The organism is Litoreibacter janthinus, from assembly GCF_900111945.1.
In the GTDB taxonomy this organism is placed as follows: Bacteria; Pseudomonadota; Alphaproteobacteria; order Rhodobacterales; family Rhodobacteraceae; genus Litoreibacter; species Litoreibacter janthinus.
Genome location: NZ_FOYO01000001.1, coordinates 2,856,623 through 3,081,983, shown reverse-complemented (window position 1 = coordinate 3,081,983; position 225,361 = coordinate 2,856,623). Strand labels below are relative to the sequence as shown.

Below are 225,361 nucleotides of genomic sequence, written 5' to 3'. Positions count from 1 at the left end.
CATCGCCGCCGCGCCGATCTCGTCGGCTTTGATCAGGCGTTTGTGGCGGTTGGAGCGGACCATAGTGCCAAGGGCGTCCTCTTCGGACAGGCCCGCGCGTTTGGCAATCTCGGCGGTGTTGCGGGTGACGATCTCGGTGTCGACATATCCGGGGCAGAGCGCGTTGAAGGTGTAGGGGCCGCCCATGTAGTCCTCACTCAGTCCACGGATCAGCCCGATCAGCCCGTGCTTGGAGGCGGTGTAGGCGGGTGCACCGCGCAGACCGCGCACACCCGCGATCGACGATACTGCGATGACACGACCCCAATCAGTTGTCACCATGGATGGCAGGCAGGCCTGAATTGTCAGCATTGCCCCGTCGAGGTTGGTCGCCATGGTGCGCCGCCAGAAGGCGAGGTCCATTTTGGTGATGCTGCGGCCTTCCGCGATTCCGGCGTTCGGCACGCAAATCTGGATCGGCCCCCGCGCGGCCACAGCGGCTTCGACTCCTTCGAAGACTTGTTGCGGTTCGGTCACGTCCATGACCAGCGGATGTAGCCCATCGGCCGTGACCTGTTGCAAAACGTCGATCCTGCGGCCCGATATTGTGACCTGCGCTCCGGCGCTTGCCAAGGCTTGTGCGATAGCCAGACCGATGCCGGTTCCGCCGCCCGTGACGAGTGCGTGTTTGCCTGACAATTCCATGTGCGATCCCCTCCAGATTACCGCCACCCTAGCGCCGCAGACAGGGACGTCCAGAGGGACATATTCTTGCGTTCTGACGTAAGGTCGGTGAAGTATACTTTCGTATACCGCGCCAGCGACTTGTGAATCACCAGAAGCGACGATATTGACGCTCATCTGTGCGTGACATTCACTTAGACGATGGGGGACCCTCTATGAAAATCGGGGCACCGAAAGAAACTTACGAGGGCGAGGCACGTGTGGCCATGACGCCTGAGTCTGCGCTTCAAATTCAGAAACTCGGCCATGAATGCGTGATCGAGACTGGCGCGGGCGAAAAGGCAGGCTTTTCTGACAAGGCTTACAAAGACGCTGGCGTTGAGGTCGTAAAGACCGCCGCTGCATTGTGGAAGGCGGCCGACGTTGTCGTCAAAGTGCGCCAACCCAACGCTGCCGAGAGCAAGAAGCTGCGTGACGGGCAAACCCTGATCTCTTTCTTCAACCCTGCCGCCAACGAGGATGGCATGGAAGCTGCGAAGAAAGCGGGCGCCCGTGTCATTGCGATGGAAATGGTGCCACGTATTTCACGCGCACAGAAAATGGACGCGCTGTCGTCCATGGCAAATATCGCGGGCTACCGCGCGGTGATCGAGGCCGGTAACAATTTTGGCCGCTTCTTTACGGGGCAGGTGACTGCCGCTGGTAAAGTGCCACCCGCCAAGGTTCTGGTTGTGGGCGCCGGTGTGGCTGGTTTGGCCGCGATCGGCACCGCGACATCGCTGGGTGCCATCACTTATGCCTTCGACGTGCGCCCTGAAGTGGCGGAGCAGGTTGAATCGATGGGCGCAGAGTTCGTGTTCCTCGACTTTGAAGAAGAGCAGGCCGACGGCTCCGCGTCGGGCGGTTACGCCTCGGTGTCTTCGCCGGAGTTCCGCGAAGCGCAGCTCGCCAAGTTCCGCGAACTGGCCCCAGAGATCGACATCGTGATCACAACCGCGCTGATCCCGAACCGCGAAGCACCAGAGCTGTGGACCGAAGACATGGTCGCAGCAATGAAGCCCGGCTCGGTCATCGTGGACCTTGCCGCTGAAAAGGGCGGTAACTGCAAGCTGACCGTCATGGACGAGAAGATCGTCACCGACAACGGCGTGACTATCATCGGCTATACCGACTTCCCATCGCGGATGGGCGCGCAGGCGTCTACGCTTTATTCAAACAATATCAGACACATGCTGTTCGACCTCACACCGGAAAAAGACGGTGTGATCAATCACAACATGGAAGACGACGTTATCCGTGGCGCCACCGTGACTTTTGACAAAGAGATCACATTCCCGCCACCACCACCTAAAGTGGCAGCAATTGCAGCGGCACCCAAGAAGCCGAAAGTTCCAGAGCTGACGCATGAAGAGAAGGCCGCCAAAGAGGTTGCCGAATTCAAGCAACAGACCAAAACACAGGTCACGTTGCTCGCGATTGGCGCCGCGTTGTTGCTGGGTGTGGGCCTCGTGGCTCCGGCCAGCTTCATGCAGCACTTCATTGTGTTTGTGCTGGCGGTCTTCGTTGGCTTCCAAGTGATCTGGGGCGTGGCGCATTCGCTGCACACCCCGTTGATGGCTGTGACCAACGCAATCTCGTCGATCATCATTCTGGGCGCTTTGATGCAGATCGGATCAGGGTCGTTCCTTGTGATCTTGCTGGCCGCGCTGGCGGTCTTCATGACCGGCATCAACATATTCGGCGGCTTCCTTGTGACACGGCGCATGCTCGCCATGTTCCAGAAATCGTAAGTAGGGGTAGAGATCATGGAATTCGGATTTACCACCGCGGCTTACGTTGTCGCAGCAGTTCTTTTCATTCTGTCTTTGGGCGGGCTGTCTGGACAAGAAAGTGCTAAACGCGCTGTTTGGTATGGCATCGCAGGTATGGCTTTGGCCGTGGCTGCGACGCTGATCGGGCCAGGCTCCGGCTTCTGGCTGTTGTCGTTGCTTCTGATCGCGGGTGGCGGGGCCATTGGCTACCAACTGGCGACCAAGGTTCAGATGACCCAAATGCCAGAGCTTGTTGCCGCGATGCACTCGCTGGTCGGTTTGGCTGCGGTTTTTGTTGGCCTTATTGCCCATATCCAGATCGGCAATGTGGCGACTGCCGACCCAGAAACATTCGGCACCTTTGCCAAGCTCATTGCCAAGAAATCGGGCGTCGAGATTTCGATCCTGCGGGTCGAGCTGTTCTTGGGCATCTTCATCGGTGCCGTGACCTTCACCGGCTCCGTCATTGCCTATGGAAAACTGGCCGGCAAAGTGGACTCGGCGGCGAAGAAATTGCCGGGTGGCCATATGCTGAACGCGGGCGCTGCGGCGCTGTCGCTGATCTGTCTGGTTTGGTACTTCAACACAGGCGGCTTCTTCCCGCTGTTCTTGATGACTTTGGCGGCGCTGTTCATCGGCTACCACCTGATCATGGGCATCGGCGGTGCGGATATGCCTGTCGTTGTGTCGATGCTGAACAGCTATTCGGGCTGGGCGGCTGCGGCGATCGGCTTCTCGCTTGGCAATGATCTGTTGATCGTGGTCGGCGCGTTGGTCGGCTCGTCGGGTGCGATCCTGTCCTACATCATGTGTAAGGCAATGAACCGCTCCTTCGTGTCGGTCATTCTGGGCGGCTTCGGCGGCGCGGCTGGCCCGCAGATGGCGGTCGAGGGCGAGCAGATTGCGATTGATGCGGACGGTGTTGCCACTGCTTTGAACGAAGCTGACAGCGTCATCATCATTCCGGGTTACGGCATGGCCGTGGCGCAGGCGCAGTCTTCGGTGGCTGAACTGGTCCGCAAGTTGCGTGCCAAAGGCAAGAACGTGCGGTTCGCCATTCACCCGGTTGCGGGGCGATTGCCGGGCCACATGAACGTGCTGCTGGCGGAAGCCAAGGTGCCTTATGACATCGTTATGGAGATGGACGAGATCAATGACGACTTCCCTGATACGGACGTGGCCATCGTGATCGGTTCCAATGACATCGTGAACCCTGCGGCGCAGGACGATCCAAACTCGCCGATCGCCGGTATGCCGGTGCTGGAATGCTGGAAGGCGAAGCAAGTCTTCGTATCCAAGCGGGGACAGGGCACGGGCTATTCGGGCATCGAGAACCCGCTGTTCTTCAAAGACAACACACGCATGTTTTACGGGGATGCGAAGGCGTCTCTGGACAGCCTGCTGCCCAAAATTGATTGAGTGTGCGGCGGGGTATCCCCGCCCTGCACATGAAAACGGGCGCTCCAATCGGAGCGCCCGTTTTTGTTTCGGGGACCGGCGATGGCCGGCCCGCGTATGTCTTAGTTAGAAGCAGCGGCTGCTTCTGCCGGGCTGTTCATCGGTGCGGTTTTGCGCAGGGCGATCAGTTGCGCCATGCGGGACTCATCGTCCATCTCGAAAAACACCTGACGCTCGGCGGCGCTCATGTTGCCCAAAGCAAACTTGATCTCTGCTGCTTCGACGTCACCGGTAGAAGTCTCTTCGACCATGCGTTCAGCGGCGGAGTTGTTGGACAATGCCAGATACTCTTCAACGTTGATGTCTGCAAAAGCAGGTGCTGCGAAGGTAAGGGCGATAGCCGTTGTTGTGAAAAACTTGGTCATTTGTAGTCTCCTAGTCGTTAGGTCCAGTGCGTCTGAATTCATTCCGGACGCTGTATGGGAAGACAACGGGCGGTTTGATCAAATTGTTCCCGCATTTTTTGAGGAAGGCTGGTCCGGAACGGTTGCAGTGACGTTATAGTGAAAGAACGCCCGTGCCTGAGGTGGTGGTGTTTTATATAAATGAAAACAGTAAGTTGTTCTGGTTTTGTGTCTTGCACTTCGCCCCTTTGATTGATCGAATTTTTGCTGGTGAAAGTTTTTCGGTTTGCACCTTCCGGCGCGACGGGGTCATGTGTGTTCAACCTCTAAAACGAAGGGAAACTCCATGGCTGAAGAGTATACTCCACCTAAAGTTTGGACATGGGAGGGCGAATCCGGCGGCACCTTTGCGTCGATCAACCGCCCGATCTCTGGGCCGACCCATGACAAGGATCTGCCGGTCGGCAAACATCCTTTGCAGCTTTACAGCCTCGCAACCCCGAACGGGCAGAAGGTGACGATCATGCTGGAGGAGCTTTTGGCCCTCGGGCATACGGGCGCGGAGTATGACGCGTGGCTGATCAAGATTGGCGACGGCGACCAGTTCTCCAGCGGCTTCGTGGATGTGAACCCGAACTCCAAAATCCCCGCCATGTTTGACACGACGACCCTCACGCGCGTGTTCGAGAGCGGCTCGATCCTGTTCTATCTGGCCGAAAAATTCGGAGAGTTCCTGCCAACGGATCACGCGAAACGAGCCGAATGCATGAATTGGCTGTTCTGGTTGCAAGGATCCGCTCCGTACATGGGCGGGGGCTTTGGCCATTTTTACGCCTATGCGCCGACCAAGCAGGAATACCCGATCAACCGTTTTGCAATGGAAGTGAAACGCCAGTTGGATGTGCTCGACAAGCATTTGGAAGACAACGAGTATCTGGCGGGCGAAGACTACACGATAGCGGATATGGTTACTTGGCCGTGGTATGGTCGAATGGTGACGGGTGGAGGTTATGACGCGGGCGAGTTCCTGAGCGTGCATGAATATGAACATGTCATTCGCTGGGAAAAGCAGATCGCGAAACGACCTGCGGTGCAACGCGGGGTCATGGTCAATCGCACCTCTGGCCCGTTGGAAGGGCAGCTACACGAGCGCCACGACGCCTCCGACTTCGACACCAAGACGCAAGACAAGCTGGAAGGCTAGGCCTCCTGCTTGCGCAACGGCGTCTTGATACCGAGAACGTCGATGCGCACCAGATCGGTCGCACGGGTGGTCACGAGGCCACCCCACGCGCCAAGCAGGTTTGCCGCGACGGCGGCAATCAGGATGCCCGTGTAGCCCATCACCAAAACACCAAGCCATGCGAGCGGCAGGTAGATCACGAAAATGCGGCCCAATGACAGCGACAGCGACCACAGCGCCTTGTCGCGCGCATTCATCGCGGCATTGGCGACCACGACGATCCCATAGCCGAACATCGACACGCCTACGATGCGCAGGTAGGACGCGGCGTAGGCCACGTCCTCCCCACCCGAGCCGACCCAGCCCGCCAATGTGTCCGCAAACACGATCAGGACAGCTGCAAGGGCCAGCCCGTAGATCAGGCAAAAGGTGAAAGCTTGCTGCGTCGCGGTCTGCGCACGGTCGCGTTTCTCGGCCCCCCAGTTTTGGCCGACCACAGGCCCAATGCCGGAGGATAGGGCCATCAGCGGCACAAGTGCAAAGGACTGTACCCGCGACGCCGCGCCAAACCCCGCCACTGCGCTCTCGCCGACTGTGGCGACTGCTGCGGTAACCAAGGCCATGCCGGCAGGGTTGATGGCATTCGAGAATGCGGCGGGGATGCCAACATTCAAAACCTGCCTGACGGATGCCAACAGCCCGTCAAGAGCATGACCGCACACACCCAACATGCCACGACGCCACGCGATCCATAAGGCCGCGGCCATTGCCACGACGCGTCCGATCAAGGTGGAGAGTGCGGCACCCAACGTCCCAAGCTCGGGCAGGGGGCCCCAGCCAAAGATCAACACCGGATTGAGGGCGATCCCGAAGAAGGCCGCGAGCACCATGATTGCGGCAGAGGTAGCACCGTCCCCATGCGCACGGAACACCGCGTTGGTGACCATCATGACGACAAGGAAGGGGAAAGATAGGGCCCAGACGGGGATATACTGCGCGACTTCGCCCAAGACGTCCTCGCTTGCGCCCATCGCGCTGAACACAAAACGGTAGCTAGGCCAAAGAAGCAGCGCCATGATCACAGAGAGCACCAATCCCAGCCCGATGGCGTGCAGCCCTAATCGGCGCACGTCGTCGTCGGTATCCGCTCGCCCGACGGCCTGAGACAGGGTTGCATTCGCACCGGCGCTCAACCCAATTGAGAGGGAGGTGATGGCGGTGATCACCGGATAGATAAATCCGACCGCCGCAAGAGCCGTAGCGCTGACTTTACCAAGGAAGTAGGCGTCTGCCAGTCCAACGGCGATTACAGCGAAAATCCCGAAGGACATGGGGGCAGACATGGCCGTCAGCGCAACCCAGACAGGGCCTTCGGTCAGGTCGCGTTTTTTGGTGCTGGGCAAGAGGCAATCTCCGGTTAAGCCCCTCAACGCGCGGATCGGTGGGGCGGTTCCGGAGCGTAAGCTCAACCAATTTCGGCCCCCACAAAAATAAAGCTTGCACCGACTCGCGTTTGGCCCGATACGGCGGAAATAGACGCCAACGCACGCGCCTCTGGCCTGTAGCAGTCAACGCAACACGTGTTTACGTAGCGACGGTAACGTCTCCCCTTGGAAGTGAGCGGTCTCGCACGGGTAATCCCCGTTATGGCCGGGTCTAACTGGAGATGACCATGACTGTACAATTCTCGGACGCTCAGGCGTCCGCTCAACCTGTTGTCCGAAACCGTCTGGATGCCTTTGTTGCTTCGCGCGAATTTGACCGCCCCACACTTGTGGTCGACACTGCATTGGTTGCACAGCAATACCGCGCATTGAAAGCTGGCCTTGGCCGCGCCGACATCCACTACGCCGTCAAAGCCAACCCAGAGCGCAAGGTTATCGAGACACTTGTGAACCTCGGCTCGCATTTCGACGCGGCATCCCGTGGCGAGATTGAACTCTGCCTTGGTCTTGGCGCTGACCCTGCTGACATCTCCTTCGGCAACACCATCAAACGCGCGTCCGACATCGCTTTTGCTTATGCTGCTGGCATCACACTCTTCGCAGCCGACGCTGACGAAGAGCTGGAGAAAATCGCCGAGCATGCCCCCGGCGCGCAGGTCTATATCCGCTTGATCGTCGAAGTATCGCAAGCTGACTGGCCGCTGTCGCGCAAGTTCGGTTGCGACCGCGACACAGCCCTGCGCCTGCTGGACTACGCCAAAGAATTGGGTCTGGACCCTGTCGGCTTCTCGTTCCACGTCGGCTCCCAAACCCGCAAGGCGGACATGTGGGCGCCGACTTTGGACGCGCTGGCGCTGATCTGGCACGCTGCCCGTGACGCGGGACACGATCTAAGCCTGCTGAACATCGGCGGCGGTTTCCCTGCGTTCTATGGCGAAGCCATTGAGGCCCCGACGGCATACGCTGCTGCCGTTATGGCGCAAGTGACCGCGCGTTTCGGCAAGGTCGCCCGCATCATGGCAGAGCCAGGCCGCGGCATGGTCGCCGAGGCTGGCGTTATCGTGGCAGAAGTTATGCTGGTGTCGCGTAAATCCGAGCGTGACATGCACCGTTGGGTCTATCTCGACATTGGCCGTTTCTCGGGTTTGGCCGAAACTGAGGGCGAAGCGATCCGCTACCAGTTCGAGACTGCGCGTGACGGCGACGAATGTGGCCCTTGTGTTATGGCCGGGCCAAGCTGCGATAGTGCGGACGTTCTGTATGAGAAGCGCCCGATGCAATTGCCACTGACCCTAAAGGCAGGTGACCGTGTGTTGATCCGCAACACAGGCGCTTACACATCTGCCTATTCCTCTATTGGTTTCAATGGGTTCCCGCCCCTCGCGGTCGTTACCATCTGAACCAATTACGCGCCCCGAAGACGGGAGGCTTCGGGGCGCGGCCGTTTCCAATGGGTGGAACCGTATGCAATTGCACACCGCTAAACCCATGATTTTGATGAAAAAATTGTTTTCATAAGGGCTCGTGCGCCCTATGGCTAGATCAACGCCACTTAAGATTGATCGCATGACCCACCTTGAAGACCACCCGCTTCGCTACGCTTTGGCCAACGAACTGCACGCACGACCGTTTCCATCTTTGGACGCGCCGTGCGGAGCCATCTATCTTGCCATCAAGCGCCCGGAAGATGCGGCGGGGCGCGACCGCGACGCGGACCGGACGCACCTGACCCAACTGCTGGACCGATATGGAGCGCAGCACCCTCAGCCAGACGCGACGCATTGGTTTGGCGAATTGGGCAAGTTCAAACTCAAGTGGGAGCAGCACACCGAGTTCGTGACCTACACGCTGTTTCTCCCGACCTTGGAGGAGCGCCCGTTCGATCCCAAAGCGTTTGAGTCGTTTCCGGCGGATTGGCTGGCGAAATCACCCGGCGCGCGTATCACCTCGGCGCTGATCCGTGTGGATGGTGACCCGGGTGCGGACGAGATCGCGAAGCGCGTGGATGACTGGTTCGTTCCTGAAAGCCTTGCGGTCAGCACCGTGCTGGACGGGGCGGCGACAATTGCGGGGGATTTTCGCATCGACGCCGCCGGGCATATGCGCCTTGCAGTATTTGCCAGCGAGACGACGGGCGAGCGGCGCATCGGGCGTATTGTGCAGCGCCTGTGCGAGATCGAGACCTATAAAAGCATGTCCATGCTGGGCCTTGCCCGCGTGCGGGAACTCGGGCCGCGAATGGGAGAGTTGGACGGAACCTTGTCTGGCCTGATGACGGCGATGACCCAAGGCGGCACAGGCTCAGAGGAAACCCTGCGCGAGCTTTTGGCGACGTCGGCCGAGTTAGAAAGCCTGTTGGCGCAATCGTCGTTCCGTTTCGGCGCGACAGGGGCTTATGAAGCGATTGTAAACCAGCGGATCGAGGTTCTGCGCGAGGAGCGCTTCGACGGACGTCAGACCTTTGCCGAGTTTATGATGCGTCGCTTTGATCCGGCGATGCGCACCGTGAAAGCGTCGGAGCGACGTCTGCAAACCATGGCCGAGCGGGCCATTCGGGCGGGCGATCTGCTTCGGACACGGGTAGATGTCGAACGCTCTGCGCAGAACCAGAAACTGTTGGAAAGCATGGACAAGCGGGCAGATCTTCAGCTGCGGTTGCAAAAGACCGTCGAGGGGCTGTCCGTCGTGGCGATCAGCTATTACGCAGTCAATCTGGTGCTTTATATGGCGCAGCCAGCTGCCTATGTGATCGGCGTGTCCAAACTGGCGCTCGCTGCCGTCGCCACACCGCTTGTGGTTCTGGCTGTGTGGTGGATGGTCCACAGAATCCGAGAGAAGATGGAGTAGCTGTAACGTCAACTTCCACTATATGTTGACAAAACTGCCTAAAAAATGATCACTTTGCGCAACCGCAGGCGAAGATCTGCGGGTCAACAGAGCGAGGGATCCTTATGGAAGCACTAATTTCTCAACTGGTCGGTGGGGCCGTTGGCGGCTTGGCCGGTGGCAAAATCAACTCAGGCGGCAGCATGGGCGGCATTGGCAACTTGGTTGCTGGCGCTGTCGGCGGCGTCGGTGGTGGCACGTTGTTGGGCGGCCTTCTGGGCGCAGCAGGTGGCGACGCCGCGGGCGGTATGGATATGGGCGCAATCGCTGGCAACCTCGTTGGCGGCGGTGTTGGCGGGCTGGTCGTACAGATGGTCGTCGGCATGATCGTGAAGAAGATGAAGGGTTAAGTTTCCTCCCATCTTGACCCAAACAAGAAGGCCCGGAGCGTTACTGCATCCGGGCCTTTTTTGTCTGGCAGAGCGTTTAGCGCCCGCGAATTTTCGGATCCAGTGCGTCGCGCAGCCCGTCGCCCATGTAGTTCACCGACAGAACAGTCAGCGAAATCGCTAGTCCGGGCCACATCACCCGCTCCGGGTATTGTTGAAGATAGTCGACGCTATCGAACAAAAGGCGGCCCCATGTTGGGAAGTCCGGTGGGAAGCCGAGGCCAAGGAAGCTAAGCGCGCTTTCGGTGATGATCGCATTGGCGATGCCCAAGGTGGCGGACACCATGATCGGTGACAGCACGTTGGGTAGGATGTGGCGCGTGATCATACGGCGGCTAGGCGTGCCGATGGATCGGGCCGCGAGGACGAACTCGCGTTCCTTGATGGCCAGGACGTCGCCGCGCACGATCCGCGCGGTTTGCATCCATGACGTGGCACCAATGGCTGACACCATCAGAATAAAGATGCCGCCTTCCGGCCCGAAGGCGGCGTTCAGCTTGTCGCGGAACAACATGATGATAACCAGCAACAGCGGCAAAAGGGGCAGGGCAAGGAACAGATCTGTGGTGCGCATCAATAGCCCGTCGAGCTTCTTGAAATAGCCTGCCATGACGCCCACCAAAGTGCCCAAACCCAAGGCCAGAGCCATAGCGGTCAGGCCTACAGCCAGCGACACGCGACCGCCTGCCATCATCCGTGCAAAGGTGTCACGGCCCAGTTGATCTGTGCCCATCGGGTGCGCAAAGCTCGGGCCTTGGTTGCGGGAGCGGATATCAATGAAGGTCGCATCGATCCCCCAAATCCATGGGCCGAAGAGGACACCGAGGATGATCAACACAAAGAAGATCGCTCCGATAAGCGCTCCTTTGTGGGTCTTGAACTGGTCCCAGACATCCCACCACTGATTGCGGGGCGGGGCGGTGATCTGCGTTGTATCAGTCATAGCGGATCCTCGGGTCCAGAATGCCGTAGAGAACGTCGGCAATCAGGTTAAAGAGCACGATCAGGATGGCGAAGATGAAGGTCAGCGTTTGCACCGTTGGCACGTCGCCGCCTTGGATGGCGATGATCAGCAGCTGGCCAAGTCCGTTCACTTTGAACACCTGTTCGGTGATGATCGCGCCGCCGAAGATCGACGGAATGCCAAGGGCAATCACGGTCACCACGGGGATCATCGAGTTGCGCAGCACGTGGACCAGAACCACCGTCCGCTCGCGTAGGCCTTTCGCGCGGGCTGTGCGCACGTAATCCTGGTTCAAGTTGTCGAGCATAGAGGCCCGCGTGAACCGCGAGATTTGCGCAGTGATCTGCAAAGCCAGCACCATGACCGGCATGATCATCTGTCGGAACTGGTATTTGAAGCTTTCCCAATCCACGACCTCATGCGTCGTGTCATAGATTGAAGGCAGCCAGAAGTAACTGTCAGACGGGATCATCACCGAGAACAGCACAATCACCAGCACACCCGAGAAGAAGGGCGGCACCGAGAATCCGATCATCGAGACCAGCGTGCCAATCTGGTCGAACACAGAATACTGTTTGTAGGCCGAAATAATCCCGATCGGCAGGGCGATCAGCGTGCCCACCAGATACGCGGTGCCCACTACCATCAGCGTTTGCGGCATACGCTGCATGATCAGGTCCATAACAGGCGAGCGGGTCTGGTAAGAGATCAGGCGCGTTTCGCCAGCGGTGCCAAGATCCCAGCCGAAGGCGTGCTCCATATAGATGCGCGGCTCCAGCCAGAAGAACTGTTTGAGCCACAGGCCATATTGAACAATCAGCGGTTTGTTCACCCCAAGCGCTTCGCGGATTTGCTCGCGCACCTCAGACGGGATGGTCAAGGGCAGGTTGCCTGTCGGGTCGGACGGGCTGAGCTTCACGATCATGAAGATCACGAAAGAGATGAACAGAAGCGTCGGGACCGTTAGGATCAGCCGGCGGATCGTGAAGGTGAACATGTTCGACGCCTCGGTTCAGGTCTTAAGGAAGGGTGGGGGAAGTGAGGCGGGGCAAGCCCGCCTCACGATGTGATAGATTATGGCTTGCGGTACCAGTCGGCCACATTCCAAAGCTCGGAGTCCCAGACGTTCAGGACGACGCCACCCAGAGAGTTGGCATGAGCGGACAGACGACCACGGTGCACCAGCGGGATCATACCGCCGTTTTGCACGATGATATCGTTCAGCTTTTTGCCGATTTCGGCGCGGGCTTCGATACCAGCTGTCTCGGCCAGCTGCTTGTGCAGTGCGTCGAACTCTTCGTTACAGAAACGCGAGATGTTCTCGCCCTGCCACTGTGTCGCTGGCGAAGGTGCCTTGTCGCACAGGCCGTTGGCCAAATAGGACTGCGGGTCGGTGCCGTTGAAGGTGTTGGCGTACATTTCCACGTCCGCGTAGAACTTCTGGAATGTATCCGGGGACGCCGCGTCGCCACCGAAGAACACCGACGCATCGATGTTGCGCAGCTCTGCGCCGATGCCGATTTCCGACCACCACTGTTTGATCAGGGCTTGGAAGTCCTGACGCACGGCGTTGGTGGAGGTTTGGTACAGCAGGCTCAGCTCGACACCGTCTTTGTCACGGGTGCCGTTGCCGTTGCTGTCGACCCAACCGGCATCTTCCAGCATTTTCTTTGCGCCTTCGATGTCTTGCTTGTCGCAGGTCATCGAGGTGGAGTTGAACGCGTCAGGGGCAGGGACCCAGTTACAGGTGACTTTACCCGCTTTGCCGTAGCCGACTTCCACCAGCAATGGGCGGTCGATCGCCATAGACATCGCTTTGTAGACGGCCGGATCACCCAAGAACGGGTGCGGGCGGATGACCGAGCGCTCTTCAGGGCCCAGATCAGCAGACGGGTTGGTTTGGTTGAGCATGATGCGCTCGACCAGCGGGCCGAAGCCTGCAACCGGCATGCCTTTGCCGCCTTTTTCCATGTTGGCAATGACGTCTGGTGCCAACTGGAGGTTCCATGCGTAGTCAAACTCGCCGGTCTCCATGACCGCACGGCCCGCAGCGGTTGCGTCGCCGCCGCCTTTGAAGGTCACGGTTGCGAAGGCTGGCTTACCTTCTTCGCGGAAGTTTTCGTTGGCTTCCATTGTGATCACGTCGTTCGGCTTGAACTCAACAACCTTGAATGGGCCGGTGCCGATCGGGTTGAAGTTCTGTTCCGAGCAGGAGGAAGCCGCAGCGCCCGTGCAGTCCGCGAATTGCGCTGCTTGCAGGATCGGGCTCTCGCCGCCGACGAAGGGGCCGTATGGGAATGGGGTCGGCTTGTCGAATGTCACTTTGACGGTCATGTCGTCCAGTGCTTCGACGTTTGAGACACCTTCGAACTTTGTGACCTGTGCGCAGCCGCCATCCGGATTCATGCAGTAGTCGGCGGTGAATTTCACGTCGGCGGACGTGAACGGTGTGCCGTCCGACCATGTGATGCCCGGCTTGATTTTCCACGTGATGGTGGTCAGGTCTTCGGAGACGCCGCCATTCTCGGTGGTCGGGATTTCTTCCACAAGCCAAGGCACGAGTGCGCCGGTTTCATTGTAGCGCGCCAGTGGCTCGATCACCATCGAGGCGGCTTCAACGTCCTTGGTGCCACCTGACAGGAACGGGTTCATGATGGACGGGGCTTGCCAGTAGATAATCGACACGTTGCCAGCGCGACCGCGCTCGCCTGCGTGCCCATCCGCCATCGCCATTGGCACGAATGCCAGTGAGGCTGCGGCGCCCATTAGGGCTGATTTGAGTTTCATTTTGTCTCTCCTTGTTGAGTGCTCATCTTGCCTCGTTTCGGCGTTTTAACAACGCTCTACGTGATGTCGTTAAAGTGGTGACAAGCGACGAAGCGCCCCGGTAGAACCTCTCGGAATTCCGGCTCGTCGCGCTTGCAGATATCCATAACTGCCGGACAGCGGGTGCAGAAGTTGCATCCTGTCGGCGGGTTTGATGGCGACGGAACGTCACCGGTCAGAATGATGCGTTCAACCTTTTCTTCGATCGAGGGATCCGGCTCCGGCACCGCACTTAGCAACGCTTTCGTGTAGGGATGCAGCGGCTCGTGATAGAGCGCATCGCGCGGCGCAAGTTCCACGATGCGACCCAGATACATGACCGCAACACGGTCGGCGATGTGCCGCACCATAGACAAATCGTGCGAAATAAACAGGTAGGTCAACCCCAGCTGATCCTGCAACTCTTCCAACAGGTTCACGACCTGCGCTTGGATCGACACGTCCAGCGCCGCGATCGGCTCGTCGCAGACAATGAACTTCGGATTCAGGGCCAAGGCGCGGGCGATGCCGATACGTTGGCGCTGCCCGCCGGAAAACTCGTGCGGGTAGCGGTTGGCAAAATCGCGGTTCAGACCGACCTGATCCATCAGTTCCAGCACACGCTCGCGACGGTCGGCTGCAGACCCTGCACGGTGTTCGCGCAGGGGTTCGCCGATGATCTCAGAGACTTTCATTCGCGGGTTCAAAGACGCCTGCGGGTCCTGGAAAATCATTTGCATCTGCGTGCGCATCTGGCGCAGCTCTTCCGGCGGGGCATGGGCAATATCTCGCCCGTCGATAGTGACGGAGCCATCGGTGACTTCATACAGACGCAGGACAGAGCGACCGACCGTAGATTTCCCGCAGCCGGATTCGCCAACAAGGCCTAGTGTTTCACCCTCGTAGATATCGAAGGATATCCCGTCGACGGCCTTCACCTCGCCAGTGCGTCGTCGCAAAAGGCCGCCATAGATCGGGAAGTGCATTTTCAGCTTGTCGACACGGACAAGAGGCTGCTTTTGCTCGTCAAGCACCGCGCGGTCCTCCGGCGTTGAAGTCATAAAAACAGGCGGCGTCGTGGCCGGGGCCAGCTGGGAAGCGCGGCGGGTTTTCTTTGTTGCAGCGCTCGAACCGGTATTGGCAGCGATCGCGGAAGGGGCAGGCTATGGGGGCAGCACCAAGGATCGGCGGCTGGCCTTCGATGACGTTCAGCTTTTCGGGTCGCTCGCCGCGCACGGTTGGAATCGTTTCCAGCAATGCACGGGTGTAGGGGTGCTGCGGGTTGCCGAACAGCTCCCGTGTGGGGGCCTGTTCTACGACCTGACCGCCATACATAACCATGACGCGATCCGCGATACCCGCGATGACGCCCAGATCATGGGTGATCCAGATGATCGCCATGCCCAGCTTCTCACGCAGGTCTTTGACCAGTTCCAGAATTTGAGCCTGAATGGTCACGTCCAACGCTGTGGTGGGTTCGTCTGCGATCAGAACTTTCGGGTCGCAAGCCAGCGCGATGGCAATCATAACGCGCTGTCGCATCCCGCCGGAAAACTGATGCGGGTAGTCCTTCAGACGCCGAGAGGCATCGGGAATGCCCACCAGCTCCAACAATTCCACAGACCGGACACGGGCTTGCGCTTTGGTCATGCCCATATGTTTGCGCAGTGGTTCCATGATCTGGAACCCGACCGTGAACACCGGATTGAGCGAAGTCATAGGATCTTGGAAGACGAAGCCGATCCGTCCGCCACGCACACCGCGCAGTGTGTCGGCGTCGGTGTGCAGCAAGTCTTTGCCTTCAAACAGAACTTGTCCGCCGCGAATATCTGCGGGCGGCGAGGGCAGCAGTCCGATCAGCGACATCATGGTAACGGATTTGCCCGAGCCGCTTTCGCCGACGACGCCCAGAAGCTCACCAGGGCGCACGTCGAAGCTGACGTCATTTACGGCGTGAACCTCACCGGAGCGGGTTTTGAAAACGGTCTTCAATCCCCGTACATCAAGTACGGGTTCTTGGACTGGCGCGGGCCCGTCAGGCATTCAGTTCCCCCTGCGAAGCGGCATCAGTATCTCCCGATGCTCATCTTAAGCCGTGAGGTTATCATCAGAATTTCGCGTGGCAACGGTTTTTCTGACCGAACTGCGCGACGTAACGGCACCTGATGAATTCTTAGGCGAAGGGCATCTGAAATCTTCCGCGCAGCCCTTGACGCGCCGCCGTCCGAGGATCAACCTCCGGCTGTAAAACTCCTCGACAAAAGGAACTTTCATGGACGCGCGCGCCATTCTCGACAAGCTGGTGTCATTTCAGACGGTCAGTCATGTCAGCAATCTGGATCTGGTCGATTGGGTCGAAAACTACCTGAAGGGCCACGGCGTCACGTCCACACGTGTTTATAATGAAGAAGGCAACAAAGCTTCGCTTTATGCCAATGTCGGCCCCGAAGTGGAGGGCGGCGTTATTTTGTCAGGCCACACTGATGTGGTTCCCGTCGAAGGCCAAGCGTGGGACACGGACCCGTTCACAGTTGTTGAGAAAGACGGCAAGCTTTTCGGACGCGGCACTTGTGACATGAAAGGCTTTGATGCACTCGCTTTGGCCGCCGTGCCCCTAGCGCTGAAACGTGGACTCAAGCGGCCCCTACAAATCGCGCTTAGCTATGACGAAGAGGTCGGCTGCCTTGGTGCCCCGCCGATGATCGCCGAGATGCGCAAACACATGCCTGCGGCCAGCGCTGTTGTCGTTGGGGAGCCGTCGATGATGAAAGCCGTGTCCGGCCACAAGGGCGGCTATGGTTGGTGGATTCACGTGCACGGGTTCGAGGTCCATTCGTCGCTGCTGCATACTGGGGTCAACGCCATTATGTACGGTGTGAAGCTGATCGAATGGGCCAACACGGTGAACGACGCCAACATGGCCGCCACGCCGTCGCCGCTTGCAGCCGAGTTTGATCCGCCCTTTACCACAGTTCATACCGGCAAGATCTGGGGCGGCACGGCGCATAATATTACTGCGAAGGATTGCGAATTCGGCGTCGATTTTCGGCTTGTGCCTGGGGATGACATTGAAACCTACCGCAACGCACTGTTCGAACGGGTGGCCGAAGTTGAGGCGGCGATGCAAGCAGTGGTGCCAGAAACCCGAATCGAGATCACGCAACGTTTCCACGTTCCGCCATTACAGCCAGAGCCCGAGGGCGAGGCCGAACGTCTGGTCCGCCAGTTGACCGGCGACAATGCCAGCCACGTCGTCAGCTACGGCACTGAGGCAGGGCAGTTTCAGGAAAAAGACTACTCCGCCATCATCTGCGGCCCCGGCGATATCGCCCAAGCCCACCAGCCAAACGAGTTTCTTGAAGTCGCGCAGTTTGAGGCGGGGCAGGCGTTCATGGAGAAACTGGTGGATCATCTGGCAAGCTGAACGCAACTTTGCAACCAAACTGCCCGCACCGACGTTGTCCTAGCAACCGAAATGCGAGGTGGCGTGATGGACAAGCAGAAATACGGATCCGAGCGCCCCCATCTCCTGTTATGCCTTGGCGTTCTGGGCCTGCTGGGCTGCGTCTCGCTAATCTCCGCGACCATCATCGGTCCTTATTTCGTTCCAAATCATGACTGGGTTGCTGACACCATCTCCGACTTGGCGGCCGGCGAGGGCGAGATCATTATGGATGTCGGCCTGTACGGATTTGCCATTGGATTGATGGCGACGGCGCTTGCGGCCTCCCATGCTCATTTGGGCAATGTCGGCTGGTCTGTTGGCATCCTTAGCTTGGCTGCCCTTGCCGCGTTGGTCATCATCATCGGCGCGCGCAACGAATACGGTGATGGAGACAGCGATGGCGTGGTGATCCATATCTACCTTGTTTACGGGTTGGGAATTTTCTTTCTGCTTGCCCCGCTGTGCATGGCGTCGGGGGCAGGGTGCCACGCCCCATGGGCGAAGGTTGCATGCTTCGTTCTAGCGGGGCTTTGGGCGGTGGCGGCGCCGGTGTTCTTCTTTTTGCCAACGGGAATAGACGGACTTTACGAACGCGCATTGGGCGCTATCGCCTGCGCCTTTGTTATACTCTTGTCGGTCATATTCATTCAAAGAGCCCGACAAGCGCGGGAAGAGAAGCCATGAGCATGACGCTGGAACTGCTGATGCGCGCGGCAATATCCATTGTGGTGATCGTCGCGCTGGTTCGGATCAATGGCTTGCGGTCATTCTCGAAAATGGCAGGTTTCGATTTTGCGTTGACGGTGGCAATAGGGTCGATCCTCGCGTTCATCATGACCAGCACGTCGACGCCCGTTTGGATCGGTCCAGTGGCACTGGTGTTCCTGTTCGCGCTGCGCCACGCGCTTGCGCGTCTGCGAGAGCGCTTCGACTGGGGCGAGGCGCTCGACAACCCGCCGGTGTTCCTGATGTATGACGGGGAAATACTGGAGGCCAATCTCCAACGAACCCGTGTTACCCGCGCGGAGCTGATAGGCAAGTTGCGAGAGGCCAATGCGTTGGAATTGTCGAAGGTGCGCGCGGTGATACTGGAGACCACAGGCGACGTCTCTGTGCTGCACGGTGATGCTGTTGACAATCTGCTGCTCGCAGACGTTTCTTGGGGCGACGTGTCAGCCCGCAACTGAGCGAACGTGACTTGCAGGGACGGAACAAGGCAGGCAGTCTGGCGAGTGAGTCCAATCAGGAGACACTCCCATGCCCGTCAAAAACCGCTTTGCCGAACTTTTGCCAGAGATCACCGAATGGCGTCGTGACATTCACGAGAATCCTGAAATTCTGTTCGAGACCCACCGCACCTCCGCTCTTGTGGCTGAGAAGCTGCGCGCATTCGGCTGCGACGAAGTGGTTGAGGGCATCGGGCGCACGGGTGTCGTCGGGGTGATCAAAGGCAAGTCGGACAATTCGGGCAAAACCATCGGCCTGCGGGCCGATATGGACGCGCTGCCAATTCTGGAAGCAACGGGGCTGGACTACGCGTCCAAGACACCGGGCGCGATGCATGCGTGCGGGCATGATGGCCACACCGCGATGCTGCTGGGCGCTGCGAAATATCTGTCAGAGACGCGCAATTTTGACGGCACGGTCGTGGTGATTTTCCAACCCGCCGAAGAGGGCGGCGGTGGCGGTCGCGAGATGTGTGAAGACGGCATGATGGACCGCTGGTCGATCGACGAGGTCTACGGGATGCACAACTGGCCCGGCAAACCTGTCGGCAGCTTCGCGATCCGTCCCGGCGCATTCTTCGCGGCGACCGACCAGTTCGAGATCACGGTAAAGGGCAAGGGCGGTCACGCTGCCAAGCCTCAAGAGACGATCGATACAACGGTCATGGCGTCCCACTTGGTGCTGGCACTCCAGACCATCGTGTCGCGTAACGCCGATCCCGTGCACAACATGGTCGTCTCGGTCACCAGCTTCGAGACGGAAAGCAAGGCGTTCAATGTGATTCCTGAGACCGTCACCTTGAAAGGTACCGTGCGCACCATGTCCAAAGAGATGCGCGATATGGCCGAAAAGCGCTTACCGGAAATCGCAGCAGGCGTGGCCACGACATTTGGCGGCACAGCGGATGTGACGTATTTCAAAGGCTATCCGGTCATGGTGAACCATGAAGAGCAGACCGAATTCGCGGCGTCTGTCGCAACCAAGGTTTCTGGCGCGTGTGAAGAGGCCCCGCTGGTCATGGGCGGCGAGGATTTCGCCTTCATGTTGGAAGAACGACCTGGCGCCTACATCCTTGTGGGCAATGGCGACACGGCCAGCGTTCACCACCCTGAATACAATTTCAACGATGAAGCGATACCGGCAGGATGCAGCTGGTGGGCCGAGATCGTTGAACAGCGCTTAGCTGGTTGAGGTCATCAACGCGGTGCCAACTCCGCCTTCTGCTTTCGGGGGCAAAATGATCAACGGGCGTCGCCAAGCACGATAGGCCTGATACCCGTTGATGCATCCCAGCAGCAGATTGAACAGCAGAATTGGCATCAGCTCCAGCGCGAAACCATAGGCCACAAAAAGCAGGTTGGAGCCGAAAAGCGCCGCGCGGAGCCAGCGAATATCGTTGGTCGAGGCGGACAAGAGCACGAATGCGTAAGCAAGAAACCCAAGGCTGTCCATCAGACAGAACTCCAAAATAATGAACACCGGCACGAAAATATAGCTGTGCCTGATCCTTGCTTAGAGCGGGATTTTTCTTCTGCATATAGGCGGGCGCGGGTATTCACGCGCCTCACACAGTTTTCTCACGTTAGCGGGGCGCAGGCTCACGCCCCGAGGTATACGCGGTAGAAAAACACGCCGCTCATGACGAATCCAACCGTCGCTACGATGGCGCGCACAACGGGCAGGGGCAGGGCCTTCGAGATCGGGGCGCCCGCATAACCGCCGGCGGTCGAAGCAATCATCATCATCAGCCCTGCTTTCCACTCGACGATGCCCGCACTCGCAAAAATGGCGACGGAGATGACCGACAAGACGAAGCTCATCGCAGTTTTCAGGCCGTTCATCTGGTGGATATTGGTCATCCCCCAAAGCGAGAACAGTGCCAGCAGGATGATCCCCAGCCCGCCGTTGAAATAACCGCCATAGGTCGAGACCGCGAACATGCCAATGAAGCCGTAGGGCGTGACAGATTGCGACCGTTTGGCCGCCCAATCACGGATTTGCGCTCCGAACAGGAAAACCAGTGTCGCGAGGAGCAATAAGAAGGGCACCAGCGCTGAAAACGCACGGTCCGAAGAAATGAGCAGCAGGCCAGACCCAACCGCGCCCCCCAAAAGCCCGATCCCGATCAGGCGGATCAGCTGCTTGCGGTCGAACGCCATGATCTCGCGGCGAAACCCGAGCGCGCCCCCCAGATAGCCGGGCAAGACCGCAACGGTCGAGGTCGCATTGGCCACCACCGGCGGTATGCCCACGAAGACAAGGGCAGGGAAGGTCAGGAAGGTGCCGCCCCCCGCGATCGTGTTCAAAACGCCCGCGCCAAAGGCAGCGGAGAGGAGCAGAAGAATCTCGAAAAGGGTCATTTTAGTCCGGTCGCTTTCTAGATAAGGGCGTGATCCTCTGCCACAGTGCGACGGCGCTGGCCAGCGGGGTTATCGATTGCGGGTAAGCCATATGAATGGGATCAAGCCGATCAGGGTCGCCATTGGCGTTACCCAAGGGGACCACATAAGTTCCCCAAAAGGCTCTTACCAATACCAAGTCGCCCCGAAATGCGAACGGTACCCAGAGGCCGTCGTGAAGTACCCCCAAAAGCAGATCACCAGCCATAGATTTCCAAGAGCCGTCTGCCTAAAGCGCACAGACTTGAACACATAGGCGACTGGTCCGAACGGCAAAGCGCAGACCGCCGCCATCAGTAGTGAGACAAGAACGATTTCAGACAGCCCCGAGGGGTAAAGGTAGAACGGGAGATCTTTTTCACCGGTCAGGAAGCCATGGATGAGACCAAACGATATGATCTCATGCGTTAACCACGCAGTGGTCAGGCTTAGCCAGCCCACCACCCAAATCCTAGCCACCCGTATGGCTCATGTGGCGTGTCATCTGGCCACCCAGCTCTTGGCGCGAATAGTCGAAGTCATGGCCTTTGGGCTTCAGCCCGATGGCGGCGCGAATGGCTTCTTCTAACGGGGCGTCGCTTTCTGACGCCCGCAATGGGCCGCGCAGGTCGGATTTACCCTCTTGGCCGAGACACGTGTAGATTTCGCCGGTGCAGGTGATGCGCACGCGGTTGCAGCTTTCGCAGAAATTATGGGTCAGCGGGGTGATGAGGCCGATTTTCTGGCCGGTTTCTTCCAGACGCATGTAGCGGGCAGGGCCTCCGGTGCGCTCCGACAACTCGGTCAGGGTGAATTGTTCTGCCAAGGTGGCGCGCAAATCGTCCAGCGACCAATATTGCCCGATGCGGTTCTCGTTGCCGATATCGCCCATCGGCATGACTTCGATAAATGTCAGGTCCATTCCCAGATCTGCGCACCATGCGGCCAGATCGAACAGCTCGTCCTCGTTGAAGCCTTTCAGCGCCACCGCGTTGATCTTGACCCGCAGGCCCGCCTTCAACGCCGCTTCGACGCCGCGCAACACTTGCGGCAGGCGACCCCAGCGGGTGACTTCGGCAAATTTCTTCTCATCCAGCGTGTCGAGCGAGATGTTCACCCGGCGCACGCCAGCGGAATACAGGTCAGCTGCGTATTTTTCCAGCTGCGAGCCATTGGTGGTCAGCGTCAGCTCTTTCAGCGCGCCGGTTTCCAGATGGCGTCCCATGCTTTCGAAAAAGCTCATGATTCCGCGCCGCACCAAAGGCTCGCCGCCTGTGATGCGCAGCTTTTCAACGCCAAGGCGGATGAAGGCGGTGCAAAGCCGGTCCAACTCTTCCAACGTCAGAAGCTCTTTCTTCGGTAAGAACTGCATGTTTTCAGACATGCAATAGACGCAGCGAAAGTCGCAGCGGTCTGTCACAGACAGGCGCAGATAGGTAATGGCGCGTTGGAACGGGTCAATCAAAGGGGTTGTCATAAGGAAGAAGGTAGTCTTCTCCCTAGATCGCCACAACCCTCCTAAGGTCGTTGATGATCGCTTTGCGACACGCTAACGTTTTTGTCATGACACGCCATTTCCTTTTCTTCGCCCTCGCCCTGTCTCTCACAGCTTGTGGGGGGCAGTTCTCCAACCCGTTCGAAGGCCTGATGACGCGGCCCGCGCAGGAGGAGCCGCAGGTTGACGAACCTCTGAGCGCCATCAACGCGCCAGAGGAACCTGTGGCGGAGCCGTCCGTCGTGGAAGTCGGTGCCGGAGGACAAAGCGCCGCTGCGCTTGATAAGACCACCGAGGCAGAGAAAAAGGCAGCAACGGTCGCACCCGCAGGTGGATCGGTGCTGGGCACCACGGTGGCCAGCCTTGGCGATCCGACTGAGCAGGGGTTCTGGCTGCGCACACCTTTGGTGAGTGTTGAAACCCAAGGGTCTGTTGAGACGCAGGGCGGTGCTGTGGTTCAGGTCAAGCTTATCCCCATCGACGGGCCGTCCTCCGCAGGAAGCCGCATTTCACTGGCGGCCATGCGGGCTTTGGATCTGGGTTTGACCGATCTCGCAACCCTGACAGTGTCGAAAAGCTAGCCTTGCCGTTTTAGCATTTGCGCGGCTTCGCGACGCGCCGAGCGGGTCATGCGTTCGCCGTGTTCCTCCAGAAACGCCTGAACGCGCGGGGCATCATGGCGCGACAGATCACGCAACCACCAAGCAACGGCGCGCTGGATTAGAGGGTCATGATCTTCGGCATATTGAGCCGCCCACCCCAAAACAGTGTCGCGAACGGCCTCATCTGCCAGCTTTGCACGGTTCTGCTTTGTCCAAGGTTGGGTGAAATCCAGAACCGCGCGGCGTGTCCAGACATGGTCCGAGGCGGTCCAAGCGACCATCTCTGACAGGCGCGTGGTGTCCCAAACAACGCGTTTGGAGCCCGCGTTTGCAACTTGGTCGGCGATCGCTACACAGTCCACATCGGGCAGCCAGGACACAATCAAATCCCAAGCCGCTGTATCATCGGGACGAAGGCGGGCCTGCGTGAGCAGCTTGGCGGCGCAAATCCGCGCCTCGTGGATGTTGCTGTCCCAAAGGGCAGCGGCCAGGCTCAGCCGCTCGGCCAAGTCCTCTCCGCGCCAGTCTTTTGCCAAAGCGTCGAGTTCCGGTGTGGCAATTCCTAAATAGCGCCGCTCGACCCCGTGATAGGCTGCCATGCCTGCTGCCTTTCCGGGGATGCCGATGCTTTCGAGATGGGCCAGCGCCTCTGCGGGGCTCATTCCACGGTCACAGATTTGGCGAGATTGCGCGGCTGGTCCACATCAGTGCCCTTGGCGACGGCCGTGTGATAGGCAAGGAGCTGGGCCGGAACGGCATAGAGAATGGGCGCGAGGAACGGGCTGATATTGGGCATGATCACGCTTTCCCAAACTCCGTCACTGGCTATTTTTGCGCCTTGCGCATCGGTGATCAAAACGACCTTGCCGCCGCGCGCCATGACTTCCTGCATGTTGGATACCGTCTTGTCGAACAGCTCGTCCGTCGGGGCCATAACCACCACTGGAACGTTCTTGTCAATCAGAGCGATCGGGCCGTGCTTCAGTTCGCCTGATGCATAACCTTCGGCATGTATATAGCTGATTTCTTTTAACTTAAGCGCGCCTTCCAGTGCCAGAGGGTACATCGGTCCGCGCCCCAAAAACAGCACATCTTGGGCCGAGGCGATTTTACGGGCGATGCGTTTGATGGGTTTTTCCAGCGCGAGGGATTGGTTCAAAACGCCCGGCAGAAGGTTCAGGTCTTTCATATGAGCGGCGAGTGCTGCATCGTCGAGATGCCCGCGCTGATGACCTGCTTTAAGCGCCAGCGCCGCAAGGGCGAGCAACTGACACGTAAACGCTTTGGTGGAGGCCACACCGACTTCGACACCCGCCATGATTGGCAGGGCCAAATCGCTTTCCCGCGCGATCGAGCTTTCGGGCACGTTGACCACCGACAGGATCATCGCAGCGCGGTCCTTGGCGTAGCGCAAGGCGGCCAAAGTGTCGGCGGTTTCGCCGGATTGCGAGACAAATAGAGCGTAGGATTTGTCCGAGATAACCGGCTGGCGATAGCGGAATTCAGATGCGATATCGACATCAACGGGCAGCCCCGCGATCTGCTCGAACCAATATTTAGCGACCTGACAGGCAAGATTGGCTGTGCCGCAGGCCACCATTGTGATGCGATCACATTTGGTAAAGTCCAAGGTTCCGCTGGGCAGTTCGATGCCTTTGCGATCCGGGGTGCTGTAAGCCGCAAGCGCATCGGCAAGAACGATGGGTTGTTCCGCGATCTCTTTGGCCATGAAGTGTTTGTGGCCGGCTTTTTCGATCCGGGCCTCATCAAGAGCCAGGGTCTTGATCGGACGGTTCGCCAAGTTCCCTTGGCCATCGAAGATTTCGACGCTGGTGCGGGTCAGGACGGCTCGGTCGCCTTCCTCCAGATAGGTGACGCGGTTTGTCATCGGTGCCAGCGCAATTGCGTCAGAGCCGACATACATTTCGCCATCTCCATGGCCAACGGCAAGGGGAGAGCCCTTGCGTGCAGCGATCATCAGATCATCCTCACCGTGGAACAGGAAGCACAGCGCAAAGGCCCCTTCCAGCTTAGCAATGGTCTGCTCGGCGGCATCGCGCGGGCTCAGGCCTTGATCCAGAAAGCGGCGCGCCAGAAGAACGACGGTTTCCGTATCTGTCTCCGTTTCGGCAACATAGCCGTCTTTCTTAAGATCTGCGCGTAGGTCTTTGAAATTTTCAATAATTCCGTTGTGAACCACGGCAACTGGGCCGGAGCGGTGCGGGTGCGCGTTCACCACCGAAGGCGCACCGTGCGTGGCCCAGCGGGTATGCCCGATCCCGGCCTTGCCGGGCAGCGGGTTGTGAACCAGCAAGTCCGACAGGTTGACCAGCTTGCCCACGGCGCGACGACGGTCAAGCGTACCATCGTTTACCGTCGCGATTCCGGCGCTGTCATAGCCGCGATACTCAAGGCGTTTCAGCGCCTCTACGATAATCGGGGCGACTTCATGTGTCCCGAGAACTCCAACAATTCCACACATTTACGCGTCCTTTTTCATCTTTTTAGCGCGCAGCATTTGCATCAGCTTACGCGCGAAACCCGCTTTGTTTGTCTGCCGCACCCGCGACAGGGCCAGATCGCCGTCGGGCACATCTTCTGTCACGACAGTGCCAGAGCCGGTCATGGCATCTGCGCCGACATCGACCGGCGCGATCAACAGGGTGTTTGAGCCAATAAAGGCGCCTGCACCAATAGTCGTGCGGTGCTTGAAGACCCCGTCGTAATTACATGTGATGGTGCCCGCGCCAATATTCGCGCCTGCGCCTACATGCGCGTCGCCCACATAAGACAGGTGGTTGACCTTGGCACCTTCGGCCAATGTGGCGTTTTTGATCTCCACGAAATTGCCAACCTTGGCACCTTCTTCCAACTCTGCGCCCGGGCGCAGGCGTGCGAAGGGGCCAACGACGGATCCTTGCGACACATGGCACCCTTCGAGGTGGCAGAAGGCCTTGATCTCTGCGCCGGATTCAACCGTCACGTCAGGGCCAAAGACGACATTTGGCCCGATCATCGCGTCACGGCCTAGAACCGTGTCATAGGCAAAAAAGGTGCTGTCCGGATCGGCGAGGGAGACGCCGGTCTCCATAGCCTCTGCGCGCATTCGGGTTTGGAACGTTCTTTCCGCAGCGGCGAGTTCTTCGCGGGTGTTGATGCCCAGTGTCTCTGCTTCGTCGCAAGTCACAGCGACAGCGGTCAGGCCGCGCTCGCGGGCGAGGCCGACGATATCCGTCAGGTAGAATTCGCCAGTTGCGTTGTTGTTCTGAACTTCTGAGATCAGCTCGAACAGCGTTTGGGACTGACACATAATAACGCCTGAATTACAAAGCTTTACGGCAAGTTGTTCAGCCGTTGCGTCTTTTGCTTCAACGATCTTTTCCAAAGATGCGCCGTTGGTGATAAGTCGACCATAGCGACCCGGCTTGTCGGCCTTGAACCCAAGCACGACGACGTCTGCCGTCTTACGGGCGTCGGCCATGTGTTGAAGCGTGTCTCCTGACACGAATGGCGTATCCCCATACAGAACCACCGCGTCACCAGCAAAGCCTTCTAACGCCGAGCGCGCTTGATCGACCGCGTGGGCGGTGCCGTTTTGCTCTGTCTGACGGGCGAAGATCAGATCGTCATAGTGCTTTGATAAAGTCGCCTCGACCTTGTCAGCACCATGGCCCGTCACCACAACTGTCTTCTCCGGCTCAAGGGCCGTTGCGGCACGCAAGGCGTGGACGGCCAGCGGGGCGGACCCGATCTGGTGCAGAACCTTGGGAAGGTCCGAGTTCATGCGGCTGCCTTGTCCGGCGGCCAAAAGTATCAAAGCGACTGGTTTACTGCTCACGCGCGAGGCCATTCCCGGTTTCCCGGCCTTTCCTTCTTGTCGGCCCCGTTCTATCCGTATCGCGCTGCGGTGCAAGGTGCGGATACGTCACAACAGATTTCGCCGCGTTACAGGAGGCTTTCATGCGTACGGTAATATTTGACCTCGATGGCACGCTGGCCGACACCAGTGGCGACCTGCTGGCCGCTGCAAATGTCTGTTTCCGCGCTCTGGGGCACGGGGACGTTCTGACCACAGCCACTGACGCTGGAACTGCGGTCAAAGGCGTGCGTGCGATGCTGACGCTCGGGTTCGACCGGCTTGGGATTGACTATAGCTCTGCTGATATCGACGCCAATTTTCCGGTCGTGATCGATGCCTATGCGCGTGACATTGCCAGATATACAACACTCTATCCCGGAGCGCGGGAGGCAGTGAGCCGCCTGCGTGACAATGGCTACAAGGTAGGAATTTGCACCAACAAACCCGAAGGATTGGCTGAACAGCTTATGGCAGAGCTGGATTTTCGCGACGTCTTCCACAGCCTTGTCGGTGCGGACACGCTGCCTGTACGCAAGCCCGACCCAAAGCCCTTCGTTGAGGCGGTGATGCGGGCGGGGGGCGATCCGTCCCGCGCTGTACTGGTGGGCGATACGCAAACCGACCGCGATACTTCGACCAATGCCGGAGCGCCGTCGATCCTTGTGACCTTCGGGCCGGGGGGGCGTGAGGTGGTTGCGCTGAAGCCAGAGGCGTTGATCGACCACTTTGATGATCTTGACGCGATTGTTGCACGCCTCATCGCTTGACTGTCCTCAGGCGCCCGCCCAAGGTCGACCCCGCAACGTCCGGAGGCAAGAAAGATGTTCGAGGTTTTTGACGGCAGCTTTACCCAACAAGAACCGATCCCTGAGGAAGGGATTGCTGCCGCGATGGCTGTTTTGCAGCACGGTCGCCTACACCGCTATAACGTCACTTCGGGCGAACTGGGAGAAACCGCGTTGCTAGAGCAGGAATTTGCAGCCTTCACGGGCGCAAAATACGCGCTGGCTGTGGCCTCCGGCGGCTACGCGATGGGATGCGCGCTACGCGCGGTAGGCGTCAAGCCGGGCGACACGGTCTTGTCCAACGGGTTCACGCTGGCACCAGTACCGGGGGCGATTGCCTCGGTCGGGGCGGAACCGCTATTCGTGGAAACTGCCGACAATCTGACCATCGATTTGGATGACCTTGAGGCGCAGATCGAGGCCTCCGCCGCGCGCTATCTGCTGCTGTCCCATATGCGGGGACATCTGTGCGACATGGATCGACTGATGGCGATTTGCAACGCGGCGGGCGTCACGGTGATTGAGGATTGCGCCCATACAATGGGCGCCAGTTGGCAAGGCACCCCGTCAGGTCGTCATGGCAAGGTGGGTTGCTATTCCTGCCAGACCTACAAGCACGTGAATTCGGGCGAGGGCGGCTTTCTGATCTCCGACGATGATGAGGTGATGGCCCGCGCTATCATTCTGTCCGGCTCCTATATGCTTTATGAACGTCACTTGGCGGGACCACCTGCCGAGGTCTTCGAGCGGGTGAAATACGTCACCCCGAACATCTCGGGCCGCATGGACAATCTGCGCGCAGCTATCCTGCGCCCGCAACTTGCGCGTCTGACTGCGCAGGTGGATGCGTGGAACGCACGCTACGCAGCGCTGGAGTCCGGTTTGCGCAATGCCCCCGGACTGGCCATTATCGAACGTGACCCGCGTGGGGTTTATGTCGGTTCATCCATCCAGTTCCGGCTGCCCGAGGCTTCGCCTGCTGAAATTGAGGAGTTTACCTCCAGATGCGCATCGCGCGGTGTTGAGCTTAAATGGTTCGGCGCGGCCGAACCCAAGGCCTTCACCTCGCGCTATGACAGCTGGCGCTATGCGCGGCCTCAGGCTTTGGCGCGGACGGACAACATTTTGTCGGGCCTGCTGGACATGCGCCTGCCGCTGACCTTCTCCATCGAGGATTGCGAGCTGATCGCCCGAATAATTCAAAGCGAGGCCCGTGCCCTTCATGGCCGAACGGCCTTGGCGGGCTAGGACGGACAGTCCATTGGCAGGATATCCCGGCTCGTTGGCTGGCGACGGCGACAGGTCCGGTTGCCCCGCAACGACCCCGTGCACAGGCAAAGACTGTGTCGCGGCGATATGGGCCATGCGGTAGACGCGGTTATGCTCTTCTACGATGCGTTTCAGATCACCCGGCGCGTAGGTATGCGCCTGTGCGAGGCCAAGTGCCTCCGCACATAACTTGGAGCAGAAATAGCGATCCTCCACATGGCGGCGCAAGTTGATGAACTGGCTCATCAGCAATCCCCAATAGTCGTAGCCTCGACCGACATGCCGGGCTGCGCGGGAGAATGTGTCATGCGGGGCCCAAGGCACCTGCACGAATTCATAGGCGCCCTCTCGGAAGTAGAGGTCGCGCACGCAGACGCCGCCGTTTTTCCCTTGGGCGGTGACGCAGCGATGGGTTTCGCCGGTTTTGGGCTGGCGGGAACTCACTAGTAACTCACAATGCGAGAACTCGGAGCGGGTGACCCACTTGACGAGCGTGTCGCTTAACGGCCGACCCTCTCCCCTGTAGAAGGCTAGATAGATCATTTTTGTTGTCTCGATTATCTGGGTGTTAGACTGTGACGAAAATGCGGCAGAATCTGCTCCAAAGGCAAGGTAAATGCAGGAATGACAAGGGCTTAGTGGCGAAACGCCGCCCTTGAGGTAAGGAATACCTTACCTTTTGGGGCGCCTGAGATGGTAACTGCCAACAATTGATTTTTTATGAGTCGCCTCTAGAGGTCACCGACTCTGTTGACCAGTGATAATCCCCGCTCTAGTATTTGAACGTGCGTTCAATAACGGGGAGGACTACCATGTTTAACGCTTCGATGAATTTCGACTTGGGAGAAGACGTCAACGCCTTGCGCGACATGGTGCACCGCTGGGCGCAAGAACGCGTCAAACCGATCGCCGCCGAGGTCGACGCCTCCAATGAATTTCCCGCACATCTGTGGACCGAAATGGGCGAACTGGGCCTGCTTGGGATCACCGTACCAGAGGAAGACGGCGGCTCCGGCATGAGCTATCTGGCCCATGTGATCGCGGTCGAGGAAATCGCCCGCGCCTCCGCATCCGTGTCGCTGTCCTACGGCGCACATTCCAACCTTTGCGTAAACCAGATCAAGCTGAACGGCACCGCGGAGCAGAAGGCGCAATACCTCCCCGGACTCATTTCCGGCGAGCATGTCGGCGCTTTGGCGATGTCCGAGGCGGGCGCAGGCTCCGACGTTGTTTCCATGTCGTTGAAGGCGGAAAAGCGCAACGATCACTACCGCCTCTCCGGCAATAAATACTGGATCACCAATGGCCCCGACGCCTCCACCTTGGTGGTCTACGCCAAGACCGATCCTGACGCTGGCCCCAAAGGCATCACAGCCTTCATCATCGAGAAGTCGATGAAAGGCTTCTCCACCTCCCCACATTTCGACAAGCTTGGCATGCGCGGCTCCAACACCGCGGAGCTGATCTTCGACGATGTCGAAGTCCCGTTCGAGAACGTGCTGGGCGAGGAGGGGCGCGGCGTGCGTGTCCTCATGTCCGGTCTAGACTATGAACGCGTGGTTCTGGCGGGTATCGGCACCGGCATCATGGCCGCCTGTCTGGACGAGGTCATGCCCTACATGGTGGAGCGCAAGCAGTTCGGCAAACCCATCGGCTCGTTCCAACTGATGCAGGGCAAGATTGCGGATATGTATACAGCCATGAACTCCGCCCGCGCCTATGTCTACGAAGCGGGTCGTGCCTGTGATCGTGGGAATATCACGAGGCAAGACGCGGCTGCATGCTGTCTCTATGCGTCCGAGCAAGCCATGGTCCAAGCCCACCAAGCCGTGCAGGCGATGGGCGGAGCTGGATTTTTGGCTGACGCCCCCGTGGCCCGCCTGTTCCGCGACGCCAAGCTGATGGAGATCGGGGCAGGGACTTCCGAGATCAGGCGGATGCTGGTCGGTCGGGAGCTGATGGGGGCGATGGGGTGAGGCTGGCTCTCACACTCTTGGCCTTGCTGGCCCCTGGCCCAACCGCGGCTCAGGCCTTTGATCCCGGTGTCTCGCTGCAAAGTTGCGCGCGCTATGTCGATACGCTGCCAAACGACCGCGCCGAGATCTACGATCAAACTTGCATCGAACACATCTCTGCGGTGTGTAGCTTCGAGAGCAAACCACGCCTGTGCGCGCTCAAATTCCGCGATACGCTTGCCGCACACACCGAAACCCTGCGCGCGGAAATTCCGCAAGACTTTAAGCCAGATAGTAAGTTCCGTGCAGCCTCAGACCTGATCGCTATGGTTCGAAATGGCACTCAGTCATTCGATTGCACCGACGATGCGCGCGCCTTTTTCCGCAAGGACCCCAAGCTTCGCAAACTCATGCCAGATGCCAACGCCTTCTGCGCTCACATGACGGTATTTCTGCAATGGACCTCAGCTAGAGAGGCCGCGCGACTGGTACAATCAGGTGCGCCCAAATGACCCTCCGCCCCGTGCACTACATCTCCCTTACGCTCCTGACCCTGCTGCTCATCGCAGCCGCTGCCGCCTACCGCTCCCAAACCCTCAAACTCACCGAAACCCAGATTATCGAAACCTACGCCGCCCGCTACCTCGACACCCACCAAGACGCGCAGCTGACCCATTGCCGCGCGCGGCCCGGGCCGGTCAAAACCACCCGCATGGTTGTCATTTGCGGCCCGGAGCCCTTTGATGCCACTCGGCACTATGAATATCACGTCGGCCCCTTGGGCGGGCTGATCGCGCAAAACGGCCCCGCCGACTGGGCCACCAAAACCCCGCTCGCCCCGCGCGATGCGGCTTGAAGGACCGTCTATGAAGTATTTGCCCCTCATCGCCGCCCTGTTCGTGAATCCCGCCATGGCACAAGACACCATCGCGCAGGACAAAGTCCTTGTGCTGGCGTGCTTGGAAACCATGGAGGCGGGCACCACATGGCCGCAATGCGTGGAGTTGATGTTCCAGCCCTGCGTGCGCCACGAGGTCGGCACCGACGCCCACGCAACCTGTCTTGGCGGCGTGCGGGAGGAATGGTCCGGCACGGTGAAAACCTTGCAGGACGAGGTGATCGAGGCGGTCACGTCCGAGGGCTCGTCCGAGTTGCTGGACCTGATGGGCCAGTGGACCGGCTACGTTGTGCAAAAATGCCAAGAGGTTGCGGCCTCAAAGCCCAACGGCGCAGAGAGCGCGCGGCTAGGGTGCGAGATCAGCGAATTGGCGGGCCTGTCGGGGGAGTTTGCGGCGTGCTTGGAAGGCCGCTCTGCGGCGGGCTATTGCGAGATCAAACAATGAGGTTCGTGCTGCTATTGCTTGCGATGGCATCTCCGCTCTCTGCTGCGGACCTGACCGTCGAGCCCGCCCGCATTTACGCCTGCCACGCCGCCACGCCGGAAGGCCAGCGCAGCCCTGACTGCCTCGGGGCCGCGTCGGACCAGTGCCAGTTGCTGCCAGGAGGGACCACCTCGCAAGGTATCGCGACCTGCATCACGGCGGAAACAGCCATTTGGGACGATATCCTGAACGAAGAATACCAGACCACCCGAGCCGACTTGAAAACCCGCGACGCTGACGAAGGCACCGATCTCGCGGGCGGCTTGCAAAACGTGCAACGCGCGTGGATCGCCTTTCGCGACGCCGAATGTGACCTGACCTATGACCAGTGGGAGGGCGGCTCCGTGCGCGGCATCGCCTACGCCAATTGCCTGCTGGTCATGACCGCCGAACGCAGCATCGCCTTGCGCGACATGAGACCGAGGTAACGCCCCATGAAACTCACCTCCAACATCGCCGCCGGCTCCGAGGCGTTCCGCGCCAACGAGACCGCCAATTTAGAAGCCTTGCGTGTCGTGCGAGAGGCGGCACAGCACGCCGCATTGGGCGGCGGCGAAGGCCCGCGCGAACGCCACGAGAGCCGCGGCAAGATGCTGCCCCGCGACCGTGTCGCCAACCTGCTCGACCCCGGCTCGCCGTTTCTTGAAGTCGGTGCCACGGCTGCCCACGGGCTCTACGATGGCGCGGCGCCCTGTGCGGGTGTCATCGCGGGCATCGGCTTGGTGCAGGGCCGCCAAGTCATGGTGGTCTGCAACGATGCCACCGTAAAGGGCGGCACCTACTATCCGATGACGGTGAAAAAACACCTCCGCGCGCAGGAGATTGCCGAGGAAAACCACCTGCCTTGCGTCTACCTCGTGGACTCGGGCGGGGCGAACCTGCCCAATCAGGACGAGGTCTTCCCCGACCGCGACCATTTCGGGCGCATCTTCTACAATCAGGCCCGCATGTCCGCCAAGGGCATCGCGCAGATCGCCGTGGTCATGGGCTCCTGCACCGCAGGCGGCGCTTATGTGCCCGCCATGTCCGACGTCACCATCATCGTGAAGGAACAAGGCACCATCTTCCTCGCAGGCCCGCCCTTGGTGAAGGCCGCCACGGGAGAGGTTGTCACAGCGGAAGACCTCGGCGGCGGTGACGTGCACACGCGCCTGTCCGGCGTGGCGGATTATCTTGCCGAGGATGACGCGCATGCTTTGGCCTTGGCGCGGCAGGCGGTTGGAAACATTGGCGGCGGGGTTGGCAGCGTCACGCAAGGCGAAGCGCCCGCCTATGACCCGTCCGAATTGCTCGGTGTTGTGCCAGCCTCCTTGACCACCCCCTACGACATCCGCGAGGTGATCGCTCGGATCGTCGACGGCTCCCGCTTCGACGAGTTCAAGAAGCGCTTCGGCGAGACGCTGGTCACCGGCTTTGCAGACATCTGTGGCATGCAGGTGGGTATCATCGCCAACAACGGCGTGCTGTTCTCCGAGGCCGCCCAGAAGGGCGCGCATTTCGTCGAACTCTGCTCGCAACGCCGCATTCCACTGGTCTTCCTGCAAAACATCACCGGCTTCATGGTCGGGCGCCAGTATGAAAACGAAGGCATCGCGCGGCACGGCGCCAAGCTGGTGACCGCCGTGGCCACGACCTCCGTGCCGAAAATCACCATGGTGATCGGCGGCTCGTTCGGGGCGGGGAATTACGGCATGGCGGGCCGCGCCTACCAGCCGCGTTTCATGTGGTCTTGGCCCAATTCGCGCATCTCGGTCATGGGCGGCCCGCAGGCTGCCGGCGTTCTGGCGACGGTCAAGCGCGACGGGATCGAGCGCAAGGGCGGCACATGGTCCGCCGAGGAGGAGGCCGCGTTCAAGCAACCCACGATTGATATGTTCGAGGAGCAATCGCATCCGTTATACGCCTCCGCACGGCTCTGGGATGACGGCATCGTCGACCCCCGAAAGGCCCGCGACGTGCTGGCGTTATCTTTGCGCGCCGCGCTGAACGCCCCGATAGAGGAGACACGCTTCGGCGTGTTCCGGATGTGAAGCGGCGTTCGGATGAAAAATGGCTTCGGTCTTTGCTTTCTGACCGGCAGCCCCGAGCCAAACGGCCTAGGCAGCGTTTTTCTCTGCGTCGGCCATCTCGCACGATGATCGGAGCAGGGGCCGTGTTCGCGCTGTTGGTTGGACCACCCGCGATTGATGTTGCCAATGGTTTGGCGCGGGCAGGTTCGAGTTGCGTGGCGCTCGACATCATCGACGGGGATACGCTTCGCGTCTTCTGCCCAGAAGCGGGTGTCCGGTCGGCGCGGATCAAAAGCTACGACGCGCCGGAGCGCTTTTCATATAAATGCCTTTCAGAGTTCGCCGCGGGTTGGTTGGCAACGCAAAAGCTGCGGTCCCTGCTTTGGACCTCCGGCGAGATCATCATCACACCGGACGGATCGGACCGCTACGGGCGCTTACTTATCTACCTGCGCGCAGGTGGTGAGGGGGTTGCACGTAGCATGATAAAAAGCGGTCACGGTCGCGCTTATACTGGCGGGCAGCGTGCGGGGTGGTGCGCATGACGATGTCCATCGAAAGCGGGGCGTCCCCAAGGGACATCGAGCCCCTTGGTGCCGCCCAGCCCTGCGGCTTCGCCGCGTGGGCTGCCCATATCTCAAAACGAGGTGCTAAAGATGTTCTCTAAAATCCTCATCGCCAATCGCGGCGAAATCGCTTGCCGGATCATCGATACCTGCCGCCGCTTGGGCGTTGGCACTGTGGCGGTCCATTCTGATGTGGACGCAAAGGCCCGCCATGTGGCGATGGCTGACGAAGCTATCTCCCTCGGTGGTGCCACGCCTGCGGAAAGCTACCTGCGGGGCGACGCCATAATTGACGCAGCTTTGACAACCGGCGCGCAGGCAATCCACCCGGGCTATGGCTTCCTGTCGGAAAACCCCGATCTCGTCGAGGCGGTTGAAAAGGCGGGCCTGACCTTCATCGGCCCCTCCGCCCACGCCATCCGCGCGATGGGATTGAAGGACGCCGCCAAGGCGTTGATGGTCAAAGCGGGCGTACCCGTGGTGCCGGGCTACCACGAGGCGGGCCAAGATAATCTCGCCGCCGAGGCCGACAAGATCGGCTACCCCGTGTTGATCAAGGCGGTCGCGGGCGGTGGCGGCAAAGGCATGCGGCGGGTCAACGCCCCCAAGGACTTCGCGCAGGAGTTGGAAGCTGCCCAAACCGAGGCGCAAAAGGCCTTCGGCAACGCCGCCGTGCTGATCGAAAAATACGTCTCCACCCCCCGCCATATCGAGGTGCAGGTGTTCGGAGACGGCACGAAGGCGGTGCATCTGTTCGAGCGCGACTGCTCCTTGCAACGTCGCCACCAAAAGGTGATTGAGGAAGCTCCGGCCCCCGGCATGACACCCGAGATGCGCGACGCGATGGGGCAGGCGGCGGTGCGCGCAGCGGAGGCGGTGGGGTACGCTGGCGCGGGCACGGTGGAGTTCATCGTGGACGCGTCCGACGGTCTACACGCAGACCGGTTCTATTTCATGGAGATGAACACTCGCCTTCAGGTTGAGCACCCCGTGACCGAGGCCATCACCGGCGTCGATCTGGTCGAATGGCAGTTGCGCGTGGCATCGGGCGAAGGGCTGCCTGCACGTCAGGAAGAGCTTTCAATCACCGGCCATTCCTTCGAGGCCCGCATCTATGCAGAGGACGTGCCCGCAGGCTTCCTACCCGCAACCGGCACGCTGCGCCACCTGCGCTTTGCCAGCGGCGCGCGCATTGATACCGGCGTGCGGGAGGGCGACGGGATCAGTCCGCATTACGACCCGATGATTGCCAAGCTGACGGTGCATGGCCCCGACCGCGCCACAACCTTGGCGCAGCTCACGCGGGCGTTGAAGGCGACGCAAATCGGCGGGACGGTCACCAATATCGGCTTCCTCGCAGCACTGTCGGAACATGAAGGATTTGCGGCAGGTGATGTCGATACAGGCCTGATCGAGCGCGATCTTGCGGCTTTGACCGCGCAGTCCGCACCCTGCACCAAAACCCGTGCATTGGCTGCGGTCGCAGCCCTTGGGTTGCACCGCACGGTGCCTGCGTTCGCAGGGGTGTCGCTGTGGGGCGGGGTTGAGCAGACCGCTCGCTTCGCCTTTGACGAGGCGGAGGAGGCGCGGGTTGAAACACGCGCGCCCTCGCAGTTCAAGGTCACCTTGCCAGACGCTGTGCACGAGCTGGAACACATAAATGGCGCATGGATCATCGACGAAGCGAAAACCGCTGCGGGCCTTTGGTGTGACGGGGCGCAGGGCGCAGTGTTCTGGGGTAATACATACGCGTTCACCGTGTCAGATCCGCTGGACCGCGATGCGGGCCAAGGGGCAGGCGATGGGGTGACCCGTGCACCGATGCCGGGTCTGGTGCGGGTCGTAGATGTGGCCGCTGGGGCGCAGGTTAAAGCGGGGGACCGTTTGCTTGTGCTGGAAGCGATGAAGATGGAACACGCCCTGCGCGCCGACGCGGACGGGATCGTCGCTGAAGTGATGACAAGCGCGGGCGATCAGGTGACGGCAGGGGCTGCCTTGGTGCGGATGGAAGCGGATGATGACTAAGATCACGCTGCATCACGCGCACCAGACCCGCTCCATGCGCAGCCTGTGGTTGCTGCACGAGCTGGGCGTGCCGTTTGATGTGGTGGTGCATCCGTTCGGCAAGAACCTGCGCTCTGAAGCCTTTCTGAAGCTGAACCCCTCGGGCCGCGTTCCAGCTTTGGAGATCGACGGGCAAACGCTTTTCGAGACAGGTGCGATCACCGAATATCTGTGCGAAACGTTCCCCGCAGGGAACCTTGGCCGCGCTGCGGGCGACCCCGAGCGGGCCGACTGGCTGGTCTGGGTCCATTTCGCCGAGACCATCACCCAGCATTGCGCCGCGCTGACACAGCAGCACATCGCCCTGTATGAAGATCATATGCGCAGTCCCATCGTGATGAAGCTGGAGGCGGCGCGGATAGGAAAATGCTACGCCGCCCTGGAGGGACGGCTGCAAAATCGCGACTATTTGCTGGAGGGTGGCTTTTCCGCAGCCGACATTTCATGCGGCTATTCAGTGTATTCGGGCCGTCATTTTGCACATATCGAACCTTTCCCGCGCCTTTGCGCTTGGTACGCCCGCATCACCGCCCGCGAGGGCTTTCAAAAGTCTCTGCCGCCGGACGGGGAGCGTCTTTACCCCAAAGAGTTCTATGAGGTGCCAGCATGAGTGCGGTCGAAATCTTCGAGGTCGGGCCCCGTGACGGGCTGCAAAACGAAAAGGCGCAGATCGCCACCGCCGACAAGATCGCGTTGGTGGATATGCTGTCCACGGCGGGCTTCAAGCGGATCGAGGTGGCCAGTTTCGTCTCGCCCAAATGGGTGCCTCAAATGGCCGACAGTGCGGAGGTGTTGCACGGCATCACCCGTGCGGACGGTGTGTCTTACGCCGCGCTGACGCCCAATATGCGCGGGCTGGAGGGAGCGATTGCCGCGAAGGCGGACGAGGTGGCGGTGTTCGCCAGCGCCTCGGAAGGGTTCTCCAAGGCCAATGTGAACGCGACGATCGAGGAGAGTATCGCGCGGTTCATCCCGATCATGGAGGCCGCCCCGATGCCCGTGCGCGGCTATGTGTCCTGCGTGGCGGAATGCCCCTATGACGGCCCGACGGATCCCGCTGATGTGGCCCGCGTGGTGGCGCAACTGTTCGATCTGGGCTGCTACGAGGTTTCGTTGGGCGATACCGTTGGCCGTGCCACGCCGGAGCAGATTGATGCAATGTTGAAGGCTGTCACGCAAATCTGCGACGCTGATAAACTCGCGGGACACTTCCATGACACTGCGGCGCGCGCATTGCTGAACATCGACGTGGCCATGTCCCACGGAGTTCGAGTGTTTGATGCTGCGGTCGGGGGCTTGGGCGGGTGTCCCTATGCGCCCGGTGCGGCTGGCAATGTCGCGACAGAGGCCGTTCTGGCCCACCTGGAAAACGCGGGCCACACGACCGGACTTGATGCAGACATTGTGGCACGGGCGGGCCGGATGGCCCAAGCGATGCGCGGATAAGGAGACGAGCCGATGTATGAGACCTTGCTGACAGACACCGATGCGCGCGGCGTGGCGACGGTCACCCTGAACCGCCCCGACAAACGCAACGCCATGTCTGGCGAGATGATTGCGGAGTTAACGGATTGCGCCGCAGCGCTCGCATCGGATGACACGGTGCGTGCGGTGGTGTTGCGCGGGGCGGGGGCGTTATTCTGTGCGGGCGGTGACCTGAATTGGATGCGTGCGCAGATCGACGCGGATGCGGCCACCCGTGGTCGCGAGGCGGGCAAACTTGCTACGATGCTTGGGGCGTGGAACGCTTTGCCTAAACCGGTGGTTGGCCGTATCGAAGGTGCTGCGTTTGGCGGCGGTGTCGGGCTGGCCTGCGTCTGCGATGTGGCCTTGGCCGCACCCGATGCCAAGTTCGGGCTGACCGAAACCAAGCTGGGCCTGATCCCAGCCACCATCGGCCCTTACGTGATCGCCCGCATGGGCGAAGGCAACGCGCGCCGTGTGTTCATGTCCAGCCGCGTCTTCGGCGCCGATGAGGCGCAAGGCCTAGGCATCATCGCCGGCGTAACCGACGATTTGGACGCCGCTGTTGAGGCCGAAATCACGCCTTATCTGTCCTGCGCTCCCGGGGCCGTGGCCGAGGCCAAGGCGCTGGCGCTTCATCTGGGCGGCGCACCGGGGCAGGCGGAGGTGGAGCATTCCATTCAGGCGCTTGTCACCCGCTGGGAGAGCACCGAGAGCGCGGAAGGCATCGCCGCATTCTTTGACAAGCGAAAGGCGGCTTGGGTTCGCTAACCTGTATTTCGAAGTGTGACGGAATGCGTTATCAAGGGGCAAAACAACCCCATGAGAGGGAGCAGTCCTATGTTTACACGCCGTCATTTTATCGCCCTGAGCGGAGCCACCGCGCTTCAGGCTTGCAGCACAGGGGGCAGCGTGTCCGCACCGACCGCTGCGGACCCGTTGTTGAGGACTGTGCCAAATCCTGCCTTCGACGCTTGGGTGGCCAACTTCAAAACGCGCGCCTTGTCCAAAGGCATCACCGCCAGCACGTTGCAAAGCGGAATGCGCGGCGTCGGTTTTTTGCCAGAGGTGATCGAGCGTGACCGCAACCAGACCGAATTCAAACGCAGCTTCGAGGACTACCTTGCTATCGTCGCCTCGGAGGAAAAGATCAAAGCTGGCCGCGCAGCCTTTGCCCGTGAACGATCCCGCCTGAACGCCATCGAGGCAAAATACGGCGTGCCGGCCAATGTGGTCTGCGCGATTTGGGGCGTTGAAAGCAATTTCGGCACCCGCCGGGGCAATGTTCCGGTTGTGTCTGCCACCGCAACGCTGGCCTTTGAGGGGCGGCGCGGGGCGTTCTTCGAGAAGCAACTGATCGCTGCCTTGAAGATTTTGCAGACGGGCGACACCACGTCGAACCGCTTGGTTGGCTCTTGGGCGGGCGCTATGGGGCACACGCAATTTATCCCGACGTCCTATCAGCTGTTTGCGGTGGATTTCACCGGCGACGGGCGGCGCGATATCTGGTCCGACGATCCGTCCGATGCGCTGGCGTCGACGGCCGCCTATCTGGCAAAATCCGGCTGGCAGCGCTCGCAGCCTTGGGGGCGCGAAGTCACTTCCGGCGGGTTGCAGCCTGATCCGGGAGGGCCGCGCTTTGAGGTGGGGCAGAATTTCCGCGCGATCAAGCGCTACAATAACTCAGACAATTACGCGTTAGGCGTGGGCCATCTGTCCGACCGCCTTGCAGGCGGCGGCCCCCTGCGGACACCGTTCGGGCCGGATAAATACGGACTGACCATCAAGGACCGAAAGCGCCTGCAAGAGCGTCTGACTGCCAAGGGTTTTGACACGGGCGGCGCGGATGGAGTGCTTGGCCCGAAAAGCCGCAATGCCATCGCTGCCTACCAGCGTAGCGTCGGGTTGGAGGCCACAGGCAATCCCTCTCAGGCGCTTTTGCAGAGGCTCGGGTAGGCGTGCGACTCGGCGCTTTGAGGTTGGCAAAATGAGCCCTCTTGCTGCGCTGCACGAAAAGCCAGCTAAAACTACAGCGCCAGATGCTGCAAAAATTAGGACTATTCAGTGACAAGGGAGGGGGTCCATCGGTTGACCCCCTGCACGCGCGGGCGTAAAGATCACGGCAGCCAACAAGTCCTGTGAGTCATCTCAAGCAGGCAAGAAGGAGACTTACGTGGACGAGCTTCTACGCGAATACCTGCCCATCCTCATTTTTCTGGCAATAGCCATTGGTTTGGGATTGGTGTTGATACTAGCCGCGGCTGTTGTCGCAGTCCGCAATCCTGACCCAGAAAAAGTCTCTGCATATGAATGTGGTTTCAACGCATTTGATGATGCGCGGATGAAGTTCGACGTGCGGTTCTATCTGGTGTCGATCCTGTTCATTATTTTCGATCTTGAGGTCGCGTTCCTGTTCCCTTGGGCGGTTGCCTTTAAGGATGTCGGGCTACTTGGCTTCTGGTCGATGATGGTCTTCCTCGCGGTGCTGACCATCGGCTTCGCTTACGAATGGAAAAAGGGAGCACTCGAATGGGAGTAGCAACCGGCGCAAACACTGCGGGCTGGGACAAAGATGTCGCCACCGCGCAGTTGAACTCCGAGCTTCAGGACAAGGGCTTCCTTGTCACCTCGACCGAAGACATCATCAACTGGGCGCGCACCGGCTCGCTGCACTGGATGACCTTCGGGCTGGCGTGTTGCGCCGTGGAGATGATGCACACCGCCATGCCACGCTACGACATGGAGCGGTTCGGCACAGCGCCGCGCGCCTCCCCACGCCAATCGGACCTGATGATCGTGGCCGGCACGTTAACCAACAAGATGGCCCCGGCCCTGCGCAAGGTTTACGACCAGATGCCAGAGCCGCGCTACGTGATCTCCATGGGATCCTGCGCGAATGGCGGCGGCTATTACCACTATTCTTACAGCGTTGTGCGCGGCTGCGACCGGATCGTGCCGGTTGACCTCTATGTGCCGGGCTGCCCGCCCACGGCTGAGGCATTGCTGTATGGCATCCTCCAGCTGCAACGCAAAATCCGCCGGACGGGGAATATCATTCGATGACTGCTGCCCTTCAAGAACTCGCAGCTCATATCGAGCTGAAGCGCCCTGACTGTGTGCTGTCCACCGAGATCGCATTTGACGAGCTGACCGTGCATATCGCACCCAGCTCACTTGTTTCGTTTTCGGAGTTTCTGAAAACCGACCGCGCTTGCCGCTTTTCCACCATGGTGGATATCACGGCGGTGGACTACCCGACCCGCGACGCGCGGTTCGACGTCGTGTATCAATACCTGTCGATGTATCAGAACCACCGCATTCGTGTGAAAATGGCGATCCGCGAAGACGAGATCGTGCCATCGCTGCACGAGGTCTATCCGGCGGCAAACTGGTTCGAGCGCGAGATTTTCGACATGTTCGGCATCCTGTTTTCCGGCCATCCCGACCTGCGCCGCATCCTCACCGATTACGGCTTCCGCGGCTATCCGCTGCGCAAGGATTTCCCGACAACCGGTTATGTCGAAGTGCGTTATGACGAAGCCGAAAAGCGCGTTGTCTACGAGCCGGTGAAGCTGGTGCAGGAATACCGTCAGTTCGATTTCATGTCCCCATGGGAGGGCGCGGAATACATCATGCCGGGTGACGAGAAAGCCGAAGAGGGGGCGAAGAAATGAGTTTGGGCGTGTTTCCAAATGCCGACCCCTTTAGCCAAATGATCTTGTTAGGCGCATATCTGGTGTTTGCGTTTCTCTATATATTTCCTGCGCGCGTCATTCAGGTCCGCCACGGCTACAATGCTTGGATATTACTCGTCGGGTTTATACCCGCAATCGGGGCAATCGCGTTGTTTTGGGCCTTCGCGACGTCGGAACCTAAACTAAACTCTGAGGTGTCGGCATGATGGACGGTGGCAAATTCGACGACGCCCTGACGGGCGAGCAGAAGATCCGTAACTTCAACATCAACTTCGGCCCGCAGCACCCTGCGGCCCACGGCGTGTTGCGCTTGGTTCTTGAGCTGGACGGCGAGATTGTAGAACGCTGCGACCCGCATATCGGCCTGCTGCACCGTGGGACCGAGAAGCTCATGGAGAGCCGGACCTACCTGCAAAACCTGCCGTATTTCGACCGTCTCGACTACGTGTCGCCAATGAACCAAGAGCACGCTTGGTGCTTGGCCATCGAGAAACTGACCAAGACCGAAGTGCCGCGCCGCGCATCCCTGATCCGCGTGCTGTATTCCGAAATTGGCCGTATCCTGAACCACCTGCTGAACGTGACCACGCAGGCCTTGGACGTGGGCGCGCTGACGCCACCGCTTTGGGGCTTTGAAGAGCGCGAAAAGCTGATGGTGTTCTACGAGCGGGCCTGTGGCGCGCGGTTGCACGCAGCCTATTTCCGCCCGGGCGGGGTTCACCAAGACCTGCCGGATGACCTGATCAACGACATCGAGGAATGGACGACGACCTTCCCGCAGGTGCTCAGCGATATTGACGGGCTGCTGTCCGACAACCGTATTTTCAAGCAGCGCAACGCTGACATCGGGATCGTGACCGAGGATGACATCCTCAACTACGGCTTCACCGGTGTCATGGTGCGTGGCTCCGGCCTTGCATGGGATTTGCGTCGTGCGCAGCCTTATGAGTGCTACGACGAGATGGAATTCGAGATTCCCGTCGGCAAAAATGGCGACTGCTTTGACCGCTACCTGTGCCGCATGGAAGAGATGCGCCAGTCGCTGTCGATCATGCGCCAGTGCATCGACAAATTGCGGGTAGAGAAGGGCGACGTGATGGCGCGGGGCAAGATGACCCCTCCGACACGTGGCGAGATGAAAACCTCCATGGAGGCACTCATCCATCATTTCAAATTGTACACCGAGGGCTTCCATGTTCCCGAAGGTGAGGTTTACGCGGCGATCGAAGCCCCTAAGGGCGAGTTCGGCGTGTATCTGGTGGCGGACGGGACCAACAAACCCTACCGCGCCAAAATCAAGGCACCTGGGTTCCTGCATTTGCAGGCTATGGATCACATGTGCAAAGGCCACCAGCTTGCTGACGTGGCCGCGATTATTGGAACGATGGACGTAGTTTTTGGAGAGATTGACCGATGAAAAAGTTTACTGCTTTCGCCGCCGTAGGTGCCATGACCCTGAGCGCTTGCCTTCCCGCCCCCGAATTGAGCGTCGATGACGTTGATCTGGCGCGTTACGCGTCGGCTATGGCGCAGGTTGGCTGCGTTGATTTTGACGGCATCACCCATGCTGAAATTCGCAACATCACCGGTTGGAAAGATATGAAGCTCGACAAAGTGCAGGGTGAGGCAATTGCCCAGCTGCAAGCCATCGAGCAAGCCGGCGGCGGTATCCGCTCCACCGTAGGGGCCTGCGCGTAAGCGCTGCCCCTGACGCACAGATAAAGGCCTCAGACCTCCATGCTTCGCAGACTTCACGCAGACCAGCCTGACAGCTTCGCCTTCACCCCCGCCAACCTCGCGTGGGCCGAAGCGCAGATCACCAAATACCCCGAGGGGCGTCAGGCCTCGGCGATCATCCCTCTCTTGTGGCGTGCACAGGAGCAGGAGGGCTGGCTGACCCGTCCCGCAATCGAGCATATCGCAAATATGTTGGACATGGCCTATATCCGTGCCCTTGAGGTTGCGACCTTCTACTTTATGTTCCAACTACAACCCGTTGGTTCTGTTGCGCATATTCAGGTTTGCGGCACCACCTCCTGCATGATCTGCGGGGCGGAGGATCTGGTCGCAGTCTGCAAAGAGAAGATTGCACCTAAAGCCCACCAGCTGTCCGCAGATGGCAAGTTTTCGTGGGAGGAGGTCGAGTGCCTCGGCGCATGCGCCAACGCGCCAATGGCCCAGATCGGTAAGGACTATTACGAAGACCTGACCGCCAAAAGCATGGCCGATATCATCGACATGCTGGCCAAGGGCGATGTCCCGACACCGGGTTCGCAAAACGGCCGCTACGCCGCAGAGCCACGCAAGGGCCTGACCTCGCTGACCGAATTCGACAGCGGCAAGACCCAATATAACGCGTCCGTTCAACTGGCGGCTGATATTGGTGACACGGTAAAACGCATCGACGGCACCGAAGTGCCGCTTCTGGCACCGTGGCAACATGGCGGCAAAGCCAAGTCGGGTGCGGCCAACAAGGGCGCCAAGCCAACAGCTGCCAAGGCGAAGAAAGCCGCGCCACGCGCGGTCGAAGCGACCAAAGCCGAGGTTGATGCAAAGAAAGTGGGACGCCCGAAAACGGGCTCTGTCGCACCTAAAGCCAAAGCTGCGGCACCAAAGGCCAAGCCTGCTGCCACACCAGCGACAAAGGCCAAGCCGGTTGCCGCTGATGGCAAGCCGGAGCTTTTGAAAAAAGCTCGTGCCGGCGGCGCGGACGATCTCAAGATGATCAAAGGCGTCGGCCCGAAACTCGAACAGCTTCTGCACAAGCTGGGCGTCTACCACTTCGACCAGGTCGCGTCCTGGCGCAAAAAGGAAGTGGAATGGGCTGATGAGAACCTCGAAGGCTTTAAAGGCCGCGTTTCCCGGGACGAGTGGGTGAAGCAAGCCAAAGTGCTCGCCAAAGGTGGCACTACGGAATTTTCAAGCCGCGTAAAAAAAGGCGGCGTCTACTAGTCTGAAACAGACGGGGAGTACTAAATATGGGACAGAATAATACTGGCAGCTCAAGCTGCAAAACAATGTGCTGGCTGGTGGCTTTGGTTGCTGGCGTGCTCGTTGCCGCAGTTTTGATGTCGATGCGCCATCACGGGTTCTTGCCCGCGGTGTTCTGGGGGTTGGTCACGCTGCTTGTTGGTGGCTTCTTGCTGCCATGGGCGTTCTGCAACAAAGGGTCTGATGCGCACGTATCTTCCGCCCCTGCGGCGAACCCGGATGCCAGCACCGCAGCAGATGCCAAGACGGCTGCCGCTCCACTGGCCTCAAGTGATGCGGCCACCACTTCTGCTCCGGTTGCCGGATCAGCCGGCGCCGCTGCCGCAGCGCTAAGCGGTGCACCTGCTGCTGCTGTCGTGAAAGATGCGCCCAAAGTGAAGCCATCCACAGCACTTGCGGGCGAGGCTGATGTGGCTGGACGCAAAGGCGAATGGAAATACGAAGCAGAGGCGAAAGCCGATGCTCCGGCGAAGAAAGCCCCAGCCAAAAAAGCGGCCGCCAAGAAGCCTACCGCGAAGAAACCGGCGGCGAAAAAGCCAGCGGCGACAAAAACCGCCGCAAAATCCACGTCTGGCGCGGATGCGACAACCAAATCCGAACCAAAGGCCAAAGCCGCCGCGAAGCCGAAAGCTGCGCCAAAGGCAAAAGCCGCTGAGGCCAAACCAGCTGCGGCCAAGGCGAAAGCCACGCCTAAAGCCAAAGCTGCCGCCAAGCCCGCCGCTGCAAAAGCTGCGCCTGCTGCCAAGCCCAAAGCCGCACCAAAAGCCAAAGCCGCGCCAAAGGCGAAAGCTGCGACTGCTGCCAAGCCAGCCGCGAAAGCCAAGCCGGTGGCTGCCGATGGCAAACCAGAGCTTCTGAAGAAAGCCCGCGCGGGCGGTGCCGACGATCTCAAGCAGATCAAAGGCGTTGGCCCCAAGCTGGAAAGCGAGCTGAACAAACAAGGCGTGTACCACTTCGATCAGGTTGCCAGCTGGCGCAAGAAGGAAGTGGAATGGGCAGACAACAACCTTGAGGGCGTAAAAGGCCGCGTTTCCCGTGATGAATGGGTGAAGCAGGCCAAGGTTCTTGCCAAAGGCGGCGAGACCGAGTTCTCGAAGAAGGTGAAAAAGGGTGGGGTCTATTGACCTCAACCGTGACTAAACGATGAGCGGGCCCTCGCAAGAGGACCCGCGTATGGTCAAACAGGCCCGACAGGCGGCGATCGTAATTTTTGCCACGATGCTGATCTGGATAGGGGCGCAGGCGATAGGGGGGCAGCTGGGCTGGCCCGCACGGTTCGCCTTCCTGTTCGACCTTTTGGCAGGGGCCGCGTTCGTTTGGGCGCTGGTCGTTTTATTCAGGGTGTGGCGCGCCAGACGTTAGGCGCGCGTCACCCGCACATGAAGAGCAGACAGGACGCGAAAGCTATGTTGGCAGACAAGGACCGCATCTTTACCAACCTTTACGGGATGCATGACCGCTCCCTTAAAGGCGCGATGGCCCGTGGGCACTGGGATGGCACCGCTGCCATCATCAAACGTGGCCGCGACAAGATCGTTGAGGAAATGAAGGCCAGCGGCCTGCGTGGCCGTGGCGGCGCGGGGTTCCCCACCGGATTGAAGTGGTCCTTCATGCCCAAGGAAAGCGATGGCCGCCCAGCCTATCTGGTGATCAACGCCGACGAGTCAGAGCCGGGCACCTGCAAAGACCGCGAGATTATGCGCCATGACCCGCACACGCTGATCGAGGGCGCGCTGATCGCCTCTTTCGCGATGAATGCGAACGCCTGCTACATCTACATTCGCGGCGAATACATTCGTGAGAAAGAGGCGCTGCAAAACGCCATCGACGAATGTTACGAGGCCGGCCTGCTGGGCCCGAACGCAGCCAAGTCCGGTTGGGATTTTGATCTGTATCTGCACCACGGGGCAGGGGCGTATATCTGCGGCGAAGAAACCGCGCTGCTGGAAAGCCTTGAGGGCCGCAAAGGCATGCCGCGCATGAAGCCGCCATTTCCTGCGGGCGCTGGCCTTTATGGCTGCCCGACTACAGTGAACAACGTGGAATCCATTGCGGTTGTGCCGACCATTCTGCGGCGCGGTGGCGAGTGGTTTTCCAGCTTCGGGCGTCCGAACAATGCGGGCACCAAGCTGTTCGCGATCTCGGGACATGTGAACAACCCGTGCGTGGTTGAAGAGGCGATGTCGATCTCCTTCAAAGAGCTGATCGACCGTCACTGCGGTGGCATTCGTGGCGGGTGGTCAAACCTGAAAGCAGTTATTCCGGGTGGCTCCTCCGTGCCCTGCCTGCCTGCGGAGATTATGGAAAAAGAAGCCATCATGGATTTCGACTGGCTGCGCGAGCAACGTTCGGGCCTTGGCACCGCAGCGGTGATCGTCATGGACGAAAGCACCGACATCATCAAAGCAATCTGGCGGCTGTCGAAGTTCTACAAACACGAATCTTGCGGTCAGTGTACGCCGTGTCGCGAAGGCACCGGCTGGATGATGCGCGTGATGGATCGTCTGGTGACGGGCGAGGCTGAGGTTGAAGAGATTGACATGTTGCTCGACGTGACCAAGCAGGTCGAGGGCCACACCATTTGCGCCTTGGGTGACGCCGCTGCTTGGCCGATCCAAGGTTTGGTGCGCCACTTCCGCAACGAGATCGAAGACCGCATCAAGCATCAGAAGACCGGCCGTGTGTCGGCGGTGGCGGCAGAATGATGCGCGCTCTGACCCTGATCCCCGTTGCGGCCTTGCTTGCCGCTTGTGTGCCACCCGGAGCGGTCACCGAGAAGCCCAAAGGCCCACCAATCGACATCGTCGAAGCAGCCCGTGCGGGTGACACGACCCGTGTTGTTCTGCGTTACAAAGACGGCGAGGCGATCCCTGCGGCAGACGAAAACCGCGCTGTTGTCCGCGCGATGGAGATCGCGTGCCAAGACGGTGAAAGCGCCATTCCGGACACTCGCACCCGTGCCGATGGCTTGCTGACGGTGAATGTGTTCTGCGTAGGCGTTCTGGAAAGCGATCAGGTCATTGACGGATCGGGGCTCAGAACATGATCCGCATCGCCTTGATAACAGCACTGTCTCTCAGCGTTGCTTCTTGCGGGCTGCTGAGCCGTGACAAGTCGCGCAACGCCGAAAGCGAGCGTGCGCTGCCGTTCAAGGCCAAGTTGTCCTCTGGCGAGGATAAGCGCGATATCAGCATCGCGGTTGTTAACAACGGTGCAGGCGTCGAAGAGGTGCGCGAAAGCGTTCGGTTCGAGGCAACCAAATATTGCCTGCTGAACTTTGGCGGGTCTGATGCGGACTGGCAGATCAGCTCCGTAAGTGACGATTGGGCCTTCACCCAAGACGGTGACAAACTGGTGTTCAACGCGCGTTGCATCGCGCGGTAGAATGGAATGAGAATGTCGAGCGTAGTGAAATTCGGACCCTTCGCCGCTGCCGCCAGTCTGGCGGCTGCGCCTGCGATGTCCGAGACGCGCATGATGCCCGACTATTTCGTGTCTGCTCTTGTGGCGACCTCTGCCGCGCAAGCGTTGGCTCTGTCTTGCGCGGAGTTGAGCGTTGATCCGGTAGCGGTTGTTCAAGCTTCCGAAGCGCTGCTGGGTAAGCTGGAAGCCGACGGGTTTGATCCAAACGATCCGTCCGCGCAGATGGAAAGCGGCGAGGACCGCCTGAGCGCCGTGCAACAGGCCTTCATGGACAAGCACCAGCTTGAGGGCGCGTCGGGTGATGCCGTCTGCGCCGCTGGCCGTGCCGAGATGTCCGAAGGCACCGAGATCGGGTCCTTGCTGGTGGAGGTGCCGAAATGAAGGGACACCATCTGGCAGAATTGAACGTCGGCAAGCTGATCGCCCCAGTGGGTGACCCGCGCGTGGCCGAGTTCATCGACAATATCGAGCGGATCAACACTCTGGGAAAACGTATGCCCGGTTTCGTGTGGATGCTGGAAGGCTCCGGCTCTCCGGGGGCAACGGAACACGCGATTGCAGGCGATCCGCTTTACGTGCCGAACCTGACCGTGTGGGAAGACGCGGCCAGCCTAGAGACGTTTGTCTGGGGCACACTGCACAAGAAATTCTACGAAAAGCGCCAAGACTGGTTCGAGGTGCTAGGCAAAATGCACTTCGTTATGTGGTGGGTGCCGGAAGGGCACACACCGACACTGGACGAGGCGCTGGAAAGACTTGAGATGCTGAGGGAGCAGGGCGACAGCCCCGACGCCTTCGGCTGGGACTATTTGAAAGATGCGACCATGTGGAAAACACATGGCTGCCAAGTGGCTGCGGAGTAACGCATGAGCGACCTAAAGAAAGTTATCATCGACGGCAAAGAGGTCGAGTGTGAGGGGGCGATGACCCTGATCCAAGCTTGCGAGCAAGCAGGGGTCGAGGTTCCGCGTTTTTGCTATCACGAGCGCCTGACCATCGCCGGCAACTGCCGCATGTGTCTGGTCGAAGTCGTTGGCGGCCCGCCAAAGCCTGCGGCGTCCTGCGCCATGCAAGTCAAAGACTTGCGCCCCGGCCCTGAAGGCCAGCCACCGGTGGTGAAAACCAACTCGCCCATGGTCAAGAAGGCCCGCGAAGGGGTGATGGAATTCCTGCTGATCAACCACCCGCTGGATTGCCCGATTTGCGACCAAGGCGGCGAGTGCGACCTGCAAGACCAAGCGATGGCGTATGGCGTTGACTTCTCGCGCTACCGCGAACCCAAACGCGCGACGGACGATCTGGACCTTGGCCCTTTGGTCGAAACTCATATGACCCGCTGCATCTCCTGCACCCGCTGCGTGCGCTTCACGACCGAGGTCGCAGGCATCACGCAGATGGGCCAGACCGGCCGCGGTGAAGATGCGGAGATCACCTCCTATCTGGGCGAGACACTGAACTCCAACTTGCAAGGCAACATCATTGACCTGTGCCCAGTTGGCGCGCTGGTCTCGAAGCCTTACGCCTTCACCGCCCGCCCTTGGGAGTTGACCAAGACCGAAAGCATCGACGTGATGGACGCGCTTGGCTCCAGCATCCGCGTGGATACCAAAGGCCGCGAAGTCATGCGCTTCCTGCCACGCAACCATGACGGCGTGAACGAAGAGTGGATTTCCGACAAAACCCGTTTCGTCTGGGACGGCCTGCGCCGCCAGCGTCTGGACACGCCTTACATCCGTGAAAATGGCAAACTGCGCAAAGCAGGGTGGGGCGAAGCATTGGAAGCAGCGGCCAAAGCCATGAAAGGCAAGAAGCTGGCCGGTCTGGTGGGTGATCTGGCTCCTGTCGAAGCCGCATTTGCCCTGAAGCAGATGATCGAAGGCCAAGGCGGCGTTGTTGAATGCCGCACCGATGGTGCGAAGCTGCCTGCTGACAACCGTTCGGCCTATGTCGGAACCGCGCGTATCGAGGATATCGACAGTGCGAAACACATACAGCTGATTGGCACCAACCCCGCCATCGAAGCCCCCGTGCTCAACGCTCGTATCCGCAAGGCTTGGATCCACGGCGCAAATGTGGGTCTGGTCGGCGAAGCCGCTGATTTGACTTATGAATATGCGCATGTCGGTACCGACCGCGCCGCGCTCGAAGGCCTGCTGAGCCACAAGTTCGACAAGGTTCTGGACGAACCGTCGATCATCATCGTTGGCATGGGCGCCTTGACCGAGGCCGATGGCGCTGCTGTTCTGGCCAATGCGATGGAGCTGGCTGGCAAGACCAACTCCAAATTCATGGTGCTGCACACCGCCGCTGGCCGTGTAGGCGCAATGGACGTGGGCGCAGTGAACGACGCTGGCATGGACGGGATCAAGGACGCAGAGGTGATCTACAACCTCGGTGCGGACGAGGTCGACATCGATGCAGGCCCGTTCGTGATCTACCAAGGCTCCCACGGGGATCGTGGCGCGCACCGTGCCGACATCATCTTGCCGGGGGCTGCCTATACCGAAGAGCAGGCGTTGTTCGTCAACACCGAAGGCCGCCCACAACTGGCGCTGCGTGCGGGCTTTGCCCCGGGCGAGGCGAAGGACAATTGGGCCATCTTGCGCGCCTTGTCCGCCGAACTGGGCGCAGCGTTGCCGTATGACAGCTTGGCGCAGTTGCGTAAGGCACTGGTGGCCGAGGTTCCGCATCTGCTCGGCGTTGACGTCGTGCCGGAGAATACGTGGACGCCGCTTAAAGCCAAGAAAATGGGCAAAGCCGACTTCCGCCTTGCTCTGACAGACTTCTACCTGACCAACCCGATCGCACGCGCCTCTGAATTGATGGCCGAGCTGTCGGCAAATGCCAAAGCGCGGGCCAGTACCGCGATGGCGGCGGAGTAACGTGACATGCGCACGCGCATATCCTTTCTGGGGGCAGCCATGTTAGCGGCCTGCACCCCGACCGAGGGCCCGCCGCAGGAGTATTTTGCGCCGGAGTATCTTGGCATTGAAACCAGACGGCTTGACGATGACCTCGTCAGTTTTCTGGTGCGGATGAAGGGCGCGCGGACTAAGGCCGATGTGGCGGACTACGGAAAATGCGCCGCGGCGCAGTATGCACTGATCCGGGGCTTCGGATTTGCGCGCCATGTGCGCACAAACGTACAGGAAGAGGGTGGCCTTTGGGCCGGAGATGCGGTTTACACCATCTCGGCTGCGCTGCCCGACGGATTGCAAACAATCGACGCCGAAGTGGCCGTCGCAGAATGTGCCGAAACCGGCATACCAACAGTTTGAGGGACCATGGCTGACTTTCTTTCTTCTGGACTGGGGATCACCCTGATCATCGTCGCCCAATGCTTGGCAATGATCGCCTTTGTGATGATTTCTCTGCTGTTCCTCGTCTATGGCGACCGCAAAATCTGGGCGGCTGTCCAGATGCGGCGGGGGCCAAACGTCGTGGGGGTCTTCGGGCTGCTGCAATCGGTGGCCGACGCGCTGAAATACGTGGTTAAAGAGATCGTCATCCCCGCAGGTGCCGACAAGTTCGTGTTCATGCTGGCCCCGATGCTGGCCTTCGTGCTTGCGATCATCTCTTGGGCGGTCATCCCGTTCAACGACACTTGGGTTCTGGCCGATCTGAACGTCGCCATTCTCTATGTTTTCGCCATTGGTTCGCTCGAAGTCTACGGTGTGATCATGGGTGGCTGGGCCTCGAACTCCAAGTACCCGTTCCTTGGCTGCTTGCGCTCTGCGGCGCAGATGATCTCCTATGAGGTTTCCATCGGCCTGATTATTATCGGAGTTGTGCTGTCGACCGGTTCTTTGAACTTCGGTGACATTGTCCGCGCGCAGGACGGCGATTACGGCTTCTTCAGCTGGTACTGGCTGCCGCATTTCCCGATGGTTTTCTTGTTCTTTATCAGCGCCTTGGCCGAAACCAACCGCCCGCCATTCGACCTTCCGGAAGCTGAATCGGAGCTGGTTGCGGGCTATCAGGTTGAATATTCCTCAACGCCGTTCCTTCTGTTCATGGCCGGTGAGTACATTGCGATCTTCCTGATGTGCGCGCTGATCACACTGCTGTTCTTCGGTGGCTGGTTGTCCCCGATCCCGTTCCTGCCAGATGGCCCGCTGTGGATGGTTGGCAAAATGGCGTTCTTCTTCTTCATGTTTGCCATGGTGAAGGCCATCGTGCCGCGCTACCGCTACGACCAGTTGATGCGCATTGGCTGGAAAGTGTTCCTGCCGCTGTCGCTGGCTTGGGTCGTGATCGTGGCATTCTTCGCGCAATACGGTGCTTTCGGCGGGGCTTATGCGCGCTGGGTCGTAGGGGGCTAATTGATCATGGGCGTCGACTGCACCCTGTTTCAGCAATTGGTGGATCTTTCCACTCGCTTCCGGCCTTCGGGCCGGTCGTTGATGCTGGGCCGTCAGTCGTTCAAGATCGAGCCGCCCTTTGCCAAGTCCTACGAAAAGGCGCTGCGGCGCGCGAATATCGGCGAAAAGCGGTTCCACTTCCTGCAAGAGGACGGCTATTCCGAGACGCTGTTCCGCAACCTTGGTCTGGGCGAGATCGAGACGATGGATTACGCGCCCTATGAAGGGCCTGTGATCGAGCAAGACCTGAACGAGCCGGTGCCTGCAAAGCTGCACAACCAGTTCGGCTTTATCTTTGACGGTGGCACGATTGAGCATGTGTTCAACGTCCCGCAGGCTCTGGAAAACGTCTACAAGATGCTCAAGCCCGGTGGACGCTTTGTCTCGGCGAACGGCATGAACGGCTGGGTCGGGCACGGGATGTACCAGTTCTCGCCTGAGCTGGTGTGGACGTTCTGGAAACGCAAATGCCAGTGCCTCGTGCATATCTGCGCGGGCATCCACAAAATTCCGGGAACAGCGAAGCCGCTCAACTTTCCGGACGCCGCTGAGACCGGTCGCAGGTTGCGCTTGAAGGGAATGATCCCCGAAGGGCGGATGTATCTGCACTACGAAATAGAAAAGACGACTGCAAAGATCCGGAGCGGATCGGCCTTGCAGAGCGACTACCAAATGAAATGGGCCGACGCATGACGCGCCGCCTTACGGGAGAGATGAAATGAGCGTGAGTTTCGGCCGTCGTGCCAAATACTTCCTGCTGATGGACATGTTCAAAGGCATGCAGCTGGGGCTGAAGTATTTCTTCGCCCCCAAAGCGACCGTGAACTACCCGCACGAGAAGGGGCCTTTGTCCCCGCGCTTTCGTGGTGAACATGCTCTACGCCGTTACCCCAACGGGGAAGAGCGCTGCATCGCCTGTAAGCTTTGCGAGGCGATTTGCCCTGCGCAAGCCATCACCATCGACGCGGAACCCCGCGACGACGGCTCGCGCCGCACCACCCGCTATGACATCGACATGACCAAATGCATCTATTGCGGTTTCTGCCAAGAAGCCTGCCCGGTGGATGCGATCGTCGAAGGCCCGAACTTCGAGTTCGCCACCGAGACCCGTGAAGAGCTGTTCTACGACAAGAGCAAGCTTCTTGAGAACGGCGACCGCTGGGAATCCGAAATCGCACGCAATCTGGAACTGGATGCCCCTTACAGATGAGCACCCACGCCACATATCCCTTTGACCCCAGCATTCTGGATGACTTGGTCGACATGATCGAAGACATGGGCGCCGAGTTTGCCATCGGCACGCTTGATGCTGTCCTGTCGGAGAGCAACGGCGTGATCGTCTCGGAAGGTGTCACACGGGACATGTATGAAGGACAGGTGATCACGGCTGTTGTCGCAGCGGATGCGGTCGCCGTCAGCCATGGCGAGATGCCGTCCGTTCTTGACGAAAAGCTGATGCGCGCCGTCACGCCGCTTGCCAAAGAGTTGCGCGATACCGATGGCGTGGTTGATCTGGCGGCGAAAGCGCTCGCCGTGATCACGGACGATTCCAGCCCGTTTTATGGCACCATGACAGGCGAGCTTGCGACGCGCTCCGAGTTTCTGGAGATCACGTCCAAGGTTCAAAGCTCGGTCGCAGCTGCCAAGGATCGCAATCCCGGCGAATGGATCGAAATAACCGGTGATGGCACGTTCGAAATTACTATGTACCCCGAAGATGGAGAAGCTAATGTCTGACCCCAATAACCCCTTCGAGGCCATGATGAAAATGGGCCAGGATATGGCGAAGACCATGAACCCTGCATTGGAGGCGTTTACCCCCAAAGGCTTCGAGAACATGATGCCCACCATGTCTGCCGAGATGATGGAACAATTCATGGGTAAGGGGTTGAGCCCGGAAGGACTGGATGCCAAGACGCGCCTGTTGCTGACCCTGTCGGGTCTGACGATTCAGGGCGCTCAGGCAGAATCCCAAATCAGGATCACCGTGCGCCACCTTGTCGAGGCGGGTGCAACGAAACAAGAGATTGCCGAAACCATCGCCCAAGCCGCGATGTTCGGCGGTGTTCCAGCCATGTCGAAAGCGATGGAGCTTGCGACCGAGGTGCTGGACGGAGAAGGAAAAAGCTGATGGGCTTCGCTGATTTTGCATTCTACCTTTTTGCCATCACGGTTGTGACCGCGGGGCTGTTTGTCGTGGTCTCTCGCAACCCCGTGCACTCGGTGCTGTGGCTGATCCTCGCGTTTCTGTCCTCGGCAGGGCTGTTCGTGCTGCTGGGTGCCGAATTCGTCGCCATGCTGATGATCATCGTCTATGTCGGCGCGGTGGCTGTGTTGTTCCTGTTTGTGGTGATGATGCTGGATGTCGACTTCGCGGAGTTGCGCGGCGAGTTGGCCAAGTTTGTGCCGCTGGCAGGGCTGATCGGCGTTATTTTGTTGATGGAACTGGCGCTGGTCTTCGGCACTTGGACAGGCGCTGAAAACGCGGCATCACTGCGCGACGCCGTGACCCCTGCGCTGGAAGAGACCCAGAACACCGCGGCCTTGGGCCAGCTGATCTACACCAAGTACATATATCTGTTCCAAGCGGCGGGCCTGATCCTGCTGGTCGCCATGATCGGCGCCATCGTGCTGACCCTGCGCCACCGCCCTGACATCAAACGCCAGAACGTGCTCAGCCAAATCTACCGCGACCCTGCGAAGCAGATGGAGCTGAAAGACGTGAAACCGGGGCAGGGGTTGTGATGCACCTTTTCGGACAGAAATCTGAGACCATCTCGAAGGAAGCCGCCAAATGATCGGACTTGAACACTATCTCACCGTAGCGGCGGCGCTGTTCGTCATTGGCATCTTCGGCATCTTCGTGAACCGCAAGAACGTCATCATCATTTTGATGTCGATCGAGCTGATGTTGCTCGCGGTGAATATCAACTTCGTGGCTTTTTCCAGCTATCTTGGCGACCTCGCGGGGCAGGTATTTACCTTGTTCGTGCTGACGGTCGCGGCGGCTGAGGCGGCGATCGGGCTGGCCATTCTGGTCTGCTTCTTCCGAACCCGCGGCACCATCGCCGTGGAAGACGTCAACGTGATGAAGGGCTAAGTCACTATGGAAACCATCATCCTCTTTGGTCCTTTGATCGGCGCATTGATCTGCGGCTTTGGCTGGAAGTTCATCGGCGAGCAGGCGGGCTGCGTGATTGCTACCGGACTGTTGTTCCTGTCCGCGCTGCTGAGCTGGATTGTCTTCCTCACCTTTGACGGGACGACGGAAACCATCGAAATCATGCGCTGGATCCAGTCCGGCACGTTGGACACATCCTGGGCCATTCGCGTGGACCGGTTGACAACGATCATGCTGATCGTGGTGACAACGGTTTCCAGCCTCGTGCACCTGTATTCCTTCGGCTACATGGCCCATGACGAGAACTTCGGTGAAGGCGTTGCTTACAAGGCCCGCTTCTTTGCCTACCTGTCGTTCTTTACCTTCACGATGCTGATGCTGGTGACCTCCGACAACTTGGTCCAGATGTTCTTTGGCTGGGAAGGCGTGGGTGTCGCATCCTACCTTCTGATCGGCTTCTATTACAAAAAGCCGTCTGCCAACGCCGCCGCGATCAAGGCCTTCGTGGTCAACCGCGTAGGTGACTTCGGCTTCGCGCTTGGCATCTTCGGGCTGTTCTACCTGACCGACAGTATCAACTTCTCCGATGTGTTCGCCGCCGCGCCTGAGCTGGCAGAAACGCAATTGCACTTCCTCTGGGCTGACTGGAACGCCGCGAACCTGCTGGCCTTCCTGCTGTTCATCGGTGCGATGGGCAAATCGGCACAGCTGTTCCTGCACACGTGGTTGCCGGACGCGATGGAAGGCCCGACCCCTGTGTCCGCGCTGATCCACGCGGCGACCATGGTGACGGCCGGTGTCTTCCTTGTTTGCCGCATGTCGCCGCTGATCGAGTTTGCGCCGGAGGCCAAGACCTTCATCGTCATCATCGGCGCATCAACAGCGTTCTTCGCCGCGACTGTGGGTCTTGTACAAAACGACATCAAGCGCGTCATCGCATATTCGACCTGTTCGCAGCTTGGCTACATGTTCGTGGCCGCTGGCGTCGGCGTCTACTCGGTTGCCATGTTCCACCTGCTGACCCACGCCTTCTTCAAAGCGATGTTGTTCCTTGGGGCCGGCTCGGTCATCCACGCGATGCACCACGAGCAGGACATGCGCAACTACGGCAACCTGCGTAAAAAGATTCCGTTTACATTCTGGGCGATGATGATCGGCACGCTGGCGATCACCGGTGTCGGTATCCCGCTGACCCATATCGGCTTTGCAGGCTTCCTGTCCAAAGATGCGATCATCGAGAGCGCGTGGGGCGGTGGCTCTAGCTATGCGTTCTGGTTGCTGGTCATCGCGGCTGTGTTTACCTCGTTCTACTCATGGCGTTTGATGTTCATGACGTTCTACGGCACCGAACGCGGTGACAAGCACACGCATGAGCACGCCCATGAAAGCCCGAAAGTTATGCTGGTGCCGCTGGGCGTTCTGGCCATCGGCGCAATTTTCTCGGGGATGGTGTTCTTCAAACCGTTCTTTGGCGATCACCACGACGTCGAGAAGTTCTTCGGCATCACCCAAGGCGAGCAACACGCGCTGGTTGATCCCGACACGCTGAGCATGGCGGCTGTCGCCGCTGGCACCGAAGAAGCGGCAGAGGGTCACGGCGAAGAAGTGGCCGGTGGCGCTGGCGACGCGGCGCTGCCAGGCCAAGGTGCCATCTACATGAGTCCCGACAACCACACGATGGACAACGCCCACCATGCCCCCAACTGGGTGAAGGTCGCGCCGTTTATCGCGATGTTGCTGGGCTTCTGCACCGCTTGGCTGTTCTACATCAAGAACCCAAGCTTGCCCGGTCGTTTGGCGGCCAACCAGAAGCACCTGTACCAGTTCTTGCTGAACAAATGGTACTTCGACGAGCTGTATGACTACATCTTCATTCGCCCTGCGAAATGGCTCGGCAACTTCTTGTGGACCCGTGGGGATGGCAACGTCATCGACGGCTCGATCAACGGGGTCGCTATGGGTGCCGTGCCGTTCCTGACGCGCCTTGCCGGTCGCGCGCAGTCCGGTTTCATGTTCCACTACGCCTTTGCCATGGTGATTGGCGTGGTTCTGATTATCACATGGTTCGCCATCGGCGGCCCAACTGTCGGGGGTGTCGAATAATGGACAACCTGCTTTCCATTATCACGTTTGCCCCACTGGTCGCGGCGCTGATCCTTGCGCTGTTCCTGCGTGGCGACGACGCAGCGGCCCAACGCAATGCCAAGTGGTTTGCGCTGATCGCCACGAGCGTGACGTTCCTGCTGTCGATATTCATCTACACAGGGTTTGACGCTGCCAATACCGGCTTCCAGTTTGTGGAAGAGCGCGACTGGCTGCTGGGCCTCAAATACAAGATGGGCGTTGACGGGATCTCGGTCACGTTTGTGTTGCTGACGACGTTCCTGATGCCGCTGGTCATTGCCAGCTGTTGGGATGTGAAGCACCGCGTGAAAGAATACATGATCGCGTTCCTGCTGCTTGAAACGCTGATGCTCGGCGTGTTCTGTGCGCTGGACATGATCCTGTTCTACCTGTTCTTCGAGGCGGGCCTGATCCCGATGTTCCTGATCATCGGCATCTGGGGCGGGGCGAACCGCATTTATGCGTCGTTCAAGTTCTTCCTCTACACGCTGCTCGGTTCGGTGCTGATGCTGGTCGCCATGATCGCCATGTATATGGATGCTGGCACCACAGATATCCCAACCCTGCTGACCCACACCTTTGCCTCCGAATCCTTTAGCATCGCGGGTGTCACCGTGGTCGGGGGGATGCAGACGCTGATGTTCCTCGCGTTCTTCGCCAGCTTCGCGGTGAAGATGCCGATGTGGCCGGTCCACACCTGGTTGCCAGACGCGCACGTGCAAGCGCCGACCGCAGGATCTGTGGTGCTGGCTGCGATCTTGCTGAAAATGGGCGGCTACGGCTTCTTGCGCTTCTCGCTGCCGATGTTCCCAGTCGGTTCCGAGATTTTGGGCATCTACGTTTTGTGGCTGTCGGCCATTGCGATTATCTACACCTCGTTGGTGGCGCTTGCGCAGTCCGACATGAAGAAGCTGATCGCGTATTCCTCGGTCGCGCACATGGGCTATGTGACCATGGGCATCTTTTCGGCCAACCAGCAGGGCATTGACGGGGCGATCTTCCAGATGATTTCCCACGGCTTCATCTCTGGCGCGTTGTTCCTGTGCGTCGGTGTGATCTACGACCGTATGCACACCCGTGAGATCGACGCCTATGGCGGCTTGGTCAACCGGATGCCTGCCTACGCGCTGATCTTCATGCTGTTCACCATGGCCAATGTCGGCCTGCCTGGCACCTCCGGCTTTATCGGGGAATTCCTGACGCTGATGGGTGTGTTCCAAGTGAACACATGGATCGCGATGCTCGCCACGACCGGTGTGATCCTGTCGGCGGCTTACGCCTTGTGGCTCTACCGCCGTGTGGTGATGGGTGATCTGATCAAGGAAAGCCTGAAGTCGATCACTGACATGACCAGCCGCGAGAAGGCGATTTTCGCGCCGCTGGTTGTGATGACGATCCTGCTGGGCGTCTACCCTGCGCTGGTTCTGGACCTGATCGGGCCAAGCGTCGAGGCGCTTGTCTCTAACTATGATACCGCGTTGCTGGACAGCGGCGTGACCACGGCTGTGGCCGGACACTAAGGACGGATAAGATGATCCAAGCTGACCTGAATATCGTTCTGCCCGAAGTCTTGCTGGCGGTTTTCGCCATGCTGGCGCTGATGGGTGGGGTCTATACGACCAAGGACAAAGCGGCACCGCTGATCCTGTGGGGCACCAGCCTCGTGTTCGTGGTGTTGGCCGCTTGGATCGGGGCCAGTGGCGAGGGCGTGAACACTGCCTTTGGCGGGGCCTTCGTGGATGACGGGTTCTCGCGCTTTGCCAAAGTGACAATCCTGCTATCCGCCGCTGCGATCCTGCTGCTGAGCCAAGACTTCATGACACGTCAGGGCCTGCTGCGGTTCGAGTATCCCATCCTTGTCGCCCTGTCCGTTGTCGGCATGATGATGATGGTGTCTGCGGGTGACTTGATGGCACTGTATATGGGTTTGGAGCTGCAATCCTTGGCGCTTTATGTCGTTGCCTCCTTGCGCCGCGACTCAGCCAAATCTACCGAGGCGGGCCTGAAATACTTTGTGCTGGGCGCGCTGTCCTCGGGGATGTTGCTGTACGGCTCATCGCTCGTTTACGGCTACGCGGGCACCACGCTGTTTGCTGGCATCTTCTCGACCGTCACGGCTGGCGAAATCTCCTTGGGCTTGCTGTTCGGCTTGGTCTTCGTGGTTGCAGGTCTGGCCTTCAAAGTGTCCGCAGCGCCGTTCCATATGTGGACGCCGGATGTCTACGAAGGCTCCCCCACACCGATTACAGCTTTCTTTGCCACCGCGCCAAAAGTGGCCGCGATGGGTCTGTTTGCCCGTGTCGTGCATGACGCCTTTGGCGGTGCCGTTGCAGACTGGAGCCAGATCGTGGCCTTCCTGTCGGTGGTTTCCATGTTCCTTGGTGCCATCGCCGCAATCGGCCAACGCGACATCAAACGTCTGATGGCCTATTCGTCGATCGCCCATATGGGCTTTGCGTTGATGGGTCTGGCCGCTGGCACGGCCGAAGGCGTGCAGGCGATGCTGATCTATATGGCAATCTATGTGACCATGAATATCGGCACCTTCGCGTTCATCCTGTCGATGGAGAAAGACGGCCAACCCGTCACCGATATCGATGCGCTGCAAAACTATTCCAAGAAAGAGCCGACGCGTGCGCTGGCAATGCTGGTGCTGATGTTCTCGCTGGCAGGTATTCCGCCGCTGGTGGGCTTCTTCGGCAAGTTCTACGTGTTGAAAGCGGCTGTCGACGCCAATATGGCGTGGCTGGCTGTGGCTGGTGTGATCGCGTCGGTTATCGGCGCGTTCTATTATCTGCGTGTGATCTACTACATGTATTTCGGCGAAGAGCGCGACGCACTGAACGGCTCCATGCCGATGATCAACTGGCTGCTGCTGGTCGGCTCGGCGGCTGTGATGGTGCTGGGTGTGATCAACCTGTTCGGCATCGAAGGTCTGGCGATGGCCGCCGCAGGTGCGCTTGTCAACTGAGCCCCAAAGTTCGATTTGGCCAGAAGGCGTCGACCGCATCATTCTTGATGAGGTCGACAGCACCATGGCCGAGGCTGCGCGGCTTGCGCCGCAACTCAAGCGTCCGACATGGATCATGGCGCGGCACCAAACTGCGGCTCGTGGGCGGCAAGGGCGGGCTTGGCACAACCCCGAAGGTAATCTGGCCGCGACACTGCTGATGCGCCCCTTGGGCGGTCCGGCGGATGCGGCTTTGCGCTCGTTCATGGCAGCGAATGCGTTGTTCGAGGCGCTGGCACTGCATGTGGATCGCACCAAGCTGGCGGTGAAATGGCCCAATGACGTGCTGCTGTCCGGTGGCAAGGTCGCGGGCATTTTGCTGGAAAGCATGGGCACGTCACAAGGGCTGGATTGGCTAGCGATTGGTGTCGGTGTCAACCTGGCGGCCGTGCCAGACGGCGTTCAGGACGCTTCTTTCCCGCCAACCGCCTTGTCCGAGCATGGGGAGCTTGTGCGTCCCGAAGCGTTTCTGGATGCGCTGGCGGCAAATTTCGCTACGGAAGAGGCGATTTTTGCCGAACTAGGCTTTGCCAAAATCCGTGAGAACTGGTTGAAACGCGCCGCGCGTTTGGGGGAGGTCATCACCGCCCGCACGTCACGCGAGGAAATTACCGGCACGTTCGAGAGCATCGACGAGGCCGGAAACCTGATCCTGCGCACGCCGAAAGGCGCGCAGGTGATTGCTGCGGCGGATGTCTATTTCTCGTGAGGATAGTGGGTTGAAAACCCACCTTGCGGGGAAAGGGAAAGGCGGCGCCGCCCGAGCTTTTATCGGACGCTGCACATGGGTCAGCCTTGTCTCACCGGTGATTGCGGCTTGTGTGCAATCTGGTCCTTTGATGGCGCGCGGTGGGTTCAGTCTCCCGAAGCGGCCTGCTAGCGGGGCAGGGTATAGCGCATGGCCGGTTAACGACGCACAAAGCCTGCGCGCGCGGCGCTTTGACCCCACCCGCCGCGCACTATACAGACGGGGCACGAGGCAAGAGGGCTTGAGACATGCTACTGGCGATTGACTGCGGCAATACCAACACCGTGTTCTCCATCTGGGATGGGGAGCGGTTTATCGCGACTTGGCGCACCTCGACCGAGTGGCAGCGCACGGCGGACCAATACTACGTCTGGCTGTCAACGCTGATGCATTTCCAGAAGATCGAGGTGGACATCACCGAAGTGATCGTCTCCTCCACCGTGCCGCGCGTGGTGTTCAACCTGCGGGTCTTTGCGGACCGCTATTTCAACACTCGCCCGATCGTTGTGGGCAAGGATGGCTGCGTGCTTCCGGTGGACGTTCGGGTTGACGAAGGCACCGCAGTGGGGCCGGACAGGCTTGTAAACACGGTTGCGGGCTACAATCTGTATGGGGGCGACCTGATCGTCGTCGACTTTGGCACTGCGACTACCTTTGACGTGGTGGACAGTGACGGGGCCTATATCGGCGGCGTGATCGCGCCGGGTGTGAACCTCAGCCTAGAAGCGCTCCATCAGGCGGCGGCGGCGTTGCCCCATGTCGACATCAGCAGGCCGCAAAACGTGATCGGCACGAATACGGTTGCGTGTATGCAGTCGGGTGTGTTCTGGGGCTATATCGGGCTGATCAAGGAGATCTGCGCCCGCATCAAGGCCGAGCATGGCCGCGAGATGAAAGTAATTTCCACCGGGGGGTTGGCGCCGCTGTTCCAGCAGGCAGACGCCCTATTTGACGAATTTAACGATGACTTGACCATGCACGGCTTGGTGGTCATCAACGAGCACAACAGAAAGCATACCTAATATGGCAGGCGAACGATTGGTCTACCTTCCCCTTGGTGGGGCGGGTGAAGTCGGCATGAACATGTACCTCTATGGCTACGGGAAACCGGGCAAAGAGCGGTTCATACTGGTCGACGCGGGGGTGACCTTCCCCGATATGGACGGCACCCCGGGTGTCGATCTGATTTTCCCGGACATCGAGTGGATTGCGGATCGCGCAAAGCAGCTTGATGCGATTTTCATCACCCACGCGCATGAAGACCATGTCGGCGCGATCGGGCATCTTTACGGACGGCTGAAAGCGCCGATCTATGCACGCAAGTTCACCGCCCACATCGCGGCATTGAAAATGGCCGAGCATGGCTATGACGGCTCCGAGATTACTGTGGTCGACAAGATGCCGGAACAGGTGCAGGTCGGGCAGTTCAAGGTGGGCTTCATGCCGATCTCGCACTCGATCCCAGAAAGCTCCGGCCTTGTGATCGACACGCCCGACGGGCGTGTGGTGCATTCCGGTGACTTCAAAATCGACGTCACCCCTGGCGTGGGCGAGCCGTTTGATCACGACGCATGGGCGGCTTTGGCGCCGGTGAAAGCGCTGATCTGCGACTCCACCAACGTATTCTCGCGTCACGAGGGCCGGTCCGAGGCGACCGTCGGCCCGAACATCGTGCCCATCGTTCGTGAGGCGACTGGGATGGTGGTGGCGACCACATTTGCGTCCAACATTGCGCGGGTGAAAACACTGGCTGAGGCCGGTCGTGAAGCAGGACGGTCCGTCGTGCTGATGGGCCGCTCTATGCAGCGGATGGTGAAGGCAGGCATAGAGACTGGCGTGGTCACCGATTTCCCGCCCTACATCCTGCCTGAAGAAGCACGCGACGTGCCGCGCCAGAACCTGATGATCCTCGCCACAGGCTCGCAGGGGGAACGCCGTGCCGCGACCGCCCAGCTGTCGCGCGGCAAGTTTCTTGGCATATCGCTGCGTGAGGGGGACACAGTGCTGTTCTCGTCCAAGACCATTCCCGGAAACGAGACGTCTGTTGGTCAAATCGTCAATAACTTCAGCGAGTTGGGTGTCGATGTGATCGACGACAAGATGGCGGATATTCACGTCTCTGGCCACGCGAACCGGCCCGATCTGGAAGAGATGCACCGCTTGCTGAAGCCACAAATCCTGATCCCGAACCATGGCGAGCACCGCATGTTGCGCGAGCACGCGAAGGTGGGTGAGGCCAGTGGGATTGCTTCCGTCGTTGCGCCCAACGGCACGATGGTGTCGCTGTCCGGCAATCGGCCCGAAGTGGTCGAGTTCGTCGAAACGGGGCGTCTGTATCTGGATGGCTCTGTGCAGATCGGCGCGTTGGACGGTGTCGTGCGCGACCGTATCCGCATGGCGCTGAACGGGCAGGTGGTGATCGGCGTTTTGATTGACGAGGATGACGAGCCGTTGACGGATGCGTGGTGCGAGCTGCGCGGTCTGCCGGAAACCGGCCGCTCCAAGGCTCCTTTGCAGGACATTCTGGAAGAAGAAGTCGGGCAGTTCTTGGGCCGTGCCGATGCGAAGACGGTTGCCGATGACACAAAGCTGGAAGAGCAGATCAAACGGATCGTGCGCCAGGCGTCGCAAAACGAGATTGGCAAGAAACCAGAAGTGGTTGTCCTGATTTCGCGACTAACTGCGTAACCATCACGTAGAACGAAAAAAGCCCCCGAAGCGGTTGATGCTTCGGGGGCTTTATTTATGTCTGAGGCTTGGGCGCGGTTTAGTCGGTCCGGCGCTCTGCGAAGCTTTTCTCGATGAAGGTCGGCAGGTGGTCGCCAAGACCGACAACCTTTGGTCCACGATCGTCGTTGCGGCTGCGCCCTTTGCCCCCGCGCGAGCGGGAGGAGGATGAAGACGAGTTCGACGAAGAGGATGAGGACGCGCTTTCGCGAGGCTCCTGCTCGCGCGACTGCTGTTCTTTTTGAGGGGCAGGGGCCGCCTTTTGGGCTTTTGGCTCCGGCTTCACGTCGCGCGCTTCTTCGGCAACGTTTGCGTCCGCGACAGGAGCGTCTGCTTTCGCGTCGTCCTTCGGTTTGGAGCTGCTGCGCGACCGCGAACGGGACCGCGACTTCGGACGCTCCTCGGTGGCGCCGGCGGCGACATCGGCCTCACTGGCTTTGGAGACGGGCGCTTTTTGCTCGCCCACGTCGCCACGCGGGATGGTTGTTTCGATCAAGCTCTGGATCGCGGCCAGAAGTTTCTCGTCCTTTGGGGTCGAGATCATCATGGCGGTGCCAAGACGGCCTGCGCGACCGGTCCGGCCGATGCGGTGGACGTAATCTTCAGCATGGCTTGGGACATCGAAGTTGAACACGTGGCTTACATTCGGGATGTCCAAGCCGCGTGCCGCCACATCAGAGGCTACGAGGAAGCGGATTTTGCCGTCTCGGAAACCTTCGAGCGTCCGCGTACGGTGCGACTGGTCCAGGTCACCGTGGATCGGTTCAGCGTCGTGGCCGTATTTTTTCAACGACTTCGCAACGATATCCACATCGACCTTACGGTTGCAGAAAATGATTCCGTTGGTGACTTTCTCGCCCTCTTGGTCGATCAGTTTGCGCAGGAAGTCGCGCTTCTGCTTGGCCAAAGCATCGCGACGGGTGCCGGGAAGCTCGAACAAGAGCTGTGTGATCGTGGCAGAGGCAGAGGCCTGACGGGCCACTTCGATCCGCTCGGGGTTCGACAGGAAGGTGTTGGTGATGCGTTCGATCTCTGGTGCCATAGTGGCCGAGAAGAACAGCGTCTGACGGGTGAAGGGCGTCATCTGGAAGATGCGCTCGATATCCGGAATGAAGCCCATGTCGAGCATCCGGTCAGCCTCGTCGACGACCATGACTTTCACGTCGGACAGGATCAGTTTGCCGCGTTCGAAGTGGTCCAGAAGGCGGCCAGGTGTCGCGATCAGCACGTCCACGCCACGGTCGATCAGGGCGTCTTGCTCCTTGAACGATACGCCACCAATCAGCAGCGCTTTGGTCAGTTTGGTGTGTTTCGCGTAGAGGTCGAAGTTTTCGGCAACCTGCGCGGCCAGTTCGCGGGTCGGGGCCAGCACCAAAGAGCGGGGCATACGGGCCCGTGCTCGACCACGGTTCAGCAGGGTGATCATCGGAAGGGTGAAGCTGGCGGTCTTGCCGGTGCCGGTCTGTGCGATCCCCAAAACGTCGCGGCCTTCTAGGGCGGGGGGGATGGCGCCTGCTTGGATCGGGGTGGGTTCGGTATACCCAACCTCGTCAATGGCTTTGAGTACTTTGGCGTGTAGCTTCAGGTCTGAGAATTTTATCATGTATATCCAAATAGCGCGGCCCCGGAATTGGGGGAAATGCGGCAGAGATTTGGGACGCAGGTACCAACGCGTCCCTGCGTCGGCCTGTGGACGTTTTCCACAGGTAAGGAGCGTTTAGACCCATCAGGCCAGAAGGTCAACAAAAGCAGGGTGTTCGGCCCCTGGATGCGACAAATAAGGCGTCAAATCTGGCTATATATGCGCATCAATAGCGAAAATCCGCGCATCAAGACCGAGAGAATCGGCGCGTGGCGACAAACACACCAAGCACGACCAACCCCACGGCGAGCCAGTTCACACCAATGGCGTTTTCCTTGCCCAACCCGACCATCGCCATCACGACCAACCCGGAGCAGGTCATCAGCGCGCCAAGCATGGCTTGCCACGGTCCGGGGCGCATATCTGCCGTGGTTTTGCTACCCGCCTCGAAGCGCACGAAGATCAACACGAAGGGGATCAGGACGAGGGTGAAGAGCGCGATCCAGGTGGGACGTACGGCCCACCACGTGCCGGTGCCTGGTGCCTCGATCAAACCCAAGCCGCCGAACACGTAGGCTGCGATGCCGACCACGATGAGTAGGGCGGTCATGTGCCAAAGGTAGATCGACATAATCATCTGGTTGAACACGATTACCCATGCCCAGACCCGCACGTTTCGCAACCACATCTGCGCGAGATCGGTCAGCAATAAGATAACGCCGATTTGCACCGAGCCGACGGCAAGCATCGCCGTGGTAGGTGGTCGCGTATTTGACATCTCAGCCCCCGGCACGCTGACCATGGCGACAGGGAAGCCGAACTGGACGATCAGCAGATAGAGCCATGCGATGCCCAAGGCTACGAAGCCAAGCGCCCATGATTTGGGCCGCTCTGTGCTGCGCCACCAATAGCCAAGCTGGTGAACGGCAAGCCAAACAAAGGCGTAGTTTGTCCAGCGCAGCCAGCCTTGATCGGCACCAAAGGCGATGGCGTCTACGGCGATGGCGGCAAGGGCAAGCAGCCCGACAGAGGCGACCCCGAGCTTGTCCCACAAGGCAACAGTGACAGGCACGGCCATGGTCATGATGATGTAGACGGCCAAGAACCAGACGGGCACGAGGGCGGCTTGCGAGGCGGATGAGATGAGCTCGACCGGCACGCCCATCGCATGGGCGACGACGCCCGCAAGCGCCCAGACCAGCACGACGGGAACGGTTGGTTTCAGCAGGCGAGACAGGCGCGAGGCGGCCCATGCTTTCTTTTTGACGGGGTCTTTGCGGGCCGAAGTCCAAGACAGCCCGTTCGAGAAGCCGCCGACGAAGAAAAACACGGGCATGACTTGGAACAGCCATGTCGCGTAGTGGGTCCAGCGTTGCTCTGACAGGAGGATGATGAACTCCAGCTCCCCGCTGCGCATGGTTCCCGCGACCAGCAACCAATGGCCCAGGATCACGAACATGATCGCGATGGCGCGATACAGATCGACCGCGCGATTGCGGGTCTCAGGGGTGCGCTCTGCGGCCCAACGGGCGGCGGACAGAAGCCCTTTGGGCATCTTCTCTTTGGCTTGGGATGTGGTCACTGTCGCTGCTCTATCTATTTGTTGTTATTGTATTTTGACCGTTTTCCGGCCTTGATACAGCAAGCGTAGCAGATGTGCTTGCGCAAATCGACACTGATGCGCGGCGGAACCCTGAAGCTTTGGCAGACGTTGGCTTATGAACCCCACCCAAATTAAGGAGAACACCATGTCTGTTAATACAGGATCGGCCAAATGGTCCGGCACCCTCAAAGAGGGCAAAGGCCACGTCTCCACGAAAAGCGGCGCGCTAAACGATCAGCCCTACGGCTTCAACACCCGCTTCGAGGACGCGCCCGGAACCAACCCCGAAGAGCTGATTGGTGCGGCACACGCGTCGTGCTTCTCCATGGCGCTGTCGATGGTGCTGGGCGAGCACGACCTGACCGCAGACAGTATCGAAACTTCTGCCGATATCACACTGGAGCAGCAGGCTGGCGGGTTTGCCGTCACCAAATCGCATCTGACAGTGAAGGCCAAAATCCCTGACGCTTCGGAAGAAACATTCATGGAAGCCGCCAAAGGCGCGAAGGAAAACTGCCCGATTTCCAAGCTGCTGGACTGCGACATCACCATGGACGCCGAACTGGTCAGCTGACCGGTTGGCCTGACTTAGCGCGCCAAGGGGCTAGACCATCATCTCCTTGGTCGCGCTGAGCGTCACGTCGGGATAATCCCGCGCCACGCGGTCGATGTCCCATTGCAAACGAGTCAGGAAAACGACATCGCCATCGTTGTCATGGCTGATGTGCTGCTTGTTGGCTTCGATGAACTTGTCCACGGCGGCCTTATCACCGGTGACCCACCGCGCGGAGGTGAATTGCGATGCCTCGAAACGCACGGGCAGGCCGTATTCCAGCTCAATCCGCGACGCGAGCACCTCGAATTGCAGTGCGCCGACGACACCGACGATGAAGCCGGAGCCGAAGGCGGGTTTGAACACCTTGGCCGCGCCTTCTTCGGCGAATTGCATCAGGGCTTTTTCCAGATGCTTGGCCTTCATCGGGTCACCCGCGCGGCAGGTTTGCAGCAATTCTGGCGCGAAGGAGGGGATGCCGGTGGCGCGGATCATTTCGCCCTCGGTCAGCGTGTCGCCGATGCGAAGCTGGCCGTGGTTGGGGATGCCCATGATGTCACCGGCCCAAGCCTCCTCGGCCAGCTCGCGGTCGGAGGCGAGGAACAGCACAGGGTTGGTGATCGACATCTGCTTTTTGGAGCGCACATGGGTCAGCTTCATGCCCCGCAAGAAATGCCCCGACGCAAGGCGCACGAAGGCCACGCGGTCGCGGTGCTTGGGGTCCATATTGGCCTGCACCTTGAAGACAAAGCCGCAAACCTTTGGCTCTTCAGGGGAAATCGCACGAGGGCTGGCCTTTTGCGGTTGCGGCTGCGGGCCGTAATCCGCGATGCCTTGCATCAGTTCCTGCACCCCGAACGAGTTAATCGCGGAGCCGAACCAGATCGGTGTCAGTGTGCCATCAAGGAAGTCTTGGTGATTGAACTCAGGCAGCAATTCTTTTGCCATTTCAATCTCCTCGAGGAACTGTTTCAACTGCGCCTCTGGCACATGTTCGGCCAGCTTCGGGTCGTCCAGTCCTTTGATCTCGATGCTTTCGGCGACCTTGTTGCGGTCTGCGCGATCCATCAATTCAAGGCGATCATTGATCAGATCATAGCAGCCCATGAAGTCGCGCCCGACGCCGATGGGCCAAGAGGCGGGTGTCACGTCAATCGCAAGGTTTTCTTGGATTTCGTCAATAATCTCGAAGGTATCGCGGCTTTCGCGGTCCATTTTGTTGCAAAAAGTCAAGATAGGAAGGTCGCGTAAGCGGCAGACTTCAAACAGTTTTTGCGTTTGGCTTTCCACGCCTTTGGCCCCATCAATGACCATGACGGCAGCATCGACCGCCGTGAGCGTGCGGTAGGTATCTTCCGAGAAGTCGGAGTGACCGGGGGTGTCCACAAGGTTGAACCGGTGCCCGTCAAAGTCGAACGACATGGCGGAGGCCGAGACAGAAATGCCGCGATCCTTTTCCATTTGCATGAAGTCGGAGCGGGTGCGGCGTGCTTCGCCTTTGGCGCGCACTTGGCCAGCCATCTGGATCGCGCCCCCATAGAGAAGGAACTTCTCGGTCAGCGTCGTCTTGCCCGCATCGGGGTGCGAGATGATGGCGAAGGTCCGGCGCCGAGCAATCTCGGGCGGAAGTTCTGGCTGGTTATGAGCGCGGTCTAACATTCTGAGGGATATAGAGGCGTCGGAGGGGTTCCGCAATCGGTCAGGAGGTCTGTCTTGATTGCAACGCGCGAGTCAGGCATCGTGCGAACATAATAAGAACATCTTACGGGAGAGATTTAATGAAACTGATGGATATCGCTAACGAACTGGTCGCAGGCTGTCGCGAGAACCGCGAGCTTGCAAATCTCGATAAGCTTTACGCCGCTGATGTTGTCTCAGTCGAGTCTGTCGACATGGGAAATGGCCGCGAAACAAATGGGATCGAAGGGGTGAAGGGGAAGCATGCTTGGTTCGCCAGCATGTATGACATTCTGGACAGCGACATCTCTGACCCGTTCCCGCATGGCGATGACCGGTTCGCAGTGATTTTTGAGATGACCGCCAAAAGCAAGGAGACGGGCGCGATCGAGCCGATGAAAGAGGTCGCGGTTTACCACGTTGCCAATGGCAAGATTGTTCGGGAAGAATTCTTTTACGGGATGTAGCTTAAAGCCTGCCGGTCTGGCGGAGCAGGTTGGCGGCGTCTTTGCTTTTGAGCGGGACGCGGCTGAACTTCGGCTCTGCAGAGGGCAGGTCAGGGAAAAGCTCTAGCACCTCGATTGCGACATCTTCGGGCAGGCCGTTCAGGATTTGCTGCGACATGTGCAGGCTTTCGGTCGGGACGCCCTCGGCATAGAGGATCTGGTGCTGGTCAAACACCAGCTGGGTGTATTCAACGAAGCCGCCTTTGCGCACATAGATCGTATCGTCATTGACCAGATCAATGGCCGAGATCAGCACGTCTTTTGAGCCGACCATAACCTCCGCGCGCCAGTCCGAGACCAACATGCGGTGTTGCTGGCTGACAGTGATGTCCTCGGCATTGCCCATAGCACCTTGGCTGATGACAACCGGAGCAAACTCGCCAGCGCCTTGCACGGTGCGGGTGCCGACCCAGCGGACTTCTTGCATCCCGTTGTCGCGCGTCAGGACGCGGTCTCCGGCTTGCAGGCGTTCGACTGGGCGCTGCGATCCGTCGGACATGGTGATGCGGGTGCCGCGGCCAAAGCTCATTCCCGTCAGATCGGCGAGCGGGATTTCGCGAGGGGAATCCTCGGCGGCGATTAGCGTGTATTCAACACCAGTTTCAATCGGGCCAAGAGGGTAGAGATAGTTGCGTGCGAGCGGCGCGTCGCAGGCAATGACCAGCGCATCCACTGAGGCACCGATTTGCGTCATGAAGGTCAGGCGGGCACAGATGCGTGTGCGGGTGCCGGGCACCTCGATCTGGCTGCCATCGGACACCGAGAAAACGGGGCGCAGGCCGGCTCCTATAGTTTCGGACAGGTCCATGGAATAGATCTGGGCGCTGCGCTTCAGGCTGTAGCCGTCGCCGAGACACACATCATCGACACCTGCGACGGGATCGCCGTGATTTACGCCGTTGGTCACACGGAATTCTGCGGCTGGATACACCAGAAACGCATGGTTGGTGACAAAGTCGGTCGGCAGATGGTGTTGCATGTGGCAGCTCACTCATAAACATACAGCGGTGATCAGCTCCTCCGGACTCATGATGATTGCGCCCCCACGCAACACCCCTCCAGCGAACCCCACCGCCATAGTAGGTTAATCCATACTCTGCATGCCCGATGCATTGCAACGATTGCAGGGGAAATTGGCTAATTGTGGCGCAGAACGCCAAGAAACAGGAAACAATTCAGCCAAAAGCGATGGTTTGGTGATCTGCTCAGAAAGCGCTCTGGCGCCACTTTGGAGCGACGATGCGAATCGAGACGCGGCATGCGGGGTTGAGTTGCTACGACGCTGCGCCCCGTTTGAGATCAATCAGAAAGCTGCATCATGCAGCGTCGGCTGTGTGAATATACCTAGCCGCTGCAACTACGGCGATTGCTCTCGCAGCATACTCTCGCGTTGGCAGCAGTGATGGCCCGGCAGTGCCGCATTTTTCACCGAGGCGGACCCCCTAGAGCGCCCATATGGCTTGCTTCCAATCGGTCTTTGGCCGGATCTGCTCATTGCCGCTTCATCGAGCCGAGTCGTTTCCAGAAATATGCGCCACTGCCCAGTCGAGAGACTGATTTGCAAATGCAGGGTGTCGATGCGTCACGGAACTTCGTGTCCTGCATCAGGACCTTCTGTGCAAGTTAGGGCCGCGTCGCCGGGGTCGATCACGTCTTAGGAATTTGGTACAGGTCGACGGCGTTTGGCCCAAAAATTTTGGCTCTTGAGACGTCACAAGATATCAAAGACTGTGCGATTTCAATCCATTGCCCGTAGCTGGCGGCGAGCGTCAAGACCGGCCAGTCGCTGCCCCAGACGAGCCTTTCAGGCCCAAAGCTTTCCAGCACATGTGCGACATAGGGCGCGACGTCGGCCGTCGTCCAGTCGTTGCCCGCTTCTGTCAAAAGGCCCGATAGCTTGCAAAAGGCTCTGCTTTCCTTTGCGAGGGCAGACATATCGTTGGCCCATTTATCAAACTGTCCGGTTGCGATTTCGGGTTTCGCTGCGTGGTCGATGACGGTGCGCAAATTCGGATGGCGAGACAGCAGCTGGCGCATTCGCGACAGGTGACGCGGCAGCACCAAGGCGTCAAATGTCAGGCCGTGCCGGGTCATTGCATCGAAGGCGGGTGCGAGGTCGGGGCGCAGCATCCAGTCGTCGTCGGCGATATCCTGGATCATCGGGCGCAGTCCCACCAGCTTGGGATGTTTGGCAAGCCGTGCGATATCATCGGGCGCTGAGGCGGCGCTGAAGTCGGTCCAGCCCACTACGCCTAAAACGAACGGTGTCCTCTGGGCGATCTCAAGCAGGAATTCCGTTTCGGCCGGAGTCGGTGCGGCTTGCACCAAGATCGTCCCGTCAATGCCATGCCGGTCCAGATGCGGTGCCAGATCGTCCGGCATAAAGTCGCGGTAGAGGGGCTCAAGCTCTGGCGTGAGCCAGCCGTAGTCGCCGCGATCCAACTGCCAAAAATGCTGGTGTGCATCGATTATCATGTGCCGATCACGCCTTTCTTCAGGATAATGTTCCCGTAAAGTCGCGTCTCGCCGGTTTGGACAATGGCGAATGCTGTTTTTGCGCGGTCATAAAATGCAAAGCGCTCCAACCTCTCCAGAGCGACAGGATTATCGGCAGTTGCGGTCGTGATCTTTTGGAATTCCCCCACGACTGGTGGCACCGCGTCGGGGTCGTCGACAACCTCCATAACCAAGGCGGGGTCTGGCACAAAGCTATCAAGTGGCATGACGCGTAGCACCGCCTCCAGAACATCTGTAGCACTCACGCCGTCCAAACGGTGGCAGCGACTGGCAAGTGCGGTTGCGGGGAAGTTGGCATCTGCGATCACGATCTCGTCCCCGTGGCCCATGGCCCGCAAACTTTGCAGCAAATCGGGTGACAGGATGGGGGGGATATTACGCAACATGATTGGGCTCCGATGGGGTAGGGGCGTCGGCACGGATGAGACCCTCGGACTTGAGATCCGACCAAAGCGCTTGCGGAATACGTTCCTCGAAAATCGCAACGTTCTGGCGAACCTCATCCGGGGTGGAGGCTCCGGGAATAACGGTCTTCACGGCCGCGTGCCCGAGCGGGAACTGCAAGGCCGCCGTAATGAGCGGGGTGTTGTGAGCGGCACAAACTTCGCCAAGCTTTTGGACCCGTTGCAGGATTTCGTGCGGGGCAGGGGCATAGTCATAATGCGCGCCTGCGACCGCGCCCGTTGCAAGAATTCCAGAGTTGTAAGGGCCACCCAAGATAATCCCGACATCGCGTTTGACGCAGAGCGGCAGGAAGCTGTCGAGCGGGTCTTGCTCAAGAAGTGTATAACGCCCTGCCAACAGGAACCCGTCAAAATCGGCCTCGCCCAACAGCCGCTCGCAAATTTGCCACGTGTTGACGCCCGCACCGATTGCGGAAATCTTGCCTGCGTCGCGCAGTTCAGACAAAGCGCGGTAACCGCCTTGGGAAAATAGTTGGCGCAGGTTGTTGTCTTCGAACGTTTGACCGCGGGTGCCTGCGTCGATGTCATGAAGCAGCAGCATATCAATCTGATCAGACTTCAATCGTGCGATGCTATCTTCATAGCTGCGCATGATCCCCTCGTAGGTGAAGTCAAAAACGATCCGCTTTTGGGGCACATCGACGAAAGCCTCCGGTGTGACATCTTCGGGGGCGCAGTCCTCAAGAACACGGCCAACCTTTGTGGAGAGCGTCAGAGCGTCGGTGTCAAAGCGGGTCAGAGCCTCGGAAAACCGCATCTCGGATCGGCCTAACCCGTATTGAGGGGCGGTATCGAAATAACGGATGCCAGCGTCCCAAGCGGCATCGAGTGTGGCCTGTGCGTCGGCGTCTTCAATCTTGCGATACAGATTGCCCAAGGGCGCGCCGCCAAACCCCAGTTGGGTCAGCGCAACGGGGGATTTGGTGCGTTGGTTCAGTGGGTTTTTTGTCGCCAGCTTCATGGTTTCCCAATTCAGGTTGTGCGGAAGTATTCCGGATGTTCGCGTTCAAGAGGCACGATACGTTTTGTCATTTGGCGAAGGTGCTGCGCCATCGTGGAGCGTGCCGCGTCGACGTCCTTGGCCTCGATTGCTTTGAAAATCTCTTGGTGTTCAGCCACCGCTTGGGCGGGGCGTCCGGGTTCCGGCAAGATCAGCTTGCGCGCGCGGCGCAGTTGCAGTGTCATTTCTTCGGCTACTTGGTTTACCTTTGGAAAGCCGGTGAAGCTGAGGATCAATTCGTGGAACTCTAGATCCGCCTCGAAGAACCCCTGAAAATCTTCGTCCTCGATAAGCAGGGTCTGATAGCGCAGGTTCCGCGAAAGCCGTGTGAGTTGCTCGTCCGTCCTCTCATTTGCAACGCGTGCCACGGCGGCCACTTCGACCGCTTCGCGTAGAAAGTGCTCTTCCAGAAGCTCGGCCAACGAGAATTGCGAGACTCGGGTGGCAGATTGCGGAATGATGTCGACCAGCCCGTCCGATGACAATCGCCCCAAGGCTTCGGCCACAGGGGATCGGGACACACCCAATTGGTCGCAAAGCGCCCCTTTGCGTAAGACTTCCCCCGGTTTCAGTGCCATTTCAAGAATGCCAGTTCGCAAGGCGGAGTAGACCCGTTGCCCCAAGGGGCCGTCCAAGCCGTTAATATCAAGCGTGTGGTCTGGCATCGGCATTCTTCATTCCTTCAACTGACATGTTAGTTGACACATGATGCAAGTCAAGCTAGTCGTCACATTATCGAACTGGCCCGCTGGCAACCAGAGGAATGCGCGAAATGAGTGACCTCCCCCGCACGCTAAAGCTCAACGCGCAAGACAATGTTGCGATTGCTTTGAGCGACATCGGTGTTGGTGAACTCAGCGGTGAGGGGGGCGTGACGCTGTCGCAGTCCGTCAAGCGCGGCCACAAGTTTGCAGTCTCACCGATCAAGGCTGGTCAGAATGTGCTGCGCTATGGGCAAACCATCGGGCAGGCAACGCACGACATTGAAGTCGGCGAACATGTTCACGTGCAGAACCTTGGCATGGGCGAACACGCTCAAGACTACGCTCATGCGAGCGAGATGATCGCGTTGGAACCCGCCACTGAAGATCGGACGTTTCAGGGCTATCACCGAGCCGATGGCCGTGTCGGCACCCGCAACTATCTGGGCATCCTGACATCAGTGAACTGTTCAGGCTCGGTTGCAAAATTTATCGCGGAGGCGGCTGAGAAGTCCGGCTTTCTCGACGACTATCCAAATATCGACGGGATTGTTCCTATCACCCATGGCACCGGCTGCGGGATGTCGGGCGACAACGAGGGCTATGACACTTTGCTGCGCACCTTGTCGGGCTACGCGCAGCATCCCAACTTTGGCGGCATCCTATTGATCGGGCTTGGCTGTGAGGTCATGCAAGTGTCGGCGCTTGTTGGGGGTCGGCCTATCCGTGCAGATGGTGCGTTGCGGTATATGACGATCCAGAACGAAGGCGGTACCCGTAAGACCATTGAAAAAGGTCTGGTCGAATTGCGCGGCATTGCCGAGTTGGCAAATGCCGCTACGCGCCAAACTGCACCGGTGTCTCAACTGACGGTGGGTATGCAATGCGGCGGCTCAGATGGATATTCCGGTATCACCGCAAATCCCGCGCTGGGCGTGGCCTCTGACCTCGTGGTGCGTCACGGCGGGACAACAATCCTTTCAGAAACGTCTGAAATCTACGGCGCAGAGCACCTGCTGACCCGCCGCGCGGCTTCGGTCGAGGTGGGTGAAAAACTGATTGATCGCGTGCGCTGGTGGGAAGACTACACCGCCCGCAACAAAGGCGAGATGGACAACAACCCCAGCCCCGGCAACAAGCGCGGCGGTTTGACGACGATCCTTGAAAAGTCGCTTGGTGCGGTGGCAAAAAGCGGCAGCGCACCCCTGACCGATGTTTACCTGTTTGGCGAGAAAATCGACAAGAGCGGCTTTGTTTTTATGGATAGCCCGGGGTTCGATCCTTGCTCTGTCACAGGCCAAGTTGCATCGGGCGCAAACCTGATTGTCTTTACCACAGGGCGCGGTTCGGTTTCGGGATACATGCCCACGCCATGCATAAAAATCGCGACCAATTCCGAAATGTATGCGCGCATGTCTGACGATATGGACATCAATTGCGGGGACATTATTAGCGATGGTGTCAGCCTTGAAGACAAGGGCCAAGAGATATTCGAGATGTTCATTCGCGTGGCCTCTGGTGAACAGACAAAAAGCGAAGACCTTGGCTTTGGCGGGGTTGAATTCGTACCATGGCAAATAGGAGCGGTGATGTGACCATGGGGGCTGATGTGACACTCAAGACCAAGAGAATCCTGATCACGGCCGCCGGTCAGGGGATCGGTGCAGCGAGCGCGCGGGCCTGTGCCGCTGCGGGCGCCACTGTGATTGCAACGGACATCAACGGCGATTTGTTGGCCGATCTGGCAGGTGTTCCCGGGATTGAGACCCGCGTGCTTGACGTGACTGAAGGGGCTGCAATTGACGCACTCGCCGCTGAGCTGCCAGACCTAGACGGGTTGTTCAACTGTGCGGGCGTCGTTCACCACGGCACACTTCTTGAGCTGGACGATGCGGCTTGGGACTTTTCGGTCAACCTCAATGTCACTTCAATGGTTCGTATGTGCCGCGCCTTTGTGCCCGGCCTGTTGCGCCGCGCCGAAAGCGAGGGCAGCACGTCGATCTTGAACATGTCGTCGATGGCCTCATCTGAGAAGGGCTTTGTGGCTCGGACGGCCTATGGCGCGACCAAGGCCGCTGTGATCGGGCTGACCAAGGCAATTGCTGCGGATTTCGTGGCGCAAAATTTGCGGTGTAACGCGTTGTGCCCCGGAACGGTTGATACGCCCGCCTTGCGAGGCCGTATCGCATCGGCACCCGATCCGGTTCAGGCCGAGAAAGACTTCATCGCGCGTCAGCCAATGGGGCGTCTGGCGACGGTAGACGATATGACACCAACCGTTGTTCATCTTTTGTCGGATGGCAGCCGGTTCGTGACCGGACAGGCCGTCTTGGTTGATGGTGGTTGTACGATCTAGGATCGGTGATCGGCTTGGGAGGGCATTCGACATGACATATTTGGTTGAAATGAGGGGGATCGAAAAACGCTTTCCCGGAGTTCATGCGCTCAAAGCCGTGCAATTCGATCTCAAGCCGGGTGAAGTTCACGCTCTGATGGGTGAAAATGGCGCCGGAAAATCCACTCTAATGAAGATCATGTCCGGCATCTACACCCCCGATGGCGGCGAGATGTTCGTGGATGGCAAACCCGCGTCCCCCGACGGCCCGCGGGCGGCGCAGGATCTTGGGATCGGGATCATTCACCAAGAACTGAGCCTGATGAATGACCTGACCGCCGCGCAAAACGTCCTGATCGGGCGCGAACCCCGTCGCAGCTTCGGCAGGCTCGACGAGCCGGAACTGAACCGGCAGACAGCTGAAATTTTCGCCTCGCTCAATCTGGCGATGGACCCGCGCACGCAGGTCAGCACCCAAACCATCGCCCGCCAACAACTTATCGAGATTGCCAAGGCGCTGTCCTACAATCCGCGTGTTCTGATCATGGACGAGCCGACTGCCGCCCTGAACGATGTGGAGATTTCGGAGCTGTTCAAGGTCATCGAAAAGCTGAAGGCCGATGGCGTTGGTATCGTCTATATCAGCCACCGGATGGACGAGATTAAGCGCATTGCGGACCGTGTGACGATTTTGCGCGACGGGGCCTATATCGACACAGTCGAGGCCGCCGATACACCTTTGTCAAAGATCATCCAGTTGATGGTTGGTCGTGAAGTCACCCAAAACGCGCCGGTTATTCCCGACACGACGCAATCGCCAGTCGCACTGGAGGTGCGCAATCTGTCGCGCGGGAAAGAGGTGCGCGGGGTCAGTTTCGACCTGCGCAAAGGCGAAATTCTGGGTTTTGCAGGCCTTATGGGCGCGGGCCGGACCGAGGTCGCGCGGATCATCTTTGGCGCAGACCCCCGCGACGCTGGTGAGATTTTTGTCGCAGGCCAGCAGGTTAATATTCAGACGCCCCATGCGGCTGTCGAGGCAGGGATCGGGTATCTGTCCGAAGACCGCAAACATTTCGGTCTCGCTGTAGACATGACCGTACGCGCCAATATCGCGATGGCGCATATGAGCCAGTTTACCAGTCGCGTGGGTGTCCTGAACGAAGCCGCGATGAAAGACACCGCGATCAAGTATATCGATCAGCTGGGCATCCGCACCCCGTCCGACCTTCAGGAAGTGCGGCTGCTGTCGGGGGGCAACCAGCAAAAGGTCGTCATCGCCAAGTGGCTGCTGCGCAATTGCGATGTGCTGATTTTTGACGAACCGACCCGCGGCATCGATGTTGGTGCAAAATCCGAAATCTATGCGCTGCTCGAAGATCTTGCCGCGCAAGGGCGTGCAATCATCGTGATCTCCTCAGAGTTGCCCGAGGTCATGCGCCTGAGCCACCGCATCGCGGTCATGTGCGAGGGGCGACTGACAGGAATTTTGCCCGGCGGTGCCGACACAACACAAGAACAGATCATGGAACTGGCCACGCAGCGCGATCTCGCGCCGCGTGTCATGGAGGAAGTAGTATGAGCACCACCACAGCAGAGGCGCCAAAGTCCACGCTATCTCGGATTGTCGCGGCCGGAACCCACCAACGGGTGTTGGCCTTCGCCAGCTTGGTCGTACTTTTGATCGGGTTTTCCATTGCCTCCCCCAACTTCATGCAAACGTCCAACATGCTGGCCATTCTACAGGCCACATCCGTGAATGGCGTTCTGGCCATTGCGGTCACATTGGTCATCATCACGGGTGGGATCGATCTGTCGGTCGGCACCATGATGACGTTCTGTGCGGTCATTACGGGTGTCGTGCTGACCTATGCGGGACTGCCGCTGATGCTGGGCGTGGTCGCCGCCGTGCTGACGGGAGCGCTTTGTGGCGCAAGCTCTGGTACATTCGTCGCGAAGATGGCCATTCCGCCGTTCATTGCGACCCTCGGAATGATGCTGATCCTCAAGGGGCTGAGCCTTGTGATTTCCGGCACGCGGCCGATCTATTTCAACGACACTCCGGGCTTCAGCGAGATTTCCCGCGGCTCGCTAATCGGGGAGATCATCCCTGCCATTCCAATCCCCAACGGCGTGTTGATTTTGTTCATTGTGGCGGCTGTAACGGCTTACATCCTGAACCGCACCGTGCTTGGCCGCTACTGCTTTGCGCTTGGGTCGAACGAAGAATCCGTACGTTTGTCGGGGGTGAATACCGACCGCTGGAAGATCGCGATTTATGCGCTCGCCGGCTCAATCGTCGGTATCGCGGGCCTGTTGATCGCGTCGCGCCTGAACTCTGCGCAACCGGCTCTGGGCCTTGGCTACGAGCTTGAAGCGATTGCTGCGGTGGTGATTGGCGGCACGTCGCTGTCAGGCGGTCGCGGCTCCATCCTCGGCTCGCTCATCGGAGCCTTGATCATGGCCGTTCTCACCAACGGGCTGCGCGTGCTGTCTGTTGCGCAGGAATGGCAAACCGTCGTTACCGGGGCGATCATCATTCTGGCAGTCTATGCCGACATGATGCGCCGCAAGAAGTCCAGTTAACCAACCAAGACCAAATTGCCCGGGAGGAGATCCGGGCATCCACGACAACCTAGGAGGAACCAACATGTTGTCACGTCGTACCCTAATTGGCGCACTGAGCGCGTCTATCGCTCTGGCATCTGCGCCCGCTGCCTTCGCGCAGAACGAAATCTACATCCCGCTCGTTTCGAAAGGCTTTCAGCACCAGTTCTGGCAGGCTGTAAAAGCCGGTGCGGATCAGGCAGCGGAAGAATTCAAAGTTCGCATCACCTTCGAAGGTCCCGACAACGAAACGATGGTTGACCGCCAGATCGACATGCTTGCTGCTGCTTTGGCCAACAAACCTGGTGCCATCGGTTTTGCAGCCCTTGATAGCCAAGCGGCCATTCCCTTGCTGCGTCAAGCGGCAGACGCGGGCATTCCGATCGTCGCATTCGACAGCGGCGTGGACAGCGACATACCGGTAACGACAGCGACAACGGATAACGTCGCTGCCGCTGCCCTTGCCGCTGACAAGATGGCCGAATTCCTTGGTGGCAAAGGCAAGGTTGCCGTTGTGGCCCACGACCAAACCAGCCGCACCGGCATCGACCGTCGTGATGGTTTCCTGAACCAGATGAAGTCGTCCTATCCGAACATCGAAGTTGTCAGCGTCCAGTATGGCGCGGGCGATCAGTTGCAATCCACAGAAGTGGCCAAGGCGATCCTGACCGCCAACCCAGATCTGGCGGGCATGTTCGGCACCAACGAAGGCTCTGCCATCGGTATCGTTAACGCCGTGCGCGAAATGGGCACGGAAGGCTTAACTGTTATCGGCTACGACTCTGGCAAGGCACAAACCGACGCAATCCGCGAAGGCCTGATGGCAGGCGCGATCACGCAGAACCCTGTTGGCATTGGCTACGAGACTGTCAAAGCAGCTGTCGCTGCGATGAATGGCGATAAGCTGCCGACCATCATCGACACAGGCTTCTACTACTACGATCAGTCCAATATCGATAACGCCGAAATTCAGGCCGTTCTCTACGATTGATCAACCCTGCGTCGCGGCTTTGACTCCCTTGGGCCGCGACGCTCTTCATTTTTGAACCAAAGTCTGAGGACATCATGAAATTACTGCGCTATGGCCCCGCAGGCCAAGAAAAACCCGGCTGTCTGGATGCGGAGGGTCGCGTGCGCGATCTGTCGGGTCATGTCGATGATATCGCGGGGACAGCACTGCTGCCTGAGACAATTATGCGGTTGCAGGCGCTCGACGTCACGACGCTGCCTCTGGTCGATGGCGCGCCACAGGATACTCTGCGCCTTGGGCCCTGCGTTGGACAAACCGGCAAGTTTGTCTGCATTGGATTGAACTACGCCGACCACGCCGCTGAAAGCGGGTTGGATGTGCCGCCAGAGCCTGTGATCTTCAACAAATGGACCTCGGCGATTATTGGCCCCGATGACGATGTGGTTATTCCGCGTGGCTCTTCCAAGACCGATTGGGAGGTCGAGCTTGGCGTCGTGATCGGCAAAGGTGGCAGCTATATCGACGAGGCAGACGCGATGGATCACGTCGCAGGGTTCTGCGTCGTCAACGATGTCTCCGAGCGCGAATTCCAGATCGAGCGCGCAGGCACATGGGACAAAGGCAAAGGTTGCGACACGTTTGGCCCGACTGGTCCTTGGCTGGTCACACCTGATGAGGTTGGCGATTATGATGACCTTTCCATGTGGCTGGAAGTTGACGGCACGCGCCATCAGGACGGGTCAACAAAAACAATGGTTTATAAAGTTCCACATCTGATTTCCTATTGCTCCCAGTTCATGAGCCTCCAGCCCGGCGATATCATCTCAACGGGCACGCCTCCAGGCGTCGGGATGGGTTTGAAGCCGCCAGCATATCTGTCGGGCGGAGAAACTTTGCGTCTTGGGATCGACAAGCTGGGCGTGCAAACACAGACCGTCCGGAGCGCGAAGTGACGCGATAGCCGTGGCGGGCCGAGGCACGATTGGTCCGCTGCTACGCTCTAGTGATAGCATCGAGTTTAAAGCCAACGGGCATTTGGCCGGCGGCACCAAATCTTGGCCTCTTCTCCCTGATCGTGATGGGTGCTAGGCATAGGGCAAAGCCGTATTCTGCAGTAGATTTAGGGAGATAGACATGGATCTAGGGATCAAGGGCAAGCGCGCACTGGTGTGCGCGTCGAGCAAGGGGCTGGGACTTGGTTGCGCCGAGGCCTTGGCAGAGGCAGGGGTCGATCTGGTGATCAATGCCCGCACTGACGGCCCGCTTCAGGAAGCGGCGCAAGACATTCGCGACCGGTTCGGCGTTGAAGTCGTGGCCGTGGCGGCGGACATCACCACTGACGAGGGGCGCGCCAAGGTTCTGGAGGCTGCAGGGCAGATAGACATTCTGGTCAATAACGCGGGCGGCCCACCTCCGGGGTTGTGGAGCGACTGGGAACGTGACGATTTCATCGCTGCTCTAGACGCCAACATGCTAACGCCGATTGCGCTAATCAAGGCGCTGGTGCCGGGCATGATGGAGCGCGGCTGGGGCCGCGTGGTCAACATCACCTCGCAATCCGTGAAGGCACCGATTGCTGTGCTGGGCCTGTCGAACGCGGCGCGCGCTGGTCTGACCGGCTACGTTGCTGGCACCTCGCGGCAGGTTGCGCCGTCCGGGGTGACGATGAACAACCTTCTGCCGGGTATCCATTCGACCGACCGCGCTGTGTCGCTGGATACAGGCGTGAGCAAGCAGCAGGGGATCACGATTGATGACGCCCGTGCGGCGCGTGAAGCCACCATCCCCGCCCGCCGGTATGGCACGCGGCAAGAGTTCGGCGCGACCTGCGCCTTCCTATGCTCGCAATATGCTGGCTTCATCGTCGGGCAGAACATCCTGTTGGATGGCGGCGGCGTGAACTCAACTCTCTGATCTATCACGTTTTAGTTGGGTCATCTGTAAAGCCTCGCCCGATGGGCGGGGCTTTGTTATGCGCGTCTGAACGAGTGTATCTCAGGACAGGACCGTTTCATGATCAGCCTCTACGTTATCGCCGCTTTTGCGGTCGTTATTGTCTTCTCGTTCCTGATTGCACCGCGCCGCGCCTCGGTCGAGGGGTTCTTTGAGGGGCAGGTCGCAGGGTGCGCACCAGGGTTGTGGACCTTGGTTCTGAGCCAAGTGACCACATGGATTTTCGCCCGTTCTCTGATGAACTCTGCCATTCTGGGCTATTATTACGGGGCCGCTGGAACCTTGGCCTACGCGGCCTACTACCTGTCGTTTCTGACAGGTGGCTACATCATCGGCCAGCTTCGCGCTTGTGATGCGACATCGGTGCAGGACTGGCTGGGCGCGCGGTTTGGCGCTGTTGGGCAAGGCACCTACAATGCGGTCATAGCGCTGCGTCTGCTGTCTGAAGTGTTCGCTAATTTGCTGGTGGTCGGACTGATCTTCAGCGCAGTGCTTCCAGAGATGGCAGGGGCGGGCACTGTCGCTGTCGTCGTGGTGGCCGTTATGGGGTTGGCCTATTCGGCGTGGGGCGGGTTGAGTGCCGCGTTGCGCACGGATGTCGTGCAGATGCTGCTGTTTCTGGCGGTGTTTGGCGTGGCGTTCCTGTATCTCGTCGCGTCGCCCGAGTTCTCGTTTGCCGCGATCGTGACCTCTGAAGGCACGTCCGGGTCGCGTCAGGGCTGGGTGCTGCTGGCAGTGGCTCTGCTGCAGGTGTTCTCATACCCCGCCCACGATCCTGTTATGATGGATCGCGGCTTCATCGCGGACCGTAGGACCACGCGAAACTCGTTCTTGCATGCGTTCTGGCTGTCGGCCCTGTGCATCCTCGCCTTTGGCGTGTTCGGCATCCATGCGGCCAATCTGGGTGCGGCTTATGAGGGGCAGTTACTGGCCACATGGTCGGGCATGTTCCCGACATGGGTGTTCGTGGCGCTATTGGTGTCCTTGCTGGTATCGGCCTTGTCGACGCTCGATTCGGCGTTGGCGTCTGCGGCGCGCCTTTGCGTCGAGGAGCTGCGGCTTGCACCACGCTCGTTGGCTGGTGGTCGGGTCGTGATGGTGATCTTCATGGCACTTGGCGGGGCGCTTACACTTTGGGGGAACTCAACTCTGTTTGACGCGGTGGCGGTGTCTGGCACAGCGTCGATGTTCCTGACGCCGGTGATGATTGCGGTGTTCGTCTTTGGTTGGTCTGTGCCGGTTTGGTCCTATCTGGTGTCATTCAGCGCGGCAATCATCGGTGCCGCCGCTTACTTTTTGCGCAGCGCTGATTTCATGGTCTCGATCCTGCCGGATGCGCCCAAGTATGAGCAATTGCTGGTAATATGTGTTGCTGTGCTTGTGGTCGGCTTTGCCGCAGTGCTGATCGGTTCGCGCAGGGTTGCCGACTAGGGGCGAGGCTGCTACCTAACTCCCCGAGTTTTCCGATTGTTTTAATCGGGTAAGAGGCGGCGAGTGACGTGACCCCAAGGCTTGAGCTGAAGAATATTTGCAAGGAATTTGCAGGGCGGCAGGTCGTGTCTGACCTGTCTTTAAGCGTGGCGCCGGGGCAGGTAACCTGCCTGCTGGGGCCATCGGGTTGCGGCAAATCCACGACGCTTCGGATTATTGCTGGGGTCGAGCGACAGACCAGCGGGGAGCTTTGGGTCGACGGGCAGTTGATCTGCGGCGACGGTCTTCGCGTGCCACCAGAAGGCCGTTCTATCGGCCTGATGTTTCAGGATTTTGCGCTGTTTCCGCATCTGAGCGTCGCGCAAAACGTGGCCTTCGGGCTCAACGGCAAGAAATCCGAGAATAGCCCACGTGTGCACGAGCTTTTGGCGCGGGTCGGCCTCGCAGATTTCGGAGCGAAATACCCGCATGAGTTGTCGGGTGGCGAGCAGCAGCGCGTCGCACTGGCGCGGGCGCTGGCACCGCGTCCGAAGATCATGCTGATGGACGAGCCGTTTTCCGGTCTCGACGACCGGCTGCGCGATGGCATTCGCGATCAGACGCTGTCCTTGCTGAAAGAAGAGGGGACTGCCGTTCTTCTGGTGACCCACGAGCCGCATGAGGCGATGCGGATGGCCGACGAGATTGCGTTGATGCGCAACGGGCGGATCGTGCAGCAGGGCAACCCCTACAACATCTACAATGCGCCGGTCGATAAGGCTGCGGCAGGCTTTTTTAGTGATATCAACGTGATACGCGGACAATCTAATGGCGCGTTGACCGACACACCGTTCGGCCAGTTCCTGACACCCGGCCACGCGGATGGTGGCGCGGTGGAGATCGTGATCCGGCCCCAGCACCTGAAGATCGATTTTGACCGCGACGGGCATGGCCCGAACCCGACCCCGCAGGACGGCACGCCCGCGCGCGCAACTGTTGAACGTGCGCGGTTTATGGGGCGGGAAAGCCTTGTGGAGTTTCGCATGGAGTCTGACGGCTCTCACTTGAAGGCCACGGTTCCAGCGGTGTTCTTGCCCAAAGAAGGCACGACCCTTTGGTTGACGATGCGGCGCGACCGCTGCTTCGTGTTTCCGGCCTGAGATTTAAGCTATTTCGTGACCAACAGGCGGGTCAGACCGTGGAAGTGGTAGTTGGTCGCGTAGTCAGGCGTGCCTACGAGCTTCAAGTTAGGGCATCGGTCAAAAAGGGCCTTCAACGCGATTGAAAGTTCCAACCGAGCCAAAGGGGCACCGACGCAGAAATGCAGCCCCGCGCCGAAGCTTGTGTGTGCGGGCATTGGGCGGGACGGGTCAAAACGGTCGGGGTCCGCGTAGACCTCTGGGTCACGATTGGCCGCACCCAGAAGTAGCCCGACCTGTTCGCCCTTTTTGAAGGCATGGCCGAACGCATCGACATCTTCCATCGCGTAGCGCGTGAACATGTGCAGCGGCGGATCGTACCGCAGGACTTCCTCGGTGAAAGCATCCGGATCGTCAGGCCGCAGTCCTGTTTCAAGTGCGGTTTTCACCCCGTTGCCAAGGCTGTGGACCGTGGCTTCGTGCCCTGCATTGAGCAGCAGGATGCATGTGGTGATCAGCTCTTGTGTGCTGAGACGTTCACCGTCTTCCTCGGCTGCGATCAGATGGGTAATCAGATCATCCGCAGGGCTGGCGCGGCGCGCGTCGATATAGGTTGTCAGATAGGCCGAGAAATCCTGCGCGGCTTGGGCTGCGGCGTCCTCATCGGCACGGGTGCGACCCGCGACATACATGCGAACCATCGCGTTGGACCAGCGCAGAAGGTCGGGGGCTTTGTCTTCTGGCACACCCAAAAGGCGGGCGATGATAATGACCGGCAGGTGCTGGGCAAAATGAGCGAGCAGATCGAAAGGGTCATCGGGCAAGCCGTCGATCAACTGATGGCTTAGCTCCTCGATTTCTGGTGCCAAGGCCTTGATGCGCCGCGAGGTGAAGGCGCGCAGGACAAGGCCGCGCAGGCGCGTGTGGCGCGGTGGCTCCAACTCCAGCATGGAATGTGCCTCGACGGCGTAGAAGGGTGCCTGATGCGCGGGGATCACCGGCGGAAACGGGTTCTCGCGTCCAAACCGGCGGTCACGTAGAAGAGCAGACACCACCGCATGAGAGGGGGCGACGGGCATGTTGTAGTCCTCCCACCAGACAAGCGGCCCCAAAGGGCGGATGCGGTGATAGAACGGGTAGGGATTGTGGTTCAGCGCGATATCCGTCGGCGCCTGCGTCACCGACTGCATTCAGATTGCGTCTTCCAAGGCCTGAATGATGCCGGAGAAATCGTCGGCCTTCAGCGATGCGCCGCCCACCAACGCGCCGTCCACATTCGACACGGCGAAAATTTCGGACGCGTTGGATGGTTTGACCGATCCGCCATATAGCAGCCGAATAGAGCGGCCCACGCCATCGCCAAAGCGCGCTTCCAGCTTGCTGCGGATGAAGTCATGGACTTCGCCAATTTGCTCCAGCGTCGGGATTTTGCCGGTGCCGATGGCCCAGATCGGCTCGTACGCGATGATCGTGTTTTCGCCGGTCAGGATGTCAGGCAGGGAACCCGCCATTTGGCCCGCGATGATGTCGAGCGTGTTGGCGGCTTCGCGCTCCTCTAGGGTTTCGCCGATGCAGATGACGACTTTAAGCCCTGCGGCCAGAGCCGCCCGCGCCTTGGCTCGCACGTCATCGTCGGTCTCGTCATGGTCCTCACGGCGCTCCGAGTGGCCGAGGATGACATGGGACGCGCCTGCATCTTTGAGCATTGCTGCCGAGATGTCGCCGGTATGCGCACCACTGTCTTTCGCATGGCAGTCCTGACCGGCGACCTCCAGCGGGTGATCGGCCGCGGTTACGACCATTGAGGAAATGAGCGTGGCGGGAGGGGCGATCATGATTTCGACTTTGGGATTTGGATGCGCCCCGCAAAGCTTTTCCACTTCAGCCAGCTGGTCCGACAGACCGTTCATTTTCCAGTTTCCGGCGGCGAGTTTGCGGCGCATACGAGGTGTCCTTTAAAGGTGTTCCAAGGCGCGTGCGGCAAGGGCGCTGGCCTCGGACGGATCGTCAAGAAACTGATCGGGAAGCGACCAGTAGGGCATTCCCGTCACTTTGCCGTCCTTGCGCGTGTAGGTCCAGCGCGTTCCGCCAAGCCCTTCGATTTCAGCTACGAAATCGCCCTTTGCCTTGAGGTAAATCTGTCCATCAGAATAAAGCAGGGCGAAGATTGTGCCTTCTGAATAGAGGCACAGGCCGCCCATCATTTTGCGGGTCGAAATGGCGGGAAGCGGGGCGAAAAGCTCGCGGGCGAAGGCGATATCGGCTTCGCTCACACTCATTCTTTTGCGAACAGGCTCTCGTCGAACTTGATCGATTCACCGCAGCCGCAGGCCTCGGACACGTTGGGGTTATTAAACTTGAACCCGCTTTCTAGAAGGCTGGTTTCATAGTCGATTTCGGTGCCGAACAGGAACATCTGTGCCATCGGGGCGATGATCACGCGGGCGCCGTTTTGCTCGACCACCTCGTCATGGGGGTCGACCTCGTCCACATAATCCATGGTGTATTCCATGCCCGCGCAGCCGCCCTTTTTGACGCCTATTTTCAAAGCCTTATGCCCGTCGCGTTCCATCAGCTTGGCGATCTGGGACGCAGCCCGATCGGTGATGGAGACCGCTTGTTTGCCGGGAATGGAAAACATCACATGAACCCCAGTTCCAGACGGGCCTCGTCAGACATCATCTCCATACCCCAGGGCGGATCCCATGTGATGTCCACATCGACCTGCTTCACGCCAGCAAGAGGCTCAACCGCTTCGGCCAGCCAACCGGGCATTTCGCCAGCTACAGGGCAGCCTGGGGCCGTGAGAGTCATAATGATCGACACTTCGTTCTGGTCACTGATCTCGATCGTGTACACCAGACCAAGATCGTAAATGTTAACTGGAATTTCAGGGTCATAGACTGAACGACAGGCCTCTACGACGGGCTCGTAAAGAGGGTGGTCGGTGGAGGACGGCTTAATCAGCGGCGCGCCTTCAAGTTGTTCTGTTGGCTGGTTCATCTTTAGCATCCATGTGGGATAGTTGAGTAAAGATATAAGGTTTAGCGACGGCATCGTCCAGTGCTGCGCCTACACCATTTTGTCACGTCAGGTTTGACCAGTGCGGGATGGTTGGCGCGGGCGGGCTAGGTCCGCGGGAAAAACTCGCGCATTCTTGCGTCAAAATAGGCGCGGGTTAGGGTGGCGCGATTGCCTGCGTAACCATCGTAATAGCTTTTGCCGGAAGAGGTCGGCAGGCCCGCCCAAATCCGCGCGAGATTGTTCATGAAGCGTTTGCGAGACATGCGACCCGCCTGAAACTTCTGAAGGCCCGCGTCTGCAAGCAACAAATCTGCTAGCTGATCCTGAACCTGCGGTGAAAAGCGGGTGCTGTTGGAGAGCCCAGCGCGCCCGATCAGGACCCGTAAAGTCGTGGGGATGAACTGATACCGTCCGATGGCATGGGGCTGTCCGGGGGTGCGTTTGATCCACGCCAAAATCTGGCCCAGAGACAACTGCGTTGGTGGTTTTGGAGGTTTGACCTTCGCGCCGACATGCACGGCGTCATAGCCCTTTGGCCCGGCCTCGGCCAAGGCGATCAGCGACTTTAGGCGGGCCACTGGAGTGCCGCCACCGACATGGGTCAGCTCGTACGTCGTTACGCGAGAGCGGCCTGATCGCGCACGTTCAATCGGATCGCCGGTGAGCCAGTCCTTGTTGCCAAAACTGCGCCATTTTGCGCGCTCGGTCAGGGAGTTTTCCAGCTCATACCGCGCCGACTGCCCGAATGCAGGTAGGGCTGCGGTCGCCAGTAGGGCGCAGAGAATCGCGCGGCGGGTCATCCGACCTTCTTGCGCGTTTTCTTGAGTGGCGCGGGCCGCACACGCATTTCGATCTGATCGAACAGCAATGCCGCGATGTTTTTTCCTGAGGCCTTTTCGATCCCCTCAAGTCCGGGGGAGGAGTTGACCTCCAGAATTTTCGGCCCTTCGGACGAACGAAGTAGATCAACACCAGCCACGCCGAGTTTGAATGCCTTCGCGGCGCGGGTGGCCATGTCACGCTCTGTCTTGGAGATGCGGGTCACGGCTGCGGTGCCTCCGCGATGCAGGTTGGAGCGGAAATCATCGCCATCCGACGTGCGCTTCATCGCCGCCACGACCTTACCGCCGATCACAAGACAACGGATATCCTCGCCGGCGGCTTCCTTCACGTAATCTTGCACAAGGAAGTTGGCTTTCAGGCCGCGAAAGGCATCGATTACGGATTCCGCGGCTTTTTTAGTTTCGGCCAGAACCACGCCTTTGCCTTGGGTGGATTCCAGCAATTTCACGATCAGTGGCGCGGTGCCCACAAGATCCATCAGGTTCTTGGTATCTTTGGGAGACGCAGCAAAGGCGGTGGTGGGCATTCCAATACGGTGGCGGGCGAGCACTTGGTGGGCATGAAGCTTGTCCCGTGAGGCGGTGATCCCCTCAGAGCCGTTTACACAATAGGTGCCAAGGGTTTCAAACTGGCGCAGGACCGAGCAGCCATAGGTGGTAATCGACGCGCCGATGCGCGGGATCACGGCGTCAAAGCGGGGCAGGCGTTTGCCGTCATAGTAGACCTCTGGCGCCTTGGCGTTGATCGCCATGTAGCAGCGCGTCGTGTCGATGACTTCGACCACATGACCGCGCGCCTCGCCCTCTGTCACGAGTTTTGCTGTGGAGTAGCTGGCCGCCTCACGGGACAGGACGGCAATGCGCAACGCACGTGCCTTGGTGGCTGTGCGCAGTTTGGAGGCGGTGTAGACGTCGTAGCTCAGCTCTGGCTGGCAGAACCGCTCGGACGGGGCGACCACAGTGTTTTCGCGCAGGGCCTGACGGCCAAGCAACATGCGATATGCCATGGAGCCGCGATTGGTCAGAGTGACCTCAATGGGCCAGCTTTGGCCGCCGACGGACAGGTTCGTTTCGATCACATAGCGTAACTCGGATTCACCATTGGAGGAGATGACGTCGCGTCGGTCGATGATTGGGGCAGAGCAGGGAATGATCAGGCTGTCGTTGCCCGGAATCGGATGGATGGCGAAGCGCACTTGGGGCCGCGTTGCAGAGCCGAAAGGCTCGATGTCAAAGGCGTGCAGAGCAGAAGTTTTCGCCCCCGTGTCCACCTTTGCCTTAATGGTCGGCAACGACAGGTCAGGCAAGCTGAGCCACTCTTCCCAACCCATCGTGAGAATTGAATCGTCGTTCATATTTGGCTCTCTCTCTTGCGCAGAGTTCATGTTTACCCCTAAAGCGGCAGGCATGACACAGAGATTTCGATTTGACCTTCACGCCAAAGATGGCAAGGCCCGCACGGGCATTATTTCCACTCCGCGTGGCGAGATTCGCACGCCCGCATTCATGCCCGTAGGCACCGCCGCGACCGTAAAGGCGATGATGCCCGAAAGCGTTCGTGCGACTGGCGCCGACATCCTGCTGGGCAACACCTACCATCTTATGCTGCGTCCCACCGCAGAGCGGATTGCCAATCTGGGCGGGTTGCACAAATTCATGAACTGGGAACGGCCGATCCTGACAGATAGCGGCGGGTTTCAGGTGATGAGCCTCGCCGATTTGCGCAAGCTCACGGAAGAGGGCGTGACCTTCAAATCGCATATCGACGGTTCCAAACACATGCTTTCGCCAGAACGGTCGATGGAAATCCAGAAGCTGCTCGGCTCCGACATCGTGATGTGCTTTGACGAATGTCCGGCGCTGCCGGCGGATCGCGCACGGATCAACGAAAGCATGCAGCTGTCCATGCGCTGGGCCGCGCGGTCGCGCGAAGCGTTTGGCGATCGTCCGGGCTATGCGCTGTTTGGCATCCAGCAAGGTGGGTTGGAGCAGGACATGCGTGCGGAAAGTGCTGCGGCGCTGACCGAGATCGGCTTTGACGGCTATGCGGTCGGTGGTTTGGCTGTGGGCGAGGGGCAGGAAGCAATGTTCGGCTGCCTCGATTATGCGCCCGACCAGCTACCGCAGGACAAGCCGCGCTACCTGATGGGCGTGGGCAAGCCTGACGACATCGTTGGCGCAGTTGAGCGGGGCATCGACATGTTTGATTGCGTGCTGCCCTCACGATCTGGCCGCACGGGGCAGGCGTTCACGCGACGCGGTGTTGTTAACATAAAGAACGCGCGGCACATGGATGATCCAAGACCGCTAGATGAGGCCTGCACATGCCCGTGCTGCTCGCAGTATTCGCGGGCGTATCTGCATCACGTTTTCAAGTCACAAGAGATCATCTCCTCCATGCTCGTGACTTGGCACAACCTGCATTACTACCAAGAGCTGATGGGCGGGTTGCGTGGGGCGATTGCCGCCGGCGATTTGGCAGGGTTCGTGAAGAGCTTCCACGAGACCCGCGCGATGGGCGATATCGAGCCTGTCTAAGGCCTAGGTCCACCGCATTTTGGCGCGTGGCAAATTGGCGGTGATCATGTCGCGCAGGGTTTCCAGTTCCCAGTCATCTTTGGTGGCGCGCTTCGGGATGATCGACAACCCACGCCTCGGTAGGGTGAGGAAGAAGAACTCCGGCGTTTCCGCGTATTTCGTGAAGGTTGTCCAAGGCAATGTGGATGTACCCTCTGCCGATGTGGTTTCGACCACGTCACGGGTGAAACTTGCGGTGATTGGCGCGGTGTATTTGATCATTTTGCGATAGCCCCGCCGCCATAGCGCGTTGCGTATCATCGTAATGACTGCGAACAACGCGGCGGCGCCGACCCAGATCCAACCCACGTTGAGATCCCAGACCAATAGGTTGATCCCCGCCAGAAGGCTAAGCGCAGCCAAAATCCAGTTTCCACGATCGCCAATGCCCCGATAAGACCAGTAAGCGCGGGCGGCGCGCATGAATTCCTGCTCGTCAATGTGATAGGTAAGTGTGATCATGCTCCGAAGGCTAGACCAGTTTGGCAGCCCCGCGCCAGAGATGACTGTCGCTTGGGGGTGCTTTGGGACTTAGTCGGCTAAGGCGACCTCGGGTTTGCGTGGCCCGTAAGTTTCGCCGTAGCGTGCATCAAGCATTTCAAGCAGTTTGTCCTGTTGATAGCCAAGCGCATCATCGAACCAACGCTCGACCAGACTGCCAAGGCTCAGGCCACAGCGTTCCTCGACGCAGGAGACGAAGCAGGCGTCCCGTTCCAGCACAGTGATGCGCAAAGAGAATATGCCGTCGACCACAGTTCCGTCAGCCTCGCTTCCTTGAAAGAAGAAGCGGCAGGCGGACGGGTGATCACGTTCCAGAAAGGTCAGCGTGTATTGCGCAGCGCGATCCTTGCGACCTTTGAAGGTCACATGAACGGTGTCTGGGTCTTCTTCGTCCTCGTCATAGCGTGCCATCATGCCAGTGCAGTGATCGGCGGGCTCAGCTGCACCGGGCACCACGTGGCGCCAGATAAGTCGGGCAGGGTAGGGCACATGTCCGGAATGGCGGTCGCGCCAAGTTGTCTGGGTGCCGATCTTTCGCGACCATTTGCTGTGGAGCAATGTTCTTAGCCCGACTGCAATCAAGAGCAGGGCGATGACACCACCAATTCCTTGGATCATCCCGCCGTGGCCAAATTTGTGGGCATAAAACAGGATGATGGCGCAGATGATCCCAGCTGCGCCGGTGATCTCCAGAAGGCCGCGATGGCGAGGAATCCAGATGTAAACGCCCACTGCCGCGACCATGAACAGCGCCGCAATCGGAAGAAAGACCGCTAAAAGGCCAATCAGCGGAAGCTCAAAACCCGTACCAATCAGTTGGGCTGTGCAAAACAGCGCCATACCGCCCGAAAACACGGCAAAACGGCGGTAATGGCGAAGGAGCAGGGTGAGCATTTTGGGGCCTAAACATTAATGTGGACTTGTTATTCGGACTTTCTAGACGGGCATTAGGGCATGAGTGAGGCTGGATTTGGCGCTTCCAAAGGCCCTGATCGGGTAAATTTGGGTGAAAATTGCGCCGTGATCCGCTTGTATCCGCCGCAATGCGCGTTCACACTATGATCAAGCCAATCGGTGGATGGTTGAAAGAGCTGTGGGCCGCCCCCACTTCTTAAATCGATACCGGAGATTGCATGACGGTTGCTGCTTATGCGGGGCCATTGCGATCTTGCCAAAAAGGAAAACGAATGACCGAGCAACAGACCCTGTCCTATCCCGTTTTGCCACTGCGCGATATCGTGGTGTTCCCGCACATGATTGTGCCGCTTTTCGTTGGACGCGATAAATCCGTGCGCGCACTTGAAGAGGTGATGAAGGACGACAAGCAAATTCTTCTGTCAAGCCAGATGGACCCGTCCGAGGATGACCCAACTGCGGAAGGCATCTACGAGACCGGTGTGCTGGCAAATGTCCTGCAACTGCTGAAACTGCCTGACGGCACAGTCAAAGTTCTGGTGGAAGGGCGATCCCGCGTGAAAATCGTGGAATACCTTGAAAACGAAAGCTTTTTCGAGGCGCGCGCTGTCGAGTTGGACGAAACCGTCGGCGACGAAACCACTGTCCACGCCCTTGTGCGGTCGGTTGGCGAAGAGTTTGAGCGCTATGCCAAGGTGAAGAAGAACATTCCCGAAGAGGCCTTGGCCTCGGTGGCGGAAACCGAAGCACCTGACAAACTGGCCGACCTTGTTGGCGGCCATCTGGGCGTCGAGGTTCACCAAAAGCAGGAGCTTCTGGAGACCCTGTCTGTGGCCGAGCGTCTGGAGAAGGTCTACGGGCTGATGCAGGGCGAAATGTCCGTGCTTCAGGTCGAGAAAAAGATCAAGTCCCGCGTGAAAAACCAGATGGAGCGCACACAGCGTGAATACTATCTGAATGAGCAAATGAAGGCCATTCAGAAGGAACTGGGCGACGGCGAGGAAGGCCAGAACGAAGTGGCCGAACTGGAGGCCAAGGTCGCCAAGACAAAGCTGTCGAAAGAGGCCAAGGAAAAAGTCGACGCCGAGATCAAAAAGCTCAAGAACATGAGCCCGATGTCGGCTGAGGCCACCGTGGTGCGGAACTATCTTGACTGGATATTGGGTATCCCGTGGGGTGTGACCTCGCGCGTTAAAAAAGATTTGGTTAAGGCACAGAAAGTGCTCGACGATGATCACTATGGCCTTGAAAAGGTTAAAGAACGTATCGTGGAATACCTTGCGGTTCAGCAACGCTCCAAGAAGCTCAAGGGCCCGATCATGTGCCTAGTTGGGCCTCCGGGTGTGGGTAAAACGTCCCTCGGGAAGTCTGTGGCCAAGGCGACGGGTCGTGAGTTCATCCGTATCTCCCTTGGGGGCGTGCGTGATGAGTCCGAAATCCGTGGCCACCGTCGGACCTATATTGGCTCTATGCCGGGTAAGATCATTCAGGCGCTGAAAAAGGCGAAGACGACCAACCCGCTGATCTTGCTCGATGAGATCGACAAGATGGGGCAGGACTTCCGTGGCGATCCCGCGTCTGCGATGCTCGAGGTGCTTGATCCGGAACAAAATGGCACGTTCGTCGACCACTATCTTGAGGTTGAATACGATCTGTCCAACGTGATGTTCCTGACCACGGCCAATAGCTACAACATGCCTGGCCCGCTTCTGGACCGTATGGAGATCATCCCGCTCGCAGGTTATACCGAGGACGAAAAGTCCGAGATCGCCAAGCAGCATTTGATTGCCAAGCAGGTGAAGAACCACGGTTTGAAAAAGGGCGAGTTCGAGCTGACCGACGAGGCACTTCTGGAAATGATCCGCACCTACACCCGCGAGGCGGGCGTGCGGAATCTGGAACGTGAAATCGGCAAGCTGGCGCGGAAGGCCGTGACCAAAATCGTCCGCAAGGACGAAACATCAGTGGTGATCACACCGGACAATCTTGACGACTATCTGGGCGTCAAGAAATACCGTTATGGCCTTGCGGAAATGGATGACCAGATCGGGGTGGTGACGGGCTTGGCCTACACCTCTGTCGGGGGCGAATTGCTGTCGATTGAGGCTCTGCGCCTTCCGGGCAAGGGCCGGATGAAGACCACCGGTAAGCTCGGCGATGTCATGAAGGAATCGATTGATGCGGCGTCGTCCTATGTACGCTCCATCTCGCCGAAGATTGGTGTGAAACCACCGACCTTTGACAAGATTGACATCCACGTTCACGTGCCGGACGGGGCGACCCCGAAGGACGGGCCATCGGCTGGTCTGGCTATGGTGACATCGATCGTTTCGGTGCTGACACAGATCCCCGTGCGTAGGGATATTGCCATGACGGGCGAAGTCAGTTTACGCGGCAACGCCATGCCAATCGGCGGCTTGAAAGAGAAGCTGTTGGCGGCGCTGAGGGGGGGCATCAAAACGGTGCTGATCCCGACGGAGAACGAAAAGGACCTGCCAGAAATTCCGGACAATGTGAAAGCAGGGTTGGAAATTATCCCGGTCAAGCACGTCTCGGAAGTGCTGAAACTTGCGCTGATCTCCGAGCCGGAGCCCATTGAGTGGGACGAGGCTGCGGAAGAAGCGGCACAGGCTGCGCTGGCTGCCAAGGGTGCCGGCAGTTCCGCAACCGTCGCGCATTAAGCTGCGGGATTAGTAAGATTGAAGAATGGGCGGCCTTGTTGGGGCCGCCCTTTTTCTTTTTCGGGTTAAGAAGCCGTGTCAGGCATCGCCCTCGTCGATAGTTATCAGGGTCAGATCGCCGCTTTCCTCGAGTTGGCGAATTGCGGCGGTGAGCTTGCCCATCGCCGCTTCCGCCGCCTTGCCGGAAAGTGGTGCCGCTTCGGCCAATTCTTCGCGGATGGCGTCGCCCATGCGCTTGGAGAGGTTGGCGATGATGAACTCTACGACTTCGGGATGTGCCTCAGAGCCAGCTTTGAGGGCCGCGTTCAACTCGTCGCCGGGTAGAACGCGGATTATGGCAGGCACATCGGTCGGTTGCAGCCGCGTGAGGATGTCCGCGAAGGTGAAGATCGCCTTGCGCACTTGGGCCGCGAAGATCGTATCGAGCGTGTCGAGGGCTTCGAGGATCGCGTCGCGTTGGGTCGCAGCCGCAGCATTGAGCAAGGCGGCAGCGCGCGCGACAGGTTTGGTGGTGAAGGCTCCGCCTTGGGTTTGGTTTTCGTTTCCGTTCAAGATTGCCTGCGCCACAATATCAACGGTTTCGGGTCGCACGGCTGCGGTTTCAGACATGGCGAAGGTCACGGCATTGGCGGTTTCAAATTCCAACAGCTCCATCACATTTGTAGAGGCGGCTGCGGGCAGCTTCGACATGATAATCGCCCCCACGCGCGGGCTTTCGGCGGCAACTAGCTCTGCCAGTGTCTCCACGGGGAGGTCTGCGATCATCTCCCACGTGTTTTTGGGCAGAGTCGGGCTGTGAATCTGGCGCATTCGCTCCAGAAGGCTGTCACTCAGGTTGCCTTCCAGCGCATCAAGCGCCGCAGAGGTGTCGACGGGAAAACTGAGGCCATGCGCATCAAGATGTCGGGCGAATTCGGTCAGGACAGCGGCAACGGTGGCCTTGTTGATGGGCCCCATAGAGGCATAGACACGCGCCAGATGCACTTGCGTGGCTTCTGACATGACGGCGAGCGGGATTGAGCCGCCCGCGTGCAGGATCATTTGGACAATAACGGCCGCCTTTTGCGCGCCGGTCAACGCGAGCGGCGTGTCGGATCCATCAAAAGAAAATGCTGTCGTAGCGATCTTGCCGCCAATCCCAAGCCCGACGCTGCCGCGCGGCTGTGTCACCAAATCCATGGCCTGTCCCATCCCGTTAATCGTCTCGCACCGTTTAATAGAAGGGACGGACGTTAACGGAAGGTGAGGAGCAAAGTGTGGGATAAGTCGGGTTTTAGCGAAATGCAGTGGGGGCGGCGCTGGATATCCAGAGCCGCCCCCAATTTCTGTCACGGGTCGTGTCGCGCAGCTGGCTTAGCCTGTCGGCTGCGCCACGCAAGCGCCTTTTTCAGCATCCCAGGTGGATCCTGCTTGGCACGATGCGGCCTGCTTGTGCTGCCCGAAGGCGCATTCCGCTGATGCAATCGCCGGCGTCAGGGTGAGGGCGAGAGCGGCCAATAGTGTTTTGGTCTTCATCTGAATTTCTCTCCTGTTGGTCTGTACCGAAAAAGATAGCATGAGAGTCTTCAAAATCAAAACGCCCGCGCATTGGGCGGGCGTTCGACAGTTTTTGATTTTTGGTGCGGGCCTTAACCAAATACGCGCTTGAAGATCGTATCGACATGCTTGGTGTGGTAACCCATGTCGAATTTCTCTTTGATCGCGTCCACGCCAAGGGCTGCGACGACGTCTTCGTCCGCCAGCAATTGTTCTTGAAAATCAACGCGATGCTCCCAGACCTTCAACGCGTTGCGCTGGACCATGGCGTAGGCATCCTCGCGGCTGACGCCAGCTTGCGTAAGAGCAAGCAGCACACGCTGGGACATCACCAGTCCGGGGAACTTGTTCATGTTGTCGAGCATGTTGTCTGGGAAGATCAACATTTTGTCGATCACGCCTGTCAGACGGGCAAGCGCGAAATCCAGAGTGATTGTGGTGTCGGGGCCAATCATGCGTTCTACCGAGGAGTGGGAGATGTCGCGTTCGTGCCAAAGCGCCACGTTCTCCATCGCAGGGACCACTGCCATGCGAATGGTGCGCGCCAGACCCGTAAGGTTTTCGGTCAGGATGGGGTTCTTTTTGTGCGGCATCGCGGAGGAGCCCTTTTGGCCCATGGAGAAGAACTCCGCGCCTTCCAGCACTTCTGTACGCTGCATGTGGCGGATTTCGGTCGCGATGTTTTCGATAGAGGAGGCGACCACACCGAGGGCCGCGAAGAACGCCGCGTGGCGGTCGCGGGGGATGACTTGCGTGGAGATCGGCTCTGGCGACAGGCCCAGCTTTTCGCAGACATGTTCCTCAACGCGAGGGTCCACATTGGCGAAAGTCCCAATCGCGCCGGAAATGGCGCCGGTGGAGATTTCGTCACGTGCAGTGCGCAGGCGGGTCAGGTTGCGGTCCATTTCGGCATAGAAGCGTGCGAAAGTCAGGCCCATGGTGGTCGGCTCGGCATGGATGCCGTGCGAGCGGCCAACGCGCAGGGTATCTTTGTGCTCCATCGCGCGACGTTTCAGGGCGGCGAGCAGGCCTTCCACGTCGGCAATCAGGATGTCAGCGGCGCGAACAAGCTGCACATTGAAACAGGTGTCGAGCACGTCAGACGAAGTCATGCCCTGATGTACAAAACGGGCTTCTTCAGAGCCGACATGCTCGGCCAGATGGGTCAGGAAGGCGATGACGTCATGCTTTGTCACCGCCTCGATTTCGTCAATGCGGGCCACGTCGAACTCGACGTCCTTGGCTTTCCAAACGGCTTCAGCGTTCTCACGCGGGATCACGCCCAGATCGGCCATGGCGTCGCAGGCGTGCGCCTCGATCTCGTACCAGATGCGAAATTTGGTCTCGGGGGACCAGATGGCAACCATCTCGGGGCGGGAATAGCGAGGGATCATATCAAGCGCTTTCAAGTTTTGTGTGGCAGTTGCGGCGGTCTTAGACTGACCCCGCGTGAGGGACAACCGAAGATAGCAGCCTGAGACAGGGCGTCGCTGCCCTTTGCACTTATTTTATGATATGCTTATCCAGTTGGCTTACGGCCCACCGTCGCCGCGACAGTAAGGGCAATTGGCGGATGGGCGGGGATCGCTAATCTGAAATACGGGTATCGCTCGACGGATGCTTTTCGCGAGGCGGGGAGGAGCGATAACGCGACCTTAAGGGTTATTGAAGACAGTGGCGCACAACTTGGTAGCGCCTGGTCAGAGTGAGGGGATGGGATGCACAAAGGCTTGGACCAATTCGAAGGCGAATGGCAACTGGCACGCATCATCGAGGATCGCCGCAACGGCATTGAAGGGCGTTTGGCGGGCATTGCCACATTCACGCGGTCCGGTCCTTTGGAGATGCAGTACTCTGAAGAAGGGGAGCTGGTCTACGGCCAGCAAGCGGCAATGCTGGCCACCCGCCGTTATATCTGGCGCGGGTTCGAGGGGGAGTTCGCCAACAAAATCGCGGTCGAGTTCGGGGATGGCCGCCCTTTTCATGTGATCGCGCTGGACCGGTCGATGCCCGACGACAATCATCACTGTGACCCCGATGTCTACCATGTCAGCTACGACTTTTCGCACTGGCCGGAATGGGAAGCAGTGTGGCGCGTCGTTGGTCCCGCGAAGGACTACCGCATGATCTCCCGCTACACGCGGGGCTGAGGCGGCTGCTTCAGCACTTTACCTTTTGTCGGGCGATAAAGTCGGCCAGCGACTTGCCTTGTTCCTCTACGAAGAGTTCGGCCAATGGCTTCAAGGCGCGGATGCGGTCGGCGCGGAACAGACGGAAATCCCCGCGCAATTCGCACCAAGCCGAGACCGTCCAGACGCGCCCCCAATATTCCATTTGCAGCGGTCGGATGATCCGCTCTGACGGCGTGCCTTCTGCGGTGGCATAAGTGATGCTGAGTTTCTGGCGGGTGCGGATCGCCGTGCGTAGTTGCGGCATGAAACGAAAACCACCGGCTGCGTCCTTGAACGGGTAAACCGCGAAGCCCCAGCCAGTGGGCGGCGCGGTGCGGTCTTCTGGCAGCACCGCATCGATCTTGGCGGACAGCGAGCGGGCGGCTCCTTGCAATTCTTCATCGGCCACCTCACCTACGATCGCCATACCCAGATGAAGTGCTTCCAACTCCGTCATCGTCAGGTTCAGCGGGGGCAGGGTAATGGGGGCTGTCATCATGTAGCCCAGCCCCCGCTCGCCCTCGACAGGGACGCCTGACAGTTGCAGCGTTTCCATGTCCCGGTAGATCGTGCGCACGGACACTTCCAGCTCCCGCGCCAGGTCTTCAGCGCGATGCAGGCGGCCGTTGCGCAACAGCAGGATCAAGTCGAACAGGCGGTCGGTGCGTCTCATGGAGTCCTCATGGGGCGGCCATGAAAACTGTCTCGTGCCGCATTTCCAAGGTTTCGTGGTTTAATGCTTCGCCCATATCAGGCGCAAAAGTCTGCCGGCCAAAGCTGTCCTGCGCCGCCTTGGCGCACGCCGCGTTTGCCCAAAGGATGTTATCCGTCCACCGGCCGTCAGCGCCACGTGTCACTTGACGGCCCAGAAAGCCGGGCATGCCGTCCACCCAGCTCTGGGTAGCGCGCAAAGTTGCGAGGAAAGCGGATTGGTCGGTGCCGTCTTTGAGAGTGAAAGTTACGATTTCTGCAACCTGTGGGCCGGTGTTGATGGTCATGGGAAAGCTCCTGAGGTGATTCTGTTTGAATATGAGCTTTGTGACACCCCACTACTGACATAAACCTGTCAGTAGGCTTTCCGCAAGTTGCACATCGCTGCTTTTCGACAGCATTTCCCCCCGACTGGGGCGTTTTGCGCCTTTTCCCCGACCTGTCGAACCCCTAGATAGAAGGCAGACATATTCATCCGCGCAGCATCCGTTCTGAGCGCGACCAAGGGAGACCTAAACATGTTGAACAATATCGGATTGCCGGGCCTGCTGCTTATTGCTGTTGTCGTTCTGGTGCTTTTCGGACGCGGCAAGATTTCCGGCCTGATGGGCGAAGTCGGCAAAGGCATCACTGCGTTCAAGAAGGGCGTTGATGACAGCTCCAAGGAATTGGACGAGGCGGATGTGGCTTTGAAAGACGTCACTCCCGAAGACGAAAAAGACAAAGTCTGAGTCTCGTGAGCAGGGCCGGAATGCGGACCGGAGGCGTGCGCCATGTTTGACATTGGCATGACCGAGCTTTTGGTGATCGGGCTTGTGGCCCTGATCGTGGTTGGCCCCAAGGATCTACCGGGCATGTTTCGCACGCTTGGGCAATTCACTGCGAAAGCCAAGCGCATGGCCCGCGAGTTCAGCCGCGCCATGGAAGACGCCGCCGATGAGGCAGGGGTCAAGGATGTGGCGAACACGGTGAAAGCTGCGGCGAACCCCAAGAAGATGGGGCTCGACAAAATCCGAGAAGCGACGAATTTCGACAAATACCCCGACGGCTCCGAAACCAAGAAATTGGCTAAGGAGCGCGCTGAGGCGGCTGAGAAAATCCGCGCCTCGACGGCGAAAGCCGCTGAAACACGTATCGCTAAAGAAGCGGAAGCTGCGGCGACTGCCGATGCCTCTGCCGCAAAGCCCAAGGCTGCAGCGAAACCCAAGGCCAAGGCTGCTGCCAAGCCCAAGGCCGCTGCGAAGCCGAAAGCCGCGGCCAAGCCGAAGACTGCTGCGAAGCCTAAGCCCGCCTCGAAGCCCAAAGCTGCCGCAAAGCCGAAGAAAGCTGACACATGAGCGCCGAGAGCGATATCGACGATAGCTCCGCCCCACTGATCGAACATCTGGCCGAGTTGCGCACCCGCGTGATCCGTGCGGCCATGGCGTTTATTGTGGGCATGATCATCTGCTTCACCTTCGGCAGCGCAATTCTGGATTTCCTGTTGGTTCCGATCGAGAACACGATGCGGTCGCTGGGCAATCCCAACCCGGTCATGCAATACACCGCGCCGCAGGAATACTTTTTCACGCTGATCCGTATTTCCATGGTGGGGGGGCTGTTCGTGTCGTTCCCTGTGATCGGCTATCAGCTGTGGCGGTTCGTGGCGCCGGGTCTCTATAAAAACGAAAAGAACGCGTTTTTGCCTTTCTTGATCGCGTCGCCGATGCTGTTTCTTTTGGGCGCGGCCTTCGCGCATTACATCGTTGTGCCATTGGCGATGCAGTTCTTCTTGGGCTTCGCAGACCTGCCGTCCTTTTTTGCGGCAATGGTCGCATCGGGCGAGATCGTCGACGCCACGACAAGCACCGGCATCGACATCGTCTTCAACGGCAAAGTCAACGAAAGCCTTGATATTACACTGAAAATGATTGTGGCCTTTGGCCTGTGTTTCCAGCTTCCGGTGCTGCTAACGCTGATGGGTAAGGCTGGTTTGGCCACCGCCGAAGGGCTGCGCAATACTCGTAAATATGCCGTCGTGGGCATTTTGGTCGTCGCCGCCTTGGTCACGCCGCCGGATGTGACGACGCAGTTGATTTTGTTTGTTGTGGTCTATGGCCTTTATGAAATCTCGATCTTCCTCGTCGCGCGTGTCGAGAAAGAGCGTGAAGTCAAACTGCGCGAAGAGGGGCTTTGGGACGACGAAGATGACCTCGGCGATGACGAGGACGACAGCGAAACCCATACCGAAGATCGCGGACCGTAAGATGAACGGCATGATCGACGACCCGATGGACCGCATTGCCGCCGCGTTGGAACGCATGTCTCCACCACCCGGCGATGCCCCTGATTTCGACAGCGCCTCCGCGTTTTTATGGCATGTCGATCCGGACCGCCTTGCGGCAGTCCACAACGTCAATGGCATAGCACTTGATCTCTTGATCGGGATCGAGCGGGCGCGCGATACGCTGCACGCCAACACTTTACAGTTCGCCAAAGGGTTCGCGGCCAATAATGCGTTGCTTTGGGGCTCACGGGGGATGGGTAAATCCTCGCTGGTCAAGGCCGTGCATGGCGATATCGTCGGCGCTGGCTTGCCGCTGAAACTGGTCGAAGTGCAACGCGAAGACCTGCCTTCCATCGGGCGGCTGCTGAACCTGCTGCGCGCTTCGGACCATCGCTTCGTGCTCTATTGCGACGACCTGAGCTTCAGTCATGACGACCAGCACTATAAATCGCTTAAGGCTGTTTTGGACGGGGGCATCGAAGGCCGACCGGACAATGTCATTTTCTATGCCACCTCGAACCGCAGGCATTTGATGCCGCGTGATATGATCGAGAACGAACGGGGTGGGGCGATAAACCCGTCTGAGGCGACGGAAGAAAAGGTGTCGCTGTCTGACCGCTTTGGTCTGTGGCTTGGCTTCCACCCCTGCACGCAGGACGAATATCTCGATATGATCCGCGGGTATTGCGCGGCGCATGATGTGACGATTGACGACGACACCCTCCGGGCGGAAGCGATCGAGTGGCAGCAAACCCGAGGTGGCCGTTCAGGACGCGTTGCGTGGCAGTACTTTACAGATTTGGCCGGACGTCAGGGGATGTCTGTTTAAGCTTTTGCTGGTTGCAGGCAGTCGTGGTCTTCGATGCGCGGCGTCATGTCCAAAAGCTTGTTGAGCCCGCAATTCCCCTTCACCAGATCTTCGAGCGTCACCATATCGAGTTCGTGGTAAAACGCCTCCAGCGCGCGGGTGATGAAACTGCGCAGGCGACAGGTCGCAGCGAGAGGACAGGTGTTGGTCTCAGCATCGAAGCACTCCGCAAAGGGTGCGCCTGACTCAAAAAGACGGAACACTTCGCCGATCGAGATTTGGTCCATCGCGCGCGTGAGGCGGATGCCACCGCTGCGCCCGCGCAGCGTCTCCACAAAGCCGCCGCCTTGCAACAGGTTCACGACCTGGAGCAAGTGATTGACCGACGCATTACACTTCGCGGCAATCTCGGACGTGCGAACGGTTAGACCGTCATTGACCGCACAGGCCATCAAAATACGGGTGGCAAGGTTTGTCCGAGTGGTCAGTCGCATAAAAGTCTCATCGCAAGATCAAGTTTAGTTAGTCTAGGGTGGTCATCTGGCCGTGTTGTTGATCCAGATCATATCTACACCGCCAAGTGAGGAATATCTGATGCCAAAGACTCGAGTTTAAAGGATGCCTCGTGACAGAACAGCAGGATGCTTCCGATGGCGTGGACCCTAAGGCTCCGCGAAGCTTAGCGCTGTGGCTGGCGTCAGGGGCAGACTTCCAGAGGCGCGCTGCTGCGCTGTCTTTGGCGTCAAGCCTCGTCTGGCCGCTTCAAGCCGCTTTGGTCGCCTTTGCAATTGCGGGACTTCTGGTTGACGACAGCATCCCGCCCCTCAAGGTTGCGCTGGCGTTTGTACTTTTTGGCGTTCTGCGTGCGGGGTTGAGCTATTTGTCGGAAACGCAGTCTGATGCGGCATCCGACACCATTATCCGAGAATTGCGCAGCTACGTGCTTGCCACCGAGGCCCGTCGCGCCGCGAGCAGCCCGTTTGGCGGGGCGGGCAGTATTTCCGCGCTTGCCGGAGAAAAGTTGGATCTGCTCGCGCCCTACATCACGCGCTATGCGCCCGCAAAGGCGCGGGTGATGGTTGTACCCTTGGTGATCCTTGCGCTGGCGCTGTGGAACTCATGGGCTGTGGCAGTGATCTTCGCGATATCCGGCCCACTGATCCCAGTGTTTATGGCACTGGTCGGGATGGCGGCCAAGGAAGCCAGCCAGCGCCAGATGGACGAGATCGGCAACCTGAACGATATGCTTGTCGAACGGCTCTCCGCCTTGGTCGACATTCGTTTGCTTGGCGCGGGAGACACGGTGATGGCAGGGTTTGCAGCGAAGGCAGCGGACCTGCGGCAACGGACGATGGTGGTTTTGCGCGTGGCGTTCTTATCGTCAACCGTGCTGGAACTGTTCGCCGCGATTGGTGTGGCGATGGTGGCGGTCTATGTCGGGTTTTCCTTGCTTGGCGTGCTTGAGTTCGGCGCATGGGGCGCGCCGCTTTCGCCAGAGGCGGGGGTCTTCCTTTTGCTTCTTGCACCGGAGTTCTACCAACCCATGCGAGATCTATCAGCCGCGTGGCACGATAAGGCCGCGGCGGAAGCCGTAGGGGCGGATCTGGCAAACTGGGACGCAGGGAAAACACCTGACCTTATGGGGGCAGGGGGACCGGCAGAGCCACTGTTCGGGCCAGCTCGGATTGCACTGAACGGGTGCGTTCTGGAGGGCGGGATCGTCTTGCCCGATATGCGCATTGAGGCGGGCGAAAGCGTGGCGTTGATGGGCCCAAGCGGTGCGGGAAAAACCTCAGCACTTCGACTGATGGCCGGCCTGTCCGCCCCGGAGTCCGGGCAGGTCAGTGTCGCTGACCGCACACTTGATGCGAGCAACGCGGACGCGTGGCGCGCACGCATCGGTTGGATGCCGCAATCACCGCATTTCCTGAACGCAAGCTTGAGGCAGAACCTGACGCTCGGGCGTGGCGGGGACCCTGACAGGGCCCTTCAGCAGGCGGCAGTAGCAGACGTCGTGGCGGCTCTGCCAGCAGGGTTAAACACAAAGCTTGGCGAAACCGGGGGCGGCCTGTCCGGTGGAGAGGCGCGGCGGGTGACGCTCGCACGGGCCATCCACGGGATGCCTGACATAATCCTAGCGGACGAGCCCACAGCGGACCTTGATGCGCAAACAGCGCAAGCGGTTGCGGACGGGCTTCTGGCGCAGGCGCGACGCGGGGCGACCTTGATAATTGCCACGCATGACAAAGACTTAGCGGCGCGCATGGATCGGGTCATCATGATCGGAGAGCCCACATGAAAGCGCTTTGGACGATCTTCCAAATGATCCTGAGCACGCAACGCGCGGCGCTGACGCGAGGTGCACTTTTGAGCTTGGTCGTGCTGCTAATGGGCGCGGCGCTTTTGGGGCTGTCGGGTTGGTTCATCACGGCTGCTGCTGCGGCAGGTTTGGCAGGGTTGGGCGCTGTGTTTGATGTGTTCAGGCCCTCCGCGATGGTGCGATTTCTGGCGCTTGGCCGTGCGGCCGCACGCTATGGCGAACGCGTGTTAACACATGACGCTACGCTGCGAGCGCTTGAGGTTTTGCGCCTGCGTTTGCTGGGCGGGCTGCTGACGGCGGAGTACGCGCGCATGATCCGTCTGAGGGGAGCGCAGGCGCTCAACAGACTGACAGCTGATGTTGATGCGCTTGACGGTATATCGCTGCGACTTGTCTTGCCGGTACTGGCAGGGATATTCGCCCAGTTGACGGCATTTGTCGTGCTATGGGTCCTTGTCGGCCTGCCGGTTGCGCTCTGGGTGCTCGTCGGTTTTGTCGGTGGGGCGGCCTTAATTTTCTGGCGAACGGCGCAACGAACGGCCCCGTTATCGCGGCGTGCAGAGGCCGCAGGGCAAGCTTTCCGCTCGCGCTTTATTGACCTGATCCGAGCGCGCCGCGACCTTGCGGTTCAGGGACGCCTGACGGCACAAGCAGATTTTGCTTTGGCAGCCGATGAAAGACGGTTCGACTTGCAGCGCGTTCAGGATCGCGCCGAACGGCAAGCTGGTGCCGCGATGCAGGTTCTGGGCTCAGTGGTTGGGGCAGGGGCTTTATTCCTAGGTATCACGATGGCGCAGGGAGGCAGCATCTCCCCGGCTTTGGCAGCGCTCGGGTTTTTTACCACCTTGGCCTTGGCTGAGACGCTGGCACCGCTCCGTCGTGGCGCAGCTGAATTGGGGCGCATGGTCGAGGCTGCGCGTAGGGTGTCGCGGGATGTGGCGCAGCCTGCGCCAGTCGCGGCAGGTGGCCGCATCACCGGAGGGGTTTTGCGTTTGGAAGGTATTGCGCTGAACCGCATGATGACAGTGGCATCCTTGGTGAAGAACCTGAGCCTGACCGTGGAACTTGGAGAGACCGTCGCCATGACGGGCCCCAGTGGGGCGGGCAAGTCGACAGTCTTGCTGGCGTTGGCGGGGCTGCATCCGTTGGCCGCGGGGCAGATCACTTTCGGGGGCGTGCAACTTGCAGATTTGGACGAAGCCGCATTGCGCGAGCAGGTTGCTTTGTTGCCACAACGAAGCGCGTTGATGGAAGGCACGGTTGCCGATGTATTGCGCCTCGCTGATCCGCAGGCAGATGACGTGCTGCTTTGGCGTGTTCTGGCTGCGGTTCAGCTGGATCACACCTTGGCCGCGCGTCAGGGGCTGAGCACATGGATCGGCGCACGCGGCGAGGGGGTGTCGGGCGGGGAGGCGCGACGCCTGACTTTGGCCCGCGTGCTTTTGCGAACCCCGTCTGTGCTGCTTTTGGATGAGCCGACCGAAGGTTTGGACGAAGCAACCGCCGCTGCTGTCTTGCGCGGAATCCGCGCATTTTTACCGCAAGCCGCTATCGTCGTCGCGGCCCATCGACGTATTGAGACGCAATTCGCCGACAGAGTAGTGGCGCTAAATAACTCATATTAAAGATATGACTTATTGATCCAGATCAATGCTGCCAGCTCCGATATTCATGATACATTCAAAAATGAGAATTTGAATCTGAGGGTGAATCCCCTCTGATATCTGGAGCTGAAGATATGGAATTTGGGATCGTTGAGCTGTCGCGCCTGCAATTTGCGATGACGGCTATGTATCACTTTCTTTTCGTGCCGCTGACGCTGGGTTTGTCAATCCTCGTGGCGATCATGGAAACGGTCTATGTGATGACCAACCGCCCCATCTGGCGGCAAATGACGAAGTTTTGGGGCACATTGTTCGGGATCAACTTTGTTCTCGGGGTGGCGACAGGCATCACCATGGAATTCCAGTTCGGGATGAACTGGAGCTACTACAGCCACTACGTGGGAGATATATTCGGGGCCCCCTTGGCCATCGAAGGGCTTATGGCCTTCTTTCTCGAAGCGACCTTTGTCGGGCTCTTCTTCTTTGGCTGGGATAAACTGAGCAAGGTCGCCCACCTGACAGTTGCTTGGCTCGTCGCCATCGGGTCGAACTTTTCGGCGCTTTGGATTCTGATCGCCAATGGCTGGATGCAAAACCCGGTCGGGGCCGAATTCAACCCGATGACCATGCGTATGGAGATGACGGACTTTTTTGAGGTCCTGTTCAACGAAGTGGCGCAGGCTAAATTTGTGCATACCGTGTCCGCTGGTTATGTGACCGCGTCGGTATTCGTGCTTGGCGTTTCGGCTTGGTACATGCTGCGGGGCCGTCATATCGAACTGGCCCGCCGGTCGATCACTGTGGCCGCCGCATTTGGTCTGGCATCGGCGTTCTCGGTTGTGCTGCTGGGGGACGAATCCGGTTATTCGGCAACCCACAGCCAGAAGATGAAGCTCGCCGCGATTGAGGCGATGTGGGACACCCATGAAGCCCCTGCGCCGTTCAACCTGATCGGCTTCCCCGACCAAGAGACCCGTGAAACGCATTACGCGATTGAGATTCCTTGGGCGATGGGTCTGATTGGCACTCGATCTTTGACCACTGAAATCCCCGGGATCAACGATCTGGTGGCCACAGCTGAGGACCGTATCCGCTCTGGCATGATCGCCTATGAGGCGTTGCTGGAAGTGCGTGAAAAACGCGATGCAACCGACCCGCTGACGATGGCGAAGTTCGAGGCACATTCGGCCGACTTGGGCTTTGCCTTCTTGCTGAAAAAATACGTCGACAACCCGCTGGACGCGACAGAGGAGCAGATCGTTGCCGCCTCCAATGACACGGTGCCGACTGTTTGGCCGCTGTTCTGGGCGTTCCGACTGATGGTTGGCCTTGGCTTCGGCTTCGTCGCAACCATGGGCTATTTCTTCTACCGCGCGTCGTTCAAGGGGATGAATTTCCCCCGCCCAGCCTTGCACATGGCTGTTTGGATGATCCCTGCGCCGTGGATTGCCGCAGAGCTGGGGTGGTTTGTTGCCGAGTTTGGCCGCCAACCTTGGACCGTGGATGGTGTGTTGCCCACCGCGATGTCGGTCTCTGCCTTGTCGATGACAGAGGTGGCTCTGACGCTGGCGGGGTTCGTCGTGTTCTACACGGTGCTGTTCATAATCGAGATGGGGCTGATGCTGAAATTCATCCGCAAGGGGCCGTATCAGGACGTGGACGAGACCGAGGCTTGGAACACGCGTCACAATGATCGCTTGGCCGGACGGCGTAACGCCGACGCCATAGCCATGCCAGCGGAGTAAGAGACATGATTTTGCATGAATTGCTGAGCTACGAACTGTTGCGTGTCATCTGGTGGGGCCTTCTGGGCGTGCTGTTGATCGGCTTTGCCCTGACGGACGGGTTCGACATGGGCGTTGGTGCCTTGCTGCCTTTCGTTGGAAAAACCGACATTGAGCGTCGCGTAGCCATCAACACCGTCGGCCCTGTCTGGGAGGGGAACCAAGTTTGGTTCATCCTCGGCGGTGGCGCGATCTTTGCCGCTTGGCCGCCGCTCTACGCGGTGAGCTTCTCGGGCTTCTATCTGGCGATGTTCGTCATTTTGTCCTGTTTCATTGTGCGCCCGGTGGCGTTCAAATACCGCTCCAAGCGCGAAGACCCACGCTGGCGCACGGCTTGGGACTGGGCATTGTTTGCCAGTGGTGCTGTGCCGGCACTCTTGTTCGGAGTTGCGGTGGGGAACGTCATCCAAGGTGTGCCGTTCCACTTCACTGACGACCTTCACACCATCTACGAGGGCGCATGGTATATGAAGTTCATCGGCCTGCTGGACCCATTCTCGATTTTGGCCGGTGTGGTGTCGCTGTCGATGCTGGTGATGCATGGTGGGGCGTGGTTGACGCTGAAGGCCGAGGGTATTGTTCAAACCCGTGCCCGCGCCATTGGATCCGTCGCTGCGTTGGTGGCCGTGGGAACCTATGTGCTGGCTGGGTTGTGGTTGGCGGTCGGGATCGAAGGGTTCCGCATTGTCGGCGACTACGTCACCGACGGGCCGTCCAACCCGCTGCATTTCGAAGTAGAGCGCACTGCCAGCTGGCTCACTTCCTATCAGGATCGCCCTTGGATTGTGGTCGCCCCTGTTATGGGCATCATCGGCGGCCTGCTGACGTTCCTGGGCCTGCGGGCGGGGCGCGAGGTGTCGACCCTGCTGTTCTCCAAAATGGCAATCTTCGGGGTGATCTCTTCGGTCGGTCTGACGATGTTCCCGTTCATCATGCCGTCGTCAAGTGATCCACGGTCGTCGCTGACGGTCTGGAACAGCTCGTCGTCGCATTTGACCTTGTTCATCATGCTGGTGGCCACTGCAATCTTTTTGCCGCTGATCCTGATGTACACCGCATGGGTCTACAAAGTGCTCTGGGGCAAGGTCACCGAGGCAGACGTCACCGACAATTCTCATTCCGTTTACTGAAGAAAGGACCTCCGATGTGGTATTTTGCATGGCTTCTAGGTCTCCCGTTGGCCGCCATATTTGCTGTGATGAATGCGATGTGGCTTGAACTGAAGGAAGACGAGCGTGTCATCGCTTCCGGCGCCCAAGATCCGCGCGCGTAAACGCGGAGGAGAAGCGCGGTAGCGGTAGCATTCCACCGCTGCCGCGCCCTCCCGAAAACCGATCCATACCTAAGAAAGGTCTGCCCATGTCAGTTTCAGCAGCAGAGGCTGTGGCGTCTCCCCGGCTTGCCAACTTCCAGATCAGCTTTTTCGCAATCGCGATGGGCTTGTTCGGCTTTACCCTTGCCTTGCGCGCAGCGGAGTCGTCCTTCGCGACGGGTCATGTGATGTCTCAAGCTGTGCTGGTCGGCTCTGTTGTGGTGCTTGCCGCCATCACCTTGGGTTATATGGCTAAGGCGCTGCGCCACCGCGAAGAAGTTGTGGCAGACTGGAACCATCCTGTGAAGATCGCCTTCTTTCCCGCGATCTCGATCTCACTGCTTTTGCTCGCGACCGCACTCGTCGACGCTGCCCCGGCCTTTGCCAAGCCGCTTTGGCTGTTTGCAACACTGCTGCAGGGTGTGCTGGCGCTGTCTGTCCTCTCAACCTGGATCGGCCACCGTCCGTTTCAATACGGAATGATGACGCCAGCGTGGTTCATTCCCGCCGTTGGCAACGTGATCGTGCCGCTCGCTGGCGCAAAGCTGGGATACATAGAGCTGTCGTGGCTGTTTTTCTCGGGCGGGATGATCTTCTGGGTCGTGCTTCTAACTCTGGTGATGAACCGCCTGATGTTCCACGACCCGCTGCCGGGTAAAATGGTGCCGACATTGATGATCCTCGTGGCGCCCCCCGCGGTCGCGTTCACCGCATGGCTGCGCCTTGAGGGCGAGGTCGGGCCGTTCGGGCACTTCCTGCTCAGCGCGGGTTACATCTTCGCGCTTCTGGTCGCCACGCAGGTTGCAAAGCTACGCGGGCTACCCTTCGCGCTGTCGTGGTGGGCGCTGTCTTTCCCGATCGCTGCGCTGTCGATTGCCAGCTTCGGTTACGCGCACGCAGCAGGTTCCGACGCCCATCGCTGGATCGGCGCAGGGCTTCTGGCGCTGCTGCTGGTCGTCATCTTGGGGCTGATCTGGCGCACAGCCATGGCAGTGCGCGCGGGCGCGATCTGCGTTCCCGATTGAACTACGTCACACAACACTTGTTACGGCATATGCCATTGCCGTGGGGCTCGCCACATTCTGAGGAAAGAAGCAAAAATGACTGATATTCATGCCATCCAGACGTCACGACGTGCCTTTTTCGGGCTTGTTACCGGTGGCTTGGTCGCAGCTGCCGCCGTGCAGCCCGCCAAAGCCGCCAAGCTCCAGACCAAGGCCCGCATTGTGATGATCGGCGCAGGTGCTGCGGGGACGTCGCTGGTCAACCGCTTGATGGACCGGCTAGACGGCGCGGACATCACCATCCTCGACCCCAGTGCGGTGCATCTGTACCAGCCCGGTTTGTCGCTGGTGGCCGCAGGGCTCAAGCTCGCGTCCTACACGCAGTCGAAAACCACCCAATGGCTGCCCAAAGGGATCACGCATATTGCAGAGGCCGCCGCCGCCATCGACCCGATTGCCAAGACCGTTGACACGACCGGCGGCACAACTGTGCCGTACGACTTCCTGATCGTCGCGCCCGGTCTTGTGCTGGACCATGACGCAATCGAGGGGTTCTCGCTTGATATGGTCGGGACCAACGGCATCGGGGCGCTGTATGCGGGGCCGCAATATGCCGCGAAAACCTGGAAAGCGGCGTCGAAATTCGCCGAAGACGGTGGGGTCGGGGTGTTCACCCGCCCGGGCACCGAGATGAAATGTGCAGGCGCACCTCTGAAGCACACCTTCCTGATCGAAGACATCGCGACACGCACAGCGGGCGCGGGCAAGCACGAGATGCATTATGCCTCTCATGACGGATCGCTTTTTGGCGTGCCTATTGTGTCCGAAAAGGTGCGAATGCTGTTTGAGGATCGCGGAATTGCCCCGCATTACAGCCATGTTTTGAAGGCGGTTGATGCAGGAAGCAAGCGCGCCACCTTCGCGACGCCTGATGGCGATGCGGAGATGGAATATGACTACCTCCACGTCATCCCGCCGCAACGGGCGCCGGATGTGATCCGCCAGTCGGGCCTGAGCTGGGCTGATAAATGGACCGATCAGGGCTGGGTCGAAGTCGACATGAAAAGCCTCCGCCATCTTCGCTATCCTGACATTTTCGCGTTGGGTGATGTGGCGGGTGTGCCAAAGGGCAAAACCGCCGCGTCGGTCAAATGGCAGGTGCCTGTGGTCGAAGATCACTTGATTGCCGCTATCGAAGGGCGCGAGGGGGCCGCAATTTATGACGGCTACACCTCTTGTCCGCTGATCACACGAGTGGGGCGGGCGATGCTGGTCGAGTTCGACTACCACAACAATCTAACGCCGTCTTTTCCGGGGGTGATCGCCCCACTGGAAGAGCTGTGGATCAGCTGGTTGATGAAGGAGGTGGCGTTGAAAGCTACCTATAACGCAATGCTGCGCGGCAAAGCCTAAGGGGACAAGACATGGAACAACTCACTTTTGAGACAATGATCGCGGTGTTCGAAGAAATCTTCGGGCGCGGCCTATTTTGGGCTATGGTCGTCGCGGCGGCGGGTGTGACGCTGGCCTATCTCTATGTGCTGATCCGCGACAGAGCGATGTCGATGCGCAAATTTCTGTGGGCGCAGCTGTCGATGCCGTTCGGCGCGGTGCTTGCAGTGGTGTTTGTGCAAGCCATGACGCATTCCAGCCTGCGCGACATTGGCGGGCCGGTTGACGTGATTGTGCTGTTGGGGATCGGGGCCACGGGGGCCGTTGGCGCCGCGATCTTGGTCTACACCGCGCAATCTTTGTTTCGCAAAGCACCCGAGGCGTAGCGAAACCCGGTGACGGTGCAGATTGATCTGCCGCATTGCGATAGATCATGTCGTTCGTCATGGTCAAAGGGTTAAGAGCCTTTCATCGCGACAAAAAACATCTTCGGAGCATGTATGACCGACCAGTCCGACCAAGATCTACCCATCGAGATTGTCCGTCATGGTGACGGCACTGACGGCGCGGTCGCAGCCGCCCCTCGGGCACGGTTTCGCAAGCGATATCTGTTGCTGTTGTTTATCCCCGTCCTGCTGTTCTCGGGAGGCGTAATCGGGTTGTATTTCCAGCCGCCCGGGTTGCAGAAATTCTATGAAATCACAGGTCTGCAACCCGGAGCTGGGTCCGCATCTCCGATCGCGCTGCCGCCGGATATCGAAATCCCGCAAGACATGGTCGAGACCATGCGAGTGACCGATGTGGTTGGCCTTGCTCGGTTGCTGCCACAGGGTGACGTGTCGATTGTTGCCGCGCCTTACGGCGCAGGAGATGCGCGGGTTGCGGAAATTTTGGTGGCCGAAGGCGACCGTCTGGAAAAGGGCACACCGGTTGCGCGCTTGGACAATCACGACGTTCTGCAAAGCGCGGTGCTGCAGGCCGAGGCCAACGTTGCAATCCGTGAAGCGACGCTGATGCAAACCCGCGTGGCGGTGCAAAACAGCCGCGATGAAGCGCAGGCGGCGCTGGATCAAGCGCGCAGCGCCGCTGTCGAGGCCAAGGCAGAGCTGGAGCGCACCCGCGCGTTGTTCCAGCGCGGTGTCACCACGAGTGCCACCTTGGACGCCGTAACAGCTGCAGAACAACAGGCGGCATTGGCTGTGACCAAGGCGGAAGCCACGCTGTCGCGCTACGCCAGCGTTGCGGTGGCGGACCAGCCCGACGTGATCGTGGCGGAGCGGAATCTGGACGCAGTGAAAGCTGATCTGACCCGCGCGCAGCGTGATCTTGCACGGGCTGACGTGCTGGCCCCGATCACTGGCACCGTCCTCAACATCCACGCAACGCCCGGCGAGCGACCTCCGGCAGAAGGTATCATGGAGATGGGGGACACCGCCCATATGATGGCAGAGGTCGAGGTTTATCAGGACAGGATCGTTCAGGTCCAGCCCGGGCAGCCCGTTGAGCTTGTCTCGACGGCGCTTGGCCGGACCTTTCAGGGCATGGTAAAATATATCGGTCTGACGGTAGGGCGGCAGGGGTTGGTCTCGGATGACACGGCCGCCAACACCGACGCACGCGTGATCCGTGTAATGGTGGAGTTGGACGCCGCATCATCTGAGATCGCATCGCGCTTTACCAATCTCGAAGTGATTGCCCGCATCGACACCCACGCGACGCCGCAACAATGACAGGTTTGCTACAAGCCTTGCTGGGGCGGCTACCAATCGGGTGGTTGCAGCTGACCCATAGCCGTCCGCGCTTTGCGGCGGCCCTTGCAGGCGTGGCATTTGCGAATGTGCTGGTGTTTGTGCAGCTTGGCATCATGAATTCGATGGCGACGGCAACGCTAAAACCCTACGACTTTTTCCGCGCCGATATCATGATCTCCGCCGATGATGCGAACTCCATGACAGAAGGGGGGAACGTTGCGCGGCAATGGCTTTTGCAGGCGCTGGCCGATCCTGAGGTCGAGGTAGGAACGGGGTTGTTTATCGGCAATGTCACTTGGCTGAGGACCAACGCGTCGCTGGGGTTGACGACCTACGGGCTGGATCCTGCGCAAAGCAAGTTTTTGGCACCAGAACTGGCCGCGAAAACCGAGGTGCTGCAACTCAACGGAGCCGGGTTGATTGACCGTCTCTCGCGTGGGCTCCCTAGCGCGGTTGCGGCGTCGATCCGCCCGCAGACGCCGACATCCTTCGAAGTTTCAGGGGCAACATTGACGCTATATGATACGTTTTCTGGCGGCGGCGGGTTTGGCGGTGACGGCTACATGATTGTGTCGGACCAAACCTTTTTGAGCCTGTTCGGTGCAAGAAGCTCCTCCGCGCCAGACCACATTTTGCTGAAAGTCACTCTGGGCGCCGATCCGGATGTGGTGGCAGAGCGATTGCGCGACCTAATTTCGGATAAGTCCCTGCGGGTGCGCAGCTTTGACGCCGCCGCGCAAGAAGAGCTTTCTTACCAACAGACACAACGGCCTACGGGCATCATCTTTGGCTTTGGTGTGATCATCGGCATACTGGTGGGGATCGTCATCGTTTATCAGGTTTTGTCCACGGATGTGGCCGACCACATGCGCGAATATGCGACCTTCAAGGCGATGGGCTACGGCCACACGTTCTTTCTTGGCATTGTGCTGGAGGAGGCGCTTATTCTGGGGATCTTCGGTTTCGTGCCGGGAGTCATAGTCGGGACAGCCATCCTGACGGGCATGGCCGCCGCAACAACTTTGCCGTTGCAGATGACAGTCGGAATGGCGGGTGCTGTATTTGTTGGAACGGTGGTGTTCTGCGCCCTGTCGGGTGCCATTGCGACGCGTCGGCTTGCGGCGGCTGACCCCGCTGATTTGTTCTGAGGCGCTGATGGATCATCAATCCCCCGTATCTGCGAACGGTCTGAACCACTGGTTCGGCGAAGGCGAGGCCAAGAAACAGGTGCTCTTTGACGTCAACCTCGAGGTGGCGCGCGGGAGCCTGACTGTTCTTGTTGGCCCGTCCGGGTCCGGCAAGACAACCGTGCTGACGCTTTTGGGTTGTCTGCGCGATGTGCAGGATGGCTCTGTCAGCTTGCTTGGGCATGAGCTGCATGGTGCAAACAGCGCGCTTCTGACGTCACTCAGGCGGCGGTTGGGTTTCATATTTCAGGCGCACAACTTGCACAACAGCCTAACGGCGCGACAAAACGTGGTTATGGGGCTGGATGTGCATGGGAATGTCGATCCTGCACAGGCGAGCGCTGCGGCGAGCCATGTTTTGACGCTTCTTGGGCTGGGTGATCGTTTGGACTACTTGCCTGCGAACCTTTCAGGGGGGCAGAAGCAACGTGTTGCCGTGGCGCGCGCTTTGGTGGGCAACCCCGACATTGTCTTCGCCGACGAGCCTACCGCAGCGCTTGACCGCGAAAGTGGTGCGACTGTTGTCGACATGCTCAAACGGTTGGGCCGCGAGCGGGGCACGACAACGGTAATGGTCACCCACGACAACCGCATTCTGGATCAGGCGGACCGGATTGTGACGCTGGAGGACGGGCAGATCGTGGACGACACCGGTGCGATCTCTAAGGCGGGCAGGCCACGGGACTAGGGGCGACTTCGGGCTTCGGCGCTGCCGATCCTAGTTTAACAGGCACGCAGCTTCGAAACCTTTAAGACTCATTCGGGCGGAGTTTATAGCCGGTGCTCCGAAACACTGCAGATCAGGGAAAAGTCGCAACAGCTCGTCGCGCGGGCCTTGATCCAAGGCACCAAGGGCCTGCGGGCCGGGGTGGAAACTTTCCGAGGCAGCCCCTTCCGCAAACACCACTTGGTGATCGTCAAACAGGATGTGATGGTAGTTCACCTTGCCGCCTTCGCGGATGTAGATGGTGTCGTCATTCACGATGTCTTTGGCCTTCACAAAGACTTCCGCCTCACCAAACAGCAGCTCTGCCTGCCAGCCTTCGATCAACATGCGGTGCTGCGGGGAGACAACCAGATCGCGGGTGTTGCCGAGCGCGCCTTTGGTAATCACGATAGGGGCCAGATCGCCTGTAGCCTCCACACGGCGTCCACCCGTCCAAGTCAGTTCTTGCAGGCCCGCGTCACGTGTCATCACCATGTCGCCGGGTTGCAAATACTGCACCTCTACCAGGCCGTTTTTGGTCTCGATCAGCGTCCCAGCCGCAAAACAGACGACCTGCGCGCCAAGGCCAGTATGTGGCGTAGAGGCGTCGTTTTCGACAATCCCGCCAATGGTATAGTTCACACCTGCTGGTGGAACACCGTCGGGAAAGACGAGGTAATAGCCATCCTCGGAAGCGCCACCGACAACGTCGTTCAAATCGTCGTCATTGTTGAGGTCCACGTCAATGACGCCGATGCGGTAGACGGTGAAGTCGGGTCCGGGGCCGGTGACCTCAAACGTGTAGTCCCAGATTGTTTGGTAATAGGTGCCTCCGATAAGGGTGACCTGTTCCCAAGTGCCGCCTAGTTGCTCGTTGGTGCTGACCTGCTCATTGGTGCTGTCGCCGTTGTAGAGCGTGGCGCCGTCGTTCTCGCGGACGTGGAAGCTGGTGGTCGTACCGGTCCATGTCCATGTCCCGCCAGTGGGGGGGCCATAGGCATAATCCTGCGCCGAGCCGTTTACCGTGCTCTGCGTGCCAAAGATGGCATTCGAATATCCATAATAAATGGCCATGGAAGGCCCCGATCACTGTTTGCATTCGGGAAACAGTGGCCTTCAAATGCGGATATTTTGCGGAGGAATTTCGACAAAGGCGAGGAATATGTGTGCCACATTCCCCGCCTTGCGCGCTGTCTTTTACTTCAAGAAGGGGGCGGGATCGACGCTTTCGAACCCTTCGCGCACCTCGAAATGCAAGAAGCTGGGTGAGCCTTTTCCGACCTTCGCAATGGTCTTGCCCCGCGAGACTTTGTCGCCTTTTTTCACTGTAATATCAGAGATGTTGGCATAAACTGTCAGCAGGTTTCCAGAGTGGCGCAGCACGAGGATTGGGACCTGATCGGTGTCGCGCGTGATGGCTGCGACTTCACCATCTGCGGCGGCCTTCACGGCTGTGCCGGTGCTTGCCGCAATATCGATGCCTTCGTTAGAGCGCTTTTTGTACGGGCGCAGAACGCTGCCGGACACAGGGGTCAGAAGCTTGGCGGTTTTGCTTGCTGCGGCTTGAGGTGCCGCAGGCGTCGCGGCAGGTGCGGCAGCGGGCGTCACCTTCGGGGCGATCTTTTCAGCCGGAAGCGGTTTGGTCGCTGACGGGGGCTGCGGGGTCGGCGATCCCGCGCCAGGGGCGACAACCGCAGTTTCTTGCACGGGTGACTTGACCGTCGGCGAGCCGTCTTTTGCCACCGGGATCAACAGGTACTGCCCTTCGCGTACTTCTAGGTCAGGCCCAAGCCCGTTCCATTCGGCCAGCGAGCGGGCAGATACGTTGTAAAGCCGCGCGATAGAGTAGGCGGTTTCCCCGCGACCGACCTGATGGCGGATCGGCTCTGGACCATCGATGCGTTTGGACGCGCTCGCCTGATTGATCTGGGATTGCGGCGCACGGCCAATGGCTGTGGTCGCGATCTGGGTGATATCAAGCGGTCGGGTTTCGGTACCGGTTGTTGGTGTCGTAGTCGAAACTGTGCCACGCAAGGCCAAGACCTCACCCTTGTTGAGCTTGTCGTCGGGGCGCAGCCCGTTATAGCTGGCCAATTCCTGCGCGTTGACGCCGATACGGCTGGCGACGGAGCTTACGGTGTCGCCGCGTTCGGCAACTGCGACTTGGTAATTCGGGTAGGAAATCACGCCCCTTGTATCAGGGCTGGGGCGCGTGCCGGTGGCCTGACGTGCTGCACTGGAGGTGTCCAACCCGCCGGCGGTGCCGCGCAAATCGAGATCCAGATTGGCAATGCTTTGCCCGATCTGCCCGTCGCAGGCCGACAGCCCGAATCCAAGTGCCACAATAGGCAATAACTTGCTGAAACGCCTGTTCCGCATATTCTTCTTCCTCAATCCATGGCCCTTATGTCTGGGCCTTTTGGTTTAGTCCTGCCCCAAACCCTCTAGCAGAGGGACGAAGCGAACCGGCATTAGTTCTTCGTAGTCAAACCCTTGCGGGGTCTTTGTCACCTTGATCAGGCTTTGCACCGCGTCGGACTGCCCCACCGGCACAACCATGATACCGCCCTCGCGCAGTTGCGCCAAGAGGGGCCCGGGAGGATCTTCCGCGGCGGCAGTCACAAGGATGCGATCAAAAGGCGCTTGCTCGGGCAAACCGTAGCTTCCGTCGCCAGTCACGATGGTGACGTTGTGAATATCCAAGTCCTGAAACAGCTTGCGCACAGGGCGTGTCAGGCGCGCATGGCGGTCCACGCTGTAGACGCGCCGGGCAAGGTGGCTGAGAACGGCGGCTTGATAGCCTGAGCCGGTGCCGACCTCCAAAACCTTGTTGCGCGGCTGCACATCCAAAGCCTGTGTCATGAGCCCCACCACAGAGGGTTGAGAGATCGTTTGCCCACACGCGATTGGCAGCGGCATGTCCTCATAGGCACGATCAGCGAAGGTGCCGGTGATGAACGCGCCGCGGTCCACCTTTTCCATAGCCGTCAGGACACGCGGGTCCATGACGCCCTTGGAGCGCAGCCCGTAGAGAAACTGCATTTTGCGTTCCGCGTCAGAGGTCGTCTCGTCACTCATGCCAAGCGGCTCTCCAAATCGTCAAGCAGATCATGGGCCGTCAGATCGCAACGCATCGGTGTGACTGAAATCCAGCCATCGATATTGACGGTGGCATCGGTGTTTTCGCCCGAACAAGTGTTTTGCGGGTTTCCCTTGATCCACAGATACCTGCGCCCGTTCGGGGGCATGTGGCTTTGAACGCCCATTCCACCAGTTGGACGTAGCCCTTGCCGCACGACGCGGGTGCCTTTGACATCAGCGCCCGAAACGGGCGGAAAGTTGACATTGTAGAAGGTTTGGTAGCCATCGCCGCCCCAAATGCCGTTCTTAAGCAGGTTTTTGACAAGTGACGCACCGTGTTGGGCGGATGCTTCAAACTGGTTTTTCAGTTTTGCATTGGCCGGCCCGAAATACTGCGACATGGCGATCGACCTCACCCCCTGCAGCGCGCCTTCCATGGCCGCACCGATGGTTCCAGAATAGACGGTATTCTCGGCGGAGTTGTTGCCCTTGTTCACGCCCGACAGGATCAGGTCGGGCTTGGCTAGTCCCATGACCTCATGCACGCCTGCCAGCACGCAATCGGCTGGGGCACCTTCTGCTGCAAAGCGGCGTTCTCCCAGCTCCACAATCATGGTGGGATGCGCGTAGTTGATGCAGTGGGCGACGCCTGATTTCTCGAAGGCAGGGGCGACGGTCCAGACTTCACCACTTGGCCCCGCAACCTCGGTCGCGATGGCGTGGATGACTTCTAGGCCCGGTGCGTTGATGCCGTCGTCATTGGTTATCAGGATGCGCATGGTTTGGACCGCCCTTTTTGGCCTAGCTTTAGGGAAAAGGGGGCTGTGGGTAAAGCGGGGTCAGCGGGTTCAACGCAACTGACGCAAAGCCAGTCCCGAAATTGCCACAACTCCGGCCAATGCAAACAGGGTGACAGATAGGGTCTCGGTGCCGTTGCGCACGATGATGCCGACAAGGGCCCACGCCAAGGCCAGCCCATAGGTCCAGACGCCAAAGGCTTTTCTCTGGACCAACACGCCCAGCAGCATCGCGACGGCAACCATGAGCAACGCCCACATGGCCGCTCCGCCGCCGACGCCATACCCTGCGCCCAAAAGACCGATAGAGACGCATGACGCGGCTGTCAGCCAGCCCGCATACAGGCCGACTGGCAAGGAAAACTCCCAAGCTGGCTTGATGCCGCGTCCTGCGATCAGTGCCCAGATGGCGGTGACTAACATCGCCCAGATCAGCACGGTTGCCCAAATGACGGACAGGGTTGCAACCTTGATCCAGAAAGCGCCAATCGCGAGAGACAGGATAAGGGGCAGGCGGGCGTCGTCCCACTCTGGGTCGTCGCGGTGTTTCCAAAGACCAAGCCCCGCAGAGACCAAGAGCCATAGGTAGATGACCGACCAGATGGCGAACGCGTAGCCTGACGGTTGAACCGGCGCATTGTCTTGGGCGATCGGAAATTGATCCGGCCTGAAACCTGCGAAACCTTCGGTGATGAACGGCGCGATTATAAACGCCAAACTCGCGATCAATGTGGCCCAAGCTTTCATAATGTCTCCATTGGTTTCCAGCCCGTCTCCGGCGGATGTCCGACGATCCAGTCAAACACCTGCCCACCGCCACCGGGGCCTTGATCGTATCGGCGGTCAATTTCTACTCCGCGCAGCGCGCAATAAAGCAGGGTGCCGACCCCGCCATGTCCTACAAATAGCACGTCACCGGATGTTTCCAGCAATGCGGTCTGTACACTAGCGGTAATCCGTTTCTGCGCTGCTCTGGCTGTCTCCCAACCCCGCACGTTGCGGTCGGGTTCCGCGAAAAAACGGTCAGCGGTGGTTTCGAATTCTGACGGCGGCAGAAAGCCAGTGGCAGAGCGATCGTTCTCGCCCATATCTGCGCGGGGTTGCAGAGGGCAGCAACTTGCGTCGGCGAGCGGGCGGGCTGTTTCTAACGCCTTGACCTCAAGTGAGGAATAGACCGCGCTTAGATCGGGCAAGTCGCGTGCAATGAGCGTGGCCACACGGGCGCGGCCCACATCTGACAGCCCCCATTGATCTATCTCCACCTCAGGCTCGATGTGAACCTGAGGGTGGCTTAAATAATAGGCGCGCCGCATGGGCGCTTAAATAAGCGTGCCGAAGGGATCGAGCGTTGTCTTGCCGCCCAGATATGGGTGCAATGCGACCGGCAGTTCGACCGAGCCATCCGCTTGCTGCCCATTCTCCAGAACGGCAATCAGGCAGCGCCCGACTGCAAGGCCGGAACCGTTCAGCGTGTGGACATACTCCGGCTTGCCGCCATCTGCGGGTTTGAACCGCGCATTCATGCGACGCGCCTGAAACGCCCCCATCACGGAGACCGAGCTGATCTCGCGGTACATCTGCTGGCCGGGAAGCCAGACTTCGATGTCATGCGTACGCTCAGCGCCGAACCCCATGTCGCCCGTGCAAAGAACAACAGTGCGGAATGGCAAAAGAAGCGTCTCGAGGATGCTCTCGGCGGCGGCGGTCATGCGGTCCAGCTCTGCGCGGCTGTCTTCGGGCTTGGTGATCGACACCATCTCGACCTTTTCGAACTGGTGCTGGCGCAACATGCCCGACGTATCGCGCCCTGCGCTGCCTGCCTCGGAGCGGAAGCATTGCGAATGGGCGCACATGCGCATCGGCAGCTTGGCTTCTTCCACTGTTTCGCCGTTGACGATGTTGGTCAGCGTCACCTCGGACGTGGGGATTAGCCATTGGCCGTTGGTGGTCTGGTAGCTGTCTTCGCCAAATTTTGGTAGCTGGCCGGTGCCGTACATCATCGCTTCGTTCACTAGAACGGGGGTCCATGTCTCGGTCAGGCCGTTTTCTACATGGGTGTCGAGCATGAACTGGGCGAGCGCGCGGTGGATACGGGCCACAGCACCTTTGAGCAGCACGAAGCGCGAGCCGGACAGTTTCGCAGCCGTCTCGAAATCCATTCCGGGGATCACGCCGGGCAGATCGAAATGCTCCTTCGGTTTGAACGGGAAGCGGCGCGGCGTGCCCCAGCGGTTGATCTCGACATTGTCGTCCTCGCTGTCGCCGTCCGGCACATCGGCCATCGGGATGTTGGGCAGGCCCATCAGCAAGTCGGTCAGTTTGTCGTCCTCGGCCTTGGCCTCGTCATTCAGGCGGGCCACTTCGGCTTTCTTTTCGCCGACCAGTGCGCGCAGGCGCTCAAACTCGGCGTCGTCGCCTTTGGCCTTGGCGGCACCGACCTCTTTCGACGCGGCATTCTGCGCGGCCTTGGCCTCCTCTGCGGCGCTGATCTTGGCGCGGCGGGCAGCATCTATAGCCAGAACGTCTGCAGAGGACACATCCGATTTCCGCTGCTTCATAGCTGCGTCAAAGACCTCTGGGGTCTCGCGGATCATGCGGATGTCATGCATCTCTGGGTCGTCCTTATTAGTTCTGAATCGCAGGAGCCTTATGACTCGTTCTCGTGAGGGATGTAAGTGTCGGGATGATCAAGCCAAAGACGCCATTGTTCGAAGAAATAGTTGTAGTCCCTTAGCGGGAACGAAAGCCAATGCTTGGGGAATGCTAGTGAGGTTTCGATTCCAGTCTGACTGCTTTTCTCGGAGTCTCTACCTAGTTTCGTATCGAATGCACCATATGTGCTCTGCAGTTGTTTTTCCGTCAGTGAAGCGGAACTAAGATCGCAACTAAAAAATGCACCTCCTGCCAAATTTGCATCGGTGAAACGGGCTGGCTGATACATCCTTATGCGTTTGAAAACACACATGACTAGCGACGTGTGACTAAGATCGGAGCTAGTGATATCTGTCCAGTCTAAATCTGACCCGTCCAGCGTTGCACCCGTAAGATCTGTGCCTCCAAGATTTGCATTTTTGAGATCCACAGCTTTCATGATGACACCTTCCAAGTCAGCAACTTCTAAGTCTGCCGATTCAAAGTTGGCGAAGTTCAGCTCCGAGAATCGAAGATCGGCTGATCGAAAATGTGAGTATTCTAGATTTGCGTGATTCAAGTTCGCTTCCTGAAGGTGAGCGCCATCGAGATATGATCCCGCGAAATTCGCCCCTTCAAAGGCCGGTTCTGTGAGTTTGATACCTTGTAGATTGCAATCTCGAAGGTCGATCTGATATCCCATTCGCGAATATCGCGGGTCACTGCGTTCAGCTTGGATTTGCTTCGCGCTTCGGCGCGCTATTACTTGCATTGCGGACTGAATATCAGCCCTCGGGCGAAGGCCAGCAGCCCACCGACGAGAATGACATGCATGTTGACCAAAGGTGTTATCTTCTGCTTTCCCGCCTGATTTGCGATGAGCACGACCTTTTGTTTCCCAGTATATCGTTAAATACCGGCGTATTCGTTCAGGCGACCAACCGTCCGTATCGACCCAGCGTAAATCGGGATGGTTGGTAGCAACAGGGAAGTCGTCTTGTTGGAACTTGAGCGCAGATGCCGCAGGCGCGTTTTCCCTGACATAGGCGGTCAGAATTTCCATGATCTGCACATGATCGCGCGGGCTGTCCTGCGCGATGCGCTCCAAGGCATAGATCGCTCCCACGCGGACTTCGATATTGGGGCGGGTGGTCTCAACCCCATCATCCGTTTTGACGTTCTTCTCCGTGCCGAGACCCTCCACCGCTTTGTTGATCTGGTCGGTGATGTGGCTTTGCTCACTGGTTTTGGTTTGCCGTTCTGCGATCCAGACTTTGACGAGTTGAAAGATCATCGTCGTAGCGGCCGCTAAAGCTGCCAGCAATACGGCAGTGGCCGTGGCCAGATTTCGCAAGTCTTCTGCGTTTGGCGTGTCGCGCCAAGCCTCCGCGCGCAGGGCGTTCACGATGCCGGCAACGGAATAACCGACTTCCGCCAGATAAAATGTCGTGGCGCCGATGCCAAGCCCAACACCCGTTATCAGCATTGCAACCCAGTAGTAATTGCGCAGCCACGACAGAACGCTTTCTCTACGGCTGGACGACGGCTTCGGTTTGATCCGCTTGAGTGCCGCGAGCACGAGGAACAGCGCCACCCCAATGAGCATCAACCACGCGACCAGGATACCGCCTTGGGTCAATGAGGGGACCGGGATGTGGGCGACGGGATCGTCAAAATTCAGAGGATTCAATCTGGGATCACTTCAATCGGAAAAATATGGCCTTACATAGCAATCTAGAAGCGCAACTTCCGCCCGTAAAGCCGTTGCACCCCCCGCCACCCCAAAGTAGGGTGCGGCGCAACTGACAAAGGCCGCTCTTGGCCCATAGATAAAGGACTGCAGATGTTCGTCACACCTGCCTACGCACAGGCCGCCGGAGGCGCTGGAAGCGCTTTCACTTCATTCATCCCACTTATCCTGATTTTCGCGATCATGTATTTCCTGCTGATCCGTCCGCAACAAAAGAAGCTTAAGGACCATCAGGCGATGGTTGAAGCTGTGCGTCGCGGCGATCAAGTGATCACCCAAGGCGGCATCGTGGGCAAAGTCTCCAAGGTCAAGGAAGACGGCGAAGTGGAAGTGGAAATCGCTGAGGGCGTTAAGGTCCGCGTGATCAAATCCACCATCGCCTCGGTCGTCAGCAAAACCGAACCGGCGAAATAAACCATGCTTCAGATGTCTTCCTGGCAGCGGGTCCTGATCCTGCTGACGGTGCTTGTGGGGTTGACGTTGGCGTTGCCCAACGGCTTTTACCCGACTGTAGAAAAGCACAATGATGCGGTCGCCGCACTGGATGCGGGGGCCGGGGTCACACCAGAGCTGACCGCAGATGCCGCGAGCTGGCCGGGGTTCCTGCCATCCGGGCTGGTCAATCTGGGTCTCGACCTTCGGGGCGGGGCGCATTTGCTGGCCGAGGTCAAAGTGGAAGATGTCTATGACAGCCGTATGGACGGGTTTTGGCCCGAAGTGCGGGATACCTTGCGTGACGCGCGGGACACCGTGGGCACCATCCGCCGCCAGAATGCGGCGCCCGGAACGCTGAGCGTCAAGATTTCCAACCCCGCTGGCATGCAAGAGGCGATCACCCGTGTGCGGGCGCTCGCGTCGCCCGTGGTGAGCCTGACGGGCGCTGGAAGCAACGACATAGAAGTGTCTGGGCAAGGCGACGTTCTGACCGTGACATTGTCCGAAGCAGAGCGTGTCGCCACCGACGACCGTACCATGCAGCAATCGCTGGAGATTATCCGCCGCCGTGTGGACGAGGCGGGTACCCGCGAGCCGACCATTCAGCGCCAGGGCGATCGCCGCATTCTTATACAAGTGCCAGGCATCGGCTCTGCCACGGAGCTGAAGGAGCTGATCGGCACCACCGCCAAGCTGACCTTCCATCCGGTCATCACGCGGACCTCCAACCCCAACGAGCGTGTCTCGGGCCGCCAGATTCTGGTGCCGTCCATCGACCCGCAAGAGCAGGGGACATTCTACATTCTGGAACAGACCCCTGTAGTCACCGGTGAAGATCTGGCGAATGCGCAACCTGCGTTTGACCAGAACGGCCAGCCTTCCGTCACCTTCCGCTTCGACACGACCGGCGGACGCAAATTCGGTATTTTCACCAGTGAGAATGTCGGCGCGCCGTTTGCTATCGTTTTGGATAACGAGGTGATCTCTGCCCCTGTGATCCGCGAGGCGATCCTTGGTGGCTCTGGTCAGATTTCCGGCAGCTTCACCGTTGAGGAATCCACCAACCTTGCCGTTCTGCTGCGGGCCGGCGCGTTGCCAGCGGAGATGACCTTTCTCGAAGAGCGCACCATCGGGCCAGAGCTTGGTCAAGACAGCATCGACGCGGGTAAGATCGCCTGTATCGTGGCCTTTATTGGTGTGCTGGTGTTCATGGTCCTCAGCTACGGCACGTTCGGCCTGTTTGCCAACATCGCCCTTATCATCAATGTCGGCCTGATTTTTGGCCTGTTGTCCTTGATCGGGGCGACACTGACACTTCCGGGCATCGCGGGTATCGTCCTGACCATCGGTATGGCCGTCGACGCCAATGTGCTGGTGTTCGAGCGTATCCGCGAAGAACTGAAAACCTCCAAAGGTCCGGCCCGCGCGATCGAGCTGGGCTACGAGAAGGCTCTGTCGGCCATTCTCGATGCAAACATCACTACGTTCATTGTCGCAGTTATCCTGTTCGTCATGGGCTCCGGCCCCGTGCGCGGGTTCTCTGTGACGCTGGGGCTTGGGATCCTGACTTCGGTCTTCACCGCGATTTACGTGACGCGGTTGATCATCGTGTTCTGGTTCGAACGCCGCCGCCCCAAACAGATCGAGGTCTAAGATGCGCTTGAAACTCGTCCCCTCCGAGACGTCTTGGGATTTCTTTGGCAAGTGGAAGCTGTGGCTGGGAATTTCGGCCGTGCTGATCGTTGTTGGCTTTGCGTCCTTCCTGATCCAAGGCCTGAATTACGGCATCGACTTCCGTGGCGGCACGACGATCCGCACCGAAAGCACCCTAGCGGTCGACGTGGCCGCCTACCGGGCTGCACTGGAGCCTGCAGGGCTTGGCGATATCTCGATCACAGAGGTGTTCGATCCGACATTCGCCGCAGATCAGAACGTGGCCATGATCCGCATCGAGGCCCAAGAGGGCGACGAGTCGGTGACGGCCGAAACGATCTTGGCGCTTGAAACGGCCCTGCGCACTGTCGACCCCGGCATGACGTTCCCGTCAGTTGAATCTGTTGGCCCGAAAGTGTCGGGAGAGCTGATCCAGACGGCTGCCATCGCTGTTATCATGGCAATCACGGCTGTTTTGATCTACATCTGGCTGCGTTTTGAATGGCAGTTCGCCGTCGGTGCGGTTATCGCGCTGGTCCATGATGTGGTGCTGACGCTTGGCATTTTCTCGGAGCTGCAAATCAAGTTCGACCTTGCGATTATCGCGGCGTTGCTGACCATCGTCGGCTATTCGATCAACGATACCGTGGTGGTTTTCGACCGCGTTCGCGAGAACCTGCGCAAGTACAAAACCAAGGACCTGTCCGAGGTATTGAACCTGTCGATCAACGAGACCCTGTCGCGCACAATGATGACCTCGGTCACCACTTTGTTGGCGCTGATTGCGTTGTTTGTGCTGGGCGGCGACGTGATCCGCGGCTTCGTGTTCGCAATGATCTGGGGCATTATTGTCGGCACCTATTCGTCGATCTTCGTGGCCTCCACGATCCTGCTGTTCCTAGGCGTCAAGCGCGACTGGTCTAAGAAAGACCCGAACGCTGGCGGGCAATACGCCAATATTGATGCTTGATCTTCTGGCTCCGGCCCTTGCCCAACCGGGCTTGGGCTGGGTCACCTGCATCACCATCATCGCGGGCATCGTCTACGGGTTTGCTGGCTTCGGCGCGGCGCTAATCTTCATGCCGGTCGCCACGATCTTCTGGGTGCCGGAGCTTGCGGTTGCCTCTTTCTCTGTCTCCGCCCTCGCGTCCTTGGTCACGCTGGTCCCACGCGCATGGCCGCAGATGGACAAGCCGTCGGTGCTCACGATGATCGGGTTTTCCGTGCTTGGCGCGCCCGTCGGCATCTACCTGCTGCGCACCAGTGACGTCACGCATATCCGATGGGCGGTTCTGGCCATCGCGGCTGTGACCCTCGCCGCCCTGATGAGCGGCTGGCGGCAAAAGCTGTCCTCCTTGCGCAGCACGCAGGCCTGCATCGGGATGGCCACCGGCTTTGTCGGCGGGGCGACGGGGCTACTTGGGCCAGTGATGCTGTTGTTCCAGCTCAGTGGCTCCGATCCCGTGGCGCGGGTCCGTGCGAATTCGCTGGTGTTCCTGACCATCAGCAGCTTGCTGTTGCTGCCCAGCATGGCCCTGCAAGGCATCCTGACCGGTCAGGCGGTCATACTGGGGCTGGTCCTGCTGATCCCTTACGGCGTCGGGGCCAAGCTGGGGCAGGCGGTCTTCATTCCGCGTTTTGAGGTGTTTTACCGCAATATTGCATATGCCATAATTGCGGCGGCCATCCTTATGGGCCTGCCAATCTGGGACTGACGACATGCGCCTGACAGAAATTGACTATGATGCCGCTCCTCCAATCGACGGCTATGGGCCGGGCTTTTTTCGCATCGGTGGCGAGGTTGTGCAGGGCGGGGTGCTGTTGCTGCCGACGGAGCGTTTCGAGTGGGGCGGGTTCGACGACTGCGACACAATCCTGAGCCGCGCCAAACTGATTGATGTGTTGTTCATTGGCACAGGGTCCGAGATCAGCCACTTACCCAACGAGTTGCGCGAGGCGCTAGACGAGGCGCAAGTCGGGGTGGAGTTGATGGCAACTCCGACAGCCTGCCGCACATATAATGTTCTGCTGTCAGAAGGCCGCAGGATCGGGGCAGCGCTGATCCCCGTTTGACGGGCAAGGGGTGGAGGATGGGCAAATGTTTTCACATGTGACCCTTGGCACAAATGATCTTAAAAAGAGCCTGTCATTCTACCGTCCGTTTCTGAAGGCGGTCGGTTGGGAGTTGAAGTTTACCGAAGAGCATTGGGCGGGGTGGATGCCACCAATCGGCGATCGGCCATTGTTCATTTTGACGACGCCGGTTGATGAGCGTCCGGCAACTGTCGGGAATGGCGCAATGGTGGCGTTTGACTGCGCAAATCGCGAAGTTGTCGTGCGGGCTTATGACTTGGCGCTGAGTTTAGGGGCCTGCGACGAAGGTGCGCCGGGTCTGCGCCCCGAATACCACCCGGACTATTTTGGCGCTTACTTGCGCGATCTGGACGGAAACAAGCTTTGCCTATGTTGCCATGCGTATGAGCATCCCCAAAGGGCGTCTTCGCCGTTGACTGCCGTCTAAGGCTCTGCGCTTCGTGAGTGACTTACCGCAGTCGGATCACTTCTTGTCGCGGGCGGACTTCTCGTCTTTGGTCAGCTTGTTGTTCCAGACATTGTTGCTCAGGCCCAATTCGGCGGGCAGGGGCTTGGTCTTACCGACACTGACTTTGCCGCCATTGTTCAGGAACTCCTGAATGAGCGCGTCATCGGTTGTTTCTTTTGGGATGTGTTTCATAGCGGCAAGTTTAGGGGCGTGTGCTGCCAGTGGCAACAGGGTGCGCTACTCCAAAGCACCTAAAACCAGTCCCTTCAGTTCGCGCAGCAGCTTGCGCTCCATCGCGCGCTGGTAATCTTCGAACCCCATTGCCACCTCGATAAATGCGTCGTGGCCGTGGATCACGCGGGTGCGGTAATAGGCGGAGAGTTCCATGATCTCCATCTGCCGCTCGTCACGCCCCATTGTCGTGTCGGATCCGATGACCAACCCGTTGATGGTGACGCGCTCGAAGCGCGGATCTTTACGGACAGTCTGAGGGGAAGGGCCGTCGTTGTTTTTGCCGTCGCCGGACAAATCCAGCGTGTAGGTCCAACAGTCCGGACCTTCTCGGAACAGCATGTCAGCGAACCCCATGGCGCGGCCAATTGCCGTTGCGCCCTTACGGGATTGCCGTCGCGTTTTGCGTAAGGTGGTGGCGATCCGCGAAAGATCAGCGGGCGATTGCAGGGCGGTCCAGTTTATCAGAACGCGCTGCCGCGATTGGCCGGACCACTCGTATACAGCGATGAAAACGGGTGTCTCCGGCGAGGCTAGGGCCTTTTGCGAAACCTCCGGTGCAAGCAAGGCCGCTGCCAGCCCGTCGACTTGCAGCCGGTATTCCTGCGCGTCTACCGAGCCTGAAATGTCCAACCCCAGAGCCAGCGCTTGGCGGCAGGCCGCTTCGGCCCCGCCACCTAGCAGGGCCCATGCCAATATCGTGGCATTTAGGACTGGCAAATGGCCTACCAATGGCCGGTGTTTTCCATCGAAGCCCATGGTTCTTGTGCGGGCAGGGACTCTCCCATCTGCAACAGCTCGACCGAGATGTTGTCAGGCGAGCGCACAAACGCCATATGGCCATCGCGCGGCGGACGGTTGATGGTGACGCCCGCATCCATAAGCTGCTGGCACATCTCGTAGATATTCTCGACACGGTAGGCGAGGTGACCGAAATGGCGCCCGTCTGATGGCAGCCCGTCATCGCCGTCCCAGTTATAGGTCAGTTCTACATCTGCGCGGCCGTCGGCTTGGTCCGGTGGGCACAAGAAAACCAACGTGAAACGCCCGCCTTCATGTTCGGTGCGGCGGCGCTCGATCAGGCCAAGCATTTTGTAGAATGCGATTGATTTATCCAGGTCCTTCACGCGGACCATCGTGTGCAAGTATTCGACTTTCATCGGGGACTCCTTAGGTTTGTCCCCTTTAGTCTAGCGCCTCCGGCGCGGATGGCGAGGCCCTAAGCTCTGGCTTTATGGCTGTCTGTGACAGCGCACCGCGTGAGACCAGCGTGACGGTCACGAAAGCCACCCACAGCAGTAAATACCAAGAGCCCATTTTCGCGAAACTCACCATCTGCAGCGCCGATTGTCCGGCGTAGATCCATGTGCCGGTCATGGTGCCGACATTCTCGGCGATCCAGACCACGAAGGCACACAGGAACGCAGCTACAGGCATGGGCATCCAACGCGGGTTGCGGCCGACATAGAACCAGATGCGGGTGCGGGCGAACAGGATCAGGGACGCGGCGAACAATCCCATCCGGATGTCGATGGTGTAGTGATGGGCAAAGAAGTTTACATAGATGGCGGCCCCGAAGATGAAGGTGATCCATAAGGGCGGGTAAGGGGCGAAGCGCATGTGAAAAATGCGGATCACTCGGGCGATGTAGCTGCCGATAGAGGCGTACATGAACCCGGAAAACATCGGCACGCCGCCTAGCACGAACAGTCCCGGTTCCGGGTAAGACCATGATCCCATGCGAATTTTGAAGAGTTCCATTGCCGTGCCGGTGATATGGAACAGCAAGATCACGCGGGCCTCGTCCCAGGTTTCTAGCTTAAAGTAGAGCATGGCGATCTGGGTGGTTACGGCGAAAATGAAAAGCCCGTCATAGCGCTGCAACGCCCAGTCGTCCTGCCAGATCAGTTTGGTGCCGATCAAGGCGATGATGAAAAGCAGCCCGAACAGGGCGGCCCAGCCCTGTTTGAAGAAAAACATGAGCAACTCGCCCAGACCCCCTTGCAGACGCGTACGTACAAAATCGCCTAGGGCGCGCTCTAGGCGGCGGGTCGTGGGGATGCGTTGTGTCATATCAGAAGGTCGAGCGAAGGCCCAGTTTAAGGCCTAGATCATCATTGCTGTATTGCCCGAGCGTAGAGCTTGTGCGTTTGGCGCTGAGTTCGGCTGTTGGTGCAAATCCCATGTAGTCGAGGTTGCTGAAAATCATCGTGGCGGAGGCGCTGACCGTTTGATCTTCGCGGCGGACGAAGGGAAATTGGGCGCGGTCGAACCTTTTATTCTCGTACCCGATAGAGAGTTCAAGCTTGGTGTCCGCGAAAATCGGCTTTCCATGTGAATAGTTGAGGCTGGCGCCCGCGGTTTCTTGGGCGATTGAGCTAGATTCGGATGCTGTATCCCTCACAAAGCCGGTGACCCAGATCGCGCTGCCATTGGTCAGGCCATGGCCCCAAGTGGAGGACAGAGTTACCACGTCAGCCGACCGCTGCGCGTTGTCTTGTCGCCATTGCCGTTCTGCCCCGAGATTGACCTGCAAACTTGAGCGCTCCCCGATCTGATATTGTCGCGCCGCTCCTACGCCCGCGAAGCGCGTGAGGGTCGATCCACCATACCAGTTTTGCCCGGCTTTCACGTAAAGGCTGGTTGATGCTTTCCGATCCGCGTCGGTGCGGTTGGCCGCAAGGCTCACCTGAAGCTGTTGGAACGCGTAATCAGAGCCGGACACTGTCGGGGCAATGGCTTTGGCGCTAGAGGATAACGTGTAATGTTTGGACTCAACGTTCGCGCCCGCGGTCAGAGTCCATGTGCCAACGGCCGGAAGTTTGTAAGACAGCGTCGCGCCAAGGGAATACTCGACGCCGGAGAGCGCCTGCAGGTCACCACTGAGCGCGAAGGGCAGGCCGAACACTTCGATTGTGTCCGACTTGGAGCCGTTGTTAATGTTGGAAGAGGGCGCGACCGACAGATCGAAACTCAGTGCGACAGGGCTTGTGCCCCGAACGTAGCGCAGGTCGCGCACGGCTGTGGCTTTCAATTGATCGTTCGGTGCGACCTGAGCGGCGCGGCGCAGCCAAATCTGCGCGCCGATCTTGTTTCCGGAGGATGAGATCGCCTGCGCGGTCAGCATTGCTGCTGTGTAGCGATCCTCAGGCGCGTCGGCGGCGCGCCACGCGCGTTTTCCGGCTTGTTTCGCCGCAGGCAAATCGCCAAGCAACCGTTCCGCACGTGACAGGACAAGCAGGGCTTTTATGTCGTTCGGGTTGCGCTCGAGCAGCGTGTTGGCGATGGCGCGGGCCGGGGTCGGTTGGCCGCGCGACACCAGATTGAAGGCAAGCGTGCGGCTATCTGCGACAGATACCACCGTTGGCGCGGTCTGGGCCAAGCTCGTTGCCGTCAATCCAAGAGTAACAAGCAGAAGTTGCGCCCCCCGCGCAACGCCCCGCAATGGGTTATTGGGCAACCAGCAAGACGCCGAGTTCGCGAACCGCAACACCAGGGATCGGCGGCAGGCCAACGACTGGGGTGGACGGGGTGGTGCCGTTCAGGATGAGGTAGGCAGCGACCTCTTCCCCGTTGGCGCCGCCAAAGACGCCTTCCCATGTCCCCGATAGCGTGCCGTCCAGTGCAGACGCGGTGCTTTCGTCGATGGTGGCGTCGGTGCGGTCGATGAAGGACTCAGCCAGTGAAACATCGGACAGGGTGCCCACAAGCGCGCCGGTGTCAGCATTGTAGACCTGCCGACCGCTGATAAATCCAACGATATCGCCTTGAATGTCGAAGTCGTCGAAGTCGATGCGGATTTCGGCGTTGCCGGTGACAAGTTCAATGCCGGGATCGGTTGGGTTGGCATCGTTGTCGAGTTCACGAATGCCGCCATAGGTGCCATTATACTGGATAATGCCGTTGATCGGCAGAGAAACCGAAGCGTTCGTGCGGCGCACAACCGCGCCCGCATTGCCGCTGGACCCGGTCCAGTTCGGGGAGGCTGCTACACCGCCCTCGACATTGCCTGTCGCGGATTGATGGAACACGGCGGTATAGTCGAGACGTCCGGCTTGGCCGCGCTCGTCGTTCTCGTAAAGGCCCCAACCATTCGGCAGGGTGCCGACGCGGTTGTAAAAGCCGGTCTCGGTATCGAAGGGAATGTTGTTGATATTCAGCGTGTCGTCCGACGTGTCGGCGGTGCCTTGGTCGTCATAGGTCATCGAATTCGCAACAAGGCCAATGGTTTGGTCGAACGCGAATTTCTGGCCAGCCACTGTGTTCGGATTCGTTGGGTCAACGACGGTGTCTACGGTGCCGCCGGTGACAGGGTTAGAGCCAGAGCCGCCACATGCGACAAGTGCGGAAATGGAAAGAACCCCAAGGGCCTTCACGGCGGTAGTCTGGATCATGGTTTTGTCTCACTGCCCGAGTTAACGCCCTATGGCGCACTTTTGTCAGGAAAGTCTTGTGCGCTGGCCCAAAAGTCAACGCCGCAGGTCGCTGGTTTGGGGGGTAAATTAGGGAGTGTTGCTAAACAATCGCCCGTTAAACGGGGGAATTCGGATTACCTTGTGGATAACGCTAACATCATCTTGATGCACATGCCCCCTTTGACGCAATATGTGGTCTGAACCCCCGAATCCCTCACGCCGGAGACCGCACATGCCCATTTCCCCAGAGCAAGCCCAGGAAATCGCCGAGGCGCGGTCCCAGACGCACACCACGATGCGCGCCACCGTGCCGGGGATGGAACAGCACCTGTATACCGCCCACGAAGTCCTCGACCATGGGTTCATCCGCGTCATCGACTATATGGGCGACGACAGCGCCATCTGCCAAGCCGCCCGCGTCAGCTACGGCAAGGGCACCAAGTCGGTGCAAAACGACGAAGGCCTGATCCGCTACCTGATGCGCCACTGGCACTCGACCCCGTTCGAGATGTGCGAGATCAAGCTGCACGTCAAACTGCCCGTCTTCGTCGCCCGCCAGTGGATCCGCCACCGGACGGCCAACGTCAACGAATACTCCGCCCGCTATTCGATCCTCGACCGCGAGTTCTACATCCCCGCGCCCGAGCATATCAACGCGCAGTCCGTGGTGAACAATCAAGGCCGCGGCAAAATCCTCGAAGGGGAGGAGGCCGCCCGCGTCCTCGAAATCCTCAAGGCTGACAGCACCCGCGCCTATGACAACTACGAGGCGATGATCTCCGACGATGGTCAAGACGGCCTCGCCCGCGAGCTGGCCCGCATGAACCTGCCTGCCAATATTTACACGCAATGGTACTGGAAGGTGGACCTCCACAATCTGTTTCACTTCTTGCGCCTGCGGGCAGATAGCCATGCACAGTATGAAATAAGGGTTTACGCCGACGCGATTTGCAACGTCGTCGCCGACTGGGTCCCCGCCGCATACTCCGCCTTCGAGGACTACCGTCTGGGCGGCGCACAACTCAGCGGCAAAGCCGTCGACTGCGTCCGCCGGATGCTCAAGGGCGAGGAGGTCACACAGGAAACCTCCGGAATGAGCAAGGGGGAGTGGCGGGAGTTTCAGGGGGTTATTGGGTAGATGTTTCAAGTAAGCGTATTCATTAGCCACTCTTGGAAGTATTCAGAGCACTATCAAAAGCTGAGTGAATGGCTATTCATTGAGAAATGGAATGTTGATGGGGCTCCCTTGGTTTTCAATGATACTTCTGTGCCTAAAGAGAATCCGATTCATAACGCTCCAAATACGCAAGCGCTTAGAGATGCAATTTACTCGCGTATCAATAATAGCAATGTGGTCGTAATCCCCACCGGGCTGTACGCCAACTATTCTAATTGGATTCAAAAAGAAATTGACGGTGCACGGTGTTACTCTCGGCCAATTCTTGCGGTGAATCCTTGGGCACAAAAGAAAGCATCATCTGTTGTGTCTAATGCTGCCGCTGAGCAAGTGGGTTGGACAAAGCAATCGGTTGCGAACGGTGTTTGGCAGCTTGCGAAGAGAAGTCGTTGATGAAAGTTTTTGTGATTCATAGGCATAGTGATCGCGCGAAAGCTACTAAATTTGTTAAAGACGCTAAGAAAAGCCTAGGGATATCACTTGACCCAATCCTATTAAATAATTCGAGCGCCCCCAACTGGAAGGCGCGGGCGGAAGAAGAGATTAGGACTGCCGAACTCGTCTTGGTATTCGATACTGAAGCGTGTTCGAAATCAGAGAACGCTGAGTGGGAAATCGAGATCGCAGGTAAGCTCAGCAAACCCATAGTTGAGTTCAATCGACGAGAAACGATTGAAGTTGCAATGGAAGATTTAAAGTTAGCGTATAATTTTGAAAATGAATTTGACGAATGTTTCTCCGTAGGTCAGCAACAGACTGAGGGAAACTTCGAGCTGTTCAAAATAATGGTCGAGACCTCTGAGGAACTAATTCGACGTCGACAGATTACTAATGGATTTTTCATAACTATTATTGGCGGCTTGCTTGCTGGTTCTGGGTTTGCTTTGAAAGAAAAGCTCATAGCGGACGAGGCGACGCTACTGTTACTCGTTCCTACGGTTTTGGGAATGCTTCTCTGCTGGTCTTGGCGAAATCTAATCGACAATTACGGGAAGCTGAATAAAGCAAAGTTCAAGGTCATAAACAAGCTTGAGATGGAGTTGTCATCACGTGTCTTCTCAGCGGAATGGATAGCGTTAGGCAAGGGCGTTAGGAAAGAAAAATACCGTTCGTTCACTGAAACTGAAAAGAACGTGCCCTTACTATTTATGATGCTCTTGTTCTTGGTCGCTATCTACATTTCTCTCGACTGGTTATGGCCTTCTATCCTCAGTCTGTGGACGCAAATCCAAGGCATCTCTCATCCTCCATAGCAATCCGTAGACTGGGGTGAAACCCCGCCCAACATTTGCCCGACAGAAAGCCGACGCTTTGCAGACAGCCCTCAAACCTTAACGCCACGCAGCAAAAAGCCCGCCGGTGGGGCGGGCTTTAGTCGTTTCTTAACGGTCTAGGGCTTAGTCTAGCGCTACCAGATCGCCAGCCGATGCGCGGCCGTCGCGACCTTCGATCATCTCGTACTGGATCTTCTGGTCGTCGCGCAGGCCGGTCAGACCAGCGCGCTCGACCGCGGAAATGTGAACGAAGACGTCCTTGCCGCCATCGTCAGGTGCAATAAAGCCGAAGCCTTTGGTGGTGTTGAACCATTTTACGGTGCCAGTGGCCATTCCGTATCTCCTTCTAGTATCCGCCCGCGGTATGCGGCGGGGTGGTGCAGCAGTGTCTTCAAGTTAGGCGTCTGCATCCGTAGAAGAAGGCCGAAACGTAAAGTCTGTCTCACGAACAATAGATTAGGCGAGCTTTTTAAAACTTCAATGACAGATATTAAGCATGTCGCGCGCAGCGGGGTGACGCTAGGTAAGCCTTTGATCCTCAAGCTTTTCGCATGGGCGGTTTCTGGACAATTTTTGTGACAATGCCCATAAAACAGCAGGAATCAGAGGGGAAAACCGCATGAAACTCTACGGCATCAAGACCTGCGACACCTGCCGCAAGGCGCTGAAAGCCCTACCGAATGCGGCGTTCGTGGATGTGCGCGCGACACCCTTGGACCGCGCCGAATTGCAGCGCTTTCTGGACGCGTTCGGGGCCGATCTGGTCAACACCCGCTCCACCACGTGGCGTGGTCTGTCCGAGGCCGAGCGCTCCGCTGATCCCCTGGACCAGCTGACCGCGCACCCGACCTTGATGAAACGCCCCGTTATTGACGACGGGACGCTCTATCTGGGATGGGGCAAAGACGTTCAGGCTGCGCTGGTTTGAGACCCGATTACTTGAGGTCGGGCGGGCAAGCCTCGGCCTTGAGATCAGCCACCAGCGCGTTGACCTCCACCACAGAGGTCTGCTTTTCGCCCAAACGGCGCAGCGTGACCGTGCCGTCCTCGACCTCTTTCTTGCCGACCGCGAGGATCACAGGGACCTTGCCGACGGAGTGCTCGCGCACCTTGTAGTTGATCTTCTCGTTGCGGATATCGGCCTCGGCACGGATGCCTTGGGATTTCAGTTTTGCAACAGTTTCAAGCACATAGGCGTCGGCGTCCGACACGATGGAGGCCACAACCACCTGACGCGGTGCCAGCCAGAAGGGGAGCTTGCCTGCGTGTTCCTCGATCAGGATGCCGATGAACCGCTCGAAAGAACCGAGCGTTGCACGGTGCAACATCACCGGACGGTGCTTGTTGCCGTCCTCGCCGATATAGTTCGCATCAAGGCGTTCGGGCAGCACGAAGTCCACTTGGTGGGTGCCGCATTGCCAGTCACGGCCAATCGCGTCGGTCAGCACGAATTCCAGCTTCGGCCCGTAGAACGCACCTTCACCGGGGTTCAGTTCTGGCTCGATCCCCGCAGCACGGGTGGCAGAGAGCAGGGCGGCCTCTGCCTTGTCCCAGACCTCGTCGCTGCCCGCACGGGTGTCGGGGCGGTCGGAAAACTTGACGCTGAACTTCTCGAACCCGAGGTCTTTGTAAACATTTGACAGAAATTCGATGAAGATCGCAGTTTCTTCTTCGATCTGGTCCTCGCGGCAGAAGATGTGGCCATCGTCTTGGGTAAAGCCACGCACCCGCATGATGCCGTGCAACGCGCCGGACGGCTCGTAGCGCGCGCATGATCCGAACTCGGCCATGCGCAGGGGCAGGTCGCGGTAGGATTTCAGGCCCTGATTATACACCTGCACGTGGCAGGGGCAGTTCATTGGCTTCAGCGCGTTGACGGTCTTTTCGCGGGCGTGCTCTTCATCGACTTCGACCACAAACATGTGCTCTTGGTATTTTTCCCAGTGGCCCGACGCCTCCCACAGTCTGCGGTCGACGACCTGTGGTGTGTTAACCTCGACGTAACCACCCTTGCGCTGCATCCGGCGCATGTAGTCTTGCAATTCGGTGTAGATGGTCCAGCCATTGGGGTGCCAGAAAATCTGACCCGGCGCTTCTTCTTGCATATGGAACAAGTCCATCTCGCGGCCCAGCTTGCGGTGGTCGCGCTTGGCGGCTTCCTCCAGCATGTGAAGGTGGGCCTTGAGGTTTTCCTTGTTCTGGAACGCCACGCCATAGATGCGTTGTAGCTGCGCACGGTCGCTGTCCCCGCGCCAGTAGGCACCTGCGATGGACATGAGTTTCCATGAATCCCCAGGCACTTGGCCGGTGTTCTGCAAGTGTGGGCCACGACACAAATCCTGCCAGTCGCCATGCCAATACATGCGCAAATCCTCGTTGCCGGGGATGCTCTCGATCAGCTCGACTTTGTAAGGCTCGCCCTTTTCCTCGTAATGCTTGATCGCGCGCGTGCGATCCCAAACTTCGGTACGTACGGCGTCACGCTTGTTGATGATCTCGCGCATCTTTTTCTCGATGGCAGCCAAGTCTTCTGGCACGAAAGGCTCGGCGCGGTCGAAGTCGTAATACCAGCCGTCCTTGATCACGGGGCCGATGGTGACCTGTACGTCAGGCCACAGCTCTTGCACCGCGCGCGCCATGATATGGGCGAGGTCGTGGCGGATTAGCTCCAGCGCAGGGGCTTCATCCTTCATGGTGTTGATGGCGATGGCGGAATCTGCGTTGATCGGCCATTGCAAATCGTAATGAGCACCGTCAACGGTGGCTGAAATGGCCTTTTTGGCCAGCGATGATGCAATGGATGCGGCGACTTCAGCGGGGGTCACGCCCGCTTCATAGTCGCGCGAATTGCCGTCAGGAAAAGTCAGAGAGATTGAGGCCATTGTCTTGGCTCCTCGTCAGTTTGGCGCCCACGGAACGCCCGGTTGCGGGTTATGTGTTTGGACTAAATGGCGGCGCTGCGCGCGAAGGTCAAGCGGCGAAGATCACCAGCGACCTCTCGTCCCACTGAACCCGTGTTTTTGTGCCACGCTCGAGCACAGGGCGGGAGATCAGGTTCTTCATGGATATCGTCACGGGAGTGGAAGACCCTTCGAGCGTCACTTCGTAGTAGGTCATATCCCCGTAATAGGCGAGGTCCTGGACCACGGCATCGACCTCGCGGCCGGTAGAGGGTTGGCCTTCGAACAGGATCGACAGGGCCTCTGGGCGCAGGCCCACGACGTCTGCAGCGGCGCGCGCCCCGTCGGGTAGCTGATCAACGGAAACCTCCGCTGCGCCAAGGCCTTCGACGTCAAAGCTCACAGTTTTCTCGGAGCTTCCGGTTTGCTTGGCTTCGAGGAAATTCATCACCCCGATGAATTCGCCGACACGGCGTGTGGCGGGGCGACGGTAGAGTTCTTGCGGGGAGGCCATTTGCGCGATCTCGCCCTCGAACATCACGGCGATACGGTCCGACATAATCAGCGCTTCTTCTTGGTCGTGGGTGACCAGAATGAAGGTGATGCCGACTTGGCGTTGCAGCCGTCGCAATTCGGATTGCATCTGCTCGCGCATCTTCTTGTCGAGCGCGGAGAGCGGCTCGTCCAGCAGCAAAACCTTCGGTTTCAAAACCAGTGCACGGGCCAAGGCCACCCGTTGCCGTTGGCCACCTGACAGAGCATGCGCCGCGCGGTCGCCATAGCCCGCGAGGCCGACCATCTCCAACGCCTCGGTGGCCGCCTTTGCCATGTCGTCCTTGGACAACCCCTTCTTCCGCAACCCAAAGGCCACGTTCTGACCGACGGTCAAATGCGGGAAGATGGCGTAGCTTTGGAACACCATGTTGGTCGGGCGCTTGTTCGCAGGCACGCGGGCCATATCGGCGCCATCAAGCAATAGCACGCCCTCGGACACGTCCTCGAACCCTGCAATCACCCGCAGCAACGTGGTCTTGCCGCAGCCTGAGGGGCCGAGCAGCGAGAAGAACTCGCCCTGCTTTATCTCGAGGTCGATGCCGCGCAAGGCGTGGTAATCCCCGTAGTATTTCTGAATGCCGGAAAGCGAGATGATGGAGCTCACAAGAACCCTCCACTGTCTTTAGCCCCGGTGCGGCGGATGCCCCGGCGGCGGAAATATTCGGCGATGCTGAGCAGCACCAAAGAGGCCACGATCAGCAACGTCCCTAGGGCCATGACCGACGGCAGGCGTTTGGGGAAGCGCAGTTGTGACCAGATATAGACGGGCAGGGTCGGGTCCGCACCGGTCAGGAAGAACGCGATGATGAACTCGTCCATCGAGATAGTGAACGCGATCAGGAAGGATGCCACGATACCCGGTGTGACCAGAGGCAGGATGATTTTACTGAACGCGCCCCAGCGGGTTTCGCCCAGATCAATCGCGGCTTCCTCCAGCGACTGATCCAACCCTTGGAAGCTGGAGCTGAGAATTGCGATGGCGAAGGGCGTGCAGATCAGGGTGTGGCCCATGATGACAGTCCACGAGGTCAGCGAGAAGCCCAGCTGCATCAGGACCACCAGAAGGGATACGGCCACGATGATTTCTGGCAATACCAGCGGCAGCATGATCGCCCCCATGATCGGGGCCTTGAACGGGAAGCGGTAGCGGGTAGAGGCGCGGGCGGCGCAGATGCCAAGGATCGTGGACAGGGTGGCCGACACGATCCCGATGAACAGCGAGTTCTTCAACGCACCGTGCAGCGCGTCGATGCCGGCCAGCTCTTTGAACCACTGGGTTGTGAACCCTTGCAGCGGGAAGGCGATGACCGTCGCGTCGTTGAACGAGAAAACTGGCAGCAGAAGCACCGGCAGGTACAAGAATACCAAATAGACAATGGCGTAGACGCGCAACCAGTTCATTTCAGGAACCTCCTGTTGGCGAACAGGAAGATCAGCGAAATCAGCGTCACTGCCCCCATGGCCAGCACCGACAATGCAGCCCCCATGGGCGCGTTATTCAGCTTCAGGAACTGGGTCTGGATCATGTTGGCGATCATCAGCCCGTCCGGCCCTCCCACAAGGCGGGGGGTGACATAGTCTCCGATGGTCGGGATGAACACGATCAAAGTCGCTGCCACCACACCGGGCATGGCTAGCGGCAGCGTCACGCGGAAGAAGGTGCGCGCGGTGCCTTCGCCAAGATCCTTTGACGCTTCCAGCAGCGAGCGGTCGATTTTTTCAAGCGCCACGTAGATTGGCAGAATTGTGAAGGGCGCAAACGCATGGGCAAGCGTGATGACCACTGCGTTGGTGTTGTAGAGGATAAACGTGAGCGGCTCGTCAATCAGCCCGAGGCCCAAGAGGCCGGAGTTGAGAACCCCGTTGAAGCCCAAAATCACCTTCCACAGGAAGGCTCGCAGTAGGTAGCTGGTCCAAAATGGGATGGTGATGAGGAATATCCACAAGGCCTTGCGTTCGGGGGGGACGTGGAAGGACACGAAATAGGCGATGGGAAAGGCCAGAACGACCGTCACCACCGTCACCACACCTGATATCCACAAAGAACGCAGCAGGAAGACGCGGTAGATCGGGTCGGTAAACGCCTCGCGGTAGTTCTTCAGGGTCAGGGTTCGGTCGATGCTCAGGAAGTCCTGCGACCAGAAACTGAATGCAAAGATTGTCGCCAAAGGCACGGCCAACAGCAACAAAACATAAATTGCTGTCGGGCTGATCAATGCCAGACCGCGTTTCGCGTCGGTGTCAAAGCGTGCAGAGATTTGTTTCGCGCCCCCAAAATCCGTCTCATAGATTACGATAACCTCGGCGTGGAGCAAGTGCCTTCGCGCATCAGACCGACTATTGAGCAAACCAAGATGACTTTTGACCTATCGGCGTTAGATTTTGCCTAAGGGGGCCGCGAAATGAAATCCACAGGGCTGGGGTCTATCCTGTTTGAACTGCTTGTAGACAAGCCCGACGGGAGTGAAGGCTTGAGTGACGAGGCCAAAGCGCACGAGCCGCGCAGCTTCCTGCGCCATGCGGCGGCTTTGGCGATGACCAAGCTATCAGACGGTTTGATTGACCCGAAGCTGGTTCTCAGCTGGTTATTGTCGTCCCTTGGCGCGCCAGCATTTTTCGTGGGCCTTCTGGTGCCGATCCGCGAAGCGGGGGCTTTGCTGCCTCAACTGGCACTCGCTTCTTGGGTTGAAGGCATGCGCCGTCGCAAATGGGCTTGGGTCGCCGGGGCCATCGGGCAAGGGGTTTCGGCCGTTGCAATCCTGATTTTCGCACTGAGTTTTGAAGGCGCCTTAGCGGGCGGTTTGATCTGCCTCGCACTGGCCGTGTTGGCGTTGTCTCGCAGCCTGTGCAGCGTGTCCTACAAGGACATCTTGGGCGATACCGTCGCGCAAAATCATCGGGGAAGTGCCACAGGAACTGCAAGTTCCTTTGCCTCCGCAGGGGTGATCGTCTTTGCGTTGCTGCTGATGAGCGGCGTGTTCGAGCGGGAATGGCTGGTGCTGGCCTCAATCGGGCTTGCCGCGTGCCTCTGGGGGCTGGCGGCGTTGATCATGGCCGGATTGCATGAAGAAGGCGGAGAGCGGAGTGCCGAACGCCTGAACCCGCTGTCCCAGTTCGGAATTTTGCGGGAGGATGCCCAGTTGCGCCGCTTTATTTTCACGCGCGGTTTGTTGGTCTCGACCGCCTTGGCGCCGCCCTACATGATCCTGCTCGCAGGCAGTGAGGGGGCCTTGTCGCAGCTGGGCGCGCTGGTTTTGGCGTCTGCGCTGGCGTCTCTGCTCAGCTCTTACGTGTGGGGGAGGATGTCTGACAGATCATCGCGCCGCGTTTTGCAGCTGTCTGGTGTCAGCGGTGCGGCGGCCCTGATCGTCACGCTTGGCTTTTCCGCACTGGGTGTGCTTGAAAGTGTCTGGGCGCTTCCTTTGGCGCTATTTGGGTTAATGATTGCCTATCACGGCGTACGGCAAGGCAGATCGACCTATCTGGTGGACATGGCCCCAGAGGGGCAGCGCGCATCCTACAGTGCGGTGTCAAACACAGTTATTGGGGCCCTTTTGCTGGTCTCGGGTGCGTTCGGTGCTGTGGCGGGGCTGGTGGGTCCTGCGGCGACACTGATGGTCTTTGCGGCGATGGCCGTAGCGGCAGCCGTGGTCGCCAGCGGTTTGGATGAGGTCGAGAGCGCGTAGCGTTTCGGTTGCAACCAGTTTCCCAGTCGCTAGCTTGGCGGAAACGACACTTGGGGAGGGTCCATGCCCGACTATCTCGACACGGCCACCGGCCGCCGCATCGCCTATCATCAAAGTGCGGGAAAAGGTCCCGGCGTTGTTTTCCTTGGCGGGTTTAAGTCCGACATGGAAGGCACGAAGGCCATTCATTTAGAGGCATGGGCCAAGGTCCAAGGTCGGGCGTTCTTGCGGTTCGACTACTCGGGCCACGGTCAATCCTCTGGGGCGTTCACGGACGGGGCCATTGGCGATTGGGCGCAAGATGCGCAGGATGCGATCGAGATGTTGACCGAGGGTCCGCAAATCCTGGTCGGGTCGTCCATGGGAGGCTGGATATCGCTGTTGATGACACAGCGTATTCCGGAACGCATTGCCGCGCTGGTTACCATCGCCGCCGCGCCGGACTTTACCGAAGACAGCATGTGGGGCGGCTTTACGGACACCCAAAAGGCAGAGCTTGAGGCGGGGCAGGTCGCGCTGCCCTCCGACTATGGGGAGCCCTACATTATCACCAAACGGCTAATAGAGGACGGCCGCAATAATCTGGTTCTGCGTGCGCCTTTGCCGCTGCCTTTCCCCGTGCGGTTCTTGCAAGGCACGGCTGACGCGGATGTCGATATGTCTGTTGCCCTGCGCCTGCTGGACCATGCTGAGGGTTCGAACATCCAGCTGACCCTGCTCAAAGATGCGGATCATCGATTTTCGGACGACCAAGCCTTGGGCCTGATCGAAGCGGCGCTCGATGATGTGTTAGGAGTGATCTGATGCAGAGTTTTGGTAAATGGTTGGGCCGTGTTTTACTTGCCCTTGTGGTGTTTGGAACGGCGATCTGGTTTTTGGTGCCGAGAGAACCCGTGGATACGGAAATTGCATTTGATCCAAGTGCGTTGGGCGAAGATCTTGATACATATCTCGAGCGCGCCGAAAGCCAATTTGACGACATCACCGAAGGGGTCGAAAAACGTATTGTCTGGGCTGGCAAAGTCGGTGCGCAGACGCCGCTATCCATCGTCTATATTCACGGCTTCTCTGCGACGTCCGAGGAAATCAGGCCCGTGCCGGACAAGCTGGCGGCGGCGCTTGGGGCGAACTTGTTCTACACAAGGCTGAAAGGCCACGGGCGCGGTGGTTTGGCGATGGTGGAGCCAGTCGCAGGCGATTGGTTGGAAGACACCGCCGAAGCCCTAGCGATCGGACGGCGTATCGGGGAAGAGGTGATCGTGATCGCGACATCTACCGGTGGTACAGCGGCCGCAATTGCCGCGACAAATCCCAAGTTGATGGAGCGGGTCAAAGGTATTGCAATGGTGTCGCCGAATTTCCGCGTTCGATCGCCCGCCGCAGTCATTCTGGAATGGCCACTTGTGCGCAGCTGGGCGGCAATCGTGGCGGGCGCGGAGCGCAGCTTTGCCCCGGTCAACGACGCGCATGGCAAGTACTGGACGACGCTCTACCCGACCACGGCGCTGATCCCTATGGCGGCGTTGGTGAAATACGCCCGTGATGCGGATTATTCCCAGGTGACCACTCCCACGTTGTTTATCTTCTCAGACAAGGACGGCGTGGTGTCTTCAGAGACCACGCGCGCGATGTCGACGAGATGGGGCGGACCGGTGAAACTGGCCCCGCGCGTGATGGGGGATGGGGACGATCCGTTCAACCATGTGATCGCGGGCGATATCCTAAGTCCGGGGCAAACCGATAGCACTGTGGCGCTTTTGAACGCCTGGGTGGAGGGATTGTGATGGAACAGCGCGTTTCCCTGATCACGTTGGGCGTCGCCGATATAGCGGCGTCGGCGGCATTTTACGAAGCCCTTGGCTGGCAGCGCAGCGAAAGTCCTGACGGTGTCATAGCGTTTGACATGATCGGCCAGACATTGGGGCTTTACACTAAGGCCGCACTGGCGACTGAGCTTGGGATCGAGCAAGCAGCGATTGGCGGGTTCTCGGGCATCACGCTGGCGCATAACGTGCGTCGCAAGGACGACGTAGCGAAAGTTCTGGCGTCGGTTGAAACTACGAGGGGTACGATCCTCAAGCCTGCACAAGATGTGTTCTGGGGCGGACACCATGGCTACTTCGCTGATCCTGACGGACATGTCTGGGAAGTCGCCTACAATCCGTTTTCGCCTTTGCGGGAAGAAGACGGCGCGTTTCGGTGGAACGGATATGGCACGGCGTAAGCCAGCCTCCATGTGGTCTCTGGAGACCTTGGGCCGTGAGCGGCTGTCCAAGTACTTCTATATGCGGGAGTTTCTGTACTCGGAGATCGGGAATTTTCACCAATGTCCAAACATTCCGGACGATGTGGAGCTTACCTTGAATGTCGGGCGGGCCTTCTGCACCGAGTTACTTGACCCGCTGCACGAAACATTCGGCTGCGTCAGCGTGCGTTCGGGCTATCGTTCTGCGGCGCTCAACCAGTTTGGAAACGAAAATAAGCTGAACTGCGCGCGCAATGACTATCCCGGCGAATGCCATATCTGGGACCGCTCGGCAGACGCACCTATAGGCGGGGCGACCATTGTGATCCCTTGGTTTGCTGATCAATACGCACGGGGCCGCGACTGGCGCGATCTGGCATATTGGATTCACGACCATTTGCCCTATTCGGAACAGTGGTATTTCCCCAAACTGGCAGCGTTCAATCTGACTTGGGAAGCTCAACCGAGGCGAACCATTTCCAGCTATATCGCGCCGCGTGGCAAATTGGTGGCGGCAGGGGCGGAGCCGCCAGAAAATAGCAAGACCCGCGCGGCCCGCTACAGGGACTTTCCAAGCTTTTGCGGAATGGCCCAACCCGCTATCCCGACCGCGTGGACAGGAGAGATTTAGATGACATTACCCCGCACCCCTTCATTCCGGCTTGATGGAAAACGCGCCTTTGTCCCCGGCGGTTCGCGCGGGATCGGGCTGGGCTGCGCCGTGGCACTTGCAGAAGCAGGGGCAGAGGTGGTGATCGCCGCGCGATCTGCGGACCAAGTGGGGGCAAGCGTTGCGCAAATTCGTGAGGCAGGGCTGAAGGTCAGCGGTCTGGCCTTGGACGTCACCGATTTGGATGCTGTTAAAGCCGCTTTCGCAACACACGGCCCGTTCGACATCTTGTGCAACTCCGCTGGTCTGGCGCGCCATTCCAACGCGAGCGACACACAAGTTGCGGATTTTGACGCGGTCGTGTCGATCAATATGCGCGCCGCGTATTTCTTGGCAGTAGAGGCGGCAGCGCAGATGCGCAAGCGAGGCGGTGGCTCGATCATTCAGATCTCCAGCCAAATGGGCCATGTCGGGGGGCCAGAGCGCGCCGTCTACTGCGGCACCAAACACGCGGTCGAAGGGTTCAACAAGGCGATGGCTATCGATTGGGGGCCTGACAACATCCGCGTAAATTCAATCTGCCCGACATTCATCCTGACCCCGTTGACCGAAGAAACCTTCGCCGATCCGGCCAAGCGCGCTTGGATCGACGATAAGATCAAGTTGCCTCGGGTAGGGATGATCGAGGACATTATGGGCGCTGCCGTGTATCTGGCGTCCGACGCGTCTTCGCTGGTGACGGGCACTTCGATCCTTGTCGATGGGGGATGGACGGCAGACTAGACGGCTCGAGAAGCGCTATGATTGGCAATTGCATCGGCTAGCACTTTGGTGAACAACTGTCGGCGCTAGGGAAAGCTGCGATTTGACAGGATGAAATCGGTTCTGATCGATTGCGGCTTCCCGCTAACCGACTTCAATCGCAAGGTGCCTTTAAATGCCTGAACCACTCGTCCTGTTGCCTGGAATGATGTGTGATGGGCGCCTTTTTGGCCCCCAGATCAAAGCTTTAGGGCGCGACAGGGCGATACACCTTGCACCGATCTCGCGTCATGACACGGTCGAAGCACTTGCGAATGACGTGTTGGCGACGGCGCCAGACACATTTGCATTGGCGGGTTTGTCGATGGGCGGCATTGTCGCGATGGAGGTTCTGCGCCGTGCGCCGACCCGTGTTACACGAATTGCGCTGATGGACACCAACGCGCTTGCAGAAACACCAGCCTACGCCGCCGCGCGGGAGCCGCAGATCGCTCGGGTCATGGCAGGCTCGCTTGTGGAAGTTATGCGCGAAGAGATGAAGCCCGACTACCTTGCTCCTGGCCCCGGCCGCCAAGCGGTTCTGGATTTGGTGATGGATATGGCACTGGAGATGGGCGAGGGGGTTTTCTTGCGCCAGTCTCGCGCACTTCAACGCAGGCCCGACCAGCAAAACGTCTTGCGCAAGCTCAAGATTCCGACGCTGATCTTATGTGGGGAGCATGACAGGCTGTGCCCTGTGGCCCGCCATCAATTCATGGCGGACCTTATCTTCAGGGCGTCTTTGGTTGTTGTGCCCGACGCCGGACATTTGCCGACGTTGGAGCAGCCGGAGGCGGTCAATGCCGCCCTCAAGCAGTGGCTTGAGGCTTAAGCTTTCTTTTTCTTAAGCTCGGCGACATTTGTTTTGTCGGCCTTCGGCGCGTCGGAATTCGCGTCGATGAACTCCAGAACCAGCGGCCGGATGTTTTCGCGCCAGCTTTTGCCGGCAAAAATACCATAGTGGCCCGCGCCCGGTTCCAAATGCGATGCCTTTTTCGAATCGGGCAGACCGGTACAAAGGTCCAATGCTGCGATGCACTGGCCCGGAGCCGAGATATCATCATTCGCGCCTTCGACCGTTTTTACGGCCACCGAAGTGATCTTTCCGATGTCGACAGGCTTGCCGTTCACGACGAAGCGATTCTCTGCGATCTCGCGCTCTTTGAAGATGCGTTCTACGGTAGACAGGTAGAACTCGGCGGTCATGTCCATGACTGCCAGATACTCGTCGTAGAATTTGTTGTGCTTCGCTTGAGCGGGGATATCTTCTTGTGACACGGACATGATCTGGTTCTTGAAAGCAGTGCCGTGACGATCGGAATTCATCGACATGAACGAAGCAAGTTGCAGCAGGCCTGGATAGACCATGCGGCCCACACCATTATACTTGAAGCCGACCCGTTGAATTGCGGTTTCCTCGAGCTGACCCATGGTGATGCGTCGGCCAAAGTCAGTGACGTCCGTCGCTGCGGCATCGGGATCAATCGGGCCACCGATCAGGGTCAGAGAACGCGGCTGCGCATCGGGATCTTCATCGGCAAGATAGGCGGTTGCGGCCAAGGCGAGCGGGGCGGGTTGGCAGACGGCAATCACGTGCGTGTCTGGGCCCATCTCTTTCATGAAATCAACAAGATAGAGGGTGTAATCCTCTACGTCGAACTTGCCATCGCTGACCGGAATATCGCGCGCGTTGTGCCAGTCGGTGATGTAGACTTCCGCATCGGGCAGCAGGCTCACAACGGTAGAGCGCAGCAGCGTTGCATAGTGGCCGGACATCGGCGCTACCAGCAGAACCTTGCGGTCTTTCAATGGGCGGTCGGTGACGTTGAAGTGGATCAAATCGCCGAACGGTTTGGTTACGACATGCTCGATTTTCACAAGGTGATCGCGGCCGTCTTCACCCACCACAGAGGCGATATTCCAAGCCGGCTTCGTTACCATTCGTGCGAATGTGCGTTCAGTAACTTCACCCCATGCACCCAGCATTTTGAAGAAGGGGTTCGGTGCCAGGGCGACAGCAGGATGGGCGCCCATGGCTTGCGCAGTTGCACCTAACCATTGGTTAGTGACGCGCATAGTTTCCATCAGGTCATAAGTTGCCATATACTTCACAGGAGGCTCCTTTCGAGCGTAAACTTGTCCCTACGTCAATTCGTCGCTTTGCCTCCCAAGCTGGCTGACGATACTTCGCAGGTGCAGCATCAAGGTATTGTGGAACTCTTTAGATGACAACCAAAACTGACACTTCGGACGATATTGACGCAGCTGAGAAGCTTGAACGCCTCAATGCCAATCTCGCCAAGATGGACGAGCTTTCCAAACGCCTGGTCGCGGCCATGGGTAAGAAAAAGTCGGCAGATCCCGGCCTGCAAGCACCGGGACAGGACGTATATGTCCAAGCCGCGGCTGCTTATATGGCCGAAATGATGAACAACCCCTCAAAAATTCTTGAGCAACAGGTCAATTATTGGGGCAAGTCGCTAAAACACTATGTCGACGCGCAGCAGCAGCTTGCTCATGGCAAACTTGCACCACCTGACGATAAGGGGCCGACCGACCGTCGCTTCAAGTCAGAGCTTTGGGACACGCACCCGTATTTCAACTTCATTAAGCAGCAATATCTGTATTCCTCCGAGGCCATCACCGACGCGATGCAAAATCTTGAGGGGCTGAATGACCATGAAAAGGGCAGGGTGTCCTTTTTTGCGCAACAGATTGTCGACATGTTCGCGCCGACCAACTTTCTGGCGACCAATCCGGAAGCGTTAGCTAAAGCAGTTGAGACCGATGGCGCGTCTTTGGTTCGCGGCCTTGAGAACCTTGTCCATGACATTGAGGCCAATGAGGGTGACCTTCTTGTCAGCCTCGCCGACGAGACAGCCTTCAAAGTGGGCGAGAATATCGCCGCAACCGAAGGCTCCGTGGTGTTTCGCAACCACATGTTTGAACTGATCCAGTATAAACCCACCACGGAAAAGGTTCACGCGACGCCGGTGGTGATCTTCCCGCCGTGGATCAATAAGTTCTACGTGATGGACCTGAAGCCAGAGAATTCCTTGATCAAATGGGTCGTGGATCAAGGGCACACACTGTTTATCGTGTCTTGGGTGAACCCGGATGCAAGCTATGCGGACGTGGGGATCGATACCTATGTGGATGACGGTTACCTAACCGCATTCGAACAGGTCAAGAAAATCACCGGCCAGAAGCAGCTGAACGCAGTTGGCTACTGTATCGCAGGGACAACATTGTCGCTCGTGCTCGCCCTTATGAAGAAGCGTGGTGACAAAACGGTTAAGTCGGCGACCTTCTTTACCATGCTATCGGATTTTGAAGACCCGGGCGAAATGGGCGTCTTCCTTGAGGACGACTTTGTCGACGGGATTGAACGGCAAGTAGCTGAAAAGGGCTTCCTGCATTCCTTCTTTATGTCGCGCACATTCTCTTATCTACGAGCGAATGATCTGGTTTATGCGCCGGCGATCCGAAATTACATGATGGGGGAGGCGCCACCGGCGTTCGATCTGCTGTATTGGAACGGCGACAGCACTAACCTTCCCGGGCGTTTCGTTGTCGAGTATCTCAGAGAGCTTTGCCAAGAGAATAAGCTGGCTAAAGGCACGATGAGCCTACTGGGCGAAACACTGGGCCTTTCCGATATTGAGTTGCCGATCTGTGCGATTGCATGTGAGACCGATCATATTGCGGCATGGCGCGGCTCTTACGCGGGAATCAAGCAGTTCGGTTCTAAGGACAAGACCTTCATTGTCTCCGAGTCGGGCCATGTTGCGGGTATCATTAACCCGCCGTCGAAGAAAAAGTATGGGCATTATACCAACTCCGACATGACAGGCACTCAGGATGATTGGTGGGCAGGGGCAACCTTTAACGAAGGCTCTTGGTGGCCGCGTTGGGATGTTTGGTTGTCTGAAAAATCATCCGATATGGTGCCAGCAAGGGAGCCAGGAAGTGAAGAATTTCCGATACTTAGCCCCGCACCCGGCACCTATGTTCAGGTGAAGTCGAACAAGACCTAAGCAGCTTTGAGGTCCTTATAAACAAGGCGCGGGTGTGAAAAATCACCTGCGTCTTCGTCGTTTCAGACTGTAATCTACCTTTGGAAAAAAGTTTATGCTGCAGCGCAGAAAAGACTTGCAATGCTGCGGTGCAGCGCGTAGATATGCTGCAGACGCAAACAAGACACAGGGCCGACATTGGCTCAAAAACTGGAGACCATGACAATGGCTAACAAGACACAAGACTTCACCAAAGTATTCTCCGATATGGCAGCTGCTTTCCCAGTTGACATGTCCGCTTACAACGAAGCGCTGAAAAACTCGGCAGCTCTGGGCGAAAAAATGTCCAAAGTCGCTCTGGACGCAGCAGCAACTTCCGCTGATCTGTCCTCCAAATGGACCAAAGAAACTCTGGCAAAAATGTCCGGCGTGACCAAAGCCCAAGCAGAGCCAGCTGACTACGCAAAAGCAGTCTCCGACTTCGCTTCTGCACAAGCTGAAACCTCCGCTGAGCACATGGCTGCTTTCGCTGAAGTTGCGAAAAAAGTTCAGATGGAAACTGTCGAGCTGCTGATGGCTGCTGGCAAAGACATCCAAGAAGACACCACCGCCGCTGTTAAAAAAGCAACGGACGAGCTGGCTGCTTCTGCAAAGAAAGCTGCTAAAGTCGCTTAAGCTTTAGCACTTAAAAATACTGCCGCTTTTCCTCCCAATAGCGTGCAGATTTATAGGGTGGGCCTCGTGCCCACCCTTTTTTGTTGCGTGGGGGCAGGGGCGTTAGGCCTTGCCGTTGCGCCCCAGAAGCTTCTTGGCTGTCACAAACATAACCAAGGCGAGCGTCAACAAGCCGATCGGCTGATTTGGATTGTAGCCCTCTATCGGCTCCAGTGGCCCGCTGGCTTTACTGATCTCGGCGGTCAGCTTTTGCGACTGCTGCGGATTTAGAACGATTTCGTCCCCACCTTCGGTGATCGCTTTGAGCGCGGACTTGAAGCCATTCATAATCGCCACTTCATCGCTCACCGGGTTGGTGGCCGCATTGATCAGGTCAGCGATCTTGCCCAGCAGCTTCAGCAGGTCTTTGCGCAGACGGTTCATATTGCCCATCTTGCTGTTGAAGCTTTGCTTAGCCTCGTAGTTACCGTGCTTTTTGAGGATGCTGGCATGAGAAACAGTCAGCAGCCCTTCTTTCGAGCGAACGGCCTTTTCCATATTGGCAGCGCGGCCGCGCCACAGCTCGATCTTGCGCGCCAGATCCGCATGTGCGGCTGTGCCGGGCTTCACGGGTTCAGTGCGTCCGAGGAGTTTGGTGAGTTCGATATCGACTTCTTCTGAGAGCCGACGGATGGCAATCACCTGGCCTTCATAATTTAGCATGAGCCAAATCCTTCAAATGAGTTTTCGTCTAAAAATGGTTCGACACTTCCAGATTTGCTCAGATTTGACGGGCTTGGCAAGAGGTTGGTGCCGAGGACAGCCCTTATAGCGCCCCCCTTTCTTTTCTTTCGCACCTGCGGTAGCGTTTTTTCTGCGCTGCAATATTGGGAGATATTTCGTGGTAAAAGCCGACATGAAGCCGTTGCTGATCAAACGATACGCCTCGAGGCGGCTGTATAACACCGAGACGAGCGATTACGTGACGCTCGATGATATTTCCGGATTCATCAAAGAGGGCAGAGATGTCCAGATTGTGGATCTCAAATCTGGTGACGATCTGACCCGCCAATACCTGCTTCAGATCATTGCGGATAACGAAAGCAAAGGCGAAAACGTTTTACCGATCAACGTGTTGACCGACCTCGTCCGCAGCTACACAACCAATGCGCAAAGCATGGTCCCTGACTTCCTTGCAGCCAGTTTCGAGATGCTGCGCGAGGGTCAGAGCAAGATGGTGGAGCGGATTTCTAGTCCGATGTCAGCGGTCCCCGGTTTTGAGCAGATCAAGGCCCAACAAGAAGCCTTTATGAAGACGATGATGGGCGGTTGGACGGGCCCTGGATCGGATGAATACGCAAAGACCGAGTCTGCCACGAAAGCCGCTAAGGAAGACACGTCCGAGCTCGATGCAATCAAGAAACAGCTCGCCGATATGCAGGCTGCGGTCGCAAAAATGGGCAAACCATCCAAGTAACGTGACGGAATCCCGACAAGTTGGGGTCGCCTTTCTCTGATTTGCGGCTAGGTTTTAGGGCATGGCCGCAAATGAAACCCAATATCCGAGCTATTCGCGTGCAGAGATTGTAGCCGACGGGCTGGTCCATGCGCTTGGCCTTGCCGCATCGCTGATCGCCATCGGGATGTTCCTTGCCTTTCGCTGGGACCATTTGTCGTCAGGCCAACTCGCAGCTCTAAGCATCTACTGGCTGGGGCTCATCGCGATGTTTACAGTGTCCGGGGCCTACCACATGACCCCGTGGGAGCGGTTCCGTGCCCGACTACGCCGCGCGGATCACGCAACGATATTCTTAAAAATTGCCGGAACCTATACCCCCTTCGTCGTCACAATCGGAACGGGGTTCGGCTATATAGTGCTCGCGATTGTTTGGGCCTTGGCACTGTTCGGCGCAATCACCAAGCTTTTCCGCTGGTCGGCCCCCGGTCGCTGGAATGCAGCACTCTATGTGGGGCTGGGATGGATTAGCGTAGCGCTGATGTGGTCCGTTTTCGAAACCTCGCCTGCGGCTGGCGGGTTTGCTGCGGCCGGCGGTATTCTCTACACCGCCGGTATCCTGTTCTTCAAATGGGAAAGCCTGCGCTTTTCCAATGCGATCTGGCACGGCTTCGTCGTCGCCGCCTCGGGCTGCTTCTTTGCGGCTGTCAGCTTGGCTGTGTCGGCCTAAACGACCTCTTCAAATACTTTGTTCAGCGCGGCCTCGAGCTTTTGGAACATCTCGTCCATTTGCGGCTCAGTCATGATGAAAGCGGGGCACAGCACGACAGCCTGACCCAGCGGGCGGCAAATCAGCCCGTGGTCGGTGCAAGTATTTGCGATCCGCTCTGACACGCTGAGCGATCCGTCAAAGGGTGTTTTGGTTGCCTTGTCTTTGACGGCCTCCAATGCCCCCATAAGACCTTTCCCGCGCGCTTCGCCAATGTGAGGGTGCTGCGCCAATCGGGCCATCTCGGCTTCGAATTTCGGGGTGAGGGCGCGGACATTCTCAATCAACGGCGCGGCCCCGTCGGACCCTTCCATGATCACTTCGATGGCTTTCAGGGCGATGGCACAGCCGACGGGGTGGCCCGATGCGGTGAAGCCATGCGGGAATTCTTCGATGGCGTCGGCGGCGGCTTGCAGGCGGTCCGTCAGTTCGGGGCCAAGGATCACCGCGCCCATCGGGAAGTAGCCCGCAGTCAGGTTCTTGGAGGAGATGATGGCGTCCGGCATAAAGTCGTATGCCTGACAGCCCCAGTCAGAGCCGGTGCGCCCAAAGCCGGTGATGACTTCGTCTGCCACCAGCGGAATTCCGTGTTTCTTCAAGATTGGTGCGACCGTTTGGAAGTACCCATCGGACGGCGGGATCACACCACCTGCGCCCATCACAGGTTCAGCAACAAAGGCCGCAATTGTGTCAGCCCCTTCGCGCGCGATGACCTCTTCCAATTCCGCACCCATGCGTGCTGTAAACTCGGCCTCTGTTTCGCCATTGCGGCCTTCACGCCAGTAATGCGGGCAGGTGAGGTGGAAGAAGCCCGGCAAGGGTAGCCCGAAGACTTCGTTATAGGGTTTGCCGGTCATCGAAGCCGAGACCGCCGTAACCCCATGATAGCCATTCTTGCGCGTCAGAATTTTGCGCCGCTCTGGTTTGCCTTCGGCGCCGCCCAAGAACCACAGCATCTTGACCAACGTGTCATTCGCCTCGGAGCCGGAGTTGGTGTAGAACACTTTGCCCCGCTCGAACGGCGAGACTTCGATCAGTTTTTCGGACAGCATAACGGTCTGGTCCGACATGCGCCCGAAGAAGGCGTGATAGCCCGGAAAGCGGTCATATTGCGCCTTGGCGGCGTCGGCCATGCCCTTGTGGTCGAAACCTGCCACCATGTTCCAAAGGCCGGAATTGGCATCAAGGTACCGACGGCCATGCACGTCGATCACATATGGGCCTTCCCCATGGGTCAGCACCACCGTGCCGCGCTCTGCGATGGAGGGCAGGTCAGTGAAGCCGTAGAAGGAATGGGCGTCCGCGCGGGCCTCCCAGCTGTTGGGGCTGTCGTCACGCATGTCTCTGGTCTCCGGTTTGAGTTGAGGGTAGCTTACGCTTGGCGTTTGACCTCGGCAATCGGGATTAACGCTTTGCGGGCTGGGGATTTCAGATGGTCGACACACCGGGAAAAATTACGCTGTGGCAGGTGGAGATCTTCGTCGCGGCTGCGGAAGAGCCGTCGATTACGGCCGCTGCAAGGAGGTTGGGGGCCAGCCCCTCTGCGGTCAGCCAGCAGCTGTCAAATCTGGAGGCCGCACTTGGCGCCCGTCTGCTCACGCGGACGGAGCGACCGATGCCGCTGACCCAAGCCGGAGAGCTGTTCTTGCGCCGCGCGCAAACAATCTTGCATGAAGCTGCGATGGCGACCTCGGAGCTGGCGTTGAAAGACCTGTCGGCGCGGATGCGATTACGGATCGGCATGATCGAAGACTTTGACGCGGATGTAACGCCCGCCATGCTGACCCGCTTGGCCGAGCAAATGCCCAAGACGCAGTTTCTACTCGAAACCGGCGCGTCACACCGCCTTCTGGACCAGCTTGAATCCCGCGCACTGGATATGGTGGTCGCCGCCGAGCCGAGCGATCTGCCGCCATCCTACGAGGTGCACTCTTTAATGGAAGATCCGTTCGTCGTGGTTACTCCGCGCCGCATGGTGCGCGAAGGGGCGGACCTCATGGCGACCCTGCGAGCCAACCCGCTGATCCTCTACACGTCGCGGCATGTGATGGGACGCCAAATCGCCTCGCATCTGTCGCGGGTGAAGCTGCAGGCCTCGCACCGTTTCGAGCTGGACAGCTACCATGCGATCATGGCGATGGTTGCACGCGGCGAGGGGTGGACCATTCTGACGCCATTGGGCGTGATGCGGGCAAAGCGATTTATCGACCGTGTGGACGTGTTCGAGCTGCCGTTCGAGCCGTTGTCGCGCCGCATTTCTCTCATGGCAAGGGAAGGGGCGACGCAAGACATGCCTGCCCAAGTCGCGAGTGAACTCGGGCCGTTATTACAGAGTGAGATCGTCGAATACTGCACTCATAAAATGCCTTGGCTTAAAGGGCAGATGCGAATTTTACCTTGATGTCACAAGCCGCCCGCATCGGTGATTAAATTACGCGCGCACCTCAGCCGCCGCAGCAACAAGCGCCTCCGCTATATAGTCCAACTCGTTGCGGGTCAGTCTCGCAGGCAGGCGCGTGTCGCAGGCTTTTGCAAGCATGGCGCGGGTTTTGGGCAGGGCTGGCACCTCCCCGGGGATAAACTGCCAATTCCAGAATGCGCGTGCGTTGTCTTTCGACAAGCCAAACACCTGAGTGCTGACACCGCGCTGCTTCGTGGCATCCATAAAAGCACTGGCCTCGTCGGCGGTGAAATCGTTCAGGTTGAATTGGATTGAGTCTGGTGCACGCATCTCGTGCTTAAGTGGGGCGGGAACAGTGAAATACCCGCTTTGGGTCAGCTTTTCGGCGACATAGTCGTGGTTCGCTCTGCCATCCGCGACGCGGCGTGCAAGCAACGGAAGCTGTGGCCGGATCACACAAGCGCTCAGGTTCTGCATTCGGACGTTATACAGCGGAAGTTTGTTTTGCCATTTCGCTGCGTAGTCCCCGATGATGGCGTGTTTGGACCAGTTGTGCTCATAGGCTCCGGACATGATGACCGCGCGGGCGATCAACTCAGCGTCGTCGGTGATCATAATGCCGCCTTCGCCCGCATTGATCATCTTATAGCTTTGGAACGAGAAGCACCCGATTTTGCCCAATGTCCCGATGTTGCGATTGTCCCATTTGGTGCCCAAGGAATGTGCTGCGTCCTCGATAACAGGCAAGCCATGCAGATCAGCGAGCCGCAAAATCGCGTCCATATCGGAGGTATGGCCCCGCATGTGGCTAATCAAGACAGCGTCTGCGGTCGCGATCTTGCGTTCTAGATCGACCAGATCAACGCGGTAATTGTCGCCGACCTCTACCAGCACCGGCAAGCAATCCGCGTGGACAACCGCCGACGGTACGGCCGCAAACGTAAATGCAGGGATCAGGACTTTGGCGTCGCGCGGCAGGTCCAGCGCTTTGAGGGACAAAAACAGCGCGGCAGAGCAAGATGACACCGCAAGTGCGTATTTCGCGCCCAAAAGATCTGCGAATTCCTGCTCCAGCAGGGCGACTGGGGAATTTTCGGGGGCGGTGTAGCGAAACAGATCGCCGGATTGCATCAATGTGTCAATCGCATCGCGTGCTGCCTGCGGGATCGGTTCTGCGTCATATGTATTCGGGGCTTCGATGGGCATGTCGCGCATGACGGGTTCGCTTTTTCCAAAATGAACTTTCGGAAAACCTGTAACCTATTTTTCGATCATCCGAAAGGGGCTCTAGATGCCCAGCCTGTCGCGGGTTGCGTACCATGTCATGGCCAACGCCAGGAGCGGTGACCGGAATGCAGAGCCGCCTGGAAAACGTGCTGTAGGAAGTCTTTCCAAACGGTCGAACCCGTCGCTATCGCCGCGCACCGCGCTTGCCAGTACTTTGCCCGTGAAGGCCGCCAAAGCGACACCGTGTCCCGAATATCCCGCCGCTGCCAACACACCCGGCTGCGGGCGCGAAATATGGGGCAGGCGGGACATCGTGATCGCCAGTGTGCCGCCCCATGCATGGGTGATCTCCACGTCTTTGAGTTGCGGAAAGACCTGCTCCATCGGCTTGCGCACCACAGAGGCGATATCGCTTGGAAATCGGTAACCATAGCTTTCGCCGCCACCGAACAGCAGTCGCCCGTCCTCGCTCAGCCGGTAATAGTTGACCACGAATTTGCTGTCCGACACCGCAATATCGCGCCGCAAGACATCCGCCACGCGATCACCAAGAGGCGCGGTGGCCGCAATGAAGTTGTTGATCGGCATGACTCGGGACGCGGTGGGACGGCTCAGGCTTGTGCCATACCCGTTGGTCGCTTGAATGACATGGGAGGCGTCCACGCGCCCTTGGTCGCACCGAACGCTGGTGCCCTTAATCTTGTGTGCGCGAGTGGTTTCATAGATGCGCACGCCAGCTGCGACACAGGCACGCGCCAGGCCGAGCGCGTAGCGCAACGGATGCAGGTGGCCAGCGCCATGATCGAGCGTGCCGCCCTTATAGGCAGGGGCGCGGATCACTTCATACAGCGCTTCTTGCGACAGTGACTCGATCTTATCATAGCCGTATCGTTCCGCCAGATACGCCGCATCTTCGTGATCTTCGCGGGTCCCGCTGGCGTGCCAGTTTGCGTGCGCGATGCCGGCCTTAAAATCGGCCTCCGGCGCGTATGTGGCGGCAAGTTCCTTGGTCAGTGCCATCGCCTCTTGCGACATCTCCCAAAGCTTGGCCGCATCCTCGAAACCCACGATTTTTTCAAGATCTTGTTGGGATTTGTTGAAGCCCGATTGAACTTGTCCGCCATTGCGCCCAGATGCCCCGAAGCCGACGCGCTGGGCGTCAATCAGAACGACGTCTAGGCCGGATTGCGCGGCATGTAGTGCCGCCGACAATCCGGTGTAACCCCCGCCAATGACGCATAGATCAGCACGGATTTCGCCACGCAGCGATGGGAAAGGGGCCAAAAGGTCAGATGTCGCGGCGTAATAGCCGTCAGGATAGGCTCCGCGCCGATCATTGGAATCGAGTAAGTTCATACGTTTAGAAGAAGATGCTCGCGCTCCCAAGGAGAGATCACTTGCAAGAATTCATCGTATTCAGCGGTTTTGACGATCTCGTAGACGCGCGCAAATTCCGGATGAAGTACGTCCCGTATTTTTTGGGAATCATTAAGCAATCCTAAAGCCGAGAACAGATCGCGCGGAATGTCCTCCATGCCCTCATAGGCGTCGCCCTTGAATTCCTTCGTTGGGCGTTTGCGTTCTTTCAGCCCCAGATAGCCACAGGCCAAAGACGCGGCAATGCCCAGATAGGGGTTGCAATCCATGCCCGCCAAACGGTTCTCAACGCGGCGCGAGTTGGCATCAGAAATCGGCACGCGAATACCTGTGGTGCGGTTGTCCCGGCCCCACTCCAGATTGATCGGCGCGGCGTGATCTTTGACGTAGCGCCGATAGCTGTTCACATACGGGGCCAGCAGCGCGATGACAGAGGGTAAATGGTTCTGGAGACCCGCTATGAAGTGGTAGAACGCGTCTGTCTCTGCGCCGCGCGGACCTGTGAAGATATTCGCACCGGTTTTGGTGTCCACGACAGAATGGTGGATATGCATCGCGCTTCCCGGCTCGCCCTCTATCGGCTTGGCCATGAAGGTTGCAAAGCAATCGTGACGCAAGGCGGCCTCGCGGATCAGGCGTTTGAAATAGAAGATTTCGTCGGCAAGTTTCACCGGATCGCCGTGGCGAAGGTTGATCTCCAACTGACCTGCGCCGCCTTCTTGGGTGATACCGTCGATCTCGAACCCCATATCCTCGGCGAAGTCGTAAATGTCGTCGATGACAGGGCCGAATTCGTCGACGGCGCTCATGGAATAGGCCTGTCGCGCAGCGGCGGGCCTGCCTGATCGCCCCATCATCGGGGCGATCTCTTCCGCGGGGTTGATATTTCGGGCAACGAGGTAGAATTCCATCTCGGGGGCCACAACAGGCTCCCAGCCTTCTTTGCGATAAAGCTCTACAATCCGCTTGAGGACATTACGCGGCGCAAAGGCGATCGGCTCGCCTGCTTGGTCGAACGCGTCATGGATGACCTGCAAGGTCCAGTCGCCCGTCCACGGCGCCGCGCAGGCGGTTTCCATATCGGGTTTCAGCACCATATCCGGCTCTGTGAAGCCGCCTTCGCCGGCAGCCTCGCCCCAACCGCCGGTAATCGTCTGGAAATAGATCGAGTTGGGCAGGAAAAATTGCGCCTGCTTGGCAAATTTGCTCGCAGGGACCGCCTTACCACGGGCAATACCGGGCAAGTCCGAGACGACACACTCCACTTCGTCGAGCCGGTGCCCTTGCAAATAGTTTGCGGCGGCTTCTGGCAGGTGCGCCATCCAGTCGATTTCGCTTTGTTTTGGCTTACTTGGCATTTGCGGCCTCTCGGGACTGCTTGAAAAACTCGGCGAACTTCGCGCCGAGAAGGTGATTGTCAGCGCCTTGAACAGCGTTCTGTGCCGCGCGGTCCATCAGATCGTCAGGATAGTCGGCACTGCCTTTGCGCAGACGCACATATTCGCCGATGACTGGACCGCCAAATTCGGGGTGGGGTTGCACGGTGTAGGCGCGGGTATCGTAAACGAGGGCGGCATTCTCGCAAAAGTCATTCGATGCGATAGTTTTCGCGCCTTCCGGCAGGCGAATTACTTGATCCTGATGCCACGCGTTCAGCTTGACCGTGCCTAGATCTTCGAAGTTGTAGTCGTTCAACCCGATGGCCCAGCCCCCGTTGAATTTCTCCACATGTCCGCCAAGGGCTTGCGCGATGATTTGATGGCCGAAGCACACGCCGACCATGGGGACGTGTTCGGCATAGGCCTGCTGGATGAAGGTTTCCAACAGCGGGATAAAAGGGCGGTCATCATAGGCGCCGTGGCGCGAGCCTGTCAGAAGCCAGCCGTCACAGGCATGGACGCTCGCGGGAAATTGCAGGTTCTCCACGTCGTAATCCTCGAAGGTGAAGCCGTTCCCGTCGAGCAGGTCGTGAAACATGCCGGGATAGTCGCCGAATTTCTCTTCCACTTCGGGTGCTGCATGGCCGCAGGTCAGGATACCGATTTTCATTTTGGCCTCGTTGAGGGGTTTGCCGTGAGGCTATCCGAGCGTTTTGAAGCTGGATAGGGGGAGGGATATGTTCGATGGATTTTTTTCGACGCGGCCCCCGCCTAAACCGTGTCCAGATAGAGATCGATGCGCTCTGCTTCGGTCAGCTCTTGGTAATATTGCGCCTCTTGCTTCTTGGTCATCAGGAAGTTGCGGATCAGTTGACGCGGCAAAATTCGGTGCAGCAGTTCGGAGCCTTCGAACACCGCAATTGAATCAGCCCATGTGGTGGGCAGTTGCGGCAAGTCGGCGTCATAGGCAGAACCGGTAATCGGGGCGGGCGCTTCCATTTTGTCTTCCAACCCGACCAGAGCAGCGCCGAGGACGGCAGCCAACATCAAATAAGGGTTGATATCACCACCCGCGACGCGGTGCTCGATCCTGCGGGCCTGATGCGCGCCGGCAGGCACGCGAATGGCGGCCGTGCGGTTCTCATAGGCCCAGGCAATCCCAGTGGGGGCGTGCGCACCTGGGGTGAAGCGTTCGTAGCTGTTGCCATGGGGGGCAAGGATCAGCATAGATGCAGGCATGGCGGCGATGCATCCCGCAATCGCATGACGCAGGGCGGGCGTGCCTTCTTCGCCTCCATCGTCGAAGATGTTTTTGTCTGCCTTATCAAGGATCGAAAAATGCGTGTGCATGCCTGTGCCGGTGTGCTCTGCATAGGGTTTGGCCATGAAGCTGGCCGCAAAGCCATGCTTGCGGGCCAGCCCGTGGATCAGCAGCTTGAACAGCCACGCATCGTCCGCGGCCTTCATGGCATCGTCGGTATGCACAAGGTTTATCTCGTATTGCCCCATCCCCGCTTCGGAAATGGCGGTCTCGGCGGGAATATCCATGGCCTCGCAAGCGTCATACAGCTCGGTGAAGAAGTCGTCGAACATGTCCAGCGCACGCATCGACAAGACCTCGCCGCCCAAGCGTCGTTTGCCGGAACGGGGCGAGGGGGGCGGCTGCAATTCGTCGCTGGAATCGTCGATCAGGTAGAATTCCAACTCCGTTGCTACAACCGGCCGCAGATCCATTTCCGCAAAGCGGTCGAGGACGGACTTCAACGCATGACGAGGGTCGCCTTGGAATGGCGTGCCATCCTCCAGAAACATCCACATCGGCAACAGCGCGGACGGGTTTGCCAGCCACGGCATCGGCACAAAACCGCGCTCCGTTGGCATCAGGACGCCATCGCGATCGCCTGAGGCAAAAACCAGCGGGCTGTCCTCGATGTCTTCGCCCCAAATATCGACGTTCAGCACTGACATCGGCATCCGCGAGCCGTCAGTCGACAGCTTGTGTGCGAAGCGTGCGGGCATGCGCTTCCCGCGTGCCTGACCGTTCAAATCTGCGACTGCAGCGCGAATGTTGCGCACGGTGGGGTTGTCGCGAAGCCAACTGTCCATATTTTACCTGATGATTTGGGGGCGATAGCGCAGTTTGCGCCGGTGTTCTTGTGGAAGGTGGCGGTTCAAGTAGCGGTTCACAAGGCCGAACAGCGCAATCACCGTCAGTGTCAGCAAAATAAAGTACCCCGCGACGATGGGGTAAGGAACGAACGGGTTGAACGTCTTATCCGCGAAGTAATTCGCGTAGTAGAGCGCATCGCCCTTTTGCTGAAACGCCGGAAAGCCCGAAAAGAAGACGAGCGTGGTGGCGTGGAATAGGAATATCGCCTCATTTGTGTAGGCGGGCCATGCGAGCCGAAGCATCGTAGGCCATACGACGCGGCGAAAGCGGGTCCAACCTGCCATGCCGTAGGCATCGGCGGCCTCGACTTCGCCTTTGGGCACGGAACGCAGTGCGCCGTAAAAGATCTCGGCCGAATAGGCGGAAGTGTTCAAGAAAAGCACAATCAGCGCACCTGCCCATGCAGAAGTTAACCAGTCAAACCCGCCGGTAGATTGCTTGAGATTGAGGAACAAGAAATAGGCGAGGAAGAACTGGATAAACAGCGGCGAGCCTCGGAAGATCAGGATGAACCAGTCGGCAGGTTTGCGCAGCCACGGGTTTTGCGCAGCTTTGGCCACGGCGACCAGATTGGCCAGAAAGAAGCCCGCCAGCAGTGCCAGAAGCCCGAAATAAATGTTCCAGAACATTCCTGAGCCAATGAGCGTCACCTGCTGGCAAATCGTGAAATCGTCACGCGGCAGCAACCGCTCGCCGTAGCCCAAGCTGCGGAATGCGTAGGCCTGCACGGTGTCCCAACAGCTCACGTGGCACCCCCCAAAGTGGCTTGGCCATGTGTCAGACGCTTCATCACCCGTTCCAGAACGAACTCAGAAAGTTTGGTAAAGGCGAGATAGAAGACCAGAAGCGCAAGAAAATACCACAGACGCCAGTCCCCATGGGGATAGTCGGTAAAGCGCGGCGTTTTCGTTCCGCCCAACTCACGCGCCCAATAGACGATATCCTCCACGCCTAGCAAGAATAGCAGCGGTGTGGCTTTGATCAGCACCATCCACAAGTTGCTCAGGCCGGGCAGGGCGTAGACCCACATTTGCGGCACGATGATACGACGGAAGGCTTGGGCTGTGGTCATGCCATAGGCCTGCGCCGTTTCAACCTGGGCTTTGGGGATCGCGTTCATCGCGCCATAGAGCACGTTGGCGGCGAAGGCCCCGAAAACGATGGCAAAGGTCAGAACAGCGGTGAAAAAGCCGTAAACCTCATGCACCCATTGAGGCGCGTTGCCCAAGGGCAGTTTTGCCGCTTGGCATACGACGAAATCATTGCCCTGCCGGATCGGTTGATCCCAGTCAGGGCAAAGATATTGGTGGCGCATCCACTCGAACCCCTGATCCAGCGCAATGACGAAAAACAGGAAAAAGGCGATGTCAGGTACACCGCGCACAACCGAGATGTAAATTTTGCCAAACCAGCGGATCGGCAGAATCTTGGATCGCGCTGCAACTGCTCCGCCAAATCCGAAGATCAAGGCAGCAGGGGCGGTGATGGCCAGTAGCGTTAGCACGGTGCCAAATGCCCAATAGAGTCCCATATGCTTGCCTGTGGTCAGGTAGCAGCTGAGCCATGACAGGCCTTCAAGCGTTGATGGGTCGGCGCAATAGCTAAAAATGGGATGGCCCGCTAACAGGTCGGAAATTACACAATAGTGCCCGAGAAACGAGGTGGAGCAACGCGCCCCACCTCATTCGAGTTCTTAGAACGTTGCGGAGCCAGGCAGGTGCTTGGTGATCAGTGCGTTCAGGGAGCCGTCAGCCTTCATCGACTGGATGGCTTTGTTGAACTTCTCTTTCAGTTCGCCGTCGCTTTCACGCACGCCAAGACCGATGCCACCGCCCAGCAGGACGTCGTCGCCCACGAGGGACAGTTCGGCTTCGGCTTCCGCAACAGGCTCAAGGAAAGCTTTGTCGGCCAGAACCGCGTCAGCTTCGCCATTTTTCACTGCGGCCACGGTTTCTTCCGGTGTAGCGAACTCCACCAGAGTAACACCCGCCATAGAGGCGACGTGGCTTGCTTGGATGGTCGAAGCTTGTGCCGCGATGACGCCGGAAGTCAGGTCTGCATCTGCCGACATTGCGAGGAAGGCGGATGGATCCGGCTGGGTGTAAGGATCAGTGAAGTCGATCACTTCATCACGCTCTGCGGTGATGGACATGCCTGCAATGATGGTGTCGTAGTTGCCGGACACGAGGTTCGGGATGATGCTGTCCCACTCGTTTGTTACCCATTCGCAGGTCAGTTCGGCGCGTTTGCACAGCTCGTCGCCCAGCTCGCGCTCGAAGCCATCAACTTCGCCGGCATCGTTGATGAAGTTGTAGGGAGGGTAAGCGCCCTCGGTGCCCATGCGGATGGTTTTGCCATGGCCGTCAGCCAGCGCAAAACCTGCAGACATGACCAGAGCGGTCGTTGCAAGGATCAGGTTTTTCATAATTATTCTCCTAAGTTATGAGGTATTCTTTGTGTAAGTCAGGCTGGAACAGTGGCACTAAGAAACTGTTGCAGACGTTCGGTTTTAGGCGCGCCAAAGAGGTCGCTCGGGGCGCCTTCTTCTTCGATTTTGCCTTGGTGCAGGAAGATCACGTGGTCGCTCACATCTGCCGCTAGGCGCATGTCATGGGTCACGATGATCATTGTGCGGCCTTCAGCAGCAAGATCTTTGATGACCTTTACCACCTCTTGCTCCAGTTCAGGATCAAGGGCGGAGGTTGGCTCGTCAAACAGCAGCGCCTTGGGTTGCATGCAAAGCGCCCGAGCAATCGCGGCGCGTTGCTGTTGCCCGCCCGACATTTGGGCGGGGTAGACGTCGCATTTGTCACCGATCCCAACTTTGTCGAGCAGGGCACGCGCACGGGGTTCTACCACCGCGCGGTCCTCGCCCAGAACGGTGACCGGCGCTTCCATAACGTTTTGCAGGATCGTCATATGGGCCCACAAATTGAACTGCTGGAACACCATCGACAGGTTCGTTCGGATACGCGTGACCTGCTTGTGGTCCGCGGGGCGGCGGTTCATGCCGCTGCCTTTCCATGTCACGGGTTCACCGCAGAACAGGACCTCGCCTTGCTGGCTGTCTTCCAGAAGGTTGGCGCAACGCAGTAATGTGGACTTACCCGAGCCGGACGACCCGATGAGCGAGACAACGTCGCCAGCCTGCGCCGAGACGGAAACGCCTTTGAGAACCTCCAGCGTGCCATAGGCTTTGTGGAGATCTTGAATTTCCAGAACGGGGGGCGTGTTGGCAGACACGTAAGCTCGCAGATTGTTTAACAGTTGCGCAGTAGGGCCGAATTCTTCTGGTTTTGCAATGGGGTTCTCGGGGGTAACGCAGGGTCAGTTTTGCGGAGGCGGCGGAGTCTCGACCTGCAAATAGGCGCTTGGATTGATCTGTGTCGTGCCGCGAAGCCCCAAGCACGCCCTATCCGCCTGGCTCATCGCATCGACCGCCGTTTCCAGTGCCGTTGAAATAAGCGCCGCGTCATAGTGCGGGGCGCATATATAGGGCAGGGTCGGCGTCGGCGCTGTCTCTTCGATCACGCAAAGCTCTGCCGCGACGTCGTCCCACTTGCAAATCATTTGCCACGTAAGAGCGTCAATTGCCGCAATCGCGGCCCGCCCTTCAGCGACAGCACGGGCGGAGGCGCGATGCGCGCCCGTCTCGATCATCGGGCCAAGCGTCAGGCCGGTTTGGATCATATGTGAATGAAGCGCGGCCCAACCGCTTTGTGAAAGTGGGTCGTTATAGGCAGCGGGTGCTTCGTTGAACTGCTCTAGCGTCGCGCCGTTTCGATCGCGATGGGCGATTATCACGGAATAGTAGTGCCCTGCAGGGCAATCGAGGGCCAGCACAGGCGTTGCCACCAAGCGTACCTTGTCAGAAAGGAGCGCACGGTAGGGATAGCCGCAGGTTTGCGACAGGACCAAATCAGGCGCAGTCCAGTGACCTATCAGATCAGGGAGATCGCGGGTCAGTCGTTCAGGAGTATCAAAGGGAAGCGATTTTCGAATTGCCTGCCAGAACCGGTCATTGGCGGCAGCCGTTTCCGGCCGGTCATACATGGGCAGACTGGCAATCATTCCAACCGGGCTTCGACCCTTTGACGCGCGAGGGCGCTGTCGCGGTCGTTGATGCCCAGAAGCGGCGCAATCAGTCGAAGCGCACCTTCCTCTTCGTGGTCGCGCTCACCATCGGCTAGGACCAACTCCCAAAGGGCCTCGACTACCTCTGTGCGGCTGTCGAGATCCACGGCATCCTTGATCGAGCGCGTGAACTTCACCGTATCATAGGCCGTGTTTTCAATCTCTTCGGCTTCGTGGCGCAACGCAGCGGCACCCGCAGCGCCCAGATCGGGGTAGTGGCGCGACAGGATCACGTCGATCTTTTCCACTTCGCTTTGTGTGTATTCATCATTGGCACGGGCCACACGGACCAGCAGCGCAGCAAGAGCAAGGCGGGCGTCGCCTGCATCCAGCGGTTCATCTTTGGCGGCGGTGAGCCGCTTGAAAAAATCAGCAATCATATCGGTAAAGGACAGGCGGCGCGGCGCGGTGTCAAGCGCTAGGCGTCATAGCCTTCGACGATGACAAGGTCAGCTTGGGAGATCGGGTCACGGATCGCTTTGGCCGCTTGGTAGTCGGCGCTGTCATAACAATTTCGTGCGGCTTCAAGAGATGGGAACTCTATGACAACAGTCCGCGACCTGCTGGCCCCCTCGCGGACCTCTTGCGCGCCGCCGCGCACGACGAAACGTGCGCCGTATTTGGCGAAGGGGGCGGCGTTGGCGGCTTTGTATTGCTCGTAAGTCTCGGGGTCCGAGACATCGACATGGGCGATCCAGTAAGCTTTGGGCATTACACCAGCCTCGAGTTTTCCTTAGCCGCCCGCACGAAGTCGCGGAAAAGCGGGTGAGGGGCGAAGGGTTTGGATTTCAGTTCGGGGTGGAACTGTACGCCGATGAACCACGGATGGTCTTTGACTTCGACGATTTCAGGCAATTTTCCGTCGGGCGACATGCCAGAGAAAATCAGGCCTTTCGCCTCAAGCTCCGCCTTGTATTTGATGTCCACTTCGTAGCGGTGGCGGTGGCGTTCTTCGATGGAGGTGGTGCCATAGACCTCGGCCACGCTGGACCCTTCGGTGAGCGTCGCGTTGTAGGACCCAAGACGCATGGTGCCGCCCTTGTCGTCGGTTTCCTTGCGTTTGACCCGATGGTTGCCCTGTACCCATTCCTTGAGGTGGTAGACAACTGGTGTGAAGCGCTTCTTGCCCGCCTCGTGATCAAATTCCTCGGAGCCGGCATCGGCCATGCCGGCCAGATTGCGCGCGGCCTCAATCACGGCCATTTGCATGCCAAGGCAGATGCCCAGATAAGGAATCTTCTTTTCGCGGGCGAATTGCGCCGCTTTGATTTTGCCTTCTGTCCCTCGCTCGCCAAAGCCGCCGGGGACAAGAATGGCGTGGAAACCTTCCAGATGGGGGGCCGCATCTTCGCGGTCAAACACCTCCGCGTCGACCCATTCGATGCGAACTTTCACACGGTTGGCCATGCCGCCATGGGTCAGGGCTTCCGCGATGGATTTGTAAGCGTCTTCCAACTGGGTGTACTTGCCAACGATGGCAACGCGCACCTCACCTTCGTAATTGTGGACACGGTCCGATACATCTTCCCAGACCGCCAGCTTCGGTTGTGGGGCGGGGGAAATGCCGAACGCGTCCAGAACGGCCTGATCCAGCCCTTCTTTGTGATAGGCCAGCGGTGCATCGTAGATCGAGCCGAGGTCATAGGCCGCAATCACACTGTCAGGGCGCACGTTGCAGAACAGGGCCAGCTTTTCGCGCTCCTTCTCGGGGATCGGATGTTCCGAGCGGCAGACCAGAATGTCCGGTGCGATGCCGATGGATTGCAGCTCTTTAACCGAGTGTTGCGTTGGCTTGGTTTTCAACTCGCCCGACGCCGCCAGATAAGGCAGCAATGTCAGATGCATGAACAGGCATTGCCCGCGGTCACGCTCGTGACTGAACTGGCGAATGGCTTCGAAGAAGGGGAGACCCTCGATGTCGCCAACGGTGCCGCCGATTTCGCAGAGCATGAAGTCGACCTCGTCCTCACCAATGGAGATGAAGTCTTTGATCTCGTTGGTGACATGCGGGATCACCTGAATGGTTTTCCCCAAGTAGTCGCCGCGACGTTCTTTCTCCAGAACGGTGGAATAGACGCGACCGGAAGAAATGGAATCAGTCATCCGCGCAGCGACGCCGGTGAACCGTTCGTAGTGGCCGAGGTCCAGATCGGTTTCGGCGCCGTCGTCGGTAACGAACACTTCGCCATGCTCGAACGGGCTCATCGTGCCGGGGTCTACATTCAAATACGGGTCCAACTTGCGCAGGCGCACCGAATAGCCACGGGCTTGCAGCAGTGCCCCAAGCGCCGCCGAGGCGAGGCCCTTGCCCAAAGAGGAAACCACCCCGCCGGTGATGAATACGAATCTTGCCATGGCTGGATATGTCCCGTGCTACCTGATTTTATTGGTGTTTCAGGGCACTGAAATGCCCTTACTCACGGGATTTAATCCATAAAGGATTCGGGGCGCTCCCGCAACTGTGCGCCGCAACATTATGTGGGTCGTTTTAGGTAACTACCCAGAATTAGTGGTAATTTGGTTCTATTCGTCGACGCGAGGAGGCGCCAGTGGTGCATCACCCGACGAAGGCAGTGTCGGCGGCAAGAGCGCGTCACCCGTAGGAACTTCGGATGGTGCAGGGGCCGTGATGGCTGTCGTGTCGAGCACCGAGCCAGAGTTGGAATTGCGCGCTGCAATAACCGTCAGGCTGATCGAGGTGATAACGAAGGCAATGCCAAAGACCCATGTCAGTTTACCCAAAGCGGAAATTGCAGGGCGACCGGACATCGCACCGCCGCCACCGCCGCCCATGCCCAAGCCACCGCCCTCGGAACGTTGGATCAGGACGATACCGATCAGGCACAAAGCGATGATCAGGTGGACAGTGAGAACGATGTTTTCCATGGGGCAGGGGCCTATGACGCAATTGTTTGGTGGTATGTAGTAGGGGCGGCGTCGTGGCGCAACCCGCCAATTGAGGCTTCCCCCCACGCCAAGGCGCTTGTATACGGGCGCGGGTTTAATCTCCGGGACAAGGAATTCAGCATGGCCAATGTGGTAGTTGTCGGCGCGCAATGGGGCGACGAGGGCAAGGGCAAGATCGTGGACTGGCTGTCGGAGCGTGCGGACGTTATCGCGCGCTTCCAAGGCGGTCACAACGCAGGCCACACGCTGGTCATTGACGGCAAGGTCTACAAGTTGTCCCTGCTGCCTTCGGGTATTGTGCGTGGTGGCAAGTTGTCGGTCATCGGCAACGGTGTTGTGCTGGACCCTTGGCATCTGGAAAAAGAAATTGCGTTGCTGAAAAGCCAAGGCGTAGAGATCAACGCCGACAACCTGATGATCGCGGAGAACACACCGTTGATCCTGCCGGTGCATGGCGAACTGGACCGCGCCCGCGAGGAAGCAGCCAATCCCGGCACCAAGATCGGCACGACCGGCCGCGGCATCGGCCCCGCCTATGAAGACAAGGTGGGCCGCCGCGCCATTCGCGTCGCTGATCTGGCCGACCGTGAAACACTGGAAACGCGCGTGGACCGTCTGCTGGTGCATCATGACGCATTGCGCCGCGGGATGGGCCTTGAGGCCGTTGATCGCGAAGCGCTGCTAGCGCAACTCGAAGCAATCGCGCCCTCGGTTCTGCAATATGCGGCGCCGGTCTGGAAGGTGCTGGCCGAGAAACGCAAAGCGGGAAAGCGCATCCTGTTTGAAGGTGCTCAAGGCGCATTGTTGGATATCGACTTTGGGACTTACCCATTTGTGACCTCGTCTAATGTTATCGCAGGTCAGGCTGCCACGGGCTCCGGTATGGGGCCAGGTGCGATTGATTTCGTGCTGGGCATCGTCAAGGCCTACACAACTCGCGTCGGGGAGGGGCCGTTCCCGTGTGAGTTGGACGACGCCGATGGGCAGCGTTTGGGAGAGCGTGGCCATGAGTTTGGCACCGTGACAGGCCGTAAGCGGCGTTGTGGCTGGTTTGACGCGGTTCTGGTGCGCCAGACCTGCGCGACCTCCGGTGTGTCCGGTATCGCCTTCACCAAGCTGGATGTGCTCGACGGCTTTGAAGAGCTGAAGATTTGCGTCGGCTACGAGTTGGACGGAAAACGCATTGACTATTTGCCCACGGCGTCTAGCCAGCAGGCCCGTTGCACACCGATCTATGAGACGATGCCCGGTTGGTCGCAATCCACCGAAGGCGCGCGGTCCTGGGCCGATTTGCCGGCCGAGGCGATCAAATATGTTCGTCGCGTGGAAGAGTTGATCGACTGTCCCGTCGCGCTACTCTCTACCTCGCCGGAGCGGGAGGACACGATCCTCGTGACCGACCCGTTCTCCGACTAAGGAGGCTCTCGTGGCTCTAAGCTACAAAGCACGTCGCCGCTGGGCGCTGGTTATCCTAATCATCGGGCTGCCGCTCTATATTGCGGTGGCGTGGTGGTTGGTCGGCACGCTGAGCCGTCCGAATGTGCTGGTTGAGTTGCTGATCTACGTGGCGCTCGGCATCGTCTGGGCGCTGCCGTTCAAGTTTATCTTCAAGGGCATCGGTCAGGCCGATCCTGATGCGGACGAATAGACATCCTTAAGGGCTTGCTGCGGATGCTGTTGTTGGGGGGCAAGGTCAGCTATGCGGACGAAGTGAGCTTTCTCTGCAGCTCCCCCGAACGGCTGCTTCATTCAAATGGCCTGTGAGCATAGCTTCTCGCCTCTCCGACGATCTCTTCTACCATGGACGCAGGCGTTGGCCAGCACGGATGGAGGACAGCTTCAACCGCATCCTGATCATTGCGCAGCAAGGCATGGTGCTTTGTCGCAAGGTGCCTCATGCGGCTGTTTTCTTTCAGGCACATCATCTGAATGGTCCTGACGCCCCTGTTTTGGGCCATTGCGAACATTCGCTCAAACAACGCATCTCCTATCCCGATATTTTGCCAGTCAAGTTCGACAGAGAAGGCAGCTTCCGTCGTTGATGGCCAGGAATGAAAGACGCCGCGCAGTTCAACAATTCCCCGCAACTGACCGCCGACACTAGCGCCGCAGACAATGCTGTCACCACGAAAGATGTTCTGTGCGTACTCTAAGATCCCATCGTCGCTGACTGCTCCACAAAACCGCGCACGACGAGATCCAAAATCGAGGCGTAGAAAGTGATCGCGAATGTTCTCTTGATTGGCTGCATAAATACGACTGACCAGTAGATCCTGTGGATGTCTATTGATACGCATTGCTGGGGCCTCCTGTTTGCACAACAGTTTGGGCCAGCATCCTCGGGAGGAGGTGAAGATGCTGGCCCTGTGCATTGGCGTTCCCTGTTGGTTTTTTTATCGCCGCTGCTCATGCTGGCTTACTCTGGGAGGAGCGAGAACCAGCACTTTTCGTTTATTTCTCAGACCAATCGACCTGTGCCTTTATTCGTTCGCCATCAATGTTTCAGCGTATTTGGGTATGTCGGATCGCTGGATACCGATCTGGGCAAGCTGATGATCACTCATGTTTGAGAGCGTCGACATCATCCGGGCAACTTGCATGGTTTTCAGTGCGGAGTTTGCCTTGCCTCCAATCCACGCCAACATTGACAGAAAGCGATGGGAGTTCTTTAACAAAAAGTTGAAAGCGGTGGCGGCGTAACGGTTTTCGGGTCCAACCGTATGTGAATTAACAGTCATAAGCGGCCTCCATAGCGTGTCTCTTGATGTTGCTACGCGAAATGCCCAGATCGAAAAGAACACGGTCTGAGAGCACCGAGAGTTCAAAAAGCGTGGCGCGATAGACCTTACGTTTGGCCAGAGCCTGTCGTATCTGATCTCGCTTTTGATGAAAAATTGTGCGGCCAGCATCCAAAACGACGTCTAGCCCACTGTTTGATCGCGTAACTGCCATGTGATTACCTCGTCCATTGCTGCGATGCAGTATTTATGCTGCACTGCAGAAGTGCGATTGTTTGGTAGCGCTCACAATTGGGCGATTTGGCAAAGGACCTGTTCCGGATTGGCATAGAGAAATGATGTAAAATGGATATTTCTGCGCAGATGTTAACCTTTGCGACTGTGGTCGAACGCGGCAGCATTTCGGCTGCGGCACGCAACATCGGACAGTCGCCCTCTGCGGTCAGCAAACAAATTGGTTTGCTTGAGGATCAGGTTCACTACCGTTTGCTTAATCGGACCAGAACAGGCGTGACTCCGACACAGGAAGGTCAGGAATTCTACGAAAAGTGCAAAGCCATGGCGGAAAAGTACAAAGAGGCCGAAGCACTAATCATGAACTTGGACGGTATCCCGCGTGGCATGCTCAGAATCGCGTCCAGCGTTGCGTTTGGTAACTCTAAGTTGATCCCTGTTTTGCCTGCATTTCTAGAGAAGAATCCCGACGTTCAAGTCTCATTGGAGCTCACAGATCGCGTTGTCGACTTGCAAAGCGAAGGCTTTGACGCGACCATATGTTTCGCCGAACAGCGTAAAATTCCCGACATCATGGTCCGTCGCATCATGCAGAGTCGTCGGGTTCTAGCTGCGTCACCTGCCTATCTGGAACGGTGCGGAATCCCCCAAAGTTTCGAAGAACTTAGAGAGCATAATTGCCTTAGGATTGCGGGAAATAACGGGCGAAACTCTTGGGGCAACCCCGAGCCATTCAATGACCAAGGCTTCGAAGCAACGGGACGTTTTGAGGGAAACAGCACTGACGTTGTCTATCGAGCAGCGCTTGCCGGCATTGGTATTGCGCGGCTGCCCTGTTACATGGCGGATCAAAAATTCCAGTCGGGTGAGTTGGTCCATGTTTTGCCGGAATACGCGCCACCAAGTACCGACATCGCCATCATGTTTGCCGACAAGCGCAACCTCGCACCGAAAACCCGTGGGTTCATTGATTTCCTTGTGCACCAATTTCGAGATGCCCCTGAATATTAAATGTCAGGGTCTTAGTCGCTGATACGTGAAGAATTACCGAAAGTCGGAAGAACCATGACGGAAAATACTACACAAACAGGCAGAGAACTCTCTGAACGTTTGAACCCAGGGATGGAAGACGCTCTGAATGCACGTTATGGCCACCTGCTCCCCGGAATGGCCGAAGGGGTCGTCGACTTCGCATATGGTCGCCAATATGCCCGACCTGGGTTACCCCTGCGTGACCGGTATTTGGCGACCATCGCCGCTTTGACTGCATTGGGTGGGCAGACAAGACCACAACTGATGGTCAATATCGCGGGTGGACGCAAAGCCGGATTATCCCAGGAAGAAATCGCAGAAGTCATTTGGCAGATGGCGCTCTATGGTGGCTTCCCTTCGGCAATCAATGCGCTGAACGCCGCGTTGGAAGTTTTTGAATCAGAGAATGGCGACGCCTGAGGAGCAAAATTTAAGAGTGATAACCGAGTGGTGAGAAGTCTCGTTCTCTAGCAGAATCGGACATTATGAACGCGCGGAGCGGACCTTCATGCGATGTGCAGCATCTGTCACTCTGGGCTCTACTCGGCCATTCAGGTTTTCAAGGACAATGCACATTATTTTCATCTTCAAACGCGAAACGAGGAGCGCATTGCTGCACTCCTCGTCCCGTGGTTGGTGCCCAGCCGGGAGCAGACCCGGCCAGCGGGCCTCTTAGGCGAATTTCGAGCTCTGAGAGAGCGTGAATTTGCCGTTGTCGGTTTTAACGATCTTGCCGGTGCGCAGCAGTGTGCCGAAGGCACGCAGGCCATCTTCACGCGACGGTGCTTCGGGGCCCGAGATCTGTGCCAGTTTACGCATCAACATCGGGCGGGTGAAGTGCTCGGCCCCCTCGATTTCAATGTAATGCGCAGCGGCGGCTTCCAGCAGGTCAGGAAGTTCCAGCGCACCAGCTTTTGCTGCATATTCTGCGAAAGTGATCTGGTCTTGGTCCGTGAACAGGTTGTCCTCGGTGTCGAACTCTTCTTCCATTTCTTCCTGCAAGGCCAGGTTGCCACGGGTCACGCGGCGCGGGCGCACGTCGATGGATGGGGCCGAAGCCGCCAAAGCATCAGGTGCATCCTCTGGACGGTCGATGCGTTGCTCGCTGACCAGCACCAAAGGCGCCGGACGGTCGGAGCGGCTGGTGCCTGCCACAGGGCGAGTCGGGCGAACCACACGGGCCAGATCGTCGCGATACTGGTCGAGCTCTTCCTCTTCGCGCTTGCCTGCGGCTTCAGCGATGCTGGAGTCGGCTTTGGTGGCGGCAACGGCGGCCTTCAGATGTGCGATGGAGGCGCGGCGGACCGAGCTTTCATCGTTTTCCAAACGAGAGCTTGTGGTGCTCATCAGGCGTTCGATTGCATCATCCTCAGCCATAGCAGCGAAGGATTTGCGTTTAGGGGCGTCCGCTTCAACGTCGGCTTGGGCTTCAACTTCAGCTTCGGCTTCGGCTTGGTCCTCGATTTCTGTTTCGGCCTCTGCCCCGGCTTCAGCTTCTGCCTCGACCTCTGCTTCAACGTCGACCTGCGCTTCAAATTCTTCTGCGACGTCCACCTCTGCTTCAGCCAGTGCGGCCTCCGCGTTGTCAGCGTCTTGCATCAGGGATTTCAGAACGTCAGCGGACTCATCTTCGTCGTCGAAGGTTGTTGAGACCGGTGCATCATCTTCCATGATGTCGGTGGACGGTGTGTCCATCGAGCTGCTCAGGCGAGCGAGGATATCTTCAGCGTCGTCGTCTTGCGGTTCGTCTTCGATCGAGATGTCGGCGACGGCGTCTTCAGAAGGCGTGTGCTCCATCGTTGCGGCTTCGGCCTCTACCTCGGCCAGTTCGGCCATCAGTTCGGCTTCCATCTCAGGTGGAAGTTCTGCTTCTTTGGCGGCCTGAGCGGCTTCCATGTCGGCGCGCGAGATCTTCTGGACCACGATACGGCGGCGCGGTTTGGTGCGCAGTGGGCCGATATCTTCGAGGTCCAGATCGACATTCGCATCCTCTGCCAGCGCATCCTGCATGGCGTCGGCTTCGGTGTCTTCGTCTTTGGTTTCCACCTCAGCTTCGGCCTCGACCTCAGCTTCGACTTCGTCGTGAGATTCGGCTTCGACGCTGGTCTCAGCTTCTGCCTCGACTTCGTCTTGGGTATCCGCTTCGACTTCAATCTCAGCCCCGGCCTGAACTTCGTCTTCTGCTTCTACTGCGGCTTCCGCCTCTTCTTCGACTTCATCCTGAACCTCTGCTTCGACTGCGTCGTGGGCTTCGGTTTCAACTTCGGTCTCGGTCTCGGTCTCAACTTCGATCTCGTCTTGGACTGCTAAGTCGGCCTCGACATCGTCAGCCACTTCGGCCGCGCTTTGGTCTTCGACTTCAAGCGTGTCTTCCAACTCATCGACCGGTGCCTCGGCTTCCGCCTCGACTTCATCCAAAATCGGTTCGTCTGCGATGTCCGCTTCGGCAACGCCTTCGGAAGAGTCGATGTCCGTCAGATTTGCCATAACCGCATCGAGCGTGTCGTCTTCATCTTCGAAGTCGGTTTCGATTGGAGTATCGAATAGTGCGCTCGGCGCAATCTCTTGGGCGAATTCTTCGGCGTGTTCGTCTTCGCTATACGGGGCAGGGGCCGCGTTTTCACGGGCCACAACCGCACGGATGCGTTGCAGCTTTTCAGCGACGGTGTTCCCACCGCTTGCAATAGGGGCTGCCGCGGCTGCGGGCGGAGCGGCTCGAACCGGCGTTTGTTGCGGGGCGATTGGCACTCCGGATACGGAAGACATGACGTCGGCCTTAGGGGCTGGGCTCTGCTCTTCCCGGCGTTCGGCTTTCGGCATCTCTACTGCCAAGGCAGGTGCCTCGGGCGCGGGCTGCTGGCTCGCTTCGGTCTGGCGCAGGATCACACCATTCTCTGCCAGTTCGGCAGCGACACGGCGTTGGATTGTGCGCTCTGCAATCTGATGCAGCATTTCAGTATCTGGCGTCGGAGGCTCCGCGCCAAAATAGCGGTCATCTGCCGCTAGATCGCGGAAATACTCCGCAATCGCTTTCATGGTCGAGAACGGCTCGTCGAACCCCTCTAGCGTACATGAAAACGTCCCATACGAGACTGTTAGAATCTTACTTTCACCAACCACGGTAAACTCACTTTCTCCCCAACCCACAGTGAAAACTACCACCCAGTATTTCCGGAACCAAAACAAAAACCGTTAAATCAGCCTGATTTATACGTAGAAATGTTGCCGTTTGTTTCCAGTGTGGTCATTAATACACGCACTATGGCAAGAATTGTGCACACCCCCTTATTTATGACACTTTTGGGTGGGGCGCCGACACATTTTAGCCATGTGAATCAATCGCTTATGAAGGCCCCGATTCTGGTCTGCGCGGATGGCGGCGCAGATCTGGCAGTTGAACAGGGATGGAAGCCAGAGGCCGTGATAGGCGACATGGACAGCCTGAGCGTCGCAGCGCGTGCCAAGCTGGACCCGTCGCGCGTCCATCATATCGTCGAGCAAGATAGCACCGATTTCGAAAAATGCCTGCGCTCTGTCTCAGCACCGGCCATTCTTGCGCATGGTTTCACTGGCGGTCGACTGGACCACCAGTTGGCAGCCTGCACCGCGCTGGTGCGTCACCCCGAACACCATTGCATTCTGATGGGGGAGGAAGACATGTGCTTCCTCGCACCGACGGAATTTGAAATAGATCTCCCTGCCGGCACCCGCTTTTCGTTGTACCCGATGGGAGAGGTGAGCGGTTGCAGCACAGGGCTGAAATACCCGATTGATGGGTTGATCATGTCACCATCAACGCGCGGGGGCACTTCTAACGAGGTGACAGGCCCTGTTCGGATCAGTGTCGAGGCACGATTGATGCTGGTGCTTCTTCCTGTCGAGCATGTGGATGCGGTGCTGCAAGCGCTTGTGCCACAGGGCTGAAACACCCCACCGCAAACGGTCCTTCTAAACAACTGGGTGCGGCCGCCGCTTATTCCGTCCTATGCACTGTAATTTTAACGCCTTTAAGCATAGCCGCCCGCGCGCATTACGCGTATAAGCGCGTCGGACACCACACGAGGACACATCTATGTCAGGCACGCTATCTCCCATTGATAAAGCCAAGTTTGTCGCTGCGAAACGCGCGGTGGATTACGTGGAGGACGGTATGAAGGTCGGTCTGGGGACCGGTTCTACCGCTGCGTGGATGGTAAAGTGCCTTGGTGAGATGGTCCGGCAAGATGGGCTGAAGATCACTGGCGTTGCAACCTCTACACGGACCGCCGAGCTTGCTCAGAAGGTTGGCGTCCCGATTGTGACCCTGGACGAGGCGAAGTGGCTGGATCTGACCATTGATGGCGCGGACGAGTATGACCACAACCTCAACTTGATCAAAGGCGGCGGCGGCGCGCTCTTGATGGAGAAAATCGTGGCGACGGCCTCTGACCAGATGATCGTGATTGCGGACCTGTCCAAGCAAGTCGAAACGCTTGGCTCCTTCCCGCTGCCGGTGGAGGTCATCCCGTTCGGCTGGCAGACCACGAAGGCATTGGTCGAAGAGACGTTGGTGAACCTTGACGTTCTGGGGCGTGACGCTTCGCTGCGGATGAACGGGGCGACGCCTTTCATCACTGATGAGGGCAACTACATCTTGGATTTGCATCTGCGCCGTATCGGCAACCCGCGTCAGCTGTCTTTGGTGATGAACCAAATTCCAGGCGTGGTGGAGAACGGGTTGTTCATCGACATTTGCGACGTGGTCGTGATCGGCAATGGCGATGGCTCCGTGGAAGTGCGCGACATAAACAACGGCACCGTAGCACATGAACAGATAGACGTTGTTGAGACGGACAATCTGTTCGTGGACATTGCGGACTAAGAGGCGACCCAGATGGAATTCGACTTCGACTTGTTTGTGATTGGTGGCGGCTCGGGCGGGGTGCGCGCGGCGCGGGTTGCTGCTGCGGGCGGTGCGAAGGTCGGCTTGGCCGAGGAAAGCCGCATGGGCGGCACCTGCGTCATCCGCGGTTGTGTCCCGAAAAAGCTGATGGTGTTCGCCTCGGGCTACCGTGACGCGGTGGGCGAAGCTGACGATTACGGCTGGGACGTCTCCGTCGGTGACTTTGACTGGAGCAAGTTTTCCACGCGTCTGAACGGTGAACTGGACCGCCTGGAAGGCGTGTACCAGAAGCTGTTGAAAAATTCCGGCGTCGAAACCTTCGATACGCGCGCGGTGATCGCGGACGCCCATACGATTGAACTGGCAGATGGCACCAAGAAAACGGCCAAGCACATCCTTATTGCAACTGGCGGTCGCCCTGTGCGCCCCGACGAGAACTTTGACACCAGTCTGGCGATGGTGTCTGACGACATCTTCAAAATGGAAAAGCTGCCGAAATCGATATTGATTGTCGGGGGCGGTTACATTGCCTGCGAGTTCGCCTGCATTTTGCACGGACTCGGGGTGGAAGTGACCATGTTCTACCGTGGTGCCCAGATTTTGCGAGGCTTTGACGACGAAGCGCGCGGGCTGATCGCGGAAATGATGGCCCATCGTGGCATTCAGATTCACACCGGCACCAACATTCTGGACATGAAGAAAAGTGATGACGGGTTGTGGGTAAAGGGGACCAACGGCTCGGAACATTCGTTTGAGCAGGTGCTGTATGCTACCGGCCGTGCGCCGAACACCGAGGCGCTGGGGCTGGAAAATGTCGACGTCGAAGTTGGCCGTCGCGGCGAGATCTTGGTCGATGAGTTCAGCCAAACGGGTCAGCCTTCGATCTATGCCATCGGCGACGTTACAAACCGCGTGAACCTGACTCCAGTGGCAATCCGCGAGGGGATGGCTTTTGTGGAAACCGTGTTCAACGGCAACCCGACACCCGTAGATCACGAATTGATCCCGTCGGCGGTGTTCACTCAGCCCGAAATGGGCACCGTGGGCATGAGCGAGGAGGACGCCCGTGACGCCGGGCCTATCGACATTTATTCTACGTCCTTCCGTCCAATGCAGCAGGCCTTCATTGAGCGCGAAGACCGCGTGCTGATGAAGCTGGTTGTCTGCAAGAACACAGACAAGGTTTTGGGATGCCATATCGTGGCCCCTGCTGCGGGCGAAATGATCCAGTTGGCAGGGATCGCAGTGAAGATGGGGGCCACCAAGGCGCAGTTCGATCAGGTCTGTGCTGTTCATCCGACCATGTCGGAAGAGCTGGTGACCATGAAAACACCTGTCAGGAGTGCCTAGGCGCGCTTGATATTCGGGGCAAGACGCCCACTTACAACTAGATACGTAAACTTAAGACGAAATAATAAGGGGAAGAAGCTGCATGGCCGGTAACAATGGCGGACCTTGGGGCGGCGGTGGAAACCGCGGCGGAGGAGATGATCGGGGTGGCTCAAACGGCTCTGGCAATGGCGGTGGACGCCGGCCGGGCAATGACAACCCTCAGATTCCTGAGATCGACGAGCTGATGAAAAAAGGCCAAGAGCAACTGCGCGTGCTGATGGGCGGGCGCGGTGGCGGCTCGAACAATGGCACAGGCGGCGCGGGCGGCTCTGCCGGCGGATTTTCCAAAGGCACGTTTGGGCTGATCGCTTTGGGTGCCGTGGCAATTTGGGTGTTCCAGTCTTTCTACACCGTGAAACCTGAAGAACAGTCTGTTGAATTGTTCCTTGGAGAGTATTCCGCGACCGGTGGTCCGGGCCTGAACTTTGCGCCTTGGCCCGTTGTCACGGCTGAGGTTCTTCCGGTAACGCGCGAGCAGACCGAAGATATCGGCGTTGGTGGCCGTGGTGAAAGCGGCCTGATGCTGACCACGGACGAAAACATCGTGGACGTGGATTTCCAAGTTGTTTGGAACATCAACGATCCCGCGAAATACCTCTTCAATCTGGCAGAGCCGCGCGAAACCATCCGCGCTGTGTCTGAATCGGCCATGCGCGAAGTTATCGCCCGTTCCGAACTTGCTCCGATCCTGAACCGTGACCGTCAGTCTATCGCCGACACGACCTTGCAGCTGATCCAGGACACGATGGACCAATACGATTCTGGTGTGAACATCGTGCGTTTGAACCTCGATAAAGCCGACCCTCCGCGTGAGGTGATCGACGCCTTCCGCGAAGTGCAGGCCGCCGAACAGAAGCGTGACACGCTGCAACGCCAAGCCGATGCCTATGCAAACCGAGTGTTGGCTGGTGCGCGTGGTGAGGCTGCGCAGTTGCTGGAGCAGGCGGAAGCCTATCGCGCCCAACAGATCAACCAAGCAGAGGGTGAAGCCTCGCGCTTTTCGGCCATTCTGGAAGAATACGAGAAGGCCCCTGATGTGACACGTAAGCGTCTGTGGCTGGAAACGGTCGAGCGGGTCTATGGCGGTGCCAACAAGATCATTCTCGACAGCACAACTGAAGGCACCGGCGGAGGGCAGGGCGTAGTGCAGTACCTGCCGCTTAATGAACTGATCCGCTCAGGCTCCAACACCGGAGGGTCCAACTAATGACCAAAGGAACCATATCCCTAGTCGCCCTGGTTGGCGTCTTGTTCGTGATCCTGTCATCTGTCTTTATCGTGGATGAACGCGAAAAAGCATTGGTGCTACAGTTTGGCCAAATCAAATCTGTGAAGGAAGACCCAGGTCTGGCGTTCAAACTGCCGTTCATTCAGGAGGTTGTTAAATATGACGACCGGATCTTGGCTTTGGACACCGTGCCAACCGAAGTTACCCCGTCTGATGACCGTCGCTTGGTTGTGGACGCATTCGCCCGTTACCGTGTGTCTGACGTTGTTCAGTTCCGCCAAGCTGTGGGTGTCGGAGGCCTTCGTGCCGCCGAGGATCGCTTGGAAGGCATCCTGAACCCCGTTATTCGGGAAGTTCTCGGCTCAGAAGGTGTGACATCGAACACCATCCTGTCCGCAGACCGTGCGCAGCTCATGCAGCGGATCACCACGCAAGCCCGTGCGCGTGCTCTGCCCTTGGGCCTTGAGGTTGTGGATGTTCGTTTGAAGCAGACCAACCTGCCTGAGCAAAACCTTGATGCGACCTTTAGCCGGATGCGTGCAGAGCGTGAACGCGAAGCCGCAGACGAGATCGCACGGGGTGAAGAAGCTGCCCTTCGGGTGCGTGCTCAAGCCGACCGGACGGTCGTGGAGCTGGTGTCAGAGGCCCAAAAAACCGCTGATATCTCTCGCGGTGAGGCAGATGCGCGTCGGAACGCCATTTTTGCCGATGCGTATGGTGCGGACGAGGAGTTCTTCGAGTTCCGCCGCTCGCTTGACGCATATGAGAAGGCAATCCAAGGCAGCAACTCGACGCTCGTGATCAACCCTGACAACGCGTTCTTCGACTATCTGAAGTCCGATCAGGGCGCGGCTGCCAACTGATGCTAAGCCATATCGCACTGGCCGTTGGTCTTGTGCTCGTTGTCGAGGGGCTGGTGCTTGCACTGGCCCCTTCGCGTATGGAGGACATCGTCAAGGCGCTCGCTGAGATTCCACCGGAGACTCGTCGGTTGATAGGGTTGGCAGCGGTCGCACTTGGGGTAATTTGCGTCTGGCTTGCTAAAGGCGCCTTCTCGTAAGCTCTAACCCTCTAATTCCAAATAAGAAATCTCACCCACCTGTGACGCCACTGCAGAAGGCAAAATTGGATTGACTCAGGTTAATTATGTAATAATGTAATTACATGATTACTAATGATGACATGGACAGCGTTTTTCACGCCTTGGCGCATACAACGCGCCGCGCAATCCTTGATCACGTCAGAGCGGAGCCCGGTCTGCCCGTGGGGAAGCTCGCGCGTAAATTCGACGTCAGCCGGATTGCCGTGATGAACCATTTGGCGGTGCTCGAGAAGGCTGGCCTGATCATCAGCGGCAAGGATGGCCGGACCCGTCGGCTCTACATGAATGTGATGCCAATCCAAGGAATTTACGATCGATGGACCGATACGTTCTCCGCCCATTGGGCGGATCGGCTCAGCACGATCAAATATGCAGCCGAAGCCGTTGCCCGTAAATCAGAGAGGGGAAATGAGGATGACTGATCCGAAATACGCGAAAGCGAATGTTAACCGCACCTTGATAAATGCACCCATCGAGACGGTTTGGTCCACATTGGTCGCAACCGATAAGGCGCTGCCGTTTTTCTTCGGGTCGATGTGCCAGACGGCTGAAGGGCTGAAGCCAGGTGCCCGCTACCGGATGGTTCACCCCAATAAGAAGATCGCGATGGTCGTAGGGGAGGTCATCGCCTTCGACCCACCACATCTCTATTCGCATACATTCCAAATGACCAATATCGACGAGCCTCCCTGCAAGGTTACGTATGAGCTAACCCCAAAAGACGGCGGCACAGAGTTCAGCTTGACCATTGAGAACGCGATTGAAGGCGGTAAACTGCTCAAGGAAATGGTCTCCGCCCAAGGCTTCATCGGGTCGAATTTGAAGGCATTGTGCGAAACCGGAAAGCCCGCGTTTACGGGTCGGATGGTCGGCATACTTTCCCCCATATTTGGACTTCTGGCGAAGAAGGGTCAGCGCATCGAGAACTGGCCGCTCAAGTAAAGGATTGCTGCAATTCTGGCTGGGCTTTTCCATGGACACTGCTAGCGCAGCCGAAACCGGTGCCATCAGCGTCGACTATGCGGAGGCTCTTGCGGAAACACTCGCGTTGATCTGGCTGTCCTTCGCAGTTGCATCCGGTGCCGGATTGGCGGAATTAATGCTGTTGGCCCAAGTTAGGCCAAAGCGTGCGCGGGCTTTGCTATCTCGCGTGTCTGCAGAGCACTCTACTACCTGAGGGTCTTTGGGCTTTGCGGAATGGGTGCGAACCTTCCACCGCAAGACCCCGTGATCGCCGTCGAAGTGACTTTGCCGTCCTGCCAGCTCATCCGCCGCCGGTCCTGACAAACCCGCGCATATTGTAACAGCAAACAGCGTGAACTTGCCGATCTACCGAGCCTGATATGTTATGCTGACTTGTGCTGGGTTGTCACAACTCTCACAGTGAGTTGAAGCATTGCGACAGCGCGGGTGCTTGATAACCGCCGCAGAGGCGCACAGTTTATGTGCATGGCGCGTCTTGCCCGATATTGGGTGGGGGACGGCGCAGCACAGGCAGAGTTCGCAAAGGAGCGAAGACGTGAAAGCAGACATTCTCACTCTAACAGATAGGCACACTGGCAAGGCGCGGGCGTTCACTGCGCTGATGCTGGGGCTGGCGCTGGTGTTCGCACAGGCCATCTCCGCGAATGCCAAGATGCCCGAAAGCTTTGCGGATCTGGCCGACCAGGTCAGTCCCGCAGTTGTAAACATCACCACCTCCACCACGGTGGCAGGCGTCGACCAAGGGCCGCGTCCGATTGTGCCGGAAGGCTCTCCACTGGAGGATTTTTTCAAGGACTTCCTTGATCGCCAGCAAGAAGGCCAGCGCCCGCGCCGGTCCTCGGCACTCGGCTCCGGGTTCGTGATTTCGGAAGACGGCTATATCGTCACCAACAACCACGTGATCGACAAGGCTGACGAGATCGAAATCGAGTTCTTCTCCGGTGAAAAGCTGGATGCCAAACTAATCGGCACCGATCCGAAAACCGACATTGCGTTGCTGAAAGTCGAAAGCGACAAACCGCTGCCATTCGTGTCCTTCGGTGACAGCGACGCCGCCCGTGTGGGCGACTGGGTCGTGGCTGTTGGTAACCCGCTGGGCCAGGGCTTCTCGGTCTCCGCAGGGATCGTGTCGCAACGTGGCCGCGCATTGTCGGGCACCTATGACGACTTCATCCAGACCGACGCCGCCATCAACCGCGGCAACTCCGGCGGCCCGCTGTTCAACGTGAACGCGGAAGTCATCGGCGTGAACACCGCGATCCTGTCGCCGTCGGGCGGCTCCATCGGGATCGGCTTTTCTATGGCTTCCAACGTGGTCACCAAAGTTGTCGACCAACTCAAAGAGTTCGGCGAAACCCGCCGCGGTTGGTTGGGTGTTCGCATTCAAGACGTCACCGCTGATGTGGCCGAAGCGCTGGAGCTGGCAGATGCCAAAGGTGCGCTGGTTACTGACGTGCCAGAAGGCCCAGGTATGGACGCAGGTATCAAGGCAGGAGACGTGATCACCACGTTTGATGGCAGCGACGTTGAAGACACGCGCGAGCTGGTCCGATTGGTTGGCAATACCACAGTCGGTAAAGCCGTCCGCGTCGTCGTGATCCGCGATGGCAAGTCCGAAACGCTGAAAGTCACATTGGGCCGCCGCGAGGAAGCCGAAGCGACTGCAGTGCCAGTGGCGATGGACAAAAGCGACGTTGAAGAAACCACCGTGCTCGGCATGACAGTCGCAGCGTTGAGCACCGAGCTGCGCGAGCAGTTGGGTCTTGATGACGGGCTTGAAGGTCTGGTTGTGAAGGACGTGGCCGAGGACAGCGACGCCTACGAGAAAGGCCTGCGTGCGGGTGACTTGATCGTTGAGGCTGGCCAGCAAAAAATCGCATCTGTGGATGATCTGGAGGCCCGTATCACCGAGGCCAAAGACGCAGGGCGCAAGTCTTTCCTGATGCTGATCCGCCGCGAGGGTGATCCACGTTTCGTGGCGCTTAGCCTCGAAGAGTAATCGTTTCTATCAAACCTATCGAAAAGGGCGCTCCGTTTGGGGTGCCCTTTTTCGTTTCGGGGCACCCTTTTCGTTAGCGGTCTGGGGGCGTCCAGTCGTTTTCGACAGCGGCGTTTTGGTGGCGAAGCCTCAGGGCAAGACCGATGGAGACGCCGACGCCAATGGCGATTGTGAGATCCGCGAAGACTGTTAGCACCAAAGTAAGCAGCAGCAGAATTTTGTCCGCGGTGGTGGTCTGCAGGTATCCCCGCCATTTATGCGGCTCGCTCATGTTCCATGCGGTCAAAACGAGCAAACCCGCGAGTGCAGGCATCGCAAGGTAGCCCGCCATTGGGGCAGCCAGCAGCATGATCAGCAGGATCGTCAGGGCGTGGACGACACCGGCGACGGGGGTTCTGCCGCCCGCCCGCACGTTTGTGGCCGTTCGGGCTATGGCGCCAGTCGCTGGGAGCCCACCAAAAAGCGCGGACCCGATATTGGCCAGCCCCTGGGCCAGCACTTCGGCGTTCGGCCTGTGGTGCCCACCGATCATGCGATCCGCGACCATTGCAGAGAGCAGGGATTCGATACTGGCTAGGAAAGCGATCACAAGTGCCGACGGTAGCAATTCGACAAGCCGTGCGCTGCTGATTTCGGGGAACTCCGGCGCTGGAAGCGCGCTTGGCAATGCTCCAAAGCGCGAATAGATCGTATCCACTGGCAAAGCCGCCAAGGCGACAATTGCAGAGGTCAGGCCAACGGCGACGATCAGGCCCGGAAACTTCGGGGCGAGGCGGCGCAGGATCACAATCAGGATCATTGTCCCAAGACCAATACTCAGGGCAAAGACGCTGACGCTGTCACGCGTGGCCCAAAGGGCCTCTAGCTTCGCGACAAATTCCGCCGGAACCCGAGCGGTGGACAGGCCGAGCAGGTCCTTGATCTGGCTTGTCGCGATGATAACCCCGATGCCGATGGTGAAGCCGTTGATCACCGGCTCTGGGACGTAGGCGACAAGACTTCCGGCGCGCAAAAATCCGGCGACAAGCATGATGACGCCGGCCATAAGCGTCGCGAGGATCAGCCCGTCATAGCCGTGTTGGTTAATCACGCCAAAGACCACGACGATAAAGGCCCCTGTCGGCCCGCCGATCTGCACGCGGCTGCCCCCGAACAAAGAAATTATGAGGCCCGCGACGATCGCGGTGACCAACCCCTTTTCGGGGCCAGCGCCAGATGCAATGGCGATCGCAAGGCTGAGGGGGAGGGCGACCATGGCCACAGTGACGCCCGCAGCAAGATCCCCGACAAATTGCTGTCGGTCATATGTGGCCAGCGTCGTGAGTATTTTGGGCTTCATGCCGAAATGTAGGGCCGATACCCTGAGGAACTCAATCGACAAGAATGGATAGCTGGTATTCGACAAGCGACTTTGTCAACTTGACCTTGCACTACGCGTCGGGTGTTTCGGTTTCCAACTCTACCGCAATCAAACCCAGTTGGCGCGCTGCGGATTGGCTCAGGATGGCGCTGTCGAGGCCTTGCGGCGTTTGGTATTCATGCACGGCCCGCAGGGTCCGTTGGTCCATCACACCCGTCACATCCCCCCGATACAAGCCGCGCACAGACAGCGCGCGTTGCAGGGTCATCACGAACTCTGGCGTCATGTCCGCATCGCAGGTGCGGGTGAACCAGCGGCCATCGCCCTCGTTAAAGGTCTGCGGGCGCGTGACCTCGCGGTAGATCGCCGGAGAAATCTCTTCTCCGTTAGGGCCGATCTGAGCGGGTGTCGCAACGACGATATCCGAGACGATCTCGGTGATCTGAGGGCCGGGAATATGGCCCCAGCAAACGCCCGGCATGTCTGCGGGGGGCTTCATATCGGTGGCCGTGATATGTGTGGGGGAGATCAGTTTGGTTACGTCAGGGCCAATCGGCATAGGGGCACAGCCCGCCAAAACGGCAAGTGACAAGGCAGCGGCAAGGCTGCTTTGGGATGTCATTCGGGGCATAACTGCTCGGCCCTATCTAATGCGGTCTGGTGCCGCGTTCGGGGCACAATAGCGCAACACGCCGCAACGCGCCAAGCGTCATGATCTGGCTCGGCGCATAACTGCGACTTTCGGGTCGCAGAAGCGTGTAACGCGAGGTCTGGCAAAACCGCTCAGCTTGCACTAAATGCGGTTGGGACTGATTTCTAAGACAGGGGCGCAGCAGATGGCCAAGATCACTTATATCGAACACAACGGCACCGAGCATGTCGTGGACGTGGCCAATGGGCTGACCGTTATGGAAGGTGCTCGCGATAACAACATTCCTGGCATCGAAGCCGATTGCGGCGGCGCATGTGCGTGCTCGACATGCCACGTTTATGTGGACGAGGCTTGGGTGCCGAAACTACCTGCCAAAGAGGCGATGGAAGAGGACATGCTTGATTTCGCCTATGAGCCGGATACGGAGAAATCCCGCCTGACCTGCCAGCTGAAAGTGACAGACGCACTGGACGGTCTTGTGGTGCGTATGCCCGAGAAGCAAATCTGATTATGGCGCGGCGTCTCCCGTCGCGCTTGCTGCCCGGTCTGGCGCGCCGCGCGTTTTTGGCCGCGTGCGTGGTTGCAGGCGGAGCTGCCGCGGCTGACACAATTGTCGAAGCGCGTTACACCGACCCCACCACCCGCTATGCACATGGCATCCTAGGGGATGCGATCGAATGGGGCACGTTGGAGCTGGTGGTCGAGGATTGGGCGCACAAAACCAAGGTCTTGATCGATTTGCCCGAGGACCGCGTCTTTGAGGATGTCGCGCCGCGACTGGCTGACGTGGATGGAGATGGTACCCCCGAGGTTGTTGTGGTGGAGACGCAAGTCGACACGGGGGCTCAACTGGCGATCTACGATGAAACGGGCAAGATCACTGCTACGCCGCATATCGGGCGGTCTAACCGGTGGCTGTCGCCGGTCGGGATCGCGGACTTGGATGGAGACGGTTTCGTCGAGCTGGCCTATATCGACCGCCCTCATCTGGCGAAAACCTTGCGCGTCTGGCGGTATCGCGACGGCGCGTTGGAGCATGTCGCCGACCAGGCCGGACTAACAAACCACCGCATCGGCGAAAACGATATCGGCGGGGGGCTGCGAGACTGCGACGGCGGATTCGAGATGATCACCGCCTCTGCAGACTGGAGCCGCGTGATCGCGACGCGGTTTGAGGGCGGTCGCTTTATAATGCGTGATCTTGGGCCGCATCAAGGTCGTGGGTCATTGAACGCGGCCTTGGCCTGTCGCTAAAGCGCGCGCCAGCCGATGTCGGTGCGGTTGAACCCTTCGGGCCAGTCAATCTTATCTACCATTGCGTATGCGCGCGCGCGTGCCTCGGCCAGTGATGCGCCGCGTGCTGTGACGTTCAGAACGCGCCCGCCGTTGGCGGTAATCTGCTCGCCCCTGGCTTTTGTCCCTGCGTGAAACACCATGTTGAAGCTGTCTTCGGGCAACGCCTCTAGCCCGCCAATGATGGAGCCTTTTTCATAGGCACCGGGATAGCCGTTGGACGCCAAGACCACAGTGATTGCATGGTCGTCGGCCCAATTGACTTGCGCCTCGGCCAGACGTTCTTCGGCACAAGCCAGCATGAGGTCCAACGCCTGTGCGCCCAAGCGCATCATTAGAACCTGACATTCAGGATCGCCAAAGCGGCAGTTGTATTCGACCAAACGCGGCTGGCCATCTTTGATCATGAAACCTGCGTAGAGCACGCCTTGATAGGGAGTGCCGCGTTTTGCCATTTCGTCGATGGTGGGTTGAACGATTTCGGCAATCGCTTTCGCAGCAATCTCGTCCGACAACACAGGGGCAGGGGAATAGGCCCCCATGCCGCCTGTATTCGGGCCTTCGTCGCCGTCATAGGCGCGCTTGTGATCTTGGGCAGTGCCGATGGGCAGCACGGTTTTGCCATCCGACAGCACGAAATAGGAGGCCTCTTCGCCTTCCATGAATTCTTCGATGACGACTTCTGCTCCGGCTGCACCGAAGGCACCGCCAAGCATGTCATCAAGCGCGTCCAGCGCGGTTTGCAAATCCATTGCCACGACGACGCCTTTGCCTGCCGCCAAACCGTCCGCTTTAATGACGATCGGGGCGCCTTGCTCTTCCACATAGGCCTTCGCCGCAGCCAGATCGGTGAAATGGGCGTAGCCTGCCGTTGGCGCGTTTGCCGCGTCGCAGATTTCCTTGGTGAAGCTTTTGGAGGCTTCCAGTCGCGCCGCCGCTGCCGAAGGGCCAAAGCAAAGCATGCCCGCATCGCGAAGCGCATCCGCAACGCCCGCGGCGAGCGGATCTTCGGGGCCGACAATGACGAAATCGATAGACTGGCTTTGGGCAAAGTCGACGACCGTGTCCGGGTTCATTATGTCAAGCGCTGCGCATTCCGCGACACCTGCGATGCCCGCGTTGCCGGGGGCTACGATCAACCGGTCGCATTTGGGGTTCTGCATGACCGCCCAAGCCAAGGCGTGCTCGCGTCCACCGCTTCCAAGGATCAAAATATTCATCGCGCGCGCCCTTTCGGCCATATTTGTCTGCTAAACTGGCCACCGAATACCGAATGACGCATAGGGGAACAAGTGTGAAGGACCAGCAGTTGTGGCGGCGCATCTCCGCCTTTGAACTCGATGCTCAGACTGGCAGTGCGCCGTTTTCTGCCAAGCTTGCTCAGACCGAGAACTGGAGCGACATCTACACCAAGCGCGTGATCGAAGAATACAGGCGTTTTTTGTATCTCACGCAAGTGAGCGAGATGCCAGTAACCCCCTCCAAGGTGGTGGATCGGGCGTGGCATATGCATCTGACATTTACGCGAAACTATTGGGAAGCCCTATGCGGCGACTTGTTGGGCGGTCCATTGCATCACGACCCTTGCGAAGGGGCTGAGCACATGCCGCGCTATCAGGCCCAGTTTGCGCATACCATGGCGCTGTACCGTGAGGAATTTGGCGGGCTGCCGCCAGCGGATATCTGGTGTGATCCACATGTCAAACGCAAGCTCACCATCGTAGGCCTAGCGGTGTGTGCTGGCGGGGCGATGATTGTTGCGGCCAAGGTCATTCCCGGTGTGGGACATCCGGGTCTTATGATGTGGGGCGGTTTGCTCTTGCTGGCTGGCGGGGGCCTGTTTGCGATATTGAACCTGCCCGCGAGCGCTGGCTCCGCCAAGGCTGGCACGCAGGGGGCTGCGACTGTAGGCGGGTGCGGCAGTGGGGGCGGATGCGGCGGCGGAGGATGTGGCGGCGGCGGCTGCTAGTGCCAAGCGTTGCATCCGGTCGCGGGAGATGGGAGAAGTTCCCAGTCACCTGAAAGCGGAGCGGACGTTGGACCTTCTTGAAGACGATCAACCCGGGCGGAACGAGCCGGAATATACGGTCTCGGAAATCTCGAGCGCAGTAAAGCGAGCCATCGAGGGCGAGTTTGGCCGTGTGCGCATTAAGGGAGAATGCGGGCGTGTCATGGTTGCGCGCTCTGGCCATGTGTATCTGGACCTGAAAGACGATCGCGCGGTGCTGGCCTCGATCATTTGGAAAGGGCAGGCAGCGAAGCTGGCGGTGCAACCCGAAGAAGGGATGGAGGTTGTTGCGATTGGTAAGCTGACCACATTCCCCGGCCAGTCCAAGTATCAGATGGTGATCGAAGACATCCGTCCGGCGGGCGTCGGTGCGCTGATGGCGATGCTGGAAAAGCGCAAGAAATTGCTGGAAAGCGAAGGGCTGTTCGAGCCTGCGCGCAAGAAACGCATCCCCTATCTGCCGGAGATCATTGGCGTCGTGACCTCGCCGCAAGGGGCGGTGATCCGCGATATTTTGCACCGTTTGCGCGACCGCTTCCCACGAAAGGTGCTGATCTGGCCTGTGGCCGTTCAGGGCGAAGGCTGTGCGCCGCAAGTGACGGCGGCCATAGAAGGCTTCAACGCGATGACGCCTGGTGGGGCATTGCCGCGACCTGATTTGATTATCGTGGCCCGCGGCGGTGGATCGATCGAGGATTTGTGGGGCTTTAACGAGGAAAGCGTTGCCCGCGCGGCGGCTGCATCGGACATTCCGCTGATCTCGGCGGTGGGGCACGAGACGGATACCACGCTGATCGATTATGTGTCGGATGTTCGAGCGCCGACACCCACTGCCGCTGCAGAGATCGCGGTTCCCGTGCGGCTGGATCTGTTAGCGACCGTCGACAACTACGGTGCACGCATGGCGCAGGCGCTGAGCAGCAATGTGGGTGCGCGTAAGCAGCGCTTGGCGGATGTGTCGCGCGCACTTCCACGGCGGGATGAGCTGACGCAGATTGCGCGGCAGCGCTTCGATATAGCGGGCGGACGCTTGGATGCCTCACTCAAAGCGGGGACGGCTGCGAAACGTTTGGCCTTTGAGAAAGCCGCGTCGCCCCTGCGCCCGACCATTCTGGCACGTCAGACCGAGCGCATGCAGGCCCGTCTTGCGCAAGCAGGCGGCAAGCTTGGCGTGGCATTGGAGCGGAAATCGGAACGGTCGCGCGCGCGCTTTGACCAGATTTCAGGTCGGCTAACGACCAAAGGAATTGCCCGGGACCTTGGCCTGCAAAAGGATCGCTTGTCACGCGCCACCCGCGCGGCATCCCAGGCGGGGACCGGTCAGGTCAGAGCATGGCGTGATCACATGGAGAAACTGGACCGGTTGCGCGAAACCCTTGGCTATCAGGCGACGCTTGACCGTGGTTATGCCGTGGTCTGGGATGGCGACACAGTCGTCACCGACAGCAAAGCCGCCAAGAAAGCCGCTAGCTTGGATGTGCAATTTAAAGATGCGCGTATCCCCGTGGGGGCGGCAGCGAAGCCTGCGCCCAAACCAAAGCCGCCAAAAGCGGGTCAGGGAAGCCTGTTCGACGACTGATCCTCAGGGGCGGTAGCTTACGCCCACATCAGGACCGGGGCAGGACAGTGGCGATTTGCTTTGGCCCGACACCACAAGATCATCTGCCGGATCATCGCCGACGATGCGCGCGCTTTTGCGTTGACCATCGTCGAAGAAATACCAGCACAACGCGTCTGGTTGATCGTCGTAGAGGAAGCAGATCTCATCACGTTCGCCGAACCAAATGCCCCGCTGGCAGGTGCCATCAAGGAAACTCCAGATCACCTGTTTATTTTTAAGATATTGCTCGGCCCCGTAGGGTGCGCCGTGGCGGTTGAAGAACACGGTGTACCCTTCGGAGAAAGCCCCGAATTGGGTGGCGGTCATTTTGGTTTCTGCCTGAGCAGGCAAGGCAAGTAGAGCGAAAAGGCAAAAGCGTTTCATAGCTGCAAGATGGGCGCCGCGTGGCTTGGCGTCAAGCGCTGCGCCACGCCTCCGCATGGGGGTTCATCACTTTGCGCCACAGCTTTGGCCACAACGCGATACACGCCATGACAGGCAGCGCATGGGGCAGCATCGGAGCCTCTCCACGCGCGGGGATTTCCAAGGCGGTGTAGTGCTTTGACGGATGCGCGTGGTGGTCAGAATGGCGCGGAGCATTCAGCATCCAGAGCGACGACAGCCAATGCGGCGCGTTCCACGAATGGCGGGCGTCAACCGGCTCGAAACTTCCGTCGTCGCGTTGCGCCCGTTCCAGCCCGTAATGCTGAACATAGTCCGACAACATCAGTTGTGTTTGTGCAAAGGCGGCCAGCAGCACATGAACGATTACGCCGCGCCAGCCCGCGATGATGAAGGAGACCAACAGCACGATGCCAGCGCCGCCAATATACAGCAGGTAGGGGTGCCGAATGTCCCAACGGTCTGCGCCAATTTGCGCAAGGCGTTTCTCCTCGGCCTTCAGGCCCGCTTTAAAGCTGCCTAGCCAAGCGCGGCGGACAAAGCGGTAGAAGCTTTCGTTCATGCGCGAGGTGTTCGGGTCATTTGGCGTGCCCACATGGGTGTGATGGACCAGCGGATGGGCGGATGTGTGGTGACCAAACAGCAAAGAGATGTAGACCCACTTGCCCGCGCGTCTGAGCGGGCGTGCACTGCGGTGAATGAGCTCATGGGCGTTCGAATTGCTGACCTGACCCATGAACAGCCCGGTTGCCGCGAACAGAGCCAGTCCGTCGAAAGAAAGCAGCCCGGTGCCACGGCCCGACAAGGACCAGACCATCAAGAACAACAACAAAAAGTGCGCACCGACGAGGATCAGGGACAAAAGATCAGCCTCTTCCGTCTCGGCGGGCTCTCCATCGCGTGTCAGCGCGGGGATGAATTCGTCAACGCCCGCAACGAATAGGGTGATGTAGAACAGTGCAATCCATACAGCCCAGCCGCCAAACAGCGCCCCAGCCACCAGAAAGGGAAGCGGAAATAGCGTGGCCAGTGTGAAGGCCAGAAATGAGCGTGGCATCGGCGTTTTGCCCCAAGATTAGTCGACTTACGTTTCCTAAATAGTACGAATGTGCCCAAATGATGGAAATCCGCTAGGATTTTGATACCAGCGATGCGCAGGAAGGCACATAGACGTCGTTTTTGCATCGTCTTTGCAGGGCTGTGCGCCCTAGGGTCTGCTCAAGTCAAGATCGGGAGAGCAATATGACGCTGGCTGAAAACAAGGGCGTTTGGAAATCGGGCAAGGGCCGGGGGCGCAAGTTTACAAAGGGTCGCCAGTATGACGACGCGGCGTTGGCCGAGGTGCAGGCGTTGCTTGGTAACCGCCCGCGCAACCGTGATCTGCTGATCGAATTCCTGCATCTGATCCAAGATGCATACGGGCATCTCTCTGCGGCGCATTTGCGTGCATTGGCCGAAGAGATGCGCTTATCCATGGCCGAGGTTTACGAGGTCGCGACTTTCTATGCCCATTTCGACGTCGTCAAAGAAGGCGAGGCAACACCACCCGCGTTGACCATCCGTGTGTGCGACTCGCTGTCATGCGAGCTGGCTGGCGCTCAGGCGCTGAAGGCGGCACTGGAAGACGGTTTGGATGCGTCCCAAGTTCGCGTGTTGCGTGCCCCTTGCATGGGGCGCTGCGATACCGCCCCTGCGTTGGAACTGGGCCACAATCATGTAGACCACGCCACGTTAGAGAGGGTCGAGGCTGCAATTTCTCAGGGAGATACACATGCGCATATTCCTGATTACGAAACTTACGAAGAATACAAAAAATCAGGTGGTTACGCGGCACTCCTAACTCTTCAGGGCGATGGCGATTGGGAAGATGTTCAAACCTTGCTAAAGGACAGCGGTTTGCGCGGTTTAGGCGGGGCCGGCTTCCCCTCCGGCACCAAATGGGGCTTCGTGCGTGGCAATGCTGGCCCGCGCTATCTGGCGGTGAACGGCGACGAGGGCGAACCGGGGACCTTCAAAGACCGCTACTACCTAGAACGCACCCCGCATCTGTTCTTAGAGGGCATGTTGATCGCCGCATGGGCGGTCGAGGCGGAGCGGTGCTACATCTACATGCGCGACGAATACCCTGCCGTTCTGGAAATTTTGCGACGCGAAATAGCGGCCTTGGAAGACGCCGGGCTGGTCACGGAAGGATTTATTGATCTGCGCCGTGGTGCGGGGGCCTATATCTGCGGCGAAGAGAGCGCGATGATCGAATCCATCGAAGGCAAACGTGGCATGCCGCGTCACCGCCCGCCATATGTTGCGCAGGTCGGGCTATTCGGGCAGCCAACCTTGGTTCACAACGTCGAAACGCTCCACTGGATTGCCCGCATTTGCCGTGAAGGGCCGGAGGTATTGAACGCAACCGAAAAGAACGGCCGCAAAGGCCTGCGCAGCTACTCCGTGTCTGGGCGCGTCAAAGAGCCGGGCGTTAAATTGCTGCCTGCGGGCTCGACGATTACCGACATAATTGCGGCGTCGGGTGGCATGCTGGATGGGCACAAATTCAAAGCCTATCAGCCGGGTGGACCGTCCTCTGGCCTTTTGCCTGCCTCGATCAACGATGTGCCGCTTGACTTCGACACGTTGCAACCTCTGGGCAGTTTCATTGGGTCTGCGGCCGTAGTGATCTTGTCGGATCAAGATTCCGCGAAGGCCGCAGCGCTCAACATGTTGCGCTTCTTCGAGGACGAAAGTTGCGGGCAATGCACACCCTGTCGCGTGGGCTGTGAGAAGGCGGTGAAGCTGATGCAGGCTGATGAGTGGGATCAACCGCTGCTGGAAGAGCTGTGCACCGCCATGTCTGATGCGTCCATTTGCGGGCTTGGTCAAGCTGCGCCCAATCCTATCCGTCTGGTGATGAAGCACTTTAACAGCGAGGTTTAACAATCTGTTTTTGTGGTTATTTTTGGTTTCTGCCCTATGTGCGACGGTGTATGGCGCGTTCTATTGCTATCGCGCCCCGCACTGGGTCGGCGGTTTGGTCAAAACGGTGTCCACAGCCAGTCTGGGATTGCTTGCACTGTTGAGCGGATTTCCAGTGTTGGCTGTCGCTCTGGGTTTGTCATCTTTGGGTGATTTGGCATTGTCGCGGCAGGGCGAGCGTTGGTTTATGGGCGGCCTCATTTCTTTCGCCTTGGCCCATGCCGTCTACATCTTCTTGCTTTTTGGCGCGGGATGGCCCCCCGTGCTGATCATCGCAGCGCTTGGTGGGCTTGCCGCATCGACCCGGTGGTGGTTGCTGCCATATACCGCCGAACTTCACGTGCCAGTTGCCGTTTACGTTCTGCTGATTACCGGAATGGGGCTGGCGGCGTGGGGTCATGACAGTTGGCTTTTGCGGATCGGGGCAACCCTGTTCATCGCGTCCGACGTCACACTGGCGTGGCACCTTTTCCGCGCAAAGGGCAATATGCCCGCCCGTCAGGTCGCCCTATGGGCGTTATATTACACGGGTCAGGTGGCGTTGATGATGGGGCTCGGTCAGTTTTTGTAGACCGCGCAGACGCAGCCTTGTTTGCGCAGCGTGTTACAGAGGGATTGGGCCGCATCCCGCGTGTTTCGGCTGATCCGAGCCATATACCAGCCCTTCAGCTTCGCGACGCGGTGCTTTTTGTAGATCACGTCCAGCTTTTCCTGAGCCACCAGATTGCGACAGTTTGCTGTGCGTCTGGCAAATTGCGCCCGCGCGCCCTTTTTTGACTGGTCCGCAGCCATTTGCACGCCCCACGGCTTGTAGCGCGGCGCTTTGCGTAAGGGGGTCAGTTGCCGCTTCTGTGCCAGCGCGTAGCACGCTTGTCGAAAGGACGAGGTTTTGGACAAGCGCATGTCATGGATTTTGGGTTTCCCGTCACGCCACTCCTCGGCCTCCAACCCTGTGATGATTGGCACGTAATCCACGGTTTCTGAAGCCAGCCCTTTGCCTAGAAGAAAGCCCTCCGCACGGGATTCACCACCATTGTAGCCGATCGCTGCCATGCCTTCGTTGCCAAATCTCTGGACCATGTCCGCAAGATACCGAGCCGAATGGTCCAAAGCGTCGGCAGGGTTGTAAGGGTCTTTCAAGCCGCGCTTGTCAGCGGTGGAGCGAATGAACTGCGCGATCCCCATCGCATTGGCGGCAGACAGCGCATTGGGGTTGAACCGGCTTTCCTGCCAAATCAAGCGCGTGAAGAAATGCGGATTCAGCCCGTGGGTCGCGGTTGTGGCTTCGATTAACTGGCACAGGTCAAAGACGAAATGCTCTGCACGGATACACTGCACCTGACCCCATTTCCCCGAGGTGCAGTTCGGGTCTGGGGGCGCGGCCAAGGCTGGGGCCGACATCAGCAAGAGCGCAATCATCCATCTCATGGCGCATAGCCCTAACCCGACAGGCATTTGAGCGCCACATCTTCCATCTGACCGCGCGAGAGGTTAGGTGGGGTAAAGTCGGAACACTGAAGGCCTCGCAGACCCCCATGTCCTTTTTCAAGAAGCTCAAAAGCAAGCTGTTCAAATCGTCCTCTAAATTGGAAGAGGGGCTGGATGCGATTGTCGGAGATGGCGGCGTTGAAGAGGAGCAGGACGTCGCGGAGATCGCGACACAACCTGCGGAAGACGCAGCCCAGATTGAGGCTGCCCGTCGCGCAGAGGAAGCCGCAACTGCTGAAGCGGAGGCGGCTAAACTAGCTGAGGAAACACGTGCGGCCGAGGCCGCCGCGCTTGCGGCAAAGCAAGCAGAGGCCGAAGAGGCCAAGCGACTGAGCGAAGCTCGCGCAGCGGAAGAGGCAGCGGCTCGAGCGGCCGAGGAGGAGGCGCTTCGACTGGCCGAGCAGAAGGCGCGCGACGACGCGGAAGCGGCCCGCATTGCTGAGGTCGAAGCAGCGGCTCGGGCCGCCCAGGATGCCGAAATCGCGGCGGCGCAATTGGCCGATGAGAAGCAGGCACAGGACGCCCGCGCGGCGCAGGAGGCCGCACGTTTAGCGGCTGAAATCGAAGCAGAAGCGGCAAAGCAAAAAGCGATTGAGCAGGCCGAAGCGCAAAGAATGGCCGCAGAAGCTAAACTGGCAGAGGAAACGGCGCGTGCTGCGCAGGAAGCAGCTGAGGCTGAGGAGAGGACGCGCCTCGCCAAAGTTGCCGCAGAGCAAGCCGCAGAACAAGCCGCTGAGGAGGCGAGGGCTGCCGAAGAAGCCGCCGCGGTAGCTGCGCTTGAGCTTGAAGCCGCCAAAGCCAACGTCGCAACGGCGCTGGATGCGCCCCAAGCGGCGGCTTTGCTTGCTGGAGACGACGAGCCGCAAGAGCCCGTCAAGAAGCCGGGCCTCTTTGGCAGGATGCTGGGTCGCAAAGAGCAAAAGACCGTTATCCGCCGCGAGTTGGACGACGACATGCTCGAAGCGCTTGAAGAACTGCTGATTGCGTCTGATATGGGCGTCGACACTGCGTTGCGCGTGACTGCCAATCTGGCGGAAGGGCGGTTCGGTAAAAAACTCTCGACGCAGGAAATCAAAGAACTTCTTGCCGCAGAGATCACCAATATCATGGAGCCGGTGGCAAAGCCCATGCCAATCTATCCCAAGCGCCCGCAGGTTGTGCTGGTGGTGGGCGTGAACGGCTCTGGCAAGACCACGACCATTGGCAAGTTGGCACTGCAATTCAGTCAGGCTGGCAAGAAAGTGGTTATTGCCGCGGGCGATACGTTCCGTGCGGCAGCAGTGGAGCAGTTGCAGGTCTGGGGCGATCGCGCAGGCGTGCCGGTTCTGACGGCGCCCGAAGGGTCGGACCCCGCATCGCTGGCCTTTGACGCCATGACCAAGGCCGAAGCAGACGGCGCGGATCTTCTGATGATTGATACCGCAGGACGTCTGCAAAACCGTGCTGACCTGATGGAAGAGCTGGCGAAGATCGTTCGCGTGATCCGCAAGAAAGACGAAACCGCGCCGCATAACACATTGCTGGTGCTTGATGCCACGACGGGGCAGAACGCGCTCAATCAGGTCGATGTATTCCGCCAGATCAGCGACGTGTCTGGCCTTGTGATGACCAAGCTCGACGGCACCGCCAAAGGCGGCGTGCTGGTGGCGTTGGCAGACAAGTTCGGATTGCCGATCCATGCCATTGGGGTAGGGGAGCAGATAGACGATCTTGCGCCGTTCGATCCCGAGGAATTCGCCCAAGCCCTGACCGGCGCGGCGACCGAGTAATACCGCTTTAAGGGAACGCCCTCATGGTTTCATCTTGGTCGGACGACACCCGTCACTGGGGCCTTGCGAGATGAGTTCATGGCTCACATCCCTTGAAGGCACGGAGGCGGGGCACGATCTGGCTTTGGCGTTGGCGTTGCTGGCAGCCTTGCTGCACGCCATCTTCGGGGCGCTTCAAAAGGGACGCCACGACCCTTGGTTGTCACGAGGGGCCATTGATTTCAGCTACGGCCTGATCGCTGCGCCGTTCGCGCTGTTTGTTGTTCCTTGGCCGGAGCCGCATATGTGGCCGATCTTCGGGACGGTGTTTGTCATTCACGTGATCTACAAGCTGCTGCAAGGCTTCACCTACAGCAAAGGCGCCTACACCGTGGTTTATCCCGTGGTGCGTGGCACAGGGCCGCTGTTTGCGGTTATTGGCGCGTATTTTTTGTTTGGCGAGACCTTCAATGCGACCCAATGGTTCGGGGTCGCTGTCCTACTGGCAGGCATCTACGGGCTGGCCGTTTATAATCTGCGCACAATTACCGTGAACCGCGACACTCTTGTGCCCGCCTTGTGGCTGGCGGTGGCAACGGGGATGTTTGTAGCGCTCTACACCACTTACGACGCCTATGGCATCCGCGCGACGGCCGATCCGTTTACCTTCCTTGCATGGTTCTTCTTTCTGGACGGGCTGTTCTTCATGCCGCCGCTTGCGGCCTATCTCTGGTGGCAGAAAGCAGACAGGCCCGATCTAGGGCCACTGATGAAGCGCGGAGTCCTCGGGGCATTTGTGGCCTTCTTCTCGTTCGGGGCGATTATGGTGGCGACGCGGCTGGACAATGTGGGTGAGGCGGCTGTTTTGCGGGAAACGTCCACGGTTTTCGCGGCCTTGATCGGTTGGTTGATTTTGGGCGAAAAGGTCGGGCCGCGCCGTCTGACGCTTATGGCGCTTATCGCATTGGGCGCGGTTATTGTGGAAATTGGAGGCTAGGAATGGCTGAGACGAAAATCTCGCAAGGGTTGAAATCAGCATTGGAACTGGGGCCGGTTCTGCTGTTCTTCGTGGCCTATTTGAAGATGAAGGAAGAGGTCTACACCATTGGTGTAACTGAGTATTCCGGCTTCATCGTAGTAACCGCACTGTTCGTGCCGCTGCTGCTGCTTTCGATGGGGGTTTTGTGGAAGCTGACCGGCAAACTGAGCCGGATGCAGATACTCACCGCATTCATGGTGATCTTCTTCGGCGGGCTGACCATCTATTTCAACGACGAGAAATTCTTCAAAATCAAAACCACAATTGTGTATGGATTCTTCGCCGGAATGCTGGGGCTTGGTTTGCTGTTGAAGCGCTCTTGGCTTGAATTCGTGATGGACGATTTCCTACCATTGAAGCCCGAAGGATGGATGATCCTGACCAAGAGGCTGACGGCCATGTTTGCTGGACTGGCCATCGCCAACGAGTTGGTCTGGCGCTTCATGTCCACAGACGCATGGGTGAAGATCGAGACGTTCGGCTTTCCCGCCGCCCTGTTCGTCTTTTTCATGTCGCAAGCAGGCATGCTGCAACGCTATTCGGACGAGCCGGAAGACGAAGCCTAGATTGCCTTCTGGTTCACTCGTTTAGACAATTCCACATGGCTTTCCTTGCGCTCTGAATACCGATCGACCAGCTGTTCCTTGATGTCACGGGTCAGAAGGGTGAAGCGCATCAGCTCCTCCATCACGTCGACCATGCGGTCGTAGAAAGGGGACGGCGTCATGCGGTCATCGTTTCCAAACTCCAGAAACGCTTTCGGGACTGATGACTGGTTCGGGATCGTCAGAAGTCGCATCCAGCGGCCCAAAATACGCAGCTGGTTGACCGTATTGAACGACTGCGATCCGCCATTGACCTGCATGACCGCCAGCGTCTTGCCCTGCGTCGGGCGAACTGCGCCAAGGCTGAGTGGAATCCAGTCAATCTGCGCTTTCATGATGCTGGTCATGGCGCCGTGCCGTTCGGGCGAGCACCAGACCATGCCTTCCGACCACATAATCAACTCCCGCAGCTCTGCGACTTTCGGGTGCGTCTCATCATCGCTATCGGGTAGGGGCAGGCCGCGAGGGTCAAATATGCGCACTTCGGCCCCCATGCGGGCCAGAACGCGGGCGGCTTCCTCGGTCATCAGCCGCGAGAAGCTACGTGCCCGGAGGGAGCCGTAGAGCATTGCGATCTTTGGCTTGTGCGTGCTGGGGGAGTGCGCTTGGAGCAGGTCAGGCACTTCGAAATGGGCGTCATCGAGCTGTGGGGTATCAGTCATTTGAATATGGCTTTTCGTTGGGAAGGCGGATTAGATTCGCGCGTTAGCTTTTAGGGAAGATGAGCGGGGTACCGTCTTCTTTGGTCATAGTGTCTGGCGGTAACTGGTTCAAAAGGTCCAAAACAGCTTCGCTGGGACGGCACAGACGCACACCTTTGGGCGAACAAACGATGGGCCGGTTGACCAGAACGGGGTGCTCCAGCATTGCGTCCAACAGAGTGTCGTCACTGACAGAAGGGGCCAGCAAGCCCAGCTCTTCGGCAGGTGATTTTGACGTGCGCAGGGCTTCGCGCGGTGTCAGATCTGCCGCTGCAAACAGGGCCAACAGTTGTGGCCGTGTCCATCCGGTCTTGAGGTATTCGATAACGATCGGCGTTTCACCGGATGCCTCGATGATTGCCAGCACATTGCGCGACGTGCCGCAATCGGGGTTGTGGTGGATCACTATGCTCATTGAGTGGCCTTCTTTATTGTGTGGCAGGGTGCTAGCAGGCGCAGGCAATGCGCTCGATTATCGGTTGGCAGTGTTCTGGTTGACCACCGCAACAGTCTTCCAGCAGGAACGCCAACAAGCCGCGCATCCCGCCCATATCCGCGAAGTAGCGGATGCTGCGGCCGTGCCGTTCATTCCGGATCAACCCTGACCGTGTCAGGATCGCGAGATTGGCGGACATGGTATTTTGGCGCACATCAAGCGCGTCGCTGATGTCGCCTGCGGACATGCCGTCTTCACCTGCCTTGATAAGCAGGCGAAATACATCCAGCCGCGTAGATTGGCCGAGTGCGTCAAAAGCGGCGAGAGCTTGTTGTTTTTCCATATATCAAGATTTATTGATATATTGTTAACGCGTCAAGCAAGGTATCGCGCTCGCCCGTCGAAATCTTTGCCTGTTTGGCTGGAATTCCCTTTTGTGATAGGGTGGCGCTGTTCATTTTGAAGGTATCTATTTCATGCGAAAACTCTCCAAAGCCGCATCCGCTGGGTTCACCCTCTCGATTGATGGGGTCGAAATCGCAAGTTTCTCTGAATTACAGGGGATTTCGACGAAGGCGACTGCTAAAAGCGAACCCCGCAAACTTCTTGCTCATGAATTGACTCATGTAGCGCAAAAAACGGTTGGAGCGGGTGCTGTCAGTCTGACGGTCAAGACAACTGATCTGGGCCAGATTGCGGCCCAGAAACTCCGGGGTGGGTCAGGACGTATGCTAACCGTCACCGCGACCAATGCCCGTGGTGGAGACATCGCGAGCTACAGTGGCAAGCTGCTGCCACCGGATCGGTCCGCGACATCTGAGACCGTTACGATCGTGTGCGAGCATCTACAACGCGTGGCGCTCTAAATACGAAACCATAGCTAAAAATGGCGGAAAAGTCAGCCGACGTGGAACAACGTGTTGAACAGCTTTGGATCTAGGCTGTCAGATGCGAATGTCGGGCCTTCGGTCATAACCGACACAGCGTCATGGCTGTGTAGGCTTTCTTGGTGCGATGCGACTACACGGAAATCCTTGATCCTCGGGTCTGCTTTCAGTTGTTCACAGAACGACCGCGCCGCGTCCTCCACGAAGATGGGGTTTGCGGCGTTCAGCTCTGCAAATGCCTGCTCGTCTTCGCGCTTGACCATCACTTGCGTCTCGGTCGGCACAGCTGCGCGACATAGCTCGATGAGGTCTTCAAACCACAGGCAGTTTTGCTTGCAGTCCACCTCGACCGACACCCGCGCGACGGAGCGTTGCGAATGGGGGGTGGCCAACTGACCGCGGAATTGGCGGGCATGCTCTGACAGTTCCAGCGAGCAGGGGCAGGTGGAGGAATACACATAGTCCAGATGCATGATTTTCTTGCGGGTGCCTTGGGTATCCACAACCTCGAGCGCAAGGTCGTAATATTGATAGCCCTCTAGCCCCGATCGCAGGCTTTCCACTTTCATGGGGAAGGAAAACCGCATTTGAATGCGCGCGTCGAAGCTTTCCAGATCGGATTTGTACGCGTCCAGCGTGGCTTCGATCACTTCAAAGCTAAAAGTTTGCTCGGCGCGCTTGTAGAAGCTGCGCATGATGCGGGACATGTTGATGCCCTTTTTCTCCGCCTCCAGTGACACAGTGCCTGTGACGGAGGTTTCGAGCGTCAGATCGCCGCCGCCGCGGGTATGAACGCGCACGGGAAGGCGGAAATTGGAGATGCCGACATGCTGGATATGCTGTTTTGCGCCGCGGATCAGGGACGAGGGGCCGTTTTGCAGATCGGGCATGGAGGCTTTGTAGGCCTCGTCCACCGCGAAATCCTCAGGATAGGCACGGGCCAAAGCGGGATAATTCGCAAGTTCCTGGCCAGGGATGAGGCGAGAGACCAGCGGGTCCAGATCCGACACCTCTACAGGGGAAACCTTGCCCGCCCATCTGCGCAGTAGTGCAAGGGCGGCTTCGGCCTCCTCGCGGGTTGGCTCGTCTGGCTCTGGGGCGTGGACGTTCATGGGCTTCCCTCCTAAGGGGTGCAGCGGCAGCGTGTGCCACTATATGGGGCGCGACGCTGTCGATACAAAGGAAAACCGACCTTTTCGGTCAGACTGCGTTCAGCGCCGAGCGGATGTCTTCCAGCAGATCGGCCTTGTCCTCCAAGCCGATTGAAATGCGCACGAGGCCGTCTGTAATTCCCAATTCCGCCCGTTGCGCGTCGCTGAGGCGCTGGTGGGTGGTCGTGGCGGGGTGGGTGACGATGCTTTTGCTGTCGCCCAAATTGTTGGAGATCAAGATGATGTCCAACGCGTTGAGAAAGCGGAAAGCCGCGTCCTTCCCGCCTTGGATGTCCAATGAGATCACCGTGCCGCCAGCGTCCATTTGTTCTTTTGCAACAGAGTGTTGCGGATGAGAGTTCAAGTAAGGATACAGCGTGCGGTCCAGCTTGTTGTGGCCTTCTAACGCCTCGGCGATGAATAGCGCGCTCGTGGCTTGCGCCTCGCAGCGCAAATGCATCGTCTCAAGGCCTTTCAACATGACCCAAGCGTTGAATGGCGACAGGGCGCAGCCTGTGTGCTTTAGGTAGGGCTCTGCCGTTTTACGAATGAATTCCTTGGTTCCGCAGATCACCCCGCCCAGACAGCGACCTTGGCCATCAATATGCTTGGTTGCAGAGTAAACGATGACGTCGGCCCCCAGCGCAACCGCGTTGGAGAAGGCAGGGGTTGCGAAGACGTTGTCGACCACCACCAGCGCGCCTTTGGCGTGGGCGATGTCGGCGACGCCCTTCAGGTCAATGACCTCAAGTGTCGGGTTTGAGACCGTTTCCAAGAATACCGCCTTGGTGTCGTCGCGCACGGCGGCTTTCCATGCGGCCAGATCGGTGCCTTCAACAAAGGTGACCTCCACGCCGAAGCGGGTCAGGATGTCTTCGAGCACGTATAGGCAGGAGCCGAACAGTGCCTTGGCCGAGACGACGTGGTCGCCAGCCCGCAACATCGAAGTGAGCGCTCCGTTCACTGCGGCCATGCCGGAGGCGGTCGCGAACGCATCCTCGGTACCTTCAATCGCGGCGATACGTTCCTCGAACATGCGCACAGTGGGGTTGCCGTAGCGCGCGTAGATGAATTCGTCAGCACCGCTTTCGATGAAGCGCGCCTCGGCCTGCTCGGGAGTGTCGTAGACGAAGCCTTGCGTCAGGAATATCGCTTCGGACATTTCGCCATATTGCGAGCGGCGGGTGCCACTGTGGACGGATTTGGTGCGGGGGGACCAGTCTTTAGTCATGTCATCCTCGATCGGGCATTGCCCAAATATAAAAGCCTCCACCGGGAAAAGGGGGAGGCTCATAGCAATCCATCCTCTTTAGCAGCATATTTAACGTGGCCCGCAATCCGGTAACAAATCGCCACGGACTCTTGGATACGTCCCTGCGTTGGCGGGGTCAAGACAATGGTGTGCTTCGTCGAGGGTTTCCGGTGGCATGGCGTCCGGGTTGAGACATTTGCGAAATTTCAAGTTCACGTGCCTGCTGAGACCTGACATATCGGTGAGCATGACGCTGAGAAAACCGCATAAATCGGACGCTTCAAGCATAGCAGCCATTTCAATCGAGGTCTGGCTAGGCACATATATTAAGCGCGGCGTCCGTGGGGCTTTTGCCGATTATGCGTTGAGCGAGTTCACGCAGTCAAAGACAGAACAGCTCATCTGTGACCCCGCGCAATTCATGATGGTTTCCGAAAACGAAGACGGGATTGACGGCTTTATACGCGTGTCGACAGGACGGAGCGCACCAGTAAGCGGGTGTTCAGACGTCGAAATCTCGACCCTCTACGTTCAGCCCTACCATCACGGGAAAGGGATCGGGAAACGTTTGCTTAGCGCTGCGTTTCAATATGCCCGCGGCAAAGGGGTTAAGTCTGTTTGGCTGGCGACAAATGCTGAGAATTCTCCGGCCATCGCGTTTTATCTGTCTCAGGGCTTTGAGCATGTTGGCGAAACACACTTCCAGATCGAGAACGACGCTTACCTGAACAATGTGTATTGCTACCGGCTTGAGTGATTTCAGCCTCCAGTAAACCATAGCCGCGTTGCCCGGCAATGTTGCCTCGGCCCGACATCAACGGAGTTGATCGCTGTTCCGTGAGAGGCGGGTATAGGGCGCGGATCAGCAATGCATCGTCGGGCGCTATTGCTCACGCCACCGCTTGACACTTTGTTGCCTCCGCTCCAAGCCTTGGCGCTATGTTTGACGTGCGCCCAGTGGCCTATGTGATCGGCCTTCTTACCGCCAGCCTCGGGGTTTCGATGCTTGTGCCGCTGATGCTCGACCTGTGGGTGGGCAACGGGCATTGGCCGGCATTTGCCGAAAGCGCCATCATCACCACGGCGATTGGCGGGCTGATGGCGCTGGCCACCGTGAACGGGGTCGGGGACAAGCTCACCATTCAGCAGACCTTCCTTCTGACAACGGGTGTTTGGTTGGCGCTGCCGATTTTTGGCGCCTTGCCACTTTACCTAGGTGCCACGGAGGCGCGCTATGTGGACGCATTTTTCGAGGCCATGTCAGGGCTTACCACGACGGGCGCAACTGTTCTGACCCAGATCGAGACCCTGCCAGACGGGCTGAAGCTGTGGCGCTCTATGCTGCAATGGTTCGGTGGCATCGGCATTATCGTGGTTGCGATGGTATTCCTGCCAGAGTTGCGGGTTGGCGGTATGCAGATTTTCCGCTCCGAAGCGTTTGATACGATGGGCAAGGTGCTGCCGCGCGCGGTGCAGATCGCGGCACAAATCTCGTATTTCTACGTCGGGCTGACCGTAGCGTGTACGGTCGCCTATCTGATGGTGGGGCTTCCCGCGTTCGAGGCGATCAATCACGCGTTAACCACCATGTCGACGGGCGGGTTCTCGACGTCCGACGCGTCATTCGGGGCGTTTCAGGGCAACCCGGAATATGTGGCGTCGTTCTTCATGATCTTGGCTTCCTTGCCTTTCGTGCGCTACGTGCAGCTGCTCTCCGGCTCGGCCATGCCGCTGCTGCGTGACAGTCAGTTGCGCGCCTATTTGGCGACTATTTTGGCCTTTACGGTTCTGTTGACGCTGTTCCGACTGTTCGCCTTCGGGGACCACCCTGAAGAAGGGTTTCGCGAGGGGCTTTTCAACGTGGTCTCGATCATTTCGGGCACCGGGTATGCCAGCGTGGACTATCAGCTTTGGGGAAGCCTCGCGGTGGCGATCTTCTTCTTTCTTGGGCTGATCGGCGGCTGCGCCGGCTCGACCGCCTGTTCGGTGAAGATATTCCGCTATCAGTTGCTTTTTGCGTCGATCAAGGCGCAGGTGCGCCGCATTCACACACCGCATGGTGTCTTTCATCCCCGCTATGACGGCAAACCGGTGAGCGAGGATGTTTTGTCATCTGTGATGTCGTTCTTTGTGATGTTCGTGGTGTCCCTTGGGCTTCTGTCAGTGCTTCTGGGGATGACGGGACTGGATTTTATCACTTCTGTGTCTGGAGCGGCCACGGCTTTGGCGAATATCGGGCCAGGGCTGGGGTCAGAGATCGGGCCCGCAGGCAATTTCTCAGGTCTGAATGATGCCGCCAAATGGATGCTCGCGGCTGGCATGTTGATTGGCCGTCTCGAAATCCTAGCAGTTTATGCCATGTTCACGATCCGCTTCTGGAGGGCTTGATATGTCGACGAAACCACTTGGTGCGCAACTGTCGCATATGTTGAAAGATCGGGGCGTCGAAGTGATCTTTGGCATCCCGGGAGTCCACAACCAAGAGATGTATCGTGGCATTGAAGAGGCGGGTCTGACCCATGTCTTGGCGCGCAACGAGCAGGGCGCAGGTTTCATGGCGGACGGGTATGCCCGCGCCACTGGCAAGCCGGGCGTGGCCTATGTGATTACCGGGCCGGGCTTGTGCAACATCTTGAATCCCGTGGGGCAGGCCTACTCGGATTCAGTTCCGATGATGGTGATCGCGTCCTGTCTTGACGAAACCGTCGCGACACGTGGCCAGTTGCACCAGATGCTGGATCAAGAGGGCGCGGCTGCGACCGTTGCCGACTGGTCCGAGACCGCCCGCACCGCAAACGCGGCCTATCACATGATCGACCGCGCTCTGCTGGAATTCCAAACGTCGCGACCGCGCCCAAAGTTGATGAATGTGCCGATCGCATTGCTCCAAGGCGACGCAGCGTCCGCACCACAGCGCTCGGTGCAGGTTGCGCTCGATGCGCCTAGCACTGCGCAGGTTACCCGCATTGTGCAAATGCTGACTGACGCCAAGCGTCCGATTGTGATCCTTGGCGGCGGGGCGCGCAAGGCATTCAAAACAGCGGGGCAGGTGGCGACCAAATCCGGTGCTGCTGTCTTTATGACCAATGCTGGGCGGGGTTTGTATCCCGATGACGCACCGCGAAGCTTTGGCGCTTGTTTGGGTCGTACCGGCAGTTTGGAGGTTTTCGCTCAGGCCGATCTGGTGCTCGTCTTGGGCAGCGAGCTGTCGGAATGCGATCTGTGGCGGGATCCCCTAGGCCATGATTGCCCACTGATCCGCGTGGACATTGACCCTCAGGTGCTGGCCGACCGCCACATTGTGACCGATCCCGTGCTGGCCGACTGCACAGTGTTTTGCGACGCGTTGCTGAAGGCAATGGAGCCGTCGCGCAGCGACTGGGACGCCGCCGCCATCAAAGCCACACGTGCGCAATGGCGCGCCGAGACCGATGCTGACCGCCCGGGCATTGTGCCTCTGGTGGATGCGCTGCGGGCGGTGTTGCCAGTCGAGACGATGATTTTCTCAGACATGACTCAGTTCGCCTATGTCGCAAATGAAACCTACCCGATGGACCGCGCTGGCCATTGGCATCATCCGTCTGGCTTCGGCACCCTTGGCTATGCACTGCCCGCAGCCATTGGTGGCAAGGTGGGGGCGGGGGACAAACCGGTGATCTCGATCAACGGTGACAGCGGTTTTCAGTATAATATTCAGGAGCTTGCCACGGCGGTGGAACTGGGCCTCAGCCTGCCGATCATCGTCTGGGATAATGGCAAGCTAAAAGAGATTGAAGACAGCATGGTCAACGCTCAAATCGCACCGAACGCCGTGATCGCGCGCAACCCCGATTTCTGCAAGCTGGCCGAGGCCTATGGTGCCAGTGCAGCGGCCCCGCGATCGCTGGAGGCGTTCAAACAGGCCGTGACCGATGCGCTGGCCGCTGATGGGCCCACGCTGATTCACGTCACGCCGGAGACGGCAGGGGCTTAGGGATCGCGGATTTCCGATAGTCATTGTTTGCTGTGAGGCGTCTGACCCGATCTTTCAAGCAATGGCCGCAGAGTTGACTCACAACCCCTGGCGCTGCCACTGTTCAGAATACAACCGAACTGAAGGGCTATCGAGATGCTTGATGACGCCTATGGGAATTCTGTTGGCACATCGTCACCTGATGCACTCACCGCTTATGATTTAGGCGTGCAGCGCTTCCTCGGCGCAGAGCCGGGGGTGACGGAGGCCTTTGAGGTCGCAATCGATTTTGATGAAGGCTTCGCACTCGCACATATTGGTCTCGCGCGCGAAATGCAGATGCGAGCTCGGCCTGAGCAGGTTAAGGCAAGCCTTGCGCGTGCCCGCACACTGGCACCGGGTCTCAGCGCAAGAGAGCGCTCACACATCAATGCAGCGGGGCTGCTTTTGGAAGGAAAGTCAGCTGCGGCTCGGAGTGCGGTTTACGAACATGTTCAGGAGTGGCCCGCAGATGTGATGATTGCGCAGATGTGCACAAGCGTCTTCGGCTTGATCGGTTTTTCAGGGTTGCCCGGACGCGAGGCGGAACAACTGGCGTTTATCTCGCGGCTCGCGCCGCATTACGGTGACAACTGGTGGTATCGGGCTCAACTCGCATTTGCGCAGTTAGAGGTTGGGCAGCTAGCGGACGCAGAAACCAATGTGGAGGCTGCGCTTGTTGCCAACCCGAATAGCGCGCATTCCGCACATATTCGCGCGCACCTGTATTACGAGGAGCAGGAAGACGAAGAGGGGTTCAGATACCTATCAGACTGGTGGAAGCGGTACGATCCCGCAGGGGCATTATACAACCACGTGTCTTGGCATGTTGGATTGTGGTCATTGGAGACCGGCGATCTGGACCGAATGTGGGAAGTATTGGACGGCGCAATTGCTCCGGAACATAGCCAAGGCCCGCCGCTGAATGTGATGACAGATACGGCAGCTCTCTTGTTTAGGGCCGAACTCGCGGGCGTCACTGTTCCGATCGAGCGCTGGAAAAAGATCAGCGCCTATGCTCTCGCGCGTTTCCCGAAACCGGGTCTTGGCTTCGCAGATTTGCACGCAGCAATCGCGCACGCACGCAGTGGCAACCGTGATGCGTTAGATGTCATTATCGACAGCGGTGCTGGACCGGCCGGCGATCTGACACGAGTGCTTGCGACAGCGTATCGCGAGATGGAAGATGGGAATTGGGCGAAGGCGGCTACGAAATTTTGTGAGGTCATGCACGATCACGCCCGTCTCGGTGGATCGAATGCGCAACGCGACCTGATCGACTTCTCTTTGGCGGCGTGCCTCGTCCGCGACGGGCGGAGGCAGGAGGCCCGGACTGTTCTGTCCATCACCAGACCGCGCGCGCTGGCCAAGGAGCTAGTGGCCGGTCTCTAGGGGCCATGTCTGCGCGACATTCGCCCCTATCTGTTTCGCCACCGTTTTGAGGCTACTCCCAGCAGCCCACCAGCACGGTCATATCCGTGCCCAGAACCACCAAGTCTTCCGCATCCAGCTCTGCCGTCCCGTCCGATGCGGCTGCGACCACGCCGCTCTCGCTCAGGAACGTCGCAAGTTCGCTGGCTTTCAGCGCGAACCGCACAGCGCTGGGCAAGGACTTGCCATTCACGTCATGGTCAACCAGCATGCCGGTCACCGCGCCTGTCATGTCCATCACAGGGCCGCCAACGTCACCGGGTAGGGCCGCTAGGTCCAGCCGCTTTAATTCCGCCTCACCGCCAAGCCCTTTCAGGTCTTCCAGCGACCCATAGGTCAGAGTGGGCGCATCCAGCGCACCTTCGTAGGAGTAGCCTGCCACAACAACTGGAGCGTGCAGGCGTCCGATTGCACTCGCCAGACGGGCGTAGTTCAGCGGCACAAGGCTTGTTGTCGGCTCCAAAAGAGCCAACCCGTTTCCGGTTGCTTTGACGGTCGCCTCATAGGTGTCATCCAATGTGACGCGCCCGCAAGAGGCGACGGTTTCCGCTGTGGTCAACACGTGGCCGCGCCCGTCAACATAAAAGCCGGAGCGTGCCAGCTTTGGCGTGCGCACGTCCAAGCCCGATAACAAATCCAAGCCTTGGTTCGCAGCGTTGGACAGGTCCGGCGTTAGGGTGCCTTCGGTTATGACCATGCTGTCTTGCATAATCTCGATTACTCGCGCCATGTCGGCTGCCTTGGCCGGAGGGTAGACTAGTGTAAAGCCTTTGACGTAACCGCCCTCGGAGCGGGCATAGGTGTAGGACTGGATTTCTTCGTTCTGGCCAGTCAGAGTAAATGATCGACGCCCCTTGGAGCGCTCGCCTTCCAGCGGCACGATTTCCAGCGTTTGCATGATCTCATAGAGACCAAACAGAGTATCCGTGTCGCCGGGTTGTGAAATCAGCAGCGCCTCGATGCCGGAGCCATTCTTCTCGCGGTATTGCACGAAAGGGTATTCGTACTTGTCGAACTCGACGAGGCCGATGGGCATAGTCAGCTCCAGCCCAGCTTTTTCTTCCTTTACTGGCCCCAGACCCAAGGCGGCCAGCGCATTGGTGTAGTTGTCCACCAAAGCCGCGCGCTGCTTGGTCGTCAGAATGCCAGTGGCGGTGAAGCCGTTGGCCTCCTGCCATTGTGCCATAGAGTTGCGGGTGCCTCTTCCAAACGATCCGTCGATAGCGGATTTGTAGAAGCCGAACCACTGCATCGCGACTTGCAGGTCTTTCTTCTGATCGCGGCTGAGCAGCGCCTCGGAGGCGCGGGCCTCTCGTGGGGTTTCGTCCAGCTCCACGGGTACAGGAGGTACGGCTGGCTCTGCCACAGCCTCTGGGGCTGGCGCCGTTGCTTCGGGCTGTTGTGGAGCTTGTGGAGCGGTGGCCGTGGTGGCTGCGCCGACCGGCCAGAACTGCTGGCGGTAGGGTTGGTTGTCAGAAATATAGCTGTCGCCTGGAATGATGCCCGCGCTGCGCAACTCACGCAGTTTGGCTTGAGCTTCCGCTTCGCCATACGGACCAAGGGCCAGAGCATACCAGCCCGAGCGCAAGCGGAACCCGTTCACGTCTTTCAGCGCGGAGCCATAGGCGCGGGCGCGTTCTTGGGCCGTGCGCAAATCGGGCAGGGCTTCGACTTGCACCCAGGACTGGGCTGCCGCCGAAAACGCGACACTCGACATTGAAAGAAACAAAGCTGCAAAAACACTGCGCGACATACTCAAATCCCCATTGGTCCGACGAGCGATCTAAGGGCCGCCCCGAATCTTATCTGGCGCAAGTTATCACTTAGGGCGGCAGGTGCATCTGAAAAGCTCGTGTTCACTGCACTGTTATGGCGGTTCTGTTGATTGACCCTCTTACACGGGTTGCCTATTGAGGGGCCAAACACCCATCAAGGCGAGTATCATGGCCGAAAAGCTGCAAAAACCGCGCTCCTTTCAGGAGATCATCATGCGACTGCAAAGCTACTGGGCAGCTCAAGGCTGCGCCGTGCTGCAGCCCTATGATATGGAGGTGGGTGCCGGAACCTTCCACCCGGGCACGACGTTGCGCGCGCTGGGCTCGACCCCGTGGTCGGCAGCCTATGTGCAGCCGTCCCGCCGCCCAACCGACGGGCGCTATGGCGATAGCCCGAACCGTTGGCAACACTATTACCAGTATCAGGTGATCATCAAACCTTCGCCGCCCGATTTGCAGGCGCTCTATCTCGGCTCGCTTGAGGTGATCGGGATCGACATGGCGATGCACGACATCCGGTTTGTCGAAGATGACTGGGAAAGCCCGACGTTGGGGGCGTGGGGCTTGGGCTGGGAAGTCTGGTGCGATGGCATGGAAGTGTCTCAGTTTACATATTTCCAGCAGGTTGGCGGCCATGACTGCAAACCTGTCTCGGGGGAGCTGACCTACGGGTTGGAGCGTCTGGCGATGTATGTTCTGGGTTATGATGACGGCAACGAGATGCCGTTCAACGATCCCGATGCGCCGATTCCGTTGACCTATGGCGACGTGTTCCGCGAAGCCGAGGCGCAATACGCGCGGTGGAATTTCGACGTGGCCGACACGGACACGCTGCTGCAACACTTCAAGGACGCGGAAGCGGAATGCGGCCGTATCTTGGCGCAGCCTGCAGACGATCCCAAGACCGGCCGTCGCATCGTGATGGCGCAACCGGCCTATGACCAGTGCATCAAGGCCTCCCACCTGTTCAACCTGTTGGACGCACGCGGGGTGATCTCGGTCACCGAACGCCAAGCCTATATCGGGCGGGTGCGCACGTTGGCGGTGGCCTGTGCCGACGCGTTCGTGCAGACGGCGGCGGGGGGCTACAGCCCCGAGACCGCGGCATGAGCGGGAAGCTTATTGGGGTCGCCATCATGATCATCGCACTCATCGCCGGCGCGAGCCTGTATTACCTGCAGGTCTATCACTTCTACGCAGAGGTGGAGACGCCGGACGCGGTGGAGCTTGTGTCCGTTTCCACAGGCGAGCCTGAAGGGATCATCGCGGATACCATCACTGCCATCGACGCGACCTCTTCGCCGATCCGCTACCGCGCCTGTTTCAGCACACCTATGTCGCATTCCATGCTGACGGAAAGCTACGAATTGGCCGATGGGGCCATCCCTTTGACCGCGCCAGAGTGGTTCGACTGCTTTAACGCCGAGGAAATCGGCGAAGCATTGGAAAACGGCACTGCGCTGGCCTTTGTCGGGCGCGAAAACATCGAATACGGGGTGGACCGCATCGTGGCCATCTTTGAAGACGGGCGCGGCTATGTCTGGCAGCAGCTCAATGATTGCGGGCAACGGGCCTATGACGGAACTGCCGTCGGCCCTGAATGCCCAGCACGACCTACGGAAAGCAACTGATATGCCTGATCTTCTGATCGAACTCTTCTCCGAGGAAATTCCTGCGCGGATGCAGGGCAAGGCCGCGGCTGATCTGAAAAAACTGGTGACCGATGGCTTGGTCGAGGCAGGGCTGACCTATGCCTCTGCCGGTGCGTTCTCGACCCCGCGCCGTTTGACCTTGTCAATTGAGGGGGTGCTGGCCGCATCGCCCGCACTCAAGGAAGAACGAAAAGGCCCCAAGGTGGGTGCGCCGGAGCAGGCGATGGCGGGCTTCCTGCGCTCGACCGGCCTGACCCAAGACCAGCTGGAGGCCCGTGACGACAAGAAGGGCCAAGTTTGGTTCGCGGTGATCGACAAGCCGGGCCGTCCGGCGGCGGAGATCGTGGCGGAGGTGCTGGACCAGACCGTGCGCAACTTCCCGTGGCCCAAATCCATGCGCTGGGGGATTGGCACGCTGCGCTGGGTGCGTCCGTTGCATTCCATTCTGTGCATCCTGTCCGACGAGGCAGGGGCAGAGGTGGTTGATCTCGATATCGACGGCATCAAGGCTGGCAATACGACCCAAGGTCACCGCTTCATGGCGCCGGAGGAGTTTTCTGTAACGTCTTTCGAAGACTACGCGGCAAAGCTAAAGCGCGCCAAGGTGGTTCTGGACGCCTCCGAGCGGGCGGATCACATCTGGGCGGAGGCCACCAATCAGGCGTTCGCGCAGGGCATGGAGGTGGTCGAGGATCGTGGATTGCTGGCAGAGGTTGCAGGGCTTGTCGAATGGCCCGTGGTGTTGATGGGCAAGATCGAAGAGCAGTTCTTGGACCTGCCGCCGGAGGTACTGAAAACCTCGATGAAGGAACACCAGAAGTTCTTCTCGGTGAAGAACCCCAAGACGGGCCGGATCGAGCAATATGTGACCGTGGCCAATATCGAGACCGCCGATCACGGTGCGACCATTCTGGCTGGTAACGGTCGGGTGCTGTCCGCGCGTCTGGCAGATGGCAAGTTCTTCTGGGAGAACGATTTGCGTGCATCCAAGACCGATCGTTCGGCTTGGTTAAATCAACTTGCGATGGTCACCTTTCATAATAAGCTGGGCACTCAAGCTGAGCGTATCAATCGGTTTTCCGCTTTGGCTGCGCAACTCGCTGGGTCAGTCGGTGTTGATGCGGTTCTGGCTGAGAAAGCCGCACGTGTGGCTAAAGCCGATCTTAGTTCCGAAATGGTCTATGAATTTCCGGAATTACAAGGAGTTATGGGGCGTTACTATTTAGAAGCGGCGGGGCTCGAAGACGAAGTTTCGCGGGCCGCTGAAGAACACTACTCGCCCTTGGGGCCTTCCGACGACGTTCCGACTAGCCCGATCTCATTCATTGTAGCACTGGCTGACAAGATTGATACGCTCGTCGGCTTCTGGTTGATTGACGAACGTCCAACCGGTTCAAAGGATCCATTTGCTCTGCGCAGGGCTGCACTTGGTGTCATCAGATTGCTAGTCACGAATGATCTTAGCGTGGAGCTGGCGGACATGCTTCAGTTGCATGGGATACGGTCCGCTAAGTATCTTGCCGAAGAATACCCTGCGAAAAGAGAGCAAAGGGAGCTTGATGAGGTCGTGGATGAGATGCTTGGACGTATTCCTGACCTCATCTCCTTCTTCCACGACCGTCTCAAAGTCTTCCTCAAAGACAAGGGCGTGCGTCATGACATCATCGACGCTTGCATCGCCATGCCGGGCAATGACGATCTGAACCTTCTGGTCAAACGGGCAGAGGCGCTCTCGGAGACGTTGAAAACCGACGACGGCGAAAACCTGATCCAGGGGTTCAAACGCGCCAACAACATCCTGTCGGCGGAGGAGGAGAAAGACGGCGTGTCCTACGAGTTGGACCCAAACCCGAAATTCGCCGAAAACGACGAGGAAAAGGCACTGTTTGCAGCACTCGACACTGCTGATGCTGTGATCAAGCCCGCAATGGCGGATGGCGAGTTTGCGAAGGCTATGCACGCCATGGCAAAGCTGCGCGGCCCGATTGATGCGTTTTTCGAGGCCACGCAGGTGAACTCGGACAACCAGATCGTGCGTCGCAACCGCCTTTGCCTGCTGCACCGTATCCGCACCATTTGCGGCGGGGTGGCCGATCTGACCAAGATCGAAGGGTAACACCCGCCAAAAAATCTGCGGCGTGCCGGTGCGTCGCCCTTGTTTGAACACTTAACTCCCCTATGCTGCGCCGCAGTATGTTGGACCATTTGAACTTTGAGCTGATTACGCCCACCGCTGCTGTCCACCGGAAGCTGCACGGCGCGCGGGCGAAATGCCTGCAGCGCCTTATTCGGCTTGGTATGCCAGTGCCTGACACCGTGGCACTTTCCGCGGCGACTGTGCGCGCGATTGCAGGCGGCCAGCAGCCCGATACCAAGGCCCTGCTGGAGCATTTCGGCAGCTGGCCGGTTCTTTCGGTGCGGGCTTCGCCGGTGATGCCGGATTGGGGCGGGCCGGGGACGATCCTCAACATCGGTATGAACCGCACCAACGAGGCGTTTTTTGCGTCGCGGCTGGGCTCGACTGCCGCTGCGGCTCTGCATCTGAAATTCATCCGCTCCTACGCGGTCGATGTGGCACGGTTAGATGACGAGATGTTCGACATTCCGAACCTGACCGTCGAGAACGCGCTATCCGCCTATGAAGACGAGACCGACGAAGCTTTCCCGCAGGATGTGGAAGTGCAGTTGTTCAACGTGCTGAAATCCATGGCGCGGGCATGGGAGGGGACCTCCGCCCGATTACTACGGATGTCCAAGGGTGCGCCCGAAGATGCTGGCTTGGGCCTTGTGGTGCAGCGCATGGCCTTTGGCATGGGCAAGGGCGAAAGCGGCTCCGGGGTGATCCAGTTCATCAACTCCGACAGCGGTGACGCGCAGGAAGTTGGCCGCTACAAGCCGCAGAGCCAAGGGCGCGACGCGTTGAGCGGCGGCGAAAACGACACGATGTTCCTGACGCAGGACAAGCGTGGCCCGTCTTTGCAGGAGAGCAAGCCCGACGTTTTCAACGAGCTGTGCCGCTTGGGCGAGGTGTCACGGACCGGACTGCGCGAAGAGATGCAGATCGAGTTCACGCTTGAGGGTGGGAAATTGTTCATTCTCGACGCGGTGAATGCCCCGAGGTCCGCGCGCGCTGAAGTCGCCGTCGTCACTAGTCTGGCCAATGACGAGATTATTTCGCGCGAGGATGCCGTTTTGCGGATCGAGCCTCGCGCCCTTTCGGAACTGCTTCACCAGCAGGTTTCCCCAAAAGCCAAGCGCGACGTGTTCGCCCGTGGTATTGCCGCCAGCCCGGGTGCGGCGACGGGTAAACTGGTGTTTGACTCCTTTGCTGCGCAAACCGCTGCGGCCCAAGGCGAGGCCTGCATTCTTGTGCGCCGCGAAACCAGCCCCGAAGACGTGCGCGGGATGCATGCGGCACGGGGTATTCTGACCGAGCGAGGCGGGGCCAACGGCCATGCCGCCGTGATCGCCCGTGGATTGGGATTGCCTTGTGTCGCGGGGGCCACTGATATCGACATCAACACCAAGGCCCGCACGATGCGCGGCGCTGATGGGCGAGTGTTTTCGGAAGGCGACGTCATTACGCTGGACGGCACCAAGGGGCAGGTTCTTGTTGGGGCCATGCCCATGGTCGAAGCTGGCATCGGCGGCGCATTCCGCGAATTACTGACTTGGGCCGACGAGATGCGCGATATTGGCGTGCGGGCGAATGCCGACACGCCAGAGGATGCAGAAGTCGCCAGCCTATTTAATGCCGAGGGCATCGGGCTGTGCCGGACCGAGCACATGTTCTTTGGCGAGGACCGCCTGACTGTGCTGCGCGAAGCAATTTTTGCCGAAGACGCGGAGGACCGCGCGGCGGCTTTGTCGCGTCTGCTTCCGATGCAACGCGCGGATTTCCGCGACATGTTCCGCATCATGGCGCCGCGCCCGGTCTGTTTGCGTCTGTTCGACCCGCCCTTGCACGAGTTCTTGCCCTCGACCCGCGCCGGCATCGTGGAGTTGGCCGATGCGCTGGATATGAGCGCCCGCGAGGTTCAGGCCCGCGTGGATGATCTGTCCGAGGTCAATCCGATGTTGGGTATGCGCGGCGTGCGGCTTGGGATTACCGTCCCTGAAATCTACGACATGCAGGCCCGCGCCATTTTTGAAGCCGCGATTGAGGCGTCCTCCGAAGGCGCAGTGGTCGTGCCGGAGGTTATGATCCCGTTGGTGTCCGCCAAGCGGGAGGTCGAGATCGTCAAATCCCGCATCGACGCAGTCGCGGCCGATGTGATGAGTGAAACCGGCAAGACGCTCGAATACCGGCTCGGTGTGATGGTGGAGACGCCGCGCGCCGCCCTTCGTGCTGGCGATATCGCCACCCACGCCAGCTTCCTGAGCTTCGGGACCAACGACATGACTCAGATGACTTACGGGTTATCGCGCGATGATGCGGGCCGCTTCATGTCCACCTATGTCAATCAGGGCGTCTTCCCTGAAGATCCGTTTTTGGCTCTGGATCAGGACGGAGTAGGGGAGCTGCTTGCGCTGGCCTCAGAGCGGGGGCGACACGTGCGTGCCAAGCTGACACTTTCGGTCTGTGGCGAGCATGGCGGCGACCCCGATAGCATTGAATTCTGCCGCTCTTTGGGGATGGACTATGTGTCGTGTTCGCCCTACCGCGTCCCGATTGCAAGGCTTGCGGCGGCGCAGTTAGCGATTCGCAAACCACTTGAAGAAGACGACGTGTACGAATTTCCCGAAGATGACGGATTTGTTCCGCTCTGAGGTGGGGCCACTACATCTAGGGTCATTTCGGCCAAATTAAGGCGAAATGACGCGGCTAAGCCCCGATGGGTAGATTCCTTAAGCCTCTGGCCTTAAGTCACACTGCTGACGGCTATCTGGCGGCCGTTGTAGCGGGGTATGGCCCCAAGGCAGAGAGTAATGGGTTTTCGTTGTGCGGTGTTAAAAGCTGTTGGCGCATTTTGCGTTGTTATTTCGGTTGGCACTGCGTCAGCCGATGGTGTGGCCTCCACATCTTCCGGGGCCTCCTTGGCGTTCAATTCTGCGCTGTTGCGCGCAGAACGCGTGCAACAGGATGGCTTGGCGTCCTTGCAACCTGAACGCCTGATCAAGATTTCGACCCCGCTCGGGCGCAAGAGCGTAGGTGTCGGCCGTCTTGTGACGAATGTGTCCGCTCTGAACGCAATGCCCAAAGCGACAGGAGGGGCGCAATGGCGCTGCCTGTCCGAAGCGCTTTACTTCGAAGCGCGGGGCGAGACACTCAAGGGTCAAATCGCTGTGGCTGAGGTTATTCTGAACCGCGTGTCATCCTCGCGTTTTCCAGACACCGTGTGCGGCGTGATCAATCAGGGCACGGGTCGTAAATACGCCTGCCAGTTCACCTATACCTGCGATGGCCGTCCTGAGCATATCAGTGAGCCTGCTGCGTTTGACCGTGTCGGCAAAGTTGCCCGCATGATGCTAAACGGGGCACCGCGTCAGTTTGCGGGCGGGGCGACCTTCTATCACACAACTGCCGTGAATCCGCGTTGGGCGTCTAAGTTCCGTCGGACGGCACGTCACGGCGTGCATCTCTTCTACGCACGGTCCTAATCCCGCAGGCGACAGCAAAAGCGTCGCAAATGAACTGTTGTGTGCTGTCGTGCGCCTGCTAGACAACGCGCGACACTGCTTTGCGACCGAGAAGGCCCGCCACATGAGTTCCGATATCCGATTGGCCTTTGCGCACCCGTCTGAGCGTGCGGAGGCAACATCCGGTAGCGAATTGCGCGACCGCATCTCCCTGCGCGACCATATCCGCGAAGTAGAGATCGGCGCATTCCAGCAAGAACGTGGAACGCTTCAACGGATTTGTTTCAACGTGGTCGTCGAGGTGCGTCTGCCCGAGCTGACAGGTGCGGGCGGTGTTGATGACGATGTGGACAAAATTCTATCCTATGACACCATAACCGAAGCCATTGACCGCGAATTGCAGGCTGAACGTCTGAACCTGCTCGAAACACTCGCCGCTCGGGTTGCTGAGGATATTCTGGCCGACCCACGCGCAGCGCGGGTGTTCGTGCGCATCGAGAAGCTGGATCGCGGTCCCGGTGCGCTTGGCGTTGAGATCGTGCGTGACCGCGAAATGCTCAGCGGGGCGACGACGCCTGCTGAAGATGTGGCCCCGTTGGTTGTTTTGTTGGGCAACGACGTCATCGGCTCAAGCGCGTTGCCTCAGGCACTGGACGTGCTGGAAGGCAGCGGTGCGCCCGTAATTTTATGCGTCCCGTTGGGGCAAGCCGATGCACCACAGGCAGCACATCCGGCAGCGCAACGCCGGATCGACTTGCTGGCGCTGGAGCAAAACGCTTGGGTACTGGCCGCACGGGACCGGCGCTGCGTTGTGGTCGAAACCCGGACAGAATTAGACTGGGCGATCAAGCATGACCGGATGAGCGTCTGGGCCCCGTCCAAACTGGTGCTCGACGCCACAGATGGGCCGGAAGCGGACACCCGCGATGCGGTCGCGCTCGCGGTCTGGCTTGCGGAAGAGTTTAACGCCGCGCGGGTGTTTTCGGTGGGTGAGATGAAGCAGGGCGCGGGCGATGTCCTTTCCCTGAGCGATCTGTTGGCCTCGGGGCCGTTGCTGGGATAGGTAGCGGGCATGACACTCCGTTTTCGACCGATCATACAAGCGGACCTGAAAATTCCCGCCGATGCTGTGCCGTTGCATGGCGGCCCGCTTTGGTTCGACCGCGTTGAACCTTTGGAGCGCGGCGCGACTCACGCGCTTATGCCTGCGCGGGATTTGCCCTCCACCTTGTTGGATGCCCTGAGTGCGCCGCACTTGCTTCCCGATCTTCCAAAAGACCGCCCCGCCGTGATGGGCGTTTTGAATATCACCCCTGACAGTTTTTCGGATGGCGGCAAGTTTATTGCACCACAGGACGCGATTGCCCGTGCGCAGGCGATGGGCGCGAAAGGGGCGGACATTTTAGATATCGGCGGGGAAAGTACCCGCCCGGGTGCGGCTCTGGTGCCGGAGGCGGAAGAGGTCGCGCGAACGGCACCGGTTATCTCCGCCTTGCGGGCGGCTGGAGTCAGTGTCCCGATCTCCATCGACACACGCAAAGCCGCAGTGGCAGAGGCGGCGCTGTCAGCGGGGGCAAATATGCTCAACGATGTATCCGCAATGACCTTCGACGACGCCATGGCGGCGACTGCAGCCCGCTCTGGTGCGCCGATCTGTCTGATGCATGCGCAAGGTGACCCCGCGACCATGCAAAACGACCCACATTACGACAATGTGTTGCTCGACGTTTATGACTATCTGGCCGAACGTGTTGCGGCCGCACAGGCTGCTGGCATCGCCAAGGATCGTATCATTGTTGACCCCGGCGTGGGCTTCGGAAAGACGCAGGCGCACAATCTCACGCTGATCCGTGGCCTGAGCTTGTTTCATACATTGGGCTGTCCGATCCTGCTTGGGGTCTCACGAAAACGCTTCATCGGTAACATTTCGGGCGTCGAGCGGGCGGAAGATCGCGCATTCGGCTCGGTTTCCGTTGCCTTGGAAGGTGTTCGGCAGGGTGTTCAGATCATCCGTGCGCATGATATAGAGGCGCACCGTCAAGCCTTCGCCCTGTGGCAGGCCATTCATACCTAATCATTAGATCCGCGCAGCATCCGCGGGCAAGTAAACAGGAACGCCAACTATGGCTCGGAAATTCTTCGGCACCGACGGGGTGCGAGGTCGCGCGAACACCTATCCCATGACAGCAGAGATGGCTTTGAAACTGGGGGCTGCTGCTGGGCGGTATTTCCGCAAGGACCAAGGGCGCCACCGTGTTGTGATCGGCAAGGACACGCGGTTGTCGGGCTATATGTTCGAGAATGCTTTGACAGCTGGGTTCACCTCCACCGGTATGGATGTGCTGTTGCTGTCGCCTGTCCCAACGCCTGCGGTAGGGATGCTGACGACCTCTATGCGTGCGGATGTTGGTGTGATGATCTCTGCCTCGCACAACCCGCATTACGACAACGGCATCAAGTTCTTTGGCCCCGACGGGTTCAAACTGTCGGACGAGGACGAGATGGCGATTGAAGCCCTGCTGGGCAAAGAGATCGTTCCCGCACAGTCGCAAAATATCGGACGTGCCAAGCACATCTACGACGGGCGGTTCCGCTACAATGAGCGGGTGAAATCTACCTTGCCCTACGGCATGACGCTGAAAGGGTTAAAAGTCGTGATCGACTGCGCCAACGGGGCCGCCTATGCCACCGCGCCCGAAGTGTTGTGGGAACTTGGGGCGGAGGTGATCCCGGTGGGGGTCTCTCCGAACGGGTTCAACATCAACGAAGGCTGCGGGTCGACCAATGTGACGACTGCAGCAGAAGCCGTCGTGGCCCATGGTGCGGATGTGGGAATTTGCCTTGATGGCGACGCCGACCGCGTGATGATGCTGGACGAAAAAGGTGCTGTTGCCGACGGCGACCAGCTGATGGCCTTGTTGGCAACCCGTTGGGCGGAAGAGGGTCGCCTGAAAGGGGGCGCATTGGTTGCAACTGTAATGAGCAATCTGGGGTTGGAGCGGCACCTGGAAAGCCACGGTCTGCGACTTGAACGCACCAATGTGGGTGACCGCTATGTGGTCGAGCGGATGCGCGAAGGCGGCTACAATCTGGGTGGCGAGCAATCTGGCCATATCGTGATGACAGATTACGCCACCACTGGTGACGGTCTGGTGGCGGGGTTGCAATTTTTGGCGGCAATGAAGCAGTTGGACAAACCCGCCAGCGCTTTGGTGAAACAGTTCGAGCGGTGCCCGCAATTGCTGGAAAATGTCCGCTACAGTGAAGGGCAAGCGCCGCTCGACGACGCCTCGGTCAAAGCTGCGATCTCAGATGCAGAGGCTGCATTGGTCGGAAATGGCCGTCTACTCATTCGCAAATCCGGTACCGAGCCGCTGATCCGCGTGATGGCCGAATGCGAGGATGAAGCGAAACTGGCGCAAGTTGTCGGAAGCGTCGTGTCCGCAGTGCAGTCCGTCACCGCCTGAGGAATGTCATCAATGCGCGGGATTGGCTGAGGCCGATCCCCGCTAAGATGATCGCCAGCGCTAAAAACAGTTGTGGCGGCAGGGTTTCTCCCATGAAGCTCACCCCCAGAATGACGGACCAAACCGGCACTTGATAGCTTGTCAGGCTCATAAACAACGAGCCCGCGGTGGTGATCACTCGCACGCGAATAACGGCGGCCAAAGCGGTCGGGAACAGTGCTGCATAGACTAACGCGCTTGTTGGTTTGGGGGGAAAGCTGTCCGGCCAACCTTCTGAAACGACGGCAATCGGGATCAGGATGACAGCAGCTACCAGCAACGTTGCCGTCGCAAAGGCGATCGGGGGCATTTTCGGCGCGCGGCGGGTGATGACAGAGCCGCTGGCGTAGCATCCCGCAGCGGCAAGGCAGGCGAGGCGGCCCAACCACTCGTTCTCATGTCCTGTCGAGGCGGCGGCACCGGGCCCCACAAGGATGAATAGCCCGATAAAGCCGAGCGCCATCCCCAAGACCCGGCGGGGGCCGATGCCTTCCTCTTTGGAAAACAGGTAGACCAGCGGCAAAACCAGCAGCGGAACGGCCCCCATGGCCACGCCCGCAAAAGCCGACGGGATGAATTGCTGACCCCAGCTGAGTAGGGCAAACGGCAACGCCACCGCGCCAGAACCGATGATGGCTGCAAACTTCCAAGCGCGAGCAGAGGGGATGGTGCGAAGGCCTTGGCCCAAGGCTGCCCCGATCATCGCAAGGGTTATCCCGCCTAAACCTGTGCGCCACGCGGCAACTGTCCACGGCCCGAAGCCGTCCAACGACAGGCGCACGGACATGAAAGCGCCGCCCCAAATGATGCCAAGGCCTATAACGAGGACCCAGTTCAAAAGGCCGGGATTTTCAGGTGTCGCTGTGCTCATGGCCTTAGCGGTAAATGAAAAAGGCGCCCCGTGCGAGGCGCCTTTTTCGATTGCTGTCCATGGTTCGGCCTTGGCCGAACCATAGGGACTTAGTTCTTCGCTTTGTCGACCATTTTGCCAGCGGAGATCCACGGCATCATGCCGCGCAGTTTCGCACCGGTTTCTTCGATCATGTGCTCGTCGTTTGCACGGCGGGACGCTTTGATCGTTGGCTGTCCAACAGCATTCTCGAGCATAAAGTCACGCACGAATTTACCCTGCTGGATGTCCGCCAGAACTTCTTTCATACGAGCTTTGGTTTCGTCGTATTTCAGGATACGTGGGCCGGTGACGTACTGGCCGTATTCCGCAGTGTTGGAGATCGAGTAGTCCATGTTGGCGATGCCGCCTTCATAGATGAGGTCGACGATGAGCTTCACTTCGTGCAGGCACTCGAAATAGGCCATTTCTGGCGCGTAGCCAGCTTCAACCAAGGTCTCGAAGCCACAACGGATCAGTTCGACCAGACCGCCACACAGCACGGCTTGCTCGCCGAACAGGTCGGTTTCGCACTCTTCGCGGAAGTTGGTCTCGATGATGCCGGAACGACCACCGCCGATGGCGGAGCAGTAGGACAGGCCGATTTCCAGCGCTTTGCCGGAGGCGTCGTTGTTCACAGCAACAAGGCAAGGAACGCCGCCGCCTTTGGTGAACTCGCCGCGCACGGTGTGGCCTGGGCCCTTAGGTGCCATCATGATGACGTCGATGCCTTCTTTCGGCTCGATCAGGCCGAAATGGACGTTCAGGCCGTGGGCGAATGCGATGGCGGCGCCTTCGCGGATGTTGTCGTGGACGTATTTCTTGTAGGTCTCGGCCTGCAATTCGTCGGGCATGGTGAACATGATCACGTCGGCCCAAGCAGCGGCTTCGGCGATGCCCATCGTCTTCAGGCCTTCGCCTTCGGCTTTGGCGATAGAGGCAGAGCCTTCGCGCAGCGCCACCACGAGGTTTTTCGCGCCAGAGTCGCGCAGGTTCAGCGCGTGGGCGTGGCCTTGGGAGCCATAGCCGAGGATGGCGACTTTTTTGTCTTTGATCAGGTTAACATCGCAATCGCGATCGTAGTAAACGCGCATATCGGGCGTCCTTATGATTTGGTTTCGATTGAGGCCAACATACTGGTCTGGCGGGCAGGGGCCAGAGTTGAAGTGACGGTATTTTGCGGAAATATGTTGACTAGTATTCGTCAGGATATTGATTTAGTAAAAATTCATGCTTGATGATGCTGACCGCCGCCTGTTGCGCTATTTGCAATCCGATCCGACCGCCCCCGTGTCGGAACTGGCGGAGCGCTGCGCGATGCAGCCTGCCA

234 protein-coding genes and 1 riboswitch (2 of these 235 cut by a window edge) are annotated in these 225,361 nt (G+C 58.7%); of the genes, 142 read left to right on the top strand and 92 right to left on the bottom strand.

All coding sequences use genetic code 11. The annotated features are described in order from the left end of the window. Positions 1-684, bottom strand: partial view of an SDR family NAD(P)-dependent oxidoreductase gene (locus tag BM352_RS15415; RefSeq protein ID WP_090218603.1) — the 5' portion only. Its footprint begins 69 nt before the window's first position; 684 of the gene's 753 nt are visible here — the first part of the coding sequence; it begins with the start codon at positions 682-684; its stop codon lies off the left edge, out of view. Between the two features lie 194 nt (positions 685-878). Here BM352_RS15415 and BM352_RS15410 point away from each other — a divergent pair, with 194 nt between their 5' ends. Together BM352_RS15410 and BM352_RS15405 are read left to right on the top strand one after the other, a co-directional pair. Then, complete coding sequence (locus BM352_RS15410) at positions 879-2,453, top strand: Re/Si-specific NAD(P)(+) transhydrogenase subunit alpha (protein ID WP_090218601.1); 1,575 nt, start codon at positions 879-881, stop codon at positions 2,451-2,453. Positions 2,454-2,468: 15 nt separating this feature from the next. After that, the gene (locus BM352_RS15405; protein WP_090218600.1) at positions 2,469-3,893 is read left to right on the top strand and encodes an NAD(P)(+) transhydrogenase (Re/Si-specific) subunit beta; all 1,425 of its coding nucleotides are present in this window, start codon (positions 2,469-2,471) and stop codon (positions 3,891-3,893) included. Positions 3,894-3,994: 101 nt separating this feature from the next. Here BM352_RS15405 and BM352_RS15400 read toward each other — a convergent pair whose 3' ends face one another. Continuing rightward, positions 3,995-4,297, bottom strand: coding sequence for a hypothetical protein (locus BM352_RS15400; RefSeq protein WP_090218598.1), 303 nt, complete (start codon positions 4,295-4,297; stop codon positions 3,995-3,997). Between the two features lie 325 nt (positions 4,298-4,622). Here BM352_RS15400 and yghU point away from each other — a divergent pair, with 325 nt between their 5' ends. Beyond that, the gene (gene yghU, locus BM352_RS15395) at positions 4,623-5,480 is read left to right on the top strand and encodes a glutathione-dependent disulfide-bond oxidoreductase (RefSeq protein ID WP_090218596.1); all 858 of its coding nucleotides are present in this window, start codon (positions 4,623-4,625) and stop codon (positions 5,478-5,480) included. Here yghU and BM352_RS15390 read toward each other — a convergent pair. Then, the gene (locus tag BM352_RS15390; RefSeq protein WP_245781006.1) at positions 5,477-6,862 is read right to left on the bottom strand and encodes an MATE family efflux transporter; all 1,386 of its coding nucleotides are present in this window, start codon (positions 6,860-6,862) and stop codon (positions 5,477-5,479) included. The two genes, yghU and BM352_RS15390, sit on opposite strands and share 4 nt — an antisense overlap. A 263-nt stretch (positions 6,863-7,125) precedes the next feature. On the opposite strand from BM352_RS15390, the gene BM352_RS15385 reads away from it, so the two are divergent. From BM352_RS15385 to BM352_RS15375, 3 genes are all read left to right on the top strand, one after another. Then, positions 7,126-8,304, top strand: coding sequence for a type III PLP-dependent enzyme (locus BM352_RS15385; RefSeq protein WP_425434540.1), 1,179 nt, complete (start codon positions 7,126-7,128; stop codon positions 8,302-8,304). A gap of 166 nt (positions 8,305-8,470) precedes the next feature. Further along, positions 8,471-9,751, top strand: coding sequence for a DUF3422 family protein (locus BM352_RS15380; protein WP_090218592.1), 1,281 nt, complete (start codon positions 8,471-8,473; stop codon positions 9,749-9,751). 104 nt (positions 9,752-9,855) lie between these two features. Then, positions 9,856-10,140, top strand: coding sequence for a hypothetical protein (locus BM352_RS15375; protein WP_090218590.1), 285 nt, complete (start codon positions 9,856-9,858; stop codon positions 10,138-10,140). Between the two features lie 76 nt (positions 10,141-10,216). Here BM352_RS15375 and BM352_RS15370 read toward each other — a convergent pair whose 3' ends face one another. The 5 genes from BM352_RS15370 to BM352_RS15350 all read right to left on the bottom strand — a co-directional run bounded on the left by BM352_RS15370 (position 10,217) and on the right by BM352_RS15350 (position 15,991). Next, entirely contained in the window at positions 10,217-11,122 is a 906-nt protein-coding gene (locus BM352_RS15370) for an ABC transporter permease (protein ID WP_090218588.1), read from the bottom strand. Then, on the bottom strand, positions 11,115-12,140 hold the full coding sequence (locus tag BM352_RS15365) for an ABC transporter permease (RefSeq protein ID WP_090218586.1): 1,026 nt from the start codon (positions 12,138-12,140) through the stop codon (positions 11,115-11,117). The genes BM352_RS15370 and BM352_RS15365 overlap by 8 nt, the downstream gene beginning before the upstream one ends. 77 nt (positions 12,141-12,217) lie before the next feature. Further along, positions 12,218-13,930 carry a peptide ABC transporter substrate-binding protein gene (locus tag BM352_RS15360; RefSeq protein ID WP_090218583.1) on the bottom strand — a complete coding sequence of 571 codons (1,713 nt, stop codon included), beginning with the start codon at positions 13,928-13,930 and terminating at the stop codon, positions 12,218-12,220. A 56-nt stretch (positions 13,931-13,986) separates the two neighbouring features. Further along, positions 13,987-15,009 carry an ABC transporter ATP-binding protein gene (locus tag BM352_RS15355; RefSeq protein ID WP_090218579.1) on the bottom strand — a complete coding sequence of 341 codons (1,023 nt, stop codon included), beginning with the start codon at positions 15,007-15,009 and terminating at the stop codon, positions 13,987-13,989. Then, positions 14,975-15,991 carry an ABC transporter ATP-binding protein gene (locus tag BM352_RS15350; protein WP_090218576.1) on the bottom strand — a complete coding sequence of 339 codons (1,017 nt, stop codon included), beginning with the start codon at positions 15,989-15,991 and terminating at the stop codon, positions 14,975-14,977. Before BM352_RS15350 ends, BM352_RS15355 begins: the two co-directional genes overlap by 35 nt. Before the next feature lie 229 nt (positions 15,992-16,220). Between BM352_RS15350 and argE the strand changes: the two genes are divergently transcribed. The 4 genes from argE (at position 16,221) to BM352_RS15330 (ending at position 19,811) form a co-directional block, all read left to right on the top strand. Next, positions 16,221-17,372: an acetylornithine deacetylase gene (argE, locus tag BM352_RS15345; protein WP_090218574.1), complete on the top strand. Its 1,152-nt coding sequence runs from the start codon at positions 16,221-16,223 to the stop codon at positions 17,370-17,372. A gap of 66 nt (positions 17,373-17,438) precedes the next feature. Further along, entirely contained in the window at positions 17,439-18,077 is a 639-nt protein-coding gene (locus BM352_RS15340) for a DUF998 domain-containing protein (RefSeq protein WP_245781005.1), read from the top strand. Next, positions 18,074-18,580, top strand: a complete 507-nt coding sequence (locus BM352_RS15335) for a DUF421 domain-containing protein (RefSeq protein ID WP_090218569.1) — start codon at positions 18,074-18,076, stop codon at positions 18,578-18,580. The genes BM352_RS15340 and BM352_RS15335 overlap by 4 nt, the downstream gene beginning before the upstream one ends. A 70-nt stretch (positions 18,581-18,650) precedes the next feature. After that, complete coding sequence (locus tag BM352_RS15330) at positions 18,651-19,811, top strand: M20 aminoacylase family protein (protein WP_090218563.1); 1,161 nt, start codon at positions 18,651-18,653, stop codon at positions 19,809-19,811. On the opposite strand, the gene BM352_RS15325 is transcribed toward BM352_RS15330, so the two are convergent. From BM352_RS15325 to moaA, 4 genes are all read right to left on the bottom strand, one after another. Next, positions 19,800-20,072: a hypothetical protein gene (locus BM352_RS15325; protein ID WP_090218561.1), complete on the bottom strand. Its 273-nt coding sequence runs from the start codon at positions 20,070-20,072 to the stop codon at positions 19,800-19,802. The genes BM352_RS15330 and BM352_RS15325 overlap by 12 nt on opposite strands. Before the next feature lie 146 nt (positions 20,073-20,218). Continuing rightward, complete coding sequence (locus tag BM352_RS15320) at positions 20,219-20,980, bottom strand: sulfite exporter TauE/SafE family protein (RefSeq protein WP_090218558.1); 762 nt, start codon at positions 20,978-20,980, stop codon at positions 20,219-20,221. A 165-nt stretch (positions 20,981-21,145) separates the two neighbouring features. Continuing rightward, complete coding sequence (locus BM352_RS15315; RefSeq protein WP_090218556.1) at positions 21,146-21,460, bottom strand: hypothetical protein; 315 nt, start codon at positions 21,458-21,460, stop codon at positions 21,146-21,148. Between the two features lie 10 nt (positions 21,461-21,470). After that, complete coding sequence (gene moaA, locus BM352_RS15310; RefSeq protein WP_090218553.1) at positions 21,471-22,475, bottom strand: GTP 3',8-cyclase MoaA; 1,005 nt, start codon at positions 22,473-22,475, stop codon at positions 21,471-21,473. Between the two features lie 86 nt (positions 22,476-22,561). Here moaA and BM352_RS15305 point away from each other — a divergent pair, with 86 nt between their 5' ends. Then, positions 22,562-23,074: a hypothetical protein gene (locus tag BM352_RS15305; protein ID WP_139229846.1), complete on the top strand. Its 513-nt coding sequence runs from the start codon at positions 22,562-22,564 to the stop codon at positions 23,072-23,074. On the opposite strand, the gene BM352_RS15300 is transcribed toward BM352_RS15305, so the two are convergent. The 3 genes from BM352_RS15300 to glmU are packed head-to-tail and all read right to left on the bottom strand — an operon-like array spanning position 23,071 to position 26,933. Further along, entirely contained in the window at positions 23,071-23,757 is a 687-nt protein-coding gene (locus BM352_RS15300; protein ID WP_090218547.1) for a DNA alkylation repair protein, read from the bottom strand. The two genes, BM352_RS15305 and BM352_RS15300, sit on opposite strands and share 4 nt — an antisense overlap. Continuing rightward, positions 23,754-25,577, bottom strand: coding sequence for a glutamine--fructose-6-phosphate transaminase (isomerizing) (gene glmS, locus BM352_RS15295; RefSeq protein ID WP_090218544.1), 1,824 nt, complete (start codon positions 25,575-25,577; stop codon positions 23,754-23,756). The genes BM352_RS15300 and glmS overlap by 4 nt, the downstream gene beginning before the upstream one ends. Then, entirely contained in the window at positions 25,578-26,933 is a 1,356-nt protein-coding gene (gene glmU / locus BM352_RS15290; RefSeq protein WP_281245119.1) for a bifunctional UDP-N-acetylglucosamine diphosphorylase/glucosamine-1-phosphate N-acetyltransferase GlmU, read from the bottom strand. 122 nt (positions 26,934-27,055) lie between these two features. On the opposite strand from glmU, the gene BM352_RS15285 reads away from it, so the two are divergent. The 43 genes from BM352_RS15285 (at position 27,056) to BM352_RS15075 (ending at position 64,609) form a co-directional block, all read left to right on the top strand. Next, positions 27,056-27,721, top strand: coding sequence for an HAD-IA family hydrolase (locus tag BM352_RS15285; RefSeq protein ID WP_090218539.1), 666 nt, complete (start codon positions 27,056-27,058; stop codon positions 27,719-27,721). A gap of 54 nt (positions 27,722-27,775) precedes the next feature. Next, on the top strand, positions 27,776-28,987 hold the full coding sequence (locus BM352_RS15280; RefSeq protein ID WP_090218535.1) for a DegT/DnrJ/EryC1/StrS family aminotransferase: 1,212 nt from the start codon (positions 27,776-27,778) through the stop codon (positions 28,985-28,987). A gap of 833 nt (positions 28,988-29,820) precedes the next feature. Then, positions 29,821-30,984: an acyl-CoA dehydrogenase family protein gene (locus BM352_RS15270; protein ID WP_090218530.1), complete on the top strand. Its 1,164-nt coding sequence runs from the start codon at positions 29,821-29,823 to the stop codon at positions 30,982-30,984. Then, positions 30,981-31,475 carry a hypothetical protein gene (locus BM352_RS15265; RefSeq protein WP_090218527.1) on the top strand — a complete coding sequence of 165 codons (495 nt, stop codon included), beginning with the start codon at positions 30,981-30,983 and terminating at the stop codon, positions 31,473-31,475. The genes BM352_RS15270 and BM352_RS15265 overlap by 4 nt, the downstream gene beginning before the upstream one ends. Then, complete coding sequence (locus BM352_RS15260; protein WP_090218524.1) at positions 31,472-31,819, top strand: hypothetical protein; 348 nt, start codon at positions 31,472-31,474, stop codon at positions 31,817-31,819. The genes BM352_RS15265 and BM352_RS15260 overlap by 4 nt, the downstream gene beginning before the upstream one ends. Before the next feature lie 10 nt (positions 31,820-31,829). Further along, positions 31,830-32,306, top strand: coding sequence for a hypothetical protein (locus tag BM352_RS19015; protein ID WP_175500706.1), 477 nt, complete (start codon positions 31,830-31,832; stop codon positions 32,304-32,306). After that, on the top strand, positions 32,303-32,773 hold the full coding sequence (locus BM352_RS19010) for a lysozyme inhibitor LprI family protein (protein WP_175500705.1): 471 nt from the start codon (positions 32,303-32,305) through the stop codon (positions 32,771-32,773). Before BM352_RS19015 ends, BM352_RS19010 begins: the two co-directional genes overlap by 4 nt. A gap of 6 nt (positions 32,774-32,779) precedes the next feature. Next, complete coding sequence (locus BM352_RS15250; protein ID WP_090218519.1) at positions 32,780-34,375, top strand: carboxyl transferase domain-containing protein; 1,596 nt, start codon at positions 32,780-32,782, stop codon at positions 34,373-34,375. A gap of 104 nt (positions 34,376-34,479) precedes the next feature. Beyond that, on the top strand, positions 34,480-34,899 hold the full coding sequence (locus BM352_RS15245) for a thermonuclease family protein (RefSeq protein WP_090218516.1): 420 nt from the start codon (positions 34,480-34,482) through the stop codon (positions 34,897-34,899). A gap of 111 nt (positions 34,900-35,010) precedes the next feature. Then, the gene (locus tag BM352_RS15240; RefSeq protein WP_090218513.1) at positions 35,011-36,945 is read left to right on the top strand and encodes an ATP-binding protein; all 1,935 of its coding nucleotides are present in this window, start codon (positions 35,011-35,013) and stop codon (positions 36,943-36,945) included. Then, positions 36,938-37,594, top strand: a complete 657-nt coding sequence (locus BM352_RS15235; RefSeq protein WP_090218511.1) for a glutathione S-transferase family protein — start codon at positions 36,938-36,940, stop codon at positions 37,592-37,594. Before BM352_RS15240 ends, BM352_RS15235 begins: the two co-directional genes overlap by 8 nt. Beyond that, on the top strand, positions 37,591-38,430 hold the full coding sequence (locus BM352_RS15230; protein WP_090218509.1) for a hydroxymethylglutaryl-CoA lyase: 840 nt from the start codon (positions 37,591-37,593) through the stop codon (positions 38,428-38,430). Before BM352_RS15235 ends, BM352_RS15230 begins: the two co-directional genes overlap by 4 nt. 12 nt (positions 38,431-38,442) lie before the next feature. Beyond that, positions 38,443-39,219 carry a crotonase/enoyl-CoA hydratase family protein gene (locus tag BM352_RS15225; RefSeq protein WP_090218507.1) on the top strand — a complete coding sequence of 259 codons (777 nt, stop codon included), beginning with the start codon at positions 38,443-38,445 and terminating at the stop codon, positions 39,217-39,219. 69 nt (positions 39,220-39,288) lie between these two features. Then, complete coding sequence (locus BM352_RS15220) at positions 39,289-40,404, top strand: lytic murein transglycosylase (protein WP_090218504.1); 1,116 nt, start codon at positions 39,289-39,291, stop codon at positions 40,402-40,404. A gap of 217 nt (positions 40,405-40,621) precedes the next feature. Beyond that, positions 40,622-40,987, top strand: coding sequence for an NADH-quinone oxidoreductase subunit A (locus BM352_RS15215; RefSeq protein ID WP_090218502.1), 366 nt, complete (start codon positions 40,622-40,624; stop codon positions 40,985-40,987). Further along, positions 40,978-41,511, top strand: a complete 534-nt coding sequence (locus tag BM352_RS15210; protein ID WP_090218500.1) for a NuoB/complex I 20 kDa subunit family protein — start codon at positions 40,978-40,980, stop codon at positions 41,509-41,511. Before BM352_RS15215 ends, BM352_RS15210 begins: the two co-directional genes overlap by 10 nt. Next, on the top strand, positions 41,508-42,122 hold the full coding sequence (locus BM352_RS15205) for an NADH-quinone oxidoreductase subunit C (RefSeq protein WP_090218497.1): 615 nt from the start codon (positions 41,508-41,510) through the stop codon (positions 42,120-42,122). Before BM352_RS15210 ends, BM352_RS15205 begins: the two co-directional genes overlap by 4 nt. Next, complete coding sequence (locus BM352_RS15200; RefSeq protein ID WP_090218495.1) at positions 42,119-42,349, top strand: hypothetical protein; 231 nt, start codon at positions 42,119-42,121, stop codon at positions 42,347-42,349. The genes BM352_RS15205 and BM352_RS15200 overlap by 4 nt, the downstream gene beginning before the upstream one ends. After that, positions 42,349-43,560, top strand: coding sequence for an NADH-quinone oxidoreductase subunit D (locus BM352_RS15195; protein WP_090218493.1), 1,212 nt, complete (start codon positions 42,349-42,351; stop codon positions 43,558-43,560). Before BM352_RS15200 ends, BM352_RS15195 begins: the two co-directional genes overlap by 1 nt. Beyond that, the gene (locus BM352_RS15190) at positions 43,557-43,841 is read left to right on the top strand and encodes a hypothetical protein (RefSeq protein ID WP_090218490.1); all 285 of its coding nucleotides are present in this window, start codon (positions 43,557-43,559) and stop codon (positions 43,839-43,841) included. Before BM352_RS15195 ends, BM352_RS15190 begins: the two co-directional genes overlap by 4 nt. 39 nt (positions 43,842-43,880) lie before the next feature. Beyond that, positions 43,881-45,095: an NADH-quinone oxidoreductase subunit E gene (locus BM352_RS15185; protein ID WP_090218488.1), complete on the top strand. Its 1,215-nt coding sequence runs from the start codon at positions 43,881-43,883 to the stop codon at positions 45,093-45,095. 26 nt (positions 45,096-45,121) lie between these two features. Further along, entirely contained in the window at positions 45,122-46,258 is a 1,137-nt protein-coding gene (locus BM352_RS15180; protein WP_139229845.1) for an NADH-quinone oxidoreductase subunit E, read from the top strand. Positions 46,259-46,277: 19 nt separating this feature from the next. After that, positions 46,278-46,496, top strand: a complete 219-nt coding sequence (locus BM352_RS15175; RefSeq protein ID WP_090218480.1) for a DUF5337 domain-containing protein — start codon at positions 46,278-46,280, stop codon at positions 46,494-46,496. Positions 46,497-46,540: 44 nt separating this feature from the next. After that, on the top strand, positions 46,541-47,839 hold the full coding sequence (nuoF, locus tag BM352_RS15170) for an NADH-quinone oxidoreductase subunit NuoF (protein WP_090218478.1): 1,299 nt from the start codon (positions 46,541-46,543) through the stop codon (positions 47,837-47,839). Further along, a complete protein-coding gene (locus tag BM352_RS15165) occupies positions 47,836-48,180 on the top strand; it encodes a hypothetical protein (RefSeq protein WP_090218476.1) in 345 nt (114 codons plus the stop codon). Before nuoF ends, BM352_RS15165 begins: the two co-directional genes overlap by 4 nt. Continuing rightward, positions 48,177-48,518, top strand: a complete 342-nt coding sequence (locus BM352_RS15160; RefSeq protein WP_090218474.1) for a hypothetical protein — start codon at positions 48,177-48,179, stop codon at positions 48,516-48,518. Before BM352_RS15165 ends, BM352_RS15160 begins: the two co-directional genes overlap by 4 nt. Before the next feature lie 12 nt (positions 48,519-48,530). Continuing rightward, positions 48,531-48,938 (top strand): DUF5333 family protein, encoded by a 408-nt coding sequence (locus BM352_RS15155; protein ID WP_090218471.1) that lies wholly within the window; start codon positions 48,531-48,533, stop codon positions 48,936-48,938. Further along, positions 48,935-49,420 carry a DUF3291 domain-containing protein gene (locus tag BM352_RS15150; protein WP_090218469.1) on the top strand — a complete coding sequence of 162 codons (486 nt, stop codon included), beginning with the start codon at positions 48,935-48,937 and terminating at the stop codon, positions 49,418-49,420. Before BM352_RS15155 ends, BM352_RS15150 begins: the two co-directional genes overlap by 4 nt. Before the next feature lie 3 nt (positions 49,421-49,423). After that, positions 49,424-51,439, top strand: a complete 2,016-nt coding sequence (gene nuoG, locus BM352_RS15145; RefSeq protein ID WP_090218467.1) for an NADH-quinone oxidoreductase subunit NuoG — start codon at positions 49,424-49,426, stop codon at positions 51,437-51,439. Positions 51,440-51,445: 6 nt separating this feature from the next. Next, complete coding sequence (locus BM352_RS15140; RefSeq protein WP_090218465.1) at positions 51,446-51,835, top strand: hypothetical protein; 390 nt, start codon at positions 51,446-51,448, stop codon at positions 51,833-51,835. 6 nt (positions 51,836-51,841) lie between these two features. Beyond that, positions 51,842-52,879 carry an NADH-quinone oxidoreductase subunit NuoH gene (gene nuoH, locus BM352_RS15135; protein WP_090218463.1) on the top strand — a complete coding sequence of 346 codons (1,038 nt, stop codon included), beginning with the start codon at positions 51,842-51,844 and terminating at the stop codon, positions 52,877-52,879. Positions 52,880-52,885: 6 nt separating this feature from the next. Further along, positions 52,886-53,611 (top strand): methyltransferase domain-containing protein, encoded by a 726-nt coding sequence (locus BM352_RS15130; RefSeq protein ID WP_090218461.1) that lies wholly within the window; start codon positions 52,886-52,888, stop codon positions 53,609-53,611. 25 nt (positions 53,612-53,636) lie between these two features. After that, complete coding sequence (gene nuoI, locus BM352_RS15125; RefSeq protein ID WP_090218459.1) at positions 53,637-54,128, top strand: NADH-quinone oxidoreductase subunit NuoI; 492 nt, start codon at positions 53,637-53,639, stop codon at positions 54,126-54,128. Continuing rightward, positions 54,125-54,655 carry a hypothetical protein gene (locus BM352_RS15120; RefSeq protein ID WP_090218455.1) on the top strand — a complete coding sequence of 177 codons (531 nt, stop codon included), beginning with the start codon at positions 54,125-54,127 and terminating at the stop codon, positions 54,653-54,655. The genes nuoI and BM352_RS15120 overlap by 4 nt, the downstream gene beginning before the upstream one ends. Then, positions 54,648-55,049, top strand: coding sequence for a carboxymuconolactone decarboxylase family protein (locus BM352_RS15115; RefSeq protein WP_090218453.1), 402 nt, complete (start codon positions 54,648-54,650; stop codon positions 55,047-55,049). Before BM352_RS15120 ends, BM352_RS15115 begins: the two co-directional genes overlap by 8 nt. Next, positions 55,049-55,663 carry an NADH-quinone oxidoreductase subunit J gene (locus tag BM352_RS15110; protein WP_090218451.1) on the top strand — a complete coding sequence of 205 codons (615 nt, stop codon included), beginning with the start codon at positions 55,049-55,051 and terminating at the stop codon, positions 55,661-55,663. The genes BM352_RS15115 and BM352_RS15110 overlap by 1 nt, the downstream gene beginning before the upstream one ends. A 49-nt stretch (positions 55,664-55,712) precedes the next feature. Further along, a complete protein-coding gene (nuoK, locus tag BM352_RS15105) occupies positions 55,713-56,018 on the top strand; it encodes an NADH-quinone oxidoreductase subunit NuoK (protein WP_089944285.1) in 306 nt (101 codons plus the stop codon). Between the two features lie 6 nt (positions 56,019-56,024). Then, entirely contained in the window at positions 56,025-58,142 is a 2,118-nt protein-coding gene (gene nuoL / locus BM352_RS15100; RefSeq protein ID WP_090218448.1) for an NADH-quinone oxidoreductase subunit L, read from the top strand. After that, positions 58,142-59,683 (top strand): NADH-quinone oxidoreductase subunit M, encoded by a 1,542-nt coding sequence (locus BM352_RS15095; protein ID WP_090218447.1) that lies wholly within the window; start codon positions 58,142-58,144, stop codon positions 59,681-59,683. The genes nuoL and BM352_RS15095 overlap by 1 nt, the downstream gene beginning before the upstream one ends. Before the next feature lie 11 nt (positions 59,684-59,694). Beyond that, entirely contained in the window at positions 59,695-61,134 is a 1,440-nt protein-coding gene (nuoN, locus tag BM352_RS15090; protein WP_090218445.1) for an NADH-quinone oxidoreductase subunit NuoN, read from the top strand. Then, a complete protein-coding gene (locus BM352_RS15085; protein ID WP_090220341.1) occupies positions 61,124-61,882 on the top strand; it encodes a biotin--[acetyl-CoA-carboxylase] ligase in 759 nt (252 codons plus the stop codon). The genes nuoN and BM352_RS15085 overlap by 11 nt, the downstream gene beginning before the upstream one ends. Positions 61,883-62,169: 287 nt before the next feature. Further along, the gene (locus tag BM352_RS15080; protein ID WP_090218443.1) at positions 62,170-62,943 is read left to right on the top strand and encodes a type III pantothenate kinase; all 774 of its coding nucleotides are present in this window, start codon (positions 62,170-62,172) and stop codon (positions 62,941-62,943) included. Between the two features lies 1 nt (position 62,944). Then, on the top strand, positions 62,945-64,609 hold the full coding sequence (locus BM352_RS15075) for a ribonuclease J (RefSeq protein WP_090218441.1): 1,665 nt from the start codon (positions 62,945-62,947) through the stop codon (positions 64,607-64,609). A gap of 79 nt (positions 64,610-64,688) precedes the next feature. Here the strand turns inward: BM352_RS15075 and BM352_RS15070 are convergent, their stop codons facing one another. Both BM352_RS15070 and BM352_RS15065 read right to left on the bottom strand, forming a co-directional pair. Beyond that, the gene (locus BM352_RS15070; RefSeq protein WP_090218438.1) at positions 64,689-66,251 is read right to left on the bottom strand and encodes a DEAD/DEAH box helicase; all 1,563 of its coding nucleotides are present in this window, start codon (positions 66,249-66,251) and stop codon (positions 64,689-64,691) included. A 226-nt stretch (positions 66,252-66,477) separates the two neighbouring features. Next, positions 66,478-67,812 carry an acyltransferase family protein gene (locus tag BM352_RS15065; protein ID WP_090218436.1) on the bottom strand — a complete coding sequence of 445 codons (1,335 nt, stop codon included), beginning with the start codon at positions 67,810-67,812 and terminating at the stop codon, positions 66,478-66,480. Between the two features lie 166 nt (positions 67,813-67,978). Here BM352_RS15065 and BM352_RS15060 point away from each other — a divergent pair, with 166 nt between their 5' ends. Further along, a complete protein-coding gene (locus BM352_RS15060) occupies positions 67,979-68,407 on the top strand; it encodes an OsmC family protein (protein ID WP_090218434.1) in 429 nt (142 codons plus the stop codon). Between the two features lie 30 nt (positions 68,408-68,437). On the opposite strand, the gene BM352_RS15055 is transcribed toward BM352_RS15060, so the two are convergent. Further along, on the bottom strand, positions 68,438-70,045 hold the full coding sequence (locus BM352_RS15055; protein WP_090218431.1) for a peptide chain release factor 3: 1,608 nt from the start codon (positions 70,043-70,045) through the stop codon (positions 68,438-68,440). 119 nt (positions 70,046-70,164) lie between these two features. Here BM352_RS15055 and BM352_RS15050 point away from each other — a divergent pair, with 119 nt between their 5' ends. Continuing rightward, positions 70,165-70,530, top strand: coding sequence for a nuclear transport factor 2 family protein (locus BM352_RS15050; RefSeq protein WP_090218429.1), 366 nt, complete (start codon positions 70,165-70,167; stop codon positions 70,528-70,530). 1 nt (position 70,531) lies between these two features. Here BM352_RS15050 and BM352_RS15045 read toward each other — a convergent pair whose 3' ends face one another. The 5 genes from BM352_RS15045 to BM352_RS15025 all read right to left on the bottom strand — a co-directional run bounded on the left by BM352_RS15045 (position 70,532) and on the right by BM352_RS15025 (position 75,221). Then, positions 70,532-71,548: a Hint domain-containing protein gene (locus BM352_RS15045; protein WP_090218426.1), complete on the bottom strand. Its 1,017-nt coding sequence runs from the start codon at positions 71,546-71,548 to the stop codon at positions 70,532-70,534. A gap of 668 nt (positions 71,549-72,216) precedes the next feature. Continuing rightward, positions 72,217-73,044 (bottom strand): amidohydrolase family protein, encoded by an 828-nt coding sequence (locus tag BM352_RS15040; RefSeq protein ID WP_090218424.1) that lies wholly within the window; start codon positions 73,042-73,044, stop codon positions 72,217-72,219. Then, positions 73,041-73,472 (bottom strand): RbsD/FucU family protein, encoded by a 432-nt coding sequence (locus tag BM352_RS15035; protein WP_090218421.1) that lies wholly within the window; start codon positions 73,470-73,472, stop codon positions 73,041-73,043. The genes BM352_RS15040 and BM352_RS15035 overlap by 4 nt, the downstream gene beginning before the upstream one ends. After that, positions 73,462-74,511: an aldo/keto reductase gene (locus BM352_RS15030; RefSeq protein ID WP_090218419.1), complete on the bottom strand. Its 1,050-nt coding sequence runs from the start codon at positions 74,509-74,511 to the stop codon at positions 73,462-73,464. Before BM352_RS15030 ends, BM352_RS15035 begins: the two co-directional genes overlap by 11 nt. An 11-nt stretch (positions 74,512-74,522) precedes the next feature. Beyond that, the gene (locus BM352_RS15025; protein ID WP_245781004.1) at positions 74,523-75,221 is read right to left on the bottom strand and encodes a GntR family transcriptional regulator; all 699 of its coding nucleotides are present in this window, start codon (positions 75,219-75,221) and stop codon (positions 74,523-74,525) included. 101 nt (positions 75,222-75,322) lie between these two features. On the opposite strand from BM352_RS15025, the gene BM352_RS15020 reads away from it, so the two are divergent. From BM352_RS15020 to BM352_RS14980, 9 genes are all read left to right on the top strand, one after another. Beyond that, positions 75,323-76,846, top strand: coding sequence for a UxaA family hydrolase (locus tag BM352_RS15020; protein WP_090218417.1), 1,524 nt, complete (start codon positions 75,323-75,325; stop codon positions 76,844-76,846). Beyond that, complete coding sequence (locus BM352_RS15015) at positions 76,822-77,607, top strand: SDR family oxidoreductase (protein ID WP_245781003.1); 786 nt, start codon at positions 76,822-76,824, stop codon at positions 77,605-77,607. The genes BM352_RS15020 and BM352_RS15015 overlap by 25 nt, the downstream gene beginning before the upstream one ends. A 31-nt stretch (positions 77,608-77,638) precedes the next feature. Beyond that, entirely contained in the window at positions 77,639-79,165 is a 1,527-nt protein-coding gene (locus BM352_RS15010; protein WP_090218416.1) for a sugar ABC transporter ATP-binding protein, read from the top strand. Further along, complete coding sequence (locus BM352_RS15005) at positions 79,162-80,169, top strand: ABC transporter permease (RefSeq protein WP_090218414.1); 1,008 nt, start codon at positions 79,162-79,164, stop codon at positions 80,167-80,169. The genes BM352_RS15010 and BM352_RS15005 overlap by 4 nt, the downstream gene beginning before the upstream one ends. A 64-nt stretch (positions 80,170-80,233) precedes the next feature. Then, a complete protein-coding gene (locus tag BM352_RS15000) occupies positions 80,234-81,181 on the top strand; it encodes an ABC transporter substrate-binding protein (protein ID WP_090218411.1) in 948 nt (315 codons plus the stop codon). A 74-nt stretch (positions 81,182-81,255) separates the two neighbouring features. Then, the gene (locus BM352_RS14995; RefSeq protein ID WP_090218408.1) at positions 81,256-82,113 is read left to right on the top strand and encodes a fumarylacetoacetate hydrolase family protein; all 858 of its coding nucleotides are present in this window, start codon (positions 81,256-81,258) and stop codon (positions 82,111-82,113) included. A gap of 181 nt (positions 82,114-82,294) precedes the next feature. Next, a complete protein-coding gene (locus BM352_RS14990; protein ID WP_090218406.1) occupies positions 82,295-83,074 on the top strand; it encodes an SDR family oxidoreductase in 780 nt (259 codons plus the stop codon). A 99-nt stretch (positions 83,075-83,173) separates the two neighbouring features. Beyond that, positions 83,174-84,544, top strand: coding sequence for an SLC5/6 family protein (locus BM352_RS14985; RefSeq protein ID WP_090218403.1), 1,371 nt, complete (start codon positions 83,174-83,176; stop codon positions 84,542-84,544). A 68-nt stretch (positions 84,545-84,612) separates the two neighbouring features. Continuing rightward, positions 84,613-85,683, top strand: a complete 1,071-nt coding sequence (locus BM352_RS14980) for an ABC transporter ATP-binding protein (protein WP_090218401.1) — start codon at positions 84,613-84,615, stop codon at positions 85,681-85,683. Positions 85,684-85,691: 8 nt separating this feature from the next. Here BM352_RS14980 and BM352_RS14975 read toward each other — a convergent pair whose 3' ends face one another. The 7 genes from BM352_RS14975 to rimK all read right to left on the bottom strand — a co-directional run bounded on the left by BM352_RS14975 (position 85,692) and on the right by rimK (position 90,883). Further along, a complete protein-coding gene (locus tag BM352_RS14975) occupies positions 85,692-86,852 on the bottom strand; it encodes a cytochrome P450 (protein ID WP_090218398.1) in 1,161 nt (386 codons plus the stop codon). Continuing rightward, entirely contained in the window at positions 86,853-87,605 is a 753-nt protein-coding gene (gene tpiA / locus BM352_RS14970; protein ID WP_090218396.1) for a triose-phosphate isomerase, read from the bottom strand. 12 nt (positions 87,606-87,617) lie between these two features. After that, positions 87,618-87,941 (bottom strand): TfoX/Sxy family protein, encoded by a 324-nt coding sequence (locus BM352_RS14965; protein WP_090218393.1) that lies wholly within the window; start codon positions 87,939-87,941, stop codon positions 87,618-87,620. Beyond that, entirely contained in the window at positions 87,938-88,303 is a 366-nt protein-coding gene (locus BM352_RS14960; protein ID WP_090218391.1) for a HesB/IscA family protein, read from the bottom strand. The genes BM352_RS14965 and BM352_RS14960 overlap by 4 nt, the downstream gene beginning before the upstream one ends. After that, the gene (locus BM352_RS14955; RefSeq protein ID WP_090218388.1) at positions 88,303-88,665 is read right to left on the bottom strand and encodes an SUF system Fe-S cluster assembly protein; all 363 of its coding nucleotides are present in this window, start codon (positions 88,663-88,665) and stop codon (positions 88,303-88,305) included. The genes BM352_RS14960 and BM352_RS14955 overlap by 1 nt, the downstream gene beginning before the upstream one ends. A gap of 125 nt (positions 88,666-88,790) precedes the next feature. Then, positions 88,791-89,486 carry a lysozyme family protein gene (locus tag BM352_RS14950; protein WP_090218384.1) on the bottom strand — a complete coding sequence of 232 codons (696 nt, stop codon included), beginning with the start codon at positions 89,484-89,486 and terminating at the stop codon, positions 88,791-88,793. Continuing rightward, the gene (rimK, locus tag BM352_RS14945; RefSeq protein WP_090218379.1) at positions 89,483-90,883 is read right to left on the bottom strand and encodes a 30S ribosomal protein S6--L-glutamate ligase; all 1,401 of its coding nucleotides are present in this window, start codon (positions 90,881-90,883) and stop codon (positions 89,483-89,485) included. Before rimK ends, BM352_RS14950 begins: the two co-directional genes overlap by 4 nt. Before the next feature lie 52 nt (positions 90,884-90,935). On the opposite strand from rimK, the gene tgt reads away from it, so the two are divergent. Further along, a complete protein-coding gene (tgt, locus tag BM352_RS14940) occupies positions 90,936-92,066 on the top strand; it encodes a tRNA guanosine(34) transglycosylase Tgt (protein ID WP_090218376.1) in 1,131 nt (376 codons plus the stop codon). A 3-nt stretch (positions 92,067-92,069) separates the two neighbouring features. Here tgt and BM352_RS14935 read toward each other — a convergent pair whose 3' ends face one another. Together BM352_RS14935 and BM352_RS14930 are read right to left on the bottom strand one after the other, a co-directional pair. Continuing rightward, positions 92,070-92,567, bottom strand: coding sequence for a YcxB family protein (locus BM352_RS14935; protein WP_090218373.1), 498 nt, complete (start codon positions 92,565-92,567; stop codon positions 92,070-92,072). 69 nt (positions 92,568-92,636) lie between these two features. After that, positions 92,637-93,500 carry a hypothetical protein gene (locus tag BM352_RS14930; protein ID WP_090218371.1) on the bottom strand — a complete coding sequence of 288 codons (864 nt, stop codon included), beginning with the start codon at positions 93,498-93,500 and terminating at the stop codon, positions 92,637-92,639. Positions 93,501-93,793: 293 nt separating this feature from the next. Here BM352_RS14930 and lon point away from each other — a divergent pair, with 293 nt between their 5' ends. Beyond that, entirely contained in the window at positions 93,794-96,202 is a 2,409-nt protein-coding gene (lon, locus tag BM352_RS14925; RefSeq protein WP_090218369.1) for an endopeptidase La, read from the top strand. A gap of 78 nt (positions 96,203-96,280) precedes the next feature. Here lon and BM352_RS14920 read toward each other — a convergent pair whose 3' ends face one another. From BM352_RS14920 to purB, 3 genes are all read right to left on the bottom strand, one after another. Next, positions 96,281-97,381 (bottom strand): FliG C-terminal domain-containing protein, encoded by a 1,101-nt coding sequence (locus BM352_RS14920; RefSeq protein WP_175500703.1) that lies wholly within the window; start codon positions 97,379-97,381, stop codon positions 96,281-96,283. A 174-nt stretch (positions 97,382-97,555) separates the two neighbouring features. Continuing rightward, entirely contained in the window at positions 97,556-97,717 is a 162-nt protein-coding gene (locus BM352_RS19005; RefSeq protein ID WP_175500702.1) for a hypothetical protein, read from the bottom strand. 113 nt (positions 97,718-97,830) lie between these two features. Continuing rightward, the gene (gene purB / locus BM352_RS14915; protein ID WP_090218364.1) at positions 97,831-99,132 is read right to left on the bottom strand and encodes an adenylosuccinate lyase; all 1,302 of its coding nucleotides are present in this window, start codon (positions 99,130-99,132) and stop codon (positions 97,831-97,833) included. 324 nt (positions 99,133-99,456) lie between these two features. On the opposite strand from purB, the gene BM352_RS14910 reads away from it, so the two are divergent. Next, the gene (locus BM352_RS14910) at positions 99,457-99,888 is read left to right on the top strand and encodes a DUF6314 family protein (RefSeq protein ID WP_090218362.1); all 432 of its coding nucleotides are present in this window, start codon (positions 99,457-99,459) and stop codon (positions 99,886-99,888) included. Positions 99,889-99,898: 10 nt separating this feature from the next. Here BM352_RS14910 and BM352_RS14905 read toward each other — a convergent pair whose 3' ends face one another. Both BM352_RS14905 and BM352_RS14900 read right to left on the bottom strand, forming a co-directional pair. Beyond that, positions 99,899-100,582 (bottom strand): helix-turn-helix transcriptional regulator, encoded by a 684-nt coding sequence (locus BM352_RS14905; protein WP_090218359.1) that lies wholly within the window; start codon positions 100,580-100,582, stop codon positions 99,899-99,901. A 7-nt stretch (positions 100,583-100,589) separates the two neighbouring features. Next, a complete protein-coding gene (locus BM352_RS14900) occupies positions 100,590-100,907 on the bottom strand; it encodes an antibiotic biosynthesis monooxygenase family protein (protein WP_090218356.1) in 318 nt (105 codons plus the stop codon). A 231-nt stretch (positions 100,908-101,138) separates the two neighbouring features. Here BM352_RS14900 and BM352_RS14895 point away from each other — a divergent pair, with 231 nt between their 5' ends. From BM352_RS14895 to BM352_RS14880, 4 genes are read left to right on the top strand one after another with little or no spacing between them, the layout of a single operon-like run. Beyond that, the gene (locus BM352_RS14895) at positions 101,139-101,351 is read left to right on the top strand and encodes a twin-arginine translocase TatA/TatE family subunit (protein ID WP_090218354.1); all 213 of its coding nucleotides are present in this window, start codon (positions 101,139-101,141) and stop codon (positions 101,349-101,351) included. A gap of 42 nt (positions 101,352-101,393) precedes the next feature. Further along, positions 101,394-101,957, top strand: a complete 564-nt coding sequence (tatB, locus tag BM352_RS14890) for a Sec-independent protein translocase protein TatB (RefSeq protein WP_090218351.1) — start codon at positions 101,394-101,396, stop codon at positions 101,955-101,957. Beyond that, positions 101,954-102,865, top strand: coding sequence for a twin-arginine translocase subunit TatC (gene tatC / locus BM352_RS14885; protein WP_090218348.1), 912 nt, complete (start codon positions 101,954-101,956; stop codon positions 102,863-102,865). Before tatB ends, tatC begins: the two co-directional genes overlap by 4 nt. A gap of 10 nt (positions 102,866-102,875) precedes the next feature. Beyond that, complete coding sequence (locus tag BM352_RS14880) at positions 102,876-103,715, top strand: ATP-binding protein (protein ID WP_090220334.1); 840 nt, start codon at positions 102,876-102,878, stop codon at positions 103,713-103,715. Here the strand turns inward: BM352_RS14880 and BM352_RS14875 are convergent. Next, complete coding sequence (locus tag BM352_RS14875) at positions 103,712-104,188, bottom strand: RrF2 family transcriptional regulator (protein WP_090218346.1); 477 nt, start codon at positions 104,186-104,188, stop codon at positions 103,712-103,714. The two genes, BM352_RS14880 and BM352_RS14875, sit on opposite strands and share 4 nt — an antisense overlap. A 131-nt stretch (positions 104,189-104,319) precedes the next feature. Here BM352_RS14875 and cydD point away from each other — a divergent pair, with 131 nt between their 5' ends. The 11 genes from cydD to BM352_RS14820 all read left to right on the top strand — a co-directional run bounded on the left by cydD (position 104,320) and on the right by BM352_RS14820 (position 116,736). Further along, positions 104,320-105,993 (top strand): thiol reductant ABC exporter subunit CydD, encoded by a 1,674-nt coding sequence (cydD, locus tag BM352_RS14870; RefSeq protein ID WP_245781002.1) that lies wholly within the window; start codon positions 104,320-104,322, stop codon positions 105,991-105,993. Further along, positions 105,990-107,639: an amino acid ABC transporter ATP-binding/permease protein gene (locus tag BM352_RS14865; RefSeq protein ID WP_090218344.1), complete on the top strand. Its 1,650-nt coding sequence runs from the start codon at positions 105,990-105,992 to the stop codon at positions 107,637-107,639. The genes cydD and BM352_RS14865 overlap by 4 nt, the downstream gene beginning before the upstream one ends. A gap of 113 nt (positions 107,640-107,752) precedes the next feature. Next, positions 107,753-109,363, top strand: a complete 1,611-nt coding sequence (locus BM352_RS14860; protein ID WP_090218341.1) for a cytochrome ubiquinol oxidase subunit I — start codon at positions 107,753-107,755, stop codon at positions 109,361-109,363. Positions 109,364-109,368: 5 nt separating this feature from the next. Beyond that, complete coding sequence (gene cydB / locus BM352_RS14855) at positions 109,369-110,532, top strand: cytochrome d ubiquinol oxidase subunit II (protein ID WP_090218339.1); 1,164 nt, start codon at positions 109,369-109,371, stop codon at positions 110,530-110,532. A 14-nt stretch (positions 110,533-110,546) separates the two neighbouring features. Continuing rightward, the gene (cydX, locus tag BM352_RS14850; RefSeq protein ID WP_090218337.1) at positions 110,547-110,675 is read left to right on the top strand and encodes a cytochrome bd-I oxidase subunit CydX; all 129 of its coding nucleotides are present in this window, start codon (positions 110,547-110,549) and stop codon (positions 110,673-110,675) included. A gap of 86 nt (positions 110,676-110,761) precedes the next feature. After that, positions 110,762-111,739, top strand: coding sequence for an SLAC1 anion channel family protein (locus BM352_RS14845; protein ID WP_090218335.1), 978 nt, complete (start codon positions 110,762-110,764; stop codon positions 111,737-111,739). A gap of 75 nt (positions 111,740-111,814) precedes the next feature. Next, the gene (locus tag BM352_RS14840) at positions 111,815-113,131 is read left to right on the top strand and encodes an FAD-dependent oxidoreductase (protein ID WP_090218332.1); all 1,317 of its coding nucleotides are present in this window, start codon (positions 111,815-111,817) and stop codon (positions 113,129-113,131) included. Positions 113,132-113,142: 11 nt separating this feature from the next. After that, complete coding sequence (locus BM352_RS14835) at positions 113,143-113,496, top strand: DUF5368 domain-containing protein (protein ID WP_090218329.1); 354 nt, start codon at positions 113,143-113,145, stop codon at positions 113,494-113,496. 114 nt (positions 113,497-113,610) lie between these two features. Further along, positions 113,611-114,840 (top strand): HlyD family efflux transporter periplasmic adaptor subunit, encoded by a 1,230-nt coding sequence (locus BM352_RS14830; RefSeq protein ID WP_090218327.1) that lies wholly within the window; start codon positions 113,611-113,613, stop codon positions 114,838-114,840. After that, positions 114,837-116,009 (top strand): FtsX-like permease family protein, encoded by a 1,173-nt coding sequence (locus BM352_RS14825; protein WP_090218324.1) that lies wholly within the window; start codon positions 114,837-114,839, stop codon positions 116,007-116,009. The genes BM352_RS14830 and BM352_RS14825 overlap by 4 nt, the downstream gene beginning before the upstream one ends. Continuing rightward, entirely contained in the window at positions 115,957-116,736 is a 780-nt protein-coding gene (locus BM352_RS14820) for an ATP-binding cassette domain-containing protein (protein WP_245781001.1), read from the top strand. Before BM352_RS14825 ends, BM352_RS14820 begins: the two co-directional genes overlap by 53 nt. A 30-nt stretch (positions 116,737-116,766) precedes the next feature. Here the strand turns inward: BM352_RS14820 and BM352_RS14815 are convergent, their stop codons facing one another. The 8 genes from BM352_RS14815 to BM352_RS14780 form a co-directional block, all read right to left on the bottom strand. After that, positions 116,767-117,828, bottom strand: coding sequence for a Hint domain-containing protein (locus BM352_RS14815; protein WP_090218319.1), 1,062 nt, complete (start codon positions 117,826-117,828; stop codon positions 116,767-116,769). Positions 117,829-117,951: 123 nt separating this feature from the next. Further along, positions 117,952-119,133 (bottom strand): M23 family metallopeptidase, encoded by a 1,182-nt coding sequence (locus BM352_RS14810; protein ID WP_090218317.1) that lies wholly within the window; start codon positions 119,131-119,133, stop codon positions 117,952-117,954. Positions 119,134-119,178: 45 nt separating this feature from the next. Further along, positions 119,179-119,832 carry a protein-L-isoaspartate(D-aspartate) O-methyltransferase gene (locus BM352_RS14805; protein WP_090218315.1) on the bottom strand — a complete coding sequence of 218 codons (654 nt, stop codon included), beginning with the start codon at positions 119,830-119,832 and terminating at the stop codon, positions 119,179-119,181. Then, positions 119,829-120,614, bottom strand: coding sequence for a 5'/3'-nucleotidase SurE (gene surE, locus BM352_RS14800; RefSeq protein WP_090218313.1), 786 nt, complete (start codon positions 120,612-120,614; stop codon positions 119,829-119,831). The genes BM352_RS14805 and surE overlap by 4 nt, the downstream gene beginning before the upstream one ends. Before the next feature lie 69 nt (positions 120,615-120,683). Next, positions 120,684-121,379, bottom strand: a complete 696-nt coding sequence (locus BM352_RS14795; protein ID WP_090218310.1) for a hypothetical protein — start codon at positions 121,377-121,379, stop codon at positions 120,684-120,686. Further along, positions 121,376-121,945 carry a histidine phosphatase family protein gene (locus BM352_RS14790; RefSeq protein ID WP_090218307.1) on the bottom strand — a complete coding sequence of 190 codons (570 nt, stop codon included), beginning with the start codon at positions 121,943-121,945 and terminating at the stop codon, positions 121,376-121,378. Before BM352_RS14790 ends, BM352_RS14795 begins: the two co-directional genes overlap by 4 nt. Positions 121,946-121,951: 6 nt before the next feature. Further along, complete coding sequence (gene serS, locus BM352_RS14785) at positions 121,952-123,241, bottom strand: serine--tRNA ligase (protein WP_090218305.1); 1,290 nt, start codon at positions 123,239-123,241, stop codon at positions 121,952-121,954. Between the two features lie 38 nt (positions 123,242-123,279). Then, positions 123,280-124,902: a pentapeptide repeat-containing protein gene (locus BM352_RS14780; RefSeq protein WP_139229844.1), complete on the bottom strand. Its 1,623-nt coding sequence runs from the start codon at positions 124,900-124,902 to the stop codon at positions 123,280-123,282. A gap of 204 nt (positions 124,903-125,106) precedes the next feature. Between BM352_RS14780 and yajC the strand changes: the two genes are divergently transcribed. From yajC to BM352_RS14750, 6 genes are read left to right on the top strand one after another with little or no spacing between them, the layout of a single operon-like run. Next, positions 125,107-125,427, top strand: a complete 321-nt coding sequence (gene yajC, locus BM352_RS14775) for a preprotein translocase subunit YajC (protein ID WP_090218297.1) — start codon at positions 125,107-125,109, stop codon at positions 125,425-125,427. Positions 125,428-125,430: 3 nt separating this feature from the next. Next, positions 125,431-127,101 (top strand): protein translocase subunit SecD, encoded by a 1,671-nt coding sequence (gene secD, locus BM352_RS14770; RefSeq protein ID WP_090218295.1) that lies wholly within the window; start codon positions 125,431-125,433, stop codon positions 127,099-127,101. Position 127,102: 1 nt separating this feature from the next. Next, positions 127,103-128,071 carry a protein translocase subunit SecF gene (secF, locus tag BM352_RS14765; RefSeq protein WP_090218291.1) on the top strand — a complete coding sequence of 323 codons (969 nt, stop codon included), beginning with the start codon at positions 127,103-127,105 and terminating at the stop codon, positions 128,069-128,071. Next, positions 128,064-128,816: a sulfite exporter TauE/SafE family protein gene (locus tag BM352_RS14760; RefSeq protein ID WP_090218289.1), complete on the top strand. Its 753-nt coding sequence runs from the start codon at positions 128,064-128,066 to the stop codon at positions 128,814-128,816. Before secF ends, BM352_RS14760 begins: the two co-directional genes overlap by 8 nt. Positions 128,817-128,820: 4 nt before the next feature. After that, positions 128,821-129,174: an Mth938-like domain-containing protein gene (locus BM352_RS14755; RefSeq protein ID WP_090218286.1), complete on the top strand. Its 354-nt coding sequence runs from the start codon at positions 128,821-128,823 to the stop codon at positions 129,172-129,174. A 25-nt stretch (positions 129,175-129,199) separates the two neighbouring features. Beyond that, positions 129,200-129,622 carry a VOC family protein gene (locus tag BM352_RS14750; protein WP_090218283.1) on the top strand — a complete coding sequence of 141 codons (423 nt, stop codon included), beginning with the start codon at positions 129,200-129,202 and terminating at the stop codon, positions 129,620-129,622. A 36-nt stretch (positions 129,623-129,658) separates the two neighbouring features. Here the strand turns inward: BM352_RS14750 and BM352_RS19000 are convergent, their stop codons facing one another. The 6 genes from BM352_RS19000 to BM352_RS14725 form a co-directional block, all read right to left on the bottom strand. Continuing rightward, on the bottom strand, positions 129,659-129,835 hold the full coding sequence (locus BM352_RS19000) for a hypothetical protein (protein WP_175500701.1): 177 nt from the start codon (positions 129,833-129,835) through the stop codon (positions 129,659-129,661). A gap of 45 nt (positions 129,836-129,880) precedes the next feature. Then, a complete protein-coding gene (locus tag BM352_RS14745) occupies positions 129,881-130,633 on the bottom strand; it encodes a DUF1194 domain-containing protein (RefSeq protein WP_090218281.1) in 753 nt (250 codons plus the stop codon). Beyond that, the gene (locus BM352_RS14740) at positions 130,600-131,034 is read right to left on the bottom strand and encodes a VOC family protein (protein ID WP_090218279.1); all 435 of its coding nucleotides are present in this window, start codon (positions 131,032-131,034) and stop codon (positions 130,600-130,602) included. The genes BM352_RS14745 and BM352_RS14740 overlap by 34 nt, the downstream gene beginning before the upstream one ends. A 25-nt stretch (positions 131,035-131,059) precedes the next feature. Further along, positions 131,060-131,947: a DUF817 domain-containing protein gene (locus BM352_RS14735; protein WP_090218276.1), complete on the bottom strand. Its 888-nt coding sequence runs from the start codon at positions 131,945-131,947 to the stop codon at positions 131,060-131,062. A 1-nt stretch (position 131,948) separates the two neighbouring features. After that, the gene (locus BM352_RS14730) at positions 131,949-133,256 is read right to left on the bottom strand and encodes a surface lipoprotein assembly modifier (RefSeq protein ID WP_139229843.1); all 1,308 of its coding nucleotides are present in this window, start codon (positions 133,254-133,256) and stop codon (positions 131,949-131,951) included. Positions 133,257-133,323: 67 nt separating this feature from the next. Continuing rightward, positions 133,324-134,268 carry a hypothetical protein gene (locus BM352_RS14725; RefSeq protein WP_090218271.1) on the bottom strand — a complete coding sequence of 315 codons (945 nt, stop codon included), beginning with the start codon at positions 134,266-134,268 and terminating at the stop codon, positions 133,324-133,326. A 253-nt stretch (positions 134,269-134,521) separates the two neighbouring features. Here BM352_RS14725 and thyX point away from each other — a divergent pair, with 253 nt between their 5' ends. The 3 genes from thyX to BM352_RS14710 are packed head-to-tail and all read left to right on the top strand — an operon-like array spanning position 134,522 to position 136,719. After that, on the top strand, positions 134,522-135,427 hold the full coding sequence (gene thyX, locus BM352_RS14720) for an FAD-dependent thymidylate synthase (RefSeq protein WP_090218269.1): 906 nt from the start codon (positions 134,522-134,524) through the stop codon (positions 135,425-135,427). Further along, positions 135,428-135,859 carry a TIR domain-containing protein gene (locus tag BM352_RS14715; RefSeq protein WP_090218268.1) on the top strand — a complete coding sequence of 144 codons (432 nt, stop codon included), beginning with the start codon at positions 135,428-135,430 and terminating at the stop codon, positions 135,857-135,859. Beyond that, the gene (locus tag BM352_RS14710) at positions 135,859-136,719 is read left to right on the top strand and encodes a RipA family octameric membrane protein (protein WP_090218266.1); all 861 of its coding nucleotides are present in this window, start codon (positions 135,859-135,861) and stop codon (positions 136,717-136,719) included. The genes BM352_RS14715 and BM352_RS14710 overlap by 1 nt, the downstream gene beginning before the upstream one ends. Positions 136,720-136,863: 144 nt before the next feature. On the opposite strand, the gene BM352_RS14705 is transcribed toward BM352_RS14710, so the two are convergent. Further along, a complete protein-coding gene (locus tag BM352_RS14705; protein WP_021099906.1) occupies positions 136,864-137,073 on the bottom strand; it encodes a cold-shock protein in 210 nt (69 codons plus the stop codon). A gap of 286 nt (positions 137,074-137,359) precedes the next feature. On the opposite strand from BM352_RS14705, the gene BM352_RS14700 reads away from it, so the two are divergent. Continuing rightward, positions 137,360-137,668 carry an arsenate reductase family protein gene (locus tag BM352_RS14700; protein WP_090218263.1) on the top strand — a complete coding sequence of 103 codons (309 nt, stop codon included), beginning with the start codon at positions 137,360-137,362 and terminating at the stop codon, positions 137,666-137,668. 7 nt (positions 137,669-137,675) lie between these two features. Here BM352_RS14700 and thrS read toward each other — a convergent pair whose 3' ends face one another. The 4 genes from thrS to BM352_RS14680 form a co-directional block, all read right to left on the bottom strand. After that, positions 137,676-139,622 carry a threonine--tRNA ligase gene (thrS, locus tag BM352_RS14695; protein ID WP_090218260.1) on the bottom strand — a complete coding sequence of 649 codons (1,947 nt, stop codon included), beginning with the start codon at positions 139,620-139,622 and terminating at the stop codon, positions 137,676-137,678. Positions 139,623-139,710: 88 nt separating this feature from the next. Next, the gene (locus BM352_RS14690) at positions 139,711-140,799 is read right to left on the bottom strand and encodes an ABC transporter ATP-binding protein (RefSeq protein WP_090218257.1); all 1,089 of its coding nucleotides are present in this window, start codon (positions 140,797-140,799) and stop codon (positions 139,711-139,713) included. Further along, positions 140,796-141,596, bottom strand: a complete 801-nt coding sequence (locus tag BM352_RS14685; RefSeq protein WP_090218255.1) for an ABC transporter permease — start codon at positions 141,594-141,596, stop codon at positions 140,796-140,798. Before BM352_RS14685 ends, BM352_RS14690 begins: the two co-directional genes overlap by 4 nt. Further along, positions 141,593-142,417 (bottom strand): ABC transporter permease, encoded by an 825-nt coding sequence (locus BM352_RS14680; protein WP_425434559.1) that lies wholly within the window; start codon positions 142,415-142,417, stop codon positions 141,593-141,595. Before BM352_RS14680 ends, BM352_RS14685 begins: the two co-directional genes overlap by 4 nt. 180 nt (positions 142,418-142,597) lie before the next feature. Here BM352_RS14680 and BM352_RS14675 point away from each other — a divergent pair, with 180 nt between their 5' ends. From BM352_RS14675 to BM352_RS14645, 7 genes are all read left to right on the top strand, one after another. Next, positions 142,598-143,881 carry an MFS transporter gene (locus BM352_RS14675; RefSeq protein WP_090218252.1) on the top strand — a complete coding sequence of 428 codons (1,284 nt, stop codon included), beginning with the start codon at positions 142,598-142,600 and terminating at the stop codon, positions 143,879-143,881. 63 nt (positions 143,882-143,944) lie between these two features. Further along, positions 143,945-144,685 carry an alpha/beta hydrolase gene (locus BM352_RS14670; protein ID WP_090218249.1) on the top strand — a complete coding sequence of 247 codons (741 nt, stop codon included), beginning with the start codon at positions 143,945-143,947 and terminating at the stop codon, positions 144,683-144,685. Continuing rightward, positions 144,685-145,665, top strand: coding sequence for an alpha/beta hydrolase (locus tag BM352_RS14665; RefSeq protein WP_090218247.1), 981 nt, complete (start codon positions 144,685-144,687; stop codon positions 145,663-145,665). The genes BM352_RS14670 and BM352_RS14665 overlap by 1 nt, the downstream gene beginning before the upstream one ends. Next, positions 145,665-146,105 carry a VOC family protein gene (locus BM352_RS14660; RefSeq protein WP_090218244.1) on the top strand — a complete coding sequence of 147 codons (441 nt, stop codon included), beginning with the start codon at positions 145,665-145,667 and terminating at the stop codon, positions 146,103-146,105. The genes BM352_RS14665 and BM352_RS14660 overlap by 1 nt, the downstream gene beginning before the upstream one ends. 10 nt (positions 146,106-146,115) lie before the next feature. Further along, positions 146,116-146,757 carry a hypothetical protein gene (locus BM352_RS14655; protein WP_090218242.1) on the top strand — a complete coding sequence of 214 codons (642 nt, stop codon included), beginning with the start codon at positions 146,116-146,118 and terminating at the stop codon, positions 146,755-146,757. Further along, complete coding sequence (locus BM352_RS14650; RefSeq protein ID WP_090218239.1) at positions 146,758-147,519, top strand: SDR family NAD(P)-dependent oxidoreductase; 762 nt, start codon at positions 146,758-146,760, stop codon at positions 147,517-147,519. 154 nt (positions 147,520-147,673) lie between these two features. Then, positions 147,674-148,369 (top strand): alpha/beta fold hydrolase, encoded by a 696-nt coding sequence (locus BM352_RS14645; protein WP_090218237.1) that lies wholly within the window; start codon positions 147,674-147,676, stop codon positions 148,367-148,369. Here BM352_RS14645 and phaZ read toward each other — a convergent pair. Beyond that, a complete protein-coding gene (phaZ, locus tag BM352_RS14640; RefSeq protein ID WP_090218234.1) occupies positions 148,366-149,649 on the bottom strand; it encodes a polyhydroxyalkanoate depolymerase in 1,284 nt (427 codons plus the stop codon). The two genes, BM352_RS14645 and phaZ, sit on opposite strands and share 4 nt — an antisense overlap. A 113-nt stretch (positions 149,650-149,762) precedes the next feature. Between phaZ and BM352_RS14635 the strand changes: the two genes are divergently transcribed. Together BM352_RS14635 and BM352_RS14630 are read left to right on the top strand one after the other, a co-directional pair. Then, positions 149,763-151,574, top strand: a complete 1,812-nt coding sequence (locus BM352_RS14635) for a PHA/PHB synthase family protein (RefSeq protein WP_090218233.1) — start codon at positions 149,763-149,765, stop codon at positions 151,572-151,574. A 204-nt stretch (positions 151,575-151,778) separates the two neighbouring features. Then, a complete protein-coding gene (locus BM352_RS14630; protein WP_090218231.1) occupies positions 151,779-152,228 on the top strand; it encodes a phasin, PhaP in 450 nt (149 codons plus the stop codon). A 102-nt stretch (positions 152,229-152,330) separates the two neighbouring features. Here BM352_RS14630 and BM352_RS14625 read toward each other — a convergent pair whose 3' ends face one another. Then, complete coding sequence (locus BM352_RS14625) at positions 152,331-152,930, bottom strand: hypothetical protein (RefSeq protein WP_090218228.1); 600 nt, start codon at positions 152,928-152,930, stop codon at positions 152,331-152,333. A gap of 193 nt (positions 152,931-153,123) precedes the next feature. Here BM352_RS14625 and phaR point away from each other — a divergent pair, with 193 nt between their 5' ends. After that, positions 153,124-153,684, top strand: a complete 561-nt coding sequence (gene phaR / locus BM352_RS14620; RefSeq protein WP_090220327.1) for a polyhydroxyalkanoate synthesis repressor PhaR — start codon at positions 153,124-153,126, stop codon at positions 153,682-153,684. Between the two features lie 61 nt (positions 153,685-153,745). Continuing rightward, entirely contained in the window at positions 153,746-154,393 is a 648-nt protein-coding gene (gene trhA / locus BM352_RS14615; protein ID WP_090218226.1) for a PAQR family membrane homeostasis protein TrhA, read from the top strand. Here the strand turns inward: trhA and BM352_RS14610 are convergent. After that, entirely contained in the window at positions 154,390-155,772 is a 1,383-nt protein-coding gene (locus BM352_RS14610; protein WP_090218224.1) for an aminotransferase, read from the bottom strand. The genes trhA and BM352_RS14610 overlap by 4 nt on opposite strands. A gap of 92 nt (positions 155,773-155,864) precedes the next feature. On the opposite strand from BM352_RS14610, the gene BM352_RS14605 reads away from it, so the two are divergent. Continuing rightward, complete coding sequence (locus BM352_RS14605; protein WP_090218221.1) at positions 155,865-156,833, top strand: LysR family transcriptional regulator; 969 nt, start codon at positions 155,865-155,867, stop codon at positions 156,831-156,833. Positions 156,834-156,863: 30 nt separating this feature from the next. On the opposite strand, the gene BM352_RS14600 is transcribed toward BM352_RS14605, so the two are convergent. The 14 genes from BM352_RS14600 to secG form a co-directional block, all read right to left on the bottom strand. Further along, complete coding sequence (locus BM352_RS14600; RefSeq protein ID WP_425434539.1) at positions 156,864-158,048, bottom strand: DegT/DnrJ/EryC1/StrS family aminotransferase; 1,185 nt, start codon at positions 158,046-158,048, stop codon at positions 156,864-156,866. A gap of 72 nt (positions 158,049-158,120) precedes the next feature. Further along, entirely contained in the window at positions 158,121-159,416 is a 1,296-nt protein-coding gene (locus tag BM352_RS14595) for an NAD(P)/FAD-dependent oxidoreductase (protein ID WP_090218219.1), read from the bottom strand. Further along, positions 159,413-160,795 (bottom strand): glutamine synthetase family protein, encoded by a 1,383-nt coding sequence (locus BM352_RS14590; protein WP_090218216.1) that lies wholly within the window; start codon positions 160,793-160,795, stop codon positions 159,413-159,415. The genes BM352_RS14595 and BM352_RS14590 overlap by 4 nt, the downstream gene beginning before the upstream one ends. Continuing rightward, a complete protein-coding gene (locus tag BM352_RS14585) occupies positions 160,785-161,486 on the bottom strand; it encodes a type 1 glutamine amidotransferase (RefSeq protein ID WP_090218214.1) in 702 nt (233 codons plus the stop codon). The genes BM352_RS14590 and BM352_RS14585 overlap by 11 nt, the downstream gene beginning before the upstream one ends. Before the next feature lie 101 nt (positions 161,487-161,587). Next, positions 161,588-162,922, bottom strand: a complete 1,335-nt coding sequence (locus tag BM352_RS14580; protein ID WP_090218213.1) for a glutamine synthetase family protein — start codon at positions 162,920-162,922, stop codon at positions 161,588-161,590. A gap of 3 nt (positions 162,923-162,925) precedes the next feature. Next, positions 162,926-163,732 carry an ABC transporter permease gene (locus BM352_RS14575; protein ID WP_090218211.1) on the bottom strand — a complete coding sequence of 269 codons (807 nt, stop codon included), beginning with the start codon at positions 163,730-163,732 and terminating at the stop codon, positions 162,926-162,928. Beyond that, positions 163,729-164,595, bottom strand: coding sequence for an ABC transporter permease (locus BM352_RS14570; RefSeq protein WP_090218209.1), 867 nt, complete (start codon positions 164,593-164,595; stop codon positions 163,729-163,731). The genes BM352_RS14575 and BM352_RS14570 overlap by 4 nt, the downstream gene beginning before the upstream one ends. Positions 164,596-164,679: 84 nt before the next feature. Beyond that, complete coding sequence (locus BM352_RS14565; RefSeq protein WP_090218206.1) at positions 164,680-165,411, bottom strand: transporter substrate-binding domain-containing protein; 732 nt, start codon at positions 165,409-165,411, stop codon at positions 164,680-164,682. A 38-nt stretch (positions 165,412-165,449) separates the two neighbouring features. Then, positions 165,450-166,229 (bottom strand): ABC transporter ATP-binding protein, encoded by a 780-nt coding sequence (locus BM352_RS14560; protein WP_090218204.1) that lies wholly within the window; start codon positions 166,227-166,229, stop codon positions 165,450-165,452. A gap of 84 nt (positions 166,230-166,313) precedes the next feature. Further along, positions 166,314-167,039, bottom strand: a complete 726-nt coding sequence (locus BM352_RS14555) for a phosphate/phosphite/phosphonate ABC transporter substrate-binding protein (RefSeq protein WP_245780999.1) — start codon at positions 167,037-167,039, stop codon at positions 166,314-166,316. 14 nt (positions 167,040-167,053) lie between these two features. Next, positions 167,054-167,500 (bottom strand): tellurite resistance TerB family protein, encoded by a 447-nt coding sequence (locus tag BM352_RS14550; protein ID WP_090218200.1) that lies wholly within the window; start codon positions 167,498-167,500, stop codon positions 167,054-167,056. Positions 167,501-167,538: 38 nt separating this feature from the next. After that, positions 167,539-167,832 carry a DUF1330 domain-containing protein gene (locus tag BM352_RS14545; protein ID WP_090218196.1) on the bottom strand — a complete coding sequence of 98 codons (294 nt, stop codon included), beginning with the start codon at positions 167,830-167,832 and terminating at the stop codon, positions 167,539-167,541. Then, on the bottom strand, positions 167,832-169,475 hold the full coding sequence (locus tag BM352_RS14540) for a CTP synthase (RefSeq protein WP_090218194.1): 1,644 nt from the start codon (positions 169,473-169,475) through the stop codon (positions 167,832-167,834). The genes BM352_RS14545 and BM352_RS14540 overlap by 1 nt, the downstream gene beginning before the upstream one ends. 168 nt (positions 169,476-169,643) lie before the next feature. Then, complete coding sequence (gene secG, locus BM352_RS14535; protein ID WP_090218192.1) at positions 169,644-170,006, bottom strand: preprotein translocase subunit SecG; 363 nt, start codon at positions 170,004-170,006, stop codon at positions 169,644-169,646. A gap of 141 nt (positions 170,007-170,147) precedes the next feature. On the opposite strand from secG, the gene BM352_RS14530 reads away from it, so the two are divergent. Together BM352_RS14530 and BM352_RS14525 are read left to right on the top strand one after the other, a co-directional pair. After that, positions 170,148-171,443: an adenylosuccinate synthase gene (locus BM352_RS14530; RefSeq protein WP_090218190.1), complete on the top strand. Its 1,296-nt coding sequence runs from the start codon at positions 170,148-170,150 to the stop codon at positions 171,441-171,443. 10 nt (positions 171,444-171,453) lie between these two features. Continuing rightward, on the top strand, positions 171,454-171,675 hold the full coding sequence (locus BM352_RS14525) for a DUF2842 domain-containing protein (protein ID WP_090218188.1): 222 nt from the start codon (positions 171,454-171,456) through the stop codon (positions 171,673-171,675). Between the two features lie 97 nt (positions 171,676-171,772). On the opposite strand, the gene BM352_RS18820 is transcribed toward BM352_RS14525, so the two are convergent. The 3 genes from BM352_RS18820 to BM352_RS14510 form a co-directional block, all read right to left on the bottom strand. Next, entirely contained in the window at positions 171,773-172,324 is a 552-nt protein-coding gene (locus BM352_RS18820; RefSeq protein WP_139229842.1) for a GNAT family N-acetyltransferase, read from the bottom strand. A gap of 183 nt (positions 172,325-172,507) precedes the next feature. Continuing rightward, positions 172,508-172,765 carry a DUF1127 domain-containing protein gene (locus BM352_RS19175; protein ID WP_245780998.1) on the bottom strand — a complete coding sequence of 86 codons (258 nt, stop codon included), beginning with the start codon at positions 172,763-172,765 and terminating at the stop codon, positions 172,508-172,510. Continuing rightward, positions 172,755-172,979 (bottom strand): DUF1127 domain-containing protein, encoded by a 225-nt coding sequence (locus BM352_RS14510; protein WP_090218184.1) that lies wholly within the window; start codon positions 172,977-172,979, stop codon positions 172,755-172,757. Before BM352_RS14510 ends, BM352_RS19175 begins: the two co-directional genes overlap by 11 nt. A 131-nt stretch (positions 172,980-173,110) precedes the next feature. Here BM352_RS14510 and BM352_RS14505 point away from each other — a divergent pair, with 131 nt between their 5' ends. Both BM352_RS14505 and BM352_RS14500 read left to right on the top strand, forming a co-directional pair. Continuing rightward, a complete protein-coding gene (locus tag BM352_RS14505) occupies positions 173,111-174,010 on the top strand; it encodes a LysR family transcriptional regulator (RefSeq protein WP_090218182.1) in 900 nt (299 codons plus the stop codon). A gap of 111 nt (positions 174,011-174,121) precedes the next feature. Next, entirely contained in the window at positions 174,122-174,451 is a 330-nt protein-coding gene (locus tag BM352_RS14500) for a carboxymuconolactone decarboxylase family protein (RefSeq protein WP_425434538.1), read from the top strand. A gap of 252 nt (positions 174,452-174,703) precedes the next feature. Here BM352_RS14500 and BM352_RS14495 read toward each other — a convergent pair whose 3' ends face one another. Beyond that, positions 174,704-177,193, bottom strand: a complete 2,490-nt coding sequence (locus tag BM352_RS14495) for a hypothetical protein (RefSeq protein ID WP_139229841.1) — start codon at positions 177,191-177,193, stop codon at positions 174,704-174,706. Between the two features lie 57 nt (positions 177,194-177,250). Between BM352_RS14495 and BM352_RS14490 the strand changes: the two genes are divergently transcribed. The 10 genes from BM352_RS14490 (at position 177,251) to BM352_RS14445 (ending at position 185,618) form a co-directional block, all read left to right on the top strand. Then, entirely contained in the window at positions 177,251-177,955 is a 705-nt protein-coding gene (locus BM352_RS14490) for a thiamine diphosphokinase (protein WP_342713609.1), read from the top strand. Positions 177,956-178,103: 148 nt separating this feature from the next. Next, the gene (rpiA, locus tag BM352_RS14485; RefSeq protein WP_090218173.1) at positions 178,104-178,892 is read left to right on the top strand and encodes a ribose-5-phosphate isomerase RpiA; all 789 of its coding nucleotides are present in this window, start codon (positions 178,104-178,106) and stop codon (positions 178,890-178,892) included. Positions 178,893-178,904: 12 nt separating this feature from the next. Next, positions 178,905-180,263: a glutathione-disulfide reductase gene (gene gorA, locus BM352_RS14480; protein WP_090218170.1), complete on the top strand. Its 1,359-nt coding sequence runs from the start codon at positions 178,905-178,907 to the stop codon at positions 180,261-180,263. An 82-nt stretch (positions 180,264-180,345) separates the two neighbouring features. After that, positions 180,346-181,512, top strand: a complete 1,167-nt coding sequence (hflK, locus tag BM352_RS14475; RefSeq protein ID WP_090218168.1) for an FtsH protease activity modulator HflK — start codon at positions 180,346-180,348, stop codon at positions 181,510-181,512. Beyond that, on the top strand, positions 181,512-182,396 hold the full coding sequence (gene hflC, locus BM352_RS14470) for a protease modulator HflC (RefSeq protein ID WP_090218166.1): 885 nt from the start codon (positions 181,512-181,514) through the stop codon (positions 182,394-182,396). Before hflK ends, hflC begins: the two co-directional genes overlap by 1 nt. Next, positions 182,396-182,593: a DUF2065 family protein gene (locus BM352_RS14465; protein ID WP_090218164.1), complete on the top strand. Its 198-nt coding sequence runs from the start codon at positions 182,396-182,398 to the stop codon at positions 182,591-182,593. Before hflC ends, BM352_RS14465 begins: the two co-directional genes overlap by 1 nt. Positions 182,594-182,697: 104 nt before the next feature. Further along, a complete protein-coding gene (locus BM352_RS14460; RefSeq protein ID WP_090218162.1) occupies positions 182,698-183,057 on the top strand; it encodes an ArsR/SmtB family transcription factor in 360 nt (119 codons plus the stop codon). Beyond that, positions 183,050-183,577 (top strand): SRPBCC domain-containing protein, encoded by a 528-nt coding sequence (locus BM352_RS14455; RefSeq protein ID WP_175500700.1) that lies wholly within the window; start codon positions 183,050-183,052, stop codon positions 183,575-183,577. Before BM352_RS14460 ends, BM352_RS14455 begins: the two co-directional genes overlap by 8 nt. Before the next feature lie 31 nt (positions 183,578-183,608). Continuing rightward, positions 183,609-183,812 carry a hypothetical protein gene (locus BM352_RS14450; RefSeq protein ID WP_090218157.1) on the top strand — a complete coding sequence of 68 codons (204 nt, stop codon included), beginning with the start codon at positions 183,609-183,611 and terminating at the stop codon, positions 183,810-183,812. A gap of 408 nt (positions 183,813-184,220) precedes the next feature. Beyond that, on the top strand, positions 184,221-185,618 hold the full coding sequence (locus tag BM352_RS14445; RefSeq protein WP_090220317.1) for a DegQ family serine endoprotease: 1,398 nt from the start codon (positions 184,221-184,223) through the stop codon (positions 185,616-185,618). Between the two features lie 73 nt (positions 185,619-185,691). Here BM352_RS14445 and BM352_RS14440 read toward each other — a convergent pair whose 3' ends face one another. Beyond that, complete coding sequence (locus BM352_RS14440) at positions 185,692-186,957, bottom strand: SulP family inorganic anion transporter (protein ID WP_090218154.1); 1,266 nt, start codon at positions 186,955-186,957, stop codon at positions 185,692-185,694. 91 nt (positions 186,958-187,048) lie between these two features. Beyond that, positions 187,049-187,600 carry a peptidoglycan-binding domain-containing protein gene (locus tag BM352_RS14435; protein ID WP_139229840.1) on the bottom strand — a complete coding sequence of 184 codons (552 nt, stop codon included), beginning with the start codon at positions 187,598-187,600 and terminating at the stop codon, positions 187,049-187,051. Positions 187,601-187,814: 214 nt separating this feature from the next. On the opposite strand from BM352_RS14435, the gene BM352_RS14430 reads away from it, so the two are divergent. Both BM352_RS14430 and BM352_RS14425 read left to right on the top strand, forming a co-directional pair. Beyond that, on the top strand, positions 187,815-188,138 hold the full coding sequence (locus BM352_RS14430; RefSeq protein WP_090218150.1) for a 2Fe-2S iron-sulfur cluster-binding protein: 324 nt from the start codon (positions 187,815-187,817) through the stop codon (positions 188,136-188,138). 2 nt (positions 188,139-188,140) lie between these two features. Next, entirely contained in the window at positions 188,141-188,884 is a 744-nt protein-coding gene (locus BM352_RS14425; protein WP_090218147.1) for an FG-GAP repeat domain-containing protein, read from the top strand. Here the strand turns inward: BM352_RS14425 and purD are convergent. Then, positions 188,881-190,143, bottom strand: a complete 1,263-nt coding sequence (gene purD / locus BM352_RS14420; RefSeq protein WP_090218145.1) for a phosphoribosylamine--glycine ligase — start codon at positions 190,141-190,143, stop codon at positions 188,881-188,883. The two genes, BM352_RS14425 and purD, sit on opposite strands and share 4 nt — an antisense overlap. A gap of 74 nt (positions 190,144-190,217) precedes the next feature. Between purD and BM352_RS14415 the strand changes: the two genes are divergently transcribed. Then, on the top strand, positions 190,218-190,892 hold the full coding sequence (locus tag BM352_RS14415) for a glycine-rich domain-containing protein (protein ID WP_090218143.1): 675 nt from the start codon (positions 190,218-190,220) through the stop codon (positions 190,890-190,892). A 28-nt stretch (positions 190,893-190,920) separates the two neighbouring features. After that, entirely contained in the window at positions 190,921-192,510 is a 1,590-nt protein-coding gene (gene xseA, locus BM352_RS14410; protein ID WP_090220314.1) for an exodeoxyribonuclease VII large subunit, read from the top strand. Between the two features lie 3 nt (positions 192,511-192,513). Here xseA and BM352_RS14405 read toward each other — a convergent pair whose 3' ends face one another. Together BM352_RS14405 and BM352_RS14400 are read right to left on the bottom strand one after the other, a co-directional pair. Beyond that, positions 192,514-192,915, bottom strand: coding sequence for a hypothetical protein (locus BM352_RS14405; RefSeq protein WP_139229839.1), 402 nt, complete (start codon positions 192,913-192,915; stop codon positions 192,514-192,516). Positions 192,916-192,946: 31 nt separating this feature from the next. Next, on the bottom strand, positions 192,947-193,990 hold the full coding sequence (locus BM352_RS14400) for an alkane 1-monooxygenase (protein ID WP_090218139.1): 1,044 nt from the start codon (positions 193,988-193,990) through the stop codon (positions 192,947-192,949). A gap of 185 nt (positions 193,991-194,175) precedes the next feature. Between BM352_RS14400 and BM352_RS14395 the strand changes: the two genes are divergently transcribed. Together BM352_RS14395 and BM352_RS14390 are read left to right on the top strand one after the other, a co-directional pair. Then, a complete protein-coding gene (locus tag BM352_RS14395; RefSeq protein ID WP_090218136.1) occupies positions 194,176-195,861 on the top strand; it encodes an NAD(P)H-dependent oxidoreductase subunit E in 1,686 nt (561 codons plus the stop codon). 10 nt (positions 195,862-195,871) lie between these two features. Further along, complete coding sequence (locus tag BM352_RS14390; RefSeq protein ID WP_175500699.1) at positions 195,872-196,471, top strand: lysoplasmalogenase family protein; 600 nt, start codon at positions 195,872-195,874, stop codon at positions 196,469-196,471. On the opposite strand, the gene BM352_RS14385 is transcribed toward BM352_RS14390, so the two are convergent. Continuing rightward, positions 196,459-197,328 (bottom strand): lytic transglycosylase domain-containing protein, encoded by an 870-nt coding sequence (locus BM352_RS14385; RefSeq protein ID WP_090218132.1) that lies wholly within the window; start codon positions 197,326-197,328, stop codon positions 196,459-196,461. The genes BM352_RS14390 and BM352_RS14385 overlap by 13 nt on opposite strands. 674 nt (positions 197,329-198,002) lie before the next feature. Here BM352_RS14385 and ftsY point away from each other — a divergent pair. From ftsY to BM352_RS14370, 3 genes are all read left to right on the top strand, one after another. After that, entirely contained in the window at positions 198,003-199,157 is a 1,155-nt protein-coding gene (ftsY, locus tag BM352_RS14380; RefSeq protein ID WP_245781039.1) for a signal recognition particle-docking protein FtsY, read from the top strand. Positions 199,158-199,227: 70 nt separating this feature from the next. Continuing rightward, on the top strand, positions 199,228-200,133 hold the full coding sequence (locus BM352_RS14375) for an EamA family transporter (protein ID WP_090218129.1): 906 nt from the start codon (positions 199,228-199,230) through the stop codon (positions 200,131-200,133). A 2-nt stretch (positions 200,134-200,135) separates the two neighbouring features. Then, positions 200,136-200,741, top strand: a complete 606-nt coding sequence (locus BM352_RS14370) for an inner membrane-spanning protein YciB (RefSeq protein ID WP_090218126.1) — start codon at positions 200,136-200,138, stop codon at positions 200,739-200,741. Here BM352_RS14370 and arsH read toward each other — a convergent pair. Genes arsH through BM352_RS14355 form a run of 3 tightly spaced genes read right to left on the bottom strand, consistent with a single transcriptional unit; the run spans position 200,738 to position 202,260 of the window. After that, on the bottom strand, positions 200,738-201,442 hold the full coding sequence (gene arsH, locus BM352_RS14365) for an arsenical resistance protein ArsH (protein WP_090218124.1): 705 nt from the start codon (positions 201,440-201,442) through the stop codon (positions 200,738-200,740). The genes BM352_RS14370 and arsH overlap by 4 nt on opposite strands. 43 nt (positions 201,443-201,485) lie before the next feature. Continuing rightward, entirely contained in the window at positions 201,486-201,896 is a 411-nt protein-coding gene (arsC, locus tag BM352_RS14360; protein ID WP_090218120.1) for an arsenate reductase (glutaredoxin), read from the bottom strand. A gap of 31 nt (positions 201,897-201,927) precedes the next feature. Further along, complete coding sequence (locus BM352_RS14355) at positions 201,928-202,260, bottom strand: ArsR/SmtB family transcription factor (protein ID WP_090218117.1); 333 nt, start codon at positions 202,258-202,260, stop codon at positions 201,928-201,930. Positions 202,261-202,393: 133 nt separating this feature from the next. Here BM352_RS14355 and BM352_RS14350 point away from each other — a divergent pair, with 133 nt between their 5' ends. Continuing rightward, positions 202,394-202,783 (top strand): eCIS core domain-containing protein, encoded by a 390-nt coding sequence (locus BM352_RS14350; RefSeq protein ID WP_090218114.1) that lies wholly within the window; start codon positions 202,394-202,396, stop codon positions 202,781-202,783. Positions 202,784-202,815: 32 nt separating this feature from the next. Here BM352_RS14350 and folE2 read toward each other — a convergent pair whose 3' ends face one another. Both folE2 and metZ read right to left on the bottom strand, forming a co-directional pair. Continuing rightward, entirely contained in the window at positions 202,816-203,916 is a 1,101-nt protein-coding gene (gene folE2 / locus BM352_RS14345; RefSeq protein ID WP_090218112.1) for a GTP cyclohydrolase FolE2, read from the bottom strand. An 88-nt stretch (positions 203,917-204,004) separates the two neighbouring features. Next, the gene (gene metZ / locus BM352_RS14340; RefSeq protein ID WP_090220308.1) at positions 204,005-205,186 is read right to left on the bottom strand and encodes an O-succinylhomoserine sulfhydrylase; all 1,182 of its coding nucleotides are present in this window, start codon (positions 205,184-205,186) and stop codon (positions 204,005-204,007) included. Between the two features lie 57 nt (positions 205,187-205,243). Further along, positions 205,244-205,321: riboswitch (SAM riboswitch) on the bottom strand. 133 nt (positions 205,322-205,454) lie between these two features. Here metZ and BM352_RS14335 point away from each other — a divergent pair. The 4 genes from BM352_RS14335 to BM352_RS14320 all read left to right on the top strand — a co-directional run bounded on the left by BM352_RS14335 (position 205,455) and on the right by BM352_RS14320 (position 210,590). Next, complete coding sequence (locus tag BM352_RS14335; RefSeq protein WP_090220306.1) at positions 205,455-205,964, top strand: GNAT family N-acetyltransferase; 510 nt, start codon at positions 205,455-205,457, stop codon at positions 205,962-205,964. A 182-nt stretch (positions 205,965-206,146) separates the two neighbouring features. Beyond that, positions 206,147-207,595, top strand: coding sequence for a TrkH family potassium uptake protein (locus BM352_RS14330; RefSeq protein WP_090218110.1), 1,449 nt, complete (start codon positions 206,147-206,149; stop codon positions 207,593-207,595). A gap of 1 nt (position 207,596) precedes the next feature. Beyond that, positions 207,597-209,180 (top strand): thiamine pyrophosphate-binding protein, encoded by a 1,584-nt coding sequence (locus BM352_RS14325; protein WP_090218108.1) that lies wholly within the window; start codon positions 207,597-207,599, stop codon positions 209,178-209,180. Between the two features lie 135 nt (positions 209,181-209,315). After that, positions 209,316-210,590, top strand: a complete 1,275-nt coding sequence (locus BM352_RS14320; protein ID WP_090218105.1) for a tetratricopeptide repeat protein — start codon at positions 209,316-209,318, stop codon at positions 210,588-210,590. A gap of 52 nt (positions 210,591-210,642) precedes the next feature. Here BM352_RS14320 and BM352_RS14315 read toward each other — a convergent pair whose 3' ends face one another. Then, the gene (locus tag BM352_RS14315) at positions 210,643-212,382 is read right to left on the bottom strand and encodes a serine protease (RefSeq protein WP_090218103.1); all 1,740 of its coding nucleotides are present in this window, start codon (positions 212,380-212,382) and stop codon (positions 210,643-210,645) included. Between the two features lie 190 nt (positions 212,383-212,572). Here BM352_RS14315 and BM352_RS14310 point away from each other — a divergent pair, with 190 nt between their 5' ends. The 8 genes from BM352_RS14310 (at position 212,573) to glmM (ending at position 223,103) form a co-directional block, all read left to right on the top strand. Beyond that, entirely contained in the window at positions 212,573-213,514 is a 942-nt protein-coding gene (locus BM352_RS14310) for a glycine--tRNA ligase subunit alpha (RefSeq protein WP_090218100.1), read from the top strand. Next, complete coding sequence (locus BM352_RS14305) at positions 213,511-214,035, top strand: DUF6446 family protein (protein WP_090218098.1); 525 nt, start codon at positions 213,511-213,513, stop codon at positions 214,033-214,035. The genes BM352_RS14310 and BM352_RS14305 overlap by 4 nt, the downstream gene beginning before the upstream one ends. 1 nt (position 214,036) lies before the next feature. Then, positions 214,037-216,172, top strand: coding sequence for a glycine--tRNA ligase subunit beta (gene glyS, locus BM352_RS14300; RefSeq protein WP_090218096.1), 2,136 nt, complete (start codon positions 214,037-214,039; stop codon positions 216,170-216,172). A 77-nt stretch (positions 216,173-216,249) separates the two neighbouring features. Further along, complete coding sequence (locus BM352_RS14295) at positions 216,250-218,826, top strand: putative PEP-binding protein (protein ID WP_090220303.1); 2,577 nt, start codon at positions 216,250-216,252, stop codon at positions 218,824-218,826. Positions 218,827-218,985: 159 nt separating this feature from the next. Continuing rightward, positions 218,986-219,657 (top strand): cell wall hydrolase, encoded by a 672-nt coding sequence (locus BM352_RS14290; RefSeq protein ID WP_090218094.1) that lies wholly within the window; start codon positions 218,986-218,988, stop codon positions 219,655-219,657. 103 nt (positions 219,658-219,760) lie between these two features. Then, on the top strand, positions 219,761-220,699 hold the full coding sequence (locus BM352_RS14285) for a dihydroneopterin aldolase (RefSeq protein ID WP_090218091.1): 939 nt from the start codon (positions 219,761-219,763) through the stop codon (positions 220,697-220,699). 9 nt (positions 220,700-220,708) lie between these two features. After that, positions 220,709-221,710 carry a dihydropteroate synthase gene (gene folP, locus BM352_RS14280; RefSeq protein WP_090218089.1) on the top strand — a complete coding sequence of 334 codons (1,002 nt, stop codon included), beginning with the start codon at positions 220,709-220,711 and terminating at the stop codon, positions 221,708-221,710. Between the two features lie 49 nt (positions 221,711-221,759). Next, positions 221,760-223,103 carry a phosphoglucosamine mutase gene (gene glmM / locus BM352_RS14275; RefSeq protein WP_090218087.1) on the top strand — a complete coding sequence of 448 codons (1,344 nt, stop codon included), beginning with the start codon at positions 221,760-221,762 and terminating at the stop codon, positions 223,101-223,103. Here the strand turns inward: glmM and BM352_RS14270 are convergent. Then, a complete protein-coding gene (locus BM352_RS14270; protein ID WP_090218085.1) occupies positions 223,093-224,013 on the bottom strand; it encodes a DMT family transporter in 921 nt (306 codons plus the stop codon). The genes glmM and BM352_RS14270 overlap by 11 nt on opposite strands. Before the next feature lie 89 nt (positions 224,014-224,102). Then, complete coding sequence (ilvC, locus tag BM352_RS14265; RefSeq protein ID WP_090218083.1) at positions 224,103-225,125, bottom strand: ketol-acid reductoisomerase; 1,023 nt, start codon at positions 225,123-225,125, stop codon at positions 224,103-224,105. Positions 225,126-225,261: 136 nt separating this feature from the next. Here ilvC and BM352_RS14260 point away from each other — a divergent pair, with 136 nt between their 5' ends. Further along, positions 225,262-225,361: the beginning of an Lrp/AsnC family transcriptional regulator gene (locus BM352_RS14260; protein WP_090218081.1), read on the top strand. The gene runs 356 nt beyond the window's last position; 100 of the gene's 456 nt are visible here — the first part of the coding sequence; it begins with the start codon at positions 225,262-225,264; its stop codon lies off the right edge, out of view.

Coding starts and splice junctions, on each gene's coding strand:
- BM352_RS15410 (WP_090218601.1), top strand. CDS start 879: ATGAAAATCGGGGCACCGAAAGAAACTTACGAGGGCGAGGCACGTGTG.
- BM352_RS15405 (WP_090218600.1), top strand. CDS start 2,469: ATGGAATTCGGATTTACCACCGCGGCTTACGTTGTCGCAGCAGTTCTT.
- BM352_RS15400 (WP_090218598.1), bottom strand. CDS start 4,297: ATGACCAAGTTTTTCACAACAACGGCTATCGCCCTTACCTTCGCAGCA.
- yghU (WP_090218596.1), top strand. CDS start 4,623: ATGGCTGAAGAGTATACTCCACCTAAAGTTTGGACATGGGAGGGCGAA.
- BM352_RS15385 (WP_425434540.1), top strand. CDS start 7,126: ATGACCATGACTGTACAATTCTCGGACGCTCAGGCGTCCGCTCAACCT.
- BM352_RS15380 (WP_090218592.1), top strand. CDS start 8,471: ATGACCCACCTTGAAGACCACCCGCTTCGCTACGCTTTGGCCAACGAA.
- BM352_RS15375 (WP_090218590.1), top strand. CDS start 9,856: ATGGAAGCACTAATTTCTCAACTGGTCGGTGGGGCCGTTGGCGGCTTG.
- BM352_RS15370 (WP_090218588.1), bottom strand. CDS start 11,122: ATGACTGATACAACGCAGATCACCGCCCCGCCCCGCAATCAGTGGTGG.
- BM352_RS15365 (WP_090218586.1), bottom strand. CDS start 12,140: ATGTTCACCTTCACGATCCGCCGGCTGATCCTAACGGTCCCGACGCTT.
- BM352_RS15360 (WP_090218583.1), bottom strand. CDS start 13,930: ATGAAACTCAAATCAGCCCTAATGGGCGCCGCAGCCTCACTGGCATTC.
- BM352_RS15355 (WP_090218579.1), bottom strand. CDS start 15,009: ATGACTTCAACGCCGGAGGACCGCGCGGTGCTTGACGAGCAAAAGCAG.
- BM352_RS15350 (WP_090218576.1), bottom strand. CDS start 15,991: ATGCCTGACGGGCCCGCGCCAGTCCAAGAACCCGTACTTGATGTACGG.
- argE (WP_090218574.1), top strand. CDS start 16,221: ATGGACGCGCGCGCCATTCTCGACAAGCTGGTGTCATTTCAGACGGTC.
- BM352_RS15340 (WP_245781005.1), top strand. CDS start 17,439: ATGGACAAGCAGAAATACGGATCCGAGCGCCCCCATCTCCTGTTATGC.
- BM352_RS15335 (WP_090218569.1), top strand. CDS start 18,074: ATGAGCATGACGCTGGAACTGCTGATGCGCGCGGCAATATCCATTGTG.
- BM352_RS15330 (WP_090218563.1), top strand. CDS start 18,651: ATGCCCGTCAAAAACCGCTTTGCCGAACTTTTGCCAGAGATCACCGAA.
- BM352_RS15325 (WP_090218561.1), bottom strand. CDS start 20,072: ATGGACAGCCTTGGGTTTCTTGCTTACGCATTCGTGCTCTTGTCCGCC.
- BM352_RS15320 (WP_090218558.1), bottom strand. CDS start 20,980: ATGACCCTTTTCGAGATTCTTCTGCTCCTCTCCGCTGCCTTTGGCGCG.
- moaA (WP_090218553.1), bottom strand. CDS start 22,475: ATGACAACCCCTTTGATTGACCCGTTCCAACGCGCCATTACCTATCTG.
- BM352_RS15305 (WP_139229846.1), top strand. CDS start 22,562: ATGACACGCCATTTCCTTTTCTTCGCCCTCGCCCTGTCTCTCACAGCT.
- BM352_RS15300 (WP_090218547.1), bottom strand. CDS start 23,757: ATGAGCCCCGCAGAGGCGCTGGCCCATCTCGAAAGCATCGGCATCCCC.
- glmS (WP_090218544.1), bottom strand. CDS start 25,577: ATGTGTGGAATTGTTGGAGTTCTCGGGACACATGAAGTCGCCCCGATT.
- BM352_RS15285 (WP_090218539.1), top strand. CDS start 27,056: ATGCGTACGGTAATATTTGACCTCGATGGCACGCTGGCCGACACCAGT.
- BM352_RS15280 (WP_090218535.1), top strand. CDS start 27,776: ATGTTCGAGGTTTTTGACGGCAGCTTTACCCAACAAGAACCGATCCCT.
- BM352_RS15270 (WP_090218530.1), top strand. CDS start 29,821: ATGTTTAACGCTTCGATGAATTTCGACTTGGGAGAAGACGTCAACGCC.
- BM352_RS15260 (WP_090218524.1), top strand. CDS start 31,472: ATGACCCTCCGCCCCGTGCACTACATCTCCCTTACGCTCCTGACCCTG.
- BM352_RS19015 (WP_175500706.1), top strand. CDS start 31,830: ATGAAGTATTTGCCCCTCATCGCCGCCCTGTTCGTGAATCCCGCCATG.
- BM352_RS19010 (WP_175500705.1), top strand. CDS start 32,303: ATGAGGTTCGTGCTGCTATTGCTTGCGATGGCATCTCCGCTCTCTGCT.
- BM352_RS15250 (WP_090218519.1), top strand. CDS start 32,780: ATGAAACTCACCTCCAACATCGCCGCCGGCTCCGAGGCGTTCCGCGCC.
- BM352_RS15245 (WP_090218516.1), top strand. CDS start 34,480: ATGATCGGAGCAGGGGCCGTGTTCGCGCTGTTGGTTGGACCACCCGCG.
- BM352_RS15240 (WP_090218513.1), top strand. CDS start 35,011: ATGTTCTCTAAAATCCTCATCGCCAATCGCGGCGAAATCGCTTGCCGG.
- BM352_RS15235 (WP_090218511.1), top strand. CDS start 36,938: ATGACTAAGATCACGCTGCATCACGCGCACCAGACCCGCTCCATGCGC.
- BM352_RS15230 (WP_090218509.1), top strand. CDS start 37,591: ATGAGTGCGGTCGAAATCTTCGAGGTCGGGCCCCGTGACGGGCTGCAA.
- BM352_RS15225 (WP_090218507.1), top strand. CDS start 38,443: ATGTATGAGACCTTGCTGACAGACACCGATGCGCGCGGCGTGGCGACG.
- BM352_RS15220 (WP_090218504.1), top strand. CDS start 39,289: ATGTTTACACGCCGTCATTTTATCGCCCTGAGCGGAGCCACCGCGCTT.
- BM352_RS15210 (WP_090218500.1), top strand. CDS start 40,978: ATGGGAGTAGCAACCGGCGCAAACACTGCGGGCTGGGACAAAGATGTC.
- BM352_RS15205 (WP_090218497.1), top strand. CDS start 41,508: ATGACTGCTGCCCTTCAAGAACTCGCAGCTCATATCGAGCTGAAGCGC.
- BM352_RS15200 (WP_090218495.1), top strand. CDS start 42,119: ATGAGTTTGGGCGTGTTTCCAAATGCCGACCCCTTTAGCCAAATGATC.
- BM352_RS15195 (WP_090218493.1), top strand. CDS start 42,349: ATGGACGGTGGCAAATTCGACGACGCCCTGACGGGCGAGCAGAAGATC.
- BM352_RS15190 (WP_090218490.1), top strand. CDS start 43,557: ATGAAAAAGTTTACTGCTTTCGCCGCCGTAGGTGCCATGACCCTGAGC.
- BM352_RS15185 (WP_090218488.1), top strand. CDS start 43,881: ATGCTTCGCAGACTTCACGCAGACCAGCCTGACAGCTTCGCCTTCACC.
- BM352_RS15180 (WP_139229845.1), top strand. CDS start 45,122: ATGGGACAGAATAATACTGGCAGCTCAAGCTGCAAAACAATGTGCTGG.
- BM352_RS15175 (WP_090218480.1), top strand. CDS start 46,278: ATGAGCGGGCCCTCGCAAGAGGACCCGCGTATGGTCAAACAGGCCCGA.
- nuoF (WP_090218478.1), top strand. CDS start 46,541: ATGTTGGCAGACAAGGACCGCATCTTTACCAACCTTTACGGGATGCAT.
- BM352_RS15165 (WP_090218476.1), top strand. CDS start 47,836: ATGATGCGCGCTCTGACCCTGATCCCCGTTGCGGCCTTGCTTGCCGCT.
- BM352_RS15160 (WP_090218474.1), top strand. CDS start 48,177: ATGATCCGCATCGCCTTGATAACAGCACTGTCTCTCAGCGTTGCTTCT.
- BM352_RS15155 (WP_090218471.1), top strand. CDS start 48,531: ATGTCGAGCGTAGTGAAATTCGGACCCTTCGCCGCTGCCGCCAGTCTG.
- BM352_RS15150 (WP_090218469.1), top strand. CDS start 48,935: ATGAAGGGACACCATCTGGCAGAATTGAACGTCGGCAAGCTGATCGCC.
- nuoG (WP_090218467.1), top strand. CDS start 49,424: ATGAGCGACCTAAAGAAAGTTATCATCGACGGCAAAGAGGTCGAGTGT.
- BM352_RS15140 (WP_090218465.1), top strand. CDS start 51,446: ATGCGCACGCGCATATCCTTTCTGGGGGCAGCCATGTTAGCGGCCTGC.
- nuoH (WP_090218463.1), top strand. CDS start 51,842: ATGGCTGACTTTCTTTCTTCTGGACTGGGGATCACCCTGATCATCGTC.
- BM352_RS15130 (WP_090218461.1), top strand. CDS start 52,886: ATGGGCGTCGACTGCACCCTGTTTCAGCAATTGGTGGATCTTTCCACT.
- nuoI (WP_090218459.1), top strand. CDS start 53,637: ATGAGCGTGAGTTTCGGCCGTCGTGCCAAATACTTCCTGCTGATGGAC.
- BM352_RS15120 (WP_090218455.1), top strand. CDS start 54,125: ATGAGCACCCACGCCACATATCCCTTTGACCCCAGCATTCTGGATGAC.
- BM352_RS15115 (WP_090218453.1), top strand. CDS start 54,648: ATGTCTGACCCCAATAACCCCTTCGAGGCCATGATGAAAATGGGCCAG.
- BM352_RS15110 (WP_090218451.1), top strand. CDS start 55,049: ATGGGCTTCGCTGATTTTGCATTCTACCTTTTTGCCATCACGGTTGTG.
- nuoK (WP_089944285.1), top strand. CDS start 55,713: ATGATCGGACTTGAACACTATCTCACCGTAGCGGCGGCGCTGTTCGTC.
- nuoL (WP_090218448.1), top strand. CDS start 56,025: ATGGAAACCATCATCCTCTTTGGTCCTTTGATCGGCGCATTGATCTGC.
- BM352_RS15095 (WP_090218447.1), top strand. CDS start 58,142: ATGGACAACCTGCTTTCCATTATCACGTTTGCCCCACTGGTCGCGGCG.
- nuoN (WP_090218445.1), top strand. CDS start 59,695: ATGATCCAAGCTGACCTGAATATCGTTCTGCCCGAAGTCTTGCTGGCG.
- BM352_RS15080 (WP_090218443.1), top strand. CDS start 62,170: ATGCTACTGGCGATTGACTGCGGCAATACCAACACCGTGTTCTCCATC.
- BM352_RS15075 (WP_090218441.1), top strand. CDS start 62,945: ATGGCAGGCGAACGATTGGTCTACCTTCCCCTTGGTGGGGCGGGTGAA.
- BM352_RS15070 (WP_090218438.1), bottom strand. CDS start 66,251: ATGATAAAATTCTCAGACCTGAAGCTACACGCCAAAGTACTCAAAGCC.
- BM352_RS15060 (WP_090218434.1), top strand. CDS start 67,979: ATGTCTGTTAATACAGGATCGGCCAAATGGTCCGGCACCCTCAAAGAG.
- BM352_RS15055 (WP_090218431.1), bottom strand. CDS start 70,045: ATGTTAGACCGCGCTCATAACCAGCCAGAACTTCCGCCCGAGATTGCT.
- BM352_RS15050 (WP_090218429.1), top strand. CDS start 70,165: ATGAAACTGATGGATATCGCTAACGAACTGGTCGCAGGCTGTCGCGAG.
- BM352_RS15045 (WP_090218426.1), bottom strand. CDS start 71,548: ATGCAACACCATCTGCCGACCGACTTTGTCACCAACCATGCGTTTCTG.
- BM352_RS15040 (WP_090218424.1), bottom strand. CDS start 73,044: ATGATAATCGATGCACACCAGCATTTTTGGCAGTTGGATCGCGGCGAC.
- BM352_RS15035 (WP_090218421.1), bottom strand. CDS start 73,472: ATGTTGCGTAATATCCCCCCCATCCTGTCACCCGATTTGCTGCAAAGT.
- BM352_RS15030 (WP_090218419.1), bottom strand. CDS start 74,511: ATGAAGCTGGCGACAAAAAACCCACTGAACCAACGCACCAAATCCCCC.
- BM352_RS15025 (WP_245781004.1), bottom strand. CDS start 75,221: ATGCCGATGCCAGACCACACGCTTGATATTAACGGCTTGGACGGCCCC.
- BM352_RS15020 (WP_090218417.1), top strand. CDS start 75,323: ATGAGTGACCTCCCCCGCACGCTAAAGCTCAACGCGCAAGACAATGTT.
- BM352_RS15015 (WP_245781003.1), top strand. CDS start 76,822: ATGGCAAATAGGAGCGGTGATGTGACCATGGGGGCTGATGTGACACTC.
- BM352_RS15010 (WP_090218416.1), top strand. CDS start 77,639: ATGACATATTTGGTTGAAATGAGGGGGATCGAAAAACGCTTTCCCGGA.
- BM352_RS15005 (WP_090218414.1), top strand. CDS start 79,162: ATGAGCACCACCACAGCAGAGGCGCCAAAGTCCACGCTATCTCGGATT.
- BM352_RS15000 (WP_090218411.1), top strand. CDS start 80,234: ATGTTGTCACGTCGTACCCTAATTGGCGCACTGAGCGCGTCTATCGCT.
- BM352_RS14995 (WP_090218408.1), top strand. CDS start 81,256: ATGAAATTACTGCGCTATGGCCCCGCAGGCCAAGAAAAACCCGGCTGT.
- BM352_RS14990 (WP_090218406.1), top strand. CDS start 82,295: ATGGATCTAGGGATCAAGGGCAAGCGCGCACTGGTGTGCGCGTCGAGC.
- BM352_RS14985 (WP_090218403.1), top strand. CDS start 83,174: ATGATCAGCCTCTACGTTATCGCCGCTTTTGCGGTCGTTATTGTCTTC.
- BM352_RS14975 (WP_090218398.1), bottom strand. CDS start 86,852: ATGCAGTCGGTGACGCAGGCGCCGACGGATATCGCGCTGAACCACAAT.
- tpiA (WP_090218396.1), bottom strand. CDS start 87,605: ATGCGCCGCAAACTCGCCGCCGGAAACTGGAAAATGAACGGTCTGTCG.
- BM352_RS14965 (WP_090218393.1), bottom strand. CDS start 87,941: ATGAGTGTGAGCGAAGCCGATATCGCCTTCGCCCGCGAGCTTTTCGCC.
- BM352_RS14960 (WP_090218391.1), bottom strand. CDS start 88,303: ATGTTTTCCATTCCCGGCAAACAAGCGGTCTCCATCACCGATCGGGCT.
- BM352_RS14955 (WP_090218388.1), bottom strand. CDS start 88,665: ATGAACCAGCCAACAGAACAACTTGAAGGCGCGCCGCTGATTAAGCCG.
- BM352_RS14950 (WP_090218384.1), bottom strand. CDS start 89,486: ATGACCCGCCGCGCGATTCTCTGCGCCCTACTGGCGACCGCAGCCCTA.
- rimK (WP_090218379.1), bottom strand. CDS start 90,883: ATGAACGACGATTCAATTCTCACGATGGGTTGGGAAGAGTGGCTCAGC.
- tgt (WP_090218376.1), top strand. CDS start 90,936: ATGACACAGAGATTTCGATTTGACCTTCACGCCAAAGATGGCAAGGCC.
- BM352_RS14935 (WP_090218373.1), bottom strand. CDS start 92,567: ATGATCACACTTACCTATCACATTGACGAGCAGGAATTCATGCGCGCC.
- BM352_RS14930 (WP_090218371.1), bottom strand. CDS start 93,500: ATGCTCACCCTGCTCCTTCGCCATTACCGCCGTTTTGCCGTGTTTTCG.
- lon (WP_090218369.1), top strand. CDS start 93,794: ATGACCGAGCAACAGACCCTGTCCTATCCCGTTTTGCCACTGCGCGAT.
- BM352_RS14920 (WP_175500703.1), bottom strand. CDS start 97,381: ATGGATTTGGTGACACAGCCGCGCGGCAGCGTCGGGCTTGGGATTGGC.
- BM352_RS19005 (WP_175500702.1), bottom strand. CDS start 97,717: ATGAAGACCAAAACACTATTGGCCGCTCTCGCCCTCACCCTGACGCCG.
- purB (WP_090218364.1), bottom strand. CDS start 99,132: ATGATCCCTCGCTATTCCCGCCCCGAGATGGTTGCCATCTGGTCCCCC.
- BM352_RS14910 (WP_090218362.1), top strand. CDS start 99,457: ATGCACAAAGGCTTGGACCAATTCGAAGGCGAATGGCAACTGGCACGC.
- BM352_RS14905 (WP_090218359.1), bottom strand. CDS start 100,582: ATGAGACGCACCGACCGCCTGTTCGACTTGATCCTGCTGTTGCGCAAC.
- BM352_RS14900 (WP_090218356.1), bottom strand. CDS start 100,907: ATGACCATCAACACCGGCCCACAGGTTGCAGAAATCGTAACTTTCACT.
- BM352_RS14895 (WP_090218354.1), top strand. CDS start 101,139: ATGTTGAACAATATCGGATTGCCGGGCCTGCTGCTTATTGCTGTTGTC.
- tatB (WP_090218351.1), top strand. CDS start 101,394: ATGTTTGACATTGGCATGACCGAGCTTTTGGTGATCGGGCTTGTGGCC.
- tatC (WP_090218348.1), top strand. CDS start 101,954: ATGAGCGCCGAGAGCGATATCGACGATAGCTCCGCCCCACTGATCGAA.
- BM352_RS14880 (WP_090220334.1), top strand. CDS start 102,876: ATGATCGACGACCCGATGGACCGCATTGCCGCCGCGTTGGAACGCATG.
- BM352_RS14875 (WP_090218346.1), bottom strand. CDS start 104,188: ATGCGACTGACCACTCGGACAAACCTTGCCACCCGTATTTTGATGGCC.
- BM352_RS14865 (WP_090218344.1), top strand. CDS start 105,990: ATGAAAGCGCTTTGGACGATCTTCCAAATGATCCTGAGCACGCAACGC.
- BM352_RS14860 (WP_090218341.1), top strand. CDS start 107,753: ATGGAATTTGGGATCGTTGAGCTGTCGCGCCTGCAATTTGCGATGACG.
- cydB (WP_090218339.1), top strand. CDS start 109,369: ATGATTTTGCATGAATTGCTGAGCTACGAACTGTTGCGTGTCATCTGG.
- cydX (WP_090218337.1), top strand. CDS start 110,547: ATGTGGTATTTTGCATGGCTTCTAGGTCTCCCGTTGGCCGCCATATTT.
- BM352_RS14845 (WP_090218335.1), top strand. CDS start 110,762: ATGTCAGTTTCAGCAGCAGAGGCTGTGGCGTCTCCCCGGCTTGCCAAC.
- BM352_RS14840 (WP_090218332.1), top strand. CDS start 111,815: ATGACTGATATTCATGCCATCCAGACGTCACGACGTGCCTTTTTCGGG.
- BM352_RS14835 (WP_090218329.1), top strand. CDS start 113,143: ATGGAACAACTCACTTTTGAGACAATGATCGCGGTGTTCGAAGAAATC.
- BM352_RS14830 (WP_090218327.1), top strand. CDS start 113,611: ATGACCGACCAGTCCGACCAAGATCTACCCATCGAGATTGTCCGTCAT.
- BM352_RS14825 (WP_090218324.1), top strand. CDS start 114,837: ATGACAGGTTTGCTACAAGCCTTGCTGGGGCGGCTACCAATCGGGTGG.
- BM352_RS14815 (WP_090218319.1), bottom strand. CDS start 117,828: ATGGCCATTTATTATGGATATTCGAATGCCATCTTTGGCACGCAGAGC.
- BM352_RS14810 (WP_090218317.1), bottom strand. CDS start 119,133: ATGCGGAACAGGCGTTTCAGCAAGTTATTGCCTATTGTGGCACTTGGA.
- BM352_RS14805 (WP_090218315.1), bottom strand. CDS start 119,832: ATGAGTGACGAGACGACCTCTGACGCGGAACGCAAAATGCAGTTTCTC.
- surE (WP_090218313.1), bottom strand. CDS start 120,614: ATGCGCATCCTGATAACCAATGACGACGGCATCAACGCACCGGGCCTA.
- BM352_RS14795 (WP_090218310.1), bottom strand. CDS start 121,379: ATGAAAGCTTGGGCCACATTGATCGCGAGTTTGGCGTTTATAATCGCG.
- BM352_RS14790 (WP_090218307.1), bottom strand. CDS start 121,945: ATGCGGCGCGCCTATTATTTAAGCCACCCTCAGGTTCACATCGAGCCT.
- serS (WP_090218305.1), bottom strand. CDS start 123,241: ATGCATGACATCCGCATGATCCGCGAGACCCCAGAGGTCTTTGACGCA.
- yajC (WP_090218297.1), top strand. CDS start 125,107: ATGTTCGTCACACCTGCCTACGCACAGGCCGCCGGAGGCGCTGGAAGC.
- secD (WP_090218295.1), top strand. CDS start 125,431: ATGCTTCAGATGTCTTCCTGGCAGCGGGTCCTGATCCTGCTGACGGTG.
- secF (WP_090218291.1), top strand. CDS start 127,103: ATGCGCTTGAAACTCGTCCCCTCCGAGACGTCTTGGGATTTCTTTGGC.
- BM352_RS14760 (WP_090218289.1), top strand. CDS start 128,064: ATGCTTGATCTTCTGGCTCCGGCCCTTGCCCAACCGGGCTTGGGCTGG.
- BM352_RS14755 (WP_090218286.1), top strand. CDS start 128,821: ATGCGCCTGACAGAAATTGACTATGATGCCGCTCCTCCAATCGACGGC.
- BM352_RS14750 (WP_090218283.1), top strand. CDS start 129,200: ATGTTTTCACATGTGACCCTTGGCACAAATGATCTTAAAAAGAGCCTG.
- BM352_RS19000 (WP_175500701.1), bottom strand. CDS start 129,835: ATGAAACACATCCCAAAAGAAACAACCGATGACGCGCTCATTCAGGAG.
- BM352_RS14745 (WP_090218281.1), bottom strand. CDS start 130,633: ATGGGCTTCGATGGAAAACACCGGCCATTGGTAGGCCATTTGCCAGTC.
- BM352_RS14740 (WP_090218279.1), bottom strand. CDS start 131,034: ATGAAAGTCGAATACTTGCACACGATGGTCCGCGTGAAGGACCTGGAT.
- BM352_RS14735 (WP_090218276.1), bottom strand. CDS start 131,947: ATGACACAACGCATCCCCACGACCCGCCGCCTAGAGCGCGCCCTAGGC.
- BM352_RS14725 (WP_090218271.1), bottom strand. CDS start 134,268: ATGATCCAGACTACCGCCGTGAAGGCCCTTGGGGTTCTTTCCATTTCC.
- thyX (WP_090218269.1), top strand. CDS start 134,522: ATGCCCATTTCCCCAGAGCAAGCCCAGGAAATCGCCGAGGCGCGGTCC.
- BM352_RS14715 (WP_090218268.1), top strand. CDS start 135,428: ATGTTTCAAGTAAGCGTATTCATTAGCCACTCTTGGAAGTATTCAGAG.
- BM352_RS14710 (WP_090218266.1), top strand. CDS start 135,859: ATGAAAGTTTTTGTGATTCATAGGCATAGTGATCGCGCGAAAGCTACT.
- BM352_RS14705 (WP_021099906.1), bottom strand. CDS start 137,073: ATGGCCACTGGCACCGTAAAATGGTTCAACACCACCAAAGGCTTCGGC.
- BM352_RS14700 (WP_090218263.1), top strand. CDS start 137,360: ATGAAACTCTACGGCATCAAGACCTGCGACACCTGCCGCAAGGCGCTG.
- thrS (WP_090218260.1), bottom strand. CDS start 139,622: ATGGCCTCAATCTCTCTGACTTTTCCTGACGGCAATTCGCGCGACTAT.
- BM352_RS14685 (WP_090218255.1), bottom strand. CDS start 141,596: ATGAACTGGTTGCGCGTCTACGCCATTGTCTATTTGGTATTCTTGTAC.
- BM352_RS14675 (WP_090218252.1), top strand. CDS start 142,598: ATGAAATCCACAGGGCTGGGGTCTATCCTGTTTGAACTGCTTGTAGAC.
- BM352_RS14670 (WP_090218249.1), top strand. CDS start 143,945: ATGCCCGACTATCTCGACACGGCCACCGGCCGCCGCATCGCCTATCAT.
- BM352_RS14665 (WP_090218247.1), top strand. CDS start 144,685: ATGCAGAGTTTTGGTAAATGGTTGGGCCGTGTTTTACTTGCCCTTGTG.
- BM352_RS14660 (WP_090218244.1), top strand. CDS start 145,665: ATGGAACAGCGCGTTTCCCTGATCACGTTGGGCGTCGCCGATATAGCG.
- BM352_RS14655 (WP_090218242.1), top strand. CDS start 146,116: ATGTGGTCTCTGGAGACCTTGGGCCGTGAGCGGCTGTCCAAGTACTTC.
- BM352_RS14650 (WP_090218239.1), top strand. CDS start 146,758: ATGACATTACCCCGCACCCCTTCATTCCGGCTTGATGGAAAACGCGCC.
- BM352_RS14645 (WP_090218237.1), top strand. CDS start 147,674: ATGCCTGAACCACTCGTCCTGTTGCCTGGAATGATGTGTGATGGGCGC.
- BM352_RS14635 (WP_090218233.1), top strand. CDS start 149,763: ATGACAACCAAAACTGACACTTCGGACGATATTGACGCAGCTGAGAAG.
- BM352_RS14630 (WP_090218231.1), top strand. CDS start 151,779: ATGGCTAACAAGACACAAGACTTCACCAAAGTATTCTCCGATATGGCA.
- BM352_RS14625 (WP_090218228.1), bottom strand. CDS start 152,930: ATGCTAAATTATGAAGGCCAGGTGATTGCCATCCGTCGGCTCTCAGAA.
- phaR (WP_090220327.1), top strand. CDS start 153,124: ATGAAGCCGTTGCTGATCAAACGATACGCCTCGAGGCGGCTGTATAAC.
- trhA (WP_090218226.1), top strand. CDS start 153,746: ATGGCCGCAAATGAAACCCAATATCCGAGCTATTCGCGTGCAGAGATT.
- BM352_RS14610 (WP_090218224.1), bottom strand. CDS start 155,772: ATGCGTGACGACAGCCCCAACAGCTGGGAGGCCCGCGCGGACGCCCAT.
- BM352_RS14605 (WP_090218221.1), top strand. CDS start 155,865: ATGGTCGACACACCGGGAAAAATTACGCTGTGGCAGGTGGAGATCTTC.
- BM352_RS14600 (WP_425434539.1), bottom strand. CDS start 158,048: ATGCGCGACATGCCCATCGAAGCCCCGAATACATATGACGCAGAACCG.
- BM352_RS14595 (WP_090218219.1), bottom strand. CDS start 159,416: ATGAACTTACTCGATTCCAATGATCGGCGCGGAGCCTATCCTGACGGC.
- BM352_RS14590 (WP_090218216.1), bottom strand. CDS start 160,795: ATGCCAAGTAAGCCAAAACAAAGCGAAATCGACTGGATGGCGCACCTG.
- BM352_RS14585 (WP_090218214.1), bottom strand. CDS start 161,486: ATGAAAATCGGTATCCTGACCTGCGGCCATGCAGCACCCGAAGTGGAA.
- BM352_RS14580 (WP_090218213.1), bottom strand. CDS start 162,922: ATGGACAGTTGGCTTCGCGACAACCCCACCGTGCGCAACATTCGCGCT.
- BM352_RS14565 (WP_090218206.1), bottom strand. CDS start 165,411: ATGAAAAACCTGATCCTTGCAACGACCGCTCTGGTCATGTCTGCAGGT.
- BM352_RS14555 (WP_245780999.1), bottom strand. CDS start 167,039: ATGTATGACCGGCCGGAAACGGCTGCCGCCAATGACCGGTTCTGGCAG.
- BM352_RS14550 (WP_090218200.1), bottom strand. CDS start 167,500: ATGATTGCTGATTTTTTCAAGCGGCTCACCGCCGCCAAAGATGAACCG.
- BM352_RS14545 (WP_090218196.1), bottom strand. CDS start 167,832: ATGCCCAAAGCTTACTGGATCGCCCATGTCGATGTCTCGGACCCCGAG.
- BM352_RS14540 (WP_090218194.1), bottom strand. CDS start 169,475: ATGGCAAGATTCGTATTCATCACCGGCGGGGTGGTTTCCTCTTTGGGC.
- secG (WP_090218192.1), bottom strand. CDS start 170,006: ATGGAAAACATCGTTCTCACTGTCCACCTGATCATCGCTTTGTGCCTG.
- BM352_RS14530 (WP_090218190.1), top strand. CDS start 170,148: ATGGCCAATGTGGTAGTTGTCGGCGCGCAATGGGGCGACGAGGGCAAG.
- BM352_RS18820 (WP_139229842.1), bottom strand. CDS start 172,324: ATGCGTATCAATAGACATCCACAGGATCTACTGGTCAGTCGTATTTAT.
- BM352_RS19175 (WP_245780998.1), bottom strand. CDS start 172,765: ATGACTGTTAATTCACATACGGTTGGACCCGAAAACCGTTACGCCGCC.
- BM352_RS14510 (WP_090218184.1), bottom strand. CDS start 172,979: ATGGCAGTTACGCGATCAAACAGTGGGCTAGACGTCGTTTTGGATGCT.
- BM352_RS14505 (WP_090218182.1), top strand. CDS start 173,111: ATGGATATTTCTGCGCAGATGTTAACCTTTGCGACTGTGGTCGAACGC.
- BM352_RS14500 (WP_425434538.1), top strand. CDS start 174,122: ATGGAAGACGCTCTGAATGCACGTTATGGCCACCTGCTCCCCGGAATG.
- BM352_RS14490 (WP_342713609.1), top strand. CDS start 177,251: ATGTTGCCGTTTGTTTCCAGTGTGGTCATTAATACACGCACTATGGCA.
- rpiA (WP_090218173.1), top strand. CDS start 178,104: ATGTCAGGCACGCTATCTCCCATTGATAAAGCCAAGTTTGTCGCTGCG.
- gorA (WP_090218170.1), top strand. CDS start 178,905: ATGGAATTCGACTTCGACTTGTTTGTGATTGGTGGCGGCTCGGGCGGG.
- hflK (WP_090218168.1), top strand. CDS start 180,346: ATGGCCGGTAACAATGGCGGACCTTGGGGCGGCGGTGGAAACCGCGGC.
- hflC (WP_090218166.1), top strand. CDS start 181,512: ATGACCAAAGGAACCATATCCCTAGTCGCCCTGGTTGGCGTCTTGTTC.
- BM352_RS14465 (WP_090218164.1), top strand. CDS start 182,396: ATGCTAAGCCATATCGCACTGGCCGTTGGTCTTGTGCTCGTTGTCGAG.
- BM352_RS14460 (WP_090218162.1), top strand. CDS start 182,698: ATGATTACTAATGATGACATGGACAGCGTTTTTCACGCCTTGGCGCAT.
- BM352_RS14455 (WP_175500700.1), top strand. CDS start 183,050: ATGACTGATCCGAAATACGCGAAAGCGAATGTTAACCGCACCTTGATA.
- BM352_RS14450 (WP_090218157.1), top strand. CDS start 183,609: ATGGACACTGCTAGCGCAGCCGAAACCGGTGCCATCAGCGTCGACTAT.
- BM352_RS14445 (WP_090220317.1), top strand. CDS start 184,221: ATGCTGGGGCTGGCGCTGGTGTTCGCACAGGCCATCTCCGCGAATGCC.
- BM352_RS14440 (WP_090218154.1), bottom strand. CDS start 186,957: ATGAAGCCCAAAATACTCACGACGCTGGCCACATATGACCGACAGCAA.
- BM352_RS14435 (WP_139229840.1), bottom strand. CDS start 187,600: ATGACATCCCAAAGCAGCCTTGCCGCTGCCTTGTCACTTGCCGTTTTG.
- BM352_RS14430 (WP_090218150.1), top strand. CDS start 187,815: ATGGCCAAGATCACTTATATCGAACACAACGGCACCGAGCATGTCGTG.
- BM352_RS14425 (WP_090218147.1), top strand. CDS start 188,141: ATGGCGCGGCGTCTCCCGTCGCGCTTGCTGCCCGGTCTGGCGCGCCGC.
- purD (WP_090218145.1), bottom strand. CDS start 190,143: ATGAATATTTTGATCCTTGGAAGCGGTGGACGCGAGCACGCCTTGGCT.
- xseA (WP_090220314.1), top strand. CDS start 190,921: ATGGGAGAAGTTCCCAGTCACCTGAAAGCGGAGCGGACGTTGGACCTT.
- BM352_RS14405 (WP_139229839.1), bottom strand. CDS start 192,915: ATGAAACGCTTTTGCCTTTTCGCTCTACTTGCCTTGCCTGCTCAGGCA.
- BM352_RS14400 (WP_090218139.1), bottom strand. CDS start 193,990: ATGCCACGCTCATTTCTGGCCTTCACACTGGCCACGCTATTTCCGCTT.
- BM352_RS14395 (WP_090218136.1), top strand. CDS start 194,176: ATGACGCTGGCTGAAAACAAGGGCGTTTGGAAATCGGGCAAGGGCCGG.
- BM352_RS14385 (WP_090218132.1), bottom strand. CDS start 197,328: ATGAGATGGATGATTGCGCTCTTGCTGATGTCGGCCCCAGCCTTGGCC.
- ftsY (WP_245781039.1), top strand. CDS start 198,003: ATGGCCGCAGAAGCTAAACTGGCAGAGGAAACGGCGCGTGCTGCGCAG.
- BM352_RS14375 (WP_090218129.1), top strand. CDS start 199,228: ATGAGTTCATGGCTCACATCCCTTGAAGGCACGGAGGCGGGGCACGAT.
- BM352_RS14370 (WP_090218126.1), top strand. CDS start 200,136: ATGGCTGAGACGAAAATCTCGCAAGGGTTGAAATCAGCATTGGAACTG.
- arsH (WP_090218124.1), bottom strand. CDS start 201,442: ATGACTGATACCCCACAGCTCGATGACGCCCATTTCGAAGTGCCTGAC.
- arsC (WP_090218120.1), bottom strand. CDS start 201,896: ATGAGCATAGTGATCCACCACAACCCCGATTGCGGCACGTCGCGCAAT.
- BM352_RS14355 (WP_090218117.1), bottom strand. CDS start 202,260: ATGGAAAAACAACAAGCTCTCGCCGCTTTTGACGCACTCGGCCAATCT.
- BM352_RS14350 (WP_090218114.1), top strand. CDS start 202,394: ATGCGAAAACTCTCCAAAGCCGCATCCGCTGGGTTCACCCTCTCGATT.
- folE2 (WP_090218112.1), bottom strand. CDS start 203,916: ATGAACGTCCACGCCCCAGAGCCAGACGAGCCAACCCGCGAGGAGGCC.
- metZ (WP_090220308.1), bottom strand. CDS start 205,186: ATGACTAAAGACTGGTCCCCCCGCACCAAATCCGTCCACAGTGGCACC.
- BM352_RS14335 (WP_090220306.1), top strand. CDS start 205,455: ATGACGCTGAGAAAACCGCATAAATCGGACGCTTCAAGCATAGCAGCC.
- BM352_RS14330 (WP_090218110.1), top strand. CDS start 206,147: ATGTTTGACGTGCGCCCAGTGGCCTATGTGATCGGCCTTCTTACCGCC.
- BM352_RS14325 (WP_090218108.1), top strand. CDS start 207,597: ATGTCGACGAAACCACTTGGTGCGCAACTGTCGCATATGTTGAAAGAT.
- BM352_RS14320 (WP_090218105.1), top strand. CDS start 209,316: ATGCTTGATGACGCCTATGGGAATTCTGTTGGCACATCGTCACCTGAT.
- BM352_RS14315 (WP_090218103.1), bottom strand. CDS start 212,382: ATGTCGCGCAGTGTTTTTGCAGCTTTGTTTCTTTCAATGTCGAGTGTC.
- BM352_RS14310 (WP_090218100.1), top strand. CDS start 212,573: ATGGCCGAAAAGCTGCAAAAACCGCGCTCCTTTCAGGAGATCATCATG.
- BM352_RS14305 (WP_090218098.1), top strand. CDS start 213,511: ATGAGCGGGAAGCTTATTGGGGTCGCCATCATGATCATCGCACTCATC.
- glyS (WP_090218096.1), top strand. CDS start 214,037: ATGCCTGATCTTCTGATCGAACTCTTCTCCGAGGAAATTCCTGCGCGG.
- BM352_RS14295 (WP_090220303.1), top strand. CDS start 216,250: ATGTTGGACCATTTGAACTTTGAGCTGATTACGCCCACCGCTGCTGTC.
- BM352_RS14290 (WP_090218094.1), top strand. CDS start 218,986: ATGGGTTTTCGTTGTGCGGTGTTAAAAGCTGTTGGCGCATTTTGCGTT.
- BM352_RS14285 (WP_090218091.1), top strand. CDS start 219,761: ATGAGTTCCGATATCCGATTGGCCTTTGCGCACCCGTCTGAGCGTGCG.
- folP (WP_090218089.1), top strand. CDS start 220,709: ATGACACTCCGTTTTCGACCGATCATACAAGCGGACCTGAAAATTCCC.
- glmM (WP_090218087.1), top strand. CDS start 221,760: ATGGCTCGGAAATTCTTCGGCACCGACGGGGTGCGAGGTCGCGCGAAC.
- BM352_RS14270 (WP_090218085.1), bottom strand. CDS start 224,013: ATGAGCACAGCGACACCTGAAAATCCCGGCCTTTTGAACTGGGTCCTC.
- ilvC (WP_090218083.1), bottom strand. CDS start 225,125: ATGCGCGTTTACTACGATCGCGATTGCGATGTTAACCTGATCAAAGAC.